Annotated in this window: 187 protein-coding genes and 23 pseudogenes (2 of these 210 running past the window's edge); 124 read left to right on the top strand and 86 right to left on the bottom strand. The window is 61.3% G+C overall.

Annotation, left to right across the window (positions count from 1 at the left end; all coding sequences use genetic code 11):
- A pseudogene (locus tag A4G99_RS19495) lies at positions 1-1,596 on the bottom strand (glycoside hydrolase family 3 N-terminal domain-containing protein); it reaches 665 nt to the left of the window's first position.
- 1,784 nt (positions 1,597-3,380) lie between these two features.
- Here A4G99_RS19495 and A4G99_RS19490 point away from each other — a divergent pair.
- On the top strand, positions 3,381-4,040 hold the full coding sequence (locus tag A4G99_RS19490) for a ThuA domain-containing protein (RefSeq protein ID WP_066147382.1): 660 nt from the start codon (positions 3,381-3,383) through the stop codon (positions 4,038-4,040).
- A 6-nt stretch (positions 4,041-4,046) separates the two neighbouring features.
- Here the strand turns inward: A4G99_RS19490 and A4G99_RS19485 are convergent, their stop codons facing one another.
- Positions 4,047-6,047, bottom strand: coding sequence for a beta-galactosidase (locus tag A4G99_RS19485; protein ID WP_066147380.1), 2,001 nt, complete (start codon positions 6,045-6,047; stop codon positions 4,047-4,049).
- 81 nt (positions 6,048-6,128) lie between these two features.
- Complete coding sequence (locus A4G99_RS19480; protein WP_066147273.1) at positions 6,129-6,824, bottom strand: hypothetical protein; 696 nt, start codon at positions 6,822-6,824, stop codon at positions 6,129-6,131.
- Between the two features lie 280 nt (positions 6,825-7,104).
- On the opposite strand from A4G99_RS19480, the gene A4G99_RS19475 reads away from it, so the two are divergent.
- The 5 genes from A4G99_RS19475 to A4G99_RS27695 all read left to right on the top strand — a co-directional run bounded on the left by A4G99_RS19475 (position 7,105) and on the right by A4G99_RS27695 (position 10,470).
- Entirely contained in the window at positions 7,105-7,872 is a 768-nt protein-coding gene (locus A4G99_RS19475) for a carbohydrate ABC transporter permease (RefSeq protein WP_223302016.1), read from the top strand.
- Between the two features lie 12 nt (positions 7,873-7,884).
- Positions 7,885-8,046 carry a hypothetical protein gene (locus tag A4G99_RS27705; RefSeq protein WP_223302015.1) on the top strand — a complete coding sequence of 54 codons (162 nt, stop codon included), beginning with the start codon at positions 7,885-7,887 and terminating at the stop codon, positions 8,044-8,046.
- A gap of 32 nt (positions 8,047-8,078) precedes the next feature.
- The gene (locus A4G99_RS19470) at positions 8,079-8,756 is read left to right on the top strand and encodes a carbohydrate ABC transporter permease (protein WP_223302014.1); all 678 of its coding nucleotides are present in this window, start codon (positions 8,079-8,081) and stop codon (positions 8,754-8,756) included.
- A gap of 68 nt (positions 8,757-8,824) precedes the next feature.
- On the top strand, positions 8,825-9,793 hold the full coding sequence (locus A4G99_RS27700) for a TCP-1/cpn60 chaperonin family protein (protein WP_223302013.1): 969 nt from the start codon (positions 8,825-8,827) through the stop codon (positions 9,791-9,793).
- Positions 9,694-10,470, top strand: a complete 777-nt coding sequence (locus tag A4G99_RS27695) for a TCP-1/cpn60 chaperonin family protein (protein WP_223302012.1) — start codon at positions 9,694-9,696, stop codon at positions 10,468-10,470. The genes A4G99_RS27700 and A4G99_RS27695 overlap by 100 nt, the downstream gene beginning before the upstream one ends.
- 116 nt (positions 10,471-10,586) lie before the next feature.
- Here the strand turns inward: A4G99_RS27695 and A4G99_RS19460 are convergent, their stop codons facing one another.
- The 4 genes from A4G99_RS19460 to A4G99_RS19445 form a co-directional block, all read right to left on the bottom strand.
- Positions 10,587-11,741 (bottom strand): ABC transporter ATP-binding protein, encoded by a 1,155-nt coding sequence (locus A4G99_RS19460; protein ID WP_066147270.1) that lies wholly within the window; start codon positions 11,739-11,741, stop codon positions 10,587-10,589.
- Between the two features lie 195 nt (positions 11,742-11,936).
- Entirely contained in the window at positions 11,937-13,499 is a 1,563-nt protein-coding gene (locus A4G99_RS19455; RefSeq protein WP_066147268.1) for an extracellular solute-binding protein, read from the bottom strand.
- A gap of 96 nt (positions 13,500-13,595) precedes the next feature.
- Positions 13,596-14,357: a hydroxypyruvate isomerase family protein gene (locus A4G99_RS19450; protein WP_223302011.1), complete on the bottom strand. Its 762-nt coding sequence runs from the start codon at positions 14,355-14,357 to the stop codon at positions 13,596-13,598.
- 3 nt (positions 14,358-14,360) lie between these two features.
- The gene (locus tag A4G99_RS19445) at positions 14,361-15,473 is read right to left on the bottom strand and encodes a Gfo/Idh/MocA family protein (protein WP_066147264.1); all 1,113 of its coding nucleotides are present in this window, start codon (positions 15,471-15,473) and stop codon (positions 14,361-14,363) included.
- Positions 15,474-15,605: 132 nt separating this feature from the next.
- Here A4G99_RS19445 and A4G99_RS19440 point away from each other — a divergent pair.
- Together A4G99_RS19440 and A4G99_RS19435 are read left to right on the top strand one after the other, a co-directional pair.
- Positions 15,606-16,567: pseudogene (locus A4G99_RS19440) on the top strand (sugar phosphate isomerase/epimerase family protein).
- A 3-nt stretch (positions 16,568-16,570) separates the two neighbouring features.
- Positions 16,571-17,706, top strand: a pseudogene (locus tag A4G99_RS19435) (Gfo/Idh/MocA family protein).
- Positions 17,707-17,763: 57 nt separating this feature from the next.
- Here the strand turns inward: A4G99_RS19435 and A4G99_RS19430 are convergent.
- Both A4G99_RS19430 and A4G99_RS19425 read right to left on the bottom strand, forming a co-directional pair.
- A complete protein-coding gene (locus tag A4G99_RS19430) occupies positions 17,764-18,519 on the bottom strand; it encodes an IclR family transcriptional regulator (protein WP_066147261.1) in 756 nt (251 codons plus the stop codon).
- A gap of 126 nt (positions 18,520-18,645) precedes the next feature.
- Positions 18,646-20,094: pseudogene (locus tag A4G99_RS19425) on the bottom strand (aldehyde dehydrogenase family protein).
- 113 nt (positions 20,095-20,207) lie between these two features.
- On the opposite strand from A4G99_RS19425, the pseudogene gfo6 reads away from it, so the two are divergent.
- The 3 genes and pseudogenes from gfo6 to A4G99_RS19410 all read left to right on the top strand — a co-directional run bounded on the left by gfo6 (position 20,208) and on the right by A4G99_RS19410 (position 23,705).
- Positions 20,208-21,298: pseudogene (gene gfo6, locus A4G99_RS19420) on the top strand (D-xylose 1-dehydrogenase Gfo6).
- Between the two features lie 106 nt (positions 21,299-21,404).
- Positions 21,405-22,644 (top strand): annotated as a pseudogene (locus A4G99_RS19415) (mandelate racemase/muconate lactonizing enzyme family protein).
- Positions 22,645-22,820: 176 nt separating this feature from the next.
- Positions 22,821-23,705 (top strand): fumarylacetoacetate hydrolase family protein, encoded by an 885-nt coding sequence (locus A4G99_RS19410; protein ID WP_190303817.1) that lies wholly within the window; start codon positions 22,821-22,823, stop codon positions 23,703-23,705.
- Positions 23,706-24,242: 537 nt separating this feature from the next.
- On the opposite strand, the gene A4G99_RS19405 is transcribed toward A4G99_RS19410, so the two are convergent.
- A complete protein-coding gene (locus A4G99_RS19405) occupies positions 24,243-25,007 on the bottom strand; it encodes an IclR family transcriptional regulator (RefSeq protein ID WP_066147257.1) in 765 nt (254 codons plus the stop codon).
- 281 nt (positions 25,008-25,288) lie between these two features.
- On the opposite strand from A4G99_RS19405, the pseudogene A4G99_RS29510 reads away from it, so the two are divergent.
- Both A4G99_RS29510 and A4G99_RS29505 read left to right on the top strand, forming a co-directional pair.
- Positions 25,289-26,281, top strand: a pseudogene (locus A4G99_RS29510) (rhamnulokinase family protein); the annotation flags it as partial.
- A gap of 109 nt (positions 26,282-26,390) precedes the next feature.
- Positions 26,391-26,738 (top strand): FGGY-family carbohydrate kinase, encoded by a 348-nt coding sequence (locus A4G99_RS29505; protein ID WP_223302036.1) that lies wholly within the window; start codon positions 26,391-26,393, stop codon positions 26,736-26,738.
- Between the two features lie 10 nt (positions 26,739-26,748).
- Here A4G99_RS29505 and A4G99_RS19395 read toward each other — a convergent pair whose 3' ends face one another.
- The gene (locus tag A4G99_RS19395) at positions 26,749-27,525 is read right to left on the bottom strand and encodes an SDR family NAD(P)-dependent oxidoreductase (RefSeq protein ID WP_066147255.1); all 777 of its coding nucleotides are present in this window, start codon (positions 27,523-27,525) and stop codon (positions 26,749-26,751) included.
- Positions 27,526-27,641: 116 nt separating this feature from the next.
- Between A4G99_RS19395 and A4G99_RS19390 the strand changes: the two genes are divergently transcribed.
- The gene (locus tag A4G99_RS19390) at positions 27,642-28,505 is read left to right on the top strand and encodes an alcohol dehydrogenase catalytic domain-containing protein (RefSeq protein ID WP_223302010.1); all 864 of its coding nucleotides are present in this window, start codon (positions 27,642-27,644) and stop codon (positions 28,503-28,505) included.
- 171 nt (positions 28,506-28,676) lie between these two features.
- Here A4G99_RS19390 and A4G99_RS19385 read toward each other — a convergent pair whose 3' ends face one another.
- The gene (locus A4G99_RS19385; RefSeq protein WP_066147378.1) at positions 28,677-29,453 is read right to left on the bottom strand and encodes an SDR family NAD(P)-dependent oxidoreductase; all 777 of its coding nucleotides are present in this window, start codon (positions 29,451-29,453) and stop codon (positions 28,677-28,679) included.
- A gap of 245 nt (positions 29,454-29,698) precedes the next feature.
- On the opposite strand from A4G99_RS19385, the gene A4G99_RS19380 reads away from it, so the two are divergent.
- The 9 genes and pseudogenes from A4G99_RS19380 to A4G99_RS19335 all read left to right on the top strand — a co-directional run bounded on the left by A4G99_RS19380 (position 29,699) and on the right by A4G99_RS19335 (position 40,497).
- Entirely contained in the window at positions 29,699-31,114 is a 1,416-nt protein-coding gene (locus A4G99_RS19380; protein ID WP_066147253.1) for a sugar ABC transporter substrate-binding protein, read from the top strand.
- A gap of 120 nt (positions 31,115-31,234) precedes the next feature.
- A complete protein-coding gene (locus A4G99_RS19375) occupies positions 31,235-32,173 on the top strand; it encodes a carbohydrate ABC transporter permease (RefSeq protein WP_066147250.1) in 939 nt (312 codons plus the stop codon).
- Positions 32,173-33,003 carry a carbohydrate ABC transporter permease gene (locus tag A4G99_RS19370; protein ID WP_066147248.1) on the top strand — a complete coding sequence of 277 codons (831 nt, stop codon included), beginning with the start codon at positions 32,173-32,175 and terminating at the stop codon, positions 33,001-33,003. The genes A4G99_RS19375 and A4G99_RS19370 overlap by 1 nt, the downstream gene beginning before the upstream one ends.
- A 68-nt stretch (positions 33,004-33,071) precedes the next feature.
- Positions 33,072-34,244 carry an ABC transporter ATP-binding protein gene (locus tag A4G99_RS19365; RefSeq protein WP_066147246.1) on the top strand — a complete coding sequence of 391 codons (1,173 nt, stop codon included), beginning with the start codon at positions 33,072-33,074 and terminating at the stop codon, positions 34,242-34,244.
- 29 nt (positions 34,245-34,273) lie between these two features.
- On the top strand, positions 34,274-34,933 hold the full coding sequence (locus tag A4G99_RS19360) for a class II aldolase/adducin family protein (protein ID WP_066147244.1): 660 nt from the start codon (positions 34,274-34,276) through the stop codon (positions 34,931-34,933).
- A gap of 84 nt (positions 34,934-35,017) precedes the next feature.
- Positions 35,018-36,169, top strand: a pseudogene (gene dgoD / locus A4G99_RS19355) (galactonate dehydratase).
- 88 nt (positions 36,170-36,257) lie between these two features.
- Positions 36,258-36,911: a DUF5828 family protein gene (locus A4G99_RS19350; protein WP_066147242.1), complete on the top strand. Its 654-nt coding sequence runs from the start codon at positions 36,258-36,260 to the stop codon at positions 36,909-36,911.
- A gap of 111 nt (positions 36,912-37,022) precedes the next feature.
- Positions 37,023-37,910 carry a bacterio-opsin activator domain-containing protein gene (locus A4G99_RS24550; RefSeq protein WP_342764516.1) on the top strand — a complete coding sequence of 296 codons (888 nt, stop codon included), beginning with the start codon at positions 37,023-37,025 and terminating at the stop codon, positions 37,908-37,910.
- Between the two features lie 1,180 nt (positions 37,911-39,090).
- Positions 39,091-40,497, top strand: a complete 1,407-nt coding sequence (locus tag A4G99_RS19335; protein ID WP_066147236.1) for an OFA family MFS transporter — start codon at positions 39,091-39,093, stop codon at positions 40,495-40,497.
- Here A4G99_RS19335 and A4G99_RS19330 read toward each other — a convergent pair.
- Both A4G99_RS19330 and A4G99_RS19325 read right to left on the bottom strand, forming a co-directional pair.
- Positions 40,494-40,901: a thioesterase family protein gene (locus A4G99_RS19330; protein WP_066147234.1), complete on the bottom strand. Its 408-nt coding sequence runs from the start codon at positions 40,899-40,901 to the stop codon at positions 40,494-40,496. The genes A4G99_RS19335 and A4G99_RS19330 overlap by 4 nt on opposite strands.
- A gap of 47 nt (positions 40,902-40,948) precedes the next feature.
- Complete coding sequence (locus tag A4G99_RS19325; protein WP_066147376.1) at positions 40,949-41,716, bottom strand: IclR family transcriptional regulator; 768 nt, start codon at positions 41,714-41,716, stop codon at positions 40,949-40,951.
- Positions 41,717-42,158: 442 nt separating this feature from the next.
- Here A4G99_RS19325 and A4G99_RS19320 point away from each other — a divergent pair, with 442 nt between their 5' ends.
- From A4G99_RS19320 to A4G99_RS19295, 7 genes are all read left to right on the top strand, one after another.
- Positions 42,159-43,469 carry a citrate transporter gene (locus A4G99_RS19320; RefSeq protein WP_066147232.1) on the top strand — a complete coding sequence of 437 codons (1,311 nt, stop codon included), beginning with the start codon at positions 42,159-42,161 and terminating at the stop codon, positions 43,467-43,469.
- A 1-nt stretch (position 43,470) separates the two neighbouring features.
- Positions 43,471-44,430, top strand: coding sequence for a hydantoinase/oxoprolinase family protein (locus tag A4G99_RS29500; RefSeq protein ID WP_342764515.1), 960 nt, complete (start codon positions 43,471-43,473; stop codon positions 44,428-44,430).
- Positions 44,346-45,614: a hydantoinase/oxoprolinase family protein gene (locus tag A4G99_RS29495; protein WP_342764514.1), complete on the top strand. Its 1,269-nt coding sequence runs from the start codon at positions 44,346-44,348 to the stop codon at positions 45,612-45,614. Before A4G99_RS29500 ends, A4G99_RS29495 begins: the two co-directional genes overlap by 85 nt.
- On the top strand, positions 45,611-46,138 hold the full coding sequence (locus A4G99_RS19310) for a hypothetical protein (protein WP_066147230.1): 528 nt from the start codon (positions 45,611-45,613) through the stop codon (positions 46,136-46,138). Before A4G99_RS29495 ends, A4G99_RS19310 begins: the two co-directional genes overlap by 4 nt.
- 77 nt (positions 46,139-46,215) lie before the next feature.
- Complete coding sequence (locus A4G99_RS19305; RefSeq protein WP_066147228.1) at positions 46,216-48,237, top strand: FAD-dependent oxidoreductase; 2,022 nt, start codon at positions 46,216-46,218, stop codon at positions 48,235-48,237.
- A 733-nt stretch (positions 48,238-48,970) separates the two neighbouring features.
- Entirely contained in the window at positions 48,971-49,354 is a 384-nt protein-coding gene (locus A4G99_RS27680; RefSeq protein ID WP_223302009.1) for a carbohydrate-binding protein, read from the top strand.
- On the top strand, positions 49,351-50,640 hold the full coding sequence (locus A4G99_RS19295) for a glycosyl hydrolase family 18 protein (RefSeq protein WP_223302008.1): 1,290 nt from the start codon (positions 49,351-49,353) through the stop codon (positions 50,638-50,640). The genes A4G99_RS27680 and A4G99_RS19295 overlap by 4 nt, the downstream gene beginning before the upstream one ends.
- Positions 50,641-50,939: 299 nt before the next feature.
- On the opposite strand, the gene A4G99_RS19290 is transcribed toward A4G99_RS19295, so the two are convergent.
- Positions 50,940-51,608, bottom strand: a complete 669-nt coding sequence (locus A4G99_RS19290; protein ID WP_223302007.1) for an IclR family transcriptional regulator — start codon at positions 51,606-51,608, stop codon at positions 50,940-50,942.
- A gap of 79 nt (positions 51,609-51,687) precedes the next feature.
- Positions 51,688-52,840: pseudogene (gene dgoD / locus A4G99_RS19285) on the bottom strand (galactonate dehydratase).
- Between the two features lie 328 nt (positions 52,841-53,168).
- On the opposite strand from dgoD (A4G99_RS19285), the gene A4G99_RS19280 reads away from it, so the two are divergent.
- The 4 genes and pseudogenes from A4G99_RS19280 to A4G99_RS29485 all read left to right on the top strand — a co-directional run.
- Positions 53,169-54,608 carry a PKD domain-containing protein gene (locus tag A4G99_RS19280; RefSeq protein ID WP_066147224.1) on the top strand — a complete coding sequence of 480 codons (1,440 nt, stop codon included), beginning with the start codon at positions 53,169-53,171 and terminating at the stop codon, positions 54,606-54,608.
- Between the two features lie 12 nt (positions 54,609-54,620).
- The gene (locus tag A4G99_RS19275; RefSeq protein WP_066147222.1) at positions 54,621-56,375 is read left to right on the top strand and encodes a glycosyl hydrolase family 18 protein; all 1,755 of its coding nucleotides are present in this window, start codon (positions 54,621-54,623) and stop codon (positions 56,373-56,375) included.
- A 47-nt stretch (positions 56,376-56,422) separates the two neighbouring features.
- On the top strand, positions 56,423-57,091 hold the full coding sequence (locus A4G99_RS29490) for a PKD domain-containing protein (protein ID WP_190303822.1): 669 nt from the start codon (positions 56,423-56,425) through the stop codon (positions 57,089-57,091).
- Positions 57,052-57,498: pseudogene (locus A4G99_RS29485) on the top strand (PKD domain-containing protein); the annotation flags it as partial. The gene A4G99_RS29490 and the pseudogene A4G99_RS29485, both read left to right, overlap by 40 nt.
- Before the next feature lie 98 nt (positions 57,499-57,596).
- On the opposite strand, the gene A4G99_RS24545 reads toward A4G99_RS29485, so the two are convergent.
- The 8 genes and pseudogenes from A4G99_RS24545 to A4G99_RS29960 all read right to left on the bottom strand — a co-directional run.
- The gene (locus A4G99_RS24545; protein ID WP_082837930.1) at positions 57,597-59,405 is read right to left on the bottom strand and encodes a M81 family metallopeptidase; all 1,809 of its coding nucleotides are present in this window, start codon (positions 59,403-59,405) and stop codon (positions 57,597-57,599) included.
- A gap of 58 nt (positions 59,406-59,463) precedes the next feature.
- Positions 59,464-59,703, bottom strand: a complete 240-nt coding sequence (locus A4G99_RS19265; RefSeq protein ID WP_066147220.1) for a hypothetical protein — start codon at positions 59,701-59,703, stop codon at positions 59,464-59,466.
- The gene (locus tag A4G99_RS19260) at positions 59,700-60,581 is read right to left on the bottom strand and encodes a carbohydrate ABC transporter permease (RefSeq protein WP_223302006.1); all 882 of its coding nucleotides are present in this window, start codon (positions 60,579-60,581) and stop codon (positions 59,700-59,702) included. Before A4G99_RS19260 ends, A4G99_RS19265 begins: the two co-directional genes overlap by 4 nt.
- Positions 60,571-61,509, bottom strand: coding sequence for a carbohydrate ABC transporter permease (locus tag A4G99_RS19255; RefSeq protein WP_066147216.1), 939 nt, complete (start codon positions 61,507-61,509; stop codon positions 60,571-60,573). The genes A4G99_RS19260 and A4G99_RS19255 overlap by 11 nt, the downstream gene beginning before the upstream one ends.
- A 2-nt stretch (positions 61,510-61,511) precedes the next feature.
- Entirely contained in the window at positions 61,512-62,783 is a 1,272-nt protein-coding gene (locus tag A4G99_RS19250) for an extracellular solute-binding protein (RefSeq protein WP_066147214.1), read from the bottom strand.
- Positions 62,784-62,924: 141 nt separating this feature from the next.
- A pseudogene (locus tag A4G99_RS19245) lies at positions 62,925-64,062 on the bottom strand (ABC transporter ATP-binding protein).
- Positions 64,063-64,105: 43 nt separating this feature from the next.
- Positions 64,106-64,549, bottom strand: coding sequence for a hypothetical protein (locus A4G99_RS27660; protein WP_223302043.1), 444 nt, complete (start codon positions 64,547-64,549; stop codon positions 64,106-64,108).
- A 299-nt stretch (positions 64,550-64,848) separates the two neighbouring features.
- A pseudogene (locus tag A4G99_RS29960) lies at positions 64,849-65,169 on the bottom strand (Gfo/Idh/MocA family oxidoreductase); the annotation flags it as partial.
- 103 nt (positions 65,170-65,272) lie between these two features.
- On the opposite strand from A4G99_RS29960, the gene A4G99_RS19235 reads away from it, so the two are divergent.
- From A4G99_RS19235 to A4G99_RS19215, 5 genes are all read left to right on the top strand, one after another.
- Positions 65,273-66,076, top strand: a complete 804-nt coding sequence (locus tag A4G99_RS19235; RefSeq protein ID WP_066147212.1) for a sugar phosphate isomerase/epimerase — start codon at positions 65,273-65,275, stop codon at positions 66,074-66,076.
- Positions 66,077-66,125: 49 nt separating this feature from the next.
- Positions 66,126-66,824: a PIG-L deacetylase family protein gene (locus A4G99_RS19230; RefSeq protein WP_066147210.1), complete on the top strand. Its 699-nt coding sequence runs from the start codon at positions 66,126-66,128 to the stop codon at positions 66,822-66,824.
- Between the two features lie 314 nt (positions 66,825-67,138).
- Complete coding sequence (locus tag A4G99_RS19225) at positions 67,139-68,419, top strand: Cdc6/Cdc18 family protein (protein WP_066147208.1); 1,281 nt, start codon at positions 67,139-67,141, stop codon at positions 68,417-68,419.
- A gap of 54 nt (positions 68,420-68,473) precedes the next feature.
- Positions 68,474-69,472, top strand: coding sequence for a Gfo/Idh/MocA family protein (locus tag A4G99_RS19220; protein ID WP_066147206.1), 999 nt, complete (start codon positions 68,474-68,476; stop codon positions 69,470-69,472).
- Entirely contained in the window at positions 69,469-70,479 is a 1,011-nt protein-coding gene (locus tag A4G99_RS19215; RefSeq protein WP_066147204.1) for a Gfo/Idh/MocA family protein, read from the top strand. Before A4G99_RS19220 ends, A4G99_RS19215 begins: the two co-directional genes overlap by 4 nt.
- A 23-nt stretch (positions 70,480-70,502) precedes the next feature.
- Here the strand turns inward: A4G99_RS19215 and A4G99_RS19210 are convergent, their stop codons facing one another.
- The 3 genes from A4G99_RS19210 to A4G99_RS19200 all read right to left on the bottom strand — a co-directional run bounded on the left by A4G99_RS19210 (position 70,503) and on the right by A4G99_RS19200 (position 73,324).
- Positions 70,503-71,489, bottom strand: a complete 987-nt coding sequence (locus tag A4G99_RS19210; RefSeq protein ID WP_066147202.1) for a Gfo/Idh/MocA family protein — start codon at positions 71,487-71,489, stop codon at positions 70,503-70,505.
- Positions 71,486-72,466, bottom strand: coding sequence for a Gfo/Idh/MocA family protein (locus A4G99_RS19205; protein ID WP_066147199.1), 981 nt, complete (start codon positions 72,464-72,466; stop codon positions 71,486-71,488). Before A4G99_RS19205 ends, A4G99_RS19210 begins: the two co-directional genes overlap by 4 nt.
- Positions 72,467-72,568: 102 nt before the next feature.
- Positions 72,569-73,324, bottom strand: a complete 756-nt coding sequence (locus A4G99_RS19200) for a sugar phosphate isomerase/epimerase (RefSeq protein WP_066147197.1) — start codon at positions 73,322-73,324, stop codon at positions 72,569-72,571.
- 612 nt (positions 73,325-73,936) lie between these two features.
- Here A4G99_RS19200 and A4G99_RS26140 point away from each other — a divergent pair.
- Positions 73,937-74,110: a hypothetical protein gene (locus tag A4G99_RS26140; RefSeq protein ID WP_190303816.1), complete on the top strand. Its 174-nt coding sequence runs from the start codon at positions 73,937-73,939 to the stop codon at positions 74,108-74,110.
- Positions 74,111-74,273: 163 nt separating this feature from the next.
- Here A4G99_RS26140 and A4G99_RS19195 read toward each other — a convergent pair whose 3' ends face one another.
- Both A4G99_RS19195 and A4G99_RS19185 read right to left on the bottom strand, forming a co-directional pair.
- The gene (locus tag A4G99_RS19195) at positions 74,274-74,927 is read right to left on the bottom strand and encodes an N-acetylmuramoyl-L-alanine amidase (protein ID WP_082837929.1); all 654 of its coding nucleotides are present in this window, start codon (positions 74,925-74,927) and stop codon (positions 74,274-74,276) included.
- A gap of 270 nt (positions 74,928-75,197) precedes the next feature.
- Positions 75,198-75,998, bottom strand: a complete 801-nt coding sequence (locus tag A4G99_RS19185) for a glucosaminidase domain-containing protein (RefSeq protein ID WP_066147193.1) — start codon at positions 75,996-75,998, stop codon at positions 75,198-75,200.
- Between the two features lie 228 nt (positions 75,999-76,226).
- On the opposite strand from A4G99_RS19185, the pseudogene A4G99_RS19180 reads away from it, so the two are divergent.
- Positions 76,227-77,386, top strand: a pseudogene (locus tag A4G99_RS19180) (mandelate racemase/muconate lactonizing enzyme family protein).
- A gap of 15 nt (positions 77,387-77,401) precedes the next feature.
- Here the strand turns inward: A4G99_RS19180 and A4G99_RS19175 are convergent.
- Entirely contained in the window at positions 77,402-78,025 is a 624-nt protein-coding gene (locus A4G99_RS19175) for a trimeric intracellular cation channel family protein (protein ID WP_223302035.1), read from the bottom strand.
- Between the two features lie 200 nt (positions 78,026-78,225).
- Here A4G99_RS19175 and A4G99_RS19170 point away from each other — a divergent pair, with 200 nt between their 5' ends.
- A complete protein-coding gene (locus A4G99_RS19170) occupies positions 78,226-78,654 on the top strand; it encodes a DoxX-like family protein (protein WP_066147190.1) in 429 nt (142 codons plus the stop codon).
- 149 nt (positions 78,655-78,803) lie between these two features.
- Here A4G99_RS19170 and A4G99_RS19165 read toward each other — a convergent pair whose 3' ends face one another.
- A complete protein-coding gene (locus A4G99_RS19165; protein WP_066147188.1) occupies positions 78,804-79,979 on the bottom strand; it encodes a cytochrome P450 in 1,176 nt (391 codons plus the stop codon).
- Between the two features lie 355 nt (positions 79,980-80,334).
- Here A4G99_RS19165 and A4G99_RS19160 point away from each other — a divergent pair, with 355 nt between their 5' ends.
- The 3 genes from A4G99_RS19160 to A4G99_RS19155 all read left to right on the top strand — a co-directional run bounded on the left by A4G99_RS19160 (position 80,335) and on the right by A4G99_RS19155 (position 82,207).
- Positions 80,335-80,937 carry a TetR/AcrR family transcriptional regulator gene (locus A4G99_RS19160; protein WP_066147372.1) on the top strand — a complete coding sequence of 201 codons (603 nt, stop codon included), beginning with the start codon at positions 80,335-80,337 and terminating at the stop codon, positions 80,935-80,937.
- 65 nt (positions 80,938-81,002) lie between these two features.
- Positions 81,003-81,275 carry a hypothetical protein gene (locus A4G99_RS27645; RefSeq protein WP_223302005.1) on the top strand — a complete coding sequence of 91 codons (273 nt, stop codon included), beginning with the start codon at positions 81,003-81,005 and terminating at the stop codon, positions 81,273-81,275.
- On the top strand, positions 81,272-82,207 hold the full coding sequence (locus tag A4G99_RS19155) for a cytochrome P450 (protein ID WP_223302004.1): 936 nt from the start codon (positions 81,272-81,274) through the stop codon (positions 82,205-82,207). The genes A4G99_RS27645 and A4G99_RS19155 overlap by 4 nt, the downstream gene beginning before the upstream one ends.
- A gap of 88 nt (positions 82,208-82,295) precedes the next feature.
- Here the strand turns inward: A4G99_RS19155 and A4G99_RS19150 are convergent, their stop codons facing one another.
- Positions 82,296-82,625 carry a thiamine-binding protein gene (locus tag A4G99_RS19150; RefSeq protein ID WP_066147186.1) on the bottom strand — a complete coding sequence of 110 codons (330 nt, stop codon included), beginning with the start codon at positions 82,623-82,625 and terminating at the stop codon, positions 82,296-82,298.
- A 239-nt stretch (positions 82,626-82,864) separates the two neighbouring features.
- Here A4G99_RS19150 and A4G99_RS29955 point away from each other — a divergent pair.
- Positions 82,865-84,468: pseudogene (locus tag A4G99_RS29955) on the top strand (Na+/H+ antiporter NhaC family protein).
- Between the two features lie 146 nt (positions 84,469-84,614).
- A pseudogene (locus A4G99_RS29480) lies at positions 84,615-85,473 on the top strand (NAD(P)-dependent oxidoreductase).
- 109 nt (positions 85,474-85,582) lie between these two features.
- Here A4G99_RS29480 and A4G99_RS19135 read toward each other — a convergent pair.
- Positions 85,583-86,410 (bottom strand): DUF6159 family protein, encoded by an 828-nt coding sequence (locus A4G99_RS19135; protein ID WP_066147184.1) that lies wholly within the window; start codon positions 86,408-86,410, stop codon positions 85,583-85,585.
- Positions 86,411-86,554: 144 nt separating this feature from the next.
- Here A4G99_RS19135 and A4G99_RS19130 point away from each other — a divergent pair, with 144 nt between their 5' ends.
- Complete coding sequence (locus A4G99_RS19130; protein ID WP_066147181.1) at positions 86,555-86,920, top strand: methylglyoxal synthase; 366 nt, start codon at positions 86,555-86,557, stop codon at positions 86,918-86,920.
- A 39-nt stretch (positions 86,921-86,959) separates the two neighbouring features.
- Here the strand turns inward: A4G99_RS19130 and A4G99_RS28945 are convergent, their stop codons facing one another.
- On the bottom strand, positions 86,960-87,508 hold the full coding sequence (locus A4G99_RS28945; RefSeq protein ID WP_255359146.1) for a glutamine synthetase: 549 nt from the start codon (positions 87,506-87,508) through the stop codon (positions 86,960-86,962).
- Positions 87,442-88,302: a hypothetical protein gene (locus A4G99_RS28940; RefSeq protein ID WP_082837927.1), complete on the bottom strand. Its 861-nt coding sequence runs from the start codon at positions 88,300-88,302 to the stop codon at positions 87,442-87,444. The genes A4G99_RS28945 and A4G99_RS28940 overlap by 67 nt, the downstream gene beginning before the upstream one ends.
- A gap of 173 nt (positions 88,303-88,475) precedes the next feature.
- On the opposite strand from A4G99_RS28940, the gene A4G99_RS19120 reads away from it, so the two are divergent.
- Positions 88,476-89,576: an amidohydrolase family protein gene (locus tag A4G99_RS19120; protein WP_066147179.1), complete on the top strand. Its 1,101-nt coding sequence runs from the start codon at positions 88,476-88,478 to the stop codon at positions 89,574-89,576.
- 350 nt (positions 89,577-89,926) lie between these two features.
- Positions 89,927-90,247, top strand: coding sequence for a cupin domain-containing protein (locus A4G99_RS19115; RefSeq protein WP_066147177.1), 321 nt, complete (start codon positions 89,927-89,929; stop codon positions 90,245-90,247).
- 180 nt (positions 90,248-90,427) lie between these two features.
- Here A4G99_RS19115 and A4G99_RS19110 read toward each other — a convergent pair whose 3' ends face one another.
- Positions 90,428-90,805, bottom strand: coding sequence for a hypothetical protein (locus tag A4G99_RS19110; RefSeq protein ID WP_066147176.1), 378 nt, complete (start codon positions 90,803-90,805; stop codon positions 90,428-90,430).
- Between the two features lie 105 nt (positions 90,806-90,910).
- The gene (locus A4G99_RS19105; RefSeq protein WP_082837926.1) at positions 90,911-92,407 is read right to left on the bottom strand and encodes a Cdc6/Cdc18 family protein; all 1,497 of its coding nucleotides are present in this window, start codon (positions 92,405-92,407) and stop codon (positions 90,911-90,913) included.
- A 656-nt stretch (positions 92,408-93,063) separates the two neighbouring features.
- Between A4G99_RS19105 and A4G99_RS19100 the strand changes: the two genes are divergently transcribed.
- On the top strand, positions 93,064-94,047 hold the full coding sequence (locus A4G99_RS19100) for an LLM class flavin-dependent oxidoreductase (protein ID WP_066147174.1): 984 nt from the start codon (positions 93,064-93,066) through the stop codon (positions 94,045-94,047).
- A gap of 508 nt (positions 94,048-94,555) precedes the next feature.
- Entirely contained in the window at positions 94,556-94,975 is a 420-nt protein-coding gene (locus tag A4G99_RS19095; RefSeq protein WP_066147172.1) for a helix-turn-helix domain-containing protein, read from the top strand.
- Between the two features lie 143 nt (positions 94,976-95,118).
- On the opposite strand, the gene A4G99_RS19090 is transcribed toward A4G99_RS19095, so the two are convergent.
- Positions 95,119-95,796 carry an MBL fold metallo-hydrolase gene (locus A4G99_RS19090; protein ID WP_066147170.1) on the bottom strand — a complete coding sequence of 226 codons (678 nt, stop codon included), beginning with the start codon at positions 95,794-95,796 and terminating at the stop codon, positions 95,119-95,121.
- Positions 95,797-95,871: 75 nt separating this feature from the next.
- Positions 95,872-96,534 (bottom strand): metal-dependent hydrolase, encoded by a 663-nt coding sequence (locus A4G99_RS19085; RefSeq protein WP_223302002.1) that lies wholly within the window; start codon positions 96,532-96,534, stop codon positions 95,872-95,874.
- A gap of 112 nt (positions 96,535-96,646) precedes the next feature.
- On the opposite strand from A4G99_RS19085, the gene A4G99_RS19080 reads away from it, so the two are divergent.
- From A4G99_RS19080 to A4G99_RS19055, 6 genes are all read left to right on the top strand, one after another.
- Complete coding sequence (locus A4G99_RS19080) at positions 96,647-96,922, top strand: hypothetical protein (RefSeq protein ID WP_066147168.1); 276 nt, start codon at positions 96,647-96,649, stop codon at positions 96,920-96,922.
- 24 nt (positions 96,923-96,946) lie between these two features.
- The gene (locus A4G99_RS19075; protein WP_223302001.1) at positions 96,947-98,026 is read left to right on the top strand and encodes a DUF4350 domain-containing protein; all 1,080 of its coding nucleotides are present in this window, start codon (positions 96,947-96,949) and stop codon (positions 98,024-98,026) included.
- A gap of 180 nt (positions 98,027-98,206) precedes the next feature.
- Positions 98,207-99,208: a Cdc6/Cdc18 family protein gene (locus tag A4G99_RS19070; protein ID WP_066147164.1), complete on the top strand. Its 1,002-nt coding sequence runs from the start codon at positions 98,207-98,209 to the stop codon at positions 99,206-99,208.
- 163 nt (positions 99,209-99,371) lie between these two features.
- Positions 99,372-99,638, top strand: coding sequence for a hypothetical protein (locus A4G99_RS19065; RefSeq protein WP_066147162.1), 267 nt, complete (start codon positions 99,372-99,374; stop codon positions 99,636-99,638).
- Between the two features lie 155 nt (positions 99,639-99,793).
- The gene (locus A4G99_RS19060; RefSeq protein WP_066147367.1) at positions 99,794-101,632 is read left to right on the top strand and encodes an MBL fold metallo-hydrolase; all 1,839 of its coding nucleotides are present in this window, start codon (positions 99,794-99,796) and stop codon (positions 101,630-101,632) included.
- A gap of 120 nt (positions 101,633-101,752) precedes the next feature.
- Positions 101,753-103,054, top strand: coding sequence for a glycoside hydrolase family 68 protein (locus tag A4G99_RS19055; RefSeq protein WP_066147160.1), 1,302 nt, complete (start codon positions 101,753-101,755; stop codon positions 103,052-103,054).
- Between the two features lies 1 nt (position 103,055).
- On the opposite strand, the gene A4G99_RS19050 is transcribed toward A4G99_RS19055, so the two are convergent.
- Positions 103,056-105,209, bottom strand: coding sequence for a GH32 C-terminal domain-containing protein (locus A4G99_RS19050; RefSeq protein ID WP_066147159.1), 2,154 nt, complete (start codon positions 105,207-105,209; stop codon positions 103,056-103,058).
- A 124-nt stretch (positions 105,210-105,333) separates the two neighbouring features.
- Here A4G99_RS19050 and A4G99_RS19045 point away from each other — a divergent pair.
- Positions 105,334-106,112 (top strand): annotated as a pseudogene (locus A4G99_RS19045) (SDR family oxidoreductase).
- 168 nt (positions 106,113-106,280) lie between these two features.
- On the opposite strand, the gene A4G99_RS19040 reads toward A4G99_RS19045, so the two are convergent.
- Together A4G99_RS19040 and A4G99_RS19035 are read right to left on the bottom strand one after the other, a co-directional pair.
- The gene (locus A4G99_RS19040) at positions 106,281-108,662 is read right to left on the bottom strand and encodes a xanthine dehydrogenase family protein molybdopterin-binding subunit (RefSeq protein ID WP_066147157.1); all 2,382 of its coding nucleotides are present in this window, start codon (positions 108,660-108,662) and stop codon (positions 106,281-106,283) included.
- 190 nt (positions 108,663-108,852) lie between these two features.
- Complete coding sequence (locus tag A4G99_RS19035) at positions 108,853-109,236, bottom strand: HalOD1 output domain-containing protein (RefSeq protein WP_066147155.1); 384 nt, start codon at positions 109,234-109,236, stop codon at positions 108,853-108,855.
- 363 nt (positions 109,237-109,599) lie between these two features.
- On the opposite strand from A4G99_RS19035, the gene A4G99_RS19030 reads away from it, so the two are divergent.
- The gene (locus A4G99_RS19030) at positions 109,600-110,025 is read left to right on the top strand and encodes a hypothetical protein (RefSeq protein WP_066147154.1); all 426 of its coding nucleotides are present in this window, start codon (positions 109,600-109,602) and stop codon (positions 110,023-110,025) included.
- Between the two features lie 50 nt (positions 110,026-110,075).
- On the opposite strand, the gene A4G99_RS19025 is transcribed toward A4G99_RS19030, so the two are convergent.
- Both A4G99_RS19025 and tbsP read right to left on the bottom strand, forming a co-directional pair.
- Positions 110,076-110,984, bottom strand: a complete 909-nt coding sequence (locus tag A4G99_RS19025) for a M48 family metallopeptidase (RefSeq protein ID WP_066147152.1) — start codon at positions 110,982-110,984, stop codon at positions 110,076-110,078.
- Between the two features lie 622 nt (positions 110,985-111,606).
- Positions 111,607-112,413 carry a transcriptional regulator TbsP gene (gene tbsP / locus A4G99_RS19020; protein ID WP_066147150.1) on the bottom strand — a complete coding sequence of 269 codons (807 nt, stop codon included), beginning with the start codon at positions 112,411-112,413 and terminating at the stop codon, positions 111,607-111,609.
- 144 nt (positions 112,414-112,557) lie between these two features.
- Here tbsP and A4G99_RS26135 point away from each other — a divergent pair, with 144 nt between their 5' ends.
- The gene (locus A4G99_RS26135; RefSeq protein ID WP_190303815.1) at positions 112,558-112,719 is read left to right on the top strand and encodes a hypothetical protein; all 162 of its coding nucleotides are present in this window, start codon (positions 112,558-112,560) and stop codon (positions 112,717-112,719) included.
- 65 nt (positions 112,720-112,784) lie between these two features.
- On the top strand, positions 112,785-113,798 hold the full coding sequence (locus A4G99_RS19015; RefSeq protein ID WP_066147148.1) for an alcohol dehydrogenase catalytic domain-containing protein: 1,014 nt from the start codon (positions 112,785-112,787) through the stop codon (positions 113,796-113,798).
- Positions 113,799-113,971: 173 nt separating this feature from the next.
- On the opposite strand, the gene A4G99_RS27615 is transcribed toward A4G99_RS19015, so the two are convergent.
- From A4G99_RS27615 to A4G99_RS19005, 3 genes and pseudogenes are all read right to left on the bottom strand, one after another.
- On the bottom strand, positions 113,972-114,373 hold the full coding sequence (locus tag A4G99_RS27615) for a hypothetical protein (RefSeq protein ID WP_223302000.1): 402 nt from the start codon (positions 114,371-114,373) through the stop codon (positions 113,972-113,974).
- Between the two features lie 334 nt (positions 114,374-114,707).
- A pseudogene (locus A4G99_RS29950) lies at positions 114,708-115,034 on the bottom strand (hypothetical protein); the annotation flags it as partial.
- A 4-nt stretch (positions 115,035-115,038) separates the two neighbouring features.
- A complete protein-coding gene (locus tag A4G99_RS19005) occupies positions 115,039-116,157 on the bottom strand; it encodes a site-2 protease family protein (RefSeq protein WP_066147146.1) in 1,119 nt (372 codons plus the stop codon).
- Positions 116,158-116,425: 268 nt separating this feature from the next.
- Between A4G99_RS19005 and ppsA the strand changes: the two genes are divergently transcribed.
- Positions 116,426-118,735: a pyruvate, water dikinase gene (gene ppsA, locus A4G99_RS19000; RefSeq protein WP_223301999.1), complete on the top strand. Its 2,310-nt coding sequence runs from the start codon at positions 116,426-116,428 to the stop codon at positions 118,733-118,735.
- 61 nt (positions 118,736-118,796) lie between these two features.
- Here ppsA and A4G99_RS27605 read toward each other — a convergent pair whose 3' ends face one another.
- The 3 genes and pseudogenes from A4G99_RS27605 to mgtA all read right to left on the bottom strand — a co-directional run bounded on the left by A4G99_RS27605 (position 118,797) and on the right by mgtA (position 122,463).
- The gene (locus A4G99_RS27605) at positions 118,797-119,081 is read right to left on the bottom strand and encodes a hypothetical protein (protein ID WP_223302042.1); all 285 of its coding nucleotides are present in this window, start codon (positions 119,079-119,081) and stop codon (positions 118,797-118,799) included.
- Positions 119,082-119,184: 103 nt separating this feature from the next.
- Positions 119,185-119,754, bottom strand: a pseudogene (locus A4G99_RS29945) (Gfo/Idh/MocA family protein); the annotation flags it as partial.
- A gap of 129 nt (positions 119,755-119,883) precedes the next feature.
- Positions 119,884-122,463 carry a magnesium-translocating P-type ATPase gene (mgtA, locus tag A4G99_RS18990; RefSeq protein WP_223301998.1) on the bottom strand — a complete coding sequence of 860 codons (2,580 nt, stop codon included), beginning with the start codon at positions 122,461-122,463 and terminating at the stop codon, positions 119,884-119,886.
- 213 nt (positions 122,464-122,676) lie between these two features.
- Between mgtA and A4G99_RS18985 the strand changes: the two genes are divergently transcribed.
- Complete coding sequence (locus tag A4G99_RS18985) at positions 122,677-123,702, top strand: aldo/keto reductase (protein WP_066147144.1); 1,026 nt, start codon at positions 122,677-122,679, stop codon at positions 123,700-123,702.
- 70 nt (positions 123,703-123,772) lie between these two features.
- Here the strand turns inward: A4G99_RS18985 and A4G99_RS18980 are convergent, their stop codons facing one another.
- From A4G99_RS18980 to A4G99_RS18970, 3 genes are read right to left on the bottom strand one after another with little or no spacing between them, the layout of a single operon-like run.
- On the bottom strand, positions 123,773-124,651 hold the full coding sequence (locus A4G99_RS18980; protein WP_066147142.1) for an SMP-30/gluconolactonase/LRE family protein: 879 nt from the start codon (positions 124,649-124,651) through the stop codon (positions 123,773-123,775).
- A 44-nt stretch (positions 124,652-124,695) separates the two neighbouring features.
- Entirely contained in the window at positions 124,696-124,956 is a 261-nt protein-coding gene (locus A4G99_RS18975; protein WP_066147140.1) for a hypothetical protein, read from the bottom strand.
- Positions 124,957-124,958: 2 nt separating this feature from the next.
- Positions 124,959-126,191: an ABC transporter substrate-binding protein gene (locus A4G99_RS18970; protein ID WP_066147138.1), complete on the bottom strand. Its 1,233-nt coding sequence runs from the start codon at positions 126,189-126,191 to the stop codon at positions 124,959-124,961.
- A gap of 211 nt (positions 126,192-126,402) precedes the next feature.
- Between A4G99_RS18970 and A4G99_RS18965 the strand changes: the two genes are divergently transcribed.
- The 9 genes and pseudogenes from A4G99_RS18965 (at position 126,403) to A4G99_RS18930 (ending at position 136,398) form a co-directional block, all read left to right on the top strand.
- Positions 126,403-127,539, top strand: a complete 1,137-nt coding sequence (locus tag A4G99_RS18965) for a sugar ABC transporter substrate-binding protein (protein WP_190303814.1) — start codon at positions 126,403-126,405, stop codon at positions 127,537-127,539.
- A gap of 9 nt (positions 127,540-127,548) precedes the next feature.
- The gene (locus A4G99_RS18960; RefSeq protein WP_066147136.1) at positions 127,549-128,559 is read left to right on the top strand and encodes an ABC transporter permease; all 1,011 of its coding nucleotides are present in this window, start codon (positions 127,549-127,551) and stop codon (positions 128,557-128,559) included.
- A gap of 2 nt (positions 128,560-128,561) precedes the next feature.
- A complete protein-coding gene (locus A4G99_RS18955; RefSeq protein WP_082837922.1) occupies positions 128,562-129,356 on the top strand; it encodes an ATP-binding cassette domain-containing protein in 795 nt (264 codons plus the stop codon).
- Between the two features lie 231 nt (positions 129,357-129,587).
- A pseudogene (locus A4G99_RS18950) lies at positions 129,588-130,251 on the top strand (helix-turn-helix domain-containing protein).
- Positions 130,252-130,363: 112 nt separating this feature from the next.
- The gene (locus tag A4G99_RS18945; RefSeq protein WP_190303813.1) at positions 130,364-132,301 is read left to right on the top strand and encodes an ABC transporter substrate-binding protein; all 1,938 of its coding nucleotides are present in this window, start codon (positions 130,364-130,366) and stop codon (positions 132,299-132,301) included.
- A gap of 6 nt (positions 132,302-132,307) precedes the next feature.
- Complete coding sequence (locus A4G99_RS26130; RefSeq protein WP_190303812.1) at positions 132,308-132,451, top strand: hypothetical protein; 144 nt, start codon at positions 132,308-132,310, stop codon at positions 132,449-132,451.
- Positions 132,444-133,436 (top strand): ABC transporter permease, encoded by a 993-nt coding sequence (locus A4G99_RS18940; protein ID WP_066147133.1) that lies wholly within the window; start codon positions 132,444-132,446, stop codon positions 133,434-133,436. The genes A4G99_RS26130 and A4G99_RS18940 overlap by 8 nt, the downstream gene beginning before the upstream one ends.
- Positions 133,436-134,347 carry an ABC transporter permease gene (locus A4G99_RS18935; protein WP_066147131.1) on the top strand — a complete coding sequence of 304 codons (912 nt, stop codon included), beginning with the start codon at positions 133,436-133,438 and terminating at the stop codon, positions 134,345-134,347. The genes A4G99_RS18940 and A4G99_RS18935 overlap by 1 nt, the downstream gene beginning before the upstream one ends.
- Positions 134,344-136,398 (top strand): ABC transporter ATP-binding protein, encoded by a 2,055-nt coding sequence (locus A4G99_RS18930; protein ID WP_066147130.1) that lies wholly within the window; start codon positions 134,344-134,346, stop codon positions 136,396-136,398. The genes A4G99_RS18935 and A4G99_RS18930 overlap by 4 nt, the downstream gene beginning before the upstream one ends.
- A gap of 90 nt (positions 136,399-136,488) precedes the next feature.
- Here A4G99_RS18930 and A4G99_RS24530 read toward each other — a convergent pair whose 3' ends face one another.
- On the bottom strand, positions 136,489-137,214 hold the full coding sequence (locus A4G99_RS24530; protein ID WP_082837920.1) for a lamin tail domain-containing protein: 726 nt from the start codon (positions 137,212-137,214) through the stop codon (positions 136,489-136,491).
- 630 nt (positions 137,215-137,844) lie between these two features.
- On the opposite strand from A4G99_RS24530, the gene A4G99_RS28915 reads away from it, so the two are divergent.
- The 4 genes from A4G99_RS28915 (at position 137,845) to A4G99_RS18910 (ending at position 140,096) form a co-directional block, all read left to right on the top strand.
- Entirely contained in the window at positions 137,845-138,465 is a 621-nt protein-coding gene (locus tag A4G99_RS28915; protein ID WP_255359131.1) for a hypothetical protein, read from the top strand.
- Entirely contained in the window at positions 138,462-139,271 is an 810-nt protein-coding gene (locus A4G99_RS28910; RefSeq protein WP_255359130.1) for a hypothetical protein, read from the top strand. Before A4G99_RS28915 ends, A4G99_RS28910 begins: the two co-directional genes overlap by 4 nt.
- Before the next feature lie 124 nt (positions 139,272-139,395).
- Entirely contained in the window at positions 139,396-139,671 is a 276-nt protein-coding gene (locus tag A4G99_RS18915; RefSeq protein WP_066147128.1) for a hypothetical protein, read from the top strand.
- A complete protein-coding gene (locus tag A4G99_RS18910) occupies positions 139,668-140,096 on the top strand; it encodes a type II toxin-antitoxin system VapC family toxin (protein ID WP_066147126.1) in 429 nt (142 codons plus the stop codon). Before A4G99_RS18915 ends, A4G99_RS18910 begins: the two co-directional genes overlap by 4 nt.
- A 217-nt stretch (positions 140,097-140,313) precedes the next feature.
- Here the strand turns inward: A4G99_RS18910 and A4G99_RS18905 are convergent, their stop codons facing one another.
- Positions 140,314-141,813, bottom strand: coding sequence for a Coenzyme F420 hydrogenase/dehydrogenase, beta subunit C-terminal domain (locus tag A4G99_RS18905; protein WP_066147124.1), 1,500 nt, complete (start codon positions 141,811-141,813; stop codon positions 140,314-140,316).
- Positions 141,806-143,509, bottom strand: a pseudogene (locus tag A4G99_RS29940) (nitrite/sulfite reductase). Before A4G99_RS29940 ends, A4G99_RS18905 begins: the two are co-directional and overlap by 8 nt.
- 322 nt (positions 143,510-143,831) lie before the next feature.
- Between A4G99_RS29940 and A4G99_RS27580 the strand changes: the two are divergent.
- Complete coding sequence (locus tag A4G99_RS27580) at positions 143,832-144,512, top strand: YjcZ family sporulation protein (protein ID WP_066147122.1); 681 nt, start codon at positions 143,832-143,834, stop codon at positions 144,510-144,512.
- A gap of 564 nt (positions 144,513-145,076) precedes the next feature.
- Here A4G99_RS27580 and A4G99_RS18885 read toward each other — a convergent pair.
- The gene (locus A4G99_RS18885; RefSeq protein WP_150123162.1) at positions 145,077-145,520 is read right to left on the bottom strand and encodes a hypothetical protein; all 444 of its coding nucleotides are present in this window, start codon (positions 145,518-145,520) and stop codon (positions 145,077-145,079) included.
- A gap of 460 nt (positions 145,521-145,980) precedes the next feature.
- Between A4G99_RS18885 and A4G99_RS18880 the strand changes: the two genes are divergently transcribed.
- The 6 genes from A4G99_RS18880 (at position 145,981) to A4G99_RS18855 (ending at position 151,918) form a co-directional block, all read left to right on the top strand.
- Positions 145,981-147,042: a Gfo/Idh/MocA family protein gene (locus tag A4G99_RS18880; protein WP_150123161.1), complete on the top strand. Its 1,062-nt coding sequence runs from the start codon at positions 145,981-145,983 to the stop codon at positions 147,040-147,042.
- Positions 147,039-147,821, top strand: a complete 783-nt coding sequence (locus tag A4G99_RS18875) for a sugar phosphate isomerase/epimerase (protein ID WP_066147118.1) — start codon at positions 147,039-147,041, stop codon at positions 147,819-147,821. The genes A4G99_RS18880 and A4G99_RS18875 overlap by 4 nt, the downstream gene beginning before the upstream one ends.
- 286 nt (positions 147,822-148,107) lie before the next feature.
- Entirely contained in the window at positions 148,108-149,400 is a 1,293-nt protein-coding gene (locus A4G99_RS18870) for an extracellular solute-binding protein (RefSeq protein ID WP_066147116.1), read from the top strand.
- Positions 149,401-149,412: 12 nt separating this feature from the next.
- A complete protein-coding gene (locus A4G99_RS18865) occupies positions 149,413-150,393 on the top strand; it encodes a carbohydrate ABC transporter permease (protein ID WP_082837916.1) in 981 nt (326 codons plus the stop codon).
- Complete coding sequence (locus A4G99_RS18860; RefSeq protein WP_082837915.1) at positions 150,393-151,268, top strand: carbohydrate ABC transporter permease; 876 nt, start codon at positions 150,393-150,395, stop codon at positions 151,266-151,268. Before A4G99_RS18865 ends, A4G99_RS18860 begins: the two co-directional genes overlap by 1 nt.
- Positions 151,269-151,294: 26 nt before the next feature.
- A complete protein-coding gene (locus A4G99_RS18855; RefSeq protein WP_066147114.1) occupies positions 151,295-151,918 on the top strand; it encodes a hypothetical protein in 624 nt (207 codons plus the stop codon).
- A gap of 153 nt (positions 151,919-152,071) precedes the next feature.
- On the opposite strand, the gene A4G99_RS18850 is transcribed toward A4G99_RS18855, so the two are convergent.
- Positions 152,072-152,413: a transcriptional regulator gene (locus A4G99_RS18850; protein WP_082837914.1), complete on the bottom strand. Its 342-nt coding sequence runs from the start codon at positions 152,411-152,413 to the stop codon at positions 152,072-152,074.
- A 171-nt stretch (positions 152,414-152,584) separates the two neighbouring features.
- Here A4G99_RS18850 and A4G99_RS18845 point away from each other — a divergent pair, with 171 nt between their 5' ends.
- Positions 152,585-153,679 (top strand): family 10 glycosylhydrolase, encoded by a 1,095-nt coding sequence (locus A4G99_RS18845; protein ID WP_082837913.1) that lies wholly within the window; start codon positions 152,585-152,587, stop codon positions 153,677-153,679.
- Positions 153,680-153,788: 109 nt separating this feature from the next.
- A complete protein-coding gene (locus tag A4G99_RS18840) occupies positions 153,789-155,000 on the top strand; it encodes an ABC transporter ATP-binding protein (protein WP_066147108.1) in 1,212 nt (403 codons plus the stop codon).
- A 1,595-nt stretch (positions 155,001-156,595) separates the two neighbouring features.
- On the opposite strand, the gene A4G99_RS18835 is transcribed toward A4G99_RS18840, so the two are convergent.
- Positions 156,596-157,759, bottom strand: coding sequence for an oxalate decarboxylase family bicupin (locus A4G99_RS18835; protein WP_066147106.1), 1,164 nt, complete (start codon positions 157,757-157,759; stop codon positions 156,596-156,598).
- 393 nt (positions 157,760-158,152) lie between these two features.
- Between A4G99_RS18835 and A4G99_RS18830 the strand changes: the two genes are divergently transcribed.
- The 8 genes from A4G99_RS18830 (at position 158,153) to A4G99_RS25305 (ending at position 166,307) form a co-directional block, all read left to right on the top strand.
- On the top strand, positions 158,153-159,568 hold the full coding sequence (locus A4G99_RS18830) for an APC family permease (protein ID WP_066147104.1): 1,416 nt from the start codon (positions 158,153-158,155) through the stop codon (positions 159,566-159,568).
- 82 nt (positions 159,569-159,650) lie between these two features.
- On the top strand, positions 159,651-160,619 hold the full coding sequence (locus A4G99_RS18825; protein WP_082837912.1) for a M48 family metallopeptidase: 969 nt from the start codon (positions 159,651-159,653) through the stop codon (positions 160,617-160,619).
- 970 nt (positions 160,620-161,589) lie between these two features.
- Positions 161,590-161,742, top strand: coding sequence for a hypothetical protein (locus A4G99_RS26125; RefSeq protein WP_190303811.1), 153 nt, complete (start codon positions 161,590-161,592; stop codon positions 161,740-161,742).
- A gap of 99 nt (positions 161,743-161,841) precedes the next feature.
- Positions 161,842-161,982 (top strand): hypothetical protein, encoded by a 141-nt coding sequence (locus A4G99_RS26120; protein WP_190303810.1) that lies wholly within the window; start codon positions 161,842-161,844, stop codon positions 161,980-161,982.
- A gap of 82 nt (positions 161,983-162,064) precedes the next feature.
- Entirely contained in the window at positions 162,065-163,117 is a 1,053-nt protein-coding gene (locus A4G99_RS27575) for a permease (protein ID WP_223301994.1), read from the top strand.
- Between the two features lie 756 nt (positions 163,118-163,873).
- Positions 163,874-165,046: a CapA family protein gene (locus A4G99_RS18810; RefSeq protein ID WP_066147100.1), complete on the top strand. Its 1,173-nt coding sequence runs from the start codon at positions 163,874-163,876 to the stop codon at positions 165,044-165,046.
- Positions 165,047-165,290: 244 nt separating this feature from the next.
- A complete protein-coding gene (locus A4G99_RS18805) occupies positions 165,291-166,019 on the top strand; it encodes a DUF4397 domain-containing protein (RefSeq protein WP_066147098.1) in 729 nt (242 codons plus the stop codon).
- A 78-nt stretch (positions 166,020-166,097) separates the two neighbouring features.
- Positions 166,098-166,307, top strand: a complete 210-nt coding sequence (locus A4G99_RS25305; protein ID WP_150123160.1) for a hypothetical protein — start codon at positions 166,098-166,100, stop codon at positions 166,305-166,307.
- Between the two features lie 7 nt (positions 166,308-166,314).
- Here the strand turns inward: A4G99_RS25305 and A4G99_RS18800 are convergent, their stop codons facing one another.
- Both A4G99_RS18800 and A4G99_RS28905 read right to left on the bottom strand, forming a co-directional pair.
- Positions 166,315-167,541 (bottom strand): CaiB/BaiF CoA-transferase family protein, encoded by a 1,227-nt coding sequence (locus A4G99_RS18800; RefSeq protein WP_066147096.1) that lies wholly within the window; start codon positions 167,539-167,541, stop codon positions 166,315-166,317.
- Positions 167,542-167,667, bottom strand: coding sequence for a hypothetical protein (locus A4G99_RS28905; RefSeq protein ID WP_255359128.1), 126 nt, complete (start codon positions 167,665-167,667; stop codon positions 167,542-167,544). It lies immediately after the preceding gene.
- 672 nt (positions 167,668-168,339) lie between these two features.
- Between A4G99_RS28905 and A4G99_RS18795 the strand changes: the two are divergent.
- Positions 168,340-169,343 (top strand): annotated as a pseudogene (locus tag A4G99_RS18795) (TatD family hydrolase).
- Positions 169,344-169,473: 130 nt separating this feature from the next.
- On the opposite strand, the gene A4G99_RS18790 reads toward A4G99_RS18795, so the two are convergent.
- Positions 169,474-170,361, bottom strand: coding sequence for a fumarylacetoacetate hydrolase family protein (locus A4G99_RS18790; RefSeq protein ID WP_066147094.1), 888 nt, complete (start codon positions 170,359-170,361; stop codon positions 169,474-169,476).
- Positions 170,362-170,407: 46 nt separating this feature from the next.
- A complete protein-coding gene (locus A4G99_RS18785; RefSeq protein WP_066147092.1) occupies positions 170,408-171,763 on the bottom strand; it encodes an amidohydrolase family protein in 1,356 nt (451 codons plus the stop codon).
- A gap of 106 nt (positions 171,764-171,869) precedes the next feature.
- Here A4G99_RS18785 and A4G99_RS18780 point away from each other — a divergent pair, with 106 nt between their 5' ends.
- Complete coding sequence (locus A4G99_RS18780) at positions 171,870-172,484, top strand: TetR/AcrR family transcriptional regulator (protein ID WP_066147346.1); 615 nt, start codon at positions 171,870-171,872, stop codon at positions 172,482-172,484.
- A gap of 44 nt (positions 172,485-172,528) precedes the next feature.
- Here A4G99_RS18780 and A4G99_RS18775 read toward each other — a convergent pair whose 3' ends face one another.
- From A4G99_RS18775 to A4G99_RS18750, 6 genes are all read right to left on the bottom strand, one after another.
- Positions 172,529-172,891 carry a hypothetical protein gene (locus A4G99_RS18775; RefSeq protein ID WP_066147090.1) on the bottom strand — a complete coding sequence of 121 codons (363 nt, stop codon included), beginning with the start codon at positions 172,889-172,891 and terminating at the stop codon, positions 172,529-172,531.
- Positions 172,888-174,027 carry an acetyl-CoA acyltransferase gene (locus tag A4G99_RS18770; RefSeq protein ID WP_066147088.1) on the bottom strand — a complete coding sequence of 380 codons (1,140 nt, stop codon included), beginning with the start codon at positions 174,025-174,027 and terminating at the stop codon, positions 172,888-172,890. The genes A4G99_RS18775 and A4G99_RS18770 overlap by 4 nt, the downstream gene beginning before the upstream one ends.
- Positions 174,024-175,268, bottom strand: coding sequence for a CaiB/BaiF CoA-transferase family protein (locus A4G99_RS18765; RefSeq protein WP_066147086.1), 1,245 nt, complete (start codon positions 175,266-175,268; stop codon positions 174,024-174,026). The genes A4G99_RS18770 and A4G99_RS18765 overlap by 4 nt, the downstream gene beginning before the upstream one ends.
- 138 nt (positions 175,269-175,406) lie before the next feature.
- Positions 175,407-175,796: a DoxX family protein gene (locus tag A4G99_RS18760; protein WP_066147344.1), complete on the bottom strand. Its 390-nt coding sequence runs from the start codon at positions 175,794-175,796 to the stop codon at positions 175,407-175,409.
- Positions 175,797-175,957: 161 nt separating this feature from the next.
- Positions 175,958-177,001, bottom strand: a complete 1,044-nt coding sequence (locus A4G99_RS18755) for a sialidase family protein (protein WP_066147084.1) — start codon at positions 176,999-177,001, stop codon at positions 175,958-175,960.
- 148 nt (positions 177,002-177,149) lie between these two features.
- Entirely contained in the window at positions 177,150-177,911 is a 762-nt protein-coding gene (locus A4G99_RS18750; protein ID WP_066147083.1) for an IclR family transcriptional regulator, read from the bottom strand.
- Between the two features lie 597 nt (positions 177,912-178,508).
- On the opposite strand from A4G99_RS18750, the gene A4G99_RS18745 reads away from it, so the two are divergent.
- The 4 genes from A4G99_RS18745 (at position 178,509) to A4G99_RS18725 (ending at position 183,687) form a co-directional block, all read left to right on the top strand.
- Positions 178,509-179,126: a class I SAM-dependent methyltransferase gene (locus A4G99_RS18745; protein ID WP_066147081.1), complete on the top strand. Its 618-nt coding sequence runs from the start codon at positions 178,509-178,511 to the stop codon at positions 179,124-179,126.
- Positions 179,127-179,770: 644 nt separating this feature from the next.
- Positions 179,771-181,087, top strand: a complete 1,317-nt coding sequence (locus tag A4G99_RS18735; protein WP_082837911.1) for a sugar ABC transporter substrate-binding protein — start codon at positions 179,771-179,773, stop codon at positions 181,085-181,087.
- A 15-nt stretch (positions 181,088-181,102) separates the two neighbouring features.
- Positions 181,103-182,698, top strand: a complete 1,596-nt coding sequence (locus A4G99_RS18730; RefSeq protein ID WP_082837910.1) for a sugar ABC transporter ATP-binding protein — start codon at positions 181,103-181,105, stop codon at positions 182,696-182,698.
- 89 nt (positions 182,699-182,787) lie between these two features.
- Positions 182,788-183,687, top strand: a complete 900-nt coding sequence (locus A4G99_RS18725; protein ID WP_066147339.1) for an ABC transporter permease — start codon at positions 182,788-182,790, stop codon at positions 183,685-183,687.
- A 1,197-nt stretch (positions 183,688-184,884) separates the two neighbouring features.
- Here the strand turns inward: A4G99_RS18725 and A4G99_RS18720 are convergent.
- Together A4G99_RS18720 and A4G99_RS18715 are read right to left on the bottom strand one after the other, a co-directional pair.
- Positions 184,885-189,102: a PKD domain-containing protein gene (locus A4G99_RS18720; RefSeq protein WP_066147077.1), complete on the bottom strand. Its 4,218-nt coding sequence runs from the start codon at positions 189,100-189,102 to the stop codon at positions 184,885-184,887.
- A gap of 126 nt (positions 189,103-189,228) precedes the next feature.
- Entirely contained in the window at positions 189,229-190,659 is a 1,431-nt protein-coding gene (locus A4G99_RS18715) for an arylsulfatase (RefSeq protein ID WP_066147075.1), read from the bottom strand.
- Between the two features lie 145 nt (positions 190,660-190,804).
- Between A4G99_RS18715 and A4G99_RS18710 the strand changes: the two genes are divergently transcribed.
- From A4G99_RS18710 to A4G99_RS27555, 8 genes are all read left to right on the top strand, one after another.
- Positions 190,805-192,199 (top strand): sulfatase, encoded by a 1,395-nt coding sequence (locus A4G99_RS18710; protein WP_066147073.1) that lies wholly within the window; start codon positions 190,805-190,807, stop codon positions 192,197-192,199.
- 365 nt (positions 192,200-192,564) lie between these two features.
- Positions 192,565-194,391, top strand: a complete 1,827-nt coding sequence (locus tag A4G99_RS18705; RefSeq protein WP_150123159.1) for a hypothetical protein — start codon at positions 192,565-192,567, stop codon at positions 194,389-194,391.
- 157 nt (positions 194,392-194,548) lie between these two features.
- Positions 194,549-194,899 (top strand): hypothetical protein, encoded by a 351-nt coding sequence (locus tag A4G99_RS18700; protein WP_066147069.1) that lies wholly within the window; start codon positions 194,549-194,551, stop codon positions 194,897-194,899.
- The gene (locus tag A4G99_RS18695; RefSeq protein WP_066147067.1) at positions 194,868-195,725 is read left to right on the top strand and encodes a HEAT repeat domain-containing protein; all 858 of its coding nucleotides are present in this window, start codon (positions 194,868-194,870) and stop codon (positions 195,723-195,725) included. The genes A4G99_RS18700 and A4G99_RS18695 overlap by 32 nt, the downstream gene beginning before the upstream one ends.
- A 5-nt stretch (positions 195,726-195,730) precedes the next feature.
- On the top strand, positions 195,731-196,726 hold the full coding sequence (locus tag A4G99_RS27565) for a BNR-4 repeat-containing protein (RefSeq protein WP_066147065.1): 996 nt from the start codon (positions 195,731-195,733) through the stop codon (positions 196,724-196,726).
- 85 nt (positions 196,727-196,811) lie between these two features.
- Positions 196,812-197,630, top strand: a complete 819-nt coding sequence (locus A4G99_RS29470) for a LamG-like jellyroll fold domain-containing protein (protein ID WP_394337470.1) — start codon at positions 196,812-196,814, stop codon at positions 197,628-197,630.
- A 45-nt stretch (positions 197,631-197,675) separates the two neighbouring features.
- Positions 197,676-199,298 (top strand): S9 family peptidase, encoded by a 1,623-nt coding sequence (locus A4G99_RS18680; protein ID WP_223301990.1) that lies wholly within the window; start codon positions 197,676-197,678, stop codon positions 199,296-199,298.
- Entirely contained in the window at positions 199,285-199,722 is a 438-nt protein-coding gene (locus A4G99_RS27555; protein WP_223301989.1) for a hypothetical protein, read from the top strand. Before A4G99_RS18680 ends, A4G99_RS27555 begins: the two co-directional genes overlap by 14 nt.
- A gap of 35 nt (positions 199,723-199,757) precedes the next feature.
- On the opposite strand, the gene A4G99_RS18675 is transcribed toward A4G99_RS27555, so the two are convergent.
- From A4G99_RS18675 to A4G99_RS18660, 4 genes are all read right to left on the bottom strand, one after another.
- Positions 199,758-200,846, bottom strand: a complete 1,089-nt coding sequence (locus A4G99_RS18675) for an ABC transporter permease (protein WP_066147060.1) — start codon at positions 200,844-200,846, stop codon at positions 199,758-199,760.
- The gene (locus A4G99_RS18670) at positions 200,833-201,855 is read right to left on the bottom strand and encodes an ABC transporter permease (protein WP_066147057.1); all 1,023 of its coding nucleotides are present in this window, start codon (positions 201,853-201,855) and stop codon (positions 200,833-200,835) included. The genes A4G99_RS18675 and A4G99_RS18670 overlap by 14 nt, the downstream gene beginning before the upstream one ends.
- Positions 201,856-201,995: 140 nt before the next feature.
- Entirely contained in the window at positions 201,996-202,217 is a 222-nt protein-coding gene (locus A4G99_RS18665) for a hypothetical protein (RefSeq protein ID WP_066147055.1), read from the bottom strand.
- 76 nt (positions 202,218-202,293) lie between these two features.
- Complete coding sequence (locus tag A4G99_RS18660; protein ID WP_066147053.1) at positions 202,294-204,483, bottom strand: dipeptide ABC transporter ATP-binding protein; 2,190 nt, start codon at positions 204,481-204,483, stop codon at positions 202,294-202,296.
- A 259-nt stretch (positions 204,484-204,742) separates the two neighbouring features.
- Between A4G99_RS18660 and A4G99_RS18655 the strand changes: the two genes are divergently transcribed.
- The gene (locus A4G99_RS18655) at positions 204,743-204,985 is read left to right on the top strand and encodes a hypothetical protein (RefSeq protein WP_066147052.1); all 243 of its coding nucleotides are present in this window, start codon (positions 204,743-204,745) and stop codon (positions 204,983-204,985) included.
- Here the strand turns inward: A4G99_RS18655 and A4G99_RS18650 are convergent.
- A complete protein-coding gene (locus A4G99_RS18650; protein ID WP_082837909.1) occupies positions 204,938-206,923 on the bottom strand; it encodes an ABC transporter substrate-binding protein in 1,986 nt (661 codons plus the stop codon). The genes A4G99_RS18655 and A4G99_RS18650 overlap by 48 nt on opposite strands.
- Before the next feature lie 475 nt (positions 206,924-207,398).
- Positions 207,399-208,544 (bottom strand): GNAT family N-acetyltransferase, encoded by a 1,146-nt coding sequence (locus A4G99_RS18645; protein WP_066147051.1) that lies wholly within the window; start codon positions 208,542-208,544, stop codon positions 207,399-207,401.
- A 159-nt stretch (positions 208,545-208,703) separates the two neighbouring features.
- Between A4G99_RS18645 and A4G99_RS18640 the strand changes: the two genes are divergently transcribed.
- Positions 208,704-209,666, top strand: coding sequence for a Gfo/Idh/MocA family protein (locus A4G99_RS18640; RefSeq protein ID WP_066147050.1), 963 nt, complete (start codon positions 208,704-208,706; stop codon positions 209,664-209,666).
- Between the two features lie 44 nt (positions 209,667-209,710).
- On the opposite strand, the gene A4G99_RS18635 is transcribed toward A4G99_RS18640, so the two are convergent.
- The gene (locus A4G99_RS18635) at positions 209,711-210,601 is read right to left on the bottom strand and encodes a Gfo/Idh/MocA family protein (RefSeq protein WP_066147047.1); all 891 of its coding nucleotides are present in this window, start codon (positions 210,599-210,601) and stop codon (positions 209,711-209,713) included.
- 114 nt (positions 210,602-210,715) lie between these two features.
- Between A4G99_RS18635 and A4G99_RS18630 the strand changes: the two genes are divergently transcribed.
- The 4 genes from A4G99_RS18630 (at position 210,716) to A4G99_RS18620 (ending at position 213,964) form a co-directional block, all read left to right on the top strand.
- The gene (locus A4G99_RS18630) at positions 210,716-211,783 is read left to right on the top strand and encodes a Gfo/Idh/MocA family protein (RefSeq protein ID WP_066147045.1); all 1,068 of its coding nucleotides are present in this window, start codon (positions 210,716-210,718) and stop codon (positions 211,781-211,783) included.
- A 5-nt stretch (positions 211,784-211,788) separates the two neighbouring features.
- Complete coding sequence (locus A4G99_RS18625; RefSeq protein WP_066147337.1) at positions 211,789-212,667, top strand: sugar phosphate isomerase/epimerase; 879 nt, start codon at positions 211,789-211,791, stop codon at positions 212,665-212,667.
- Positions 212,668-212,753: 86 nt separating this feature from the next.
- The gene (locus A4G99_RS28900) at positions 212,754-213,197 is read left to right on the top strand and encodes a divalent metal cation transporter (RefSeq protein ID WP_255359127.1); all 444 of its coding nucleotides are present in this window, start codon (positions 212,754-212,756) and stop codon (positions 213,195-213,197) included.
- A complete protein-coding gene (locus A4G99_RS18620) occupies positions 213,137-213,964 on the top strand; it encodes an NRAMP family divalent metal transporter (protein WP_255359145.1) in 828 nt (275 codons plus the stop codon). The genes A4G99_RS28900 and A4G99_RS18620 overlap by 61 nt, the downstream gene beginning before the upstream one ends.
- A gap of 84 nt (positions 213,965-214,048) precedes the next feature.
- On the opposite strand, the gene ilvA is transcribed toward A4G99_RS18620, so the two are convergent.
- Entirely contained in the window at positions 214,049-215,266 is a 1,218-nt protein-coding gene (gene ilvA, locus A4G99_RS18615) for a threonine ammonia-lyase (RefSeq protein ID WP_066147043.1), read from the bottom strand.
- 141 nt (positions 215,267-215,407) lie between these two features.
- Between ilvA and A4G99_RS18610 the strand changes: the two genes are divergently transcribed.
- Together A4G99_RS18610 and A4G99_RS18605 are read left to right on the top strand one after the other, a co-directional pair.
- Positions 215,408-216,172, top strand: coding sequence for an IclR family transcriptional regulator (locus tag A4G99_RS18610; protein WP_066147042.1), 765 nt, complete (start codon positions 215,408-215,410; stop codon positions 216,170-216,172).
- A 262-nt stretch (positions 216,173-216,434) separates the two neighbouring features.
- Positions 216,435-217,169, top strand: a complete 735-nt coding sequence (locus A4G99_RS18605) for a fumarylacetoacetate hydrolase family protein (RefSeq protein ID WP_066147040.1) — start codon at positions 216,435-216,437, stop codon at positions 217,167-217,169.
- A gap of 123 nt (positions 217,170-217,292) precedes the next feature.
- Here the strand turns inward: A4G99_RS18605 and A4G99_RS18600 are convergent, their stop codons facing one another.
- Positions 217,293-217,859, bottom strand: coding sequence for a sugar phosphate isomerase/epimerase (locus A4G99_RS18600; RefSeq protein ID WP_223302030.1), 567 nt, complete (start codon positions 217,857-217,859; stop codon positions 217,293-217,295).
- Between the two features lie 278 nt (positions 217,860-218,137).
- On the opposite strand from A4G99_RS18600, the gene A4G99_RS18595 reads away from it, so the two are divergent.
- Positions 218,138-219,586 carry an enolase C-terminal domain-like protein gene (locus tag A4G99_RS18595; protein WP_066147335.1) on the top strand — a complete coding sequence of 483 codons (1,449 nt, stop codon included), beginning with the start codon at positions 218,138-218,140 and terminating at the stop codon, positions 219,584-219,586.
- Positions 219,587-219,642: 56 nt separating this feature from the next.
- On the opposite strand, the gene A4G99_RS27550 is transcribed toward A4G99_RS18595, so the two are convergent.
- The 3 genes and pseudogenes from A4G99_RS27550 to A4G99_RS18585 all read right to left on the bottom strand — a co-directional run bounded on the left by A4G99_RS27550 (position 219,643) and on the right by A4G99_RS18585 (position 221,674).
- A complete protein-coding gene (locus A4G99_RS27550) occupies positions 219,643-220,167 on the bottom strand; it encodes a Gfo/Idh/MocA family oxidoreductase (RefSeq protein WP_223301988.1) in 525 nt (174 codons plus the stop codon).
- Positions 220,071-220,700: pseudogene (locus A4G99_RS29935) on the bottom strand (Gfo/Idh/MocA family protein); the annotation flags it as partial. The gene A4G99_RS27550 and the pseudogene A4G99_RS29935, both read right to left, overlap by 97 nt.
- Positions 220,697-221,674 carry an LLM class flavin-dependent oxidoreductase gene (locus tag A4G99_RS18585; RefSeq protein ID WP_066147039.1) on the bottom strand — a complete coding sequence of 326 codons (978 nt, stop codon included), beginning with the start codon at positions 221,672-221,674 and terminating at the stop codon, positions 220,697-220,699. The pseudogene A4G99_RS29935 and the gene A4G99_RS18585, both read right to left, overlap by 4 nt.
- Before the next feature lie 346 nt (positions 221,675-222,020).
- On the opposite strand from A4G99_RS18585, the gene A4G99_RS18580 reads away from it, so the two are divergent.
- From A4G99_RS18580 to A4G99_RS18570, 3 genes are all read left to right on the top strand, one after another.
- A complete protein-coding gene (locus A4G99_RS18580) occupies positions 222,021-222,779 on the top strand; it encodes an IclR family transcriptional regulator (RefSeq protein ID WP_066147038.1) in 759 nt (252 codons plus the stop codon).
- A 144-nt stretch (positions 222,780-222,923) separates the two neighbouring features.
- Entirely contained in the window at positions 222,924-223,418 is a 495-nt protein-coding gene (locus A4G99_RS18575; protein ID WP_066147036.1) for a hypothetical protein, read from the top strand.
- A gap of 336 nt (positions 223,419-223,754) precedes the next feature.
- Positions 223,755-225,065, top strand: coding sequence for an MFS transporter (locus tag A4G99_RS18570; RefSeq protein ID WP_066147034.1), 1,311 nt, complete (start codon positions 223,755-223,757; stop codon positions 225,063-225,065).
- Between the two features lie 57 nt (positions 225,066-225,122).
- Here A4G99_RS18570 and A4G99_RS29930 read toward each other — a convergent pair whose 3' ends face one another.
- Positions 225,123-225,245 carry a hypothetical protein gene (locus A4G99_RS29930; RefSeq protein ID WP_255359150.1) on the bottom strand — a complete coding sequence of 41 codons (123 nt, stop codon included), beginning with the start codon at positions 225,243-225,245 and terminating at the stop codon, positions 225,123-225,125.
- Between A4G99_RS29930 and A4G99_RS29465 the strand changes: the two are divergent.
- Positions 225,210-225,996, top strand: a pseudogene (locus tag A4G99_RS29465) (aldo/keto reductase). The gene A4G99_RS29930 and the pseudogene A4G99_RS29465 overlap by 36 nt on opposite strands.
- Before the next feature lie 18 nt (positions 225,997-226,014).
- On the top strand, positions 226,015-226,809 hold the full coding sequence (locus A4G99_RS18560) for a class I SAM-dependent methyltransferase (protein WP_066147032.1): 795 nt from the start codon (positions 226,015-226,017) through the stop codon (positions 226,807-226,809).
- Positions 226,810-226,882: 73 nt separating this feature from the next.
- On the opposite strand, the gene A4G99_RS18555 is transcribed toward A4G99_RS18560, so the two are convergent.
- Both A4G99_RS18555 and A4G99_RS18550 read right to left on the bottom strand, forming a co-directional pair.
- A complete protein-coding gene (locus A4G99_RS18555) occupies positions 226,883-228,367 on the bottom strand; it encodes a sugar porter family MFS transporter (protein WP_082837905.1) in 1,485 nt (494 codons plus the stop codon).
- A 227-nt stretch (positions 228,368-228,594) separates the two neighbouring features.
- On the bottom strand, positions 228,595-229,500 hold the full coding sequence (locus tag A4G99_RS18550; protein WP_082837904.1) for a DUF5602 domain-containing protein: 906 nt from the start codon (positions 229,498-229,500) through the stop codon (positions 228,595-228,597).
- Between the two features lie 131 nt (positions 229,501-229,631).
- Between A4G99_RS18550 and A4G99_RS29460 the strand changes: the two genes are divergently transcribed.
- Together A4G99_RS29460 and A4G99_RS18540 are read left to right on the top strand one after the other, a co-directional pair.
- A complete protein-coding gene (locus A4G99_RS29460) occupies positions 229,632-230,120 on the top strand; it encodes a hypothetical protein (protein WP_066147029.1) in 489 nt (162 codons plus the stop codon).
- A protein-coding gene (locus A4G99_RS18540) for a nucleotide disphospho-sugar-binding domain-containing protein (protein ID WP_342764520.1) crosses the window boundary here: on the top strand, positions 230,027-230,686 show its 5' portion. The gene runs 213 nt beyond the window's last position; 660 of the gene's 873 nt are visible here — the first part of the coding sequence; it begins with the start codon at positions 230,027-230,029; its stop codon lies off the right edge, out of view. Before A4G99_RS29460 ends, A4G99_RS18540 begins: the two co-directional genes overlap by 94 nt.

Below are 230,686 nucleotides of genomic sequence, written 5' to 3'. Positions count from 1 at the left end.
CGAGAGAGTGAGGTTTCCCGCTCACGACGACGACGGCCAGCGGCGTCCCAGTCTCGTGGACACGTTCGACGAGTTCCTGTTGCACGCCGGGGAGACCCAAATCGACCACATCGCAGCCTTCACCGCTGGTCGGGACGCTGGGGAGGTCGGCTTGCTTCTCGTTCAAGTCTGTGAAGTCGACGGCAGAGCGTGCGCCAACGAACGCGACGGCGACGTCGGCGGCTTCGGCCGCCTCGGCCGCCGAATCGAAGTTATCAGTCGAGGACCCGGTCGTTGTACACCCCTTCTCGTATCGAACATCGAATCCAGCTTGCTGGCCGCGTGCCTGGATGGCGTCGAGGGGAGTCGTAGCATCGAGGTTGACCTCCTCCGTGGGATAGTGGGCCGGATACGCGTAATCACCCATGAGTTCCTGTGCGTTGTCGGCTTTCGGCCCGACGATGGCCACGCTGTCCAGTCTCCCGCCGTCGAAGGGAAGGACATCACCCTCGTTCTTCAGGAGGGTCATCGATTCCCGAGCGGCACGAGTGGTGAGATTTTTCGCGTTCTCGGTGTTGAACGGGTCGGCGGCGGCGTCGACGTCAACGGTCGGATCGTCGAGGAGCCCCTTCTCGGCCTTCGCACGGAGCACTCGTCGAACCGCCGTGTCTACCGTCGCTTCGGCCACGTCCCCATCTTCGACAGCGTTCACGAGATGCTCGCCGTAGCAGTCCGTATAGGGGAGTTCGACATCGATACCGGCCTCAACCGCCATCACCCCCGCTGCTTGCTCAGACGCCGCGACGCCGTGCTCGCTTCGCAGGAATTCGACGCTGTAGTAGTCAGAGACGACTGTCCCGTCGAACCCCCAGTCGCCGCGGAGAACGTCCGTTAGCAACCACTCGTCGCTCGCGCATGGGATGCCGTCGATGTCGTGGTAGGCGTTCATCACGGATTCAGCGTCGGCCGTTTTGATGACAGCCTCGAACGGGAACAGATGGGTTTCCCAAAGTTCCCGGCGTCCGACGTTGACAGAACTGCGATTTTTTCCGCCTTCTCCGGCCCCGTGGCCGGCGAAGTGTTTGAGCGTCGCCGAGATTCCGTCACCGTCGCCTTGGAGGCCGTTCACGTATCCGCAGGCCATCGCCGCGACTAAGTACGGATCCTCGCCGAACGTTTCCTCAACGCGTCCCCACCGAGAATCTCGTGCGCGACGTCGAGGACCGGAGAGAGCGCGTGTTTCGTACCGATGGCCGACAATTGACGACGAATCGTGACCGTGATTTCCTCGACGAGCGATGGCGACCACGTACTCGCCATCCCGATCATCTGGGGGAACGTTGTCCCCCCCGGACCCATGTATCCGGACAGACACTCCTCGTGAGGAATCGCGGGGATGCCGAGTCGAGTCTCGTCTCTGAGAAACGCTTGAAGTTCGTTCGTCCGTTTCGCGGCCTTCCGTGGCAGAAGGCTTCCCTCTCCCCCGAGTCTCGTCAGGTGACCGATACCGTTTTCGAGGTGTTCCTCCATCGCCTCCCGATCGTGTGTCGCGTCGTCATTGAGCAGTTTGTTTGCGTTTACCGAGCCGAGCTGTGCGACTTTCTCCTCTACGGTCATTTCATCGAGGAGTTCCTCTATCCTCTGCTTGTCGGCGATACGACGCGATCCAGGATCCGGTCCAGTTTGCATCACATAGGCCTTGCAATCACATCTATTAATAGTTTGGACGGATGCATGAAGAACATTTCGTCTCACCGAAAAGTTTCGTGTAGCAATTTATTCTCCGTATCAGAACCCAACGAACGAACGGAACCCACCGAGTCGAAGACAGAAGAGTCGGAGAACGCCGAACTCGTCGTCACACCGTTGGCACTGTAACTCTGGTTCGAACCGCGATACGAGACCGCTATCCCATCGTATGGGGACTCTCACCAACGAAACCCAGATACGTTCCCTAATACGGAAACGTCTTTCCGAGACGTGACCGAAGAATGCGCACCTTCGGCGTCGGTACCCGTACCCCCGTTCCCCGCCGTAGATGGGCTAATATAGAATACTAACCTCCCAGACCAAAATCGAGATTGCGAACCCATTCGTGACGATATGAAGAACGTGACAGTCCGATTTGATACTATCGCCAGCACTCACGACGTCTTACGATCCGAGTGTATTCGTGATCACATGTCGAACTATATTTGATGGAGACATATTCGTTTGATACCTGACTTAAACCTACAGTGAGGTGACTCGTGAGGTAACTTACTAGCGTTTCTAGCGCCTTGAAGCATCCTTACTCTTGTTCAGCGAACGAAGTAGTATGTAGGGGAGGGTAACGTAACCCATAGCAGTTCGACTCAATGACTAGTAATAAATGCGCAAAATAGCGTTCCAAGTTCGTACCCCTTGATCCCATCTCCACAAATTGGATCAGCGTTCCACTCGATTATCCGATCTACTTCAGCAGATCCATTACATAGATATGTCTGTAATGGTTGCAGAGATTGCCGCACCTAGCGCTGTCGGAACCGGTCTCCGTTGCCAATCGAGTGATTTCGGTATTGGGGTCCATTTGCGACATCTGTGACTCCTGCTCCCGACCGCATCAAGTAATCGATGACCTCAAACGCTGACTGTAGCTATTTGAGTAGCTTTGTATTCACACCGGACATAACTTACCGTGTAAATTGTACCTACAAATACGTTCCACCTCGACGAGAGAGCTGGCGACCACCTGCAAGAGTTCGTCTCGTATCTTGGGCGACACAACCGTCTCTCCGAGACGCTGGGTCTGCTCATGAGAACCGCGCTCGTGCCGCTAGAGTCGTTCACCCACTCCTATGGCGCCCTCGTGCCATCGATATCGGCGCATCGCCGATTCGTGAACGATACCGTCTGAGCGACCATCGGATCGGTTCCGGAAGATGACTGGTGCCGAGTCCGGTGTAGTTTGTTCTGTATCAAAGACTAAAAGAAAAACGGTCGCCACCCGGAGTCTACTATCGTTTGCCGTCAAAGGTGCAGTTCGGAAACCAACATTTATCTGATAGAAGTCAGGAAAGAACGTCGCACCGTCACTCGATTCCCGTCCTCGGCTTAATTCGATGAAAGAAAGACAAACTATTCTCTATTACAAAACGAAAAGCAAATCAATGTAGCGAATCAATTTATATTGACTGTTCGGAGATTTTTAGAGGATAACGTCAAACACATAGGTAAAAGGAAAGAATGCGAAACAGGGAGCACGTCAACGAGTACCATTCGTCCCGTAACGTGAGGATGAACTGGCATCTCGATGTTTTCTCCTGTTCTACAATACAGAACGCCACAGTCAACGAATGACGGTTGAGTAGATTACCACAATCGACCGAAGCTTTATGCTCCCGTCTCCGTAGATGGAAGTCATGACCGATCAGACCAGCGTGCTCCTCATCGGGGAGAACACGTTTCCCTTCCACGAATTTGATGAGATGGCACCACGTATCGAGAATGCTCTCGGGGACAACGTTGCCGTGACTCGAACGACAGATCGAAATGCCCTGCGCAGCCTCGACGACTACGACGTCCTTGCCGACTACCTCACCGACAGTACCTTTACCAGCGCTCAGCGAGACGGTCTCACGTCTTTCGTCGCGGACGGTGGCGGTTATCTTGGGATACACTGTGCCGCGGACATCACCAGTACCCACGACGGGTCCGGTGGCATCGACCACCGGGACGAACCGTTCCCAGAACTCCGGGAGTTGCTTGGCGGGCACTTTATCGGACATCCGGAGCAATCGACGTTTCGCGTCGATATCGTCGACATCGATCACCCAGTCACTGAGGGGGTCGAGGATTTCGAAGTGTTCGATGAGCCGTACACAGTCGATTACGACGAGGACGCGATACGCGTGCTCGCCCGGATGGACCACCCCGACCTAGACGACTATCCGGTCGCGTGGGTACGGTCGGTCGGCAACGGAAATGTTTGCTACGTCTCACTCGGACACACTGCCGAGGCATTCGAAAACCCCCAGTACAGACGCCTCCTTCGAAACGCTGTCCGATGCGTGAGCGCCTGACCGCGTCTACTTTTCTACCGAGACATTGGCGGGAGTCCCCTCGACCACGAGCAGATCGTAGCCGGGAACGGTCTCCTCGCCTAACTGAATGACCGCATCGCCGACATCGACGTCTATCGGTTCGCTGCCGTAATTGAACACCCACGTCAGATCGCCACGATAGGCGACCCGGACGTGATCCGGGAGCGGGTTGGCTGCGTGTATGACGTTGGCCCGCGTGAGCACGTCGGAGACGAGGGCGTCCGCGAGGTTGTCGTCCGGCCAGATTCCAACGTAAGCGACCGACCCAGGTTCGACTTCACGCACAGTGATGGCCGTACGGCCTTCGCCAATCCCGGTCGCGTACTGCCCTACGATCTTCGCGTCGTTGGCGTCGATCCACTCCGCCCACGTTCGATATCCGTACCGTTCACCCCGATACGAGAGGCAGGCGTCGGACGAGTCCGCTGGGACGCTCTCGTGCTGATCGACGCGAACACCCGCGAGGTCGGCGAGTGGTCCCGGTGGTCGCGTGGCATGAAGCTTGTTATGCAGGTCCTTCTCTCCCGAACGAATCGTGAACAACAGGTGACCTCCACTCTCGACGTAGCGTCGGAAGGTCGATACGACCTCGTCTCCGACGAGGTGCAGCGATGGGGCGAGGACCGCATCGTAGTCTTCGAAATCGGCGCCAGTCGGGAGTACGTCGACTTGTACGCCGCGACCGCGAAGCGCGTGGTAGTACGTGTGGAGGTGGTTCCAATAGTCGAAATCGGGCGACATCGCCTGTTCGTCGAGCGCCCAGAGGCTTTCGTAGTCGAGGACGAGCGCGACGGGAGCGGTGACAGAACCCTGGTCGAGATCGGCGAGTTCTGCCGCCGCCGTCGTCGCGTCGTGATATCCGCGGTCGGCGGTCCCGTCCCGCTTTCGAAGCCCGGCGTGATACTGCTCCTGTCCCTCCAGACACCGTCGCCACCTGAAGTAGGAGACGACATCGGCACCGTGAGCGACCGCGTGGTGTGCCCAGAGACGCATCGCACCCTCTGCCGGCTGGGTGGTCTCGGGCGGCCAATTGATCGACCCCGGTTGCTGCTCCATCACCCAGAAGTTCCCAGGCGCGGCGCAGCGATAGCGGTCGTGATTGAATCCGATCTGGTCCGGGTTTCCGACCCGAAGTTCGTCCGCATCGGCCGGGTCGTCGCCGGCGATTTGGGGGAATCCAGTTGGATATGAATCCCATGCGGCGAAGTCGAGATCGTCGCCGACGTCGTAGGGGTCTAACTGGCCGAAGTCGAACATGAAGTTGTGGGTAACGAACCAGTCGTCGTTCGCCTCCCGAAGTCGATCCGCTTGCGATCGGTTGTAGGATACGACGCTCGCGCTCGCGAAGCGGTGGTAGTCGAGCACCCGTCCCGGATGGTGATCGGTGACCGTGTGGCGCGGCGGATCGATCTCTTCGAAATCAGTGTGATGCTGGCTCCAGAACGTCGTCCCCCACGACTCGTTCAGCGTGTCGATACCGCCGTACTTCTCACGCAGCCAAGTCCGAAAGGCCGTCGCACAGTCGTCGCAGTAACACCGGATGGTGTCGTGGCAGCCGTACTCGTTGTCAGTCTGCCAACCGACGACTGCTGGATGGTCGGCGAAGTGTTCGGCGAGGACGGTAACGATGCGGTCGGTCTGCTCTCGATAAGTCTCCGAGTTGAAGCAGTAGTGTCGCCGACTGCCGAAATGGCGAGCATCCCCGTCCGGTTCCTCCTGAAGGATGTCCGGGTGCTTGTCGACCAACCATTTGGGTGGCGTCGCCGTGGGGGTACATAGTACCGCTTTCATTCCATGCTCGTGCACGAGATCGACCGCGGTTTCGAGCCACTCGAAGTCAAGTTCGCCGGGTCGCGGTTCGAGTCTCGACCAGGAGAACTCGCCCATGCGGACGTATTCGATTCCCGCCTCGGCCATCTGCTCGACATCGGTGGCCCACCGTTCGCGGGGCCAGTGTTCCGGAAAATAACACACGCCTATCGACATACCTTCGTGTGTCGTGGAAACCATTATCAAGCTGCCGGTGGCATCGAACGGCGCTCGTTCTCGACTCCGGCTTCTCGCCGATCACGTCATCGAGGTAAATACGATGAAGGCGATGGTCGTCGGAAGCAACGCCAGCGTGCTTCGAATCCGACCGAGACTGTAGCGTCGTGCGAGCACTGGTCGAAGGAATAGCGCACAGAGAAGCCATCCGCTGATCCGGAGCAGTCGTACGATTTGCATCTGCTGTGTGCTCCGGATGTTCATCCGTACTTCCATGATCTTCGGTGCCATCTGTGAGACGTTACCGCCAGAAACAGCGGCAATGCCGACGTCCGAGCCGGAAATCGTGAGCGCGAGAACGGATGCGACCACGAAAATCGGGACGAACACCACGGAGAGGTACCCACCGACTTTGAACGTGGTAACGTCGAGACTTCGATTGGAGGCGATCAACCCGGCGATTGCACCGATCGTTCCGAAGAAGAAGAACAGCAACAACAGCGTCTGGAAACCCGTGTAGATAAAGTTGAGGACGAACGCCGACAGCAGCGACTGAAACGGCTCACCACCCTTCATCACTCCCGGTTCGATGAGGTACGTAAATCCGCTCCGAAAGAGGACGTGGGCGAACACACCGATCGCGGGCGCCGTCCAGCCGTAATATTCGATAGATTCGACCGCCTCGCCGAAGTCATCCGCGTCGAGGAAGGCCCGCCACGCGTCGGTGGTCGAATCAACCCTGGCGCGCCAGGCCCCGTATGCAGTTTCGAACGCCATGCAACGTTCAATTTCACCGAGCTGTCAAGAGTGTTTCGACGATACACCAAGACGTTCGGTACCAAAATATTATTACCATCCGGGGAATGTAGTGAGACGAAGTAGCATGGTGAAATACTATCAGTTACGGAATCAGTTTCTCAACCGAGTTTCGCTACCCCAAAAGTATCGTCACCTCCTGTCGAAGGAGAGCGTTTGGGGTTGGTTATTCCTCGTTCCGACCCTGGTCTCGCTCGGTCTGGTAAGCGTCTATCCAGTCATCCGTGCGGCGTACCTGAGCATGAACGAGTACAACGGAATCACCCCGCCGACGTGGGTCGGCCCGGCACACTACGTGAAGATACTGTCGGGGTGGCCGGAGTTTTGGCAGGTGTTGCTCAACACCGTTTCGTGGGCGTTCGGCTCAATCATCATCATGCTCATCGTCGGGATGGGATTCGCCGTCCTTCTCAACCGCGAATTTCGAGGGCGAAACGTCGTTCAGGGGTTACTTCTGCTACCGTGGGCGATGCCGTACATCGCCGTGGCGCTGAACTTCCAGTGGATGTACAACTACAATCTCGGGGTGTTCAACGGCCTCTTGCGGTTGGTCGGTCTCGGCGCGATTCCGTGGATCGGGAGTTCGAAGTTCGCGTTGTTTTCGGCCATGCTCGGCTGGGTGTGGCGAAACTTCCCGTTCTTTATGATTAGCTTCCTCGCCGCAATGAAGGCGATTCCCGATTCACTGTACGAGGCGGCGCTCGTCGACGGCTCCTCCCGATGGGAGCTGTTCCGTCACATTACGCTTCCATACCTACAGCCGGTTATCATCGTGACGACGCTGCTGATGAGTCTGTGGACGTTCAACAATTTCACCATGATATTCGTGTTGACGAGCGGCGGGCCGGGGATGTCGTCGATGGTGCTCCCGGTATACGTGTACAACAACGCGTTCCTGTCGAACTCCGTCGGATTGGCAAGCGCCATCGGAATGGTCATGATGTTCATCATGCTCGGGTACGGACTGGTATACCTCCAGCTCTACCGGCAGGACATCGGTCAGGTGTGAGGTGAACACGATATGGCAACTAAATCACCGCAATCGAACTCGTCGTTCCTGAACGACCCGAGGCTCAAAACGATCGGATTCCACGCGTTCGTGTGGAGTCTCACGCTCATCGTCCTGTTTCCCATCATCTGGATGGTCGTCACCTCGTTGAACGTGACGACGTCGAGGAGCTAACGCGAATCGGTATCACAGGGTGGCTAAGCGGGGTGAGCCTGAACAACTACATGACGATGCTGAATCAGACGACGTTTCTCACGTGGTTCATCAACAGCGCCATCGTCTCGCTGGCGTCCACGCTCATCAGCATCGTCGTCTGTATCTTCGGAGCATACAGCATTGGACGGTTGCGTTTCCGCGGTCGAAAGGTGGTCGCGACGTTCCTCCTCATCACGCAGATGTTCCCGTACGTAGTCATCGTCATCCCGCTGTTCCTCGTCTTCCGTGACCTCGGGCTGTTCAACACGCTCACAGGCCTCGTCATCGCGTACATCGCCTTCACGTTACCGTTTACTACGTGGATGTTGCGGGGATTCTACGAGAACCTCCCCGCCCAATTAGAAGAAGCGGCGATGGTTGACGGCAGTACCCGCATCGGGGCGGTCATCAGTGTCATTCTCCCGCTGTCCGCGCCCGCCATTGCGACAACGTTCATCTTCGGGTGGATTTTGGCGTGGAACGAGTTTCTCTTCGCGCTCGTGCTCATCAACGACCCGACCAAGAAGACGCTGCCGCCGGGAATCGGTTCATGGATCGGACAGAACACGGTCAACTGGGGGCTCATCATGGCCGGTTCGACGGCCGTCAGTTTGCCGCTCCTCCTGCTATTCGTCTTCCTGCAACGCTACCTCGTCGAGGGACTGGCAGAAGGTGCCGTCAAGTCGTAACGGACGACCGTGGGAAAACGACACGAATTTTCACAAAAGTAAAGGCCGGTGGATCTGTTCTATTTCCTATGGAGCAATCACCTACTTCCCCATCCGGTCAGATCTCCGGATACACTCATTTCGACCGGTCCGAAACGAGCGAAATCATCAGAACCGCGGCCGAGGAGATGGGGAGCCTCGTCCGAAGCACGCTCGGACCGTCTGGCCTCGACAAACTCGTCGTTCGCCGACAGCAAGACGACGAGATTCGCGGACTCGCGAGCAACGATGGGATTTCCATCATCGAGGAGTTCGAGGGGGAGACGAACCATCCGGTCGCACAACATTTCATCGAAACGGCGGAGGCACAGGAGGACAACTTCGGGGACGGGACGACGACCACGATACTGCTGACGAGCGAACTGATCACTGCCGGACTCGACCTCGTCGCCGAGGGTGTTTCCCCGACGACCGTCATCGAGGGGTTCTCCATCGCCGCCCAGCGGACGCTCGAAGTCTGGGATGACTCCAGCGTCTCATTAGCGTCGTCAAGCGGTGCATCGCTCGACCGCGATCTCCTTCGGAACGTGGCGATAACCGGGATGACGAACGGGAGTACGAAATCCTGGTCGCTGCACGGCCTCGCCGATCCCGTCGTGGAAGCTGTCCTCCGTGTGTCGAACCCGCAAACGGGTTCGGTGGACCTCTCGTTCGTCCGAACGGAGGCGATGCCGGGCGGGGGTGTTGCCGATTCGTCCCTCGTGCCCGGTGCATTCCTTCCCCAGGAACCGTACTGGGGAACCAGCGAACTGCCGGTCGAGGGATCGGCGCTGCTGGTCGGCGGTGACGTGGCACCCAGAGATCAGGCGTTTCAAGGCAACGTAACGGCGGACACGGATAGACTCGACGGTGTACGGACCGTAGACACACGTCGGTTCGACGACATCGTGGCCGCGATTTGCCGACGGGCGCGGTTGCCGTCTTCGCGAGCGGGGATATTCACCGCGATATCGCCCAAGAGCTGGGTAGCCGTGGCGTGCTCACGGTGCAGAACGTGAAGGATTCGCGCATCGAGTTCCTCGCCCGTGCGACTGGAGCACCGGTATCGACGCCGCTCGTTTCGGCCGACGTGGTGGAAGCCGAAGCGACGGCACCCGTGCACATCGACCAACGGTTCGACCAGCAGGACGAGAGCTGGTTGGCAGTGACGGCGACCGGCCGGAATGTCCCCGAAGCGGTGTCCTTCGTCGTCCGCGGCGGCAGCGACTCCGTCGCCCGCGAAGCCGAGCGGCGGGTCAAGGACGGACTGAACGCCGTTCGCGCGGCGGTGATGCGCCCGGAAGCGCTTCCCGGCGGGGGGGCGGCGGAAATCGCCGCGGCAGTGGCGCTCCGCGACTTCGCACCGAGCGTCACCGGACGGGCACAGCTTGCAGTCGAATCGTTCGCGGACGCGATAGAAACGATACCGCTCACGCTGGCTCGCAACGCCGGTCGCGATGCGCTCGGTACCGTGCTCGACCTCCGGAGCCGTCACGCCACTGAGAGTGGACGAGCAGGGATCACGTCGAACGGAGTCGTCGTCGACGACGTGATTGACCACGGCGCGTTCGACCCGCAACTCGTTCGGACCAGCGGATTCGTTCGTGCCGTCGAGTTCACGAACAGCTATCTCCGCATTGACGGCATCCTCTACAACGCGAACCCCGGCAGTCCGGTCGACGGGGCATCATCGTGACTCGGAAGAAGGGTCGATGGTTGCGAGACCGGAATTGCTTACGAATACCGGTGTAGCCGTCGAGTTGTAGGTCCCCGTCTGGTCGGCAGTGAGCGTCGTCCGTTTTCCATAAACAGCTATCGAACCGGTGGATCTTCCCGCTGCGTCCGCCCCTCGACAAGGAGGTTGTCGCCCGTCTCCTCGTCAAACAGGTGAATGTCGTCAACTTCGAAGGTGATGTGCACCTCATCGCCGACATCGGGATTCACGTCGGGCGGAACGAACATCACGTATTCCCGTTCTTCGTCCACGTCCGCCTCCATCGCCGACGGCTCAAAGTACAGAAGGTTGTCCCTGCCGAGCGGTTCGACCAGCTCGACGGTGACCGCACTCGCGTTCCGATGGGACGATTCGCACAGTTCGAGGTCTTCCGGTCGGATGCCGAGGACGAATCGGTTCGAGGCGGTGCGTTCGGCCTTCCCGGCGATATCGTCCGATAAGACGTGGTCGATCTGGCCCGTGAACCGGGAGACACCTTGTCGGTCCTCGACGATTCCGTTGAAGATGTTCATGCTCGGACTCCCGATGAACTGGGCCACAAACAGGTTCGTAGGGTCGTTGTATACCTCCCGTGGGCTGCCCACCTGTTGGAGCTCACCGTGGTTCAGGATGGCGATTCGGTCCGACATCGTCATCGCCTCCTCTTGGTCGTGCGTGACGTAGATGGTGGTCGTCCCGAGTTCCTGCTGGATGCGGTTGAGTTCTGTCCGCATATGTTTGCGGAGCTTGGCGTCGAGGTTCGACAGCGGTTCGTCGAAGAGAAACACCTCGGGTTCGCGGACGATAGCGCGTCCCGTCGCCACGCGTTGTTTCTGTCCGCCGGACAGCTGACGAGGTTTATTGTCGAGGAGTTCCGGGATGCCAAGCAGATCGGCCGTCTCCTCTACGCGTCGGTTAATTTCCCCTTTATCGAGCGTCGTCGAACGCTTGAGCCCGAACGCGAGGTTTTCACGCACGCTGAGGTGCGGATACAGTGCGTAGTTCTGGAACACCATCGCGATATCCCGGTCACGAGGCGGGAGAAAATTCACGACTTCGTCGTCGATGGATATCTCCCCAGCCGTTATCTCTTCAAGCCCGGCGAGCATCCGGAGTGTCGTCGATTTGCCCGAACCGCTCGGCCCGACTAACGTCAGGAATTCTCCGTCGGCGACCTCGAGTTCGAAATTATCGACGGCAACCGTTTTGCTGCCGTAGACCTTTTGAACGGAATCGAAAACTATTCGTCCCATATACCATGTTAATAGGGAACAGTTGTCTATAAAAATATTCCGTCGTTATCGACGGGAATTTCCCATCAGATACACCTCTCCGAACCGAGAAATCGTCGTTTCAGTGGATCGGATGGCGGAGGTTATCGATCCGGACCGAACCTGACGGGACTCATGGATATGGTGTCTGGAACGGCGAGTGTATCCACCTTGGCGTCATTCGTAGGGATTCCAGATCTTCGGCGTGTTGTTGGAACCGGTGATCCAATCCTGCACCTCCTTCGGGGCATCGTCGAGGCTCGGTTTCTCGGACTTGCTCTTGAGCGTGTAGTCTAGCTTCTTGTTCGCCTCGTTCCGAACGTTGTTGGCCATGCCGACCAACGCTTCCTTCGGATCCTTATTCGAGCCCAGGATGGCTGAAATCGCTTGGCTATATCCAGTCGTCGAACCTTCGACCGACCCGAGGAACGGCGTGTCCTGTCCGCCACCGTAGACGCCGTATCGCCGAGTCTCCTGTGCTTGTGTGACGAACGCGTCAAGCCAGTCGTCGGGAAGCTTCGTCGGATTCTTCGTGAATAGGTCCATCTGCTCCTGACTCTTCCGTACCGGCATGAAGACGGGTGCGGACGCCGCGAAGTAGTCGGACTGGTTGTCCGGTTGCATCATGTACTTCACGAACTCGTTCGAGAGGTCCCCGACATCGTGTTTGGAGACGTCATTGGTGAACGGGCTGAGACAGGAACCGCCGCGGAACGACCACTGTTTGCCCAACGGTCCCTCGGGCATCGGTTGGATACCCACGTTATCCCGAAGGCCGGCGTGTTCCTTCGTCCGGGCGAGACGCGCGTCCTCCGCGCCGAGGTGCGCCATCCCGGCGTCTCGCTCCCGGAAGAACTTGTCCGTCGCGCTCGAATCCTGGCTCGTCCAACCATCGGCCGTGAGATTCCACGCCTTCTTCAGGCTGGCGTAGAACAGGTGGCCGAACAGGGATCCGGCCGAATCGAGTTCCACCTGCCACTTCCCGTCCTTCTTGCTGTAGAACTTCCCGCCCGCGTTTGCGGTGTACGCGAACGTGTGTTGACCGGTCGTGAAGTCGCGAGCGCCGGGTTCGATGTACCCCGGATTTCCGGTTTCCTTGACCACGTCTTTCCCGATTTTAACGAGTTCCTTCCAGTCCTTCGGCGGTTTGCTGTGACCCGCCTTTTCGAGGAGGTCCTTCCGATAGTACATCGGTCGCGTCTCGACGAACCACGGGACGCCCCACTTCTTGTCGTCCCAACTGGCCCACGCTTCCATCGGCCCGTACCAGTCGTCGTACGAATCGTAAATGTCCGTGACGGGTGCCGTCGCACCGAGACTTCCGAAGTTCACGGCGTGTTCGTTGGCCATCTCCGAGACGTTCGGCGTCGTTCGTCCCTGAATGGACGCGTTCCACTTCGGGAACACCTGATTCCACACGATGACGTTCGTCGAGACGTTGACCGGCGAATCCGAGTATTTTTCGAAGCCCTTGGCGGCCTGCTTGATGTTCTTCGTCACTTCAGGGATGTATCCGCGCATCGTCCAGAAGATGAAGTCCTTTTCACCCTTCGTTTTGCTATTACCGCCGCTACCGCCGAACTGTTCAGTACATCCGGACAATCCGACTGCGGCACCGGCCGCACCCATGGATGCAGCAGTCTCCATGAAACCGCGCCGGGAGTAGCCATCCTCGTCGGGGGTACTGGTTACCGTCTCGTCAGTAGCGTCGCCGACCGATGAATCAGTTGCCTTCGGCATAGTGACACGGATTATCATTACTATAGAAGACAATAACCTTTTCGCTGAGAATGGTTCGCATTCATCAAACAACCCTTCGGAAGAAAGTAAAAGATGTTACCCGTTCAGGATAGCACGACAGTCGCTCACGGCCGCGGCATCGTCACCTTCGGGGGAGAATTCGCACCCGATGTACCCGTCGTACCCCGCAGCGGCGAGCGCGGGGAGGATGTTACCGTAGTCGAGTTCCCCCGTTCCGGGTTCGTGTCGACCGGGAACGTCCGCGATGTGGACGTAACCGATATGGTCGAGGTGACTCGTCATGTTGGCGATGACATTTCCTTCCGTGATCTGCTGATGGTACACGTCGAAGAGGAGTTTGACGTTCGAATCGCCGACCGTATCGACGATGTCGTATCCTTCCGCCGACGATTCGAGGAAGTAACCGGGGTGATCCACGGCCGTGTTCAACGGTTCGACGGCGAGCGTAACGCTCGCGTCGGCGGCGTCGGGGGCGACGCTCTCGAGAGAATCCACGATAGCATCTCGTTGAGTTGGGTAGTCGATATCCGCCTGTTCTTGTCCAACGGTGATAATGAGGGTCGAACAGCCGAGGTGTGCGGCCGTTTCGATGGAGTCGCGCATGGATCTGCGGGCCTCAGAGGTTCGGGTCGGGTCCGTCAACGGGACGTCGCTGCCGAGCATGGCTGCGACGTTCAGGTCGTGTTCGTCACACGCGTTGGCGACCGCATCGAGGTCCTTGTCGCGCCATCCCCAGAACTCCACCGCGTCCGCACCGGCCGCCGCGGCGAGACTGATTCGCTCCGTAAACGGTGCTCCTTTGAAGACCATCTCGACGCAAACCGATAGTTCTGGCATCGGTCAATCCTCGGCCGGTTCCGGAGTGAGCGTTCCTTCTTGGATCAGCGCATCGAGTGGGTTGTCCTCGATGTCGAGCGGCAACTCGACGCGGCCGTGTCGTCGTGACGATTCCCACGCGCCGAAGATGATTTCCGTCGCCTTGAGCGCGTTCTTCGCGTTCAGTTCGGAGGTGGTATCGTTCTCGACCGCTTCGACGACGTCGGCTATCGCACGGTCGATGAAGACTCGACCGAACTCCCGGGAATCGAGGCCGTGGAGACCCTCGTCGTCACAGTCGACGTGTTCCCACTCGTCGTCCCCGTCGCGCTTGATGCGGAGGATCTGGTCGTCGGTTTCGTTGTTCGGGAAGCCGTGTCCGATTTCGACGGTGCCCTCGCTGCCCACAAGGCGGTTATGACAGTTGACCAGATCCGCTCCGATTCCGGTCGTCGCGAGTCCGTAGACGCCGTTCTCGTATCTCCAAGAGGTGAGCGTCTGGTTCTCGTTGTGAGCACCGAACCACAGGTCTTCGTCTCGGTAGTCGAGTTGGGAGATGACCCACTCGGCCCTCCCCTCGTCGTTGAAGTAGTTACAGAGGTCCACCGAGTGGGACCCGTAGTCGTAGATGTTGGGAGCCGCGCACTCGACCCGTTGGAGATCTCCGATTTCGCCTGCATCGAGCAATTCCTTGGCCCTTCGATATCCTCGGCCAAAGCGGCGTTGGTGATTGAACGTCAATTTGACGTCCTCCTCGTCACACACCTCTACCATTCGCTCGACGTTCGACCACGTCCGATCCATGGGTTTCTCGCAGTGTATTGCCTGTACCGCATCGCTCCGTGCGATGTCGGTCACGATGTCGGCGTGCGTTGGTGGGGGCGTACAGACACTAACAATGTCGGGTTCGACCGCGGTGACCATGTCGAGATACTCTTCGAACACACCGTCCGCTTCGATATCCCAGTACTCGGCGAACGCTTTTGCGTTGGGTTCGACGATGTCGGCACAGGCGACCAGCTCCGCTCCCGCGTGGTCGTACGCCGCGGCGTGACGATACGCCATCGCAAATCCTTGGTTGTTCTGTGTCTCCGGGTCCGGTCCGGTTCCGACGAACGCGCTAGTAATTGCTTTCATTGCCTCTGAATCACGTAAGGAGGTTACTCGAATTCAACAATAAAGTTTGTGATTTGGTAACTTGTATCTCTCCGATGGCGTTCAGGAGCGTGACAGCACAACGTATATGAATCGACAGTGTGATTCTCGATTATGGATGTTGGTGTCCTAACGGTCGCATTAGCGGAAGAATCGATAGAAGACACGTTCTCGTATCTCTCCGAACTCGGCGTCGGCGCGGTCGAACTCGCCTGCGGCGGGTTCGTCGGCGACGCACACCTGCCGAAGGAGGAGTATCTGGACGACGAGGACGCACAGTCCGACCTGCAAGCGCTCCTCGACGAGAACGACCTGTACGTCTCGGCGTTGGCGACGCACAACAACCCGCTTCATCCGGTCAACGGCGACGAGGCGGACGCGGAACTCCGCAACGCGATTCGACTCGCGAGTCAACTCGGCGTGGACACCGTGACGACGTTTTCGGGGCTTCCGGCGGGCGGACCGGACGATTCGGTGCCGAACTGGATCACCGCGCCGTGGCCGGACGAGCACCACGAAGCACACGAGTACCAGTGGAACGAGGTGGCGATTCCGTACTGGCAGGAACTGGAATCGTTCGCGGACGACCACGGCGTGAACGTCGCCATCGAGATGCACCCGAACATGCTCGTCTACGAACCGCGCGGACTGCTCGAACTCCGCGAGGCGACGGGCGACCGCATCGGTGCGAACTTCGACCCGTCCCACCTGTTCTGGCAGGGCATCGACATCACCGACGCGATTCGACTGCTCGGCGAGCACGACGCCATCCACCACTTCCACGCCAAGGACACCGAGGTGTACGACGCGAACTCCCGCGAGAAAGGAGTGCTCGACACGACGCCGTACACGGACGAAATCGACCGTTCGTGGCTTTTCCGCTCCATCGGCTACGGCCACGGCGAGGGGTTCTGGAAGGACGTCGTCTCGACGCTGCGCATGGTCGAGTACGACGGCGCGCTCTCCATCGAACACGAGGACTCGCTCACGTCCGCGACGGAAGGGATGGAGAAAGCCGTGGACGTACTCGACGGGCGGTGTTCGAATCGAACCCCGGCGACGCCTACTGGGCCTGAACCATGAGCGAACCACTCTCCGTCGGCGTCCTCGGTTATCGATTCATGGGCAAAGCACACGCCAACGCCCTCGCCCGCTTGCCGATGTTCTTCCCGGACGCACCCGAAATCGAACGGCGCGTGCTCGTCGGACGGGACGAGGCGGCACTTTCGGACGCCGTGGACGAACTCGGGTTCGAGGGGTACGGCACCGACTGGCGGGACGTCGTGGACGACGTGGACGTCTTCTACAACCTCGGACCGAACTCGATTCACGCCGACCCAACCATCGCCGCGCTCGAAGCGGGAACGTCGGTACTCTGCGAGAAACCGCTCGCGCACACGCTGGATGACGCGGAGCGGATGCGGGACGCCGCCCGGGAGTCCGACGCGGTCGCGGGCATCGCGTTCAACTACCGGTTCGTCCCTGCCGTCCGCTACGCGAAACGACTCATCGAGGACGGCGAACTCGGCGAGATTCGTCACGTCAGGGGAAGCTATCTCCAGGATTTCCTCGCCGACCCGGACGCGCCGTGGGCGTGGCGACTGGACGAGGAGGTCGCCGGAAGCGGCGCGCTCGGCGACCTCGGCGCACACACCCTCGACCTCGCACGATTCTTGGTCGGGGACCGAACCGGCGACATCGAGGAAATCAGCGGTCGGCTCAGAACGTTCGTGGACGAGCGGCCGGTCGACGGGGCGGACGAAACACGCCCGGTGACGGTCGATGACGCCTACACGGCGCACGCGACGTTCGAGACGGCGCGGTCGGCGCGTTCGAGGCGTCGCGCTTCGCCACCGGGCACAAGAACGACCATTCCCTCGAAATCAACGGCTCGAAGGGGAGTCTCCGGTTTTCCATCGAACGACCGAACGAACTGGAGTACCTCGGGCCGGACGACGAGGGGTTCCAGACGGTCATGGTCACGGCGGACGAGGACCCGTATCTCGCACAGTGGTGGCCTGACGGGCACGTCCTCGGGTGGGAACACACGTTCGTCCACGAGAACTACGAGTTCCTCTCGACGGTCGCGAACGGTGGTGTGGACGGTGAAAAATCGAGCGACGTACCGACGTTCGAGGACGGCTACCGCGTTCAGCAGTTGCTCTCAGCGATAGTGGAATCGGACGAACGCGGAGAATCGATGTCGCTCGACTGAGTCGGGCGTGCGCTGAGACATGGTCTCCCATTTCGGTTCGACGACAATTTTTCGAACTCAGTAGTTGATGTTGAGTTCGATGACGTTCGCCGCGTTGAGCACGCGCTTGGACAGTTCACCGTGGAGGTCGTCGTCGCTGACCCGACTCGCGGGAGCGGACACGCTGATGGCACCCAACACCTCGTTCGAGGAGGCTTTCACCGGTGCCGCGATGCAGCGGAGGCCCTCCAACCGTTCGCCGTCATCGATGGCGTAGCCGCGGTTCCGGATGTTTTCGAGCGTCTCGTACAGTTCCTCCCGACTGCCGACACTCTGCGGCGTTACCCGCGGCAGTCCGTAGCGCTCGATGATTCCCTCGACACGCTCCTCGGGAAGATGGGCGAGAATTGCCTTCCCGAGACCCGTCGTGTGGAGGTACGTTCGAAGTCCCGCGTGGGTGTCCAGATCGACGGCCTTCGCACCCTTGGCCCGCATCAGGTACACACCCTTTCCCTGTTCTTCGACGAGGAGGTTGGCGAGTTCACTCGTCTCGTCGGCGAGCGATTTGATCTCCGGTTCTGCGACCTCGTAGAGTTCCATCGATTTCCGGATGTGACCACCGACTTCGAGGAACTTCAACCCGAGTCGGTATTCGTCGCCGGACTTGACGACGTAGCCGTGTTTTCGGAGCGTCGTCAGATGGTTGTGTACCATGCTCTTTCCCATTCCCGAACCCTCGGCGAGTTCCGTCACGCCACACGACCCCCGTTGCATCAACTCCTCGACCAACGTGAGGGTCTTTTCGGTGGTTTGTACCGGGTGTTTTGCGTCCATGTCAACAGAGGACACACAATCATCCGTGATAAACATTCTGGATATCAGAACGCGCGATGGACGAAACGTCTTCGATTCCAATAGAAAAGCGAGGTGAACGATGGAGAGCCGAAGGTGACGGACGGTTCAGTAGTTGTCGTAGACGGTTTTCTCGATGGTGTAGAAGTCCAGTCCCTCGTCACCCTGTTCTCGCCACGTCTCGCTGGACGAGCGCTTGAACCCGCCGAAGGGGACATGGAGTTCGAGGCCGGTCGTCTTGTCGTTGACCTTCACGACACCGGATTCCGCCTCGCGGACGAACCGGTTCGCTTCCGTGTGGTCGTCGGTGACGATGCTCGCCGCGAGTCCGTACTCGACGTCGTTCGCGACGGCCAACGCCTCGTCGAAATCGCTCACCGCGATGACGGCGACGAGCGGGCCGAACACCTCTTCCTGTGCGATGCGCATCTCGGAATCGACGTCGGTGAACACGGTCGGTTCGACGAAGTAGCCGGATTCGACGGCCGAACCCTCCGGAATTCCGCCACCCGAGACGAGCGTCGCCCCTTCCGCCTCGGCGACTTCGACGTAGTCGAGCGTCGATTCGAGTTCGCTCTCGCTCACCTGTGGACCCATCTCGTGCTCGTCGCCCGGGCCGATATCGATGGATTCCGCGCGGTCCACGAGTTCGGCGACGACTCGTCGAGGACGTCCTCGTGGACGATGGCACGGGAACACGCCGTACAGGCCTGCCCGGTGACGCCGAACGCGCCGCTCGCGACGAGGTCGGCCGCTTCGGCGGGGTCGGCCGAATCGGCGACGATGGTCGGGTTCTTCCCGCCGAGTTCCGTCTGAACGCGCTTGCCGGAGTCGGTCGCTTGGTCGTACACCATCTCGCCGACTTCGCTGCTGCCGGTGAACGAGACGGCGTCCCACCGCGTCGTGTTCGATGAACTCAGTGCCGACGACGCTGCCCGAGCCCGTGACGACGTTCAGGACGCCGTCTGGGAGACCGGCTTCGTCCAGCGCGCGTGCGATTTCCATGGCGACGCCGGGTGCGGCCGACGCCGGTTTGAGAACGACCGTGTTCCCCGCCGCGAGGGCCGGTGCGAGTTTCCACGCGGGGATGGCGATGGGGTAGTTCCACGGCGTGATGAGCGCGGCGACGCCGACCGGTTCCTCGATGGTGTAGAGGTTCTGGTTCGGAGAACTCGGGTTCTTGACCGTCCCGCCGCGTTCGGCCGCTTTCACCGCGAAGTGATAGAAGATGTCGATGGCGCGCTGTACCTCGCCACCGGCTTCGGCGTTCGCCTTGCCTTCCTCGGCGACGAGCAGGTCGGTGAGTTCGTCCTTCCGTTCCGCGAGCAGGGTCGCCGCTTCACGGAGGATTCGGCCTCGTTCCGGACCGGGCGTCGCCGCCCAGTCGTCGGCCGCGTCCGCGGCGGCCTCGACGCCCTCGGTGGCGTCTTCGGTACTGGAATCCTGGTATCGTGCGACGACTTCGCTCGGGCGTGCGGGGTTCTCGACTTCGATGGTTTCCCCCGTCGCCGATTCGATCCACTGTCCGCTGACGTAGTTCCGTGTCGTATCCGACATCACCCTACTGTTCTCACTTCCACCATACGACTGTTACGGTCCGAGTACGTTTGACAGAAATTTTTACTACCGTTATCATTATCTTTTTGCCGACTGGGTCGAACATCCCGGTTATGACCGCCATCGACGACCTGAACGGGATCGGGGAACGAGATTGGGAAGCACTGGAGTCGGGGACGCTCCGCATCGCCGTGATCGGCCTCGGTTGGTGGACGCGCGAGCAAGCCATCCCGGCGATCCGGGAGTCGAATTTCTGCGAGACGACCGTGGCCGTCAGCAGTTCCCACGAAAAAGCCGCGGACGCGCCGAGGAGGTTTCGACGGCCACCGCTGCCATCACGTACGAGGAGTTCGTGGACGGCGAGGCGACCGACGAGTACGACGCCGTGTACGTCTGTACGCCGAACGCGTATCACCTCCAGTACGTGCGCGCCGCGGCGAACCACGGCAAAGCAGTGCTCTGTGAAAAGCCGATGGAGGCGACGCTCGAACGCGCCGAGGAACTCGTCGCGGCCGCCGAGGACGTGCCGCTGATGGTCGCCTACCGGATGCAGACCGACCCGCAAGTGCGTCGGATGCGCGAACTCGTCCGCGAGGGAGCCATCGGCGACCCGGTCGCCGTCCACGGTCACATGGAACAGCAAATGCTCGACTTCGTCTCCGGCAATCCCGACCAGTGGCGGCTCGATCCCGACCTCGCTGGCTACGGCGCGACGGTGATGGACTTGGGAATCTACCCGCTGAACACGACCCGGTTCGTCCTCGACGCCGACCCGGTGAGCGTCACCGCACAGATGCACTCCGAACACGACGCCTTCGACGAGGTCCCGGACGAGCACGCCACGTTCACGGTGCAGTTCGACGACGGCACGTACGCCGCCTGCACGGCCAGTCAGAACGGCTACCTCTCGGGCGGTCTCCAGATCATCGGAACCGAGGGCGAGTTGCGACTCGACCCGGCGTTTTTGGGCATCACGCCGCAGACGCTGACGATTCGCCAACCCGACGGCCGCGAGATGGAAATCGACGACGGCCGCCGCGACCTGTTCGGCGACGAGATGACCGAGGAGTTCGACTACTTCGCCGACCGCGTCATGCGCGGCGTCGAACCGACGCCGAACGGTGAACACGCGCTCGTGGACATGCGAACGCTCGCGGCCATCTACGAGGCCGCCGAGACCGAAGCGCAAGTCGAGGTCGAATAAGGTCGCAGTCGAGTAGTTCGAACCGCCGCCTTCGTTCCTTCGCGACCCTCACGACTCACCCCATTCGCAACCTTTACAACGACCCTCTGGAAACCAGCCTCATGCAATGGTTGATCATGCGAAGCTCCGCGATCCGAACGCGGAGTATACGATGCGTGACCTCTCCGCCGATACGATGGGAATCACCAATCGGCGCGGCGGGGTCCGTGATGCGGAGATAACCGACGTCCAGACGACGATGGTCGACGGCAACTACCCGTGGATTCTCGTCCGCGTCTACACCGACGCCGGTGTCGTGGGGACCGGCGAGTCCTACTGGGGTGGCGGCGACACGGAAATCATCGAACGGATGAAACCGTTCCTCGTCGGCGAGAACCCGCTGGACATCGACCGACTGTACGAACACCTCGTCCAGAAGATGTCCGGGGAGGGTTCCGTCTCCGGAAAGGTGATTTCGGCCATCTCGGGCATCGAAATCGCGCTCCACGACCTCGTGGGCAAACTCGTCGAACTCCCCGCCTACCAACTCGTCGGCGGGAAGTACCGCGACGAGGTGCGGGTCTACTGTGACCTCCACACCGAGAACGAAGCCGACCCGCAAGCCTGCGCGGACGAAGGCGTCCGCGTCGTCGAGGAATTGGGCTACGACGCCATCAAGTTCGACCTCGACGTGCCCTCGGGTCCACGAGAAGGACCGCGCGAACCGTCACCTCCGCGGCCCGGAAATCGATCACAAGGTCGAAATCGTCGAAGCAGTCACCGAAGCCGTCGGCGACCGGGCCGACGTCGCCTTCGACTGCCACTGGTCGTTCACGAGCGGGAGCGCGAAACGCCTCGCGCGCGAACTGGAGGAGTACGACGTGTGGTGGCTCGAAGACCCGATTCCGCCGGAGAACCACGACGTGCAGGCGAAGGTCACGGATTCGACGACGACGCCCATCGCCGTGGGCGAGAACGTCTACCGGAAGTTCGGCCAGCGGACGCTGCTCGAACCGCAGGCCGTAGACATCATCGCACCCGACCTCCCCCGCGTCGGCGGCATGCGCGAGACGCGAAAAATCGCCGACCTCGCGGACATGTACTACATCCCGGTCGCCATGCACAACGTCTCCTCCCCCATCGGGACGATGGCGTCCGCACAGGTCGCGGCCGCGATTCCGAACAGCCTCGCCGTCGAATACCACTCCTATCAACTCGGTTGGTGGGAGGACCTCGTCGAGGAGGACGACCTCATTCAGAATGGCCGGATGGAAATCCCCGAAACGCCCGGTCTCGGCCTCACACTCGACCTCGACGCCGTCGAGGAACACATGGTCGAGGGTGAGACCCTCTTCGACGAGGCATGAGCCTCGTCGAGCCAGCGAAGCAGAGCTTCGCGCCGTTCGATGAATAACGGCCGTCGTCGGGTCGGCAGATAGGAGGTTCGAACGGCTTGCCCGAGGCGAGTAGTCTCGACGCCGTCTGCGACTCGCCCGGCCTCCCGCGGCGATACTCTTTTAACACTCTCCGAGCATCACTGTGTATGCGCTATTACCGACTCCCCGGTGGAGAGCCACGCTCATCCACAGACAGCTTGGTAGTGATGGACGACGACGGAGCCGCCTACGACCTCACCGCCGTCTCACCCGACCTCGGTTCGTTCCGGGCGCTGGCCCGCGCCGCGAACGCGAGCGGCGAATCCATCGACACCATCGCCCGCAGACGCATCGACGAGGCCGAGCGAATCGATTTCGACGCGTTCGACCGGAACACCCTCCAACCGGTCATCGCCGAAGAAGTGTGGGCGGCGGGCGTCACGTACCGAATCAGCGAGGAGGCGCGCAAAGCCGAGAGCGGCAAACCGGAAGTGTACATGGACGTCTACGACAGCGAGCGACCGGAACTGTTCCTCAAGGCGACGCCCTCGCGGACGGTCGGTCCGTGGGACGATATCGGGGTGCGCGGCGACTCGGGGTGGGACGTCCCGGAACCCGAACTCGGCGTCGTGCTCCACCGCGGGGAAATCGTCGGCTACACCATCGGAAACGACGTCTCCAGCCGCGACATCGAGGGGGAGAACCCACTGTATCTCCCGCAGGCGAAGGTGTACGACCGCTGTTGTTCACTCGGCCCGTGTATCGCCACGGGCGAGACGGTCGAGGACCCTCACGACCTCGAAATGTCGCTGACGATAGAGCGCGACGGCGAGATCATGTACGAGGACTCGACATCGACGAGTGAGATGGCGACCACCTGCGAGGAACTCGTCTCGTATCTCGAACGGCACAACACGCTCCCCGAAACGCTGGTTCTACTCACCGGAACTGCGCTCGTCCCCCCGGAGTCGTTCACCCTCACCGAAGGTGACGAGGTAACCATCGACATCGATCGTATCGGACGACTCGTCAACGGAACGGTGAGCGTCTAATCCGATAGCACGACACGCCCGAGCACCGGGACAGCGACGGCCATCTTCGACTGCCGACGACGCCCGGACGTTCGGGGCCACGTCCCGACGTTGGTCGGCGAGGGGATTCGGGGACGGCGTTCCGATCCATCTTCGTGGAGCTGTTTCTACGGAATCACGTTTCGTCGTGTTCTGGATATCAGAATTCAATTGGCCGCGGCCGTCACGCCCGTTCGTTCGACGTCCCCGCTAAAACAGGGACAGCACCGCATTCGAAGAGTGGTACGGGAAAATACGAGGTCGTAGATGATGGTCAAATGAAGACATTGTGTTCTGGTATCGAGAACGAACTCGTGGTCTGCGGGATTCTCGTCGTTCCGGTCTCCAGCCGAACCAACGATCCATTACAGGCATATTGGTGTAATGACCTTCGTGGAACGGACGTTCTACTGCTGACGGTCAGCCGCCCGGTTACACGTGTTTAGGAGAGTTGAACGAATTACGTCGAACGCATTACGTTGAACACGTTACGCCGAACGCGGTAGGAAGTCGAACGCGTCACGCCGAACGGAGGTCGAGTTCTATCTTCTTCGCGGTGCTGAACACCTGTCCCGTGACGTCCTCCTCGAAATGTCGTCCGTGGAGGACCTCGTCCGGACCGACGACGCAGATGGCCGCCCGTCCGTCGGTGTCGCCGCCACGGATCGGAGCGGCGACACCGTTCACGTCCTCGATTCGTTCCCCGCGGCTGTACGCGACGCGGTCGTCACGCACCTTTCGCAACTGTTCGAACAACCGTGACGAGTCGGTGATCGTCCCGTCGGTATAGCGATCCAATCCGTGGCGTCGGATACAATCCTCGACGCGGTCGTCGGACATGGAGGAGAGTATCGCTTTCCCGGCCGCGGTGGCGTGCAACGGCACTTGATCGCCGTTGACCGACGAGGGAGACCACGAATCGGAGCAGGTCGCGTGATACACGCGAGTCGCACAACTCGCTTCCCCGACGTAGAGACCGGCGTACTCGCCGGTCGTCTTCGTGAGATTGTCGAGATACGGCTTTGCGACCCGGAACAACTGCATCCGATCCCTCGTCCGCTCGCCCGTCGCGAGCGAGCGAAGCGTGAGGTCGTATCGGCCATCGACCTGTTTGACGTATCCCAGGCTACGCAACGTCGTCAGGTGGTTGTGAACGGTTCCCTTCGTCGTGTCGATTCGGGAGGCCAGTTCCGTCACCCCGAGCGGACCGTCGGCCGCGAGGGTTTCCAGTAGCGTAAACGACGTCTTCGTCGCGTTCACCGGGCAACGCCCATCTACGTTCATGGTACCTATCAATTGGTCACCCACTTATATCTGTTCACCACAGGTAAACAGAGATATATAGTATGTATTGAACGATCACGATGGATTTGCGGAGGTGTCGTCAGTACGGATGGATATTCCATCAAACCACCGATATAGGGGACTTTGAAGACCCTAAGTCGTGTTTTACTGTGGTGAACGGGGATGGAGAATTCAAAAGAAAGATCGGGAGAGCACACTGATGGAGGACTCGCGCGGGAAACACTCAAATCACTGGAATACACAGTGACGAAAAGAACGGCATGAATCACCTCGCAGTCGATATCGGCGCGAACGGTGGCACGGTGTTCACCGGCGAAATCGAGCCGAACCGGATGGACATCACCGAAGTGCATCGATTCGACAACCGCCCGGTCGAGCGGAACGGCCGGTACGTCTGGGACGTCACCGACCTCCTCACGGATATCGAGGAGGGACTCTCGGTGGCGGCCGCGTCGCTCGACGGGATCGACACGGTTGGCATCGATACGTGGGGGTTGGATTTCGGACTGCTCAAGGACGGCGAACTGTTGTGTGATCCGTACTCGTACCGTGACCCCGAAGTCAGCGCGACCCGCGACGACATCATCGACGCGGTCGGCAAGCGGGAACTGTTCGAGGCGACCGGCCTCAATCACTGGAACACGCCGAACACGCTGTGGCAGTACCACGCGCTGGCCCGGAACGAACCGGACCTCCTCGCGGACGCCGACCGCCTCCTGATGATGCCCCAGTTGCTGACGTATCTCCTCGGCGGAGAGGCGGTGACCGACGTTACGGTCGCATCGACGAGCCAGATGTTGGACCCCGGACGACGGTCGTGGAACACCGCGCTCCTCGACCGGTTGTCGCTGCCGACCGAACCGCTGCCGCCGTTGAGCGAACCCGGGAGCACCGTTGGAACGGTAGACGCGGAAATCCTTCCGTCGGAACCCACGCTCGTGCTCCCGGCGAGTCACGACACGGCGGCGGCGGTCGCCGGGATGCCGCTCTCGGAAAACGCCGCCTTTCTCAGCACCGGATCGTGGTTCATCCTGGGCGTCGTTTCGTCACAACCGGATCGTTCCGCGGCGGCCTACGAGGCGGGCGTCTCGAACGAACTCGGCGTCGACGACACCGTTCGACTACTCAAAAATATCAACGGGTTCTTCCTGCTCGAAGAGTGTCGGCTGGCGTGGAATCGGGATGGGGGCGTGACCTCGTACGAGGAACTGTTGAGGGCCGCCGAGGACGCACCCGCACACGCGTCGATAGTCGATCCCGACGCCGACGCGTTCAGCATCGACGGATCGATGCCGGAGCAGATAGCCGACTACTGTCGCGACACGACCAGCGGCTGCCGGAATCGGAGGGTGAAACCGTCCGCTGTCTCCTCGACAGCCTCGCCGCGACGGCGGCGCTCACCCTCGAAGGGATCGCGGCGGCGACCGGACGAACCCCCGAAACGCTCCACTCGGCGGTGGCGGGGTTCGAAACGAACTGTTCTGCCAACTGCTCGCCGACCGAGGCTTAGTCGTCCGCGCGGGGCCGACCGAAGCGACCGCGACCGGAAACCTGCTGACGCAGGCGGTCGCGGCCGGATCGCTTCCCGACCTCGAAACCGGCAGGCGACTCGTCGAATCGACGATGGAAATAGCCACGTACGAACCGGCGACCGCCGACGGCTGGGATGAAGCGATGAAAAAACTCCGCGCGCTTCGCTCGTCGTCGTGAATTCCCGGCCTCAGCGCGACGTGTAGCCGCCATCGACGCGGACGATTTCGCCCGTCATGTACGGGGACGCCTCGGACGCGAGAAACACGACGATTCCCTGCAAGTCCTCGGGACGACCGAGGCGTCCCATCGGCGTGTTGTCCAGCCACGTGCGTTCCATCTCGGGGTCGGCTTCGAGCACTCCCTCAACGAGTTCGGTCCGCATGTAGCCCGGCGCGATGGCGTTGACGCGGACGCCGCGGTCGGCCCACTCGACGGCCATCGACTTCGTCACCATCAGCACGCCCGCCTTCGACGCGTTGTAGCCGACCTGCGGTTGCGGGACGTTGACGTTGTAGGCCGACATGGAAGCGATGTTGATGATCCGCCCCTCGCCGCGGTCGAGCATCCGCCGTCCGACGTGTTTTGCACACAGGAACACGCCCGAGAGGTTCACGTCGAGCGTCCGCTGCCACGTCTCGTACTCCATCTCCTCGGCGGGTTCGTTCGCGGCGATGCCCGCGTTGTTCACGAGAATGTCGATGGGACCCAATTCGTCGGCCACCGCTTCGACCATCGCCTCGACCTCGGCTTCGTCGGTCACGTCCACCTCGACCGCGGCGGTATCGACGCCGAGTTCTTCGAGTTCGGCGGCCGCCTCCTCCGCCATCTCGATGTCGATGTCCACGATTGCAACGTCGGCACCGGCGTCGGCGAGCGCCGTCGCCATTTCCTTGCCGAGTCCACGGGCCGCACCCGTGACGATGGCTGTCTCTCCGTCGAGCGCAAATCGGTCTAGTACACCCATTTGTCGATATATCCCGCGCATCGGTAGTAAGTATTTCGCAGGAGAGTATCGATTGGAAGTGCGACACCGGAGGGGGAAGTTTTAACCGCTGGTCCACGGATTAGCAGGTGTCGATAATGAAAGCAGCCGTACTTACCGACGAGCGGACCGTCGCTATCGAGGAGCACGAAAGACCGAACCCGGACGATTGGGACGTGCTCGTCCGGGTGAACGCCTGTGGCGTCTGTATGACCGACTATCACATGTACCACGGGACGTTCCCCGTCGAGTTCCCGATGATACCGGGCCACGAGAGCGCCGGGGAAGTTGTCGCCGTCGGGGACGACGTGTCCAACGTCTCCGTCGGCGACCGAGTGGCGATCAACCCATCGATCCCCTGCAACGACTGTCGAGCGTGTCAGAGCGGGAAGGAGAACCTCTGTGAGAACTTCACCTCCATCGGCGGCGCGGCCGACACCATCATCGACGGCGCGTTCGCCGAGTACGTTCGCGCACCCGAAGGCTACGTCGAACCCGTGGGGGAGTTGGCGTACCGGAAAGCGGCGTTCGCCGAACCGCTCGCCTGCTGTATCCACGCCGTCGATCAAGTGGACCTCGAATCCGGGGACACCGTCGTCATCATCGGCGCCGGACCCATCGGCCTGCTCCTCTCCCAGACGTTCCGCGCGAGCGGCGCCGGAACGGTCATCGTCTCCGAACCCGTCGATCACCGACGCGAACTGGCGCTCGAAACCGGCGCGGACTACGGCATCGACCCCGTGGAGACCGACCTGAAATCGGAACTCGACGAACTCGTCGATGGCGTGGATATCGCCGTCGAGGCGGTCGGGTTGCCCGAAACCATCGAGATAGCGCTGTCGTTGCCGTCCGCCGGGGGAACCACGTTGATTTTCGGCGTCCCGCCGCAGGACGCGACGGTCGAAATCGATCCGTTCTCGGTGTACTACGACGAGACGGAACTCGTCGAACGTTCTCCCTGACGCCCAACGATTTCACGCGCGCCGTCACGTTCCTGAGAAACGGGCGAATCGACGTCGAGTCGCTCATCACCGACGAGTATGGTCTCGACGGACTGTCGAACGCGTTCGACGGCATGGAGGAAAAGGAGGGGCTGAAGAAGATGATCTATCCGAATCGGGACGAATAATCGTCTAACGATTATCCAATCGCCAGCTATCGATGGGGACCTGTCCGCCGTCGACGCGGAGTTCGTGGCCGTTGATGTAGTCGCTGGCGGGCGACGCGAGGAACGTCACGGCGTTCGCGATGTCTTCGGGTTCCGCGAGTCGGCCGACCGGGTTGTTGTCCAGAATCTGCTGGCGAACGTCGTCGCTGAATCCCTCGGTCATTCTGGTGTTCACCCATCCCGGTGCGACGGCGTTGACGCGGACCCCCTCGCGGCCGAGTTCCAGTGCGAGGCTCTTGGTTAGCCCGAGCAGGCTGTACTTACCCACGTCGTAGGCGGGCGACATCCCGACGCCGTTTTTCGTGTGAATCGACGTGATGTTGACGACCTTCCCGTAGCCGCGCTCGACCATCCCGTCGATGACCGCGCGAGTGCAGTTCAGCGACCCGTAGAGGTGCACGTCGAGGTTCAACTCGAAGGTGTCGTCGTAGGAGTCATCGACGAACGGCCCGGCGTCGCCGACGCCCGCGTTGTTCACGAGGACGTCGATGGGACCCAGTTCCTCCGTCGCCCGTTCGACCATCGCCTGGACTTCCGCGGCGTCGCTCACGTCGGCGGCGATGCCGACTGCTTCGACGCCGAGGTCCCGGACTTCCGCGGCGGTCTCCTCCGCCACGTCGGGGTCCACGTCGTTGATGACGACGTCGGCACCGTTTCGTGCGAACGTCTTCGCCGTTTTCTTTCCCATTCCGCGGCCAGCACCCGTGATGAGGGCGGTACGGTCTGTCAAGTCACAGTCCATGGCTACGGTGAGCGATTCGCTGAACATAGTCGTTGTGGTAGCATACGAGATATGAACTATCAACGTGATCATCGATAAGGACAATACTTAATTATCTGTAATCAAATTACTCGCGTGGATAGCTGAACCGCATCGAACCGGACGGTGTGACACGACGTCCCCTCACGGGACAGCGGTGTGGATGACAGGCGGACACAGAACCATGAACACCAGCAACCGAATCAGCGCAACGGATCGGGTGAACGATGACGACGAATAGAACGCGCCGCGACTTCCTCGCGTACGCGGGGACGGGTGTAGCGCTCACGTTGAGCGGCTGTACGCGCGGCGGCAGTGCGAGCTCGGGGGGCGACGGAACGAAGACCGTGGACCCGTCGAAGGGAGACGGGACCATCGACCTCTCGGCGTACACCGACGCGAACATTGAGTGGAAGAAACACTCCGGGAAGAAGGTCAACGTCGGTGCCGTCCAGCACGCGTGGATCGACAGTATTCGACCGCTCGTTCCCATGTTCGAGAAACTCACGGGGATCGACGTGGTGTGGAACATCCTCCCGGAACAGCAGTTCCGAACGAAGCGGCTGACCGACGTGAGCACCGGGGCCGGGAAGTTCGACGTGTTCTTCATGGACCAAGTCGTCAACCAGTTCCGGCAGGCCGGGTGGCTCCAGTACCTCGACCCGTACTTCCAGGACGACGACCTCTACGACCCGGACTGGTACAACCGGGATGACCTTCTCGGCGTGTGTCAGGAGGCGGTCCACGGGGCCGGGCGGACGAAAAAGTGGACGGGGATGCCGATAACCGTCGAGGTCCACACGATGTTCTACCGGAAGGACCTCTACGAGAAACACGACCTGTCGATTCCGAAGACGACGGACCAGTTCCTGCACAACGCGAAAGTCATTCAGGAGAACGAAGACGGCGTCTCGGGGCTCGTCAACCGCGGTCAAAAGGGGTACGGGATGAACGTCTACACGATGGACGCGTGGCTCCGCGAGTACGGCGGCAAGCTATGGAAATCGTATCCGGAAAAGTCCGGCCTCGACACGGACGTGGCGAAGAAGGCGGGCAAGTACTACGTGGAAGCGCTCCAGAACTACGGCCCGCCATCCATCGGCACCATGACGTGGTCCGAAGTCGTCGCGGCGATGCAACAGGGCACCGCCGCGCACGTGATGAACGACGCGAACCTGTTCTGGGGGACCCTGGCGGACGCCTCCCCGGACGGCGGCGACATCGGCGTCGCGAAGATGGTGACGCCGAAGACGAAGGAAAGCAAGTTCGCGCCGGGCGCGTTCACGTGGCAACTGTCCACGTCGAAGGCCGCGAAACACTCCGAGGCGGCGTTCCTGTTCATGCTCTGGGCCACGTCGAAGCCGACCCAGCGATGGATGGCGATTCAGCGGAGCGCCTCGTTCCCGACGCGAAAATCCATCTGGTCGGAGAAGGCGTACGAGAAGAAGTACGGCGAGGAGTTCAGCAAGGTGTCCCTCGAATCGCTGAAGAGCGCCGAGACGGAGCCGTACGACGCGATGTACCCCGTCTGGGCCCAGAAGTACTCCATCCAACTCCAGAAGGCCATAACCGGCGGGAAGTCCGTCGATTCAGCGATGAAGAAAGCGGCACAGCAGGCCGAGTTGACCGTCGGAGGGAACTGACATGAATCGAGAACCGAACCACCGACCGACGGCGGACCACCGAACAATCGACAACCGACAACCATCGACTAACCGTCGATCACCGAACCACCACAGAACGACGAATTCGACCGACAAACCATGAGTCTCGACACCCAATCAGGAACGAACCAAGGAACGCAGTCCGAGGGGCGATTCCGCAGCGCGTGGAACGAGTACCTCCCGGTGTGGCTCGCCACGCCGATGGTGCTCGTCGTCCTCCTCATCACGATCTTCCCCGGAATATACGACCTGTACCTCAGCCTCGTCAACTACAACTACGTCCACCCCGAGCAACTCGGGACGTTCACCGGACTCCACAACTTCCGGGTGATATTCACCGACCCCGTCGTCTGGAAGTCGATCACGGTGACGGCCATCTTCGTGACGTGTGCGTTGATCCTCGAACTCGTCATCGGGTTCTTCCTCGCCGCGTTGCTGACGAACGTGGAGAACAGGTGGGCCGAGACGTTCTACAGGATCGTCTTCATCCTGCCGATGGCCGTCGCGCCGGTCAGTTTGGCGATGATCGGACGGATCATGCTCGACCCGCAACTCGGTATCATCGCGTACGCCATCAACACGTACACGCCCTTCGTGGCACCGAACTTCCTCACGAACCTGCCGCTGCTGACGGTCATCCTCATGGACGCGTGGAACTGGACGCCGTTCATGTTCATCATCCTCTACGCGGGGATGTCGTCGGTTCCGGACGAACTGAAAGAGGCGGCGCGCATCGACGGCGCGCCGACGTGGCGGACGTACGTCCACGTCATCATCCCGTACATGAAACCGGTCATCTTCGTGGCGTTCCTCATCCGCCTCATCGACCTGTTCCGTACGTTCGGGACAGTGTACGGACTGACCCGCGGTGGCCCGGGCAACGCGACGAAGCTCATCAGCATCCAAATCTTCCAGACCGGGTTCACGTACATCGACATCGGCGCGGCGAGCGCGCTCGCCATCGTGTACCTCGTCGTCGTCCTCATCATCTGTAACGTGCTGATTCGCGTCGTCGGCTTCGAGGGGGTGTTGGAGTGATGGCGGTCTCGAATAGGGCGAAGAACGTGGGGCGACACGTCGTCCTGCTCGTGTGGGCGTTCGTCTGTCTCGCCCCACTCTGCTGGATCGGGTTCATGTCCCTCAAACCGCCGGGACACGCGCTGGACCTCCCGCCGAAGTGGGTGTTCCTGCCGACGGTGTACAACTACATGCAGTTGGCGAACGACCCGTCGTTCGTCCACGCGCTCACCAACAGCCTCATCAGCGTCACCGCCTCGGTGATCATCGTGCTGGTGATCGGCGTTCCGGGCGCGTACGTCCTCTCGCGCTACGACGTGCCGAAGAAGCCGGACGTGCTCATCTGGATACTGTCGTCCCGGATGTTGCCACCCATCGCCGTGGTGATCCCGTTCTTCGTCATCTTCCGGACGTTCCACCTCTACGACACGCTGGTCGGATTGGTGTTCATGTACGTGACCATCAACATCGCGCTGGTGGTCTGGGTGATGAAGGCCTTCTTCGACGGCATTCCGGAATCGCTCGAAGAGGCGGCGCTCGTGGACGGCGCGACGCGATCACAGGCGTTCCGGAAGGTCGTGTTGCCCTCGGCGCTCCCGGGCATCATCTCCGTCGCCATCATCAGCTTCATCTTCGCGTGGATCGAGCTACTGTTCTCGCTCATCCTCACGAACAACCACGCACAGACGCTTTCGCTGGCGGTGTACGGCTTCATCGGCTCCCGAAACATCGAGTGGTCGATGCTGGCGGCCGCGTCGATGACGATGATCATCCCGGTGTTGGTGCTTCTCGTCGCCGCGAATCGCTACCTCGCGTCGGGACTGAGCTTCGGAGCCGTGTTGAAGGAATAAATATATGGGATTTGAAATGAACCGAATAAAGTCAACATTTATTTGGGAAGAACGAGCATACTAGACCAATGGCAGGAATCAGTATCGACAGCGTCGTCAAACGGTTCGACAGTCGGCAGGGTGAGATCACTGCCGTCGATGATGTCGACATCGACATCGGGGATGGCGAGTTCGTCGTCCTCGTCGGACCGTCCGGGAGCGGGAAATCGACCCTGCTCCGGATGGTATCGGGACTCGAACAACAGACGGAAGGTGACATCTGGATTCAGGACGAACTCGTGAACGGGATGTCGCCACGCGATCGGGACATCGCGATGGTGTTCCAGAACTACGCGCTCTACCCGAACATGAGCGTCCGCGAGAACATGAGCTTCGGCCTCAAGATGTCCACCGACCTCTCGGACGAGGAAATCGAGGAGCGCGTCGAACGCGTTGCACGGACGATGGACATCGAGAACTTGCTGGACAACAACCCGTCCCAGATGTCCGGTGGGCAACGACAGCGCGTCGCGCTCGGCCGCGCCATCGTCCGCGACCCTAACGCGTTCCTGATGGACGAACCGCTGTCCAATTTGGACGCGAAACTCCGTACCGTCATGCGGACCGAAATCAACCGCCTCCAGTCCGAACTGGACGTGACGACGCTGTACGTCACCCACGACCAGACGGAAGCGATGACGATGGGCGACCGCCTCGTCGTCCTCAACGAAGGCGAGTTACAGCAGATCGGCACCCCACTCGAATGCTTCTACCGGCCGGAAAACCTCTTCGTCGCGAGTTTCATCGGGTCGCCGTCGATGAACTTCTTCGAAGCCGAACGCGAGGGGCGAACGCTCCTCGCGGACGGGTTCGACTACGAACTTTCCGAGGACATCGCGGCGTCCACCGAGGGACACGAGCGCGTGACCATCGGCGTCCGACCGGAAGACGTGGAGATCAGAACCGAGGAGGAGGGCGTGAACGGGTTCCGATGTACGGTCGACGTCGTGGAGCCGATGGGTAGTATCCGCTATCTGTACCTCAAACCGGTCGAACAGTCGCACGACGGCACGTTCGTCGTGGAGATCGACGGCCAGCGTCCGGTGGACGAAGGCGAGGAGTTGTACGCCGATATCCCCGCCGAGACGGTGTACCTCTTCGACACGGAAACCGGGAACGCGATTCATCACCGAACACTCACCGAGGAAGCGGAATCCGAACTCTCCGATCGGATGGCTGACGTCGGCGTCACATCGGAGTAATCACAACGGTGGAGCGAATAGGAGACAACATGGACGAAACGGAAGACCCATATCACGACGAACGGGACGCGATACGCGAGTACGGCATCGAACTCATCGAACGCGGACTGACCGAGGGAACCGGCGGAAACCTGAGCATGCGAATCGACGACGAACACATCGCCATTAGCCCGTCCGGCGTCCCCTACAGCGAAATCGACGTGTGGGACGTTCCGGTCGTGGACCTCGACGGCAACGTCCTCACGGGCGACCGGGAGCCATCGACGGAACTGCCGATGCACTTGGCGGTGTACGAGCGGCGCGACGACGTCGGCGGCGTCGTTCATACCCACTCGCCGTACGCGACGTCCTTCGCGGCGCTCGGCGAACCGATTCCGGCGTCGCACTACCTCGTGGCGTTCGCGGGAACGCATGTCCCGGTCGCGGAGTATCGGACCCACGCCACCCCCGAACTCGGTGAAGCGGCAACGGAATCACTCGGTGACGAGTTCAACGCGACGCTGTTGAAAAACCACGGCGTGTTGACGGCCGACGACTCGCTCGCCAGCGCGTTCGACGTGGCCGAGATGGTCGAGTACTGCGCCCGGATCCATCACCTCGCGTCCACCGTCGGGACGCCCGATATCCTCCCCGACGAGGAGATTCGGCGGATACAGGGCAAACTGGAGAGCTACGGCACGAGCGAATAACGACCGTCGCATCGAACGTTCATTTGATTCCCCCGTTCCGTTGATGCACGGAAGGATCAAGTGGTTCCACCGAGAGGGTCGCGTATGCGCATCGTCGACTACGAACTGTTCGAAGTGCCGCCCCGGTGGCTCCTCCTGCGGCTAGAAACCACCGACGGAACCGTCGGCTGGGGAGAGCCGATAGTGCAGGGACGGATCAAGGCGGTTCGCGGCGCGGTCGAGGAACTGCTGGAGACGTATCTCGTCGGCGAGGACCGCTCCCCATCGAGAAACACTGGGAGACGATGTATCGCGGCGGGTTCTTCCGCGGCGGCCCGATTCTGATGAGCGCCATCGCCGGTATCGACATGGCGCTGTGGGACATCAAGGGAAAACACTACGGCGCGCCCGTTCACGCGCTCCTCGGGGGACCGGTTCGGGACAGACTGCGGGTTCACCAGTGGATCGGCGGCGAATCACCCGAGGAAATCGCCGTCTCGGCCCGCGAGATGGTCTCCGCGGGTTACTCCGCGCTGAAGATGAACGGAACCATGGAGTTTCGACCCTTGGCGTCTCCGGCGGAAGTGGACGCCGTCGAATCCCGATTGCGGGCGGTTCGAACCGCCGTCGGCGACGACGTGGACATCGGCATCGATTTCCACGGCCGCGTTTCGTTTCCGATGGCGAAACGGATCGTGAGCGCGCTGGAGAAGTACAGCCCGATGTACTTCGAACAGCCGGTTCCGCCGGAGCAGAACGGACGGCTTCGGGAAGTCGCCACGCACACCACGGTGCCGGTTTCGACCGGCGAGCGACTGTACTCGCGGTGGGAGTTCGAGGAGGCGCTCATCGACGGCGTCGTCGGCGTCTTCAACCCCGACATCACGCACGTCGGGGGTATCTCGGAGATGCGAAAGGTAGCCACGATAGCCGAGACGCACGGTGTCGCGCTCGTTCCCCACTGTCCCCTCGGCCCCATCGCGCTCGCCGCCAGCCTCCAAGTGGGGTTCTGCTCGGGGAACATCGTGGTACAGGAACACAGTTTGAACCTTCACGACGTGGAACGGAGTACCGGCTTGGCCCTCCTCGAAGACCCATCGGTGTTCGGCTTCGCGGACGGGTACGTGACGGCACCGGACGCGCCGGGACTCGGCGTGTCCATCGACGAAGAGCGAGTTCGGGAGCGTGCCGAACACGAACGTGATGTGGCACAATCCAATCTGGCATCACGACGACGGGAGTTTCGCCGAGTGGTAACGCTTCGGGCGCGAGTTCCGGTTCGCGTATAAACTGCAGGGATATCCCGGGACGAAGGATAGCCACGCTGACCCCGTATCACCTATCCATGGAAGAGAGCGTTTCGGGGTTCAAGCAGGAAGGTGGATGGGTCGCCGTGGTCGAGCACGGCGAGCGCATCACTGCCGCGCTGGAAGCGGAAGGGATTTCCGGGGCAGAGTTCGAGGACTGGGACGAGTGGCGTCCAAAGGCGGAGGAACGATTCGGGGAAGAGGTCAACGAGAAGACCGCGGAACAGGCCAGCACGAGCGAGGGGGACGGTGAAAAAGCCGGGAAAACTCCGCTGGAAGATATCAGTACCGCGGGGGATAGTATTGGGGGGACGATTCAAGAGCTCGAAGACGGTGATTTAGAGGACGCGGCCGAAGAGGGGCAAGAAGCGGTGGAACACGCGACCCGTGCGGCCGACACGGCGGCGCGGAAAGGCCTCCGTGCGGTCGAGAACACGGTGTACAAACACGTGATGACGAAAGTATCGCCGTGTTACTTCGACAACGCGCTCGTCAGCGCGAACATCGACCGAATCGGGTCCGGACGGCCGCAGTATCGGTTCGAGGTAAACGTCAACGACGATTCGCTGAAACGGAGCGTCAGCGACCTGCTGGCGGAGTACGAGGACATCGAGCGATGGCGAATCGAGACGGAGAAGAACACACGGAGCGTGGCGATATCGGAAGGTATCGAATCGGTAACCGAAGAGTAGTGTACCGGTTTCGTATCCGCTGGTAAAATTGTGTACCGGTTTCGTATCCGCTCGTAAATATCTCCCCCGTGGGCGTGCCCGTTATTGCAGTAGCGAACGTTAGTATCGGTCATGGGTGTCGTCGTAGAGGCGGAAATTCCGGCGGACGAATTCGCGCTCTGGGAAACGGGGACGGCGGTAGAGGGGTTGGCGTTCGAAATCGAGCGAATCGTCGCTCACGACCCCGAGCGAGTCATGCCGTTCATCTGGGTGAGTGGAGAAGATGCCGACGGCGAGCGGGTACAGGGGGCGCTGGAGGGCGACCCGAGCACCGCGAACGTTCGGTTGGTCGCCGAACTCGACGGCGAATGGCTGTACCAGATGGACTGGATAGATTCCATCCAGACGCTCGTGCAAATTCTGGTCGAAGAGGAGGGAACCATTTTGGCGGCGTTCGGACGGGACGGAATGTGGCACGTCCGGGCGCTGTTTCCGGAGTACGGTTCGCTGTCGAGAACGTACGATTACTGTACGAACAACGACCTGACGTTCGACGTCAAGCGCATTTACCGGTTGGACGAGGGGAAAGGCGGCCGGTTCGGCCTCACGGAGCAACAACAGGAGACGCTCGAAGCCGCGTTCGAGCGCGGCTACTTCGAGATTCCACAGGAGGTCACGATGGACGATCTCGCGCGGGACCTCGACATCTCCCCAGCAGGCGCTCTCCGAGCGCCTGCATCGCGGTCACAAGAACCTGATCAAAAACACGGTCATGGTCGGTCGGGGTGCCGAAGGAGAGGGAAAATAGCCGACGGGTCGTTCAATCGTCGTGCCGGTGTTCGTCGAAGCCGTAGATGTCCGTGTCCATGGAATCGTGGCCATCCGTCGGCGATGAGCGACGTCGTGGCGCATGATGGCGTAGAAGAGGAGGCCAAGCCCGATCGACAGCAGCACGCCTTCGCTCGACTGGAGGAGCAGGCGTTCGGTGCCGTTCAGGAAGTATTCGCCACGGATTATTAGTCGATACACCGGGTCCACGAGACCGCCGAGGACGATGAATACGAACCCGATGGTGGAGAGCAGATACGATTTCATTTTCGGGTTCTGATAGTACGCGATGAAGCTCAGCGTCATCAGTAGACTGCTCATCACGAACAGCAGCGTGTTGGCGAAGATGAACGCCCACAGTTCCAGCGGTCTACCCATGATGCGGGTCTCTCCAGAAACTCGGCCAGTCGAGCGAGGTGCCCGCCCCCCACCCGCCTCCTGATAGGAGGTCAATAACCCGCCGAAGAATCCAACGAGCCTGCTCACCGAGCGGTTGTCCGGTTCGTTGAAGATCGTCACGACCCGTTCGAGCGCTGGATTTCCGGCGTACGCAACCCGACCGGATTCGGGGTTGTATCGGACGATATCGGCCGTCGCGAGCATCGGGAGATGGATGTGGGTCAGGGCCAGCAGGATTTCGTCGAGCGTCGACTGATCCGGTTCCTCCGTATCGGTTTCGTGTCGAGCGATTCGACGGGCGAGGACCGAGCGCGACACTGCGGTTCGGGTCTCCCAATTGTCACGGAGGACGGAGAGGAGATACCGGCGGCGTCGGTCCGACAAACCGAACAGGACGTCGTCGACCCCCGTTTCCTCGGTTTCGAGGAGTTGCCGGAATCGCGGGTCGGTAAGCGCGCGGTGGTCCGTCGTGGTCACGGTTCCGGTCCCCTCGTTCCAGTCAACGAGACCGCTGTTCCGTAACACCGGGAGTTGTTTGTGGTGGAGGTCGAGGCGGTTGGTCTGCACGTCTTCCTCCGAAACGTCCGCCACCGGTGTTCCCTCCTCGGTCGCCGCGAGGAGACGGGCGAGTTCCCGCTCGTCCGTTGCCGCCGTTCGGTCGAGCAGTATCGCGAGAGTCGCTCGCCGTCGGCTGGTTTCCACCGCAGCGAACATCGGATGTTGCACCTCGGGTTCCATCGGGCGGTTTTGTTTCTCCATCGTTCGTCCCTACTCGCTGGGGAGGGTATAGACAGAGCGGCTACTAGCAGAGCCTTCGAATACGGAAGGGAGACGCCCCATACCGGTTTCGAGGGACCGGTTAGAGTCGTCGAGGTACTGTCACCCCGTATTTCCGCCGTAACGCGTATCACGCTCGTCGTCGTCGTGACGGCGTACAGCCGTTTGAGTGCGTATCAGGATTCGACACCGAGCGATGATATCTGAAACGGAGGGAAGCGACGTTTCGACGCGAGCGCGGGACATACTGGGGTTTTCGCGGTGGTGGCAGATCGTAGCTGGCGTCGTCATGATGGGGTTGGTCAGCCCGTACCAGTACATGTGGTCGTCGGTGCAGGGACCGCTGGCGCGGGACCTCGGGGTTCCGCTGTCCGCGCTCGGAGCGGTGTTCAGCCTGTACGTGTTCTTTCAGGCAGGGTCACAGTTCCCCGCAGGGTGGTGGCGGGACAATCACGGACCACGACCGATGGCCGTTCTGGCGGGCGTGCTCGCCGGGAGCGGGTACGTCGGACTGACGTTCGCCACCGAACTGTGGCAGGTGTATCTGCTCTACTCGTTGGGGGCCATCGGAACCGGAATGGTGTACACGGTCGCCATCAACACCGCCCTCAAGTGGTTTCCGGACCGTCGCGGGATCACCACCGGTGCGGGTTCGATGGCGTTCACCGCGGGGAGCGCGCTGTTCGTCCCCTACATTCGGTTCCAATCGGCTTCCGGTGCGTTTCTGCCGGGGCTTCGAACCATCGGCCTGCTCGTCGGCATCGGCGTCATCGCGTGTGCGCTCGTCCTTCGTGATCCCCCGAAGGATTGGCTGGACGACGGCAGTAGAGATGATGACGAGGCGGGTGAGGTCGATATTGGGACTGGTGAGGCCAATGATGAGACTGGTGAAAACGAGGACGCTGACAACGACGGCGGTGAGGATGAAGCTCACAGGGATTTCGTCGATGACGCCCGCGACGAGGGATCGGAAACGGCGAGCGAGTGGACCGGAATCGGAACGGGTCGCCAGTACACGTGGCGCGAAGTCGTCCGGACGTGGCAGTTCTGGACGATGTATGCCCTATTCGTCGGGATTTCCGGGGCGGGGCTGATGCTCACGGCGAACCTCATTCCGTTCGCGGACCAGTTCGGGTTCGCCGCGCTGCTGGTGACGCTGACGGCGACCATCCTCCCCGTCGCGGACGCCATCGGCGAACTCGTCGTCGGCGGGATTTCGGACCGTGTCAGTCGTGAGCGATTGATGACGGTGACGTTCTCGCTCTGCGGAATCGGACTCCTGTCGCTCGTCGGCACGGGAGCGGTCGGGTCGTCGCTCGGATTCCTCCTCGCCCTCGTCGTGGCGGCCGGTTTGGAGGGATCACAGTACACGCTGTTTCCGAGCCTCGTCGCCGACTACTACGGGGAACGTCACTCCTCGGCGAACTACGCCGTCCTCTATTCGGCGAAGATACTGGGTGGCGTCTTCGGCGGGGTCGTCTCCGGATGGCTCGCCGGGGTCGCGGGGTGGACGCCGGTATTCCTCGTCGGCGGCGGTCTCGCCATCGCCGCCGGGGTCGGTGCGTTCGCGCTTCGCCCGCCGGACGACGAACGGCCTCGTTAATCCGCTTCGTCCGCGCAATACGGTGCGAGCGCGTCCCGCCAGGCGTCGGGAAGCGGGGTTGGCTGGCCGTCGTCGTCGAGGTAGACGGAGACCGTTCGGCCGGTGGCGACGGTGTCGTCCTCGGTCACGAGTTCGTATTCGATGGTGAGGCTGGTCTCGCCGGTTTCGACCGGACCGAGCGCCGCGGTGACGGTGGCGTCCGGTTCGATGGGGGCCACGTACTCGACGTCCAGCGACCGCACCACGGTCGGTGCGGACGAGAGCGAGGTATCGAGCACCTCCTCGAACAGCCGTTCTTTCCCGCGTTCGAAGTAGCTGGCGTAAACGACGTGATTGACGTGCGAGCGGGTATCGAGGTCACGAAACTGAACCTCGATGTCGTGGGTGTACGTCCGTGGTGTCATGTCGAAACCGAGTTCGGGCGGGAACTTGAGTTCACCTATCCCGCGCGCTATCGGTACGTGAGGTTGACTTCCACCATCTTCGTCGCGCGCTGGAGCAGTTCGGGGATGTCCTCCCGGAACCAATCGCCGTGGACTCGATGGGTCGGTCCTGCGACCGTGAGTGCGCCCAAGAGGTCGCCCGTTTCCTGGTTCAGTATCGGCGTTGCGACGCCGCGCATTCCGTCCAACCGTTCCTCGTCGTCGAACGCAACGCCCTCCCGACGCACCCGCTCCAGTTCCGCGTCCAGTTCGTCCCGGTCGGTGATGGTGTGTTCCGTCCGCCGTGGGAGTCCGTGCTGGTCGATGATTCGATCGATTTGTTCGTCCGACATATGTGCCAGTATCGCTTTCCCGGTACCGGTACAGTGGAGATACAGGCGAATTCCAAGCCGTGCGTCCGTTTTCACCGCGTGGTCCGTCCGGTTGTAGTAGAGGTACACCGCTTGCCCGGATTCCTCGACCGCGACGGCGGCCGATTCACCGGTCTCCTCGACGAGGCTGTTGACGACCGATTTCGTGACCGGATAGACGAGATGTCGATTGAGCGCGTTCGCGCCGAGGCGCAACGTCTTCAAGCCGACGTAGTACTCCGTGCCATCCTTGAGCACGTAACCTCTGTTTTCGAGCGTTTTGAGGTGGCGATGAACCGTGCTCTTCGGTCGCCCCACTTCGTCCGCGATGGCCGAAACGCCCGCGCCGTTCAGTTCGCCAAGCGTTTCGAGGAGTTCGATACCGGTATCGAGCGCCTGAATCGGGCTTTCCGTCGTGTCATTCATGTCGGAACGCACGTGTCGCACCAACATAAGTACTGTTCCGCTTAGTAGAACTGTTATTTCACTATGCGGAACGGGTTGCCGTTATTCCTCCACAGGACAACCATCACGAACAGTCATTTATAAAAGAGACAACAACACAGTCCACGCGTTCCGCACAGCGGAATACATCAAGTAATGACAATTTAAAATAGTAAGAAAACATATGTAGATTCGAGACGTTGGATCGTGTGAATCTGAGCGGTTGGTTCGAGAACCCAAGGGTCAGAAATCCGCATTTTGCGTGGTTGAGAAACCAAATTCTGATTGAATCCGAATCATCGTATTGGAACCCAGTTATTTCTTCCCCCCATAATTGGCCAGTATTCATAAGTATATAATGACATATTTCTTAGAAAATAATTATATACTGGCTTTGTGCACATCAAGTCGGTGTTTGAGACGTATGGAACTCATCGGGGCAATCGGAATTCTCGTCGTGTTCGCTGTGTTCGGAATTCTGATGATGACGGAACTCATGCCTACTTTCGTGGCACTGGCCGCAATGGCGCTCGGTATCGCGGCCGTCGGTGGGCTTGGACTGAATGGAATAACGAATACGGTCATCGTAAGCGGTTCGACGAGGCTGGCATCGGCGTTCGTCGCCGTGTTCTTCGGTGCCGCACTCGGGGCGATGATCGAGCAGACCGGTATCGCCGAGGAGATAGTGAAGTCGGCCGCGGAACTCGGCGGCGATAACGCGATCGTCGTCTCGATTCTGCTCTATCTGGCCGTCGCGGTCATCGCGACCAGCATTTCGGGACTGGGCGCGTTCATCATGATCGCGACCATCGTCTTCCCGATAATGGTCAGTATCGGCTTTCAACGGAAAATCGCGGCCGGAATCGTCCTCCTCGCGTACGGGAACGGCGTCATGTTCAATCCCGCCAACTGGGTGTTTTACGCCGACGTGACCGGAATCGAACTGCAACGGGTGTTGTCTTGGGCGATTCCGACCGGAATCGCGGCGCTGATCGCGGGACTGGCGTACATCGGATTTCAGACCCACCGGGGCAACATTCAGGCGACGTGGGCGACGAGCGCCGACGATGCGTCCGTCACGTCGGACGAAATCGAACAACAGTTCGAGTCCGTAGTGCCGACGTACGCACTGCTCGCGCCGATATTGCCGGTGCTGTTGGTAATCGTCGGCAGTCCAGTTCTCCCCGCCTTCGTCATCGGAATCCTGTACGCGGCGGTGGCGAGCAAACCCGGACTGGCCGGGTTCAAGAACCTGAAAGGGACCCTCAATCAGGTCACGTACGCGTTTCACGAGGGGATTTCGGACGCTGCACCCGCCATCGCGCTGATGGTGGCAATCGGGTGGCTTCTCCAAGCGGTCTTCGCGGAGCCGGTTGCGGCGACGATGAAACCGTTGTTGACCCTCATCATCCCACAGAACATGATACTCTACGCGGTGATGTTCATCGTTCTAGCCCCGCTGGCGCTGTATCGCGGACCGCTGAACTTGTGGGGGCTTGGAAGCGGAATTATCGGCGTGCTCGCCGCCATCGGAATCAACCCGGCGCTCATCACGACGACGGCCGTAAGCGCGCTCCGCGTGCAGGCACCGGCCGATCCGACGAACACGCACAACGCGTGGACGGCCGACGAGATGGATATCAACGTCAACGAGATAACGAAAAGCATCCTCCCGTTCGCGTGGGCGACGGCGGCAGTAGGAGTTATCGTCTCGGTCTACCTCTTTGGACTCTAAAATGACACGGATACGCATCGGGATCGACGTCGGCGGAACGTTCACGGACGCGGTGGCTATCGACACCGACACCTTGGAACTCATCGAACAGGTGAAGGTACCGACGACCCACGACGCGGACGCCGGGGTAGCGGCGGGCATCGTCGAAGCGGCTTCGACCGTCCTCGAATCGGTGAACGCGACCCCCGACGACGTTGTGTTTATCGCACACGGGACGACGCAGGCGACGAACGCGCTGTTGGAAGGCGACGTCGCGAAAGTCGGCGTCATCGGAATGGGTCGCGGCCTCAAAGGTCGCCGCGGCCGGTCCGAAACCGACGTCGGCAACATCTCGTTGAACGACACGCAGGTCATCGAATGCGACCACGGGTTCGTCATGCTGGACGACGGAATTCCGACGGACGAAATCCGGACGATTCTCGATGGGTTCGAGGCGAGCGGTGTCGAAGCCGTCGTCGTGAGCGAAGCGTTCGGCGTGGACGACCCGACTGCCGAGGATGCGGTGTGTGACATCGTGGTCGAGGACGGACTCGCCGCTATCGGGGCGAACGTCGTCTCGAAGCGATACGGACTGAAAGTCCGAACCAGAACCGCGGTCGTCAACGGCAGTATCCTCCCGCGGATGATAGAGACCTCGCGTTCGACGGTCGAGAGCATCGGCGGCATGGGTATCGATGCGCCGCTGATGATAATGCGGTCGGACGGTGGCGTCATGGAAATCGGGGAGATGGAGCGCCGTCCCATCCAGACCATCCTCTCCGGCCCGGCCGCAGGTGTCGCGGGCGCGCTGATGTACGAGAACATCACCGACGGCATCTTCATCGAGGTCGGCGGAACGAGTAGCGACATCAGCGTCATCGAACGGGGACAACCGAAGTGGAAGGCCGCCGAAATCGGGGGGCACACGACGTTCCTCGAACGCTCGACATCCGGACCGAGGGAATCGCCGGCGGGTCGATGATCCGTCTCGACGGCGACGAAATCGCCGAAGTCGGTCCTCGAAGCGCCCACATCGCGGACCTCCCGTACGCGGTGTACGCCGACCGCGAGGAAATCCGCTCACCGTCGCTCGTGAAGGTCCGCCCGAAACCGGAGGACCCCGAGTACGTCGCGGTCGAAACCGAGGACGGAAGCCGGTACGCGCTCACGCCGAGCGGCGCGGCGAACCTGCTGGGGTACGTGGGTGAGGACGCGTACGCGGCGGGGAACCCGGAGTCGGCGCGGCGCGCGTTCGAACCGCTCGCCGAGGAACTGGGCGTCGATGTCGAGACGGCCGCCGAAATGGTTCTCGATGCGAGCATCGGCAAGATACTCCCCGTCATCGAGGACATCGTGGAGGAGTACGACCTCGACACGAACCTCCTCGAATTGGTCGGCGGCGGTGGTGGCAGCGCGGCGCTGGTCCCGTACCTGTCCGGGACGACCGACTACGAGGCCCGACTCGCGCGCAATCACGAGACCATCAGCACCATCGGCGTCGGGCTGGCGATGGTCCGTGACGTCATCGAACGGAACGTCATGGACCCCGGCGAGGACGAAATCCAACAGCTCCGACGGGAGGCAATCGACTCCGTGGTCGGCATGGGCGCGAATCAGGAGACCGTCGAGGCGAAAGTGGAGTTCGATGGCTCGCGCAACCTGCTCCGCGCGGAAGCCGAAGGTTCGACCGAACTCCAAACCCGCGACCTCTCACAGGGCGCGGTCGACGAGAGCGAACTCAGGGAGACGGCCGCGTCGAGCCTCGACGCCGATGCGGTAACCATCGATCGAGTCGCTTCGACCGACGGACTGTCCGTCTTCCAGGCCGAGGAGACGAGTTCGAAGTTCTTCGGTCTCGTGACGAACAGCACGAATCGAACCGCCGTAGTCGACGAAAGCGGCGTCATCAAGCTCAAGTTGAACGACGCCAGCGTCTACAAAGCGACCGGGGAAATCCTCGACCGGGTCGTGGGCAAGGTGCTGGACGAAGAATCCGTGTTCAGCAACGCCTCGGCAAAACTCCCCAACCTCTACGTCTGTCACGGTCACCAACTACTGGACGTCAGCGGAGTGTCCTCGCGGGAACAGATACACTCGCTGGTCGATGTCGAGTTCGGCGAACTCCCCGACTCCGAGCAACTCGTCATCATCGCGGAGAAACCATGAGCGGAGGGGTTCAAAACTCGGCGGACGAGAGCCGAGACGCAGGGGGTGAACCGATTTCGTCACTCGATCGAGCGAAATCGACGGGAAGACGCCGTGCTCGTGCCATCCGGGCGAGACACGGAACCGCCGACCCGTACCGAATCGCCGAAGCGGAGGGTGTTCGAATCGCGGAGGACGCCTGGGACGGTCTCGACGCCGTACGACTGCTCGGCACCTACGCGAACGGCGTCATCACGCTGTACGACGCGCAAATAGGGCGCGTCGCGGCGGACGCGGATTTCGACCACACCGCCCTTCGGACGGCGGTCTGTGCCCACGAACTGGCCCACTACGAATTGGAGACGCGAGCGCCGGATTGGAAGGACCGGGACCGTCGTCGCCCGCTCGCCCGAATCACCGGGTGGCTCGGAATCGGGCGACCGTCACGGCCGTCTCATCGGCGTCTCGAAGAACACGCCGCACACGCGTTCACGGCGGCGTTGCTGCCGGACGCGACTGCATCGCTCATCGAACGACTCGAATAACGCGATAGCTCGAACAGCACAACGACTCGAATACGACTACAACAGCAATCGACAGCACATACACGACTTATTTGACAATGACAGCAGACCACTATCCAGTCGTCGTCGGCGGCGGAACAGCGGGCGGTATCGGAGCCGCGGTCCGTGCCGCACGGAACGGCGCAGAAACCCTCCTCGTCACCTACAACCAGCATCTCGGCGGAATGATGGCCGGTGGACTCAGCTACACCGACACGCTCATCAAGAAGCCACGAGCACCGCTGCTCGACGAGTTCTTCTCGACCGTTCGGGAACACTACCGAAGCGAATACGGTCCCGATTCGGAGCAGTACGAGTTCTGCGAGGACGGTTACATCTGCGAACCCCACATCGCCGAGAGCATCTTCGAGGAATTCGTTGCCGACGAACCGAATCTGACGGTTCGACGTGGCTACCGACCGACGGCCGTGACGCGAAACGGGTCGATGCTCGAATCGGTCACGTTCGAATCGTTCGACGACGATTCGACGTTCGAGGTGAGCGGTTCGACGTTCGTCGAAGCGACGTACGAGGGGGACCTCATGGCCGCCGCCGGGACGGCGTACCGCGTTGGGCGGGAATCGCGGGCCGAGTTCAACGAGCAGTTCGCGGGGCGACTGTTCACCGGGATTCGCGGGGACAGATTCTACCCGCGCGCCGCGGTTGGCGACGGAGACGATACGGCTTCGATGGACCGACGCGGGCCGCTCCACGTGCCGACCGACAAGCAGCAGGGACGCCTCGATATCGTTCCCCATCCCGCCGGGCTGACGGAGATATATCCGGGGAGCACCGGCGAGGGCGACGACGCCATTCAGGCCTACAACTACCGGCTCTGTTTGAGCCGGAATCCGGAGACGAGACGGCTCCCCGAGAAACCGGACGAGTACGACCGTGAGGAGTATCTCGAAGAACTGGACGAGATGGTCGAAGCAGGGGTTCGTCGGTATCTGTTGCTCCGGTACCTTCCGAACGACAAGGCCGACATGAACGCCGCCGATTTGCCCGGCGAGAACCACGACTACCCGGATTCGGACTGGGAGCGACGGAACGAAATCGCACGACGGCACAAAAACCACGCGTTGGGACTGCTGTACTTCCTCCAGAACGACGATGCCGTCCCGGAGGAATTGCGTTCTGACGCCCGCGAGTGGGGGCTCGCCACCGACGAGTTCACCGACACCGACAACTTCCCGTGGCAGTTGTACGTTCGGGAAGCACGGCGGTTGGAAGGCAGAGCCGTCTTCACCGAGAACGACGCGAGACACGCGCCGGGACTGGATCGAACGCCGATCAAATCCGATTCGATTGCGGTCGCCGAATATCCGCTGGACTCCCACGCTTGCCGAACGGAACAACAGGTGGGTAGCGAGCGCGAGGGATTCTTCTACGCCTCGCAGGTGACGCGGCCGTCCCAAGTTCCGTACCGGGCGCTGTTGCCCAAGGATATCGACAACCTGCTCGTTCCCGTTCCACTCTCCTCCACGCACGTGGCCTACGGGACGATTCGGCTCGAACCGACGTGGCTCCACATCGGCGAGTCGGCAGGGTTCGCGGCCGCAATCGCCCAACGACGGAGCGTACCGGTCGCCGATATCGACGTCGAAGAACTCCAATCCGCACTCGGCGAGGCGGGAGTCATGTACTCGTTTTTCAACGACGTCGACGTCGCCGAAACCGAGGACGAAGCGTGGATACCCGCAGTGCAGTATCTGGGGACGAAGGGATTCTTCGACTCCTACGATTCGGATCCGACGTCGGCGTTGTCGGTTTCGCGTGCACAACACTGGAGCCGAGCTACGGCCGCACTCCGGTCGGAAACGGAAACCGAAACGGACCCGTCCGATTGGGCACGGAGTTCGCCTGACGAAACGGCGGGGATGACACCGATCACGGCGGACGAATTCCGTCGGTTACTGGCTACCGAACTCCGCGAGGACGTCCCGACTTCCGTTCTCCCCGACGGAATAGAAGGGGGTGACCCCCTGTCGAATGGGGAGGCGAGTATCGTCTGTTATCGGCTCCTGCGCGGTAAGGACATGGCCAGCCGGTCGAAACTGAGTGCGAACACGACCGACTGAGACGGCACGGACGAAGACGGACAAAGACGGATGGGGCGGAGTGCGGAACGGGTGCGGACGACGAACCGTGCCACGAATCGGAACTCGGGTGGTTCGTGACCGGGGAATGCCGTCGCCTCCGAATCCATTACAGAGATATTGTTGTAATAGTTCCGAGTGGTTCAACGACGAACTATCGCGGCGAACGTCGGGAGAAATGCGACGGCGGGACGCTTCCGACGCGACTATCACTATGACGAAACACGTCCCCCGTCACGGATGCCGTATGCGTGACGGACGGCCTCGTTCGGCGAACGTACGACGAGCGCGAACGGTTGCTGCGCACGAAATCGGTGAAGCGACCGACAAGGGACGCACAGTGGAAGTGCCAGTCGAGGGGTGTTCAAACCGACTACGACGAGGATTTCGTTCTGAGAAATGGGATGGAGTCGGAACGGACCGAAGATTGGGGTAGGTTCACGGGACCTCGCGTTTCGAACGGATCCAGTCGACTGCGTTCCCACGGTCGTAAGTGTTCACTGCGGAAACGGGTGTCACTATGACGAAACACTCGCCCCGTCGTATGCGGACGCGAGAGGACAGCAAAATTTAATGTTCTGTACCAGATGTAAATATTATTTTATAGTAATAGATGAATTTAAATCGTTGTGCTCTCAAACCAACCATGAGGGTCGGTCACACAGTTTCGGCACACCGATGCCGGTCGTGAGTCACGACCCCATCAATCGAATCCATGAAACAAACGCGACGCAACGTATTACGCAAGGTATCGGCACTTTCAGCGCTGACGCTCGGCGCGAGCGGGCTGGCGACGGCGGCGGACTGCAGCGGTTACTCCGACTGGCAGTCGGACGTCGCCTACACGGACGGCGACCGCGTCGTCTACGACGGCGCGCTCTGGGAGGCCCAATGGTGGACGCAAGCCAACGAACCCGAGACGAGCGACTCCGTCTGGGTGAAGGTCGGCCCGTGCGACGGGAGCGGCGGTGACGGTGGCGACGGCGGGGACGGCAACACTGCGCCGACCGCCTCGTTTACCGCGAACCCGATTTCACCCGCGCCGGGTGAGACGGCCACGTTCGACGCCTCGGGGTCTCCGACTCGGACGGGTCCGTGACGTCCTACGACTGGACGTTCGGCGACGGCAGCAGCGCGACTGGCCAAAGCGTCACGCACAGCTACGGCAGCGCCGGTAACTACACCGTCACGCTGACCGTGACCGACGATTCGGGCGCGACCGGTTCCGCGACGAAGACCGTCACCGTCGCCGACGGCGGAACGTCGCTCGACCAACGCGTCACGGGCTACTACATGCAGTGGTCCCAATGGGACCGGGACTACTATCCGGGCGACATCCCGGTGGACAAGGTGTCGCACGTCAACTACGCGTTCCTGACGGTCGAACAGGACGGCACCGTGGACTACATTCAGGAGAGCGCGGCGATGAACGTTCTCCAACCGAAGTCGTGGCAGGACTGGACCGGCTTCGACAGCCTCGTGGACGACCCGAACACGAAGTTCCTGTTCTCCATCGGCGGATGGAGCGATTCGACGCATTTCTCCGATGCGGCCAACACGCAGGCGAACCGCGAGCGGTTCGCGAGTACGGCCATCGACATCATGCAGGAGAACGATTTCGACGGCATCGACATCGACTGGGAGTATCCGGGCGGCGGCGGCAAATCCGGAAACGTCGTCCGCGACGGTGACAAGGCGCGGTTCACGAAGCTCCTGCAGGAAGTCCGCTCGCAACTCGACGACGCCGAGGCGGCGGACGGTAAGGAGTACCTCCTGACCGCGGCGATGTCCGCCGACCCCGACAAGGCGGAGGGTCTGGACCACGCGGCGAACGCGGAGGCGCTCGATTACGCGAGCGTCATGGCCTACGACTACCACGGCGCGTTCGACGACTACACCAACCACGACGCGCCGCTGTACGCCAAGTCGAACGACCCGTCGCCGCGGGCGTCGGACTTCAACGTCAACGCTTCGATGAACTACTGGGCCAACACGGCGTTCGACGCGTCACAGCTCTCGATGGGGATGCCGTTCTACGGCCGGAGCTTCGCCAACGTCACGAGCAGCACGAACGACGGGCTGTACCAGTCGTTCGACGGCGCCGCCAGCGGAACGTGGGGGCAGGACAACGGCGTCAAGGAGTTCTGGGACATCAATCAGAACCTCGAACCGAGTTCGGCGTACGACTACTACTGGGACGACACGGCGAAGGTCCCGTGGCTCTACTCGCCGTCGAAGGACATCTTCATCACCTACGACAACGAGCAGTCCATCGGTGCCAAGACCGATTACGCCGTGGACAACGACTTCGGCGGGGTGATGTTCTGGGCGTTCGCCAACGACAAGAACGAGGTGCTGCTGGACGCGATGCTCGACCATCTCTAGCGACCGGGAACGGTCAGAGCGAAAAGTTCGAGTTTTTTCGAGGAGGCGATCAGAGTGGCAATCGTTGAGCGTGCGATGGGAGAGCGAACTCTACGAAGACGTGCGCAGATTCGGATGAGAGGGAGGCCTCGAACGTCCCATTTGTTTCGAGGAGAAGTGTTTGGTTGGCGTGTAGTTACAACTACTGAGAAGACGACGATTCTCGTAGAGACTCGGCGTTTCGTCTCAGAGTGCCGTTTTGAGCTGTCGGACCGTGCCGAGCACCAGCCCCGGAACGTTCTCTTCGAGTCGCTTGCTACTCAATCGATCAGCGTGCCCCGCCACGTACACAGCGGCGACGTCGCCGTCGTGTTCAGCGCGACGGCGATGCCGTTTCGCTCGGGGTGCTGTTCGCCCCGCTCGATGGCGATGCCGCGCTCGCGGATACCGTCCAGTTCGCGTTCGAGTCGGTCCCGGTCGGTGATGGTGTTGTCCGTCCGCTCGGGGAGTCCGACGTCGTCGAGTATCGCGTCGATTTCCGTCGGCGAGAGACGCGCGAGGATGGCCTTTCCCGCGGCGGTACAGTGGAGATAGCGGTCGGTGAGTTCGGATTTCGACGGGGTGTCCGTGGACTGGTAGAGGTCGATGGCCGACGATCCCTGTTTGACGACGAGGCTGACCGTCTCGTCGGTGGTCGTCGCCAGTCGGTCGATGGCGGGCCGTCCGGCGCGATAGAGGTCGGAATCGTACTGGATTCGGGAACCGATTTCGAGGAAGCGGTACGAAAGGGAGTATTCGACCCCGTCCTTCTCGACGTATCCCAACTCCCGCAGCGTCGCCAGGTGTTTGTACGTGGTGCTTCTGGTGAATCCCAACGCGTCGGCGAGTTCGGAAATCCCGACGGTTCCACCGCGGTTCGCCATCGTCGTAATCAGGGCGAACGTCTTCTTCGGCGCCGAAACCATCGATGTCTGGCCACCATCATCCATACCCACGTATGGAATTAAATGCTGATAAGTATTTCGTGATTCGAAATCGGTGCCGAGTAGTACTGGTCGATGACCGGGATTACCAGTCGGCGATGCTGCCGTCCTCGTTTCGCCACGTCGGGTTGTACCACTCGACGTGACCCTCCGACCGTTCCTCGACGGCGGCCTCGTCGATATCGATACCGAGACCGGGTCCGTCGAGAACGTCGAGGTAGCCGTCCTCGAACGAGAAAACGGAGGCGTCTTCGAGGTAGTCATACGCGGGGCCGCGGGCCGACGGGTGGACGTCGAACCCGTGGTCCTGCACGGCGAGGTTCGGAATCACGGTATCGACCTGCAACGACGCCGCGAGCGCGATGGGACCGAGCGGGCAGTTCGGGGCGACGGCCACGTCCGTGTGCTTCGGCCATCGCGTCGAGTTTCACCAGTTCCGAAATGCCCCCGGCGTGGGAGACGACGGGTTGGATGAGGTCCACCGCCCCGCCGCGGAAGACCGGCTTGTAATCCCATCGGGAGTACAGTCGTTCCCCGGTGGCGATGGGAACGTGTGACCCCTCGGCGATTCGGGGGAGGTGTTCGACGTTCTCCGGGAGGACGGGTTCCTCGACGAACATGAGGTTGCAGTCGGACAACCGGGCGGTGAGCGTCTTCGCCATCGACTTCGAGACGCGACCGCGGAAATCGACGCCGAGGTCCACCGTGTCGTCCACGGCGTCCCGCACCCCCCGGATACGGTCGACGACCCGGTCTATCGTGGCGGCCGTCTCGATGTGACGGGTCTGGTTCGTCGCGTCCATCTTCAGCGCGGTGTAACCGGTGTCGGCGAGTCGGTTGGCCTCCTCGATGACGTCCGACGAACGGTCGCCGCCGACCCACTGGTACACGCGAATCTTGTCCCGGCACTTCCCGCCGAGCAGTTCGTAGACGGGGAGGTCGTAGTACTTCCCCTTGATGTCCCACAGCGCCTGATCGATTCCGGCGATGGCGCTCATGAGAATGGGACCGCCGCGATAGAACCCACTCCGGTACAGCGCCTGCCAGTGGTCCTCGATTTGTCGAGGGTCACGCCCGACCAGATAGCCGTCGAGCATCTCCGACACCGCCGCCCGGACGGTCTTCGCACGTCCCTCGACGATGGGTTCACCCCACCCGACGACACCCTCGTCGGTTTCGATCTTCAGGAACAGCCATCGGGGCGGAAGTTCGTACAGGTCGTAGCCGGTAATTTCCATACTCGTCGATGCACGGAAGATTACAAAACCGTGACGAACGAATCGTGTCGAGGGGGCGAGGGGAGAACTTCGCCGAATGGCCAATTTCGCGCCAAATACATCCATCTTCCCACCATCCAGCATCTCACCACGTTATATCCAATAATTAGTGTATTTTAATTATAGAAAATTATTTACCTCTATATGTATATTTTACCATCGTAGTTCAGAAAACAAAGGAGTTAGAGCGTACTCGGGGGCGATAGCCAGCGGCTTTGGAGACGAACGGGCGGTCGCAGATGAGCGGGACCGCTGGTCGTCGCCTCCATCGCGGTTCAGTCGAGAAACCATGAAATACACTCGCAGACGACTACTGAGGGATGCATCGGCACTTTCGGCATTGGCGATAGGAGCAAGCGGGCTCGGGTCGGCGGCCGACTGTAGCAGCTATTCGGCGTGGCAATCGGATACGGCGTACACGGACGGCGACCGTGTCGTCTACAACGACGCGCTCTGGGAAGCCCAGTGGTGGACGCAAGCCAACGAACCCGAGATGAGCGACTCCGTCTGGGTGAAGGTTGGTCCGTGCGACGGGAGCGGCGGCGACGGTGGCGACGGTGGCGACGGCGGAACCAGCAATAGTGCGCCGACCGCCTCGTTCAGCGCGTCCTCGCTGTTCCCCGCTCCGGGCGAGTCGGTGAGCTTCGACGCGAGCGACTCCTCGGATTCGGACGGGTCGGTGGCGTCCTACGATTGGACGTTCGGCGACGGCGCGTCCGGGTCGGGTGGGTCGGTAAGCCACTCGTACGGATCGGACGGGGATTACACCGTGACGCTGACCGTCACCGACGACGACGGGGCGACGGGAACCGCCACCCGGACGATATCGGTCGGAACGACGAGTTCGAGCGGGAGTACGGCGTTCGCGCCGTACAACGACATGAGCGTCAAATCGGGCACCACGCTGACGGACATCTACGGGCAGGCGAGCAACGACACCGTCACGGCGGCGTTCGTCCTCTCGGACGGCAGCGGTAACGCCGCGTGGGGTGGTTCGGTCAACAAACTCGTCGGCGAAGCCGGATACGGGTCGGAAATCCAGTCGTATCAGGACGCGGGCGGCACGGTCATCGTCTCGTTCGGCGGCGCGATGGGGACGATGATAGCGCAGGACACCACCGACGTTTCGAAGATACGATCGGAGTACGAGAAGGTGATGGACACCTACGGCGTCACGCATCTCGATTTCGACATCGAGTCGGTGAACACGGACGCAGTGGACCGGCGCAATCAGGCGCTGAGTCAACTCCAGTCGGATCGACCGGATCTCAGCGTGTCCTACACGCTCCGCTGTAAAACGACCGGGCTGACCAGCCACGGGAAGGACATCCTGAACAACGCGGTGAGTCACGGCGTGGACGTCGACATCGTCAACATCATGACGATGGATTACGGCTGGGTCGAACCGAGCGCGAGCACCATCGAGGATTCGGCCAACGGCACGCACGACGACATCGTGGAGATATTCTCCGGGGTGTCGTCCAGCGAGGCGTGGGGAATGGTCGGCATCACGCCGATGATCGGAGCCAACGACGCCGGTGGCACCCATCACCTTGACGACGCACAACAGGTCGCCTCGTTCGTCGTGGAGAAGGGCATCGGGCGCGTGGCGTTCTGGTCCATCGACCGCGACAACGGCGGGTGTCCCGACGGGACGGTGTGGGCCACCTGTAGCGGAATCGCACAGGACCCGTACGAGTTCTCGAACATCTACAATCAGGTGCAGTGAGGAGGGAAAATCATGGATCACTCACGACGGGACCTCCTGCGGAAAGTGTTGGCCACCCCTGCCCTCGCGTACGGTATCAGCGGCGTCGCATCGGCCGCGGACTGTAGCGGCTATTCGGCGTGGCAGTCGGATACGGCGTACACGGACGGCGACCGCGTCGTCTACGACGATGCACTCTGGGAAGCCCAGTGGTGGACGCAAGCGAACGAACCCGAGGCGAGCGATTCGGTGTGGGTCAAAGTCGGCGACTGTGACGGCAGCGGCGGTGGCGATGGTGGCGACGGCGGTGACGGCGGCGACGGCGGAACCGGCAACGAATCACCGACCGCCTCGTTTACCGTGACTCCGTCGGTGCCCGCGCCGGGAGACGAAGTCACGTTCGACGCGTCTGGGTCGTCCGATTCCGACGGCACCGTCGCATCCTACAACTGGGACTTCACGAACGACGGCACCGACGATGCGTCGGGCGAAACCGTCACGCACACGTTCGACGCGGCGGGGACCTACGCGGTCGCGCTGACGGTCACCGACGACGGCGGCGCGAGCGCATCGGCGACGACGAACGTTTCCGTCGGCGCCGAACCGACGGACGAGTTCAAGATCATCGGCTACTATCCCGGGTGGAAGGCCACGCCGGAGTACGACTACTACCCCGAGGACGTGCCGTGGGACAAGGTGACCGACGTGCAGTACGCGTTCCTCGGCGTGGACGCCGAGAACGCGGTGCCGACCATCATGAAGGATCGAGACGAGCAGAACCTGGAGAAATTCAAGGAACTCAAGTCGGGAGCGGCGGCCGACACCCGCGTGAAGATATCCGTCGGCGGGTGGGCCAACTCCGAAGGGTTCAGCCAGATAGCGGCGAGTGCGAACAAGCGAGCGACGTTCGCCGACCGCTGTGTGGAGATCATCCAACAGTACAATCTGGACGGCGTGGACATCGACTGGGAACACCCCGGTAGCCAACAGGGCAAGTGCCAGTGCGGCAGCAACGAGGACTACGTCAATCAGATCGACTTCCTACAGGCGCTCCGGGACGCGCTGGACGCGGCCGGAAGCGAGGACGGGAAGCGGTACTGGCTCTCGGTCGCGAACGGCGGTTCGGACTGGAACGCCGGTGGCCTCCGGCACGATCAGATCGGCGACGTCTGTGATTACACGTGCATCATGGCCTACGACTTCACGGGGTCGTGGATGGACTCCGTGGGGCAGAACGCGCCGCTGTACGGTGACGGCCACCCGACCGACAACACCCAGTACGGCGAGACGTACGACACGCAATACTACGTCGAGTACGCCGCGGACACGCTCTGGGGCGGGGACCTCGACGAGACGGGCTACTGGCCCGGTCAGTGGAAGTATCCGCCGTCGCCACCGGCCGACCACGGAGAACTGGTGCTCGGACTACCGTTCTACGGCCGCGGGTTCAACGGTACGGAACTGTACGGCAGTTATCAGGGCCTCCCGGCGGGAACGTGGGACGACTCGGAAAGCGGCGGTGCCGACATGACCGGCGCGTTCGACTTCGGTGATTTGGAGGAGAACTACGAGGGCGAGTCGGGTTGGACGAAGCAGTACCACGACCCCGGCGCGGTCCCGTACATCGTCAACGAAGAGGAGGAGACGATCATCAGCTACGACGACGAGCAGTCCATCGCCGAAAAAGTCCAGTTCGCCAAGGACCGCGGCATGGGGGGCGTGATGTTCTGGGAACTCGCACAGGACTGGAACGAGACGCTCCTCGACACCATCGTGGCGAACGTATAGCGCGAAGAGAAAACGAAGAACGAACACGACAACACGAGAACACGATCATGAAATACACACGACGCAACGTACTACGCGACGTATCGGCACTGACAGCACTGGGAATCGGCGCGAGCGGTCTCGCGGCGGCGGCGGACTGCAGCGGTTATCCGGACTGGCGCTCGGACACCTCGTACACGGACGGCGACCGCGTCGTCTACGACGGGGCGCTCTGGGAAGCCCAGTGGTGGACGCAAGCCAACGAACCGGAACCGAGCGATTCGGTCTGGGTGAAGGTCGGACCCTGCGACGGGAGCGGCGGCGGCAATGCGGCCCCGACCGCCTCGTTCAGCACCTCGTCATCGTCCGTCTCGCCGGGCGAGTCGGTGAGCTTCGACGCCAACGGCTCCTCGGATTCCGACGGCAGCATCGCGTCCTACGATTGGACGTTCGGCGACGGCACCACCGCGAGCGGACAGACCACCACACACAGCTACGGCAGCGCCGGTAAGCTACACCGTCACGCTGACCGTGACCGACGACGCCGGGGCGACCGGGTCGGCCAGCAGTACCGTCTCGGTTGGCGATTCGGGCGGCGGCGGCACCACAAAGGACGACGACGCGTTCGACCCCGTACGAGGGGACGTGGGGCGACGTCGTCGGGGATACGACCGGCGCGAACACCGACCGCATCGTCGTGTCGTTCCTCGGCGACGGGACGTCCGGCGACGGCGTGAACCCCGGATGGCTCACGTCGAGCGGACAACGGCCGGTGTCGGACTTCTCGGACGAGATATCGACGCTTCAGAGCCAGGGCATCGACGTGTGGGTCTCCATCGGCGGCTGGGACGGCCGCGTGGTCGCCCGCGACGCGACGGACGCCACCGAATTGAAGGAGGCCTACGCGGGTATCCTCGATACGTTGGGCGTCACCCACCTCGACATCGACGACGAGAACGCGGACGAATCCGGACGCGACGGGAGTGTCTACCGACTCCGCAACGAGGCGCTGGCGATGCTCCAGTCCGAACGACCCGAGGTGACGGTCAGCTACACCGTTCCGGCGGGACAGAACGGCATCGAGAACCGGAACTACGCCCCCGCGCGGGACATGGTCTCGGACGCGGTCCAGCAGGGCGTCGAACTGGAGTACGTGAACATCATGACGATGGACTTCAACCCGACGACGGCGGACATCGTGGCGTCGGCGGGACAGGGAACCGTCGATTGGCTCGCGGGAATCTACCCGAACAAGTCCGAAGCCGAACGCTGGGAGATGCTCGGCGTGACGCCGAACGTGGCCGAGTCTGGGTTCACGACCGACACCGCCCAGCAGGTGCTCGATTGGGCCGAGAGCAAGGACATCGGCCTGCTGAGCTTCTGGGCGCTGCACAAATCGAACGCGGCGGCGTACGCCGACGTGTTCCACCAGTTCGAGGACGACGAGGACTGAGCGGGAAAGAGAGAAAGAGCGGACAAGGAGAGCGAAAACGCACAAGGAGGGAGAAAACGAACAGGGAGGGAGAGAACGGATAGGCGAGCGAAAACGAACAGGGAGTGAAAAAGCGGACGACAGGGGCGAGAACGGCCCGCAAAGCGGGTCAGTTCTCGCCGTTTTTCGGTTCCCATCTCCGCGTCCTCGTCCAGCGGGAACGTCGGACGCGGGATTTCTTCGTACGGCAGATCGGCGAGCAACTGGTTCGTGTCGCCGGGCGTGAGCGCGAACAGTTCCCGCGCCGCGACGGCTTTCCACGCGGGACTCAAGTAACCGCTTTTCAGGACGACGCAGTCGTAGTCGTCCGGGGCGGCGTCGAACCGGTGGAGGAACGTGGGGTCGCGGTGCAGGTTCGTCCGCGTGTCGGCCACGACCACGTCCACGCCGCCGTCCAGCGAAACGAGGGCGGTTCCGCCCCCGTCGAATTCGACCAATTTCGACACGGTTCCGTCCGCCGTGAGCGGCATGTTTTCGGGAACGTTCCGGCCGAGGTCGAGTCGGACTGATCGGCCTTCACCAGCGGTGTAGCATTGCTCGTAGCTCGCATCGTCCGCGACGACGGCGAACAGCGACGGCCCGAGGTCCGAGCGCTCGCGCATCTTCGATAGGAGGTTCGTCGTGTCCTCGGACGCGCCCGCGCCGGGGATGTCGCCCGTGTCGGAGATAACGACCGGTCGGCGTCGGTCGTGCGTTGCCGATTCGAGGGCGACGGCCGGGTCGTAGGCGTCGGTCGAGAAGTCGAACTCGCGGCGTTTCCGCCAGAACGCCCGCGCGAGTTCGGTCGTCGCTTCGGTGAGGGATTCGGGCGCGGCGGCGTCGCCGGTCACGAGCGCGTGGCAGCCAGCGTTCGGGGAGTCGGCCCACGGAAATCCGAGAAAGAAGTTCGCGTCGTGGATGCCGTCCCGCTCGTCAGCGTCGCGGAGCGCCGCGACGAGCGAGCGCATCGGTTCGAATTCCGATTCGGACTGCTCCCCGGCGAGGAGCATCGGCAGTCGTTCCCAGCCGAGCGTGAGCGAGGCGTCCCCGCGCAGGTCGGCGAGCAGGAGCTTCGCGGCCCGCGTTCCCGTCTCCGTGACGTCGGTGTGCGGCGCGGTGCGATACCCCGCGACGCCGTCGAGGGTGGCGACCATTCGCTCGGTGATGGTGGCGTGCATGTCGAGCGCCGCCGTGATCGGAACGTCCTCGCCGACCACCGCGCGGACCGCTTCGAGCAGCGCGCCTTCGGGGTCGGGTTCCCCCTCGACGTACATCGAGCCGTGCAGGTCGAGACAGACGCCGTCCACGGGTTCGCCGTCGAGTCTAGAGACGAGTTCGTACCGCATCCACTCGAACGCGCTCGCCTCGACGGTCGGGGCCGGAAGCGCGCTCGCGCCCACCGTCGGGAGGATATCGACGCCCGCGCGTTCGAGTTCATCCACGATGCCACGGATCGAGCGGCCGACGTGCTCCGTCGTCAGGAGGTCGGCACCCGTCGTGGTCGAGAACGTTTCGAGTCCGGTCCGCCCGTCCGCGAACGTGTTCGTTTCGTGGCTGATGGCACCGACGGCAACTTGCATGTTCCCACTCTCTCGGGAAGCCTCTTGAGTGATACCCCTAGAATAAAAAGCTGTCAGGTCAGTGCGGCCACGGCCTCCACGGCCAGAAGAACGCGAGGAACGCCATCCCGAGCAGGAGGAACCCGCCCACCTTCATCAGCGGCCCCGCGTCCATCTCGTCGCGGACGAACGAGAGGTACAGCAGTCCCGCCGCGGCGACGAAGAAGACGAGCGCGCCGCCGACAACCGGTTCGTTGCGCCCGGAGTAGCCGAGACGCAACAGGACGGTGAACAGGGGAGCGGCGGACAGGGTGATCATCCCTTCCCTCCAGTCAGCGCGATACCCTCCATGAAGGTCCGCTGTGCGAGCAGGTAAGCCGCGATGACGGGCAGCGCGGCGAGCACGACCCCCGCGAGGAGTTGTCCCCACTGCGAGCTGTACTTCCCTGTGAGCAGGCCGATGCCGACCTGGAGCGGGTACATCGCCGAATCGTTGAGGATGACCAGCGGCCACAGGAACGCGCCCCAGACGAAGATGAACGTGAACACGCCCAGCGACGACAGGGCGGGTTTCGCCAGCGGCAACATGACCCGCGTGTAGATCTGAATCGTGCTACAACCGTCCATTCTGGCCGCCTCGATGAGCGAGTCGGGGACGCCGAGGAAGAACTGTCGCATCATGAACGTCCCGAACGGGTTGGCGACGTACAGCACGATGATAGCCCAGTAGGTGTTCGACCAGTTGAGCGCGTTCATCTCCAGATACAGCGGGACGAGCACGACCTGCGGCGGGATGACGAGCGTCCCGATGACCAGCGTGTAGACGAACGATTTCCCCTTGAAATCACCCTTCGCCAGCGCGTAGCCCGCGAGCGTGTCGAGCAGCAGGGTGAAAAACACCACGCCGACCGTCAGGACGAGGCTGTTGAGCACCCAGCGGTCGAGCGGGTTCTGCATCCAGACGTTCACGTAGTTGGCGAACGTCGGATGCGCCGGGATGATTTGGTGAATCGTCGTGAATATCTTGTTCTCGGGTTTCAACGACGTGAGAAACGCCCAGAGGAACGGAATCGTCATGATGGCGCTCATGACGATGAGGATGCCGTGGGCGACCCATTTTGCGACCGTGTCGTACCGCGAACCCTCGTATTCGACGCTCGGTTGGTCGTCCTCGAAGTCGAGGTCCTCAGTAGCCAACGTCGTCACCCCACGTGCGCTGTTGGAGGACGCTCAGTCCGAACACCAGCAGGAACAACACGACCGCGATGGCGCTCGCGTAGCCCATCTCGAACTGCTGGAAGCCGGTCTGCCAGAAGTAGTAGACGATGGTGTAGGTGGAGTGAACGGGACCGCCGTTGGTCATCACGTACACCTGCGTGTAGACGCGGAACGAGAAGACGAGCGTCACGATGAACACGAAGAACGTCGTCGGCTTCAGCAGCGGCAGTGTGACGTAGCGGAACCGCTCCCAGCGGTTCGCGCCGTCGATGATGGCCGCCTCGTACAGGTCGTCCGGGATTCCCTTCAACCCGGCGAGGAAGATGACCATGTTGAACCCGATGTGCTTCCAGATGCTCATGAGGGCGATGGACGCCAGCGCCGTCTTGGAACTCTGGAGCCACGAGAGTTGCGGGAGACCGATGGTCCCCAACATCGTGTTCAACAACCCGTACTGCGGGTTGTAGATCCACGACCAGATGAGCGAGACGACGACCCACGAGGTCACGACGGGGAGGAAGATGGCCGCGGAGTAGAACTTCGTCCCGCGCAGGTTCATGTTCAACAGCAGTGCCAACCCGAGCGCGATGGGAACGTCGAAGACGAGGAGGGCCAGACTGTAGCCAGCGGTGTTTATCAGCGCGTCCCAGAATATCGGGTCTTGCACCAGCCGAACGTAGTTGTCGATACCGACGAACGGATGGGATTGAGCCAACGGCTCCCACTGATGAAGGCTCACGTAAAACGCGCCGAGGAACGGGATCAGCAGGACGGCGGCGAAGATGAACACCTTCGGGAGAACGATAGCGTACCACGACAGGTCCGTATCGGCGTTGCCGACGGTGAGGCCGGAAACGAATCCGTCGAGACGGTCCCGAACGCCCGTGGTTCCCTGAGATTGTGACATGGTTAGAGGAGTTTGTTGATGTCGCTAGCGGCCTTGTCGAGTGCCTTTTTCGGGTCCGTTCCCTGCCACATCGCCTGTGCCTGCTTGTGGACCGAATCCCACATCTTCGACACGTCGGGGTGGCTGGGGAAGGGGACGGTGTTGTCCATCTCCTGTGCGACGGGTTTCAACTTCGGATTGTTGTCGATGAAGTTCTTGAACTCGTCCGAATCGTAGGCCTCCTTCCGTCCCGGGAACCCGCCCATCGATTTGGTGACATTCTTCTGAACGTCCATGGAGTTCACGTAGTTCAGCCATTCGAGGCCGACCTCCTTGTCCGCGCCACCGCGGTTCGGAACGGTGTAGAACACGCCCGCGCTCCACGTGTGGCTCTTGTCGATCTTCGGGCCGCTGGGGTACGGAACGTACTGATAATCGATACCGCTGTCGCGCAGGCGCGGATAGTTCCACGATCCCGCGAAACACATCGCGGCTTCCCCGGCGAGGAAGTCCTCGATGGCGAGGCTGCCGCCGGAGTTCCGCGTGATGATGGACTTGTCCTCGACGACCCTCGGCTGGAGGAATTTCGCCGCTTGAACCGCCGCGTCGTCGTTGATTATCGCCTTCGTCCCGTCGTCGTTGAGGTAGCCGCTCCCATTGGAGAGCGCGAAGCAGTCGAAGCCCTCACCGGCGGACATGGAGAACGCCGCCTTGTTCTTCTTGCCCAACTCGTCGATCCACGAACCGAACTCGTCCCAGCTCGGACGGTGGGTCGGTTCGGGAATCTCCAAGCCCGCTTCCTTGAACTTCTTCTTGTTTATCGCCACCAGACGACAGTCGGCGTACCACGGGACCGCCCACAGGTTGCCGTCGTAGCTTGCGTTGCGTCGTGCGGCCGAGACGTAGTCGTCCGGGTTGAAACCGTTCTTTTCGAGGTTGAGTGCGACGCCCTTGTCGGCGAACCGCGGCACCCACAGAACGGACAACGCGAGGCTGTCCGGCGCGTTACCTGCGGGGATCGCGGTCGTCGCCTTGGCGAGATAGTTCTCGAAGGGGTAGTACTCCCAACTGAGGTCGGATATTTTGTCGCTCTGTTTTGCGAGGGCCTTCGCCTGCTTTTTGCGAATCGGCGAAAGACCGGGGTCGTTCCACGCCCAAAGCGTTCCGGACTTTGCGCCGCCGTCGCCGTCGCCGGAGCTACCGGGCATCATGCCCGAACAACCGGCGAGGCTTCCTGCGCCGATGGTGCCAGCCGTTGTGAGAACGTTACGTCGAGTGAGGTTTCTGTTGCTCATACCGCTCTGACCGAAGAACGATGCTACTCCGTAATAAATATTTGCCACAGGGTACCAAATACCATTCCAATCTGGCCAGTAATCGGAGGGAAGTCGGGACGATCCGAGTTTTTTACCCGGAACCGAGTTGTTTTTCGGAAATTATGCGCGAGCGTCGACGTTGGTGTCGGTCGCGGTCGAGACGCTCCTCGTCTTGACGGTTTCGCCGGTGTCGGGGTCGAAGAGGTGTATCTTGTCCTCGGGGAAATCGATGGTGAGCGTCGTTCCGGATTCCACCATCCGCTCCCCGGAAAGCGTCACCGTACACGTCTGGCCGCCGATATCGACGTAGGCGTACGTGAGTTCTCCCATCGGTTCGGTCACCGAGACGGTCGTCGAAATCGCTCCCGGTTCGTCGGCCGGGACGGTTTCGATGCTCTCCGGGCGGATGCCGAGCGTCATCCGCCCCTCGTAGCCGACGAGTTGCTCGCGCGCCTTCGGCGAGAGGTCGTACCGGAACGAGTCGTGGACGAGTTCCGCCGTCGACGTAGTCGACCTCGAAGAAGTTCATCGAGGGGGAGCCGATGAACCCGGCGACGAACCGATTCGCGGGTTCGTAGTAACATTCGAGCGGCGTCCCGAGTTGCTGGAGTTTCCCGTCGTTCAGGATGGCGATCCGGTCGCCCATCGTCATCGCTTCCGTCTGGTCGTGGGTCACGTAGATGGTCGTAATGTTCAGGTCCTGCTGGAGGTTCTGTAGCTCCGTCCGCATCGTCGTCCGGAGCTTCGCGTCCAAGTTCGAGAGCGGTTCGTCCATCAGGAACACCTCCGGTTCGCGGACGATGGCGCGGCCGAGCGCGACGCGCTGTTGTTGCCCGCCGGAGAGTTCGCCCGGTTTCTTTTCGAGTATCTCCTCGATGCCCATCATCTCGGCGACGTCATCGACCCGACGCTCGATTTCGTCGGCCCCCATGTCGGTGGACATCTTGAGACCGAATCCGATATTCTTGCGCGCGTTGAGGTGCGGGTACAGCGCGTAGTTCTGGAACACCATCGCGATGTCGCGCTCGGTGGGGGGTTTGTTCGTGATGTCGGTTTCGTTCAACAGGATGTTGCCGTCGGTCGGCGATTCGAGTCCGGCGATACAGCGAAGCGTCGTCGATTTGCCGCACCCCGACGGACCGACGAAGATGAGGAACTCCCCGTCGTCGATGTCGATATTCAGATCCTCGACCGCGACGATCGACCGGTCCCCGTCGAGAAACTCCTTCCGGAGGTTGCGTATGTCTAACTTACCCATACTGAGGCACTACTGATGGCCTTTGTAACCAGCCGTAATAAATTCATAGGGTGGTACCGGCGTTCGAAACGTCGACCGCCGTCTCGACCGTCGTACGCACCTTCTCACCCGTTTCCGCCGCCTCGCGGGCGGCGAGCGTCGCGTCGAGCGTCGCGGCGGCGTCGTCGAAGTCCGAACGAATATCGACCGATTCCGCGTCGTTCGTCCGTCGTTCGCCGTGATCGGTCGCCGACGCACGAAGGAACGCCTCGAACTCCCGTCGGTACCACTCGCCGTCGCCATCGTACTCCACGGGTTCGCCATCGACGGTTCCCGCGAGCGAGTGATCCATGTAATCCAGTTCGAGGACGGCGTCTTCGGCCGCGATACGCACCTCGAACCGTGGCGTCGGCGACGCACAGGTCGACGAGACGTGCGAGACGGCACCGGAACCGTGGTCGAGCGTGACCGAAGTCGCGTCCTGAAAGTCGACGGTCCCGACGAGCAAGCCGTCGGTTCCGCTGCGTCGCCGCCACGACGTCGCCCGCCAGATACCGGTGGAGGTCGTAGACGTGGGTGGACTGCTCGACGATTTGTCCGCCGGAGTAGCGCCGCTCTCGCCACCAGTCGGACTCGGGGACCGGGACCCAGTAGGTGCTGTCGATGTGGCCGATTCGTCGGCGTCGAGGAGTTCCCGTGCGTGCTCCGTGATCCGTGCGTATCGACAGACGTATCGACGTGCGAGAGTCCCTCGCTGTCGGCTAGACGTCGGGCCGTCTCGCGTGCGTCCCCCATCGTGAGGGCCACGGGTTTCTCGATGAATAGGTCGAGGTCCCGGTCGGCGGCGGCCAGCTCGTACTCGCCGTGGGCGAACGGCGGAACGGCGATAACGAGCGCGTCGAGCGATTCCGACTCGATCAGTTCGACGCCGTCGGTGTACGCCGTCGCTCCGCGCGGACGGGCGGCGGCGCGCGCCGTTTCCCCGTCGATGTCCGCTATCGCCGCCAGTTCGATATCGCACGGCGCTCGGTCTTCCCCGACCGTCCCCGACTCGACCACCGCGTCGAGCGTTTCCAGGTGGATCGACGCGATGCCACCGGCACCGATGAATCCGACACTGTGTGTCATGTGTCACCGTGTCTGGTGCGGCGTGTGTTAAAGTTAACTTCGATAAAACAACACCAAGACCGGCACAAACGTATAAATCACCGCAAACGAGAGGCTAGGAGTGATGCGGTTTGCACTCAATCAGATGGGGTTCCCCGAGGAGGGACTGCTGGAAAACGCACGACTCCTCGCGGACGCCGGATACGACGGTATCGAACCGAACCTCACGGCCGACGGTCCGCTGTGGGACGACGAGTTCGTTGAGGAACTGGCCGACGAACTGGAGCGACTCGGACTCGACGTTCCGGCGATTTCGACCACGCTTCACTGGGAGCGCCGGTTGTCCGCCGCGGACGACGAAACGCGCGCCGCGGGCATCGACGCGGGCGAGCGAATGCTCGAAGTCGCCGAGGAACTCGGTTCCGGTGCGGTGCTCATCGTCCCGGCAGTCGTTGACGAGCGAACGCCCTACGACGAGGCGTACGACCGCGCGCTCGACTCGGTTCGGGCGTTGGCGGCGAGCGGTGCCGACCGCGGCGTGACGGTCTGTGTCGAAAACGTGTGGAACGACTTCCTGTTGTCCCCGCTGGAGTTCGCTCGGTTCGTCGAGGCGGCGTCCGACGCCGGACCGGTGGGCGCGTACTTCGACGTCGGGAACGTCAAGCGGTTCGGCTATCCGGCCCAGTGGATTCGGATCCTCGGGGAGCACGTCGAGCGGGTTCACGTCAAGGACTATCGGACGGATATCGACACGATGGGAGGGTTCACCTATCCGCTTGAGGGTGATATCGACTGGACCGCGGTCGACGAGGCGTTGGCGGAAATCGGCTACGACGGGTGGATAACGGCGGAGGTGTCCCCGTATCGGACGGCACCCGAGCGACTGCCGCCCCGGTTGCGAGCGGACCTCGAACACCTCTTTTCGTAGCACACCGGCGACACAATATTTATTACCCGCTTGGAGTAGGTTCGTGTGTATGCATCTCGTAGCAGTAGTTGCACATCCGGACGATGCCGACATCTTCTGTGGCGGTACCCTCGCAAAGCACGCCGAACGCGGCGACGACGTGACCGTCGTCTACATGACGCGCGGCGAGTACGGCGGGTTCGACACCACCGAGTCGGCCGTCGCCGCGACGCGTGAGAAGGAAGCCGAGGCGGCGGCGGAGACGCTCGGCGCGGAAACGGCGTTCCTCGGCTTCGAAGACGGACGGATCACGTACTCGATGGAAAACAGGCTCCGGCTCGTCGAAGCGCTCCGCGAGCACCGGCCCGACGTCGTTCTCACGCATTTCAGCGACGACATGCATCCGGACCATCGAGCCACGTCGCGGTTGGTGACGGACGCGTACTACATGGCCGCACTGCCGCTGTTGGAAACGGACGACGAACCGTGGGAACCCGACAACGTCTACTACTTCGGCAAGGCGACGTCGTCGTTCGAACCGGAGGTGTACATCGATATCAGCGAACAGCAATCGACCAAGGAGGAGGCCATCCTCGAACACGAATCGCAGGTCGAGTGGTTGAACGAACACGGCGGCGTCGATTCCGAGTTCGAGGACATACTGGCGGACGTGAGGGCGCAAGCGCGCGTTCTCGGACGGACGCGCGGCGCAGGGTTCGCCGAGGGATTCGTCCCGCTACACGAGCGGGCCTCCGAGTTCCTCGACTGATACCGACCGCATCTTTTCGTCCCGAAGGAAAAACGAGGCGGCGGTGAGTCTCGCCGCCGACGAACCCCGAGTACGAATCCAAACTGATAGGTCGTGAGTGTGAGAGACAGTCATGGCTTTACAGAAATATGGTCGTAATGGAATACAGGTGAAACGAGGGGGGAGGGGGCTGTGGATACGGGCAAAATACGCACGGAAGTCCGCCCCGTCCCACGAATCGAGTCCGACGGTCGAGACGACATCCACCGAAATTCCAAAATTCAACGGTCGATTTCCCCGACGAATTTATGAGGAAGTAGCCGCAGTACTGTGTCATGACACGGCGTGACAGCCCACCGGAGAACGCGGACGCCCTCGACGGAGTGTTTCGGTTACAGGAGGACGTTTTCGCCAGAAAGGGCCTTCTCGAAATCGGATACGCGCCGGAGTCGAGGCACATCGTGGCCCGCAACGAGGAGATCAGACGCCTCGCGACCGCGTTGAATCCCGCCATCGGCGGGGGCGCGCCGAACAACACGTTCCTGTACGGAAAGACGGGGACCGGAAAGTCCCTCTGTGCCCGATACGCGACGGGTCGTATCGTGGATGCCGCGAGGGAGAACGGGGTTTCCATCGCCCGTGCAACCATCGACTGTTCGCAGGAGGACACCGAGACGCGCGCGGTCAGGGCGCTCGCCCGGGAGATGAACGACCCGGACGAAACGGGCATCGACGTGCCCGAGACAGGCTTCGGACGGTCGCGGTATTATCGTCTGCTCTGGGACGTTCTCGATTCACGATACGACGTCGCGCTCGTGGTGCTGGACGAGATAGACCGACTCGAAAACGACGAACTGCTCCTGCAGTTGTCGCGCGCCGAGGAAACCGGGAAGCTCTCCCGTTGCTCGGTGGGTATCGTCGGAATCAGCAACAAGGTGAGATACCGCGAACGGTTGCAGGAACGCGTGAAGAGTAGCCTGCAGGAACGCGAGATCATATTCGCCCCGTACAGCCGGGACGAACTCGGTGAAATCATTCGGAGCCGCTCCGAGGCGTTCCGTCGCGGGGTGCTTTCGGACGAGGTGCTTTCGACCTGTGCGTCGCTGGCATCGGAGGAACACGGCGACGCACGGAAGGCCATCAACCTGATCCGTCACGCCGGGGAACTCGCCGTCGGTGAGGAGTCCGAAACCATCACCGTCGACCACGTCCAAAGCGCCGACACGCTCGCCGAGCGCGACCGGTTCCAAACGCTGTTCGAGGGGGCGACGGCCCAACAGAAGGCGACGCTCCTCGCCATCGTCTCGCTGGCTCTCGTCGAGCGGTCGCGGACGTTCAAGACGACGGACGTGTACGCGGCCTACGAGGACGTCTGTGCCGACGCCGGTCTCACGGTCCTCTCGAAGCGGCGCGTCCACGACCTGCTTCGGGAGTGGGAGTTCCTCGAAGTGCTCGATATCACGCGAACCGGCGACGGACGCGCTCGGGGCAGTTACCTGCGTCTGCACCTCATCGAAGACCCGTCCGTCATCCGACCGGTGTTCGACGAGAGCAGTCGGTTCGCCGGGGTCGGGCCGACCTCGGGGGCGACCGCGACGACGTGGTCGAACATCTGAAATTTATCGGCGGCGACAGAAGGTTTAAGAGCACTACTTCCACAGTATAGGGTGATGGAACGAATCGGATTAGTGGGAACTGGATTCATGGGCACGACACATGCTAACAGTTATCAGGAGATAGACGGGGCCGAAATCGCGGCCGTCGCGTCGCTCGACGACGAGCGTTACACGTTCGCCGAGGAGCAGACGGCGAACGCCGACGTGTACGAGGACGCGGCGGAGATGATGAACGACGCCGACGTCACGGCCGTCGATATCTGCACGCCGACGCCGACACACCGGCCACTCGTCGAGGCGGCCACCGAACGTGGTCTCGACGTGTTCTGCGAGAAACCGCTCGCCAGAACGACGACGGATGCGGACGCCATCGTCGAGGCGGTGACCGACGCGGATGTCACCTTCATGACGGGGCACGTACTCCGGTACTTCCCCGAATATGTCGAAGCCAAGCGCCGTATCGACGCCGGGGAGGTCGGGTCGCTGGGAACGCTTCACACCGAGCGGCTCTCCTCGCCGCCGCGATACGGCACCAACTCGTGGTTCGGCGATACCGAACAAAGCGGGGGCGTCCTCCTCGACATGGCGATTCACGACTTCGATTACCTTCGTTGGATTGCCGGTGACGTGGACCGGGTCTTCGCCCGAACGGCGTCGTGGGACGACGGCCACCTGAACCAACACTCGTCGGTGACGTTGCGGTTCGAGAACGGCGTCGTCGGACACGTCGAAGCGTCGTGGGGGTATCCCGAGGGGACGCCGTTCACCACGAGCTACGAGTTCGCGGGCGACGAGGGATTGTTGGAGTTCGATTCACGCGACGAGAACTCCGTCCGCGTCTCCGGCGGCGCCGAGGGAACCAACGCGCCGTCCAGCCCGCTGGCGACGAGTCCGTACACGCTGGAACTCGAACACTTCGTCGATTGTGTGAGCAACGGCACCGAACCGGACATCTCGCCCGACGACGCCCGTCAAGCCGTTAGAATCGCCCTGGCCGCCATCGAATCGAGCGAGCGCGGTGAAGCCGTCTCCCCCGCGGAGGTGCACACATGACCGTCCGCATCGGCATCTGTTCGACGGCCCACCTCCACGCCGACTCGTACGCCGCCTGTCTGAACGACCTCCCGGACGTCGAACTGGTCGGCGTCACGGAGACCGGCGACGGGGTCACCGCGACCCGCGCGAAAGCCGACGAGTACGGCGTCGAGTTCATGCAACCGACCGAACTGCTGGCCGCGGTGGACGGCGTCGTCGTCTGTTCGACGAACAGGGACCACGCGATGTGGGTGCAGGACGCCGCCGCGGCGGGCGTCGATATCCTCTGTGAGAAGCCGCTCGCGCCGACCGTCTCCGAGGCGCGCGAAATCGTAAGCGTGTGCGAGACCGCCGGTGTGAACCTCGGCGTCGCCATGCCGCTCCGGTTCAACCAGCCGGTGCGCAACGCGAAGACGGCGCTCGAAAACGGCGTCCTCGGCACCCTCAAGTTCCTGAGCGGGACGAACCGCGGCCAGATGCCCGGCGGTTGGTTCGTCGATCCGGAGGCTTCCGGCGGCGGGGCGACGACCGACCACTCGGTTCACATCGTGGACATCGTTCGGTGGCTCACCGGTGAGGAGGTGAGCGAAGTGTACGCCGAAATCGGAACGCGATTCCACGATATCCCTGTGGAGGACGTGAACCTGCTGTCGATGAAGCTCACCGACGGGACGGAGTTCGTCCTCGACGGCTCGTGGAGCAAACCCGACGAGTGGGATTTCTGGGGCGACGCGACGCTCAGACTCGTCGGAACGGAAGGAGTCGTCTCCATCGATTGCTTCGACCAGAAGATAAAACAGACGCGCGATACCGACGATGCCGGAATTCGGTCGCTGTACTGGGGGTCGAACCCGGACGAAGGACTCGTGGCCGATTTCGTCGAGAGCGTCGCGGAGAACCGACCGCCGCTCAAAACCGGTGCGGACGCCGTACGCGACGTCGCCGTCGTGGAAGCCGCGTACGAATCCGCGAAACGGGGCGAGTCCGTGGCGGTCGAGACGACCGAGACGGCCGCGTTGGACTGACGCGACTCGCTTTCGCTTCGTCGTCAGTACGCGACTTCGACCGGTTCGTCCCGCTCGATGGATTCGTAGGCCGCTTCCATGACGGCGGTCGTCTTGACGGCTTCGTCTATCGGCGTCACGGGCTCCCGACCGGTACGAATCGCCTCGACGAAGTCGTTCAGAAGTTCGTTGTTCGGGTCGGCACCCCAGTACAGCGTTTCGTTGTGGTTGCCGTGATTTGTATCGCAGATACTGGTATATCGCTGGCCGAAACAGTCGGCCGAAAGGGTTCCGTTCGACCCGACGAGTTCGACTTCGGCATCCCCCCAAAACGAACTTTCCTGTGGAGTGCTCCAGGACCCGTCGAGGACGAACGGCGCGCCGTTCGTCAGTTCCATCGACAGCAGGTTCACGTCCTCGACGGGGATGTCGTAGAACCGGGTGTCCATCTCGGCGTACACCTCGGTGACTTCCTCGCCGGTGAGCCACCGAACGATATCCACGATGTGATCGGTGTGGTCGGCGGCCGCGCCACCGCCCGCGAGGTCCGGGTTGACGAACCAGCCCCCGGGCATTCGGCCGCGATTGATCCCCGAGACGGCGACGAGATCGCCGAGTTCTCCCGCCTCGTACCGTTCCTTCAGCCGTCGCATCGGGCGGCTACATCGGATCGGCATGGCCATTCCGGCGACCACGTCGCTTTCCGCACACCGGTCCCGAATCGCAGCGGCGCCTGAGACCGACGTGGCGAGGGGTTTCTCACAGAGGATCGCCACGTCGTACTGGAGCGCGAGGTCGATGAGTTCGCCGTGGCGGGAAGTCGGCGAACAGAGGACGATTCCGTCGGTTTCCACCATCAATTCGTGCTGTGACAGCACGGACGTTCCGACCGCGTTGGCCTGTCGGCGCGCACGTTCGCGATTTTCGTCCGAGATGCCGACGAGTTCGACCCCATGAAGCTGTGAGATGAGGGACGCGTACACTCCGGAGTTGACGTGAGCCGTCGAACAGATACCGAGTCGAATCGTCACGCGTCTCCCCCCGTGAGCGTGACCGGTTTTCCGCGGTCCGCCGACCGGCGGGCGGCGACCGCAATCCGTGTTGCAACGCGGTCGGAGACGGTTTCGGGGTGCCGTTTCTCGCCGCGAACCGAATCCACGAACGTTCGGAGCGAGCGACCGCGGCAATCGTCTTCGATGGGATCGACGGTGAGACACCGCCTTCCGTCCGAGAGAGCGGTAGATGCATCGCGCTCGTGGAAGTCGAGCCGACCGTGATTGCCGCTGTACTCGACGTGGAGTCGTGGGGCGGGAGCGTCGTCCCGTCCCCACGTCGTTTCGACGGTCGCTCGGCCGCCGCCCCGAAAGGTCAGGAGCGCGTGTCCGTGGGCGTATCCCTCCCGGGACCGAGTGCGGACGAAGACCCGCTCGACGGCGTCGAACGTCCAGTCCAAGACGTCGAAGTCGTGAGCGAGAACCTCACAGAGCACGTCTTCGACGGGATTTTCGCGTTGCACACCGGCATACGAGACGTTCCAACCGGGGCCGTCGAACGGTGCGGTTCGCTTGATTCGAGCGACGCCGATCGTTCCGATGCTCCCCGTTTCGACGCCCGCTCGGAGTCGGTCGTACAGCCGGGAGAAGCGGTGTGGGGAACGAACGAGTACCCATCCGTTTCCGGTCGATGCCCGCGAAACGAGCCGTTCGGTCGCCGCGTCGTCGAGCGAGAGCGGCGGATCACACCGAACCGGGACGTCGGCGGAGAGCGCGGTATCTATCGCGTCGGCGCGGCCGACGCCCGACCCGCAGATATCGACCCCGTGAGCGACGGTCGTATCGAGGGCGGTCGCCAGCGAGTCGTATCGTGGCGCGTCGATTCCGTCGAGGGGGTCGGTGCCGGAGTCGGCGTCGGGAACGACCCCGGCGACGGTCGCATCCTCGAAGCGAGCGTATCGCTCGGCGTGTGCTCGTATCGAGCCGTTCCTTCCGACGAGGACGATGCGTCGCATATGGCTACGTACTGCCGCGTTGTGATAAGGATTTGGACGCGGGAAAGTCGGAGCGGACGAACGACGAAATGTACGTTTACGGTATCGAATCGCGCCGGACGATTACGCGCTATCGAGCAGTTCACCGACGCGAATCGCACTCGATTCCAACGTCGCTGCGGGATTCTCCGTCAACCCGTTTTCGTGGATGAGCCACTCGGCACCGGTATCGTCGGCCGCCCGAACACACGCATCGAGGTCGAGGACGCCCTCCCCGAGATCGACGTGCAGCGTGGCATCGTCGCCGGGAACCGTGTCGGTCAGGTGGACGAGCGAGATGTCGTCGGCGTATCGGTCGAGATACGAAAGCGGGTCGACGCCGCCGAACCGAGCGAGTCCGACGTCGAACTCCAGTTCGAGGCTGTCGCTTTTCCGCGCGACGAACTCGTCGTACGCGGTGGCGGAGTCGCCCTCGATCGTCTCGAACTCGTACGCGTGGTTGTGGTAGGACAGTCGAAAGCCGTCGTCCGCGAGTCGATCGGCGAGTTCCGAGAGGTGGCTCGCGGTCTCGGCGATGGCCGAGGTGGACTCGAAACCGTCCGTACCGTACGACGGGACGACGATTCGGTCACAGCCGACCGTCCCGTACTCCGAGACGACGGCGTCGTACTCGGACTCCAACGCGTCCAGGCCGACGTGCGCACCGACCGGTTCGAGGTCGGAGTCGTCGAGTGCCGTGGCGATGGTTTCCGGTGACTGGTCGTGGAACCCGGCGAATTCGACACCGTCGTACGTCGTCTCGGAGACGCGGGAGATGGTTTTCGTGAGCGGTTCGTCGAGATCACGGAGCGTGTAGAGTTGAATCGCTGGACGGATCATTCAGCGTGCCATCCGTGGGCACGCCTCATAATCGTATCGACAACACGTGGACGAAATAACGGTCGAACCATCGGGAACCGAACAACCGCGAATAATCGGACGAGAGGCAAAGCAGGTGAGAAAGGTAGAATAGGTAGAATAGGTAGAAAAGATAGAATAGGTGGAGTAGGTAGAATAGGTGAACGAGAAAGGATAGGAACAATATCTGGAATGGGTGAGATAGAACAGATGAAATGTGGAGGGTAGATGAAATAGATAGAGGCGTTGGGATAGCTAGAATCGATAAAATAGGTCGGATAGGTTGGATAGATGGAATAGGTAGCACAGATAGAGTAGGCCGCGTGGGATAGATGGGAAACTGAAGATAGGAACGAGAGTCGAAATAGACAGGGTAGTGGGAATAGGTAGTTAATCCAAAATAGTAGCAATAGGTGGGACAGAAAAAGGAGACACGGGGGGATGAATAACACGCGGGGAGGATCGGTAACATCACGGGTTGGGGGGAATGCGAGGGGTAGACGGACTAAAACATAGGAATAGGTGAAATAGATAGAATAGGTGAGATGGGTAATCAGGCGAGACGGTGAGGGTACCGCAGCGGAATGGCAAGGGATGGAACAAGTGGGGATAGGTGAACAATTTGCGATAGGTATCTTAGGTAGCATAGATTCAATAAGTAGTTCAGGTAGTGGTGTAAGAGGGAGGAAAGCACAGGGATGGGGAAAAGGACAGATGGGAAGCGTAGGTGAAGTAGCTAAGGTAGGTGAAATAGGAAAGATAGAATAGATACGTTAAATCGGTGGGAATTGAATCTGAGGTACCTATTGTGAGAGATTGTAGAAAGGCGTGTCACGGAGTGGCGTTCCTGATGAACGAGTGATGTCGATCAGTGTGATCCCCGACGACGGTCAAAAATCAGCGAACTCCGTGCGTTTTGCGCGGGACGATTTTACAGGAGGCTCATGAAGTAGTCCCACTCCCACCCGCTGCCCGGGTCGGTGTGATGGCTCGCGCCACCGCCGACGCTGGGGTTGTCGGGGTCGGGAACCTGTTCGTGACCGATGATACCCGATCCGTCGGCCGGGTCCGCCGGAGCGACGCCGGTCGGGTGGGATTTCGGAATGCCGTACTCCTCGCACGCCCAACTCACGATGGAGGCGAGGTTCTGATACAGTTGGTCGGGATGGCTTTCGGACGCGTAGCCCTCGTTCTCGAAGTTGAGGCCCGCGCTGTTGTAGTCGTAGTTCCCGGCCGCGTAGGAGATGTCGTCGTCGTACACCATCTGGGTGATCTGTCCCGAACTGTTGCCGACGACGTAGTGGGCACTCACGCCGGAATCCGGATCGTTGAACACGCTGATGCCACCCTCGTACGAGCCTTGGATGGTGTGTATGATGATCCAGTTGATGTCGCTCGCCGTTCGGTTTGCCGCCGCGTAGTTGCCCGACGCGGCTTGGTCGAACGTCACCGAGGGCTTGGAACCGCCGCTACCGCCGCCACTGGTGGACGTGAGGTAACGTTCGACCGACCAGCCCCACACGCCGCGGTCGAGCCAATGGACGCCCCACCAGGTGTACCCGTCTTTGTCGATGGGACCGTTCATGATCTCGCCGACTTCGCCGTCCGTTCACCGTAGCGACGACCGTCTGGTCCGTGCCTGGCTGTTCTCGGGTGTTCAGTGCAGTCGTCGCTTCGACCTCTTCGCCGTCGCTGAATGCGGCCGCCGAACCGCTCAGTGCGATCGGGATGCCGATGCCTGCCGCGCCGGTTCCGATGGTCTTGATCGCGGATCGTCGATCGAGTTTTCGTGTCGTTGTTGCGTTGTTGCCGTTGTTGCCGTTGTTGCTGGATGAGAATCGGTGAGTTGTGAGTACTATGCGTCGGTGAGGTAGCGTTCGACCGACCAGCCCCACACGCCGCGGTCGAGCCAGTGGACGCCCCACCAGGTGTACCCGTCCTTGTCGATGGGACCGTTCATGATCTCGCCGACCTCGCCAGCCGAGATCGTTGCGACGACCGTCTGGTCCGTACCGGGCTGTTTCCGGGTGTGCAACGCCGTCGTCGGTGCCACTTGGTCGCCGTCGGCGAAGCCGCCGCTTCCGCCGTCGCCGCCACCGCCCGAGGGAAGCTCTGCGGCGATGTCGTTCATGATGTCTGCGATCTTCTCCGCCCACTGGTCGTCCGACGCGTAGTGGACGTTCATGCCGCGCAGCGTCGAACCTTCGTAGTACGTCCCGTCCGTGGAGAGGTACTCCTCGTCAACGTACGCCATCACTTGGCGGACACACTGTTCGAACGACGCGTATCCGTCGGCACACTCCGCCGGGCAGATGTCCCGTGCGTTGAAGCCGTAGATGTTGTTCTTCTCCTGTGCGATGTTGCTCCGTCCCCACGCCGATTCGAGCGCGGCGTGGGCCGCCATGTACACCGCGTTGATGTTTCGATTGTTCTGGACGTCGACCCACGTGTCGCCGAGCCCGACGAGCGGACTCCCCGGCGACACCGAATCGACCGCCGAGTCGAGCTGGCTACCGGAGATTCCGACGGTCTGCCGAAGGTCGCTGTCTATCGTGTAGGACGCGGCAGTCGTCGTGCCGCTGAACGCCAAACCACTCATCGTGGTGAGTCCGGCGACACTCGCACCTTTCAGGAACCGCCGTCGATTGGGTTTCATGATCCAGTTGAGATTCGAAGGTCGTAATTAATTAAATTAACGGCTGTTGGCTATATATTAATATGTTTGCCATATTTACCGACGCGTAGTCCGATGATACGGATTTATCATCACCGGCTATGAGAGATATTCTATGGCATACCAGTATCCGAATACGGAACGCGTCGGTTGGGCCGACGCGTCCGGGAACGAACCCTCACAGACTCACGCGGTGATGATTTCCTCTCCATGAAGATCACGGATATCGAAGCGGTCGTCGTCAACGTCCCGCTCGTCCCGTTCGAAGACGGTGGCATCGGACCCTACGTCACGAATCACAACTCGTTGACGGACATGGACCGCGTCCTCGTTCGGGTGGACACCGACGAGGGAATTTCCGGATGGGGGGAGGTTCGCGTGTTCCTGACGCCGGAAGCGACCGTCGCCATCATCGAGGAGGGGATTCGCCCCCTCGTCGTCGGTCAATCGCCGTTCGAACTGGAAAAACTCCGGCGGCAGGTGTTCATCGAGTACGCCAACGCGACCCGTTCTTCGCACCCGTCGAAGTCGCCTGCTGGGACATCGTCGGCAAGTCGCTCGAAAAACCGATATACGAACTGCTCGGCGGATGGACAACACCGAACCAGACGGAGACGAGACACCGGGAGCACCAGGGGGAATACGGGGAGGGCCACGAGGTCGAAATCGCGTACTGCCTCGGAATCCTGTCGCCCGAGCAGTCCCGTGAACGCGCCGTCGCCGTGCGCGACGCGGGATACTCCGTGCTGAAGACGAAAGCCGGGCGGGACTGGAAGGAGGACGTCGCCCGTATCGAGGCGATGCACGACGCGGTCGATGGCGAACTTGAGTTCCGTCTCGATCCCAATCAGGGGTGGACCACAGACCAAGCGATCCGCGTCGGTTCGATGCTCGCCGACGCCGGGATCTATCTCCAGTACATGGAACAACCGATCCGAGTCGATGCACACGAGTCCTTGGCCGGACTGAAGCGCACCGGACAACCGGTCGGGCCGAACGAGGACACCTACATTCCGCACAACCTGCGGCGACTCATCGACGCAGGGGCAATCGACGTCGCCGTGTTGGATTTGACCCCCGCTGGTGGTATAGCGGGATTGCGGCAGCAGGCGGCCATCGCGGAGGACGCCGGACTCCCGATGGCACATCACTGCGCGTTCGACCTCGGAATCAGAACGGCGGCGATTCTGCACGCGGTCCACGGAATACCGGGTTTTTCGCTCCCGCCCGATTCGGTCTACTACGGTTGGGAGGACGACGTTATCGAGGACCCGTTCGACTGCACCGGTGGCACGCTCGACGTGCCACGGGGTTCGGGCCTCGGGATCGAAATCGATCACGACAAGATCGAACGGTACCGTATCGGCTGAGGATCGCGATCGTAATTACTGGCCTTCCTTCCTCTCCACGCCGAGTATCTGCACCGTCGGAAGCGACCATCCGTACGTGACCGCCGCCACCCGCGTCCCGACGGTCACCGCGGCGCACATCGCGGCGGCGGTATTTCCGACGCCGACACCGCCGAGGGCGGTGACGAGCCAATACGTGCCGCCGCCCAACACCGCGCAACTCGCGTAGAAATCTTCGAGCAGGATGAACGGCGACCGGTTCAACAGCACGTCCGCGAGCGCGCCGCCACCGACCGCGTTGATGGTCGCGATGGCGACGACGCCGAAGCCCGAGACGCCGGTTTGGGTCGCCACGATGGCCCCGGTGGTGGCGAACGCGGCGAGGCCGACGGCGTCGGAGAGGAGCGTCACGGGGTGATCGTCGGGGGAATCGAGCACGAGGGTCAGCCCGACCGCCAGACAGACGCCGAACACACCCAAACCGATCTCTATCGGGGACGTGAGCGCGAGCGGCACCCGATTCACGAGCACGTCGCGTGTCATCCCGCCTGCAAACGCGGTGGCGAGGCCGACGACGGTGATGCCGAACAGATCGAACTCCTCGCGTATCGCCTTGGTCGCGCCGACCAATGCGAAGGCGACGAGTCCGATGGTGTTCATCACCGCAAACGGGCCGCCGAACAGCGTTCCGAGGATGTCCTGAACCACTGGTTTCCCGTAGCGGACTGTCCGTATTGAGCGCTCCGAATCGGTCGTTCACCTTGGGGGACTGATCGACGGGCGACTGTCGGAACCGCGACGAAATTCGTCGTGGGTCGAAGACGGAACACCGTTTTTGTCCGTCGGTCCGTACCCCCAGTATGAACGACGATGGCGATGGCGTCCTGTCTCGACTCGAACGACCGCTGCTCTACGTGATGGGGCTGTTCTACACCATCGCGGGGGTGATGCATTTCGTCGTCCCGAAGGTGTACGCTCGAATCGTGCCGCCACAGTTCCCGAAACCCGTCGTGCTGGTGTATCTCTCCGGAATCGCGGAGATAGTCCTCGGAATCGGCGTGATGATTCGACGAACGCGTCGCCTCTCCGCGTGGGGAATCATCGCACTGCTGGTCGCCGTCTTCCCGGCGAACGTCCACATGGCGATGAGCGGCGAACTCCCCGATGCGGTTCCGGACTGGGCCGAAGATATCACTCGGATCGGGGTGTGGGTCCGTCTCCCGCTTCAAGGCGCTCTCGTCCTCTGGGCGTGGTGGTACACGCGTGAGACACCCGAGACGGCCGAATGACGCACGAAGGAGACAACCGAACGACGAACGAGGTATGACCAACGGGAATGACAACGGGATAGAGCCGTTCGAACCGCATAGTCGGTTTCGTCCGTTCGGGTGGCGGTTATCGACGGTTCGACGGAACGAACCGATGGCGCAAGTGTGGCTCAAGTGTAGAACTTCATCGGGAGGCGGTCGAATCCGTAACTGACCGGTGAGGTCACCGGTTCGACCGACTCCGAGAGGACTTCGATATCCTCGACGTGGTCGGTGACGGCATCGAGAATGATATCCCCCTCCAGTTTCGCGAGCGGAGCGCCCAGACAGTGGTGCGGTCCGAACCCGAACGCGATATGGCGGTTCGCCCGCCGCTCGGGGCGGAACTCCTCGGGGTCGTCGAACACCGCCGGGTCGCGGTTGGCGGATCCGATCCACGAGGTTATCTGCTCTCCAGCGGGAATGACCGTCCCGCTCAACTCCACCTCCTCCGTCGTCACCCGTCCGGAGAGCGATTGCACGGGGCCGCGATACCGGAGGACCTCCTCGAATGTCATCTTCGGATCGATCGTCCCGTCACGCAGGTCCGCGTAGTACCCTTCCTCGTCGAGCGTCCACAGCGCGTTGCCGACGGCGTGTGTCGTCGTCGAGTGACCGGCAAGGAAGAGGAAGATACAGAACGAGACCTGTTCCTCCTTGGAAAGGGGAACGTCGTGTGAGTCGGTATCAATGATAACCGAGATGAGGTCGTCCCCGCCCGTCACTCGACGCTCCTCGATGAGTTCCCCGAAGTACTCGCGCACTTCCGCGAACAGCTTTTGCGGGTCCTCCTTCGACCCCTCCATCGCACCGGTCCACCGTTTGATGATGTCCCACTGGTCGGCGGGGATTCCGAGCAGACGGGAGATGGTACGCGCCGTGACGGGCGCGGTGAGTTCCGAGATTACGTCGATGTCGGGACCGCTGGCGAGCGCCTCGTCGAGTTGGTCGTCGGCGATGGCTCGAATAGATGGGCGGAGGGATTCGAGGTTCCCCGGACGAAAATACTCGTCGACGATGCCACGGATGCGGCTGTGTTCGGGTGGATTCTCGTCCACCAGAACCGTACCGAGGGAGCCGAACGGGTCGAAATCCGACAGTTCCGCGGAGGAGAAGGTTTCGTAGTCCGAGAGCACGCGTTTGACGTCGTCGTAGCCGAATATGTCCCACCGCTCGCGCGCTTCGTCGTACCGAACGGGTTCGGTGCGACGCATCGTCTCGTACCACGGGAACGGGTCCATCCGTCGCTCGGACGGTTCGAGCCCTTTCGGAAGTCGCCTGTCGAGTTCGGGGTTCTGATTCGCCATAAGTTGCTTAACGACCGTTCAGTAAAAGTCCTTTTGGTGGCCGATGGTCCTTCCAGCAGCCTCGAAATCAGGGAAGACCCCCGTATCAGTATCAGTTCAGCGAAACGTTTTTGCTACCAACTACCCATTCGGCGGATAGGGAAACAGTGAACTCCGGCAGCCCACCGTTCCGCGAGACGTGGGCTGTTCGGAGTGTATCGTGGCAGTTTATCCGACGACGACATCGATATGCATCCATACGGGAGAGACGGTGCGGGGACGTCCGTACGAGACCCGGCCGGTGGCCAACCGTCGCTTTCCGCGTGAAAATCCCGGTTCCGAATCACCCCGCACCGACAGCAACGTGAACACGACAATGTCCGAAGATACGATCGGAAACAGATGGAGCGAGTCCGAAGAACAGATCATGGAGGCGACACGGAGGGCGTTACTCCAGCACGGGTATGCACAGCTCTCGATTTCCCGAATCGCCGATGAACTGAACCAATCGAAGGCCTCGTTGTACTACCACTACGACTCCAAGGAGGACCTGTTGCAGTCCTTTCTCGAATTCACGATCGATCGACTCGAAGCCAATATCGATACCGACGACGAAGCCCCCAATCGAGAGCTCGAACAACTCGTAGAAGCGCTTCTCCCCCTCCAACTGAGTGACGAAGAGAGTCAACATCGGGCCGTGATGGTGGAGCTTCGCTCACAGGCGGTCATGAACGACAAATTCCGCGAGCAGTTCACGGAGATAGACGGCCTGATCGTGAAACGGATGGAGCGGATAATCGATAGGGGAATCGACGAAGGCGTGTTTCGAAACGTCGATTCCAGACGCGTTGCGGAGCACATCTTCGCCACGACGAGCGGAGCGACGTACAACCGGGCGACGACCGACCGGAGCGCCGCGGTCGCGGCAGTTCGCGTCTCGTTGTTGTCGTACATCAACAACGAACTGATACAGGGGTGAAAAGCGAAGCCCTCGGTGGAGGAGTCACCAAAAGGTCTATAATTTACCGAACGTTCAGTAAATTTGTGTCGTCATCAGATTCGCCCGTAGGAAAGGGAACGCTTCCGAAAGCGATTCGCGGTCGAGAGGGACAGCTGGAACCGTTCGAATGGTACGCCGAAATGCGACGCGACTCCCCCGTTCACTTCAACGAAGAGCGACGGCGGTGGGACCTCTTCCGATACGAAGAGATCGACCGCATACTCGGCGACCACGAGACGTTTACCTCGGATCGAGGTGTGCTCGCGGACGACCCCGCGCGCGCCTCGACGAGGGCTGGTCGATACTACAGACGATGATCAGCGTGGACCCGCCCGAACACGAGCGACTGCGAGGGTTCGTCAGCGAACGATTTCAGCCGGGAACGTTGCGGGAGTATCGACCGCGAATAGAGGAACTGACCGAGGAGTTGCTGGACGACATCGAGGGCGACGACCGATTCGATTTCGTCGATAGCTTCGCCGTCCCCCTGCCCGTCATCGTCATCGCCGAACTGCTCGGCATCCCGTCCGACCGACGCGACCAGTTCAAGGAGTGGTCGGATGCGCTCGTCGCACGTTCCACGGACGGCACCGACATCGACCGAATCAGACGGGAGCGTCGGCAGGCACAGGAAGAGATGGGTCGGTATTTCGCGGAGTTGCTGGAGGAGCGCCGAGGGGGCGACGGTGACGACCTCATCACCCTCGCAGCGACGACAGAGGAACTGACCCAGAAAGAACGGGTCGGGTTCTGCATGTTGTTGCTTCTCGCGGGCAACATCACGACGACGAACCTCCTCACGAACGCCATCTGGTGTTTGGAAGAGGAAGGGATGATGGATGCGGTCCGAACGGGGGAGATAGACTGCAAGAAGGTGATAGAGGAAGTACTCCGCTATCGGTCGCCGATCCAATCGCTGGACCGAATCGCCCTGAAGGACGTGGAACTGAACGGACAACAGATTCAGGCCGGAGACGTCGTCACGGGATGGTTAGGTGCCGCGAACCGCGACCCGGAACTGTTCGATGACCCCGAGGAGTTCCGCCCGGAGCGACGGCCGAATCGGCACATCGCGTTCGGAAAAGGGGTTCACTACTGTCTGGGCGCGCCGCTCGCTCGACTGGAGGCGGACATCGCGCTCGAAGCGCTTCTCGACCGATTCGAAACGGTCGAAGCCGATTTGACGGACTTGCAACCGTTGAGCGGCCTGTACGGTCTCGAATCGCTCCCGTGCTACTGCGAGAAATAGTCGTAGGGGGGCTACCGGCAGGGAATACGGCACCTGCCTCGAACACGGTGTACCGATTCCACCGATCGTTCACGTTTTATCCGCGGTACTATTCCGCATCGTCGTCCGAATTTCGTGCCGAGCGTCCGAGGTGGCGTTCGACGCGCTCGACTTTCTCGCTCACGTCGAGCGTCTCCTCGCGGAAGTGGTCGATTTTGAGCGTCGTCAGTGTCCGTGACGCATCGACCGCCTCGGTGGCCGCCTGTGCGGCGGCGAACACTTCCGAGAGTTCGTCGGCTTGAATCGTCGTCTCCATCGGATGTGTCTCGTACTGAACGTCGAACTCCTCCAGTGCGTCTATCGCGTTCGCGATTTCCGCGTCGAAATCGGCGTTCAAATCGTCGAGCGGTGCGACAACGAGCATGGCCGTGACGGTCATGCCTCGACGTTCGTATTCCCGGACGATATAACCGGGTGGTCGGAGGATAGTCGGTGGATGGATGATGGATGGTGGAAGGTGAATAGTCGGTGGATAATCGATGATATTGATGGATGGATAATGAAAGGTATCCCGTCGTTACCACTGCGAGTTCCCGCTCGACATAAAATTCAGAGAACCGGCCGGTTTATCAACATCGGCAAAAACCACTATTAACCCGTGGTGTGAAGGAGCATAGCATGCCATCGGATTTCGGAGCGTTATCACTGGTACCACCCGTTTTGGCCATCGTGCTCGCCGTTATCACGCGCCGGGCGATGCTGTCGCTCTTCATCGGCGTCTGGACGGGCGGCATCATCTACAGCGGAAACGTCGGCATCGCGAAGACGTTCGATTGGATAATCAACTCCATCGGGAACAGCACGTTCAACGCGAAGATTCTCGTCTTTACTATGCTTTTAGGGGCCGGAATCGCGCTCATCTGGCGGTTAGGTGGCGCGATGGCGATAACGCGGTTCGCCACGAGGCGGATCGACTCCCATCGAAAGGTCGGGGTCGTGGGGTGGCTGCTCGGCCTCATCTGGAACTTCGACGACTACGCCAACAACGCCATCGTCGGCAGTTCGCTGAAGAGCATCGCCGACGAGAAGCGAATGTCGCGCGAGAAGTTAGCCTACATCCTCGATTCGACGGCCGCGCCGATGGCGACCATCGGCATCTCCAGTTGGGTCGCGTTCGAAATAGGATTGATAGCGGATCAGTACAAAAAGCTCGGAATCGCCGAACAGACCCCCACCGCGACCGCGACGTTTCTCCACAGCGTTCCGTACAACATGTACTCCATACTGGCGCTGGCGATGGTCGGCATCATCGTCATCAGCGGCCGGGATTTCGGCGAGATGCTGGACGCCGAAAACCGCGCACAGCGGACCGGCAACGTCATCCGCGACGACGCGAACCCGCTTCAGAACATCAAGGATGATCTGGGCAAACCGCTGGACGACGATGCTCCCCTTCGGACGTTCGTCCTTCCCGTCTTCGCGCTCGTCGCCGTCTCGTCGGTGGCGCGGTGATGATGGGATACAGTCCCGGTCGGTCGACGATAGAGATGGTCAACAACACGAACATCGCCACCGCACTCGTCTGGGGGTCGTTCGCCATGGTCGCCACGGCCATCGCGCTGGCGCTCGGGGAGGGAATCATGACGCTCGACCAGACGATGGACACCATCCTCGACGGGTTCGGAACGATGCTTCCGGCGGTCAGTATCCTCGTGTTGGCGTGGTCCATCGGATCGGTGGCGTCGGCGCTCGGGACCGGCCAGTACGTCACGCAGTACGCATCGGGAACGGTTTCGCCGACGGTGCTCCCCGTCGTCATCTTCCTCATCTCCGCCGTCATCTCCCTCGCCATCGGCACCTCGTGGGGGACGATGTCCATCATGACTCCCATCGTGATTCCGCTGGCGTGGAATATCGGTGGCCATTCCCCCGGATTCATCGCCGTCTCGGTCGGCGCGATGTTTAGCGGAGCCATCTTCGGGGACAACTGCTCGCCCATCTCGGACACGACCGTCCTCGCATCGACGTTCGCCGGATCGGATCACATCGATCACGTTCGAACGCAGATGTACTACGCGTTCACCGTCCTCACGGCGACGGCGTTCCTATACCTGCTGTACGGACTCACGAACGTCGGCCCGCTCGTTCTGCTCCCCATCGGCCTCGTGACGCTGATCGCACTGGTGTACGCGTTCTCCGGTTTGGACGCTCGGCGCAAGGACATCTCCCCGAAACCGGCATCGAGTCAGTCGCCGAATCGGTCCGTTACCAGCGACGACTGACCCGACGACTGGACGCAGTACCGGAAATCACCACGGGTTCGAAACCCGAACCCATCCGCCTCGCCGTTACCCCCATAATTTTGCTGTCGCACACGAACCAACAAACGATGACAGGGAAGAATATCGGCTTCATCGGACTCGGAATCATGGGGAAACCAATGGCGAAGAACCTCATCGACGCGGGATACGACGTCGTCGGGTACAATCGCTCACAGGAACCGGTTGACGAACTCGTCGAGTACGGCGGTGCGGCGGGCGATTCCCCGCGCGATGTCGCGGAGCGGGTCGACGTCGTCATCACGTGTCTGCCGGATTCGGCGGTCGTCGAGAAAATCGTCCGGAGCGACGACGGAATCCTCGCGGGTGTGAGCGAGGGCATGACGGTCATCGACATGTCCACGATTTCGCCGACGACGACCGAAGAACTCGCCGCGGACATCGCCGAGAAGGGCGCGAGCATGCTCGACGCGCCGATCAGCGGCGGCGAAATCGGCGCGTAGAGGAACGCTCTCCATCATGGCGGGCGGCGACGAGGCGGTGTTCGACGAGCAGATGGACCTCTTCGAAGTCATGGGCGAGACGGTTACCCACTGCGGGCCGAACGGCGCGGGTCAGACGACGAAGGCGTGCAATCAGATCGTCGTCTCGGCACAGATGGTCGGCGTCAGCGAAGCCCTCGTCTTCGCGGAAAAAGCGGGTGCGGATCTCGAAGCCGTGATCGACGCGATCAGCGGCGGTGCCGCGGGGTGTTGGACGCTCGACAACCGCGCGCCACAAATGATCGAGGGGGACTTCGATCCCGGCTTTTTCGCCTCGTATCAGTACAAAGACCTCCGAATCGCAACCGACGCCGGTGAGGAGTTCGGCGTCCCGCTCCCACAGACGTCGGTCGCACACGAACTGTACAAATCGATGGAGACCACGGGACGCGGCCGTGACGACAACTCCGGCGTGATGCAGGTCATCGAGGACCTCGCGGGAACGGAAGCGCGCATCGACGACTAACTGTCTCATCGAAAAACAGCCTCATCGAAAAACAGCGAACCGTATCGACGATTTTTCCCTCGATTAGCCGGTTATAATCGCGTTAGCGATGTCGATGGGAGTTGGGTGGTTACTTCGAGGGGAAGACGCTATCCGGTTTTCGACCGTCGAACGGCCCGACCTCCTCTCCGTCCGTGGCGTACTGATAGAGGGCGGTTCGTGCGATCATGCCGACGACCTGTGAGATGACCATCGAAGCGACGAGCAACACGAAGCCGACGGTTCCGAGGGCGTACGCCACGAGTCCGGCGGCGACGAAATACGCCCAGCCGAGACAGACGAGTCCGACCAGTGCGACCGGAAGGAACACGAGCGAAACGCCCAGCGACGCGCTGACGCTCTCGCCCCACGTGTCGCGGAACGCGGCCCCACTTTGGCGTAACATCGGACGAAGGGCGTCCGTGTCTTCGAGCACGATGACGGGGACGACGAAGAACGTCAGCAACGACCACGCGAGGTCGAAGAGCAATCGTGCGAGGCTCCCGAGGGGGCCGAGCTTGTCGTCGATGATGTACAGCACGGTCCCGAGCGTCGCCGCGGCCACCGACCACAGGGCGATCCGCCGTCGAACTCGCCACGCGGCGGCGAGCCCTTCGCGGGCGGACGTTTCCTCGCCGTCGAAGTATTTCGCCGCACAGTGGACGACGGCGGCGTTGAAGAACACGCCGACGCTCGACGAGACGGCCAACCCGACGAACACGCCCACGTACTGAAGGAAGTCGCTTCCGAGCACGTCGCCGAGGACGCCGTAGTAGAGCAACACCCCGGCCACGGCGGCGAACGCGCTCCCGACCGAAAGAAGGCTCAGGAGCGGAAGGATCGCGAGGGAGGGATTGTCCCGGAAGACGTCGACACTGTCGTCAACGATGGAAAGTCCGCGTCGAAATCGTCCAGCCATACGATAACTATTGTGTCGAGAGAATATAAGCTTTGTAGACACGATGGAGACACGTCTCGGCGACGTGTTCGTTTTCATCTTCGTCGTCGCTTTCCGGTCGGGTGACGACGTAGCTTGAAGATGCTCCCGGTTGTACCGGCTCACATGCAGATTGCGCTCATCGCACACGACGAGAAGAAACCGGAGATGGTGGAGTTCGTCCGGCGGAACATCGACCAGCTTTCGACCGCCGACTGCATCTCGACCGGGACGACCGGCCAACGAATCAACGAGGAAACCGACCTCGTCGTCGAACCGAAGGAGTCCGGACCGCTCGGCGGGGACATGATGATCGGAGCCGCGGTCGCCGCCGGAAACTGTCACGCCGTGATATTCCTCCGGGATCCGTTGACCGCACAGCCGCACGAGCCGGACATCAACGCACTCCTGCGAGTGTGCGACGTTCATGACGTTCCCCTCGCGACCAATCTCGCGAGCGCGAACGCCATCATCGACGAACTGGTCGCATGAGGCCGGTCGTTCCTGGCGGGAAACGATAGGGATTGACGTTCAGTAGAGCCGCGTGTAGGTTTCCACGTCCCAATCGGTGACCGCGGTCGCCGCATCGGTCCACGTCGCGCGCTTCACCGCGACGTACGTCCGATGGAGGTCGTCGCCCATCGCGTCCGAAAGGACTGTGTCGGCTTCGAGTTCGTCGATGGCCTCGCCGAGCGACTGCGGGAGCCGTTCGATACCGCGACGTTCCCGCTCCGATTCGGAGAGGCTCCCCGGATCGACGTCGAGCGGTTCTCCCGGGTCGAGGCCGCGCTCGATGCCGTCCCGCCCCGCGGCCAGGACGCCGAGGAGCGCGAGGTACGGGTTCGCGGTGTTGTCGGCGGCTTTCAGTTCCAGACGAGTCGTGGCCGCGGCGTTCTCCCACTGTGCGGACGGAATGCGCACCATCGCTTCCCGATTGTCGAGCCCCCACGCCGTGTACGCCGACGCCCACGAACCCGGTTGCAGTCGTTTGTACGAGACGACCGAGGGTGCCGTCAGCGCGACGAGCGCCCTCGCGTGGGCGAGCACGCCACCGACGAACCGCTTACACGTCTCCGAAATCCCGTACGGCGACTCGTCGTCCGGGTCGTGAACGTTTTTTCCTCCCCGTTCCAGAGGGAGAGGTGGAGATGGCACCCGCTACCCGCGTGGTCGGGAAACGGTTTCGGGGAGAACGTGGCTCTGGTATCGTGGTTTTCCGCCACCGCTTTCACCGTCTGTTTGTAGAACGCGTGGTCGTCCGCCGGGGTGAGGCCGTCGCCGGGTTCGATAGCGATCTCCTGCTGACCGGGGCTGTACTCGGGGTAGTACGTCGCCATCTCGATCCCCTGGGCCGCGAGATCGTCGACGATTTCGAGGACGACGTCGTGGGCGCTCTGAATCCCGTCCGCCGTGTAACAGCCGCTTCGGTCGAACGGTTCGATTCCCGCCGCCGTTTCCCGGACGAGATACCACTCGGGTTCGAACGCGGCGCGCGACCGATATTCGAATTCGTCGAGAAAGCTGCGAAGCCGTGACCGGGGATCGATCTCCCACGGCGTCCGGTCGAGTCGATGGATGTCACACATCATCGCCGCGGCGCGTTCGGCGTACGGGAGGGTTCGAAAGGTGTCGGGATCCGGGACGAGTCTGACCTCCCCGACGCGTCCCAGCGGCGCATCCTCGGTGGGGTAATCGAGGTCGGTGAACGCCTGTTGGGCCTGCGCGATGTTCGCGCCGGAGACGAAAACGTCCTCGACGTTCGCCGCGTTGACGACCCGCCCCCGTTCGACGCCCGCGTTGTCGACCCAAAGCAGTCGGACGAGTTCCACGTCATCACCCGCACAGATGTCGATGACCGCCGATTCGGTGGGCATGATCCATACACTCTACCACGGCAACACACGTCATGGTTTCTACCAGTCGTGAGGGCAGTCGGTCGAGCGTGGAAGCACCGATGCCGTCAGCGACGGTGGCGTTTACCGATGCCGTCAACGACAGTGGCGTTTCCGGAGGCAACGGCCTTGTATCGCGGGGTGGATGAGTTCCCATGGACCTCCGGGAGCAAATCGAGGGCATCGCGCTCGTCGACAACCACGCCCACCCCGTCGAACCGCTGTCCGCGGAGACAGTTCGGGAATCGTTCGCGGGGTACTTCACCGAGGGCGACCTCTCGCCGAGACACGCCCGACAGACGCTCAACTATCGGGCCGCTCTCGACCTTTTGGATGAACGGTTCGAGGGTAAGACCGAAGACGAACTGCTCTCCCGACGTGCCGCCGTCGACCTCGAATCGTACAGCCGCGACCTCATCGACGGAACGAACACCGAGAAAATCCTCGTCGATGACGGGTTTCCCGACACGTCGCCGGACGACTTCCGCACGTACACGACCGCGGCGGTCCACCCGCTCCTGCGAATCGAACCCGTATTGGAGGAGCTACTGGATCGACACGACTCGTTCGCGGGCGTCGAGCGTGCGTTCGAGGACGCGATAGACGACGCGCTCGCCGACGATTACGTCGGATTGAAGACCATCGTCGCGTACCGAAGCGGCTTGGCGGTCGGGAATCCGGACCGTAGCGAAGCCAGCACGGCGTTTTCGGCGGTCAAAAACGGCTGGTCGGGACGGATTTCGGATCCGACGGTGCTCGACTATTTCGTCCACCGGGCGAGTGCGCTTGCGGCGGAGCGGGCGGTTCCGATACAGTTCCACACCGGATTCGGCGATTCGGATGCGCATCCGCGACGGGTCGATCCGACGCACCTCTCCGATTTCATCGTCCAGCATCCGTCGACGAAAGTCGTCCTTCTGCACGCGGGCTACCCCTACGTCCGCGAATCCGGATACGTCGCATCGACGTTCGACAACGTTTATCTCGACCTCTCGCTCGCCATCCCGTTCGTGCAGCACGGCTGTGAGCGGGTCATCGAATCGGCGTTCGAACTGGTGCCGACGACGAAGGTGCTGTACGGTAGCGACGCCTGCTCGGTACCCGAACGATACGTCCTCGCCGAACGACGAACGCGGGATGCGCTCGCGACGGTTCTCGAAAATCTAGTCGCCGACGGGTTCGTGAACGAAGCGTACGCCGCGACGGTCGCTCGGAACGTTCTTCGGGGGAACGCGGAACGGTTGTACGACCTCTGATTCGGCCTCATCACCACTCATCACTACCCATCATCACGTGCTAATCGCCGACGGGACGCTGAATAGGTCGAAAGTAGACGCGGATGTGGATTACTACAATGAGATTTTTAGCTTCCGGAACGCGTTTTACTGTTCCGGTCTTTGGTAAAGATACGCTCTCACAAACCCGGCACGGACCGCCTGTCCGGCGCCATCACCGGCATTGCACCCGTGCCGATTGTGAGGGCACCCCGCTTTCCTTACCACTTCCACCGTACCCAGTGGCTACGGTACTGATAACGGTTCGTCAACGATTGGTAGCTCTTCGTCGGGCGGGAGAGCTTTGCTGGAGGAAGGAGTAGTGGTTTGGGATGGCACACACGAAAGTCAACTATCGAGACGTGGAATCGGTGGGCGACGGAATGCACTTCCTCCGGGACCCGCTCGGCTGCGAGAAGTTCGGCATGACTGTCCTCGAATGTGAGCCGGGGTGGACCGGAAAGGAGCACGCTCACGTCGACCGCGAGCACGAGGAAGTGTACCTCCTGTTGGACGGGAAAGCGACCGTGACCATCGATGGCGAGGACGTGACGATGGAAAGCGGCGACGCGCTACGGGTACCACCGGAGGCGACCCGCCAGATACACAACGGCGACACCGAGTCCAAGTTCGTCCTCGCCGGAGCACCGTAAAAAACACGTAACCAAATCCGTCTTCGGCTCGTTTTTGGGACGGATGCAGATCAGAGCTATATTAGATAGCCACCTATTGCACCTCTTGTTGAAATTGTACCTATTGTGAGTATCACACCTATTTTATCAACCCCACCTATTCTTTCTATTGTGGGTTTTGAAGGCCTGTTCCGTCGAATTTCAAAGGTCGTCGCGGTCAAGCGCGAACCGAACCCGCGCGTTCGTCGGCTTTCCGAGCGTCAGTTCGACGCAGTTTTCGGTGAGGATTCGACCGCCTTCGACGGGAACCCCCCACGTGCCGAATCGGAGGTACCCACGAATCGCGTCGGCGTGCGTGTAGAGGTCCAGATATCGTATCTCGTGTTCCGGAAATTCTCTGGCCGAGTGTGCCTGTTCCATGTCGGAGTAAATCGTATCGACGCCGTCGAAGAACGCTTCCAGACGGTCGGCGTCCTCTCGGGTCGTCTCGACGATAGTGTCGGCGACGGCCGCGATTTCGGAAGTCGATAGTCCACCGGTTTCACGGAGGGCGTCTTGGGTTCGCTGATCGAAGTGCATACGTCTCCCGTAGGAAGTCACGGCTGAAAAATCCGGTCTCTCGTCCCCCGTCCCCGCGGGCGGAAACGTTCGTACGTCGGTCGCACGGGCTACGCGTCCGACGCTTTAGATCGGGTCCGTGCCGGAGTTCAGCGCCTTCAGCACGATTGCGGGGTCGCGGTTCAGCGAGTGCACCCGATAGCTCCCTTTTTCGTAGCCGCCGCCGGTGTGACGGCTTTCCGTGATGCCGAGGAACGACTGCTCTTTCAGCAGTCGGGAGACCCGATCCCACGAAATCGGGGCGGAACCCTCGTTCTTACAGACGGTCTTGTACGCGGAGTAGATGTCCTGTTTGGCGAACTCCTCTTCCTCGCGGTTCATCGTCAGCGATGCGAGCGCGACGAGGATGTGTTTCACGTGCGGGGTGCTTCCGGACACCAGTTCGGCGAACCGGTCCGCCTCGGCGCGCTCCATCGCGCTGTCGATATGCTCGCCCAGCACTTCCGACGTGCCCGACTCCTCGGCGATCGCGCCAGCATAGCGGAGGATGTCGATCGCTTTCCGAGCGTCGCCGTGTTCCCGCGCAGCGAGGGCGGCAACCTTCGGGATCACGTCCTCGGACAGCACGTCTTCGTAGAACGCGTCGCGGCGATTTTCGAGGATGTGGCGGAGTTGGTTCGCATCGTACGGATGAAAGACGAATTCGCGGTCCTGCAGCGACGAATCGACGCGTTCGCCGATGGTCTCACGGTACTGAATCTTGTTGCTGATGGCGATGATGCCGACGTAGGAGTTCGTCTTCCCCGTCTCTTCCGCTCGGGAGAGCGTCATGAGGATGTCGTCGTCGCCACCGAGTTTGTCCACCTCGTCGAGGATGACGATGAGCGAGCGAACCTCGTGTTCGTCGAGCATATCCCACAGGTGACGGAAGTACTCGGCGGCGCCGATCCCTTTGCGAGGGATATCGAAGTCGGGCGCGAGCGTATCACGGACCCCGAGTGCGAGTTCCCGTGCGGCACGGGTTTCCGTATCGTCGTTCGAGCAATCGATGTACTGATAGATGAGATTGACGTCGTTGCGGTGTGCCCTGTCCCGAGCCTCGCGAGCCATGTGTTTCGAGACGAGCGACTTCCCAGTTCCAGTTTTTCCGTACAACAACAGATTCCGTGGGGGTCCGCCACGGACGGCGGGGCCGAGTGCTTTCCCGACCGCTCGAATCTCGTCGTCACGCCCGATGATTCGGTCCCGGTCCGGAACGTAGCCGACTCGTAATAGCTCCTCGCGTGCGAAGATATCACCGACAGCGAAGGGGTCGCCAAAGTCGTCTTCGTTGGTGGAATTGGGACGGCTGGATTCGTCGAATCCGTTATCGGCGTCGTCGTTCTCGTTGTGAGCGTCGTTCTCGTCGTGAGCGTCGAGAACGTTGTTATTGTCGAACCCGTAGTCGTCCTCATCGTGACTGTCGTCGTTGCCGTTGTCGTCGTTGCTGTTGTCGCCGTTGTCGTGGTCGTACCGCTTCGATGACGCCGATTCGCCGCCGAAATCCCGTAGGTCACCCTCCCTATCGGCGTCGGGAGAGTCCGATTCGCCGTCCAAGCCCTCGTCCTTCTCCGCGTCGGTCATTACGTTATGTGACCGAGTGGCATAAAGATAAAACTACCGACCTCGAACCGAGTGAATTGTGTGAAATCCTCGTTTATCCGGAACGAGAACGTGTTTTCAGGGATCGTAATCGTATAGCCCCCCACCCCTCATACCGAGTGAAATGGGGTTCGGAGGGGTGGAGGGGAATGACGGTTGCACGGGGAGAAGTATATAAAAGACAGACGGTGATGACATCGTCTCATTGTAAATCGTTATTAGAACACTTCTTCTAGTTGTTTAGGGAGTAAGCTAGTTGTGTTGTTTACCTATATAGTAAAATATATAATATACGCGAAAGAGGAGCGGGAAAGACGCCGCTAGAGAACCGTTCTCGCTCTCCGTTTTCACATTGTCTCCGTGCCGTTCACCGTCGTTTTTCACTCGGTTCGAGGGGTGTCCGCCGCTTGTCAGCCAAACGTCTGACGTCATTCGAGGGGGGTACCCCTTCGAACCATTTCACTCGGTTTGAGGGGTGGGGGTGCTCGTTCTTCCCATTCGTTCATGTATTTCCGAATTCACTCGGTGTCCGGTGTCCCCCCGTTGTCTGCCATTCACTCGGTTTGAGGGGTGGGGGCTGACCGATTTGGCCGAGTCTACCCTGCCGATTTTTCATCCGCCACGACGTGCTATAGACCATGCCAACCGATCTACTGTTGCCCCAGGTGACTACCCTCGATCACACCGAATTGAGCGTCCGTGCCGAGACGCTCGGCTACGACGGCCTCTGGCTCGGCGAACTCTGGGGAACGAGTTCGGTCGTCCAACTCACCGACATCGCAGCCCACACCGACACCGTCGTGCTTGGAACGGCGATCGTCAACGTCTTCTCGCGGACGCCCGCCGTACTGGCGATGACCGCGGCGACGCTCGACGAAGTCTCCGACGGTCGATTCCGACTCGGCGTCGGGACGTCGACGAAGAAAGCCATCGAGGACCTTCACGGGATGAAATGGGACGATCCCAATCCGGTTCGGCGGGCGCACGAAACCATCGAACTGACCTCGAAATTCCTCGGGGAGGACGGCCGTGTCGAATACGACGGGGAAATATTCACCGTTCGGGATTTCCCATCACTGGACGCCGACGTCCCCATCTACCACGCCGCGCTCGGGCGGGCGAACCGTCGGGTCGTCGCACGGCTCTGTGACGGCTGGATTCCACACAACATCCCGTTTCCGGATCTCGATGAGGCGTTCTCGTACATCGCCGATCAAGCCGAGGCGGCCGGTCGTGACGACGCCATCGACGTTGCACCGTACGTCCCCGCCGCCGTCAGCGACGACGTTGCTGCCGCCAAGGACGCCATTCGGGGTCACGTCGCCTACTACGTCGGCAACGGTCGCGGCTACGAGCAGGCGGTCGCCCAGCGGTTCCCGACGGACGCTACGGCGGTCGCCGAGGCGTGGCGGAACGGTGACCGCGAGGCCGCCGCCGCGAACGTCACCGACGAAATGGTCAAGGCGCTCGGCGTCGCGGGAACGCCGGAACGGGCCCGGGAGCAGTTCCGAGCGGTCAGCGAAATCGACTGCATCACGCGACCGATAGTGACGATTCCGAGCAACGCCGACGAAGGAATGGTCGAACGGACCATCGACGCCTTGGCACCGTCGAGCTACTGACGTTCCGTACCGCGGAGACGTTCGGTTGTCCGAGGTACGAACCGGGTTGCTATTTCGCCGATCTGGATTTTCGGCACGGAGATGGAAATCGGGTTGCTACCGGGACAAATGGTACCGAGTCCGCCGATTGAAATCGGACAACTGCGGCTGTTGGTAGTATATAAATCATATGTTGCGATACAAAGACCACCCTTCGGGGGAAAAGATACGAATATAAGGGATATCGCAGCCGCCCTCGAATCGTTTCGGGCGAGTCACTAAGGAGTGGTGTTCTTCAGAGCGGAAACGAACAGGGCCAACTAACCGATGCAGACAGTACCGAATCTCCCCGCCTCGTTTCTACGACGGTCATCGCCGGCAATTACACGATTATCGTTCTATTACACAGCTACTCTTGTAATAGATATCGCGGTAGCCGATGTGTGCAAGGTCGAGATGGTACAGTGATCCCTCGACTTTACAGCATATTGCCAAAATTATTTACCCACTCTTTCTGTCGTACGGGACGATGGCACAACTGGAGGACGTCTCGACGGCTGCGCTTCGGGAGGCGCTGCAGGACGCGGACGACGCCACCACCACGAAACGCATCATGGTCGCAATCGCGTACAAACAGGGCGTCTCACAGACGGAGTTGGCCGACTGGTACGGCCTCTCCCGCAAGACGGTTTATAACTGGCTGCAACGATTCGAGGAGGAACCCATTCGGAGCGCGGCCAGCGACAAGCCTCGTTCCGGTCGGCCGCCGAAGCTCGGGGGGGAAGACCGGGACGAACTCCTTCGGCTGCTACGGGACTCCCCCAAAGCAGCCGGTTACGACGCAGAGGAGTGGAACATCCCGCTCGTCCAGCGTCTCGTAGCGGAACAGTTCGACGTCGCGTATTCGCGCACCAGTGCGTATCGTATCCTGTCCTCTGTGTGTAATTAATTCTTGAACTCACATCGTAGTGAACTCTTCACCGGTGTCGGGAAGGTATTCCAGAACGCTTCGGTGAGCACCGACCTCACCCATCGCGTCGAGCACGGGGGTTCGATCACGGCCGGACCGGAAGAGAACCCTCGTCGAAGCGGTTATCGATCCGCTAGCAGCGCCTCGATTCGCTCCGTTCCGTCCTCGACGTAGCCGCCGTGGAAGCAGACCGCGTGGTCGATGTCGTGGGTCGCGATCGTTTCGACGCTCTCCCACGCCGTTTCCATCTCGGGGGTTGCGCCTTCGCGTGGGCCGACGAGTTCGCCCTCGGGCGCGTTGAGCGCGTCTGCCGTGATCAACAACTCCTCTTCGGGGAAGTAACAGGAGACGTGCCCCGGCGTGTGTCCGGGCGTGTGGATGATTTCCATCGGCCCGGCGTCGGTCGCGAACGCCTCGCCACCAGTAAGACGCACATCGATCGACGTCGGATCGATCGCCATCGGGCGTTCCTCGCTCGATTTCAGCAGTTCTTTTTCGCCCTCGATGTACGGCGCGTCCGCTTCGTGTGCGAACACGACGGCGTCGGTTCGTTCGACGACCGCCGCGAGGCAGCCAGCGTGGTCGATATCCTGATGCGTGAGGACGACCGCCCACGTGTCGTCGAGGTCCAGTCCTTCGCCATCGAGCACACCTGCGAGGTCGTCGATACCGTCGGGCATCCCGACGTCGAGGAGGAGGAGACCGCGCGGCGTCTCGACGGCCGTCGGGGTGAGCGTCATCTCTCGGTCGCCGAGCGAGACATCTATCGGAAGATCGTACACTCCGTTTGGAAGCGCCATACCCGTGATTGTCCAACAATCTGCTTGAATCCCATTGATTCCGGTCAGCGCTTCCCCTTTCCCGGTTCACGTTCGTCACCGCTCTCCGACATGGTCCTGCGTCACTCCGGACCACAGGTCGTGCAGTTCGGCAATTCCCGGAGAGCCGTCGGCGATCCAGACGCCGAGAGCGATTCCGGCGAGCGCGAACTGAAGGAGGACGAACGGGGTCAGGCCGAAGTTCGCGAAGTGAGCGGAGAAGCTCTTTGACGTCTCGTACGACGGGGGAGAAAGGACGGGCCACAGCAGGAAGCTCACGTCCGCGAGCCTCCCTTGCAGAAACGGATGCACGGAATCCATCGCGAGGTGACTCAAGTAGCCGATGGCGAACGCACCCAGCGGAATCCGCCTTTCGGATCGACGAACGCCGATCCACAGCAGTCCGAGGAGCAGTGTGGCTGTCAACAGGGAATGCGTTAACGTCCGTCCGGTTGGGAGTACGGAAAACGTCCACGCGAGCGGTTTGTCGACCAAATCCGGAAACTGCGTGCCGAACGCGACCGCGACCGTCCCGACTGCGGACGGTGAACGGTTCTCGGTTCGGCACCAGAACGAATACAGGAGATAGCCGACGGCGAGGTGTCCCCATGGCCACATGCTTTCCCCTTTCACGACGACCGTGTTAGGAACTTCGGCTTCCAACCGAACGTTCGGTGCGGTGCGACCGAGGGAGCGATATCGCCGACCATCGATAACCATCGGTGGCGTTGACTGGCGACGTCCACGACGATCGTATAAATTACACTATCTATCGAAGATGAACTATGTTCGACCGATACTTTGGTAAGCCAGCTTCCTGTGTTATTAGTAGATGTCAACTCGACGCCGCCAACGGTTCGTTCACGGGCAAATCGCGTGGATGCTCGTCTCCCTCCTCGGGTTGGCGGTGCTGCACGCCCTCTCGTTGGAGTTGTTTTTCGTCCTCTCGCTCATCGGATTGCTCGTCATCATCGAATTTACAGCACCGTTCAACGTAACGCCGACGTGGCGACGACGGCTGAAGTGGTTCATCCTCGTCGGACTCGCCATCTTCGTCGTCATCCTCGCCCGTCATGTCTTGGCGGTCCTTCCGTCGGGGGTATTCTAAGTGAAACGACCGTCCGATTACCCGATGCCGACGCGCGTCCTCGGTGCGTTCGCCCTCGTTGTCGTCGTCGGTCTGTTCGTCACGGCTTCCACGTCGACCGCCTCGTTCGGCGCGTACAATCACGCGTGGGACGGCACGAGCGACCTCCGCGGCGTCGCATCGGAGACGAGTGCGACCTCGCAAATTGCCCACGATACCGCCGCCTATTCGCGTGTGACTCCCAACGGCACCGTCGGAATCATCCTCTCGCCGGACGAGAACTACTCGGCTACCGACCGCGCTCGCCTTCGACGATTCGTGCGACAGGGCGGAACGCTGCTCGTCGCGGGTGATTACGGGGGACAGACGAACCGACTGCTCTCGGCGCTGGGAACCGACGCCCGCCTCGACGGCCGCCCGGTCCGCGACGACCAGCGACAGTACCGTTCCCCGGCGTTACCGGTTGCGAACAACGTGTCGAACCGCTCGCCCGTGGCGAACATCTCGGCGCTCTCGCTCAATCACGGTACCGTCGTTACCCCAGGAAACGCGACGGTGCTCGTCAGCACGTCCGAGTACGCCTATCTCGACGCGAACGGCAACCGGAAACTGGACGACGACGAGACGATTTCCTCGATGCTCGTCGCAACCGTCGAACGGGTCGGCGAGGGACGCGTGTTCGTCGTCAGCGACTCCAGCATCATGATCAACACGATGCTCGACCGGTCGGACAACCGGGCGTTCGTCCGTGCTATCCTCGACGGGAATCGGACTGTCCTGCTCGATTACTCACACACGGCCCGGCTCCCGCCGCTCGCGCTCGCCGTCTTGACGCTTCGGGAATCCGCGCTGTGGCAACTGTTCGTCGGGTGCGGGTGTCTCTCCTTCGTTCTCCTCTGGGCGCAGCGACCGGAGAGTGCGACTCGCCGATGGAACTCGCTCGTCGCTCGAATTTCCCCGTCCGACGCCCGAACGACGACGATGTCGCCGAACCGGTCGATCGATGCGAATCCATCGTTGTCCGAATCGGCGATGGTCGACTACCTACGGGAGCAACACCCGGACTGGGATACCGAACGTATCGAGCGTATCGTCGCGGCGTATCGTGAGGAACGGTCCGATTGATAGTCGATACTGCCGACGCGGACGATGTTCCGGACATCGCTGATACGAACGATGTGCCGGACACCGCTGATACGAACGATGTGCCGGACACCGCTGATACGAACGATGTTCCGATGCTTTCGGAAGAATCGGAAACCGCCCACTTCCGTTTATTATGACGGGCGGAATACACAGTTTCATATGATTCACGATGCTCGCGTCCTGCAACCACAGTTCGTTCCCGAAGAGGTCGAGCATCGAAACGAGGAAATCAACACGTTATCCAACACGCTCAAACCCATCATGGACGGGCAGAACGGCGAAACCTCGCTCCTGTTGGGTCCGTCGGGTGCGGGAAAGACCTGTATCGCCAAGTTCACCACCGACCGGTTGCGCGAGAACGTCCTCGACATCAACCGACAGTATGTCAACTGCTGGCAGGACTACACGCGGTTTCAGGTGCTCTATCGCATCCTCGAAGGCATCGGTCGTACCGTCAACATCCACCGTCGCTCGACGCCGAAGGACGAACTCCTCGACCGCCTCCAGCGGTACGACGGGCCGCAGTTCGTCGTCATCCTGGACGAAGTCGACCAACTCGAAGACAAGAGCGTTCTCTACGACCTGTATCGAATGCCGACGATTTCGATGGTACTCATCACGAATCACGAGGACGAACTGTTTTCGCACCTCGACGGTCGCTTGGCGAGTCGGCTTCGGACGTGCGTTCGCGTTCCGTTCGAGAAGTACCACCTCGACGAACTCGTCTCTATCCTCCGTGCCCGCGTCCAGTGGGGACTTTCGGAAGACGCAATCGGAAACCGCCAACTCGAACTGATCGCGGACGCGGCAGCGGGCGACGCACGGATCGCGATCGGGATCCTCAGGAATGCGGCACGTCGCGCCGAGCAGGGCGACGCCGACCACATCACTGGCGATATCGTCCGGGAAGCGATACCGGACGGACGCCACGAAGTCCGGCAGAAAACCATCGACCAACTCAACTCCCATCAGCGCGCCCTCTACGACATTTTGGACGAAACCGGCGAACTCGCGCCGGGCGACCTGTACGATGCGTACCGGGAGCGCGTCGAGAACCCGAAGACGAACCGAACGGTTCGAAACCACCTCTCGAAGATGGAACATTATCGGCTCGTCGTCGCCGAGGGGAAGAACCGAGCGCGGACCTATCGACTGCGCTGATATCGAGTTTCGGAAGCGTCGGAAACGACCCGGTCTTGCCTATGGTTCCGGCGGGTGATCGAGTAATTGTGATGACAGCACAGCACGCATCGACGGCTTCGCCCCTCGAAAATGGAATCGACGCCACGCGCTACGAGGTGGCTCACGGAATCGAGGTGAATCCATGAGTCGAACGACTACGACGTACCGGGACCTGCTCCGCGCGATGGAAAGTCGCTGGACGCCGTATCGGCGCGGTCTCCGGCGCGACGACCAGTTGGTGTTCGACCGACTTTTCGAGTTCGCACGCGCACACGTCGACGCGAGCGGGCGCCAACACTCCCACCAACATCCCCAACCCGTGGAGACTCCCGCACTGTTCTCCATGCTCCTCGAACAGCAACGACAGATCGAGACCTCGAAGACCGACTCGACACCACCTGGAGCGTGATCTGAACGACGTGGAATACCTGGAACGCGATCTGAATGACGTGGATTGACCGCGCATCCCATGAACGGGTTTATGATCGCGGCATCCCGTTTTTTTACTGCTTGGTGCCGAGCGTCGATTACTTCGAACGACGCTCGGCGTACGAGCGCGAAACAATGACCGAATTTGACACTGACACGCCGTGGCTCCCGGCCGACGCGGGACCGGAGTTCGACCCGCTCGAACACTTCGACGCGCTTCCAGACGGGAACACCCCGCTGGTCGTCACGCCGCGCGGCGGCGCACGCGAAGTCGGACGGAGTTGCTACCAAGTCGATACGGAACACGCGACGTACCTCGTCGATTGTGGTCTGCGTCAAGGGTCCGGCGAGACGTTCCCCGACTTTCGAGGACTGTCTATCGAAGGAGTGGATGCCGTGTTCCTCACGCACGCGCACATCGACCACTGCGGAGGGCTCCCCGTCCTCGAAGCGAACGGGCTGTTGGACGACGACGCGCCGATTCTGGCCACGCCGCCGACCATCGCCCTCGCAAAGCTCCTCCTCGAAGATTCGCTCCACATCCACAGACGCGAGACACAGCGCCCCGGCACCGAACAGCGGTTCGACCGGCAACACGTCGATGCGGTCTTCGAACGCTTCGAACCGGTGGACTACGGCGGCGGTCGCGTCGAGCCGTTCGCCCCGACGCCCGACGAGGAACCGCTGGTCTTCCAGTACGGGAACGCGGGCCACCTCCTCGGTTCGGCGTGGCTCATGCTCCAGACGGGCGGCTACCGAGTCGTCTTCTCGGGGGATATCGGCGGGCGTGCGACCCATCTGCCGGACGTCCAGTCGCCGCCGGGCGCTGACGTTCTCCTGACGGAGTCCACGTACGGAGGCCAGCACAGTCACACGTCGATGCACGACGCGCGGTCGGGGCTGTTCGCCGCCGTCGCGCAGGCCGTCGAAAACCGCCAACCCGTTCTCATCCCGACGTTCGCGGTCGGCCGGGCACAACTCCTCCAACTGCTGTTCAAGGAGCGGTTCACGTCGCATCCGGGCGACATCGGCTCACGGGTACAACTCGTCGTGGACGGGATGGCCCAGGACGCGACCGAAATCTACCACGAGTACGTGCTGGACGACACCTACATGGACGAATCCATCGTCAACCGCGCGAAAAACAGCGGGCAGGACCGCCCCTTCCTCCCGGACGGTGCCGGGTTTCCGCGGAACGACGAGGAGCGACGGGAGCTGCTCACCGATACGGACCCGCTGTCGGGAGGGACCGTCCCGGTCGTCATCGCGCCCTCCGGGATGCTGACCGGCGGACATTCCCCCCGGTATCTCGTCGAGTTCGCGGCCCGGTTCGAGGACGCGAAGGTGTTCCTCACCGGCTATCAGTCGAAGGGAACGACCGGGCGGACGCTCCAGAACTACCTCGACGCAGGCGAGGAGGAAGTAACGATCACGACGGACGCGACGCCGTTCGGGACGGACTGGCCGAGTTCCGATTCCGTGACGTGGACGCGCGTCGAGACCGACGACGGGTTCGAGCGGACCACCCGAGCGACCGTTCCGACGGAATGGATCGAAACGGTGGACGGCCTCAGCGCCCATGCCGCACAATCCGGCTTGTTGAAGTTCGCCAGGGCCGTCGAACCGTCGACGGTGGCGATGGTTCACGGTCCCGACTACGCACAGGACCACCTCGCCCGTCACTTCGGAAAGAACCTCGATAGCGCGGAGCAGGTGACCAGATCACGGCTCCTCACTCCGATTCCGGTCTCCCGCGATATCGAACTCGACACGCCGACGTTGACGCCCAAACAGTTCGAACGCGGTCCCGACCGCCTCCGAAATCAAGTGAAGACGCTTCACACGGAGGTCGCGTCGCTGAACGAGGAACTCGCCGCGCTCCGACACGACGAAGGGACGTGGAGCGAGTCGGACCTTCGTCGTCTCGTTCGGGAGGAGATACGGGAGGCCATCGATACGGACGGGGACACGTAACCTCCGACGGGGACACGTAACTTCCCTCCCACGTCTGCGGTAAACGACCCTACCGAGCGGACTTCCGACCCGAAAGAGGAGGGAAGCTTTAGTCGGTGAAGTAAGAAGGGGAGGATATTCATGTCCCGTCCGGACGAGTACAGGCGGTCAAAGTGGACGCGTGATCACGCGTCCCGACTTCGTCGTACGCCCGACACCGTGGCACCGATCATCTACCCGCCCGAACGGGCGGTCTCCGAGGAGTTCCACCTCTGGGATACGTGGTTTCTCCGCTCGCGCGACGGCTCGCTCGCCGAGGTGGACGGCTATCGAGTCGCGTTCTCGCTCTCCGCTTCGTCGTCGCTCCTCCCCGGAAAACGGCACGACGAAGCGCGCATCCGGTACTTCTACTCGACGGACGGGCGCGAGTGGACTTACGGCGGACCGATTTTCCCCGAGGGGGAGGCGTTCGGCTCCCGACAGTGGGCGGGGTCGGCCCTGCTGGACGATGACGGCACCGTGTACGCCTACTACACCGCCGCTGGTCACCGTGACGAACCGGAACTCACGTACGAACAACGGATCTGCGTCGGAGCGGGCGGCACCGTTTCGACGGACGAACGCGGACTGTCCATCGACGGCCCGTGGGAACAGTCGGTTCTCTTCGAACCGGACGGGGTACGGTACCAGACACAGGAACAGTCGAACCGCCAGAACGGTCCCATCTACACGTTTCGCGACCCGTGGTTCTTCGAGGACCCCGCGACGGGCGAGTCGTATCTCCTATTCGAGGCCAACACCCCGATAGACGACCCCGACCCGGAACGGACGTACAACGGCTGTATCGGCATCGCACGCTCGGAGACGGGCGACCCGACCGACTGGCAACCGCTCGATCCGATCCTCGACGCCGAACGCGTGAATCAGGAACTCGAACGGCCACACATCGTCGTCCGGAACGGGCGCTACTACCTCTTCACCCCGAGTCATCTCCACACGTTCGCGCCCGGGCTGAGCGGCTTCGACGCGCTCTACGGCTTCGTCGCCGACTCCGTCTTCGGGCCGTACGAACCCCTCAACGAGACCGGTCTCGTCGTGGCGAATCCCGAAAACGCCCCGTTTCAGGCGTACTCGTGGTTGGCCTTCCCCCACGGCGACGAAATCCTCGTCACGTCCTTTTTCAACTACTTCGACCTCAACGGCCTCTCGCTCGACGACGTGGCGCTCCTCCCCGAGGCCGAGCAGTTCCGCCGCTTCGGCGGGACGTACGCGCCGACGCTCCGATTACAGGTCGGGGGCGACCGAACCCGAATCTGGGGCGAACTCGACTACGGACAAATCCCGCTCGAAGAAGAGTCGCCGACCCCTCCCGACCACATTCGCTATCGCGGGTCTGGAGGCGACGGTGAGGACGAGGACGGCAACCATAACGGCAGCTACTGATTCAATCGTCGCCCACCTCGGCGGTCGACCCGACATCCACCGACGAGGCGGCGGCAACGTCGAGTTCCCACGCGTCGAGGGTCACGATACGGGCATCCCCGCCCGCGGCGTAGAGCGAAACGCCGTCGGCGTCCGCGCGAGTCGGATAGATTCGCCCGGTGAGACAGCGCCGTTCGTTCGCGAACACTTCGATGACCGATCCATCGATGAACACCCTGAGGTCGACCCTCCCCTCCCCGTCGAGCGGCATCCGTATCGGGTCGTCGGCCGTCTCCGGGTGGAGGCTCGACGTGGAGCGTTCGAGGGTGAGTTCGTCCCGGCGGACGTGCAACGGCGTCCGTTCCTCGCCGTCTACGGTTTCCCGGAGAACGATACCCACCTCGTCGGCGGTGCCGAGATCCAGTGAGACAGCGAGTTCGAGCGCCCTGCCGCGTGTTTGGAGCACTTCACGGTGGCCGTCGGAGAGCCCCCGGGATTCGAATCCGTGATGGCCGCCGCGAAGCGATTCGACCTCGGCGGCGGGTCGTTGGCGCAGTTCGCCGTCCTCGACGCTGAGGACTCGCGGGAGCGAAAGCGCTCCGGACCACCCCGCGTCCCACTGTGCGCGCTCGCTTCGGGCTTCCTTCAGCCAACCGAACGTGAGCAGTCGACCCGACCCGTCCCGCAGCGTTTGTGGGGCATAGAAGTCGCCGTAATCGAGTATTCCGGACGCTTCGCGCTCGAAGCGCGCATCACGCATGGTCCCGAGGAAGTAGCGCACGTGCTCGTAGTTCGAGACGTGGAGCAGGCGTTCCTCGCCGAAGTCGAGGAGTTCGGGGCACTCCCACATGTGGCCTTCCGCCTCCGACTCGGCCGTGTACAGTGGCCCGAGATACGTCCAGTCGAGGAGGTCGTCCGAGCGGTAGAGGAGTGCCGTCCCGCCCACGCCCTCGATACCCGAGCCGATGAGCTGATACCACGAGCCGTTTTCGCGCCAAACGGAGTGGTCGCGGAACTCGGCGTCCCAGTGGTCGGTCGAGAGGATATCGAGTTCGACCGGTGGCTCGGCCACGACCGGGTTCTCGGGGTCTTTCTTCCACACGTCGAGCGTTTCGTCGACCGCCGTCGCGAGGCACGGGAGTTGGCATCCGTCGCGGCCGCCCGTGTAGAGCATGTGAACCGTTTCGTCGTCGTCGATTGCGCATCCCGACCAACAACCATCGCGGTCGGGACCGTCGGGGTCGGGCGTGAGCGCAACCGGACGGTCCTCCCAGTGGACGAGGTCATCGCTCGTCGCGTGCCCCCAGTGAATCGTGTCGTGGTAGGGTCCGCCCGGATTGTACTGATAGAACGCGTGATACGTGCCGTTCCACTCGATGAGGCCGTTCGGGTCGTTCAACCAATTCGCGGGCGGTGTGAGGTGGTAGCTCGGACGGTCGTAGTCGTCACGAAAGTCGGTCCGCATCGCGGCGAGGTCCGCGGCGGCCTTCGGCCGCCCGACGAGACCGTCGTCGGCATTTTCCCCGAGAAAACGAAGACACCCCGCGAGGAAGGTTTCGCGGCCGCCGTCCGCGCCGTGAGCGTCGAATTCGACGTTCGCACCGACGCCGAGAACCGTCCCCGTTCCGGGTTTCCATTCGACGACGGACACCTCGTTCGGGCGGTCGATGTCCCCTCGGACGGTCCCCGCGAGGACGTCCGCGCGTTCCGGGAGGACCTTGTCGTATCGCGCAAACGACTGCATGTCGCCACCGCCACGGGTGTGGAACCGAACGTCATCGAAGGCGGCGACCGCCGGATGGTCGGCGTACTGGGTCTTCCACAGCGGACCGACGGGCGTCTCGACCGGTTCCGTTCCCACGGCGTCCGGTGCGACCGGGTCGACCCCGAGCGCTTCGACCGCGGTCAACGCCTGGCCGGTCAACAGCAGGGTTCCACCGCGCTCGAAATAGGCGGCAAACACGTCTTCCGCCTCGGGGGTGGTTTGCGGGTCCACCGGTGTATCACGGTGCCACCAGAGGACGTCGTATTCCTCGAAACCGCCGTCGCCGCGTTCCGTAATCGGGACGCGGTCGACGGTACCCAGTTCGGTCGTCGCCCAATCGAGCGCCGACTGTTGCTCGAAAGAGAGGTCGTCACAGTGCAGGAACCCGATGGTCGGAGACGACGGTACCATTGACAGTACATATCGGCGCACGTCATATAATGGACACGGCTCGTTCGATGATACGAAATGACGGTTCGCCGCCGCCAAGCAGGCCGCAGCAACATTGACAACGAATGACATCCTCTATTATCGTATGGATGGGATGCTTGGGGGACGGTCAGCGGTCGTAACGGGCGCTGCAAGCGGAATCGGTCGAGCTATCGCACGAACGTTCGCCGAACAGGGGGCCGACGTCGTCGTCGCGGACGCGCGGGACGACCCCCGTGAGGACGGGGCGAAGACCCACGAACGGATCGAGGAGGAGACCGACGCGCACGCCGTCTTCGTTCCGTGTGACGTCAGCGACCCCGCGGCCGTGACGGCGGCCGTCGACACGGCCGTGGACGAGTTCGGCGGTATCGACGTGATGGTGAACAACGCGGGTATCGTCGGCCCGACCGCTCCGGTGACCGACATCGAACCGGACGCGTACCAGCGACTGCTGGATATCAACCTGAACGGCGTGTTTTTCGGCTCACAGGCGGCGGCACGGCGGATGCGCGAGGACGACGGCGGCAGCATCGTGAACGTCTCCAGCATCGCGGGGATTCAGGGCTACAGCGACCTCTCGCCCTACTGTGCGTCGAAAGGCGGTATCAGACTGCTCACGTACTCGCTCGCCGCGGAACTCGGAGGGGACGGGATTCGGGTGAACGCCATCCACCCGGGCGTCATCGAGACAGCGATGACGACGAGGACGTCCCGACCATCGGCACGGAATCCGGCGAGCAGATGCGCAAGTCGATTCCACTGGGGCGATTTGGAACTCCCGACGACATCGCCGACACGGCGCTGTACTTGGCGAGCGACCTCGCAAGTTACGTGACGGGCGAATCGATCATCGTCGATGGCGGGATGGTGAACACGGCGTGAGGCGTTGTTTCGACTGATTCGTGACGCGATAGGTGGAAATTGTCCGAATTGTGACTATCTGCCCAAATTGTGACTAACAGCCCGAATTCAGTAGCCGTCACCGGATTAGCAAAACCTCCGTTAGTAAAATCGTGAGTAGTACAATCTATATTTAGATAATCGGTAGCACTATCCGCCGTTCGCCGTTTCTATCGCCGACCACACCGTCTCGTTGGTCAACGGCATGTCGAGCGTCTCGACCCCGAACGGTTCCAGCGCGTCGAGTACCGCGTTGACGACTGCGGGCATCGAGCCGATGGTACCCGCCTCGCCCACGCCCTTCACGCCGAGGGCGTTGTTCGGCGACGGTGTCACGGTGCTGTCCCACTCGATGTCGGGGACGCTGATCGTCTTCGGGATCGCGTAGTCCTGCAAGGAAGACGTCGCGAGGTTCCCGTTCGAGTCGTAGTGACCGTCCTCGTACAACGCCTGACCGATTCCCTGAACGATCCCGCCGACGACCTGCCCCTCGACCAGTTTCGGATTGACCTGCGGGCCGACGTCGTCGACGGCGAGGTACCGCTGGAACGAGATTTCGCCGGTCTCCGGATCGATTTCCACGATCGCGACGTGGGTTCCGAACGGTGCCGTCGATCCCTCCGGTTCGAAGTACACCGACGTCTCTAAGCCGGGATCGACGTCGTCCGGGAGTTTTCGCGGATTATACGCGGCGTTAGCGACGTCTTGGAACGTAACGCCGTACTCCGGTGCGCCGCGGACGTGGAACTCGCCGTCCGAGAATTCGATATCCGCCTCGGACGCTTCGAGCTGATGGGCGGCGATCGTACGGGCCTTCTCCTCTATCCCTCGGGACGCCTTCCGAATGGCGTTCCCCGCCATCGGCAAACTGCGGCTACCGGCGGTTCCTCCCCCTTCGGTGACCTTGTCGGTGTCCCCCTCGACGATTTCGATGGTGTCGTAATCGACGCCCAGTTCGTCGCTCACGATCTGTGCGTAGCTCGTCGCGTGACCCTGCCCCGTGTCTTGGGTGCCAGTGTGAACGACGACTTGCCCGTCGGCGTTGACCCTCACTTGGCCGCTCTCGATGCTTCCCGCGGACCCGCCACAGATCTCAACGTACGACGAAATCCCGATGCCCAGATACCGTCCGTCGTCCCGGGCACGTTCCTGCCGTTCGAGGAACGCGTCGTACTCGACGTGTTCGAGGGCTCGGTCGAGGGTCTTCTCGTACTCGCCGCTATCGTAGTTCATCCCGAGGCCGGTCTCGACCGGGAACGACTCCGGCGGAATGAAGTTTCGGCGACGGAATTCGACCGGGTCCATGTCGAGTTCGCGGGCGCAGGCACTCGCCAGTCGTTCGATGATGTACGCCGCCTCCGGTCGACCGGCACCGCGGTAGGCCGATATCGGGGCCGTGTTGGTCATCACCCCGCGAACGGCGACGTGTCCGACGTCGATGTCGTAGGCCCCACAGAGCATCCCGGCGGTTCCCTTCGGAATGCCGACGCCACCGACCGTGGGATAGCCGCCGAGGTCCGCGTCGATATCCCCGCGAAGTGCCACTATGTGTCCCGATTCGTCCAGCGCGGCTTCGATGCTGGTCCGCTGTCGGCGAGCGTGAACCATCGATTGGAAGTCGTCGGTCCGGCGGGCTTGCCACTTGATCGGCCGTTCGAGTTGCATCGAACACCACGCCGTCAAGAGATGACCGGCGTACGGTTGGAGTTTCGCGCCGAAGCCGCCGCCGACGTCCGGCACGCGGACGGTGATGCGGTGACGAGGTAATCCGAGAACGTCGCCGAGTCGGCTCTGTACTGCATGCGGGTTCTGACTCGATAGTTCGACGGTCAGTTTGTCGTCCGATGGTTGGTACTGGGCGACCGCCGCTCGGGGTTCGATCGCCGTCGGAATCACGCGGTTGTTCGACGGATCGAGCGAGACCGTGTGTGCGGCCCCTGAAAACGCCTCCTCGGTCCCCTCGCGGTCGCCGGTCTCCCACTCGAAAGCGACGTTGTTCGGTGCGAGGTCGTGAATCGTCGGCGCGTCCGACGATACCGCGTCGTCGAGTTCCGGGGCCGAATCGAGTCGTTCGTACTCCACGTCGATCGCATCGAGCGCGTCGAAGGCGGCGTAGCGCTCTTCGGCGACGACCGCCGCGACGGGTTGGCCCTGATATCGAACCCGGTCGTCGGCGAGGAGCGGTCGTTTGACGGACGTGTCCTCCTCGTTGGAGCCGTCCTCCTGAAGGTCCTCGGCGTCGAGTTCGGCGGTCGGCATCGCGCCATCGAGGCCGGATTCGAGCAGGTCGTGGTACGTATAGACGGCGATCACGTCGCTGCGGGCTTCGGCGTCGCTCACGTCGATCGACTCGATTCGGGCGTGAGCGTACTGGCTGCCGAGCAGCGCGAGATAGCCCATCCCCGGATATTGAATGTCGTCGGTGTACCGAGCATCCCCCGTCAGAAGATGTCGGTCTTCTCGACGCTGAACCGCGGTTCCCGTCATCTCGCCGGGTCTGACCTCGTCGTACTCGACCGTGTCTATCTTCATAGCGTCCTCCCCGTACGCTGGCCGAACGGTCGATATCGTCGATGATTAACCGTGGCTTTCGTTTGCATGGTGAAGTACTGATTCGTCCAGGCCCATTAACCGACTGATTCCGGTGATCCAAGTGAGACGATTCGTCGCTCGACATTCTCGATGACACGACATCCTCGAACGGCATTCGCCCGTGATGGCCTTAGTTGAGTATGGGATTTCTGTCGCTGTCGCGCCGTGCGCCGAGCGGTTCGTAGATGAGGACGGTGTTGTTACTCCGAACGGTGACGAGATGGTTCTCGATCACGAATCGAACTTCGACGCCGCTCTTTTTCGTTCCGCCCGTCTCGACGAGGTCTTCGAGCGCGTCCGGGTTCACGTACTGGTACAAACTGAGCGAGGTCTGACCGTTCGGCGGTTCCAAAACATCGACGATCGTTTCGATCAGACTTACGGTCAGCGACTGGCACGGATCGATCGAACGAACGGCGACCAACGCGTACTGCGGTGGATCCGTCGGGTCCGTGGGCGCGTGCCCGTTTTCGAACCAGTTCGTCGTCTCGGTGATTCTCGTGCCATTAGACATAGTTTCTATTCGTACTCTATCTATTTGAGTAACACGTGCTTACCTCCAAAATTAGTATCGTTCGACTAACAGTAATATGGCGTCAGTCGAAACCCCTCCTCGCGTTAACCTATCTTCGCGTCGACCTACGTGCTTCGAGGCCCGTTTATTGAACGTTCAATCAAAGCGCTTTTGACCGATCGGTTGGTACGTTCAAGGGAGGATGAAGACGAAGACGTCCATGGGGATACTGCGGGCGAGAGGACGTGTCGTCGAAACGTCCCCTGAACTGTGGCTCGGATGGACGTCGGGGATGGTGTAGTGAATCCCCTACGGGGATCGAATCTCGGCGAGTGTCTTCCAACGGCGTGGTGATACCTAGTCATGTTAGAAAATCACAGTGGATCGGATGCGGTTTCTCGGTCAGTCGATCTTCCTGACGGATGGGACGAAACAACCGGTAGCGTCACCGATCCACGGGCGACCTACGCGTACGACGTAACCGATTCCGCACGAGTCGTCGTCGGTCTCGTGTTTCGTTCCTCGGACGCGTCCGGCGACATCCAACTCCGCGTTTCGGTCGTCGATAGTACGGCGTTGATCCACCGGCACGACTACGTCGTCGCCGAATACGACGACACGACGACGGCAATCGAAAAGATGGAAACGTTCGTGGAACTGGTCTCATCGACGTTCCGCGACGAATCGCACGCGAACGAACGGGTATTCGTGACCGTTGAGGGGATCATTTCGGAGTTTCAATCCGATACGAGTCTCTGGCACTCGCTTTTTTCCGGCGGACGGAAATAACCCGAAAACGCGGTCACACCGTCCGTAGTGGCTGAAGACTCCGCGCGGTGTCACGCGACTTGCCGCGGTCGATATGGACTCGCCCACGTGGGGATTTCACAGTCGAGTCGAGCGACGCGGTTTTCCATGGACGGATGGGTGGCGAACACCGCAAAGCGGAACGAACGATCCGCGTTCCACGGTATCGGTCCGGCGATGTCCTCCGTGTTGTCGCCGGTTGCGATTGCGGCGACCCGATAGAGCGCGGCGGCGAGCGTTTCGGGATCGACGACGTGGGCGGCGTACGCATCCGCGCGGTACTCCTCCAGTCGATTCGCGTATCGACTCAGCGCGAGCGCGAGCGGTTCGATACCGAGACTGCAAACGTAGCGGATACGGCGGATACGTCGATCATCGATGAACGTCACCGCGCTGAACAGCAGCGAGCCGACGGCGGCTACGAACGGACCCCGTCCCGCGAGAAAGACGAGCCAGAACGTACAGAACCCGAGTATCTGCGGGATGTACGCACGGACCGCGTCCGTGTGAATATCGTTCCCGAGGTGGCCGAGTTCGTGTGCGAACAGCGCCTCGATTCCCGCCCGCCCGACGATTTGCGGGAGCAGCGGATCGAGAGCGACGACTGGTTCGCCATCGTCGTAACCGACGACGGCACCTGGTGCGTCCATCTCCATGACGACGATCCGAGGGAGGGGACGACCGGCACGCTCGCAGACGTCGAGGATCGCTCGTTGGACGTCCGGAAACTCGTTGGGGTCGAACGGTTCGGCGTGTTCGTGTTCGAACTCGTAGCGCCCGCCGGAGCGATAGGACAGATACGCGATGACGACGAACACGAGAAATCCGAAGCCGACGATCGGAAGCGGCGCCCCCGTCCGAACGACGGCCGCAACCGCGAGGAGCGTGGCGGTTAGTAGTCCGAGCGTGATTCCCCACGCTCGAACGACTACTGAACTCATTATATAAACAGACACTCTCGGGGAGAATAATAACCGAATCGGTCAGCGACCAATCGAGCGGCGAACGCTCGCCGTATGGCGAAGACAGTGCGGAGAGTTATCAACCTCAGCACACACCGTCTTCAGACGTATCATAGCGATCGACGGACATCTGTGTCTCTTTCGAGACAAATTACGGTACTACCGATTTCGATCTAAACCTACCGATCTGACAGTCGCTGCTGTCTGTTCTCCGGGACGAGTGCGAACACCGCCGCGAGGTGGTGTCTGTAACACGTCTTGATTCATCGGCCATTGTTAGACGAGCGTCAGACATACATCGAGAAAATTCGAAAACACATATATTAATTCTCCAATATATGGATATTATGTTCCGTACTAACCCTCCAATAAATTCTCTGGGTCAGCCGATTTGTGGTCGCACTGATCCCGTCGTCGACGAGCCATGTCAATGCGTCGTCCCGTTTCCCGGGCGAGCGTGTCCACAACATAGAACGTGAACCGGACACCGAACACACGAACGCACTCGTAACTGGATCTCGAACGGTCGGTCGATCTATCATCTATTCTCGACAGTGACGCCCGTTCTCGAACCCCTCGACGGGGTCGCGTTTACACGAATCTAGCCGCTCACTTGGCTAGCGAGACCCTCGACGTCACCCAAATCGTCCGGTACCAAGATCAACCGAAGTCGTGGGCGACCGACGTCGATCGGGACCTTCTCCGTATCGATGAGGCCACGGTCTTCGAGTCGTGTCTTCGTCCGCGAGAAGGTCGCTTTGCTCGCGACACCGGTGTCCTCACCCCACTTGCTGATGTCGTAGAGGAGAACCTCGTTGTTCGCCGCCACCAACAAGGCGATGGCCACTTCATCCAACTCGTCGTCTTCGCCGGGAATCGTATCGACCGACTCGACGACCATCATGAAGTCCTCTTCGACGTCGTCGCCGAAATCCTCACTGAGCGTTTCCTGGATGCGCGACAGCGGTGGCGTACGCAGGGAATACACATCGCCGTCCTCCCAGTCGTCCGAAAACGTCGATTGGACGTTTTCGACCAGATCGCCATCCGCCGAGCGAAGTCCCGTCAACTCCCCATCCAACGTGATGACGGTTACGACCTCGTCATCGCTGACGAGCAACGAACTACGTGCGATATCGCCCGTCGTCCGGAGTTCGAGGGAGTCCTGGTCGATCAAATCCGAAACCTGGCTCGCGAGGATGAAATCGTCCAGCGACGCTTTCAGCACGTCCGGGTCGGCAAGTACCTGCATGTGCGGCAGATCACCGTCGAACGAGGCTGCCGTCAACATCACCGTTTGGAAGACGTTCGGCGCTGGATTGACGATGAGCACCGTGTCTGCGTCTTCGAAGAACGAATCGATCATATCGGCGAATTCCTGGTCCATGACTGTTGCATCTGCGGACATACTTTTTCACACGAGTAGTGCTTCCATTGTTCTACGCACATTACTACTCGAAGGTCGTTCCTAAAAATAGGAGATGGAACGGAGTAACTCCATGAATTTCGAGCCGAAAAGCCGTTTTGCCACGGGTTTGTACGAAGTCGAATCGTGTCCGATTCGGAGGGAATCTCGGAGATGCTGGGACGAACGATACTGCCCGTCCTACCGTCAAACCTCTCGAAATCCGACGGTAAGAGCGTTCTCTCCCTCCCGACGACGGATCGTTCACGTCCGACGTTGTCGATCATTGAATGTCTCGATGACCTCTAGTTATGTGCTTCTACCCTGTTATCCTCCCCTTATCACTAACTACGAGGGGAGCGAACCCCCATTCGATGCGTGTCGCAGCTTTCAGTGATCTTTCCGGACCGGATGGCGTCTCGATACTCAACCGACCGATTCCCGAACCGGGACGTCGAGAGGCGGTGGTATCGGTCGAGGCGTGTTCGATAAACCGTCACGACCTCTGGATCCTCGAAGGCGACTCCGCGATGGTCGATACGGACGATTTGCCGTTCGTCAGCGGCCTCGATGTCGCCGGAACCGTCCGGGACGTCGGCGAGGACGTCACCGATATCGAACCCGGTGACCGCGTGGTACTATGCCCGAACGAGACGTGCGGGACGTGTCGCTACTGTCGGGAGGGTCCGGAGAACCTCTGTGAGAACTTCTCCCTCTACCACGGCGGCCTCGCCGAGGCCGCTCGCGTCCAAGCCGACCGCCTCGTTCCGCTCCCGGATTCCGTGGGTATGGTCGAAGCGGCCGCGCTCCCAACGGCCTACATGACCGCGTATCACATGCTCCGCCGGGTCGAAACCGGTCCGACCGACGTGGTGTTCATCCCCGGCGTGACCGGCGGCGTCGGCGTCGCTGGCGTGCAACTCGCGGCCGTCCTCGATGCACGGAGCGTCGGGACGTCCTCCTCGCGGGCGAAACTAGACCGCCTCGAATCGCTCGGACTCGATCACCCGGTCGAGGGTACCGACCCGAGCGACATCCGGGATGCGGTCGCCGACGTCGGGCCCGTCGATGGCGTCCTCAACCACCTCGGCGGCGCGTACACCCAACTCGGCTTGGACGTTCTGCGACGCGGTGGCCGAATGGCAGTCTGCGGGCGGACGGCCGGTGGAACGTCCGAAATCGACGTTCCCGACCTCTTCCTCGGTCACAAACACGTCATCGGCAGCACGATGGGGACACAAGGCGATTTGGAGACGCTCGTCGAACTCGTCGTCGACGGCGCGTTCACACCGGAGATCGACGAAACCTACTCGCTCGAACGAACCGACGCGGCGTTCGCGGCGATGCAGGACCGTGAGAGCGTCGGTAAGCTCGTCGTAACGCCGTAGTCGCGGGTCCGATCTCTCCCCCGTGATGAGAACCGCACGACGCGGATAATCGATGCCTACCCCTCACAGCCCGTGCCTACCGGGAGGGTTCGTTTTCGTAGCCTTCCCGAAACGTGCAGTAGACTCGATCCGTCGTTCGACAGGTGGTCCTCCTCGGTCGTCTATCCGACTAGCTACATCGTGGCGAGACCCAAAACGCCCAGACAGTAGAGGGAGAGTACCAGCAGTGAGTCGATTCCCATCCGGAACCGTTGCCGACGCGGTCGGACGATGAAGCCGATGCTGTAGATGCTCGTGAGGAGAATGCCGAGGGCGGTGAGATACAGCGTGCTCGGCGGCATCGTGGCGAGTACGGCCCGACCGGAGAGGAGCGAGGCCACGAGGAACAGCGTCGGCAGAAACCCGTTGCCGCCGAAGATGTCGCTGATGGCGAGTTCGCAGTCGCCGAGCCTGATCGCCGCCATCCCCGTCGCGACCTCCGGCAGCGAGGTGACCGCCGCCAACGCTGTCGCTCCGAAGATTGCGCCACTGACCCCCGTCTTGCGTGCGATCAGGTCGCTGGTGCGTTCGAGCACCACGCCACCGACGAGCGATCGCAAGCGCGGCGAGCAGGAAGACGCCCACGACGTACCGCGTCGAATTACCGGCGGCCTTCATTCGGCGATGTTTCTTCCGTTTGGCGGTTCCCCGCGGCGCTTGCTGCCCGCCGGGGGCCGCACCCTCCCGTTCCCACGGCAACCCTGTGCGGGCCTTCGCGATGATCCACACGCCGCCGAGCCAGAGGCACACGATCAGTATCTCCGGCGGTGTCACGCGAAACACGAGAAACGCCGACGACAGTTGGCTCCCCATCACCGTCACGGAGAGGACCGCGACCACGACGCTCGCCTCGATGACCAACTGCAGCGACGATGCCCAGTGCGTGAGTCCCTCCGACCGTCCGGTACCGAAGACGTCGAACACGACCAGAACGACCGTTTGGATCGCGATTCCGCCGAGAACGTTTCCCACCGCCAAGTCCACGTTGTCGGTGAGCGCGGCACTCACCGTGATGACGAGTTCCGGGAGGTTCGTGACGATTGCGAGCAGGACGAGCCCGCTCAGCGCCTGTCCCAGTTTCCACCGTACCGAGAGGACGTCGGTCGTATCCGAGACGTAGATGCTGGCGACGTACACGACCGCGGCCGCGCCGAGGAACACCACCGAGAGAAGGGGAAGCGAGGCACCTTGCAGCATCCGCTCACTGCCTCGTGATTTCGAGAACCGTCATCAGGTCGGTCCGTGTGACCAAGCCGATGATCTCCCCGTAAGGATCGACCACGAACATGCGGCCGACGTTACTGCGTTGGAACTCCGTCATGAACTCCTCGACGCTCTCGTCGGCGGACACGGTTTCGAGGTCACTGCTCATCACGGATCGGATCGTGTTCTCGTCGCGCTTTTCGACCGGAACGCGAGCGGCGTCGTCCAGAGTGACGATGCCGACCACCTGACCGTCCTCGATCACGGGATAGCCGACGTGTCGCTGGTCCAACATCCGTTCGAACAGCTCCGAGACGGTCGCCTCGGGTTCGACGGTATCCCAGTCGGCGACCGGAGTCATGATGTCGCTCACTGGGATGTCCTCGACCCCGGATAGCGTCTCTTGGATGACTTCGCCGCTGGCACTGAGATAGACGAAGAAGGCGACACCGATGAGGAAGATGTTGAGCGACAGGAGTCCGAGGATGCCGAAGACGACCGCAACGCCCTTCCCGACGGTCGCGGCGATTTGTGTTGCACGGGCGTGAGAGCGGGTCCGGGAGAGGAGCGCACGGAGGATGCGCCCGCCGTCCATCGGAAACCCGGGTAACAGGTTGAACAGCGCGAGAACGAAGTTGAGCAGACCGAGATAGGCGACGATGAACCGAACCGCATCGAGACCGGTCGGGACGACCACGAGAGCCCCGTAACAGATCACGCCGAGAACGATACTCACGAACGGACCGGCGATGGCGACCAGAAACTCCTGACGCCAATCTTCGGGAATCTCTTCGAGGGCGGAAACACCACCCAAAAACCAGAGCGTGATCGAGTCGGTGCCGAACCCGAACCGTCGTGCGACGAGCGAATGACCCAGTTCGTGAAGGATCACGCAGACGAACAACCCGACCGCCGACAGCACTCCGAGTATCCACGGCATCCACCCGCGGACGAGCGTGCCCGTCTCGATCCGAGCGTTCCACAACTGATTGAGGACGTCGGCGAGCGGGGCGATTTGAATGCCGATCAGATACGCGACTAACGGGAGGACGATGAGAAAGCTCAGGTTCAGTTGGATGGGTATCCCGAACAACGACCCGAGACGGATGTTCCTCATCGTTCGATCGGACCGGTGGTGAACGACGGTTTCTCACCGCTTCGGCTGCTCGACACCCGCCGTGCTCGTTTTACAGGGCCGTCACGACGCTCGCGGGCGCTCGTAACGGATAGACGACAGCTCCTCATGTACGTGTTCCAAACACCGAACGGCTCAATAAGAAACGGTGATCGTTTCCCCCGACGGGTGACCCCGAAAGGCCAGCCTACGGCGTGGTAGGGGGAGTCGGAGAGACGCAGTCAAACTCGACGGAGGTAGTTTCACTGTGGTGCGCGACGAGTGTGGTGACGGGGGAATCATCGTGGGGAACGATCAGTTCGTACGACAACTTGCGGACGTAGGGAGTGCCAACGTCGATATAGTTGGGGGAAAAAGCGCGAACCTCGGCGAGCTTACCACGCTCAACGTACCCGTACTTCCGGGATTCACGACCACCGCGGCGGGGTACGACCACTACTTGTCGGAAACGGGCCTCGAAGAATCGATCGCCGCTCGGCTCGACGGCCTCGATCCGGACGATATCGATACGTTGCAGCGGCGAGGATCGGAGATCCGAGACGACATCGAATCGGCGACGATACCCGCCGACCTCGAACGGGCAATCGTCGAGGAGTATCGTCTGCTTGGCGAACGACTGGACGTCGAGAACCCCACCGTCGCCGTTCGGAGTTCCGCGACGGCGGAGGATTTACCGACCGCGTCGTTCGCGGGCCAACAGGAGACGTTTCTCAACGTCTCCGGGGAGACGGAACTGATCGAGGCGATCGAAGGCTGTTATGCGTCGTTGTTCACCGACCGCGCCATCACCTACCGCTTCGACCACGGGTTCGACCACCTCGCGGTCAAACTCGCCTGTACCGTTCAGGCGATGGGCCGGGCGGACATCGGCTGTTCCGGAGTTGCGTTCACCCTCGACCCCGACACGGGGTTCGAGAACGCCGTCGTCATCGAGGCGACCTACGGGTTGGGGGAGCTACTCGTCCAAGGGCAGGTCGATCCGGACCGATACGTCGCCTTCAAACCGACGAACGGCATCATCGAGCGGGAACTCGGGACGAAAGAACGACGGATGGTCCGGCGGGGAAGCGACACCGCCATTGAAGCGGTGCCTGACAACGAACGGGGTCGTTTGACGCTCACTGACGACCAAGTCACGTCGCTCACGACGTACGCGAAACGGATTGAGGACCACTTCGACCGACCGATGGATATCGAGTGGTTGCTCGACGGCGAGCGGGACGAACTGTTCATCGTCCAAGCGCGGCCGGAAACGGTGCACGCGGCGGCGACGGAACGAACCGTCCGAACCTACCACCGAACCGAGGAAGGCGACGTTCTACTGGAAGGCGTCTCGATCGGGACCGCCATCGGTACCGGACCGGTTCGAATCCTCTCCGATATCCGCGAGATGGACCGCTTCGAAGCGGAGGACGTTCTCGTCACCGAGACGACCGACCCCGACTGGGAACCGGTGATGCGGAAGGCGGCGGGAATCATCACGGAGCACGGCGGGAAAACGTCGCACGCGGCCATCGTCTCGCGGGAACTCGGCCTTCCCGCCATCGTCGCCGCCGACGACGCGACGAAAACGCTCCGCGACGGCGACGAAGTGACGGTCGATTGTACCGAAACGACGGGCCGCGTGTACGCCGGAACGCTCGTCTACGACGTTCACGAGGAGCGGATCGACGAGATCCCCGAGACGGAAACGGACGTAATGCTCATCCTCGGGGACCCGTCCCGTGCGTTCTCGTTTTCCGACCTCCCAGTCGATGGGGTCGGACTCGCCCGCGAGGAGTTCATCATCACGTCCGCCATCGGCGACCACCCGCTATACGCCATCGAACACGACGCGTCGGAGCGATTCATCGAACAGCTACGAACCGGCATCGCGACGATCGCCGCCGCGTTCCACCCTCGGGACGTGATCGTCCGTCTCAGCGATTTCAAGACTGACGAGTATCGAAACCTCCGCGGCGGCCGTCGGTACGAACCCACGGAGGCGAACCCGATGCTCGGTTGGCGCGGTGCCTCCCGATACTACGACTCGCGGTTTCGGGAGGCGTTTCGCCTCGAATGTGAAGCGCTTCGTCGCGTTCGGGAGGACGTCGGTCTCGACAACGTGATCGTGATGGTACCGTTCTGTCGAACGCCGGACGAGGGTCGGAGGGTGAAGCGACTCATGGCAGAATTCGGGTTGGCGATGGACGACCTCGACGTGTACGTGATGGCCGAACTCCCATCGAACGTCGTTTCGGCGGATCGGTTCAGCAACGTCTTCGACGGCTTTTCCATCGGCTCGAACGACCTCACGCAACTCACGCTCGGCATCGACCGGAACTCCGCACGACTCGCACCACTGTTCCACGAGGACGACGAAGCCGTCGAACGCTCCATCCGTTCGCTGATCGAAACGGCACATCGCCACGAGCGTCGCGTCGGTATCTGTGGCGATGCCCCATCGACCGTCCCCGGATTCGTCGAGTTCCTCCTCGACGCGGATATCGACTCGATCTCAGTCACCCCCGACGTCGCGCTCGAAACGATGCTTCGGGTCGCAGAACTGGAGGACGACTGAAGGGGAACGGCGATTCCTGTCGGCTCTCCGGAACCGCTTTTCCCCCTTCGAACCCACCGGTTCACGCTTGTTTCGCCTCGGAAACCAGACGCTGAACGTCGACGGTTCGCTCTTCGGCGGCGGCCATGTATGCCGCCTCCGTCAGCGCAGTGACGTGGACGGCCTCGTCCGGGACGACCGGTCGTTCGCCGTCGCCGATGGCGGTGACGAAGTCCGCCACCTTCCGTCTCGTCGCGATATCGAAGTTCGACTTCGTCCCCGTCGGTACCGTGTATCTGGTCGCCCCCTTGTGTTCGATGTACAGGTAGTCTCCGGTGTACACCACACCGCCGCGAGTCCCCCACACCGACGTACCCCTCGCGCGGGTCCATCTCGACGCCATCCCCCGTCACGGTGATACTCGCTATCGCCGTCCTCCCGTCCAGTCGCAGTCGTGTCGTGAGCGCCGCATTCACGTCGATGTCCGGCTTGGCGAACTCGATGGACGCGGTTGCTGTCTCCGGAATCCCGTTCGTCACCCACAGGAGCGCGTCGAGGAGGTGTGAACCGGTGTCGTATAGCTGTCCACCACCCGATAGCGACGGATCGACCCGCCACGACCCTCGATGTGAGGAGAACCAGTTTTGCCCGATGTAACACGCGACGGTGTGGACATTCCCGATACGGTCGCTGGCGATGAGGTGGCGAATCATCTGAAAGACGGGATGAAAGTGGCGCTGGTACCCGACTTTGAGGACACGGTCGTGTCGTCGTGCCGTTTCCACCAGATCGACGGCATCCCGTACGTCGGTCGTCATCGGTTTTTCCAGTAAAACGTCGATTCCCGCCTCCAAGCAAGCGGTCGCTTGCTCGTAGTGATAGGCGTGCGGCGTCGCGATCACCATCCCGTCCAACTCCCCGCCATGCTCGTCGAGAAGCGTTCGGTAGTCCTCGTACCCGGGCGCATCGAACTCGGATTCGAACACGGCACGCGCCCCCGTCGCTGTATCCGCGCCAGCAACGATGGTGACGTCGTCCATCCCCGCTGCCAAATTCAACTCCAGTTGGCCGATTCCCCCGATTCCTATCCCTCCCATCCGTACGACCATGACTCTCACACACCGCGGTCGTGTAAAAACGTGTGGCGGGATTCCGAGCGATGAGAAATCTCAGAGCGAGATATGTCGATAGAAAACCCGCTTCACGACTTCGATCGTGAGCAGATAGCCGACCAAGAGGCCGAGCAACGCCACGAAGAGGGGTATCGTCAGCGGCGTGAAGTCGAACACCCGACCGATGAATAGCATCGGAAAGAGCGGGGTCAGGAGCGCGATTGCGAGCGAGGCGACGACGAGCGGTCCGCTCGGGCGACTCTCGAAAATCGGTTTTCGGGTTCGGATCAGGAGGACCATCAGCACCTCCGTGAGGACGGAGAACACGAACCATCCGGTCCGAAACTCCGTGACGGTCGCTCGAAGACCGATCAGTAGCACGCCGAACGTGAAGAAATCGAAGACGGAACTGACGGTTCCGAACGTGACCATGAAATCCCGGATAAACGAGATGTTCCATCGACGGGGAGTATCGACCCATTCGCTATCGACCGTGTCCGTCGAAATCGTGATCGCTGGCAGGTCCGAAAGGAGGTTGATGAGCAGTATCTGAACCGGCAGGAGGGGAAGGAACGGCAAGAAGAGCGACGCACCCGCCATGCTGAACATGTTGCCGAAGTTCGCGCTCGTGGTGAGAAAGATGTACTTCAGGGTGTTCATGAACGTCCGTCGTCCCGATCGAATACCGTCGACGAGGACGGACAGATTCCGTTCGAGAAGCACGATGTTCGCCGCCTCCTTTGCCACGTCGACGGCGCTATCGACCGAAATCCCGGCATCGGCCGCGCGAAGCGACGGCGCGTCGTTGATACCGTCACCCAGATAGCCGACCACGTGACCCTGATCCTGCAACGCGACGATGATCCGTTCTTTCTGGCTCGGTTCGACTTCCGCGAAGAGGTTGACCCGGTCGATCCGTGCACGGAGCGCGTCGTCGCTCATCCCGGCGATATCCGTTCCAGTCAGGACCTGCCGTTCGTCCGCCAACCCGACGAGTTCACCGACGTGGTGGACCACGTATCTGTTGTCCCCGGAAATGATCTTGAGTCCGACACCGAGCGATTCGAGATCGCGCACCGTCTCCGCGATGCCGTCTTTCGGTGGGTCCTCCAGTAGGAGCAGTCCGAGAAAGGTCACCCCCGCCTCGTCCGCCCGGGTGACCTGCCGTTTTTCCTCCCATGTTCGCGTTGCGACGCCGAGCACTCGAAACCCGTCCTCGCTCGCCGCTTCGAACTCGTCCCGAATCGACGGTTCGGCTTCTGAAATGGGAACGGCGTCCCCGGATGCCGTTTCCGCCGTCGTACAGACGTCGAGGACGTTTTCGACCGCCCCTTTCGTTATCAACCGCGATTCGTCCCGATCCGCGAGCAGGACGCTGAGGCGTTTGCGCGTGAAATCGTACGGCACCTCGCCGAGCTTTCGATACGGCGTCGTGTCGATGTCGTCGGCTTCCCGGACCGCTTCGTCGATCGGATTCTCGAAGCCGCTTTCGTACGACGAGTTCAGATACGCGTGGAGAAAGGTGCGCTCACTCTCGTTTCCGTCGATATCGATCGCGGAGTGCACCCGAATCGTCCCCTCGGTGAGCGTGCCCGTCTTGTCCGCACAGAACACGTCCATACTGCCGAAGTTCTCGATGGCGGATGGTTGCTTGACGATGACGTTCTCCGTCGCCATGTCTCTCGCCCCGCTGGCGAGGTTGATGGTGATGATCGCTGGCAACAGTTGTGGGGTCAACCCGACTGCGAGCGCGAGGGCGAAGAGAAACGAATCGAAAATCGGCCGTTGGAAGTAGACGTTGATGGCGAAGATGGCGAGCACCAGCAGCAACGTCACCTCCAACAGCAGGTGGCCGAAGTGCCTGATACCGCGTTCGAAATCCGTTTCCGGCGGTCGATACTGTAGCCGCTCCGAGATTTGGCCCAACTCCGTCCTCTCGCCGGTTCGAACGACGACGGCCGTCGCTTCACCGCTCACGACGTGCGTCCCCATGAACAACGAGTTCGTCCGGTCGGCGATCGGTGCCGTCGGGGAAACGGTCCCGGGCGTTTTCTCGACGGGGAACGTCTCCCCCGTTAACACGGCTTCGTTGACGTGCAGGCTTTCCGCTTCGAGGAGCCTGCAGTCCCCCGGAATCGTATCGCCAGCGTTGAGACGGGTGATGTCGCCCGGAACGACGTCGTCGATCTTGACCGCGCTCGGTTCCCCGTCCCGAACGACCTCCGCTTCGACTTCGACGAGCGAGAGCAACTCCTCGACCGCGTTCGTCGCGTTGTACTCCTGCCAGAACCCCAGTAGTCCGCTCAGAAGGACGATCGCGAAGATGATCCACGTCTCCGTTCTCTCGCCGAGCAGAAACGAGAGGACGGCCGCAAACAGGAGCAAGAGGACGATCGCACTCTTGAACTGGCGAGCGAACAATCGAACTACCGAGAGCCGTTCTTTTCGTTGGAACCGATTGTATCCGTACGCTTCCAACCGCTGGCGTGCGGTTTCCGTCGAGAGACCGGCCCGCGTCGTATCCAGCTCGGCAAACAAGTCGTCGACCGATTCGCTCCAGAATGATAGTTCGCGTTGCATGTAGTGTTCGACGAACGCCGTTCGAAATTCCGAATCGGCGTACGATGTCCGTTTCAATAAATGTCCGCCCGACGATTCAACGCCATCGATTTTGCGTACCCGACACCACCGATTTCGCGTACGGACGGTTCGATGCGAACGTCTCGATGTGAACGTCTCGATGTGAACGCCTTCGTCGTCGTATTCGACGGGTCGTGTTGACCCTTCTCTTCGAACGTGGTCCTCGTGGCCGGTAAGTTATTTTCCGTCGCTATCCGTACCGACAGGTAGATGAACTATCGAACGCTCGGTTCGACGGGTACGAAAGTCTCCGAACTCTGTTTCGGCACGTGGCGGTTCGGGAAACGCACCGGCGACGTCCTCGAAACGGACCGTGAGGAAGCACACGAACTGCTCGACGCCGCGTGGGAGAACGGTATCAACTTCATCGATACCGCAAACGTGTACGGCACCCCGAACGGCAGGAGCGAGGAGTACATCGGGGAATGGCTCGCCGACCACGACCGGGAGGACTTCGTCATCGCCTCGAAGGTGTACTTCCCGTTCGACGGTTGGGGCGAACCGGGACCGAACGACTCGGGACTCTCGCGCAAACACATCCGCGCCCAGATAGAGGGCACGCTCGACCGCCTCGGCACGGACTACCTCGACCTGTACTACATCCACCGCTGGGACGACGAGACCCCCATCGAGGAGACGCTCGCGACGCTGACGGAACTCGTCGAGGACGGGAAAGTGAACTACCTCGGTGCGTCCACGATGGCGGCGTGGCAACTCACGAAGTCGCTCTGGAAATCCGACGTGAACGGTTTCGAGCGCTTCGACGTGACCCAACCCCTCCACCACGCGGGCTACTACACGGACGTCGCCGATTTCCTCGACGTCTGTGCGGACCAAGACATCGCCGTCTGTCCGTACTCCCCGCTCGCGGGTGGGTTCCTGACCGGAAAATACGAACGCGCGGACCCGGACGACCCGAAGGCGGTGAAAGGCCCCGACGATGCCCGCGGGGATTTCGACGACCTGTTCGGCGACTATTACGTCTCCGAGCGCGGGTGGAAAGTGCTCGACGAGATTCGATCGGTCGCGGACGAGGTGGATGCGACGCCTGCACAGGTGTCGCTTCGGTGGTTGATGGACCACGACGACTTCACCTGTGTTCCGATCATCGGCGCACGCACGCCCGAGCAGTTGGACGAGAACGTCGCGGCATGTGACATCGACCTTTCCGGGGAACTGTGGGACCGTATCATGGACGCCCGATACAAGGACGACGACACGCTCTGGGGGCACTGACCGTACTTACGGTATCTGCTTACGGTGGCTGCCTACAGTGACTGCCCACGTGACTTCCTACAGTGATTTCTCACGGGGAGACGTCCGAGCGGAATTCCGGACGACCGGCGACGCCGGGCGAGAACCGAAACAGAGCACCCGCTCCGTCGCCTTCTTCCTCCCGCAATCCCGCTTCGCCCTCACCCGGACCGAGAGCGGTCGTGACGTACGCGTCCTCGTATCCCTCGCCGCCGAACGTCACGCAGGAGACCTTCCGCGCGGGAAAGTCGATACGTCGATCTTCTTCGCCGTCCGGCGTGTAGCGGACGAGACACCCTCCGTTCCAGTAGGCGGTCCAAACGTACCCGTCCGCATCGACGGTCATCCCGTCGGGGCTTCCTTCTTCGTCTTCCGTATCGACGAACACGTCCCGGTTCGAAATCTCCCCCGTCTCCGCGTCGTACTCGAACCGATACACCGACTCCGCCTCGGTCTCGTTGAAATACAATCTTGAGCGGTCCGGGGTGAATCCCATCCCGTTCGGAATCTGCAACCCGTCGAGCACCTTCGTAATCGTCCCGTCGGGGTCGAGTCGATACAGGCTACCGAGTCGGTCGTCGGTCGGCATCGTGCCGCAGAACACCCGTCCTTCCGGGTCGGCGATCACGTCGTTGAAGCGCGTGTCGCGTTCTTCCGGTATCTCCTCGATGACGGTCTCCGTCGTACCGTCGCGCCAGATTTCGACCTTCCCGGCGTCCTCGAACAGCAGCAACGACCCGTCCTTTTGGATGGTGAACCCGCCGATGGCGTCCGCCTCGTAGCACCGTTCGTGCTCGTCCGTCGCCGGGTCGTATCGAAGCAACTCGCCGTTCGGGATATCGAGCCAGTAGAGGCGGTTTTCGTCCGGGTGCCAGAGCGGTCCTTCGCCGGTGTGATTGTGCGTATCCGCGACGCGCGTCGGTTCGGGCATGCGTTCCGTTTCGTCGGTGTGCCAGATAAAATTTGATGCGGGCGTTACCGTCGGTTATCCAATCCTTCGACGATTCGGTCCGGGTCGATGTCGCGAGCGCGAAGGCGTTCCTCGATGGCACAAAGGGCCCGTATCGTCCGGTCGTCGACACCGTACTCCCGGAGGAGGAGGCTATTGCGTCGGTACCCATCGACCAATCGCTCGTCGGACCACTCGTCGTACGGTGACGCCGGGGACGTCCCGAGGTCACTCCGACGACGGTTTCGATTCTCCTTCCCGGCGACTCGGGCGGTTTCGTCGACCATCGTTAGAAGTTCCCCTTGATGATATCCGCGACTTCTTGACGGTCGAACAGTTGTTCGTCCTCCGGGAATTCGGGATACGGTCCGCCGTCGGAGGTGGACCATTCGCCGAACTGGTCGGGGTAGAACTGCTTGGCGCTCATCTCCAACTGGAAGAGGTTCAGGATCGGCCCCTGATAACGCGCCCCTTGCGGGTAGACGTGGCCGTTCTCGACCGCGGAAATCTTCGCGGCGACGGGATCGGATTCGAGCGTCGAGCGGAGGTCGTTCATGCTCACGTCCGGCTGCATCCCGCCGAGGAACAGTATCACGTCCGGATTCGCCTCCAACATCGCTTCCAAGTCGACCGTCGCCCCGGAATCGACCGATCCACCGAACGCGTCCTTGGGCCGTAGCGGTCGCGTGTGCGCCGTCAGGAATCCCTGACTGACGACCGGATACGCCCAGATCTGCTTCGTCACGTCTCCGGCGGTGATCATCGCCACGCTCGGACGGTCGTCCTTCGGCGGGAGACCGTCTCGTATCGTTGCGAGGAGGTCGTCGTGAACGCTGGCGAGCGCCTCGTAGCGCTTCTCCTCGCGGAACACCTTTGCGACCTTCTCGAACTGCTCCCACAGGGTGTAGTACTGATAATCGCCGGTCCACTCGGAAGTCACCTTCTGCTCGCGCGCGCTTAACGAATTGCCGAACCACGGCGCGATGTTGTCGGCGATTTCGTCGATGTCCTTCATGTTCCAATTGTCGAGTTGAATCACCGACGCGGGGTCGGCCAAGTGAACGTCGCTGTCGAGTGCGTAGAGTTTCTCCTTGCTCACTTCCCACGACGGGTACAAATCCGACCAGTCCACCGAAACGCCCGGGAGACGAGGTGTGAACTGGTTCCACGTCGTGTCGTAGTACTCCGGTCCGTTGACGGCGTTGACGTCGTCGCCGCGGCCGAGCGCGAACGCCATGCCGGTGTGGTGTGACAACCGGGTGAATATCTTCTTCGGGACGGCGTCGAACTCGACGGTCCCTACGGGGGACATCGTCACAGAGTACGATCCGTTCTCGGACGTCTTCGTCTCCGATTCCGTTTCGGTTGTCGTCGTGGAGTCGGTACCGGTCTTCTGCGTCGTGGTCGTTTCGGATTTACTGCCGGAACACCCGGCGAGCAGGCCGCCCCCGATGACTGCGCCGCCGCCTTTGAGGTAGTCCCGTCGTGTCGGTGTATCGCGTGTGTCGCCGCCTTGTGGCATGTTTTTTAGGCTCGCCTAAAACACTAAAGCAGTTTCGATTTTTTGGTCAGCCTAAAACGAACGTTTGGTGAGGCTCTCCGTCGCGTGGATAGAACGGCGACTGTGAAACCCTCCGTTTAAATCACACTTTACTTCTAGATATTATATTGTATATTATACTATTCATATATTTATAATTAAGGTTATAACCATCCCTCCCACATCGTTAATGATGCCATCCGTAACCAGAAGACGATACATCGCCGGCACCGGTGTGGCCACCCTCTCGGGCCTCGCCGGTTGTTCGGGATTTTTCAGCACGAGTAGCGGTCCCCGGAGCGGCGAACTGAACAAACTCGGTATCTCGATGTACGTTCGCGGCGGTTCCTGGATTACCGCGTTCAAGCAAGCCGCGGAGTTCTACTGCAAGGATCAGGGGATCGAAGTCGATATCGTCCCGAACCAACAGAGTGCCAACAAGCAGGCATCGGACATCCGCCAGTTCGCGAATCAGGGATACGACGGCATCCTCGCGAGCATCTGGTCGACCGGTACCATCAAATCCGCCATCGACTTCGCGGAGAAACAGGGCGTTCCGGTGTTCACCGCCAACGCGGACACGGCGAGTTCGAAGGCCAAACTGTACGTCGGGTTCAGCAACACCGCAGGCGGGCAGAAATCCGGCGAACAGATGATCAAGGCGCTGCAAAAACAGAAAGGCGACAAGGACAAATGGCGCGTGCTGAACGTTCGCGGCGTACAGGGGAACCAATCCGCGGACCAGCGCAGTCAAGGGTTCCTCGACGCCGTGAAGAAAAACGACAAGATCGAAGTCGCTGACACCATCAACGCGGAGTTCGCACAGGACATCGCGAAGAACAAGGTAAGTCAGTGGCTCAACTCGAACGGGAGCGTCGACGGTATCTACTCCGGTAACCTCTCGATGGGACTCGGCGTGAAGACGGCCGTCGAACAGGTCGGAAAGCTGAAAAAGAAGGGGGAGAAGGGCCACATCGTCCTCACGCAGATGGACGGAAGCCCGCAGGTCAACCCCCTCGTCAAGAAGGGATACATCGACGCCGCCGTCGACCAACCCAACTACTTCTACATGCCCATCGCCATCGAGTACATGCGTCAGTACATCGAAAACGGCGATGACGCGCTGCCGAGCGTCGGAAAGAAGGTCTCCAAGAGCGACGTTCAGATCAAACCGCACAAGCACAAGGGCGTGGACCTGTGGAAGAAGCCGATCTGGAGTCCTGCGTCAATCAAAAAGCAGAACGGTCATCCGTGGTTCCAGACGAACAGCATCGTCATCACGCAGGAAAACGCCGACAAACCCTACCTCTGGGGAAATATTTGGGGTTGATCGAGATCCATGAGCACATCAACCAGCGGGTTCCTCGGGCGGTTCGCCGACGATTCCGAGGACCTCGTCCTCACGTTGCTGGAGTACATGATCTGGCCGATCCTGCTCCTCGTCGTCGTCTGCGTGGCAGTGCTCGTTCCGAACACGTTTCGGAACATCATCTCGGTCCAGTTGATCCTGTGGCAGGCGGTTCCCATCGGACTGCTCGTCCTCGGGGAGAGCATCTGTCTCCTCTCGGGTCACTTCGACCTCTCGGTCGGGGCGATAATGGGCTTCTCGGCCATGTTCACCGGGATGTTGCTCGGAAACTGCCCGAGTTGTTGGGGCGTCGTCGGTAGTCCGGCGCTCGGCTTCGTCATCATCCTCGTCGTCGGGGGACTGATCGGCGTGTTCAACGGCGCGATGATCAGTAAACTCGGTATCAACCCCTTCCTGCAGACCCTCTCGACGCTCATCATCCTTGAGGGCGCGAAAACCGCGCTCAACACACAGCCGGTCCCCGTTCCCAAGGGGTACCTCGTTCCCGGTTCGATCCCCAACCTCGCCATCCTGCTCACCCTCGTCGCCTTCGTCATCGTCGGCTACGCGATGAAGTACACCGAGTTCGGACAGGAGGTGTACGCACTGGGGAGCGACAAGGATTCGGCGCGCGCCGTCGGCGTCAACACCGACCACATCACCATCGCCGTTTACGCGATTAGCGGGGTTCTCGCCGGACTCGCCGGACTGATGAGCACCGGCTACACCGGCGTCGTTCCGCCGCTCATCGGGGAAGGGCAGGTGTTCCCGGCGTTCGCCGCGGCGGTGATCGGCGGCATCAGCCTGTTCGGTGGCCGAGGAAAGATTTCGGGCGCGCTCGGCGGCGTCCTCCTGCTCGGCGTGATTCAGGCGGCCCTGAACATCAGCGGCGTTCCGGCGACGCAAGTGCAGGTCGTCAACGGATTCGTCCTGCTCGTCGCCATCCTCCTGTACAACACGCAAGAAAGCATTCGAAACCGCATCCTCGCGGCAAGCGCCTGACCATGAACGCGAACCCCAACGAAACGACCCGAACGACGGCGGAACCGGACGTGAAAATGCGGTTGGAAGGCGTGGAGAAGCGCTTCGGCCGCATCGTCGCGCTCGAAGACATCGACCTCGACGTGTACGAGGACCAAATCTTCGCGCTCGTCGGCGACAACGGTGCCGGAAAGTCGACCATGATGAACGTGCTGTGCGGCGTGCACGAACCGACGGCCGGTCAGTTGTACTTCGACGGCGAACCGGTGTCGTTCTCCAACCCCAACGACGCTCGGGAAACCGGGATCGAAACCGTGTATCAGGATCTGGCCCTGATGAACGACCTCGACGTCGCCACGAACATCTTCATGGGGCAGTTCCCGAAGCGTGGCGTCGGACCGCTCAGCGTCATCGATTGGGAGGAGACGTACGAACGCGCCGACCACATCATGTCGGACCTGCTCGGCCGCAACATCGACGCGGAAACCGAGGTGGAGTTCCTCTCCGGCGGCCAGCGGCAACTCGTCGCGGTGGGACGCGCGCTCGCGTTCGACCCCGACGTCATCATCCTCGACGAACCGACCAGCGCACTCTCGGTCGATGCGACCGAACTCGTCTACGAAACGATTCGGCGGTTGCAACAGGACGGCCACACCATCATCATCGTCAGCCATAGCTTGGAGACGGTCATGGAGTACGCCGACCGTATCGCGGTTCTCTATCAGGGAGAACTGGTCGAAGTCGAATCCACGACCGATACCGACGTCGAGACGCTTACCGAACTGATGATCGCCGGAACGGCGTCGTCGGGTGACTGAGAAATAAATCCGTTTTCGATGGACATCGTTCCCGTCGTGTGCCACCCGGTCTGCCGACCACACCCGCCGTCCGATATCGGTTTTTCCTCGGTCGTACCGGTCAGGAACCGGCAATAGTTCGACGGTGTCGAGGAGAAGACAAATCCGCGAATGATAGTAACTTATATCCTCGCGCACTGGATGCCGGATACGATGCTGCGAGTGGAATTCCGAACACGACCGACCGGTGTCATAGAACACCTCGGAGATCTGATCGACGGTGTTCGGAGCGTCGAACTCGACAACGCATTTTACATCGAGGACGGAACGTGGATCGAGTCGCTCACCGTCTCGGCGACCGATTCGTTCGATTTTTCGAGTATCTGTGAAGCCATCTCCGGCGTCAGTATCTTCAACCGCTCCCCGCTTCCGACCGGGCCGATGGGGATTCAGTCCGAGCGGCGATCATCACCGCGAGGAACCGTATCCATCGATACTCGGACTCGTCCTCAGGAACGAAGCGATTCCGAACCGAATCGTCCTCGCCAACGATCAAATCACGGTCGTCGCGACCGTCCGCGACTGGGAGCAGTTCAGGGCGTTGGGCGACGATATCGAACACAAACTCGGAACGTTCGGGTTGGAGAGCGTCACGCAGGTCGATACCATCGGCGAACCGCTCGATAGCGGCCGATTGACGGCCACCGTCCTCTCGAAACTCTCCGACGAACAGCTCCAGACGCTCGAAACCGCGTACGAGATGGGATATTTCGACGTCCCGCGACGGACCTCCGCGACGGACGTCGCGGACCGCATCGGCGTCAGCCAATCGAGTTTCAGCGAACGGCTCCGACGAGCCGAACGGAATCTCGTCTCACTACTCTTCGGTCCGACCTCGTCGGATGCCGACGGCTGAATATCGTGATCGAACTTTCGCCATAACTTCATACCCCATATAAAGAAAAATCCATATCGGACCCCTTCGGACATAGGACCATGAATCAAGAGTATATAGAGCACCAATGTCCATGGAAGAACATGGGAGATCAACAGAGGCAAACGGTCAGGAGGGGACGCTCTCACGCAGGAGATATCTCTCTTCCGCTCTCGCTACGACGGCCGCAGTCGGGTCGTTAGCTGGGTGTAACGGCAACGCCGGGGAATCCATCGCGGCGAACGTCCCTTCGGGCGTCCCGCGCTCGGTCGAAACACGGTACTGGCACGATTGGCCGACCATCGACGCCGACGCACCTGGAATGGAGTACACGGCATCGGCAGGTGCACGGCTCGATCCGATCACGGTCGAATATTCGAGCGAGGACGACCCCTGGATGCGCGAACACGCGCTGATGTTTCGGCGCGCGCTCGGCGATTTGGGAGCCCCGATGACGCTCATCGACCGGCCGCTCAACCAACTGTACGCACAGAGTTGGGAGACCGGCGGGCTCGAAAACATGATTTCGATGAGTTCGCAGGGTCCGGACCCGCAGCGCGGACTCGACCCGAACCCGTTCCTGATGCGGTTGTACGAGGAGAACTCCTCGAACTACACGAACTATTGGGACGACCGGATCAATCGGCTCCTCGAAAAACAGCGCCAGATGACCGGCGAAGAGGAAAAGCGCAAGAAGCTGGTTTCGAAGGTTCAGCGGCTGTTCGGCGAGGACGTCGGCGACATAATCACGCTGTTTCCGAACGTGATCACGGCGGTCAACACCGACAAGTGGAAGGGATACGTTCCGACGCCCGGAAACGGGCCGACGGGCGATTCGTTCCAGTGGACGGAGGTGAACCTCCAACCGAAAACGAACGAGCGGACGTACGTGAAGGGGGTTTCGACCTCGATGAACTCGCTCAACCTCCCCTGGTCCGCCGGTGGGGCCGAGGAGGCGCGTCTCAAGTTCATCTACGACGGACTGTTCGACGCGTCCCCGTCGCTCGAAGTGATCCCCGGATTGGCGACGAGCGCCGAGTTCACCGGCGACACCACCGTCGAAGTCTCGCTTCGAGACGGCGTCGAGTGGCACGACGGGAAACCGTTCAGCGCCGACGACGTCGTCTTCCTCGACGAACCTCTACATCGAGAAGACGTCGACGAGTCAGGGGACGTTTTACGAGCCAATCGAGTCGGTGGAGAAACTCTCGAACTCGCGGGTCCGGTTCGAACTGAAACGCCCCGACGCTTCGTTCACGACCAGCGCATGGTCCGGAGCATCATCGTTCCGAAACACCGCTGGAAGGACATCGAAACGCCGTCGCAGCACAATCCGGGCTCCCCCGTCGGAACCGGCCCGTTCGAATTCGAGGATTGGGATCAAGGAACCCGATTCGCCGTCTCGCGCAACGACGGCCACTGGATGTTCGACGACGAGTGGCGGCGGAACCACCTCGGTGACGTTGCCGTGAGCGGTCCGGGAATCGAGCGCGTGGTCTGGATCAACGTCGGGAACATCGACGCGATGATCGGCGCGCTGAAAAACGAGGAACTCGACGCCATCGGGACGACGCTCTCGAACACCCAAGCCGACCGGGCCGCGAACTCGGCCCACATCGAACGGATGTCGACGAAGAACTTCGCCCCTGTCGCCGTGAAACTCATGCACTCGAACCCGCTGATTCGGGACAAGGAGTTCCGCGTCGCCCTCGCAAAATCACTCCCCAAAAAACAGTTTGTCGACGACGTGCTGCTCGGCGAGGCGACGGTTCCGGACGGCGAGAACTACATTTCGGAACTGACGAAGTGGCACGCAACGGGCGTCAAACACTACGAGTACGATCCGAAGCGCGCGCGGAGAATCCTGGAACGAGCGGGTTACATCTGGGATGACGACGGCGTGATGCACTTTCCGAACGGGAAGGCTTGGGAAGCGTTCGTCGAACGAACCAAACCCGGAAAGACGCACGAACGCCGGACGGAACTCGGCCAACCCGACTTCTCGGACGAAACGAACACGACCACAGCATAAAAACACATGACACGAACCCTTTCGACCACGACGACGGTGAAAACCGACCGTTCCCACCCCGTCTCGACTCGGGTTTCGATGCCCGAGGACGACGTGAATCGACCGCACGACCGGCGGACCGCTTCCCACCGGAGGCAGCGCGATGAGTGACTTCCGACGGGTGTTCCTGAAGCGAATCGGCATCGCGGCGGTGCTCACGCTCGTCGCCGTCACGGTGATTTTCGTCGTCCTGCGAATGCTCCCGGGCAGTCCGTTCGAGTCGCTGATCACCACCGGCAATCTGAACGAGGCACAGGCTCACCGGATCATGGCGTTGTACGGCCTCGACAAGCCGCTCTGGCAGCAGTATCTGCTCTACCTTCGGAACCTGCTCACGTTCCAGTTCGGCTACTCCATCCTGCAGAGTCGGCCGGTGTGGGATATCCTCGCTCCGAAACTGGCGAACACGCTCGTCCTGCTCGTTCCGGCGCTGATAACGACGGCCGTCTTGAGTTCCCTCTTGGGAATGGTCGCCGGGTGGAACCGCGGTTCGGCGCTCGAAACGGGGAGTATCCTCACGACGACGGCGCTCCGCTCGACCCCGGTGTTCATCACCGCCATCCTCTTCATCATCCTCTTTTCCTACACGTTGGACCTCACCCCCGCGTTCGGCATGCGCGACATCACGGCGACGCCCGACGGGTTAGGCGCGACCTATCTCTCCGTCGATTTCCTTCACCACTACGTCCTCCCGTTCACCGTCGCCGTCCTCTACTACAGCGGCGATTTTCTTCTCCTGGCGCGAAACGGCGTCGTCGAGAAACAGGGGTCCGAGTTCCTCAAACTGCACCGGGCGAAGGGGTTGTCCGAGTTCGAACAACTCCTCCGCGCTGGTCGGAACTCGATGCTTCCGATACTGACCTACTTCGCGCTTCGACTCGGGATGATCTTTCAGGGACTCATCCTCCTCGAAGTCGTCTTCGGGTGGCCGGGTATCGGACGGGAACTCGTGCTCGCCATCCAGCAACAGGACTATCCGTTGGTCCAGGCGGCCGTGTTCATCATGGCGCTCGCGGTCATCGTCATGAACCTCGTCGCTGACCTCCTCTACGCCTACTTCGACCCGACTGTTTCGGCCACCGGAGGTGCCGCCTGATGAGCACCGAATCCGTCTCGTATCGCACCCGCCTCTCGAACAGAGCCAGCCAAATCCAGTCCCAACTCCTGTTCCTCGCCCGGGACCGCCTCGCGCTCGCGGGGATGATAATCCTCGGCGCGTTCGTCTTCCTGGGTCTGTTCGGACCGTATCTCGCGCCGCACGACCCGATCATCTCGGACGTGCACACGAAGAACGGCGAGATAATGCGGTTGGCGTCGCCGAACGCGGCGGCCCCGTTCGGAACCACCGAGTTCGGCAAGGACGTGCTCAGCCAGTTCCTGGCGGGCGCACGACCGACGCTCATCGTGGGTCTGATCGGCGGCGTCGGCACCGGCGCGCTCGGGTTTCTGATCGGCCTCGTCAGCGGCTACTTCGGCGGGTGGGTCGACGAACTCCTGATGCGGTTGACCGACCTCACGTTCTCGCTCCCGTTCATGCCGATGGCGTTGTTGCTGTTGACGTTCGTGACGCCCTCTATCTGGCTCATCACGGCGATCATCGTCCTCTTTCTCTGGAAGATGCCCGCCCGCGTCGTTCGGGCGGAAGTCCTCTCGGTCCGCGAGCAGACGTTCGTCCGCTCGGCGCGGGCGAGCGGTGCCGGTCACCTGCGGACGATGTTCGTCCACGTCGCGCCGAACGTCCTCCCCATCGGGTTCCTCTACGTGGCCTACGGCGTCGCGTGGGCAATCGCCTCGCAGGCGAGTCTGGCGTTCCTGGGCTTCGGCGACCCGACCTCGACGAGTTGGGGGCGGATGCTCAGGATGGTGTTCGAATCCGGCGCGATCCGAGTCGCCTGGTGGTGGGTCGTCCCACCGGCCGTCGGCATCGCCGCCGTCACGACCGCAGTGTTCCTCATCGGCCGCGCGTACGAGGAAGTCATCAACCCCGAAATTCAATCAGACAAATGACGCTCTTGGAGATAACCGACCTCGAAGTCGAGTACCGAACGCAGAAGGGATCGATCCACGCCGTCAACGGCGTCTCGTTCACCGTTGACGAAGGTGTGAACTACGGCCTCGCGGGCGAGAGCGGGTCCGGCAAGTCGACGGCGGCGGAAGCCGTCCTCGGCTTGCTTCCCGACAACGGCTCCGTCACCGGTGGCGAAGTCCTGTACAAAGGCCGGGACTTGCTTTCGCTCTCCGAACAGGAACGGCGGGACGTCCTCTGGGAGGAGATAGCCTACATCCCACAGAGCGCGATGGACGCCCTCGACCCCGTTATGACGACCGGTGCACAGATCCGGCAGGCGATTCAGAAACACCGGAACGTCTCGAAGCCGAACGCCCGCGAGAGGGTGCGAGAACTGTTCGATCTGGTCGGTCTCGACCCGAACCGAATCGACGATTACCCCCACGAGTTCAGCGGCGGGATGCGACAGCGGGTGACCATCGCCATGGCGCTTGCGCTCGAACCGGACCTCATCATCGCCGACGAGCCAACGACCGGGTTGGACGTCATCGTCCAAGACAAGATCATCGAGACGATTCTCGACATTCAAGAGCGCGTCGATAGCTCGCTGTTGCTCATCACGCACGAAATCGGCGTCATCGCCGAGACCTGCGACGAACTCTCGATACTCTACGGGGGGAAGGTGATGGAACAGGGGAGCACGGGCAACGTGCTCATCAATCCGACGAACCCGTACACGATGGGGCTGAAGAACTCCTTCCCGGAGATAGAATCCGGGACGGAGGACGCGGTGTCCATCCCTGGCTCACCGCCCGACTTGGCCACGCCGCAGACCGGATGTGCGTTCGTCGAGCGGTGCCCGTTCGCCGACGAGACCTGCGAAGCGTCCCACCCGGAGTTCGTGTACCTGCCGAATCGAAACCAACGCTCGGCCTGTCACCACGTCGAGCGCGCCGCACAGATTCGACGTGAAGCCCGCCGTCCCGAGACGTGGGGCGTCGAAACGGCCGAGGACGAGACACGGACGGAGCGGGACGTCATCCTCTCGGTTTCCGACCTGGAGAAACACTACGCACAGAGCCAACCGCTGATGGATAAATTCCGGGGGAACGAACCGCCCAAAGTCCGGGCCGTGGACGGCGTTTCGTTCTCGGTCTCACGGTCGGAGATTCTCGGCATTGCCGGTGAGAGCGGCTGCGGGAAATCGACGCTCGGCGAGACGGTCGCGCTCCTCGAAGAGCCGACCGGCGGCGAGATACTGTTCGACGGCAAGTCGGCGTCGGAGTACCAGAGCGGCGAAATGAAGCGGTTTCGCGAAAAGGCACAGATCGTCTTTCAGGACCCCTTCGACTCGCTCAATCCGCGGATGACCGTCTGGAAGCTCGTGAGCGAACCGCTCACGATCCACGACCGAAACCCGGGCGACCGCGAATCCGTGGTCCGCGAGACGCTGGAACGGGTCGGACTGACGCCCCCCTCGAAGTTCCTCGACCAGTATCCGCACGAACTCTCGGGGGGACAGCGCCAACGCGTCGCCATCGCTCGGGCGCTGGTGCTCGACCCCGACTTCCTGGTCTGTGACGAACCGGCGTCGATGCTCGACGTCTCGCTGAAAGTCAACCTGCTCAACCTCCTCCGCTCGCTCGCGGACGAGGAGGACATCGGGATCATCTACATCTCACACGACTTGGCGAGTCTCGCGCAGGTCTCGGACCAACTGGCGATCATGTATCTGGGCCGAATCGTCGAAATCGGCGACACCGAACGCGTCGTCGATGAACCGCTGCACCCCTACACGGAACGGTTGCTCTCGGCGACGCCGGAGAAGGACCCGTCCACCGACCGCGACCGGGTCACGCTCGACGGGGAACCGCCGAACCCCATCGACCTCCCGTCGGGTTGCGTCTTCGCACCACGGTGTCCGAAAGCCCGCGAGGAGTGCCGATCCACGGACCCCGACGTCGATACGACGGGAGACGACGACCACTCCGCGGCGTGTCTCTTCCCGGTCGAAGGAGAACTGATCGACCAACCCTCCTCGTCCGACTGACGTCCGGCTATCCGCTTTCCTCCTTCATCGGGATTCGATACGCACACCTGCTCGGTTACGAGCGAAACAAAAAGTCGTCTGTCGGTCGCCTTAGCAGCCGTCTTCGGAATCTTCGCCCGAGGACGAGTCCTTCGAGTCCGAGCCGTCGGAGTCGTCGGATTTTCCGGATTCGTTATCTTCGGTGTCTTCGCTTCCATCGGATCCACCGTCGTTACCCGACTGCTCGTCGTCATCCGATTGCGTGTCGTCTCCCGCCTGATTCTCGTCACCGGATTGCGTGTCGTCGGACGAATCGTCACTCGACCCATCTTCGGAATTCGATCCTATCGGGGCGGCGTCGTAGTCCGACGACGCCACCACGGTACCATCCGCATCGAGTAACGCGATGACGTCCGAACCGTCGTCGGCGATCACGTCGTGATCGTAATCGAACTCCACGAAGTTGTTATCTCCGGGATTGATCTTCTCGTCATCGACGGCACCGGTCGCCACGTAGAGGTACATACCGGGATCGATGGTGCTCCCTTCCGGGAGTTGCCGACGCTGATCGACGTCGTCGTTCCCGTATTCGAAGTCGACCCAGTACCCGGACGCGTCGTAGGTCTCGCTGCCGTCGTTGCCGAAGACGACGAACTCGTACTCGGGGTCCGAATGTTTGAAACTCACCGCCGGACCGAGCGCATCGTCGTGGCCGTCGCCCTCGTTTTGATCCTCCGATGTTCCGGCTCCCGATTGGCCCAACACCTGCGTCGTGCCGAGACCGAGCGCCGTCAGCGTTCCCACTCCTGCCAGTACCTTTCGACGATTGCTATCCATAATCCAGTCAATCGATTGCAGTATCCCGGCAAATACTTTGTGCCTGATTGGGATTTCGATAGATTATCGAAAACTAGCATCACGAATAACAACGATTTGATTCTAAAACGGTACTGAATCTGTCGTTTAATTACCTCCGGAAGCCGCTGTCCGAAGCTAAAACTCGTTTGACGCCCCGAGTGGGACGATGTGATCCGAGATCAGGATTCAGATATGATTCTTTTCTGCCAAAATTGTTCTCAATAACGCTAGTTGATTCCGATAACCGTCGTGGCCACCGGCTATGGATCATCGTGAGGAGAGCGGTTCCCACGCTCAGCGTGACTGCCCAGTGGAGACTTCACGATCAAATCCATACTCAAACGACTTTATTTTTAATTGGCCAACATTCATAAGTATCTCTGGGATACTCGCTAACGAGTAGCACTCCTTGACGACAATTCGGCGGAAAAACCGCAAGGAGACGTGAAAACTGGACGAAATCATGACTGTAATCGGCCTTCCAACCACGACGTTTGTAATGATAATCGCAACGCTCCTCGCGGGTAGTTTGGGAGCGATCCATTACGTTGTCGTCCACAAAGTGATGGGGAAACCGTTCTCGGACACCATTCGCGGGGGGACCGACTGATGGTGAATCGAACGTATCTCGCCGCGTTCGTTCTCTACCTCCTCATCGTCCTCGCTATCGGCGCGTGGGGATACCTGAAAACGAACACGAAGGACGATTTCTGGGTGTACGGCCGAAACCTCGGGAAGTGGCTCGCGACGTGGTCGCTCGTCGCGAACTTCTTCAGCGCCGTCGCCGCTATCGGCGTCATCGGCGAGTTTTCGAAGACGGGCTACGCCATCATGGTCGGCGTGAACTTCGGACTCGCACTCGGCATGAGCGGCCTCTATTTCGTCTCGCACAAGATACGGGAGTTGAACAAGGTGACCCTCTCGGACATCGTCGCGAACGTCACCGGACGACAGTACGCCCGTCCCGTCACCGGTTTTCTCCTGTTGAGTAACGCGTGGGTGTATCTCGTCATTCAACTCGTCGGCGCGAGCGTGTTGGTGACCGAAATCACCGGCGTTCCGTACGAGTACATGGTGTGGGTGATCGGTCTCGTCTTCATCGTCTACACGGTGCTCGGCGGGTTGGTGAGCGTCGCGTGGACCGACCTCCTTCAGGGAACCGTCATGGTCGCGCTGATGACGGCCGCGGTGGTGTACCTCGTCACGGATCTGGGCGTCTCACGGCGATGAACCAACAGTTCGCCGCCATCGACCCCTCCAACGTTACACCGCTCGGCGGTGGATCGTACACCCTGATCACCATCGTGAGTTCAATCGTCGCCTTCTTCGGGACCATCTTCACGGGCCAGAACGTCATCATCCGCATCAACGCGACGAAGGACATCGAAACGACGAAGTTCCACATCGCCGCCGGTGGCGTCATCATCGCGATGTTCCTCGTCGTCACGTCGCTCCTCGGTGCCGCAACCGGCGTCGCGCTCCACAACGCCGGGATAACCGTCTCGAATACGGACCGGGCGTTTCCCGTTCTCATCATGCGGGTTCTCCCCACCACGTTGGGAACCATCGTCATCCTCGGAATCATGAGCGCCATCCTCTCGACGACCGACACCCGGTTACACTCCATCGGTGTGACGCTCACGCGGGACATCTACGACTACTTCAACCCGGACACGTCCGACGCCCATCAACTGAAAATTTCGAGGGCCGCCACCATCGGATTCGGACTTCTCGCGACGGCTATCAGCGCGTCCCCGCCCGGATCGATCTTCGACCTGTACGATTTCAGGGCGGTACTGCTGACCACCGGACTCCTGGTTCCAGTGTACGTCGCGCTGTACTGGCGGGGAATCGACGGCCGAGTCATCCTCTCCTCGATGGTTCTCGGGGCGATATTCGGCATCGGCACGAAGCTAACGGGAGGCACACTACTGGGCGTGCCAGCGACCATCCTCGGCGTCGGTATCGCGGTGCTGGTACTGGTCGCCGGACAGGTCGTCATCGGTCAATCCTCCCGGACGACGCCGGTCAACTGATCTCCTCGGAACGCTCCCGGGGAGGACCTACCAACCGGTGCGGAGAGTCTCCCAATCGACGCGGTTAGCACCGGGCGCAATTCCGGTAGTAATCTTTACCCAGTAGAAGATACTACCAGCGTGTATGACGACTTCGGTGAAGATGGACGACGACACTAAATCCCGTCTCGAACGGTTACAGGCCGAAATCCGACTGAAAACCGGGCGGAAAGTGACACAGCAGACGATTTTGGCCCGGCTCGTCGAGAACGCGATCGAATCGAAAGCGGATCTCGTGGATTCGTTCCGCGAAGAACGAGTCCCTCTTTCCAGAACCGAGCGAGAGACGTTCCACGAGGGAATGGTTTCGTCCGGCACCACGACGACCGAAGAAGATATCGACGACGTACTGTACGGATGAGTGTCTTCGTCGATACCGGCGTCCTCTTTGCACATCATGATACGGACGCAGAGCGCCACGAGCAAGCAGTTGCTGCGTTCGACGAACTGCTGGATGGAACGTACGGTCAGCCGTACACGAGCGACTACGTACTGGACGAGGTGGTAACGCTAACCCGCGTTCGAACTGGGTCGTTCGAGGCCGCAAACACGGTGGCACGTCGTATCCTCGGTGAAGACTCGTTTCCGAACGTCTTGGAACTACTCCACGTCGAACCGGACGAGGTTACAGCCGCGCTGGAGACGTTTCGCCGATATGAGGATCAGAACCTCAGTTTCACGGACGCGAGCATCATTCATCTGTGCGAGTCCCGCGGTATCGATGCGGTGTTGAGCTTCGACGACGACTTCGACGGACTCATCGAGCGCGTCGTATCGAGCCGCTGAGCGGAGTTCCTTTTACCCGCCGTTGGCTGTGTTTTCATCCTTCCCTGTGCCTTCGTCCCCCCATTGTACTTCGTCTTCCCCTGTACCTTCGTCTACTCTTTCACCCATCCCCGTGGCATCGTTTCTGACCGTGTGGAATCATCCGTCGCTCTACTTTTCCTATCTGCTGCTCGAATCTCGATACTGCAAAAAAGACGACGAACGGGACGACACCGAGTTAGTGGTCCGCCTCGTGCGGATTGGGTTCGGTGCCGTACTGCTCGGCGTGATCCGTGTACTCGATGAACCGCGGCGCGTCCGGATCGAACTGCCGTTCCAACGACGAGAACGCGTTTTTCTTGTCCCAGCTCTGTAGTTTACCGATCGCTTTCCGACTGTAGAGGTCCTCGTATTCGAGGTCGGGTTCGGCCAACTCCCACGCTTTCAGTCCGGTTTCGGTCCGGACGATGACGCTCGAATATTCGTTCGGGCTGCCGACCGAACCGACGGTGAGGTCGGCACAGTAGCCGGTGAAGTCCGCACATTCGTCACAACCCTTGAGTGTGGCACCGTGGAAGTTCTTGATGGATTCCTCGACGATGAGTTCCTCGTCGTGGTCGTACACTCGAAACTCACCGTCGAGAACGTCGAGTTTGCCGATCTCCTCGGGCTGAATGTCCCGCTTTTCCTGCAGTTGGTCCCCGATGAGCCGCTCGTAGTTGAAGTTCTTCGTGCACATCAGCGCGATGGTATACTCGATCGCGCGAACGCCATCCTCGTGGGACTGGTGGTCCCACGCGAAATCCTGGAGTGCACGAATCCCTTCGATCTCACACGGCGTCCCGACGAGGGCGAGCGAGAGGTCCTCCGGGTCCTTGTCCGGAAGCTGTTCTTCCCACTGTTCCAAGTCGAGATTGCCGAGCGCCATCGTCTGGTTGTAGAAACTCCCGGCGTTCTCGATCAACTCCTCGCGGCTCGTCGCGAGGAAACTCTCGGCCTTCCACGGTTCCTCATCGGATTCCGTGGCGACGAGCGCCCCGTCGATTTCACCCGCTTCGAGGAGGTGGACGAGGACGGACGTCACGATCCCGCCGTCCTGTGCGTTCGTCCGCCAGCTATCGGAGACTTTTGCCGAGAACTCGGTGATCGGATCACCCGCACCCGACACGTTGTCGTCGCCGCCGGTGATCTTCCACTGTCGTTCGTACCGGAGGCCACCCCGAGGACAGAAGTCCCAACAGAGCGAACAGCCCGTGCACATCTTCACCAGTTCCGGCAGGCCGTCGTCGCCGATGCCGATGGAATCGGACGGACACGCCGCGACACACGTACCACACTGGATACACCGCTCCTCCTCGATGACCGCCTCGTCCAACTCCATGAACCACGTCTTCTCGTCGGGCGTGTCGATGTCGTTCATCTCGCTCCGGATGGAGTATCCCGGCGTGTCCAGTTCGACGCCCTCCGGGACGCCGGGTCTGGCCGTCGGATTCGCGTCGGAGCCCTCGACGTTCTGACTCTTGCCCACCGTGGGTTCGGTGAACTGAACCTCGCCGAGGCTCCCGTCGGAATCGACGTTACTGGGGGTGCTCCCGCCGTCCGAGCGGAGCCGTGGCGGAGACGAACCCGCTCCGTCCTCATTCACGGCACACGTACATTGGCCGTCTTCACAGCAATCGTCCGACGAACCGGCCGAACTGGACTCGCCCGGAACGCCCGGGAACCGCCGCTCAGTCATCCTGCGCCACCCCTTTCGCCACGGGCGCGTCGGCACGGCGCATGATGTCGCGGAGGCGGTCGTTGCCGACCCGGCGGTGCCACTCGTAGAAGCGTTCGCCCTCGACTCGGTCCTCGACGTACACCTCGAAGAGCCGTTCGAGCGCGGGGATGACCGCATTCGCGGGAACCGCGGTTTCGACCCAGTCGATGAACTCGTTGTCAGCACCCAACGAGCCGCCGAGGCCGACGTCCATCCCTTCGACCACCGCGTCGCCCTCCTCGTTCGTGGTCTCCTCGGAGCCTTCGACCTTCACCGTCTCGCCGCGGAAACCGATGTCCGCAATCTGCGGTTGGGCGCACGACGCCGAACAACCGCTCATGTGCATCCGAACGACGTCCAAGCCGTCCGGCGTCTGGACCCGCTCATCCAGTTCCTTGGCCCACCGTCGGACGCGCTTTTTCGTCTCGATGATGCCGTAGTTGCAGAACTCCGACCCGGTACAGCCGACTGCACCGCGCGAGAACGGGCCGGGGTCGGGTTGATAGTCGCGTGCGAACGGTTCGTCGATCAGTTCGTCGGTGCGGTCGCGGGTACGTGGGAAATCAGGAAGTTCTGATCAGTGGCGAGACGAATCGTCGCCTCGTCCGTTCCGTACTCCCGTGCGGCCCGGCGCTTCGGCGAACTCGTCCCCGCCCATGCGTCCCGCGATGACGTTGAACCCGACGTACTGCAGTCCGTCCTGTTTCTGATCGTGGACGCCGACGTGGTCGCCCGTGTAGCTCTCGCTGAGGTCGGTACCACGGGATTCGAGGGGAACGTCACACCGCTCGCGAACCGCCGCTTCGAAGTTTTCCGGTCCGAGTTGTTCGACGAGATAGCGCATCCGGCAGACGCCGCGGTTGTTCCGGTCGCCGAGTTCCTTGAACACCTGCGCGACGGCGCGGCAGAACTCCACTGCGTCCTCCGGTTGGATGAAGACGTCGAGCGGGGACCCCATTCGTGGCCCGTCGGAGAGGCCGCCGCCGACCTTCACGTGGAAGCCGTAGTACTCCTCGCCGTCGATCCGCTTCCGGGCGGGCGTCAGTCCGACGTCGTTGATCTGTGACTGGGCACAGTCCTCCTGACAGCCGGTGATGGTCATCTTGAACTTCCGCGGCAGATTCGAGTACTCCCGGTTGCCCGTAAAGAAGCCCGAAACCGCGTCGATGACGGGTTGTGCGTCGAAACACTCGTGTTCCGACAGCCCGGCGGCCGGACATCCAAGCACGTTCCGAGCACCGTCACCGCAGCCCTGGACGGTGGTGAGACCGACCTCGTCGTAGCGCCGCCAAATCTCCGGCAGGTCCTCGATCTCGATCCAGTGCATCTGAATGTCCTGCCGTGTCGTGATATCCAGATAGGCGTCTCCCCACACGGGATTCTGTTCGTCGCCTCCGTGTTCCTCGGGTGCGGTGGCGAACTCCTCGGCGACTTCGCCGATGACTTCGGCTTGCTCCGTGGTGAGGCGACCACCCGGGGCCTTCGTGCGAAGCATGAAGTAATCCTCGTGTTGTCCGTGCGCGTATAGCCCGGCCCATTTCAATCGTTCCCACTCGCCGTCTCCGGCGCGCGCTTCTATTTCGTCGAAGGACAGTCCTTCTTCGGCATACGCGTACACGTCGTCGATGACGTCGAGCGGGTGTTTCTCCTGTTTCCAGCGTTCGACTGTATTCATGTTGTGTGTTCTCCTCGGCATCCGTCCGCGTCGGATACCCAACGAGTGTGCCGCTAACTCCTAGCGCACTATGTGAACACCTCGATTGGCTTTGACCTCGGCATCGAGGCAGTATCTGTTGTGGCTCCTCGAAACCAGCTATTCTTGCATCTATCTCTCACAAAATGTGTCGGATGGGGATGGGAACGATGCGTCTCGTCGCTGTCGAATGGATTCGGCTTCGTAGGCGGCCCTTGTAAACGGGGCGCACGAATCGGGGTCTTTGTTACCGGAGTCAGGGAGTGAACAACTAAACCGCTGTCCGTCGCTAGTTCAGCGACGAATGACCGACGAAACTTCTCCGAAAACGGACGCGGACGGTTCGCCACCCAAACGAACGCGACGCACGCTCGTTCAACTCCTCGGCACGGCGGTCGCCATGGGGGCCTTTTCCGGGTCCGTTACCGGTAGTGGCACCCACGACACCGACTGCACGGACACCGGTCACGAGGAGAAACGCAGTGATCGCTTCGAGGTGACCGGTCTCTCCCTCTCCGATGACGAATTCCGCCTCGATAGGTTGCGGTTCGCACCGGTTCTCGATGGTGAGATGGAGGAGCTATTCGCCATCGACGGGTTCGTGGCGACAGTCACGAACGGGACGGTGGCCCGGACGGACGTCGATTCCATCGAAATACACCAGGACTTCCTCGACGCAATCGTGGAGATACTCGACTCCTTCGCGGAGGGAGACGTTCCCGACGGCTTCGATACTGCTCCGGCGGCGGTTCACTATTTCGATCGGATCGATACCCGGGAGTTCGAGCGTCTCCGAGCGATCTTGGAGAACGAAGGCGGTGCGGATGCGCTCGAACGCCGCCTTCGGAACGGTGTTCAAACCGATATGGACGCCGAGGGGTACGCTGGAGGATACGTACTGATTTTGGTCCTCTTCATTCTACTCGTCATCATCGGTGCAGGCTTCGGTAGTGGGACCGGCCGCGCTGCCGAAATGGATCGCTGACGGTGACTGGTAGTCGAACGTCGGTGCCGATGTGGACGCGAAATACGGACGTCTCGAACGGTACGAATCGTTCTCGCAGGAACCCCGTCTCCGTTCGCGGGAATCACTCGCGTTTCGGTTTTCGAATCTCCTTCAATCGGCGGAGTTCGGGTCGGTCCAAACCTCAACAACTGCCGTGATTCCGGAACTCGTCGTTGTCACACTTCGAACACTGGGTCGGATTCGAAATAAACGTCGTACCGCACTCCCGGCATTCGAAGACATCCCCAAATTTTGATGAATTCTCCTCCACTTGTTGGGAGGGTTCTTTCGAGCTGAATGCGTCTCGTAACTGGTGAAGGATTTCCATGGGTTGGTAGGGGATACAGGTGACTCGTATATAGTTCTTCATTCTTGAAAAGTTATAAAATAATTATCCACGCTCTCGGGAATAAATATCGATATATTGCTGTATGGATGCAGTATGTCCAACAGTTGTGCCGGGGGTTCGTCGTGGGTCGAACGACGAGGGCACCCGGAAAATGGGCCCGTGGCTTGTGGCCCGCCGGGTGCACTGAAACGGCGTCAGTGAGCGACGGTAACCCCACCGACGTGCACTCCGAGTTCCGTGAGATCACCGTTCGTCGGGAGGATTATCGTCGTCGGTTCGACGATAATCGTAATATCGCCCATCGGTGTCGGTACCGTCGCCGCACCGGTCCCGGCGACAGTTACCGTCGTATCGCCCTCGACGATCGTCACGTCACCGTCCGCACCCGCATGGGCGGGGACGACTGGCGTCACTGGCGCGTCGGTGGGACTGTCGGTAACGAGTGAACCGAGCCAGATTCCGTCGAGGAACACCGCGAAGAGGAGACTGACCACCACGGCCAGGGTGACGACGACCCCGAGAACGGTGCCGACGATTCCCCGACGGTTCGCCCGGCGAGTACGACGCCGGGCGTCCTCGTATCCTTCGTCGTAGCCACGGTCGTATTCGGTTCCTCTCCCCTGTTGTTTATCCGTCATTATTGGCTCCCCTGTGGAGACTGTCCGGTACGAACTTCGTACTCCAGTGCCGAACGGAGCACGAACGTCGGTGCGATGTTTCACGTCATCGGCGCAAGGACCTGTTCCTCCGATTCGGAGTCTCACCCCTCCACTCGGCCACCGACCGCATCGCGTCCGACGCGACGTCCCCCACTCCGTGGTTCGTCGGTATCGATCCGCGACGGACGCGTTCCCCACTCGACCGTTTCTATCGCCCGCGTGAACGAGGAGATTCGACTCCTCCTTCCTCCACTATTACATATACGCTCACAATCATAATAAAGATTTGTAGACGACGGTGGACGTTTCCGTTTTCGAAGTTCGACCCCGGCGACGTTCCCCTGTGTCCATAGATATTCGACGAGTATCGAATATCGATTGATTCGATCAAATTTGAGGAAGACATTAATTGGGGGTGTCGAACGAGAGTCGCGTGAATATGGGACAAGAGATAATGATCTCCTCCGAGACGGAAGGTCTCGACACCGAGAACCTACGAGCAGCAGTTATCGGGACCGGAGCGATCGCGCAGCGACTCCACCTCCCGGCCTATCGAAAGAGCGAACAGGTCGACTTGGTCGCCGTCTGCGACGTCGAGGAGAAGAAAGCCGCGACCGTCGCGGCGGAGTTCGGGATCGGATCGTACTACACGGACTACGTCGAAATGCTCGAATCCGGTGCCGTCGATGCCGTGAGCGTCTGTCTTCCGAACCATCTGCACAAGGAAGTCGTCTGCACCGCGCTCGAACACGACGTCCACGTTCTCTGTGAGAAACCGATCAGCACCTCCTTGACGGAAGCGGACGCGATGATCGACGCGGCGGACGCCAGCGACGCGTTCCTGATGATCGACCAAACCGAACGGTTCAATCCGGTGTACGAGAAGACCAAGGAGCTACTCGAAAAGGGCGTTATCGGCGACGTACTGTCGGTGCGAAGTCGGTTTAGCCACCCCGGGCCGGAGGGTTGGTCACCCCGTTCGACGTGGTTCACCGACGCGGCGACGTCCGGTGGCGGCGCGCTCATCGACATCGGCGTCCACAACGCCGACCTCGTCAACTATCTGTTCGGCTCGGTTTCCTCCCTCTCCGGGTACAGCGACACGCTGTCGATGGATGCGGACGTCGAGGATACGGCCGTCGCCGCGCTCCGCTTCGAAAGCGGTGCCCTGGGCACTTTCGAGACGGCGTGGCGAACGGACCCCGAATCCATCGAGATGCAAATCGTCGGCGAAGAGGGCGTCATCTACGTCGATAAAGTCGCACCATCGCTCAGGCTCGAATTGGGCAACGACTGTGGGACCGTCGACGTTCCGATTCCGGACCGATCCAAGTACGACGGTCCGGTGGAACACTTCATTCAGTCGGCGAAGGCCAACAGCGAGCCAACCGTGACGGGACGGGACGGCAAGCGTGCACTCGAAGTGGTCATGGCCATCTATCGGTCGTCGGAGTCCGAGAACCGGGTTCACTTCCCGCTCGAAACGGAGGTGGAGGAATGAAACTCGCCTGCAGTTCGTACTCCTACCACGACGAACTCGAAGACGGGATGTCCCTGGAGGAGTTCCTCGAAATCTGTAGCACGGAACTCGAAATCTCGGGGGTCGAACTGCTCGACGGTCACCTTCCGGGCGACGACGAGGAGACCATCGCGGAGGTCGGCGACCTCCTCTCCGAGTACGATCTGGAACTCGCGTGCCTGTCGGTCTTCTACAACGACTTCGCCAAGGGGACGCCAGAAGAGCGACGTGAAGACGTCGAGGTGGTCAAGACGTGGCTGGATCACGGCGACCGTCTCGGCGCGCCGGTACTCCGAGCGTTCACCGGATTTCCGGGGCTCCACGACCGCGAACACGACGACCCGCAGGTGTGGACGGACGTCTCGACGTGCCTGCAGGAGTGTATCGACTACGGTGAAACCGTGGAGACGACGCTCGCGGTCGAAAACCACAACCACGACGGTCTCATTCGAACCGCTGACGACATCTTCCGGATTCGAAGCCTCGTGAACGGCGACCTCGGTCTCGTTCTGGATTTGGCGAACTACGTCGACGGGAAACCGTCTATCGACCGGACGCTGCACTTGGCGGACCACGTCCACGCCGCCTACGACGACCTCGCGGCGGACGGCTCCGAACCCAACTACCCCTACTACGACGAATCGCTGACGGCGCTGTCCGAGCGCGGCTACGACGACTTCGTGACGCTCGAATACGAAGGCGAAGCGGACAACTTCGAGGCCGTACCGCAGGCCGTTGACTATCTTCGTAGCTGTCTGTAGCGCACGACGTCCAAATCGACGATTTTTCCCCGATCGATGTGGGTCGGTACGTCGCCGTTCGTCCCTCGGTTGGGAATGTTAGTAATCGACAATCTACTGCTCTTTTCGTTCAGTTATCACTCTCTTCTTCGGCGAACACATTACTTGCTGGCGGTATAGTATCGGTCTCTCTCAAATCCGTTTGACGCAAATCAAATCCGAGAGCGAGGTTTATACATCACAATTGATTGCACAGTTGTGGAGCAGTCCTATGACGAGGCAAAACACACTACGGCGTCGACGATTCATGAGAGCCACGGCCGGGACGGGTACGGCAGCCATGCTATCCCTCGCCGGTTGTACGGGTGGATTGGGTGGGTCGGACGGATCGAAAAGCGGCAAGACCGAGTTTTGGTCGTCGCCGAACAAAGAGGAACTGGCGTTTCACAAGAACGCAAAGAAAGCGTTCCTCGAAGCCCACGACTCGAAACTGAAAGTGAAGCCGGTCCCCGAGGGAGATAGCTCCGAACAAGTCGTCCTCTCGGCGCTCGCCTCCGGTACCGAACCGGACGTGTTCGCGAACGTGTTTCCCGGCTTCGCCGCCCAACTGCAGGAGAACAGTGCCGCGAAGAACCTGTACGACATCGATGGCGCGAAGAAGTTCGTAACCGAGCGGTGCGGCGAGACCATTTTGAAACGCTACGAGGCGCCCGACGGGGGCCTGTATCAGACGCCGTGGAAGGCGAACCCGGTGTTGTTCCAATACAACGATACCGTTCTCAAGAAAGCCGGATTCAAAAGCCGGGACGACTATCCGACGACGCTGTCCGGGTTGATCGAGGCCGGGAAAAAGATCGTTGGCGACGGCAATGCGAAGGTCCTGTGGGATCGAGCGCCCAAACCGACGTGGTACGAGCGGTGGTTCGACTTCATCCCGCTGTACCTCGCCGCGTCGGAGGGGAAGGAGTCGATGTTTACCCAAAAGGGTGACGGCGTCGAACCCGCGTTCAACAACGAAACCGCGAAGACGGTTCTCCAGTTCTTCGCCGACCTCTACGGTGCCGATCTCGCCCCGACACAGGGAAGCGAGAAGCCGAAATTCCCGCACGACGAGGCGGTCATCAACTCCGGTGGACCGTGGGTCATCCCGTACTTCGAAGGCGTCAACAAGGACGTCTCGATGTCACACTTGACTCCGCCTGTCCCGGAGGGAACGACGCCGAACGGCCACACGTACGCCGATCCGAAGAACACCTCGATCTTCGCGTCGGCGAAACAACCGAAGCAGGCGTGGGAGTTCGTGAGTTTCGAACAGGGCTCGAAGTGGGATACGAAACTCCTAAAAAAGACGCTCCAACTGCCGCTCAGAAAGGATCTCGTCGATTCTGCGAGCGGCTTCTTCGAGAAGAACCCCGATGTCAAACCGTACGCACAGGCCCTCGAAACGTCACATCCGCCGGCGTACACGCCGGAGTATTCGAAGGTCATGAACATCTTCGGCGAACAGTGTTTCGTGCCCGTCGCGCTGGGGAAGAAACCACCGCAAAAAGGGCTCGACGACGCCGAGAGCGACATCAACCAAGCACTCAACGGACAGTAACGGACACAATCTATGCCAGACGCGACAACCGAACCAGGAACGAGGAAGACGGACACGGCGACCACGAAGGGTGGATTTCGGCGGCGGTTAGCATCCCTGCCCCTTCTCGGCACCGCAACGGAACGCCTCGGCGACCACGACGACAACCTGATGGGATGGGCGCTCCTCATCCCGTGGTTCCTCTGGGCGTCGGTGTTCCTCATCGTCCCGTTCCTCTTCGCACTCTACCTGAGCTTCCACAAGTGGTCCATCATCAGCCCCGAAACGCCGTTCGTCGGTCTCGACCATTACGTCCAGTTACTGACGAGCGACCTCTTCTGGAAACTGCTCGAAAACACGCTGTACTTCTTCGTCGTGAACGTGCCGACGCAGATAGCGCTCGCTCTCGGCGTCGCGGTGTTGCTGGACCGAATCGTTCGCGGCCGGGCGTTGTACATGGCGGGATACTTCGTCCCGTACGTCACGAGCGGCGTCGTCGTCGCCGTCGTCTTCAAGTGGATTTACGCGCCCGACGGGTACATCAATCAGTTGTTGGCCGTCGCCGGTACGAAGATCGATTTCCTCGGCAGCACCTCGTGGGCGATGCCCGCCATCGCGCTGATGGTGTCTTGGAAGTTCGTGGGTTACTACGCGATCATCTTCCTCGCCAACCTCCAGTCGCTTCCGGAAACGATCTACGAATCCGCCTCGCTCGACGGTGCCAGCGAGTGGCAACAGTTCCGGTACATCACCCTGCCGTTGTTGAACCCGAGCATCCTGGTCGTCGTGATCCTCTCGACGATCACGGCGTTCCAAATCTTCACCGAACCGTTCATCATGACGAGCGGCGGGCCGAACGGTGCGACCAAAACGTTCGTCCTCGTCATCTATCGTAACGCCTTCTCGTATCTGGACATGGGCTATGCGAGCACCATCGGCGTCATCCTCGCGGCGATGATCTTCGTCATCAGCTACGTCGAGCGGAACTACGTCGATCAGGAGGTGTCGATGTAATGAGCATCGAAACCGACGACTCCGGCGTTTTCGCGGACGGCCACGAACGGTTATCCGAACTCTCGGGCAGGAAAATACTGGTGTATATCGTCCTGACGCTCGGCGTCATCCTCCCGGTGTTTCCGTTCGCGCTGATGGTCTCGATGTCGTTCAAACCGGCGAGCGACATCTACTCGTTGCACGTGATTCCGTCGTCGTTCACGCTGGAGAACTATCGGTTCCTCCTGCACAACGTTCCGATCGTTCGGCAGTTCATCAACAGCGTCATCGTCACGGGGGCCGTGGTCGTCTCGGTGGTCATCACGTCGTGTATCGTCGCCTACTCCCTCGCGAAACTGGACTGGTACGGGCGGGGCATCACGTACAACTTCATCCTCGCGACCATGATGATTCCCGGCATACTGTTGTTGATCCCGCAGTTCGTCATCATCGTCAAACTCGGCTGGGTCAACACGTATCAGGCGATGATCGCCCCCTTCGCTATCAGTTCGTTCGGAATCTTCCTCCTGACTCAGTTCTTCAAGCAGTTCCCGGACAGCCTCATCGATGCCGCACGAATGGACGGCTGTAACGAACTCGACATCGTCTTCCGTATCGTGCTCCCCAACTCGATGCCAGCCATCGCGACGGTCGCTATCTTCACCTTCATGAACCGCTGGAACCAGATGCTCTGGGACCTCATCGTCATCAAGAACGAGAACATGTACACGCTCCCGGTGAGCATCACCCTGTTCGCCAAAACCGGCCTCTACGGCAACAGTTTGGGGCCGTTGATGGCCGGTGCGACGCTCCTTTCGGTGCCGACGATACTGCTGTTCCTCCTGTTACGGCGGTATTTCATCAGGGGCGTCACGATGTCCGGGCTCAAAGTATAGCCGTTCGAAAAAGGAGAATACCATCAATGGTTTACGACACTCACCGAAATCGAGTCAATTTCATCGGACTCTCGAAGGAGGCCGTCGCAGCAGCGTATCGGTCACTCCCCGTTATCGTCGCCGTGAGCGTCTGTTGGTGTCTTTTGGCACCGACTATCGTTCTCCTCGGTCCGGCGACTGCCACCGCCGTCGCCGCCGCCGGTGCCGTGCTCCGCGGCGACCGGTTCCGACTCGGTACCGCGACAACCGCGGTCAGACGGTATTTCTGGCGGAGTCAGTTCCCGCTCGTACCGACGTTCGTTCTCATCGACGTCGTGGGACTCTCGTGGTTGCAGTTCCACCGAACCGGCGAACTTGCGTACGGAATTCTCGCGTTTTTCGCGGTCGATACGCTGGTCGTGCTCCTCGTGTTGTTGCTGTACTACTACCCCCTCCTGGTCGATGCCGACCGCTCTGCTCGGGAGACGGCACGACGCTCCGCGGAACTCGCGTTCGAGCGGTTCGTTCCGACCGTCGGCCTGATCGCGTTCTGTCTCTCTCTCGGTCTCCTCTTTGGGTTTACTGTCGCGGGGTTCCTCCTCCTCGGCCCCGGCGTGGTCGCGACGGTCCTGACGCTCGCAACGCGATACCTCTCGACGGGAGCATCGTAGCGGTGTGATACCTCTCGACGGAAACATCGTCGCGGTGTGATACCTCTCGACGGAAACATCGTCGCGGTGTGGGCCGACGGACGCTCGTTCGCGTCCTCCGTCGGACCGATGGGTTATCGCCCACGCGTAAAAGAACGTCAGGTGTTGCTCAGATCAGATGTCGCTCAGATCGACCGTAATCTCGTCGACCGCGAGCGATATCTCCTTCTCGACGCCGCCGTTGTCACTCACGTTGAACCGCGAGGCGGCGAGTCCGGCCTCTTCGAGTTGTTTCACGTGTACGGAAACCGTCCCCTTCGAAAGACCGACCAGTTCGGTCAGTTCGTGAATCGTTCGCGTTTCGGTCGATAACGCCTTGATTATCTCCCACCTGGTGTCGGACCCCATCGCCGTCGCAACGGACAGGATTTCGGACCCGTCGGGTTCGAGCGTCCGTCGGGGACGCGGGTGGGACCGTGCGTTGGGGACTTGCCGAGTAAAGCGTGAATTGTTCATGGTGAGTGGTGGCTGGTTCGCCTCGTGAGAGACTCTCTATCGGGGTGTATTGAAATTAGGGGTGATATTCGATAATGACCGACGATGTTTGATAGAGTCCAAAGATAGAAGAATTCGGTCGATAGGAGCCATAGAGTTAAACTTCCGCATCTATTCGAATAGAACATTGCGATGTCCGGAGGGAACACAGACGAGCCATGGTGGAACACGCAGTTACTACGGGCAGTAACCCTCTACCCATGGGCGACGATGCGACCCGACGCGGAATTGAAACGACTCGCCAACAACGGCGTAAACACGGTCTTCGTCGTGACCAAGGAGAGCGACGGGCGGGTGTTCTACGATTCCGACGTCGCGCCGAACGAGGTTCCCGGCCGCGATCTGCTCGGCGAACTCACCGACGCCGCGGCGGTACACGACATCAACATCGTTCCGACGATCTTCGTCCTCTGTGACAAATACCTCCTCGAACAGTACCCCGAAACGGTCCAGATAGCGAAGGAGGGGACGGAAATCCGGTATCCGAACGTCTCGGCCGAGCACATGCACTGGGCGTGCCCGAGTCACGACGTCGTCTCGGAGCATCTCCACGCGATCACCCGCGAGATAGCCGAGTACGACGTCGATGGGATTCAGTTCACCCACTTCGAATTTCAGCCGATAGTCAACGGCGAATCCAGCTACCTCTCCTGTTACTGTGATAACTGCCGGGAGCAGTACGAACTCGGTGACGTCCCGGACCGATCGACGGAATGGATCGACCGACGGTGTAAGCAGACCGCCTCGCTCCTCCGGAAACTGAGCGATCCGTTCCGCGACCGATCCGATTTCCTCGTCAACATCGAACTGGAAGCGTTCTCGGACCTCGAAACGGCCATCGACGACAGTCGAAGGATTCTCGGCGTCGATCAACGCGACGTCGCGCGGTATGCCGACATGCTCACTCCACGGACGGCACACATCGACCTCGACATGCATCCGGTGTGGATCCGTGAAGTCGTCCGCTCGTTTCGGGAGGAGACGAACTGCCCGATCACACCCTCCATTCGAACCGGACGGGGGGAACGACCGTTCAATCGGTTGGAGGAGGACGAACTGGTCAGCGCGATTCAACTCGCGCTCCACGGCGGCGCACACGGCGTTTCGCTCTTCTCGGACGGGGCGAACATCGGCCGGTTAACCGCCGATCAGTGGGACACCGCGACCGAGATGTTCGACGAACTCGATTACTTCGACCGGGAATACGGTCCGGCGAGCAGGCGCTAGGCGGAATCGACCGTTCCCGGTCGTCGTTTGAATATTTTCGAAAATGTTCGTCTCCGGGCCACTTCGAGGCCAATCGTTTTGGTATCCCTTCACAGACTACAGAATTAGTATGGGTACGCTTCGGATCGATCGATTGGTCAAGTCGTTCACTACGGCGGACAGTACAGGCGAAGTCGTCGCGGTCGATACGTTGGATATCACCGTCGAAGAGGGGGAGTTCCTCGTCCTTCTCGGACCGAGCGGGTGCGGGAAATCGACGACGCTCCGCTGCATCGCGGGTCTCGAAACACCGACGACCGGTGCGATACGTCTCGACGAAACGGATATCACGGACGACTCGCCACAGCAACGGGATATGGCGATGGTGTTCCAGGACTTCGCGCTCTATCCGCACATGACCGCCGCTGAAAACATGAGTTTCGGGTTGAAGATGACGACCGACCTGTCGGACGACGAACGGTCGAAACGCGTCGACGATGCGGCATCCATCATGGACATCGAGGACATCCTCGACAAAAAACCGGCACAGGTCTCGGGAGGGCAGAAACAACGGATCGCACTCGGTCGCGCCATCGTCCGCGATCCGGAGGTGTTCCTGATGGACGAACCGTTGTCGAACCTCGACGCGAAGCTTCGGGCACAGATGCGGACCGAGATCCAGCGGCTTCACCGGAAACTCGGTGTGACGACGATCTACGTCACCCACGACCAGACGGAAGCGATGACGATGTCCGACCGTATCGCCGTGTTGAACAACGGAGAGCTTCAACAGATCGGCACGCCGGAGTACGTCTATCACCATCCCGTGAACCGGTTCGTCGCAGGCTTCCTCGGCGAACCGTCGATGAACTTCCTCGAAGTCGAACTGGACGAGACGGACGGCCGGTACGTTTTGACGGCCGACGACGCCGACGCTCCGTTCGCCTATCCGATCGACGAGACGACGGTCCGGCAATGTGAGTTGACGGTGGGCCAGCGACTGACGATGGGCGTCCGACCGGAGGACATCTCGGTGACGGACGACGGGACGGCGAACGACTGTCGTCAGACCGCGATGCTCGACGTCGTCGAACCGATGGGGAGCGACGATTTCCTCCACCTCCTCGTCGCCTCCGACTCGTGGACCGCCCGCGTCGATGACGACGTGGAAGCCACGGAGGGTGAGTCCATCTCCTACGTCTTCGAGGAAACCGACCTCCACCTCTTCGCGGACGACGGAACCACGCTCAAGTCCGCAGGACTCGGCGAGGAAGCCTTCCACATCGATTCCGAGCCAGAACCCATCTCGGAAACGACGCGGTCGGTGGATTCGGAGGCGTGAAAACGAGCGCCGCTTCTACGGCGTCGTCGGCGAGCGGTCGTCAGTTCGATCCATTCCGTCCCGTTCGAGACGACGAGTTCCGGTTGTCCATCGGAATCGGGGTCCCACGAGCGGCCGTCGGCGAGCGCGACGCGGCCGAGTCGGTGTTCGGGGGCGGCGGAGCGTGGTTCGAATTCGAAGTACGACGCGTCGCGGTAACTCCCCCTGTATCGCTCCCCTTCGAAGGTCTGCTGTGTGGCGGCGGGCCACTTCCTCGTCGATCCGTCCACGTACAGGGTTCCGCCGCCGTGTTCGACGATGTTCTCGACGGCTCCCGCGATGAACGGGTTGTGGAAGTACGTCCCCTGTTCGGCCGAGGCGGGAAATCGGGGGCCGTCCTCGTCGATGTCCTGAATCACCGCCGTCCCGCGAACGTTGGCGAAGTAGGCGTTCTGGAAGACGTTGTATATCGCCCGCGAGTCCGCGATGTGGATCCCGTCGTACGTCGCTTCGACGTCCAAGTAGCGGAAGTGATTCGCGAACGAGTACTCCCGAATCCGCAACGCGGTGTCACCGGCGTTCTCGCCGGAACTGACGCTTCCTTCGATGCCGGAGAATTGGACGCGGCGTAGTTCAACTCCGACGCCCCCTGCCGCGTTGTGGACGCCGTAATGGTAGGTGTTCAGGACGAAGTTCAACTGACACGCCCCCGTCCCGTCCGGGTTGCTGTTGGACGTCGAGAACCGCGACCAGCAACTGTTGTACGCGTCACCCAAATCGTCGGACCCCCAGACGAAGGAAAATCCGGCACAATCCCCCTCGAATCGGACGCCGACGATTTCGACGTAGAACATGGCCGTTCCTGTCGAATCGTGGATTCGGATTCCGTTTCCGTCGTCGGAACCGCACCTGATCCGCGAGGATTCCAAGCCGTCGCCGTGGATCGCCCAGTTGTTCCGTAGATCGTCGTATTGGGCGAGGTCGATCTCCCACGCGGTCGTTCCCGTCCCGTAATACCCGCTCGGGTAGTAGATGACGCCGCCCTCGATTTCGTTCAAGCGTTCGAAGGCTTCCCGCATTCCACCGGTCCCCGAGGGGGAAACGTACGGGTCGTCGGGGGTACCGCTCCCGGAGACGGAGGGAAGCGCCGACACGACCACGGTGTTCGAACGTTGTGTTGCGGTGAGTTCGTCCACCGTGATCGATCCCACTGGCGACGCCCGTCCGAGATGGCTCGTCGATCCGTTTTGCCCGCTGTGATCGTGGTCGCGCGGTGCCCACGGTTTTTTGCCCCCGTGGTTGGGATCCCAACCACGTCCCTCACGGCGTGATGTGGGACGGAGTGCGGCGCTTCCGAGTCCCACTGCTCCCAAGAACCCGCGTCGTGTACTCCGGGTCGCCGACCGGTCTTCCGTGTCGTCGTGTCGTGTGCTCCTCCCGTGTCGTGTGTCATCGTTCATCGCGATTCGTCCATGGTCGAAACGTGGTATACACTTATCCTTCGGATTGGAGCGGAGTAAAATATGTTCGAGAACCGTTCTCCGGGGGTCCCCATACGAGAGAGGACCCAGTGCGGTCTGACGATTCCCGGTGCGGTCGGACGATGCCCAGTCCGGTCAGACGATGACGGGTTTGTCCTTCCGCAGCGCGGCTATCGTCTCCTCGTCGATGTTCAAGTGCGCCTGCACCAACTCGGGAGGCGTCAGGGCCATCCACTGATTGAGCGACACGTCGGCGAAGTGGTCGCTGCGGAACATTTCGAGGAACCGCAACGTTTCGTCTCCGGTGTTCTCGACGTAGTGGCCCATCGCGAAGGGGACGTAGCCGACGTCCCCTGCTTGGTAATCGAAGGTCCGTGCCATCCCGCTCGACGCGAAGACGGTCATCCGCCCCTTCCCACCGATGTAGTACTGCCACTCGTCGGCGTTGGGGTGCCAGTGCAGTTCACGCATCGCTCCCGGTTCGATTTCGACGAGCGCCGCCGCGATGGTGGTCGCTGCGGGGAAATCGGACGAGTCCACGATGCGAACCTGCCCCCCTTCCACCTCCTTCGGTTCTTGGTCTAGCAAGCGGTACGTGTAGCTCTCCGGAACCGTCCCCTCCGGTGAATCGACCGCGTCCTCGTCCAACGGCGGGGGGACTTCCCCGTCGAAGACGTACCGCGTGTGGTCGATGTCGTGCGGCAAGTCGTCGAAGGCTTCCTCGGGGACGCCGAAGTTCTTGGCGAGCACGTCACGCGGCGTGTGTTCGAACCAATCCGTGATGAGGAACGTCTCGTTCTCCGAGAAATCCCCGTCGTCGAACACTAACAGGAACTCACAGCCCTCCTCCAATCCCTGAATCGAGTGCGGGATGCCCGCCGGAAAGTTCCACAGGTCACCTTCGCCGACGTCGTCGATGAAGTTGTGGCCGTCCGCATCGACGGCAGTGACCCGCGCACGACCGGCGAGCATGTACGCCCACTCGGCCTCCGTGTGCCAGTGGAGTTCGCGAATCCCGCCCGGTTTGAGACGCATATTTACCCCGGCGAGGTCGGTCGCGACCGGCAGTTCGCGCTTGGTCACTTCGCGCGCCCAGCCACCCGTCGTCAGTCGGTTTCGCGCCTCCGCGAACGGGAACTTGAGGTTGGGAATCGTCCCGGCATCGGTGTCGGGCGAGGCCAACAGGTCCGGATTTTCCCGCTCAAGCGGGACGTTCCGTGGACCGAGGATGGAGGCACCTCGGTCGGCTTGAATCGGTTGCGGTTCTCCGTCGGTGGCTCTCTTGGTCTCGTCTGGCATGTTTCGGTCTCCGTTGTATCGGGCGTCTCGACGTACGTACGCGGGAGACCGGCCGAAGACGTGCGACCAAGAAAACGGTGCCCACGACGAAATCGACCGATGTCCGATTCGATCGTATCTCCCCCACCTGACCGACTATCACGCCCATCCACTATACGCCGGATAGCGACTTGAACGTGCCGCTGTACCGTTCTTGCCGGGTAGCCGATGTCCCCACGTCCCCCCATCCGAGTTGCGGGGAACCCTCTCGAAACCACGTTCGGACGTCGTCGTTTGGCGACCGAATCGCACGATTTGTGCCGACGTCGTTCGTGCGATTCGAAAATAGCACGTCCGTAATGTGTATTCGATGCTGGATAAATTATTTACCTACGCGGTGGAACCAAAGCTACCATGGGAGCAGATCACACTGGTGATGAGTTAACACGTGTCCTGTCGAAAGTCGATATCTTCGTCCTCGCGTTCGGTGCGATGATCGGTTGGGGGTGGATCATTCAGACGGGATACTGGATCGACGAGGGGGGAACGACCGGGGCGATTCTCGCGTTCGCCATCGGGAGCGTAATGGTGACGACCGTCGGCCTGATCTACGGCGAATTGGCGTCGGCGATGCCCTTCGTCGGTGGCGAACACGTCTACAGTTTACGAGCGCTCGGGCCTGCCGGGTCGTTCGTCTGTACGTGGGCGATCATCCTCGGGTACGTCAGCGTCGTCATCTTCGAAGCGGTCGCGCTGCCGTCCGCGCTCGCCTATCTCGTCCCGGGCTTCAACGTTCTCCACCTGTGGACGATCGCCGGGGAACCCGTCTACGCGACGTGGGTTCTGACGGGCGGAATCGGCGCTGTCGTGATGACGATGCTCAACTACCGTGGCGTCCGTCCCGCGGCGCAGTTCCAAACCATCCTCACGCTCATCATCGGCCTCGCAGGGGTCACCCTCGTTATCGGTGCGATTTTCAACGGACACTCGACTGCGACGCCGTCGTTCACCGATGCGGGATGGTCGGGGCTGTTCACGGTCGTCGTCATGACGCCGTTCATGTTCGTTGGATTCGACGTGATTCCGCAAGCCGCCGGTGAAGCCGACGTTTCATATCGGTCCCTCGGCCGTCTGATCGTCCTCTCGGTCGTGATGGCCGCGGTGTTTTACATCGCGGTCATCTGGGCCTCCGGGCAATCGCTTTCCGGTTCCACGCTCGTGGACAGTTCGTTGCCCGCGGCCGCCGCGCTGACCTCGCTGTTCAACAGTACGGTTATCGGTCGAATAATGGCGCTCGCGGGGATTGCCGGGATACTCACGAGTTGGAACTCGTTCATCATCGGCGGCAGTCGCGCCATGTACGCGCTCGCCGAAGCCGACATGTTACCGAGTCGGCTTGCGACCCTTCACCCACAGCACGGCACGCCATCGGCCGCCATCGCTCTCATCGGAGGTATCTCGGTGCTCGCACCGCTGTTCGGTGAGCAGATGCTCGTCTGGATCGTCGATGCGGGCAGTTTCGGCATCGTTCTTGCGTGGTTCTTCGTCGTTATCTCGTTCCTCGTGCTGCGATACCGCGAACCGAAATTGGAGCGTCCGTTCAAACTTCCCGGCGGGTACGCTATCGGCGTTCTCGGCCTCGTGCTAACCGCGTTCTTCGTCGGCCTGTATCTGCCCGGTGCCCCGTCCGCTCTCGCCTGGCCGTTCGAGTGGCTGATCGTCTTCGCGTGGTGTGTACTTGGAGTGCTTTTCTACCACTTTTCGAGTGGCTCTTCGGAGGACGTCACGATGGAAGACGCGAAAGACGCGTTCGAGTCGTTCGAGAACTGAAACGCTCCGCCTCGAAGACGGGTTTCGACGACCGTCTTCGATCTTCGGTAACCGTTTTCTGTATACGATCCCTATGAAAGTTATGTCAGCAACATTCCGTCGGCCGCGCGGGCTTGCGATTCTGGTTGGAGCGTGGCTGCTCGCTCTCGCTGGCGTCGGCCTCCTCTTCGGGACCCGACTCGTCGGTGCCCTCCTCACCAGTACCGATCTCCCGTTCCTGCTTCTCGCTACGGGCGTGGGAGTGCTCGTTTTCAGCTACGTGAACTATCGAACGAGCGCCAAGCGTCTCCTTCCGCGTCTCGACGCGGTTCCGCTCGCCGCGGCCCGCCCTCCGGGAATCGACGCGAGCATCGACAGATTGGTTCGGCGGATGCGTATCGACCGACCGGACGTCTACATTGCCCGACTCGGCCACCCGAACGCGTTCGCCCTCGGACGGCGGACGCTCGTGATCGACCACTCGCTCGTCCGGTTACTGACGCCCGCGGAACTCGAAGGCGTCCTCGCTCACGAACTCGCCCATCTAGAGGGTCACGATAGCCTCCTCCAAACGCTGGCCATGAGTCTCCTACGGACGATGGCGAGCCTCGCTCTCGTTGTAGTCCTCCCGTTCGTGGTGCTCGTCTCCGTGAGTTGCTGGGGGCTGTCGCTGATCATGGGTCGGCCGGTGCGAGGTCCATCCAGCGTCGGTAGCAGCCTACGACGTGGACTGGCTGGAATCGTGATGGGGCTGTTCGCCGCTCCGACGCTGACGCTCCAAGCGTACTCCCGACGGCGGGAGTACGCCGCCGACCGGCGGGCCGTGGCGGTACTCGACGACCCGCTGGCGTTTGCCCGTGCACTCGAAAAGCTCCAACGTGCGAGCGAGCCCGGTTGGGGGTTGTTTTCGTGGGTGTTCCCGGACCGCAACAGGCGGACGGAGCAGACGCCACTCGAACGAGCGTTCGCGAGCCACCCGCCGACGGACGAACGCGTGAGTCGCGTCCGCGAGGCCGCAACTACCGTCGGACGCCACGAAACGGGCCGATGGCACAACGTCGAAATCCGCTGATTCCAGCAGAACCAGCGTGTTCGACTTCCTTTTTCGAACGCTCTAATTCCACGGCGACAGCCCTCCTCGGAACTGTTCGGTACGAACAGAGAACCCTGTTTTCCGATGAATTGACTGTAAAACGGTCGCGGGAACACCGCGGTTCACGTCCGAACTGACCTCGGCACACCTCGTTTGTCCTTCTTTCGTTCGTGGGGAAACAGATCCGTCTGGTCTTCGTCCGTTCCTGTTACTCATGTGACTTCGCGATTTCGGGGAGGTACCAACCATTGGAAATTCATATAGAATACAATATTATTTGACCGATACGGATTCCCATCCATTGTTATACATGGGCAGAACCGATTCAAACATCTCGTTGCAGAACCGTTTCCCCATCTCCTCGGCGTTCTCGGGTTATCAGTCTATATTCGATAGACGCTCTACTATACGGATATCTATCGGACCGAGGGGAACTAGATTCGTGAAACACATCTATATTATACCAATTGACATTAGTAGGGTGTCGGAATTCTGTTTTATAGAGTGACAATTTCAACGCTGATGACCTCTCTCCCCACGTAATATTGCATAGAATACACAATATAAATGGGTGTTACCTTCGATAACGGATGGTGTTTACCGGCAATTGGTGTTACAGCGATAACCCTGTAATTGTTGTCTCTTCCTTATTGGCCGTAGTCAATGGGTTGCCATCTCCATCGTTTGGAGTTCCACCCGCCGATTTTCGGACCACGCTCGATTCAGTCATCCCCGTACGCGACCGTTTTCTATCTCGGTCGGATTTTCGCCTGACAAACGTCCCATCGATGGCAAATTCGACGGAAGCAGCGATGAACCGGACGAATGTACTCACGGACGTCGAGAGGGAATCGCGTACCAGCGGCGGGGTCGATGACCGCTGTGGAACCCACGATTTCACTCGGTAGGAAGGGGGTGGTGCATCGTTCTTCTGGCTGTGACGGTACTTATGGCGCAACTCATCACGGCGAGTGGTATCGCTACGTTGACCGGGGTATCGGGTGTGACCGGCCGCCTCGGCGACTTCGGTACCGACAGTGGTGATTTCAACACGTACACCATTGCAGTGATAGGGACCGTCACCACGACCGATACGCATTGAGTATAGCGATATATCATTTATCTTTCTGGCGTCGAACTCTCCAACTCGTTGGATCCGGAAGTCGAGGTTTCTCACCCGTCTCACATCGAGTCGATACGAATGATCGGGTTCGACGCGAGGTCGTCCACTGACGACCGTGCTTGCCATCTAATCGAACGCTTCGTCCGCCGCCGCGAACTCGTCCCAGTCCGTGACGTTCGGTGCGGCGTCAGCATCGTCGACCGCCGCGGCGGCCGATGATTCGCACTCGATCTCGGACCTCGTTTTGGCGCGCGGTACGCTAGATGGACAGGTATAATGTATACACTGACTTGGTTTTCACATGTCGATCGTCGATATCCTGATCGGTTCCGGCCCCGGACAGCGAATCGTCATCCTGGGCACGATCGTCCTCTACGTGTATCTCTCGGTTCGCCGTCCCGACGCCGCCCGCGAGAGTTTCGAGAGCGGCGCTCGGATGCTAGTCGGACTGGCAACCCTCGTCCTCGCGGCGCTGTTGCTCGCCAGTGCGATCGAGACGCTCGTCCCCGCGAGCGCCATCAGCGGACTCGTCGGTGGGTCGGCGGGGACGACCGGCGTGTTGCTCGCCGGTGTGCTCGGTGGGGTTCTTCCCGGTGGCCCGTACGCGGTCTATCCCATCATCAGCAGCGTCGTCCGACAACGGTGCACGAACCGCGTCGGTGCTGGCGATGCTCGTCGGCTACGGTGCGATCGGGTTGGGTCGGGTGTCGTACGGCCTCGTCTTCTTCGAAACGAGAATCGTCGCCGCCCGGGTCGCCGTGGGCGTCGTGGTGACGGTACTCTTCGGACTCGTCGCCGCGGGGGTGCTTGGTATATGAGCCGTCTCGACCTCCTGATCGGCGAATCGTGGGGACAGCGCGTCGTCATCCTCGGGACGCTCGCCGTCTACGCGTACCTCGTGGTTCGACGCCCGGCGGATGCGTGGACGGGTGTTCAACACGGTGCGACGACCGTCGTCCACCTCGCGACGCTCATCGTCGCTGCCCTCTTCCTTTCGAGTGCCATCGGGACGTTGCTGCCCGAGGATCGACTGAGCGAATTGCTCGGAGAATCGGCGGGCTTCGGCGAGGTCGCCGCCGCCGGACTCATCGCCGGTCTCATTCCCGGCGGTCCGTACGCGACGTACCCGGTCATCAAGCGCATCCAGGAGAGCGGCGCGGAGACCCCGGCAGTGTTGACGATGCTCCTCGGGTACGGCCTCATCAGCGTTGGGCGGGTTCCCTACGGTCTCGTGTTCTTCACGCCGACCATCGTCGGTCTTCGACTTCTGACCGCCGGAACCGCCACTATCATCGTCGGCATGGTGCTCTTCGCGGTTGGCGGCGTGATTCGAAACGGAGCAGTTGGGAGCTAAGTGGTCGCAGTCGCTCGTGTTCGGACCTCGTCCTTCGCGCCTGCCCCGCAACGTCACGTGTCTGGGTCGTAGCTAGTACCGTCGTCGATAGCTCGTGACAGTCGCCATCAGTCGTCCGCAATTCGAGCCTTCGCGTCCGTCGCTGCGACAGTTACCGGTGAATCGCCATAGCCGACACAGGCATACGAGCCTTCGACAGTTTCGACGACGGGTGCGTTACACGAAATACATTTGATCGCTGCTGCACGAACGGATTTTGGATATCTTGCCATAGTTGGTCGTTTACTGCGTTCTATCTCTCTTTGAACCGACAATCGGCTGTACATTCACCGCAAACTTCATCTATATTATATATCTACACGCTCTAAACGTCATATCATCTTAATTTTGTTCAGTTATGAACATACGACGATAAGACATACGTTTTTCGGTGGCGGATACAAGGATGAAACGTCTATCACGAAATGAAATTCCGAATCCCTGACCGATGGTTCCTCGGTCAGGAATGAGGGGTGACGAGGTCCGTTCGTAACCACGAACTGGCCGAGGGAGGAGGTACCAGGGATTGACTCCGTGGGACATTCGTACATCTTTCTTCGCTTTCACGTTATAATGCGTAGAAATATCTGTTGAAAAATTTGAAGTTAATCATCGGTCGGTCGTCCCGCCCGACCCGTTCGTGTCGTCGGTGACCGTGGGAACGGCGGTCCGCTCCCACGAAGTTTATCACTGTCCTGCTGATACGATCCACTATCGATGACTGATACTAGGCGGGCATACCTCTCGACCATCGGAACCGTGGTCGTTGGAGGGTGTCTCGGGAACCGTGCCGGTTCGACCACTGGTGGTGGGAGCAGTCCGTCTAGTGACACCCGGGCCACCGGCCAGGAGACGACCGACGCTACCGATTCGTCCCGGGCCCGTCCGACCGACGGTCGCGGAACGCACGAAACGACCATCGGATTCGCCGGGGACGCGATGGTCGGACGCAGTCTCAACCGTATCTACGGCGATGCGGGTGTCGATCCCGCGACGATCTGGGGGGACTTTCAGCCACGACTCGACGCCCTCGACGGCGTCTTCTGTAACCTCGAATGCTCTCTCTCGAAGCGCGGTGAACGGTTTCCCGACCGTGTGTACTACTTCCGGGGAAATCCCGACTGGGCAGTCCCTGCGCTCGACGCAGGAAACGTTCGGTTCACGAACCTGGCGAACAATCACGCGATGGATTTCGGCGCAGTGGCCCTGACCGACACGATAGACGCGCTCGACGACGGCGGTATCGAGAACGCGGGCACCGGCGCAACCCCGTCGGCCGCGTGGGAACCGGCCACGTTTTCCGTGGGGGACATCGACGTCGCCGTCGTTTCGTTCTCGGACGAGTACGAGGTGTACGCCGCCGCCAGCGACCGACCGGGAATCGCGTGGGCCGAGACCGACCCCCGGAACCGGCGGACCAGACGACTCGTCGGGGACGCCATCGAACGCGCCAAATCCGGGAATCCGGACCTCCTCGTCGTCTCGCTCCATTGGGGGGAGAACTGGATCGAGAGACCCAGCGACCGACTCGTCGCGTTCGGCCACTGGCTCGTCGATCAGGGTGCGGACCTCGTTCACGGCCACAGCGCGCACGTCGTCCAAGCCGTCGAGCGGTACGGCGACGGCGTTATCCTCCACGATACCGGCGACCTCGTCGATGACTTCGGCATCAAGGACGACCTGGGAAATCACGACAGCTATCTGTTCGAACTCACGCTCGACGGCGGGAGTTTCGAGAAAATCCGGCTCGTTCCGTTCCATATCGACGACGGCGTCTCCCCCCCGACCGAGAACCAGGCGGCTTGGCTCCGGAAGACGATGCGTGACCGCTCGGATCAGTTCGACACGACGTACGAACGGGATGGCAACGGTCTCGTGGTAAGACTGTAAACCGTCCTCGACCGGCGTTCTACGGCGTAGGGACTCCAAAAGGGACGACGATGGATCGACTTCGCAGTAAATTGCTTTCATCGATAAATTTGATGAAATCTCCCGGAGTGATATGTTTAAATGTAACCACTTGGACGATCCCGTCCGAGTGCCGGATAGATGTTCGTACGACGATGCCCCGACCAAACTGGTCCGGGAATATCATTTTTAGATAACAAGTCGAGTATCGGTTGGGGGAACCAAAATGAAGCAAACCAGACGTCAGGTACTCAAAATCATCGGCGTGAGCAGCATCCCCATTCTCGGGGGGATTTCGAGCGCCCAGGAGATGACTAGCAGTCAAAGCGGGAACACGAGTCGCGTTCGGGTCATCCACGCGATTCCGGACGCCCCGGAAGTGGACGTTTACGTCGACGGAAATCGAGTCCTTGAGAACGTCGCGTTCAAAGACGTGAGCGACTATCTCGAACTCGACGCGGGGAAACACACCGTACAGGTCGCGCCAGCGGGGCAAGGGCGGGGGAGTGCGGTCATCGACGAGCAGGTCGCCCTCGATGCGAACACCGATTACACGATCGCTGCCGGGGGAACACTCGACAGTCCGCAGGCGTTCGTGTTCGTCGACGAGAACCAAGTGCCGTCCGGAGACCAGGCGCGCTTGCGGGCGGTTCACCTCTCGCCCGACGCACCGGCGGTCGATATCGCAGCGGACGGCGACGTCCTCGTCAAAGGATTGGAGTTCGGCAACGCCAGCGATTACGTCGAGGTACCCGCGGGGTCGTACACCATCGAGATCCGACCCGCAGGTACGAACGAGGCCGCCGCCACGTTCGACGTGACCCTCGAAAGCGGTACGGTGGTTTCGGCGTTCGCCGTCGGGCTCCTGCAGACGAGCGACAAGGCACAGGCCTTCGATCTTCTGCCGACGGTTGACGCTCCAAGCGAGATGACGGCGACCACGACGACGATGTAGCGACGATGTCGTGCGAAACGACGCCGCATTTGTTTTGATGGTCTTCGGTGAGAGTAACCGCCTTCGACTCGATGTCGAGTGGCCCGTTGGTCCCGTCTCGGTGGGACGGTAACGGTACAGCGCCCGGCCATGTCGATGGGAGGAGTCGGCGTCCAGGGACCGCAAAACGTGTTGAAGGAGTCGATGCCCAAGGACCGCGAACGCGACCTCGGTCTGGTATCGACGACAGCTACCGGCATCGGTGCGATGGTCGGGAGCGGTATCTTCATCTTACCCGACGAAATGTGACGGCCGGTCAGAGAACACCCTCATCGGACAGTCGCTCGATATCCGCTTCCGTATATCCGTACTCGGAGAGGATTTCTTCCGTGTGTTCGCCGAGGAGCGGTGGGTGCGTACGGACCCCCGCCGGTGTCTTCGAGAGGTGCATCGGGCTTCCCGCCATCTCGACCTCGCCTGCGGTCGGGTGGGAGACCGACCACTGCATGTCCCGTGCGGCGACCTGCGGGTTCTCGAAGACGTCCTCCATGTCCTTGACGTCGCTCGCCGGAACGCCGTACTCGTCCATCAGGGAGAGAATCTCTTCGGTCGTGGCAGCCTCGAAGGCCGGTTCGAGCGCCGTATCGAGCGCATCGCGGTTCTCGACGCGGTCCGCGTTCGTCGCGAACCGGTCGTCATCGACGAGTTCCTCGCGGTCGATGGCGGCGCAGAACTTCGGCCAGAGGTTCGGCGAGGGAACCGCGACGATGACGTATCCGTCCATCGTCGGAAACGCTTGATACGGCGCGAGGGTCGGATGTTTGCTGCCCATCCGACCCGGTGGTGTCCCCGTCGCGAAGTAGTTGGAGGCCATGTAACTCATCCACGCGACCTGCCCGTCGAGCAGCGAAACGTCGATCTTTTGGCCGGTCCCGTCGCCGAGTTCGCGTTCGAGGAGCGCGGCGAGGATGGCCTGTGTGGCGTACATCCCCGCGCCGATGTCGGCGATGGCGACACCCACCCGAACGGGGGCACCGTCGGCTTCGCCGGTGATGCTCATCAGTCCCCCTTCCGCCTGCATGATGAGGTCGTAGGCGGGACGGTCCTTGTCCGGTCCCCATTCACCGTATCCCGAGAGGGCACAGTAGACGAGGCCGGGATTGTCCTCCCGGAGCGTCGCGTAATCGAGTTCCCACTCCTCCATCGTGCCGACACGGAAGTTCGAGACGACGACGTCGGCTTCGCTCGCGAGGTCGCGGAAGAGCGCGCGGCCGTCGTCGCTCGCGAGGTCGAGCGTCATCGAACGCTTGTTACGGTTCACGCTGAGGTAGTACGCGCTCTCGTCCGATTCGCCGTACGTCGGTGGATGCCACCCGCGCGTCTGATCACCGACGCCCGGTTGTTCTATCTTGATGACGTCCGCGCCGAGGTCCCCCAACTGCATGGTGCAGAACGGACCGACGAGGACGCGAGACGCATCGAGAACCGTGACACCGTCGAGGGGACCGGTATCGGTATCCGGATGGCGGGCTTCACCGACCATCTACCGGTCACCCACGGGACGTTCGGTCGTCCTGTGTCCGACCATCTCGTGATCGTCGCCCGTCCGGCCGCGACGGGGTCGGTCCTCGATCATCGACTCCTCGGCAAGCGAAGTGGTCTGTCCCATCGTCTACGACGTGTTTCGAACAATCCGGGTTAAACTGTTTCGGCGAACCGGGATCGAAGGCGACCCACGAACGCTCGCGACCAAGGGTCATAACGTGTCCACGATCCAGCTAATGTCGGTTCCCGTTTCCTTTGATCTTCCCCTAACGGGAGGTCAAGATTTTGCTACAGTATCGCAATCATCACACAATACAACGTCCACTCTCCATCGATTTCGACCCGAATGAAGACAGCACGTTCTCCTTCCGCTTCCGATCTTCGGGTGGGTCTTTACACAACTCCATATCTGTCGAAAATCAAAAATTTGGGTTCACAACATACGAAATGGCCGATTATCCTATGTATAGATGGACGAATATCACTATATCATCTCACTCACATCGTGGTCATCGAAGCCGACCCGCGACCCGAACACACGTGTTTGACGTCCGGTCGATAGCCGAATCTACCCGATCAATATTGTAGTAATCAAACAACACTAATGGCGATGAATCGAACGACAATTTGGTACTCACGGCCCGGTGGACAATAAGTGACCGACCGTTCGTCGGAACTCCTCGTCACGGGGTTCGTTTTACCGTACCGTCAAACGCTAAGTGGGTACCGGACGAACGGCGTACTAGGTGAAATCTGGGCGTCGCAGCGCGGCCAGTTGACGCTTCCGAGCCTACACATGAATTCGACGAATCCAACGAAGAGACCGACTGACGCGGAGTATCTGGACGAAGACGACCGCTCGTACCCACGGGAACTCCTCAATTTACCCTGGTTCGACGGGCACAATCACGCACACACCCTCTCCTGGGACGACCGGGAACGCTACGCGCTCTCGGGATGCGAGGGGATGGTCATGGTCGCGTCCGGCTATCACTGGACTCCCTACAAACCGGTTCGTGCCGAGGACGTACGGTTTCTCTGGGACGACGCTATCAACCGTCGGGCGGCGATAGAGCGCAACCACTTCTTCGAGGCGCGACTCGGACTGGGTATCCACACCGGGGTCCGGATAGAGAACCCGGACGAACTCGTCGAGGCCATGGACCGGTACTGCGAGTTGGACGAAGTCGTCGCCGTCGGGGAGACGGGAGTCACGCCCGCCCAACACGTCGAAGCCTGGGACGTGGACGAACAGCGCGCCATCGTTCGCGCCCAGATGGAACTCGCCGACCGTCACGGCCTGCCGATCATCCTTCACACGCCGAACCAGTCCGGTTCGTCCGGGCGGTCCTATCGCCCGGAATTCGGTATCCCGGGGTACGAGAAGAACACCTCGTTGGGACAGGACCCCGTCATCACGGGAGAGAACCCGGCGTTACGGGCCGTCGAGATGGACGTCGAGGAGCGCGCGCCGTCGGACTGCCCGAGGAGCGAGTCGTCGCGTCTCACGCCGACCGGAACAACGTCGATTACCTCATGCGCGAGACCGACTGCTACCTCAGTTTCACCATCGGTCACTCGTGGCTCGTCGGCGTCGGACCGGCGGACGTCGCGAACGCCATCGACGAGTACGGACCGGAGCGGATCATGATCGACACCGACTGCGCCAACGTCCTTCGCACTGACCCGGACGCGATAAAACGAGCGATGTTCGAACTGTACCGGTACGGCATCGACACGGAGTCGATTCGAAAAGTGGTGTTCGAGAACCCCCGCGACGTGTTCGGCTTCTCCGACTGACGGTTCCGATTCGATATTCTTTGCCGCGTTCGATGACAGGGGAGCGCCGAACGTCTTGAACAATGACGAGGGAGCGCACGAAAGTCCCCCACAATGACGAGGGAGCGCACGAACGTCCCGCACAAACGCGTCAGTCGAACGCGCAGGTGTTCGTGAGTTCGCCGAGTTCTTCCACGCCGACGGTGACCTCGTCGCCGTCCGACAACAACACCGGTGGCTCCCGATACACGCCGACACCGGGCGGCGTTCCGGTGAAGAGCAGGTCGCCCGGTTCGAGCGTGAACGCTTGACTACAGAAGGAGACGAGTTCGTCGATGCCGAAGATGAGGTTCGACGTCGAGGAATCCTGGAGTCGCTCGCCGTTGACTTCCGCCCAGATGTCCAAATCGTGCGGGTCGGATACTTCGTCTGTCGTCACGAGTTCCGGCCCGATGGGTGCAAAGGAGTCGAGACTCTTTCCGCGCACCCACTGTCCGTCCCCGTGCTGTAAGTCCCGAGCGGAGACGTCGTTGCCGACGAGGAATCCCGCGACGTGGTCGAGCGCGTCCGCTCGACTCACACGCCGTGCCTCGCGCCCGATGACGACGACGAACTCTGCCTCGTAGTCGACCTTCTCGGTGAGGTCGGGGTCCCAGCGAATCTCGTCGTCCGGGCCGGTAACCGCGGTCGGAAACTTCGAGAACAGGACGGGGGTCTCTGGGATCGGATTGTCCCCCTCCTCCGCGTGATCGCGGTAGTTCAGACCCACGCAGACGACCTTCTCCGGGTTCGTGACCGGGGCGTATCTGGTCAGGTCGTCGAAGTCGTACGTCCCCTCCCCGGACGCGGCGGCACGTTCCAGAGCGAGGTCGACTTTCGCTTCCCACTCCCAGGTGGCGAGGAGGTCGGTGCTCGTTTCGGGAAGGTCGACTCCCGCCGCTGCTCCGGCTTCCGCGAGGTTTACGACCGTCCGCTCGTCGAGTCGCGCTCCCGTCCACGGTGCTTCGTCGTTGGTGGCAGTGTATTGTCCTAGTCGCATCGTTCGGTATCGCGTGTAGTCGGCCGGGGCGGTATTGAATCTGTCCTCATAGGTCGATACCGGCCTCCTCGACGAGGCGGTATCCCGAGTCGACGAATCGGTCGAACTCCTCGTCCACCGCGGGGTTCAGGAGCGCTCCATCGCGTTTGACGGGTTCCCCGTCGACGAGCACCGTGTCGATGTGCGACGGGTCGGACTGGAAGACGACGGTCTGGACCGGCGAATGAGCCGGGGCCGTCGCGAAGTCGTCGGTGTCGATCATGATCCATATCGCCCGTTTACCGGGGGTGAGTGTCCCGATTTCGTCCTCCATGCCGAGCGCTCTCGCCCCCTCGATGGTCGCCATTTCGAGCGTGTCGCGGGCCGTCAGTCCCACTTCCAAAACCTCCTCGCCGTTTTCGAGGAGGGTTTGATTTTCGAGCATCCGCTGGACTTGGAGTCCGATGCGCATCTGAGTTCCCATGTCCCCGCTGATGTTCGAACAGACGTCGACGCCCCAGGCCGGGCGGCCACCCGCTTCGAGCACTTTCCCGGTGACGGGGATGCCGTGGCCCATCTGCATCTCGACTTCCGGCGTCGCGGAGAAGGAGACCCCCGCGTCGACCGCGTGCTGGATGTCCTCCTGCGTGAAGTGGTTACCGTGGGCGATGTTGACGTCAGGTCCGAGCATGTCGTGGATGGCGCCGAAGCCCTGGTAGTCGTCGTTGTACATCGAGGAGGTCCACTGTGCCGCACCCATGTGGATCGTCGCGAGAGCCCCCAACTCTCGCGCCAGTTCCATGTCGCTGCGGGAGACCTCATCGGTACAGAAGTCGGGTCCCCGGAGCCCGAGCGCCAGACTGAGCAAGTTGTCGTCGCGGATCTTCTCGTCGTAGAGCTCGCGGATGTTCTGCTCGGGGAGGCCGACGTCGCTCTCGTACCACCACTTCGGCGCGTCGTCACCCGGTGGGCCGTAGGTGTACACCGCACGCAGTCCAGCATCCTTGAGCGCGTCGACGGCCCGTTCGCCGTGTTCAAGCGTGTTGGGGTAAGACCAGTCCAGGGCCGTGGTCGTTCCCGTATGGAGCTTTTCCAGCGCGCCGAAGAGGCCGCCGAGGTACATGTCTTCGGGCCGGTAGAGCCCGGTGATATTGCCGAGCATGTGCTCGAAGTATTCACCCATGAGCGACCAGTCCCCGGCGATACCCCTGACTTGGGTCTGTGCGATGTGAATGTGTGAGTCGACGAATCCGGGCAGTACGATGTGGTCGCTCGCGTCGATGACCTCGGCGTTCTCCGTCGAGAGTCCGTGCCCGATTTCGACTATTTCGCCATCCTCGATGAGGATGTCGGCGTCTTCTACATCTCCGATGTCTGTGTCGAGTGAGACCACTGTCCCACTCCGAATGACTATTCGTGACATAGTCACTCGAACTGATGAACCATGACACTAAATAATTTACCGTGCGGTAAACCACCTTCCGGGGTGCGCGGAAAACCCCTATATGTACCCGGGAAAAATACGCCGTATGAGCACCCCCGGAAACGAACGCGTCCCCTCCGACACGCGGGAGGCCATCATGGAAGCCACGTTCCGCGCGCTCAGCAAGCACGGGTACACGAATCTCCGGATGCGCGACATCGGCGAGGAGATGGAGATGACCCGGCAGGTCATCCACTACCACTTCGACGGGAAGTACGACCTCATGTCCCACTTTCTGGAGTACATCATCGACCAGTACGAGGGAAGCGTCGAAGTCGAGGCGGACGCGTCCCCGCGTGAGGAACTCGACGCCAGAATCGACCAATGTCTGTTCGGCCCGGCGTTCGACGACTTCGGCCACTGGGACCGGATGAAGGTCTACCACGAACTGTTCACGTACGCGGGGAACGACGAACGCCACCGCGAAATATTCAACCAGCACTACGTCCGCATTCGGTCGAGCATCACCACCGTTATCGAAGCGGGAATCGATCAGGGCGTCTTCTGCGACGTCGATACCGAACGGATGGGCCAACTCATCACGGACGTCATCCACGCCGCCCGGGGCCGCAAACTCTCGCTCGGCCACGACGACGCTCCCGAGGAGGCCCGCGCCGCCATCGACGAGTTCATCCTCGACTCCCTCCGCGTCGAGGAGTGAGCGACTCCTTTTTCTCGCGCGCTTTCCGCTGATCAGCGGTCGAATCAGTCCGTAACGACGGTCAGGCGAGGGTTCGTCTCCTCGTCTCCGTCCCGGAGACGGTACGCACCGGCGAACGCCACGCGGTTACCCACGGCGGCCTCCTGTGCCAACTGACCGACGACCTGCACCTCGCCGAATCGGGCGAAGCCGAGCGGATTCGGGCTTCGAACGTCGGGCGGCGTCGTCGCGACGCTCGTCACCGCGATTAGCGTCCCCTCGCCGAGCGTGTACGTCGCAATCCGGTCTCGACGACAGTTCGGGCAGTTGCTCCGCGTGTAGTACCAACGGTGTCCGCAGTGTTCGCAAACGAAGGCTTCGTCCACCGCTATCCGATCCGTTCGTGTCGTTGACTGTCGGTCCCTCATGTTTCCAGTACCGTGCAGACGCTGTTGTTGCCGAACCCCGCGACGTTGACCGCGAAGCCCGTTGTAGCCGGTGAAACCTGCCGTTCGGCGGGGAGGTCACCCCGAAGTTGCCAGACCAACTCGATGAGTTGCGAGAGTCCGGTCGCGCCGAGCGGATGTCCCCGCGCTTTCAACCCGCCGCCGGGATTGACCGGAAGTCGCCCGTCGAGTCGCGTCTCTCCGTCCAGAGTCGCTTTCCAGGCAGTGCCCGACTCGTAGAACCCCAACTCCTCCAGTTCGAGGAGTTCCAGAATCGTGAACGCGTCGTGGATACACGCGAGGTCGATGTCGTCAGGCGTCACCCCACCTCGCTCGAAGGTCCGTTCCCCCGCGACACGGACGCTCTCGAGTTCCAGCGGGTCCCGGCGGTCGGCGACGGCGTGGGTTCCGGTTGCGCTTCCGATACTCGTCACGCACACGTCCTCGGGTGTCTCCCGGGCAAGGACGACGGCGGCCGCACCGTCCATCATCGGACAGCAATCGTAGAGGCGGAGCGGGTCGGCGACGACGGGCGAGTCGAGGGCGTCCGCGACGGTGATTTCCGTTTGGAACTGCGCGACCGGATTCGCCGCCGCGTTCCGGTGGTTCTTCGCCGCGACTTCGGCGAGCGCCTCGCGGGGGACGTCGTGCCGGGCGAGGTAGGTACTCGCCGCGAGGCCACCGAACGAGGGGAGCGTGAGGCCCTGCGCGTACTCGCGCTCGTGGGTGAGACGGCTGATGGCTTCCGTCACCCCGCTCGTGTCGCCGACGGACATCTTCTCGGCACCCACGACCAGCGCGACTTCGGCGTGACCACTCTTGAGCGCCTCGACTCCCCGGTGAAACGCGCTCGCACCCGTCGCACTGGTGTTCTCCACCCTGTCGGCGATGACGCCCTCAAGCCCGAGCGACGACGTGAGCGCGTTTCCGAGACCGGCCTGTAACCCGAGGGCATCTCCGAGGGCGTTCCCGACGTGGAGCGAGGAGATGTCGTCTGGACCGTAACCGGCGTCATCGAGGGCCCGGTTCGCCGCCGTCGCCGCCAATTCCACGAGTGAGCGGTCCGATGCCCCCGTGAATCTGGTCATCCCGACGCCGGGAATCGTCACGCCGGTCATTCGTCGGTACCACCGTCTTGCGCTCCGAACACGCCCATGTTTTCGAACTCGTCGATTTCGTCCTCCGTGTATCCCAGGTCGGAGAACACCTCGCGGTTGTGCTCTCCGAGGAGCGGCGGCGGCATCTCGAATCCGCTTTCGGTGTGTTCGAACGTGAGCGGGTGTTCGATGACCGGAATCGTCCCGAGTTCCGGATGCTCGATCTCGGTGATCGCTCCGCGCGCTTCCACCTGCGGATTGGTCAGCGCTTCGTCCACGTCGTAAACGGGCCCGGCGGGTACGCCCCCCTCGTCGGCGATTATCTCGATCCATTCGTCCGTCGTCTTCTCGCCCAGCGTCGCCTCGATTTCGGCTTCCAGTTCGTCCTGATGGGCGACCCGGTCCGCGTTCGTCTCGAACCGGTCGTCGGCGGGCAGGTCGGGCCGGTCGATGACCGCACACAACTCGTGCCAGAGCTTCTCGTTCAGGATGCAGACGTTGAGGTAGCTGTCGGCCGTTTCGAACGTCTGATACGGCGCCAACACCGGGTCTTTCGTCCCCATCCGCGTCGGCGTCTCGTCGGCGAACACCTGTCCGGCCTGCTTCGTGAGCCACGGCAGCGTCGCTTCGAGCATGCCGAGGTCGATGTACTCCCCTTCGCCGGTCAGTTCGCGTCGATAGAGGGCCGATGTCGCGCCGAACGCCGCCCACATGGCCGTAATCAGGTCCGTTATCGGGAGACCGACCTTGACCGGTTGCCGACCCTCCTCTCCCGTCACGCTCATGATTCCGCTCATCCCCTGAATCAACAGGTCGTATCCCGACCGCTTCGCCCACGGTCCGGTCTGTCCGAACGCCGAGATGGCGAGGTAAATGATCTCCTCGTTGTGTTCCTTGATCGTCGCGTAGTCGACGCCGAGGCGCTCCGCCGTCCCGGGTCGATAGTTCTGAACGAAGACGTCGGCGTGCTCGGCCAACTCGTACAGGGCCTCCTTCGCCTGCTCGTTTTTCAGGTCGAGTTCGACGCTTCGTTTCCCGTAGTTGACGGTCCAGTAGTAGGGCGACTCACCGCGGATGAACGGTGGACCCGAGTGGCGAATCGCGTCCCCGTAGCCGGGTTGCTCGATTTTGACTACCTCTGCGCCCAGGTTCGCCAACATCGCCGAACTGAACCCGCCCGTGACGAACGTCGAGAGGTCGAGGACGGTAATGCCGTCCAGGATTTTCCCCTGCTGTGCCGATGACGTAGTGGTTTCTGACATGCTTATTGCCTCGTTGCGGAGTGGCGAGCGCTCACACCACATCGCTATCGCCGTACCTGTACTATCGATTACCAGATGGTAAAAGTATCGGGCGGGGCTTCGGAAGGACGAGGCTTCGGAAAGTAGTGTGCTCGTCGGTCAGTCGTCGTTCGCGGCGTTGTCGAGGAGGACGAGCGCACCGCCCATGAGGGCGAGATTCTTGCAGAAATCGATCTTGTTACCGTGCCGTTCCTCGCCTTCGAGTTCCCAGAAGTTGTGAATCATCGGCGTGGTGCCGACGAAGAAGAGGATCACGGCACCAGCCGCCGCCCTCGGAAACCGCCAGGCGAGGAGGCAGAGGTTCCCCACCAGTAGCATACCGGTCGTCATCGGAACGAGCGTTTCGGGGACCGGGACGCCTTTCGACCGGGCGAGATCGACCCGCGCTTCGTTGTGTTGGAATCCATCGACGGCCATGTACAGCAACACACCGCTGTACAGCAGTCGAGCGGACCGCGGCGGCGCGTTCGAGGACGAGGTGTCGCTCATGGATTCGGGACGGTTCTGCCGCGTTTGGTTCGGAGCGTCGTACACACTGTTACCATCGTTCGTGTTCAGAACTACCTCGAAACCATATATCTCTATCGGGGGTTCTGGATCGATCCGGCCTACGAATCGTCTCGCTTGGACCCCCGCGTCGATGGTTCGGGTCAGACCGTCGCGATGGTCCCGATATTGGCCGGGACGCGTCCCACGTCGTGGTACGTCCCGTCGTCGTCACGCCGCATGACGCAGCCCTCGATGTCTTCTCGCGGGTCGGGGACGTCGAACAGACCGGAACCGCAGATGACGTCGCCATCGTACACGTCCCACGTATCGATGACTTGCGTCTCCTCCGTCGGGTACGACACCCGGTCGAGCGTCCGGCCGAAGTTCGTCGACTCGAAGAGTGCAGCACCGTGATCGTCGTGGACCCACTCCGGCGGCGCTTCCTCGCCGCCGCCGAAGAAGAGGGTCCCGTCGTGGACGAACACGTTCCGGATGTACGAAAACGGGTTTCCGACGTCGATTCGCGTCCAGGAGTCCCCGCCGTCGACGGTTCGATGGAGTCCGCCCGTTCCGACGGCGTGGCCGAGGCCGATTTTCTCGATGGTGTGGTCGAGATAACCGGTCGCCGCCATCCAGACGTCTTCCGTGATCGGAACGACTTCGTGGACGTCGTCGACGATGGTGTCCCGTCGGTCGTGCCACGTTTGGCCGCCGTCGCGGCTGAGGTGGATGCCACCGGCCTCGACGCCCGCGATGAGTTGTTCGGGCCGTCCGGGGACGGATTCCAGGCACCTGAGTCGTGCGTAGTGGGGATCGATCGGAGACTCCCAGTGGCCGCGCGAAGGAAGGTCGCGAAATCCCTTCATCTCCATCCACGTCTCCCCGTCGTCGACGGAGCGGTACACGTAGGGGTCGTTCGTCCCGGCGTACAGCGCGTCGGGCGTCGAGAGGACGGACCACACTTCGCTCTCCCCCGCATGCCAGTACCGACTGCCGACCGGGACGCCGAGGTCCATCCACGTCTCACCGCCGTCCGACGACCGGTACGCCCCACTCGACGACGAGAGGAAGACGTCGTCCGTGTGTTCGTACGTTTCGATGCCCGTGACCATTCCGCAGTCGAGGACGAGTTCCGCATCGTCCCGTTCGAACGGAAGCGCTCGAACGAGGTACAGTCCCTCGTCGGTGCCAATTAACAGCGACATACGACCGAATAATTCTCCGTTCTTACTAATAAATCGCTAGGGAGGGGTACCCGGAGCGGCGAAACGACGAGGCCACCCGCATCGTCCCCGTTCGGTATCCCCGTCGATCCCGAAATACGGGAACGAAAAATCGGGGCCGAGGACCGCATCACGTGTGTGCGATGTGCAGTTCGAGTTCGTTGGTCGCGGCGAGGACGGCGTCGGGAAGTTCCCGTTCCAACCGTTCGTCCTTCAGCCTCGTCGCCGGGCCCGAAACGCTCAGCGCCCCGACGATGCCGTCGTCCTTCCCTCTGACGGCGGCACCGACGGCGTGCACCCCGCTCGTCGATTCTTCGAGGTTGAGCGAGTATCCCCGTTCCCGAATCGTCCGGAGGTCTTCACGGAGGGCGTCGCGGTCGGTGATGGTGTTCGGTCCGGTCCGCCGCAGGTCGAGGGAGTCGATAAGTCGCTCGCGCTCAGGTTTCGGAAGGTTGGCGATGATCGCTTTCCCGGCGGCGCTCGAATAGATCGGACCGCGGCGACCCGTGTACGCCCCGGTCTGTATCAGGCTATCGCCGGTCTGCGTGTACAGGTAGATCCGTTCGTCCTGTTCCCGGACGATGAACTGGACGCGTTCGTTCGTCTCCGCTGCGAGGTCGTCCACTTTCGTCTTGATGACCGGATACGCCGTCACGTCCCGCCGGAGGCGTCCACCCATCGTGAGCAACTTGAAACCCAGACGGTAGGACCCCTCGTCCCTGACCACGTACCCCCTCTCTTGGAGCGTCGAAAGGTGTCTGTGAACCGTACTATTCGTCAGGTCGAGTTCCGCTTCGAGTTCCTCGACGGTTACTGCTTCCCGTTCGAAGAGGACGTCCAGGACGTCGAGGGACGTTTCGGTCGTCCGGACCCGCGATGTGTATCTTCCCATCGTACCTCCTTATTGTCGCCATTCGGCATAAAATTCCCGAATATTCGGATCTCTCGATTTCCACCCCGTCGAGAAAACCTTCCCCGCGGAAAACGAACCCATCACACCTCTCTCGTTGCCCCTATTTCGGACGAAAATCTCCGGTAGCGAGCGCGGCGCGTCCGACGATGGCTTTTCTCCCGAGACTCGAACGTGTCCGAGTCTAAATCCCGAATAATGGGACCTCCGTCGGGAAAAGAATCGCCCGCGGAGGAACGGATTACGAATCGGGGTTTGACACCCCGACAAGACGATTTCACGGTGTTCACAGTCCCGCGGGTTTGACCGTCTTCCCGCGCTGTGAGAAATTTTCCCGTATTTCGGGATCACTTTACCGGAGGGCCGACGATGGACGTCGTCGCCCCCGTTACAGTGCTATGCTCGTAACGGAACGGGGAATACGAACCCAGTCCGAGTCTCGACGGAGTCGACGTGCATCGTGCCCGTCTGTTTCGTCCGCGCCGGTGTCCAGTTCGACACGGGAGGTGGTGTGAGGAGCGCCGACCGCTGGCGAACTCGTTGAGGGAAGTTTAACTTCCCGGCCTCGAAATAAAGCGTATGGAACCGGACGACAATCGCCGCGGTTGGGCCGAACGGTCGGGTGACTACTCGCCCGAATACTACGCGAAGATCGGGCCGAACGAGGTGAGCGAGACGATCGCCACCGTGCTCGATTACTACGCACACGAGGACGCCGCCATCCTCGAAGTCGGCTGTGGCTCCGGCCGTCACCTCGCCCATCTCCGCGACAACGGATTCAAAAACCTGTCCGGCATCGACATCAACGAAGACTCGTTCGACGTGATGGCAGAACGACATCCACGCCTCGCCGCGACGGGGACGTTCCACGCGGGTGCGATCGAGGACGTGATTCCCGAATTCCCCGACGACGAGTTCGACGTCGTCTACTCCGTCGAGACCTTACAGCACATCCACCCCGAGAATACGTGGGTGTTCGAGGAGCTGATCCGCGTCACGAGTGATCTGTTGATAACCGCCGAAAACGAGGGGAACAGTCCGCAGCGCGGTCGCGGCGACGAGAAAGTGAGTTACGTCAACGACGACTTCCCCCTCTACTTCCGGGACTGGAAACGGGTGTTCTCGGAGTTGGGTCTCGCCCAACTCGTCCGTGAGCCGACCAACCGCGATACCGTCCGAGTGTTTCGGATCCTGTGACGGGGCCCGCTCGGAGCGTCCTTTTCGCGCGGAAACTCCGAATTCCGATTGTCACCGAAGGGGCGAGCGTGCCAGGGGACGTGAGCATTTCGCGGCCTCGAATCCGTTTTCTCGGAAAGCGATTCCGTGACGTGATTCCTTCACAGCTACTCTGGACGCCGAACACGGTCAACGTCGACGTTCGATAGCTGACCTCCGACAGTATCGGACGAACTGGTTTGGGAGGATTTTTGCAATACGGCATCGGTTTTCGAGCGTCGATTACACGGCTCGTTGGGTAACGATACGGGATACGTCCCGGTCAACGGTATGGTATTATCGGACTACTCGCGACCATCTTCCGATTCGTTCTCGAACCGACAGTAACCCTACTGAAAGGCCGTGCGGAAAATCGTCGTTATCGGACACCGTGAAAGAATGCGGCGACGTGAAAACGCCTATCGCGGCCGAAGTCCCGACATCGAAGGACGGACTGACGCGATTTTCCGATGGACACACCCGTTCCCCCGCCGGTAATACCCCGTTCGGAACCGGAGGACCATCCGTGTACGACGTCTTTCTAAAGTGTCTCGTTATCACGAGATTTCATTCACCGCACCGATAGAAATAAGAAGGGTAGAAAACACGGTTAATTGTGTTAAACTATGTCCAACCATAGCAGGCGACAGTTCGTCAAAACCTCCGGCGCTCTCGGCAGTGCAGCGTTGGTCGGTCTTTCGGGTTGTAGCAGCAATTCGAGCGGAAGCGGGTCGAAAAACGGTACCGGCGGGAAGAAAACGCTCAAACCGTTCGGGATGGTGACGAACCTCCAAAACGATCAGTGGAAGGCCTTCGCCTCGGGTGTACAGGAGGCGGCAAAAGCCCTCGGTGCGCCGACGTCCGACTACAAGCAGAATCAGGGTCAACAACAGCAGATGCTCACCCAACTTTCGACCGCGTTCACCAAGGAGTACAACGTCATCGGTGGAACGCCGTATCAGGCCTCCGGTGTTCCCACCGTCGTGCGCAAGTGCAAACAGAATGACGCCGGATTCGTCGACTACTGGAACATCGCGAAGTGGTACACGCCGCTCGACGCCGGTGACAACTTCATCCAGTATCAGATTCCGGCCGTTGTGAAGACGGGTCAACTCACCGCCGAAATCCTCTTCGAGGCGATGGAAACGAAGGGTAACTTCGTTCACATCACCGGTCCGCACGGTGCGACCGGGCGCAACCGAAACATCGGGGTCGAGCGGGCGATGAAGAAGTATCCAAACGTCAACCGACTCGGTATGCTCCCCGGAAAATGGGACCGGCCATCGGGACGGAAGGTCATGTCGTCGTTCGTCTCCAAGTTCGGTGACAAGATCGACGGGGTCTACTGTCAGAACGACGCGATGGGACTCGGCGCGTTCACCGTCCTCAAAAACAACGACTTGAGCGTCCCGCTGGTCGGCTACGACGGTCCGTCGGACGCCATCAGGAACATCAAACAAACCAGCCCGGACGGAGACGGTCCGAATTGGGTGGCGTCGTTTTCCGCCAAAACGTTCTGGCAGGGCGGCTACGCGGTCGTCGAAGGATTCGACTGGCTCAACGGCTGGAGGCCAAAACCACCCGAGCGGATGATGTGGGGCGGCGGCGTCCTCGTCACGAAGAAGCCGAGTCGGTACGAGGGGAAGACGAAGACGAAGTTCGACGTCTCGTGGTCGAAACCCGATCCCTATCTCGATGTCGCGTACTCGGACGAGAAATCGCCGTACGATTGGAAGAAGATGTCTCGACACCACAATCCGGATAGCTGGGATCCACAGAACAGGCTCGTTCCCATCCGAAAGGACGAACTCGATCAGCTCAACTGGACCGAATCCAACAAACCGAACGGCTATTCGCTCCCCGACGTTTACGACGACGGGGGCAAGTTCGACGAGGTCGAAAAGACGTACCGGAAACACCACGAGACGGACCCATACCAGTAGTCCAATACCTGATCAATGAGCAAAACAGAAATCAGTGGGACTCCAGTTCCACAGGACACCGATACACCACTCCTGCACGTCGACGACCTCACGAAACGGTTCAAGAACACGACGGCACTGGACCACGTCACGTTCGAGATTCGAAAGAACGAGGTCGTCGGACTCGTCGGCGAGAACGGGGCCGGGAAGAGCACGCTGCTGAACGTCCTTTCCGGGATCTACTCGGCCGACGAGGGTCGTATCGTCCTCGACGGCGAGACGGTGGCGTTCGGGAGTCCGACCGAGGCGGCCAGACACGGCATCTCCATCGTCCAGCAGGAACAGAGCATCGTCCCGAACCTCACCGGCTACGAGAACCTGTTTCTCGGACGCCTCGGTCGCTACACGACCGGTCCGAAACTGAACCGGAATGCGCTCCGCGAGCGCGCGAACGCGGTCGTCGACGACCTCGGTATCGACCTCGACCTCGGGTCGCCAGTTCGGACGTACCGGTTCAACGAACGGCAGATGTTGGAAATCGCTCGGGCGTTCAACAGTGCCCGGGACGCCGACCACCCCATCCTGTTCCTCGATGAACCGACGGCCGCCCTCGAACAGTCCGGTCGTGACGTCCTCTTCGACCGTATCGACGACTTGCGCGACCGCGCTTCCTTCGTCTTCGTCTCCCACGAACTCGACGAAGTACTGGAGGTCAGCGACCGAATCTACGTGCTGAAGGACGGTGCCGTCGTCGACGAAATGTCGGCCGACGACGCGACAGAGTCGCTCCTTCAACAGACGATGGTCGGCCGAAGTACGTCGGACGAGTACTACCGAACCCACGAACAGGAGTCGATCGACGCCGACGCGCCGACCGTTCTCTCCGTGGAGGGTCTCACCGTCGAGGACCGTATTTACGACGTTTCGATGGACCTCAGAGAAGGGGAGATATTCGGTATCGTCGGCGTCGAGGGCAGCGGAAAACAGGCTCTCGGGCGGGCACTTACGGGTGCCACGGACGTCGATTCGGGGACGATTCTGTTCGATGGCGACCCCGTTCGGTCGGGGTCGGTTCCCGCGTTCGTGGACGCGGGGATCGGATACATCCCGAAGGAACGGAAGAGCGATGGCGTCCTCCTCTATCAGAGTCTCCGTGAGAACGTTTCTCTCCCCTCCATCGACACGGGGAAGCTTCGACGCGACCTCCCCGTCATCGGGCGGTTCCTCCCGATAATCGACTTCGAGGCGGAGCGATCCATCGCCGAGGATGCCGTCGAGAATTTGGCCATCAAGACGCCGGGAATCGAGGCGCTCGCTCACACGCTCAGCGGTGGAAACCAGCAGAAGGTCGTCATCGCGAAATGGCTCCAGCGTAACGTCGACGTGCTGGTCGTGGACAACGTGACGCGCGGTATCGACGTCGGAGCGAAAGAGGAAGTGTATCGCGTCATTCGTCAGCTAGCCGCGAACGGTGTTTCTATCGTCCTAATCGGCGACGAACTACCGGAAGTGATCGGCATGTCGAATCGTATCGGAGTCATGAGACACGGTAACCTGGAGACCGTCGTCTCCGCACCAGTAGCAGAGAAACCCGAGGAAGAAGACCTCATCCAGGAGATGTTACAACTATGAGTAGCGAACAATCCGAACGAACGATCATCGGTGAACTGTACGAGAAGCGCTCGATCCAGGACTGGATTCGAGACGCCGGTCCGGTGGCGATGCTCGTCATCCTGCTGGCCCTGTTCACCGCGCTCTCGCCGGTGTTCCTGACGTTCAACAACCTCGTGAACAGCATTCTGATGAACTCCACCATCCTGTTGTTGGTGGCACTCGCCGGGACGTTTCCCATTCTCCAGCAGAGCATCGACCTCTCCGTCGCCGCAAACCTCGGCCTCTCCGGCGTCCTGACCGCCATGGCGATCAATCAATTCGGTTTCGTCGGCATCTTCGTCGGCCCGTTCGTGGGGCTAGCCGCCGGATTGGTGAACGGTGTCGTCTTCGCCAAAGGGAAGATTCCCTCGTTCCTGGTGACGCTCGGGACGCAGTCCGTTCTCATGGGCGGGGCGCTGTTGCTCACGAACGGGAGTTCCCAACCGTATCGGAATCTGGCGGTTCAACAACTGGCCATCGGAAACGTCGTCCCTCGGATACCCAACCTCGTGGTGTTGGGACTGGTGTTCTACGTCATCACCGTGTTCGTCGCCTTCTTCACGCCGTTCGGGCGCTACTGCTACGCCCTCGGTGAAAGCGAGAAAGTGACCGAACTCTCCGGCGTCCCGGTCGACCGGTACAAGATAGGCGTCTTCGTCGTCTCCGGCCTCCTCTGTGGTATCGCCGGTGCGCTCCTCACCGCACGCATCTCGTCGGCCGCCGCCGGTATGGGTCAGGGACTCCTGCTGCAGAGCATCGCTGGCGTCGTCATGGGCGGTACTGCTCTGACGGGTGGCGTCGGCGGTCCGCATCGAACGCTCATCGGCGTGCTCGTCATCGGAGTTTTGGCAAACGGTATGAACCTCATCGGTATCGGGTCGTTCGTCCAGCAGATTATCCTCGGCATCGTCGTGGTCCTGGCCGTCGCCATGTCCATGGACCGCGAGAAGATCGACATCGTCAAGTGACGACTGGTCCCGTTTCACCGTTTGCGCTCGACGAACGGATCAGCAACGACAGGTTGGTACGGGCCAGCAACGACGGGTCGGTACGGCTACGCACACGGCGTCCACCGCGTCGTCGTGGGTGTCTGTTCTCCCGCCGGTGACTAACGACTCACTCCGTGCCTCCACTGCTATCCGTTCCCTCGACGAGCGCTGCATCGATTGTTCCGTCCGCTCGGATACGTACGGACGTGATCGGCGATGTCCTGCGTTCTGACTGTGATACACGATCACATACCGTCTCCCGTTCATCGATGGCGAAAAGCGTAACGAGGGATGACCACTCGTTCGAAGATGTCGTCCGCCATTGCCGGAAACGTGACATATATCTCGTTTGGGAATCATGTGGCTCACGGAATCGTCTCCATGGAACCTGATCTCCACGATTTATTTGTTCTTTTCGTTTGCACTGCTGAATCCGGTACGTCTGTCGCGCACGATACATTCACCGACCGTTTTTCGTGACCGGTGAGCACTTCAGGATGTTCGGCCATCCTACAGTATCACGGGGAGAATTTTGAATTCAGGCCGGGGAGTACTCTCCGACGATATCGGAGCCGACCCATCAGTACGAATATCCCAGCGCGTCGTACGACCGTAATTCCCGTTACGCAGAGCCGTCTCTCTCCCGCTCACGATGCGGATGAAAACATGTATCCTCAGTTGAACACCATTCCCGACCTACGGGACTACCGAGTCAAAGGACGTGCTTCGATAAATCGCTCCCCGTTCGCTAAGTGTATCCTTGCTCTCCGTCGCGTTTGTCGGCCTCCGTTCCGTATTACCAAACGTTACCGCTCCGACTCCGAGGTAAACGACCGGCGATTCTACCGACGATAGCTCGGTATCCCTCCGAAGCGGCTTACGGCGGGTGAATCTCTTCGTGGAGAGTTCGATTCCGCCACATCGGATTCGCGGCGTTCGATACGGTTTCGTACTACCAAACACTGCCCGCACGTCCCTGTGGAAGATGAATCCGTGCGTCATGCGCGGTTCCGTTCGGTGATCCGGACCGTCATTCGGGACTCGAAGACGACCGTCTCCGACTTCGGTATCCGCACCGTCGCTCCGTTTACTAGGACCGAACGGTATTCACAGCGCTTGCTCGGTGGGAGTCGTCTCCGAAAGACTGGAAAGCCGTCCGAATCCGGATCACATCGCTCAGCCGACTGTGATAGTCACCTCGTCGGTCGTCGAGTGGCCGGTGTTGTCGGTGGCGGTCAGCACCACGGTGTGTTCGCCCGTCCCGCCGTACTGATGTTCCGTCCACCATCCCGTCGCCGACGTCCCGTCGCCGAAGTCCCACTCCAGCGACTCGATCCAACGGTCGTTACTCGTCGTGTCCTTGGCGAAGAACTCGACGTCTTCACCGGTCGACGGTTCGGTCGTACTCGGCCGAATCCGTGCGATCGGTTCGCCGAGGTCCGAGACGGAAATCGTGACCTCGTCGGTCGTCGTCCGCCCGTCGTTGGCCGTCGCGGTCAGTTCGACGGTGTATTCGCCGCGGTCGTCGTACCGATGGTCGTTCCACCACCCCGTCGCCGACGTCCCGTCGCCGAAGTCCCACTCCAGTGACTCGACCCAGCGGTCGTTGCCCGTCGTATCGTCGGCGCTGAATTCGAGGCGCTCGCCGACCGTTGCAGTCGTGGAACTGGGGTCGATGCTGGCGAACAGCAGTTTCCACGTGTTACCGAGCGGGATGTAGAACTCGTCGCCCTCGGAGAGATAGTAGTCGTACCCTCCGTCGTCGAGTTGGTCGGGATTCGTGAACGACTCTATCGTCGTTCGCTCGCCGACGTCGACGGTCGTGCGGTCTCCTGACTTCGAGGTCCCGTGAACAGGGTAAACGCCGTTGACCAGCCCGTCCGTTTGGACGTATATCTGACCGCCTTGCGCCCGGTCGATGTCGCTGACGTGTTCGTCGACGGTGACGTCGAGTTCGTTCTGGATCGTCATCTCGCGGGTGAAGTCCTCGACGGTCCCGGTGAACTGGCCGTGGGACGCGTCGATGAGCGGTGAGTCCGTTTCCATCGGGGTGAGCGACCGTCCGTCGTTGAGGTACGCGTGGACGGGTTCCCCGTCCCGCTCGCTATAGACGGCGAAGAATCCCTCGAACGAGAACACGTCTCCGACGTCGTACGTTCTGTCGGAGTCGCCTCCGTAGGCGACGTAGTCCGTTCGCCCGTTCGTCAGTTCGACCTTGACCGCGCGGGCGGCGGCACCGTCGCCATCCGTGGTTATCGGAACCGCTTCCGTCGACTCGATGAATCGATCGCTCATATACGGTTCGACCACCGACGTGAACGTGCTCTCGATGTCGGTTCCGGTCCGTCGCGCGATGACGTACTTGATGGTGTCCGGTTGGTTGTCCGTATCCGGCGGGTGGCCGTCCATGACGGCGATTTCGTCGTGGTCACCGAGCATCGTCAACCGGAGGTGGATGTCGGCGTCGTCGTCGTCCCGAGTTCCCCAGTAGTCCTCGATATCCCAGTCGATGCTGGCGTGAGTCGACGGGTCGTCGTCGCGAGCGACGTTGTCGAGGTAGTTGAACCCGTTGCCAACCTCCTCGTTGTACTGGGAGTTGGGATTCGCCACGTTCTCGGGTTTCGGAACGTCGGGACCGGCGTACGTGCCGCCGTCCTGTTCCACGAGGTCCAACCCGCCCGTGGCCACGTCACCGACCCAGCCGTGGAAACTGAAGCGGTGGTCGTCGCCGCCGTCGACGTGGAAGAAGTCGACGCCGTAGGAGTTCACGTCGTCGACGTGGATCATCGCGGTGGTGCGGCGATAGTCGTCCGTTTGGGGATACACCTGCGGCGCGGCCACCTCCGACAACTGAACCGTGTCGGTGTCGTCGAAGTGCTTCGGGACGGCGACGCGCTGTCCCTCCTGCCGACGCTCGTCCACCATGACCGTATTGTGGGCGATGGTGTTCTTGTGCCAGTAGCGCCGCCGCGGCCAGCTTCCCGTGAGGGTCGGGTAGCCGTTGTCGGGTGCGAGGTCGAGTTCGTACGCCATCACGCCGAGGTTCAGCGTGTCGCGGTGGGTGTGATTGCCGTAATCCCCCGTTCGGCCGTAGTACGTCCAGATACCGCGTTTGGCGTTGCCCTTCTCGACCGCGTTCTCTCGCCGGTACCAGTCGTCGCGGTCGTAGGTTTCGAACTGGATGATACCCATCTTGTAGTTCGACGCGTCGTCGTTCTTGCCGACGTTCCGGAAGGTGATTTCGTGCGTTCCCTCGGAGAGTTCGGCGGTACCGTCCAGCGCGATGAAGTCACTCTTCGGACCGGTCGTCTCGTCGTAGAAGTCGTAGGTATCGACCACCGTGCCGTCGATTTCGATGTCGTAGATACCGTAGACGGACGATTCGAACGGGCGAAGGGTGAAGTGATACGTGCCCGCGTCGGTTATCTCGAACGCGAACGTGATGTGCTGACCGGGCTCGTTCGCTTCCAGTTGGAGGGTGTTTTCCCCGAACGCGTCCTTGGATTCGAGTGCGAGCGCATCGACCTCGGACGGCCGCCAGACGCCGGTCGAACGCTCGACGACCTCCAGCGAGAGGAAGCGATACTTCGTCCCGCCGTCGTTCAGGGCCTTGTAGTTCTTCCCGTCGCGCAGCGCCGTAAACCCGTAGGACGGTTGAATGGTGCTTCCCAGGTCCAGTGGCCCGTCCGCCGCGATGATCGCTTCGACGTCCTCGCGAAGTTGCGTGGGGTCCTCGGAGAAGATGTCGCCGCGTAGCCCCTCCGTCGAGAAGCCGTTGATGAAGTGAAGCGTCTGGCCGAAGATGTCCTCGCCGTACGCCTCGAAGGCGTTTCGTTTCGAGTTCTCGTCCAGGTACAACCGGTTCGGATGCGCGTCCCCGATCAGCGGCGTGTGTTTATCCAGCATGATGAGCGGGATGTGCGTGTGCATGATGCGGTGGAATTTGACGTGGTCGTAGAGGTCCGCCCCGTCGAACCCGTCGTAGCCACGCAGGAGGTCGCCGATGTCGAGCACCGCCGCTTGCGCGATGGGATTGTACAGCGGGGACGATTCGTCGAAGTAGCCGTCGCGTCCCTCCGTATCGACGAGTTTCGCCATGACGTTCCCGCCCGTCGTCGCCCACTTCTCCGGCTCTTTGTACCAGACGTCGCCCGTGAATATCTCTCGACCGGGTTGGAACACCCAGTGGAGCGCGTCCCGCGTGTAGCCGTTCGGTTCGTCGAGTATCCGCGCCGAGATGGTGACCGCGGGCAACTGTCCACGGGCGGGGGCGAGTTGGGATTGCTTCGCGGCGGGAAGAATCTCCCTGAGCAGGCCGTCCTCGATGTTCTTCCGGATTTTCCCGACGCTGTCCTTCGCCTCCAGTCCCGGATACTCCTCGACCTTCCCCTTGAGGAAGTCCACCAACTGTTGGTCCCCCTCCATGCCCGGGAAGATGGCGTCGTACGCCCGCATCACGGGGCGGATGAGATTGGGTTCCCAGTGGGAACCGATTATCTTCCCGGTCTGGCGGCCGCCGGTGTTGTTGTGGTAGTGACCGCCCGCTCGCGGGTCGCAGTACGCCGAGACGTCCATGTCCGGGTACACGTCCGCGATGCGGTCGAGTAGGATCGCACAGGGACGCGAGTACTTCTGGTCCCCCGTGAGGAGGAACGCGTCGGTGAACGCTCGCATCATGCGGACGACGCCGCCGGGTCGCCAGACCCCCCAGTGGTTGTAGTACGCGACGAAGTCCCACCACGCGCCCTCTCCCTCGCCGAGGTCGTCGTTCGTGTCCTGCCACCCGTATCCGTCGTCGACGCCCCAGCCCTCACCCATCTCGGGGTGTTCCTCGTTGACGAGGTACTGATCGTCGGCCAGTTCCGGATCGAACATCCCCTCGTCGTCCAGGCCGCTCCGGCGGTACGACGCGAAGTCGTTCGTCGGGAACACGTACTCGCCGTCGGTTATCTTCCACGGGTCGTCGTACTGGTCCCAGCTATCGTAGAACGGGTTGTCCCAGTGATAGTCCGGACTGAGGAACGAGGACCGCGGCACCGTCTGTGCCGGGACGAAGTGCCACAAATCGTCGAGCGTATCGAACCTGTCGAGAAACTCGTCGGCGGTCGCAACGGCATCGTCACGCTGGGACTTCGCCCAATCGTACTGCTGAATGTTCTCCCTCGCGTTCCGCCGGTCTTCGGTCGTCCAGATGGTCGGGCGCGTCTTCGCGTTGGACGCGTCGGTGCTCGACGCGGCGACCCCCGTCCCGAGCGCGGAGAGCACGGCACTCGCACTCGCGGCCTTGAGGAAGTCCCGTCGTTCCAGTTCGAGGGATGTCGATACGCTGTCAGCTATACTCTCGGCCGACCAGTCGCGCCGCTGGCCGTCCGAGAGATCGTGTTCTCTCTCCATTGCGTGTTATTATCTAACGTAATAGATGATAAATATTTCGACGATATTGATTGTGAATAGTTGTGAGCGAGGATTACAGCACCGAAATCCACGAATTCAGTCAACAGCTACACCGTTCGTCGATAATTACACGGGCGGCCGGTCGATCACCCGTGGGGTCAACCGCTCGCCGTTGGTGTAGTCTAACGGATGATCCTCCAGATGGCCGATGAGACGGTCACGAAGCGACGAGAGCGTTCCTTCGTACGCCGGGTTGGTCGATTCGTCCGAGAGTTCGTCGGGGTCCTCCGCCAGGTCGAACAGCAACTCCTCCCCCGTCACGGAGTTCCAGATATATTTGTGCTCGTCGGTGACCACGTACTGCATCGCGTTCTCGTCGTGGTATATGGGGCCGTGCTCGCCGTGATAGCACTCGCGCCACTCCGAACGCCCCTCGATGAGCGGGAGGAGACTCCGCCCCTCGACCGTCTCCGGAATCGGTGCGCCCGCGAGGTCGAGAACGGTCGGCATGACGTCTTCGAGGCCGACGGGGTCATCGATTCGCTCGTCCGTCGGCGGTTCCATCCCATCCGGAAACCGAACGAGTAGCGGCACCCGAGCGGACCCCTCGTAGGCGTACGTCTTCCGCCAGAGCAGGTGGTCGCCCAGCATCTCCCCGTGGTCGGCGGTGAAGATGACGACGGTGTTCTCCAACTCCCCGGTCGTCCGTAGTTTTCCGAGTAGTCGGTTAATCTGGTGGTCGATGTGGGTGACGGAAGCGTAGTATCCGGCGCGCGCCCGGTGAACCGTGGTCGGTGACAGATCGGCACACCACGCGTCGGTCGCCGGAACGTCGGGGACGTGTTGGCGGTACGTTTCCTCCGCCCAGTCGCCCACGGCGGGTGCGGGAATCTCCCGGTCGATGTACTGGTCCCAGTACGTCTGTGGAGGGTCGAACGGTTGGTGCGGTCGGACGTACGAGACGGCGTGGAAGAACGGCCGCGTCGGGTCGCGTTTCTCGAAGAATTCGAGCGCGCGGTTCGTCGTCCAGTTCGTCGGGTGGAGGTGTTCCGGAAGGTGGGACGGGCGGGGATCCCACGAATTCCGCCCGCACCCGTGGGAAATCTCGTCGAAGTCGCCGTCGCTCCGCTCGGCGAGCCATTCCGAGTAGTCGTCGTCCAACCCGTTGAGACCCGCGTGGAGGACGATGTGGTCGAACCCGAAGTGATTGCGAGGGGGGAGCGAATGGGTCTTTCCCGTCAATCGAGTCTGGTATCCTGCTTTCGAGAGTTCCCCGGGAAGCGTGTGCGGGAACGACCACTCGGCGGTCGTCCAGTTCGTACACCCGTTCGTTGCCGGTGTTTGTCCGGTCCAGAGACACCGACGAGCGGGTATCGAGGAAGGGGCAGGCGTGTATGCGCGGGAGAAATGCGCCCCGCGTTCGACGAACCGGTTCAGATTTGGCGTGTGTACGAGCGGAAAACCGTCCTCGTCGCGCGGACAGTTCGGATCGATTCCGAGCGCATCGCCTCGGTGTTGGTCCGTCATGATGAACAGAACGTTCGGCCGGTCGGGCATGCCGGTGGTTTCACACGGAGCGGGGATATAATTTTCTCCCGTCTCTCCCCCTATTTGTGTTCGGATGTGCGTGCAACGGGCCGACGCGGACCGCCGTTGAATCGGGGAAAAGTATAGTTGCACGACCTGCGAACGGTCGAACGAAATGGTACGAATCCTGTATCTGGACGTCGATTCGCTCCGCGCCGACCACGTCGGTGCCTACGGCCAGTCCGCGCCGACGACGCCGAACATCGACGCGCTCGCCGCGGATTCGGTTCGCTTCGATGCCGCCTACGTCGCGAACTCGCCCTGTATGCCGTCCCGTGCCGCGCTGATGACCGGCCGATACGGTATCCACAACGGCGTGGAGACGCACGGGAGACACTCCCAGCAGGTGCACAATCCGCGGCACTGGACCGACTGGGCGGGGAGTTGGGCCGAGAGCACCGAAAACGAACACGACTGGTGGCACCTGCCGGAACTGTTCTTTCAAAATCGGATCACCACGGGAGGGATATCGTCGTTCCCGAGACACCCCGCGCCGTGGTTTTACCACGTGTGGCACGAGTTTCGACAGCCACAGGAACCGGACGCGGAGGGTGAGTATTTCCAGACGCCGCGTGCGGAGACGGTTGCGGACGAGGCCATCGACTTCATCGTCAACCTCGACGCGGAGGAGTTCTTCCTCTACGCGCAGTTCTGGGACCCGCACGGCCCGTACAACCGTTCGGAATCGGAGATAGAGGAGTTCCGTGGGTGTCCGCTGCCGCCGCATCCGACCGCTGAGCAGATAGCCGAGCACCGAACGTGGGACGCGTGGCGCTCGGCGTCACACATGGAGGTCGAGAGCAGGGACGACCTCGCCGAAGAACTCGCTCAGTACCGCGCCGAAATCCGCTACGCGGACCGACACATCGGTCGCATCATCGAACATCTCGAAACGGAAGGGTTGTACGACGAGACGCTCATCGTGCTGACGGCCGATCACGGCGAGGAGTTCGGGGAACACGGGTTGTACCGCGAACACTGGAGTACCCACGACGGGACCCAACGCGTTCCGCTCCTCGTCAAACCGCCCGCCTCGTTCACCGCGGAACTCGGCGCGAGGGAGCAGTTGGTGACCAACGTCGATATGGCACCGACGCTCGCGGCGTTCGCGGGTATCGAACCGCCGTCCCGGTGGCAGGGGCAGTCGCTCGTTCCGCTCCTTCGGGACCCGGACGCTGATTGGCGGTCGCACGTCGTCTTCGACCACGGACTGTACACCGCACAGCGGACGATTCGAACCGAACGGTGGAAGCTCATCAGAACGTATCATCCGGGGATGTGGGGCGACACCGTTCCCGACTACCAACTGTACGACATGGTCGCGGACCCGTGGGAGCAGGACGACCGGGCGGCGGACCGTCCGGAACTCGTCTCGGACCTCGACCGACAGCGGTTGTCGTGGGCGGACCGACACCTCGGTTCGAGGGAGGACCCACTCCACGTCATCGCCCGCGACGGTCCCGCCGGTTTCAACGCCTACCGAGGCTCCTTTTCCGGGAAAACCACGTGACAACGTAACTTCCGTTTGGCCTTTCCAAACGCACGGACGGACGAACTCCTTCGAACGGTCGTTTCATCCCTGTTGGCTCAATCACGATTACAGTCATAGTGATGTAATTGATTTCGCAGTACTCGCGGACGGTTTACCCAAATTTCCGACGCCCGTTTGGGAGGAGGAAACGGCTTCAACACGGCTCGAACCGCTCGAACCACTCGATGTACCGATGCTTCGGATCGACGGACACCGCGAGTCGCCCGATATCGACGAATCTCTCCGTTTGGTATTACTAAACGATTCGGACATCGCTCGCGCGGTTGTTTCAACAGCTAACGGACACCGAGATTTATTAGCGGTAACCGACAACGATGGAACGAATGGTCGTCAGCAAACGGGAGTACCAAGCTACCATCGAGTCGGGACTGGCCACGCTCCGTCGGCCGGAACTGTCCGAGTACTGGGACGGCGAGTACCGGGACGACGAATGGGGCGGTCGTCACCGAATCGTTCAGGACTTCGCGCTCATCTACGCCGTCCTCTACGAACTGACCGGGACGGAGGAGTACCGCGACAGAGCGGCGGAGCACCTGCTCGATTTCGGACAGGGGGACCACTTCGCGTCCATCCTCTGCGGGACGGCGTACGAACTGCTCGCCGACGAACTGTCGCCGGAGGAACGCGCGGTATTCGGTGCCGAATGGGTCGCGGAAGCCGAGGATTCGCTGGACCGATACGTCGGCGACCGCGAGGAAGTCGAGTCGTGGGACCAAGTGAGCAACCACGCCATCGGTGCCTGTTTCTACGCGGATTACGCGTGCCATCTCTTTCCGGAGGAGGGCGCGAAACACGACTACGGGGAACGGACGGACGCCGTGTGGGACGCGTGGTGGGACCGTCGGGAGTTCCACGAACAGGCGTCGAACTACGAGGGGTTCGCCGAGACCTTCCTCTCGGCGTGGGCGGACATCAGGGGACGGACGGACGCGTTCTACGGAACCCCCAGCGTGGTCAACATGCTGGAACGAAACCTGAAGGTGATCACGCCCGGCGGCATCGTGACCCCGTACGGCGACACGGGCTATCACCAACATCAGTGCAAGTGGATCGCCCTCTTCGAGCGGGTCGCGCGCGACCGTTCCGACGGTCACTTTCAGGACGCCGCGGCGGACGTCTTCTCGTACTTCCGAACCCACGTCTTCGAGCGATTCCTCGACACGGTCGAGGACCTACCGGCGGAGGAGTCGGTTTACAACGGCCGACTCATCTTCAAGAATCACCTGCACGAACTGGCGTGGCTGAGTCTCGCGGCGCTGTGGCACGATTCGACCGTCGATTCGTGGAGCCGCCCCGAACCGGCGGGTCGCATTCGACGGCTTCCCTACGGCTACGTCCTGAACGACGCGGACACGCGGTTGCTCCCAGACCGTCGAATGGTGGACGGACAGGTCGCGCTCACCGGGGGCGAACCGGGTTCGGACGAACATACCTACCTCCTGCTTTCGGTCGGCCCGGAACTCGTCCACGATCACGCGGACGCGAGCGCCATCCAGATGCTCAGCTGTGATTCCTCCGTCCACCTCGGCACGAACGGCTACCTCCAACGCGAACTGTTGTACCACAACGCGTTCTACGTTCAACCGAGCGACTGGAGCCGGTATCCGGAGGACGACCCGGAGCGAATACTCCCCGGCGACGGGAACTGTCGTGGCTCCATCGAGGAACTCCGGACGGGCGGGGAGACGGCCCACTGTCGGGTGACGTTCGAGCGATTCCACGGGATGCCCGTCCGGGTGACCCGCGAAGTGCTGCTCGACGACGCCGGGGAGGTGACGCTCATCGACAGGGTCCGAGCGCGCGAGGACGGCTACTGCGGCGGACCGCTGTTCCACGCCGAGACCATCGACGAACTGTCGGACGGCACCTACCGCCTCCGAACGGACCAACTCCGCTCGCTCGGCAACGTCGTGAGTCGAAACCCGCCGGGAGAGCTAGCGGTCGACGTTTCGGCCCCGAACTGCTCGACGACGGTCGTCCAACCGTCGTACCCGCCGGTCTACGAGGAGAGCTACGTCGACTTCCCGACGACCGAATACAAACGCGTCTGGAAACGGAGTTACGCCGCCCGCAACTGTCTCGCTCCGCGATGCGAGTTCGAAGCGGGCGAGGAAACCGTCTTCGTGACACGCCTCCGTCCGACCTCGTGACCGACACCGTCGTGAAATCGGTGGAGCCACGAAACCGACGCGGTCGTTACGACCAACCGAACGTTCGGTGCTGGACATCGCGAAGTTGGACACTCCGTACGACCGTCGGCGGGCGGGATACAGTTAAGTGGAGACGATGTTTGAGTTAGATTATCGAATGACATCTTCGAAACGACCCGGTCGAAATAGCGCGAATTCGCTCCTCGAAACCGCGAGGGACGACCCTCACGCGGTTTCGGCGGCGGAGTTAGTCGAAGTCATGGTTCGTGGCACTCCGGAGGCACGGACGGTCGCCGCCGAAGCGTACGCTGTCGTGGTCGCGGCCCGTCGACCGTCGCCGCGTCGGTCGCCTCGGAACTTCGTGACTCCATCGCCGACGGGGATGAGGACGTCCGCGCGGGAGCGGCACGAACGTCGCTCACCTCGCCGACGACGACCCGGAACCGTTCCGGGAGACGGCCGAACCGTTGTTCCCGATGCTCGAATCGCCGGTGGAGTTGGGGCGTGATGGGGCGATGTTCGCCGTTCTCGCGCTCTCACGGCGATTTCCGACCGATGTCGAACCCGGATTTTCGTCGTTGCTTCGCCTGCTCGAAGCGGAAACTGAAACGGAACCCGTCGAACGGGAACCGCACATCCCCGGACGGGAACCGAACCCCTCCGGACGGGAGTTCGGCCACGCGAGGGCGGAGAACGACATTGTCAGGTTCGCCGCCGCACGGACGCTGCGCAACGTGGCGACGGAGCGACCGGAAACGGCGCTGGAGGCGGTCGACCGCTTCGGGCCGTTGCTGGACGACCGAAACGCCGACGTACGGGCGACGGCGTGCGAGGTGTTCGCCGTCATCGCCGAGGAGCGGACTCCCGCCGTTCGTCCGCAGTTGGGAAAACTGGTCGAACTGCTCGTCAGCGACCCGGAACACCCGGTTCCGTGGAAGGCCGCGTCGGCGCTCGCCGAACTCACCGACGAGTATCCGGAGGCGTTCGCGGACGCCGTCGTCGGCGACGCGGACGAACTCGCGCTCTTCCTCCGCGACCCCGACCCGGACGTTCGCGGACTGGGCGTCGCGTTCCTCTCGTATCTCGCGGAGTATCACCCCGAGGCGGTGGAACGAGCGAGCGAACCCCTCCGGACGCTCCTCACCGACGAGAACCCGCTCATCCGCGCGAACGCGGTTCGGACGCTTCGAACCGCGAACGCGGTTTCCCCCGCCGACCTTCGCGAAGTGGCGAAGAACGATCCCGATCCGGACGTGCGGGACGTCGCTGCGACGGCAGTCAGGCGACTTCGTCGCCAAGGGGAGCAAGGTTCAAAGGGTTCGGCGCTGGAATAACGCGTATGACGCCCCCAGCAGGGGATACGCTCCGAATCGGATTGCTCGGCTACTGGCCCGGAACGCGGTCCCCAGACGGCTTCCTTCGGGATTACTCGCCCGAATCGAACCACGGTCTCGTCGGCTTCGTCGCCCGCTGGATCTGGTTTACGAACCCGCGAGCGGTGCGCTACGTCGGTGACGAGGATCGAACGTACGTCGGTTATCTCGGCGGGCCGACCGGGACGGACATCCGGGTCGGCGCGTACGACCACCGGGCGAACGGGTGGGCAGGGACGACGCTCCACGCGTCGTTCTCGGCGGACGACCACACCAACCCGTCGCTCGTCGTTCGAGAGGACGGCCATCTGATCGTGTTCTGGACCGGTCACAACGGGGAGAAGATATTCTACGCGATATCCGAGGAACCGGAGTCGGTGTCCGGATTCGGTCGGCGTCGAACCATCTCACAGCACGTCGTCACGTACCCGAACCCGGTGCTGGTACCGGAGAACGGCCGATCAACGCTGTACCTCTTCTATCGGGATCGGGAGGTAACCGCGGACGCCACCGACGACGAGTACGGTTACATCGGCGACGGCAACGTCTACTATCGGCGGTCGCTCGACGGCGGTTCGACGTGGACGGACCAGCACGAGATGGTCGCCGCGCCGGACGGCCACTATTCGATGTACTTCGTCCACGCGCAGGGCGACGACGGGACGGTTCACTTCTTCCTCACGGACGCCGAGCGTGGCGGCGACGCCCCGAAGTGGCACGTGCTGCACTGTGCTTACCGCGACGCGCGTTCTACCGCGCCGACGCAGTCGGATAGCGTGCGAGGCGGAACTGCCGTTGACGCGTTCCGATTTGGAGGTCGTGTACGACTCCGCGAACGAGGACAACGAGTACGCCTGGGTGTGGGATTGCGGGGTCGATGCCGACGGAAATCCGGCCGTCGTCTACGCCACGTTCCCCTCGACGCTCGATCACGAGTATCGCTACGCGCGATGGGACGGTGACGGTTGGCTCGACCATCACATCACCACTGCGGGGCGGTACATCGAGGAGGACGGCGTCGAACTGCACTACTCGGCCGGTATCGCGATGGACCCGTCGGACCCGGACGTCGTCTACGCCTGTTTCCACCGGGACGGCTACCGCGGACTGAAACGGTTGGAGACGGACACCGGCGGGCGAACGTGGGCGGCGCGGGACGTCGCCACTCGATCCGCCGGAACCGTCCTCCGTCCCGTCGTTCCGTCGAACGCGGCGGCCGAGGTCCCCGTCCTCTGGCTCGCCGGAACGTACCGGAACATGCGCTCCTCGGGGACGGTCCTTCGCGGCCTTCCGGGCGACGGGATCGACGAGACGTTCGATGAGAACGGTGGAATCGTAGGGATCGAAGGGAAGGTCCTCGTCGGCGACGGAACGCGAGGCGTTTCGCTCGGCCCGCATCAGTTCCGAAATCGCGTCTTTCAGGATGGGGTGTCCGTCTCGGCGTTGGTGTCCCCGTCCGACCCGGCGACCGAAGGGGTCGTCGCAAATCTTGGCGGCGCGATTCGGCTCGGGTTTTCGCGGGAAACGGAGGGCGGTATCGAGTTTGCGCTGTCGGACGGCGGAGACGAGCGGACCGCGCGCTGGGAGTGGGACGGCGGGGGTGTCCGGCACTTCGTCGAAGGGAAGTGGGACGGGGCGGAGATGCGGTTGCTCATCGACGGCGAGACGGTCGATACGCGACCGTTCGAGGGTCCGATCGAATTCGGAACCGAACCGGCGGACTGGACGCTCCTGCGGGACGCGTACCTCATGGGGAGCGGATTCCGGGGACGTGTCGAGGAGGTTCGACTGTACGACCGGTGTCCGTCCGTAGCGGAGAGCAGGCGACTCGCGGAACTGGCACAGGAGACGGGATCGGGGCGGTAGCTCCGCTAGAATTATGCCGAGCCGCATCATCCGTTGTGACAATCGATGAAGCGCTTTCAACGAAACATAGACGGGTTCTACGACGTCGAGAATCAGCTTCCTCGGTACCTCCGGGCCGTCGCCGAAGAAGGGTTCGAACGGGCGCGAACCGAGCGGCGGGAAATCGACGGTCGGCAGGCGGCGATGGCGGACGCCGACCGGAAACGCGCGTACTTCCTCGACGCCATCGGCGGACTCCCCGACGAACGGTGTGAGTTGCGGGCCGAACGGACGGGGAGACTGAGACGGGACGGCTACGACGTGGAGAACGTCGTCTTCGAGAGCCTCCCGGATTTCCACGTGACCGCGAACGTCTACGTCCCGCGCGAAGCCAGAGACGAAAGAACGGACGAGAGTAGCGGCGAGAGGGAAGACGGGAATCGAGCGTTCCCCGGTGTCCTCTTTTTCTGTGGCCACTCCGACCTCGGAAAGGGAGCGGCCGTCTATCAGCAGGTCTGCATCGATCTCGTTCGCAACGGGTTCGTCGTGCTCGCCATCGACCCCCTCGGACAGGGGGAACGCCACCAGTTCTACGACCCGGAGACCGGGGAACTCCCGCGACGGAACACCACTGAACACACGTTTCTCAACCAGCAGTGTACGTTCGCCGGGGCGAACGTCGCCCGATACATGGTCTGGGACGGAATTCGCGCGCTCGACTACCTCGAACGCAGACCCGACGTGGATTCGGATCGGATCGGCGTGACGGGGAACTCGGGCGGGGGGCTACAGACGGCCTACCTCGCGTTGGTCGAGGACCGCATCGATGCGGCGGTCCCGTGCTGTTTCATCACCTCGAAGCGAGCGTACATGGACACGGGACAGGGACAGGACGGTGAGCAGATCATTCACCGAGCCATCGACCGCGGACCGCGCTACGACGACTTCCTCTCGGCGTTCGCACCCAAGCCGGTACTCGTGGGGGCCGCACGGTCGGACTTCCTTCCTATCGAAGGCGCGCGGCGGTCCTACGAACGCGCCCGGTCCGTGTACGAGCAGTACGACCGCGAGGATGCCATCGACATCGCGGTCGCGGACGATACGCACGGTTTCGGTCCGACGCTGCGCGAGGCGACGGTCAACTGGTTCAGGGAGCATCTCCGAAACGAGACGCCCGACTTCCGAACCGACTCCCCCGAACCGAACGACTCGGAAGAACTCCACTGTACGGCGGCGGGAGAGGTCAAGGCTGAATTCCCGGACGAGACGACGGTTACGGCGTTGAATCGCGCGTACATCGCCGCGAACGCGCCCGACGCGGCGACTCGTCCCGAGGTTTCGGACGCCGACCGATACGCGAGGGAGATGCGCGAGCGAGTCCGACAGCGGTTCGACCTCGACTGCCGGAGACCGGCCCTCCACCCTCGCCGTTACGAGACGGAACGGGCGGACGGCATCACGTGGGAGAAGGTGTTCTTCCCGACCGAACGCGACCCGACGGTGGTCGTGACGGGAATCGTCGCTCGGGCGGACGACGGCCTCGAAGCGAGCGGCGATCCACTGCTCCTCCTGTACGAACGCGGCACCGACGACGTCGAGACCGTCAGTCGGAGATCCGCGACCTCGTCGCCGAACACGGCCTCGTGCTCGCGTCGACCCGCGAGGCGTCGGCGCGGTGCGCGCACGTGACGTGAACACGCCGCTGATGAACGGCGGGGACTACGACGACTACCACGGGACGAAGAACAAGTTGGCCGCCGACGCGACGATGCTGGGAACCTCGCTCCTGGCGATGCAGGTGTTCGACGTCACGCGGGGATGTGAGTACCTCCGCGACCGCCTCGGTGACGGGGTCGATGTCGCCGTCGAAGGGCACGGTTCGATGGCGCTTCACGCGTTGCTGACCGCCGTCGCTATCCCCTCTCTCCGGACAATTTCGCTCGTGAATCCCGCGCCGTCGTTCTACGAGATGGCAACCTCCCCCGACACGACCATCGACCACGGGTTGACCGCCCACGGCGTCGTCGGGACAGTCGATATCCCCCAACTCCTCCCGGCGTTGCACGACCGGGAGATTCGCTGGACGGGCGCGGAGCCGTCACGGTATCGCTGATTCGGAACTTCCAAAAATCCGTGTCGGATTCCCGCTCAGTCGAGTTGCGAGTCGTCCGAGTCGCCGCCGACGGTTTTGGCGTGTCGGGCGCGGATGCGGGGGTTGAACACGCGGTCCATCCCCTGCGTGAACATGATGAGCCCGAACGACAGGATGATGATGACGAGCATGGGCCAGAAGAGCCAGTAGAAGTGATTCAGGTTCACCAGCGCGTGTCCCTCCTTGTACGCGAGGTTCATCACGACGCCCCAGTTGAACGTGGTGAACGGGAGGATGCCGAGGAAGTAGAGCGCGACGGACTCGAAGACGACGCGTCGTGCCGCCGACGCCGAGTTGATCATGACGTACGGCATGAGTTGTGGAACGATGTCCTTCCCGAGGATGGTACCGGAGGAGAGACCCATCGTTCGGGACGCCTCGACGTAGGACTCCTCGCGGATGGTGAGCACCTGCGAGCGGAGCGCCCGCGCGAGTCCGGGCCAGTTGTCGATAGCGAGGAGTATCCCCACGAGATACGGATTCTTCGGCGGATAGACGGCCGCGATGACGATGATGAGCGGCAAGCCCGGGATGGTCAACACGATGTCCGTGACGAACATCAGGACCGCGTCGACCTTCCCGCCCTTGTACCCCGCCGTGACGCCGATGATCGTCGCGAGGGCGATGGAGACGATGGCCCCGGCGAAGATCATCTTGATCATCGCCGGTGTCGCGTGAACGAGTTGTTTGCCGATGGGTTCGCCGAACTTACCGGTTCCCAATGGATCGGCGAAATCCGCGGCGCTCACGTGGAGACCGGGAATGACGGTCGGCCCCTCGTCGGGGTTGAAGTGGGACATGGGAGGCAGATAGTTCGGCGCGTCGTTCGCCATCGGCTTGTCGACGAGTTTGACGCCGACCGTGCCGACGAACAGGAAGACGAGGATTATCGTCGTCCCGATACGCGCCCGCCAATCGTGCCACGCGACGCGACCCGGCGCGAAGATGTACGCGTCGAGAACTCGACGGATGCGGTCGTTTCGGGAAATCGGTTGGGACCCGATGTCGCCGTCCATCATACCGAACAGTTCCTCGTCGCCCGGGTGGCCGCCGTCGGTTGCCGTCTCTTCGTTAGAACGCTTCATTTTTGTCTCCTGTACTGGCGCGTGGGTCGACGATTCCGTACGTGACGTCCGCGACGAGGATACCGATGATGGTGACGGTCGTGAAGAAGATGAACGATCCCATCAGCAATGGGTAGTCCCGCGCTTTCAGCGCACCGTACGTGTACCACCCGACCCCTGGATACGTGAAGATGTACTCCAAAATGACGCTGCTGCTGAACACCGCCGAGATGCCGATCATGAGTTGCGTGTACATCGGGAGAATCGCGTTCCGCGCGACGTATCGCGTCGCGATGCGCGTCGAACTGATCCCCCGAAGTCGGGCGACCCGAAGGTAATCCTCGCCGAGAATGCGGATGCTGTTGCCGCGCATCGCGAGCGCCCGACCGCCGAACCCGATGATGAAGCTCGAAAGGATCGGTAACGCCGCGTGCCGAAGGATGCTCACCATGAACGCGACGTTGAACCCCGCGATGAGGTCGGTGTTGTACCGCCCACCCGTCGGAAACCATTCGAGGTTGTAGGCGAAGATAGCCAGCAGCACGATGGCACCGACGTAGTACGGAATCGAATTGAGGAGGATGGCCCCGACCGTCGACGATTGGTCGAAGCGCGTTCCCTCCTTGTACGCCATCACGGCACCGAGCAGGATGTTCGCCGTGTATCCCAGCGCGAGGCCGTAGACGCTGATGAACACCGACCACGGCATCGCCTCGAAGAGGATGTTGAACACAGGACGACTGTATCGGATGGATTCGCCGAAGTCCTGATACAGGATGATGTCGCGGAGATAGTTTACGTACTGGATGTATATCGGCTGATTCGGTTCGATACCGGTGTACAACTGGACCATGTCGTCGATACGTTCGGTGTTGATACCGGCCCCGCTCGCTGCTGCCTGCTGTATCATCCGATTCCGCATGGCCTCTATCGGCCCTCCCGGCATGAGCCTGAAGAGAACGAACGCGAGCGTTACCGCGACGACTAAAGTCAGAACTGCCTGTGCTGTCCGTCTCAAATAGTATCCCATTTCGGTGCGTGTTAGTATGACTCAAGATCTATTATAACTTATGCTGAACGTGACCGTGAGTCGAACGGCGAATCCCGGTCCGGAACGGATTTCGAACCGCGATTCGAGACGGTCGAACGACCATAACGTGGCGTTCGTCATCAGCCACACTTGACGACGAAAAACCCGGTGACGAGCGTCAGCGTGGAGAGACCGACGATATTGAGGACCGTCACGACGTACGTGGCCGTTCCCGGTTCGAGTCCGAAGAGCGAAAGGACCGAAAGGACCAACACGGCGGCGCTGAGGTAGAAAATCGTCTTCAGTTGGTCCTCGTAATCGCAGATGTGGTCGAGCAGACTCTTCGAAAATCGTTCGCTCATTCACCGATAATACAACAACACACACTATAAGTGTTGGTCAGGGACGACGGGAAATCAGTGCGGTCGACGAGGACGACTACTCCGCTTCCTCGACCCCTTCGAGCGGTTCGCTGTTCCAGTACTCGTGCGTTTTATCCTCCCTGAAACAGGCCGTACGGGAGTTGTGATCCGACTGCCGGAGTTCCGGCGAGGCGCGTTTACACGCCTCCCGCGCCTTCGGACAGCGGGTGTGAAACCGGCACCCGCTCGGCGGATTCAACGGGTCGGGAACGTCGATCTTTCGAATCGGCGGTTCCTCCTGGCTCTCCGCCGCAGCGACGTCGGGGTCCATCGCGGGGGTCGCCCATTTGAGCACCTTGGTGTACGGGTGTGACGGATTTCGGAGCACCTCCTCGGCGGGTCCGATTTCCACGAGTTCACCGAGATACATGATGCCGATGCGTCCGCCCGATTTCTCCGCGAGGTATCGCGCGTTGGAGAAGTCGTGGGAGATGAACAGGAACGACGTGTCGAAGAGGTCCTGCAGTTCGAGCATGAGGTCCATCATCTCGACGCGCAGCGACACGTCGAGGGCGCTCACCGCCTCGTCGGCCAGAATGAGGTCCGGACTCATCAACAGCGCACGCAACAGGGCGACGCGTTGCTTTTCGCCGCCGCTGAGTTGGTGGGGGAATCGCATCGCGTAGTCCGACGCCGGTTTCATCCCGACCCGTTCGAGCAGGTTGTAGACGTACGCCTCGCGCTCGTTGGCGTTCATCTCCGGCTTCCACTTCTTCAGCGGCGCTGCGAGACTCGTCAGAACCGTTCTCGTCGGGTTCAACGAACTACCGGGGTCCTGATGGATGATCTGCAGCGAGCGCCGTATCTCGTCGTGGGGAACGTCGATGTCCCCGCGCCCTTCCTTCGCGTCCCAGATGTCCTGTCCGCGGTAGGTGACGCTTCCCTCGGTCGGCCGCTGGAGACCGATGCTCGTCTTGCCGAGCGTCGTCTTCCCGCAACCGCTCTCGCCGACGAGGGCGACCACCTCGTTTTCCTCGATGTCGAGCGACACGTCGTTGACGGCTTGGACGACCGGCGCTTCGTCCGAAAACAGGCGGTCCAACAGTCCCGACTCGTCGAACGTGACGCTGACGTCCTCCAGCGAGATGATCGTCTCGGACGTCGTTCCGCCGAACCGAGTCGTCCCTCGTTGGGGCTGAGTTTCCACCTCCTGTTGTAACGAGTAGGACACGGCATCCTCGGCCTCCTTCCAGTGGAAACACGCCGCTCGATGCCCGTCTTCCGGATCATCGACGGTGTGGTATCCCGGTTCCGCCGTCGTACACTGATCGTCGGCGAGCGGACAGCGGGGGGCGTACGAGCACCCCTCCGGAACGTTGACCGGGTCCGGGCTTTCGCCCTCGATTGCGTGTAGTTCCTCCAAGGGTGCATCGACGCTCGGGACGGATTTCAGCAGTGCTCGCGTGTACGGATGGCTCGCGTGTCGAAGGAGTTCCTCGCTCGGGGCGTACTCGACGAATTCGAAGGCGTACATCACCGCCAATCGGTCCGAGAGTCCGGCGACGAGCGGCAGGTCGTGCGTGATGAAGACGATGGTCAGATCGTACCGCTCCTGTAGTTTCGCGAGGAGTCGAATGATGGAGCGTTGCATCAACAGGTCCAGCGCCGCCGTGGGTTCGTCCATGACGAGCACCTCCGGTTCGAGCACGAGCGACAGCGCGATGAGCACCCGCTGTTGCATCCCGCCGCTCAATTCGTGTGGGTACGAATCGAGCACCCGATCGGAGTCGAGATAGAGGTCGTCGAGGATGCGTCTGGCGTGCGCCATCCGCTCGTCGTGATCCGCGTTGTGTGCTTTGATGGTCTCCTCGAAGTGCTCGCCGATCTTCATCGTCGGATTGAACGAACTCATCGCGCCCTGGAACACCATCGAGATTTCCTCCCAGCGGAACGATTCCAGTTCGCTTTCGGTCAACGAGAGAACGTCGACGGGGTCCCCGTCCTCCGGGTGATAGATGATTTCTCCGCTCGTCCGCCCCGGTTCGACGACTGCGTGGAGGAGCGCCGAGGCGAACATCGATTTCCCGCTCCCGCTCTCCCCAATGACGCCGAGGATCTCGTCGCGGTAAATCTCCATATCGACCCCGTCGAGCACCCGCGACGTCCCGCGGTCCATATCGAACGTGACCTCGACGTTACGAAGCTCCAGGATCACGTCGTTATCCGTCGATCGTTTCCGGCTGATTTCGGATTCACTTACTGTCATCGTTTCACTTGTGTTCGTTGCCGTGTCGTTTCGTCCGCACACGCCGCTTCGGGTTCCGGCACGACCCCGTCCGACTTCACGAGTAACTAATCCGAACAAACGCTAATAATCTTTGTCCCTATCGGACCGTATCGACCGCCGCTCCGGACGGAAGACGGTTCTCGTCGGGAGCGGGCTATCGCTCCACCGGACGGAGACGCCTTCTGCGGGAGCGCGGTCAATATTTATATAGATGGATAGTGAACCGTTCGCATACTCTATGGCGTCGTCCACGCAACCAGTTACTCGGCACGTCCCGCCGTCGGTCGTAACGCTGCTCAAAACGCTTCGAGGGTCGTTCCTGTTCTTCGTGATGGCGGTCGGTGTCGCCTGTATCTTCACGGGTCTCGTACTCCAATACGTCCTCGGTAAGGGCATTCTCGCGGGAATGTTCGGCGTCTGGGGCTTCTCGGCGCTACTGGCTGGCGGGGTCGCGTATCTCGTTCTCTCGTACGTTCAGTGACGACCCACCGACCACCTCGGTAGCTAGTTCTTTCTGGTAAAACCCGCGTCGTGATCGGACGAGCATCGTCCGATCAGTTCTTCTTCGCTTTGATGTTGCCACGCTTGAGATTGGTGTAGCAGGCCCGATAGGACTTCCAATCATTCGAATCGGTGTTCTGGAACGTGAAGTTCTCCGTATCTCCCCAACTGCCGCTGGCGCTCTGGTAGAGGTCGATTTGCGGCAGGTGGAAGTTCCAGTACCACGAATACTTCCGAGCGAGCGGCGGTTTTCCTGTTTCGTCTGTGCGCTCTTCCACTTCTGGGTCAGTTCGAACAGGTTGACCCTCTCGGTAGCGCCGGAGAGGTCCTCCGCGCCCACTTTCTTCGGAATCTCCGGCTTCAGTTCCCGTCCGTCGAACTGGGACCGGCCCTTCCCCTGTTGGAGCCAGCGTTTGACCGCGCCGGGTTCGCCGAGTTCGTTGCCGAACTGATGGTCGCTGCGGAAGTAGTAGTAGGGATGGGCCGTCAGCGCGCCGTGTTCGTCGATAGTCATGTCGAACGTCGGGGTGTCCGAATACTTCGAGGAGAAGTTGTTCGCCGAGAGGGTCATGAAGTTGACGTTGAATCCGGACTGCTTCAGTTGGTCCTTCAACGTCTTTCCGTGGGGTGCGAACCGCGTCTCGACGGCCAGTTCGAACGTGACCTTCTTTCCGCTCGAATCCGTCCACGTGCCGCCCTTCTTCTCGTATCCGGCGTCGCGCATCAGTTTCGCCACGCGGTCGGTGTCGCTTTTCGTCGGATAGTCGATGTACTCGTTCAGTTGGTCCTCGCCGACCCACTTCTTCCCGACGGCGGGCGGCAGTCCGCTCTGGGTGGGTAGCGTGTAGTTCTTCCCGCCGATGTTCGACATGAGTTTGTTCGTATCGATGGCACACGCGACGGCCTGACGAACCTGCCGCTTTCGTAGGTGTTTCGCCGCCTTGCCGATCAACCCGAAGTTGATCTTCGTCATGTACGTGTCCCGGTACGTGTTGACGTTCTTGATGTACTCCGGTCCGACCCCTTCGTCGATCCATTCCGAACGCAGGCCGAACCCGAGGTCGAGCTTGTCGTTTTTGATCTGATTGGCGAGCGTCTCCTCCTTGGCGACGTTGAGTTGCAGTTTCGGGATGTCGATTTCGTCGGCGAACGGGTGTTTGTCGAACTTCTCGAACACCATCTTCTGGTTGTCCGCTTTCGTGAGCTTGAACGCCCCGGTCCCGAGTCCCTTGTCGATGAGGTCCTTCGTCGGTATTTTGACTTCCTTCCCGAGTTTCTCCTTGAGACTCTCGCGTTCGGACTGCTTCGAGACGTCCTGGAACTTCTCGACCCACGGTTTGTACGTTTCGCGGTATCCACGGACGTTCGCACCGAGGTAGCCGCCGAGGCTGTATTTCAGGAGTTGCGGGTTCTGGGGTTCCTTGTGGTATCGCTTGAGGGTGAAGTCGTCGGGCATCTCCAACTTCTTCAGGTCGCTCCCTTCCGGGTCCATGAGGCGAGCCAACTCCTCGAAGTAGTATTTGTCGGCCGCCTTCACTTTCTTCCCGTTCCACCAGTACCAGTCCTTCTGGAACTTGATGGTGGTCACCTGTTTGTCGGCGTCGTACGACCAATCGTCGAGCATCGTCGTCTTCACGCTTCCGTCGGCGAAGAACCGAACGACCCTCGCACAGACGAGCCAACTCGTCGTCCACGGGTAGTTCGTCGCCCACGGGTTCCACGTCATCCGGGTCGGCAACCGTTCGATCCACGTGTTGATCGTGTCCTCCTTGAGCGAACCCTGCTTCTTCTTTTTCTTTCCTCCCATACAGCCGGCCAGTCCGGTGGCGACGGCCGCCGAACTGGCGGTCAACAGCCGTCGCCGCGAGAGGCTTTCGGCGACGCTCGGGGAGCTGTCTCGCTTGCTAGTCTTTGCCATTACAATAAATCGTTACACACAATGTCTTATATAATTTGCTACGCGGGGACATTTTGATATATAATTAAATATATAAAATAACGTCTGTTCATCGAGAATTTTCAATACTATCGGAACGTAACCTGCGGAGACGGTGTCGGTTGACGGCCGACGAGGACGCGAACGCCTCGGTAATTCGACGACGAAGCGACGAGTGACCGTCGATTCGTTCGAATCGAATCCGGTACCGGTCGAATCGCGTGCGTCCCGGATTAGTATCCATAGTTTTAAGATGACCTTCGGTAAATGCCGGAATACAGGATACATCGTTCACGTCGTTCACCCTAGTTGCCACCTCCCACCGACGTCGTGATCTCCTGTGCCCCTGCTGACGCTATTCGCGCCCATCGAAAATCGAACGGTCCCTCGGCGGTTCGTTCGGGTGCGTCTGATCCCGCGCGTTCGAGGCGGGTCTGCACCCCCGAACGCGTCTCCGTCAGACGTGTTCCGTCTTCCAGACGAAGAAATCGAGGGGCAACACCGCCGCCAGAATCGGATGGCGTTCCTTGAGTTCTCGCTTTCGGTCGTGAAATCCGAAGAGGAGCGCGACCAAATCGTTCTCGTCCAGTTCCAGTTCCGGTTCGTCGTCGGTCGAAGCCACATCGACGGTTTCCGGGGTGTACGATATTCGGACCGCGTCGTCCGCTCCCCGGACCCCAAGCGTGAGCGACCCGTCCCCGGTTTCCGCGGCGGACCGCCAACGACGCCGTATCTGATCGCTGAAGCGGTCGAGCATCGTCGCCGGATCGAGAATCTTGAGGTTTCGGTGGTTCCGTAAACTCCACGTCCTGCTGTGACGGCGAAACGTCGTATTGAGCGGATGTCGCGGGGGAACGACCGCGGTGAGGGTGTCGATATCGTACGATTCGAAGAGGTGTGTCAACACGACTTCTATCCCGCGCGCCGAACCGCCGAACTCGGCGATGGTTCGGGCGCGACTCTCGCGGGAGAGACTCACGTACGCGGACTCGTCGCCGCGTTCGTACAGCAACGTTTCGAGTCCCCGTTGACCGAATACGGTGCGACTCCGTTCCTCGTCCCGTTTCACTCGATACGGCTCTTCCCCGTGGAGCGTCCGAAGCAGGTCGAGTCGTTCGTCGCCTCCGTCGTAGGGGACGACCCGTTCGTGGTCGGAATCGGTCCCGGAGAACGAGCGACCGTGAATCTCGTACCGGAACTCCCGCCCCGCCGCCTCCCACCCGAAGTGGTTGTACCGCTGTCTGTTCCCGCTCAACTCGGCCAGCGGTACGTTTCGGGCTTCCATCCGGTCGAACCAGAAGTCGATCAGTTCGCTCATGTAGCCGTTACCGCGGTACCGCTTGTGGGTCGCAACACCGCCGAATCCCCAGCATTCGACTTCCTCGCCGCCGATGACGAACGTTTGCGGGAACGCACCCACGTGACTGACGATCCGTCCGTCCTTCCGGATGATCGCGTGATTTTCCATTCGGGAGGGGTCGTAGCAGTATGGTAATCGCGCGGCCATCCCGTCGCGTTCGTAACTGAAGTAGCGATCCAGCAGTTCCATCATCTCGGGAAACTCGTCCGCCGTGGCGAGTCGAGGGCCGTCACTGTCACTCATGGATTTCACGCCGATAAAGGCGGTTTCAGTACAAAAGTGTTGGTAACAATCCTCAGGAGGCCCCCGAACGGTCCGGGTCGCGTCCTCCCGTATCGCCCGTCGAACATCGACGATGTACGGCGATAATTTTAATTGACGCCGCTGCGAGAACTGATACCAATGGAAATCGCTTGTACCGGTGCCGGAGTGATGGCATCGCGCCTCCTCGACGCCGTGGACGGTATCGACGACTGCACGCTCGTCGCGGTCTGTGACGTCGACGAAGGGAACGCTCGGAAAGCGGCGGACCCCCGAAACGCGGCGGTTTACACGGATCACGAAACGATGCTCGCGGAGCACGAACTCGACGCGTTGGTGTTGGCGATTCCGTCATTCGCCCACACGAATCAGGCCACCCTCGCCGCGCGGCAGGGCATCGACCTGTTCGTGGAAAAGCCCGTGGCACGGACTGCGGAGAAAGCCCACGAGATACGGTCCGTCATCGAGGAGAACGACGTCATCTCCCAGACGGGATATCTCTTCAGATACGCCGACATCACGGAACGCGCACGCGAACTCGTCGGTGACCGGACGATAGGGCTGATGGACGGTCGGTATTGGGGTGGCATTCCGGGCCGCCCGTGGGGGCGGAAAAAGGAAAAGTCCGGCGGCGGAAACGTCCAGCTCGCGACGCACGTCTTCGACGTGCTCCGCCACTTCGGCGGGGAAGTGAGCACGATAACGACGTACGGTAACCGGCGCGTTCGGGACGAAATCGATTTCGAGGACGTGAACACGTCGAGTATGGAGCACGCGAACGGTATCGTCAGCCACGTTTCGACGAACTGCATCACGCCCGTCGGCACGCAGGTAACGCTGGTCGGCGACGGCTTCGAGTTGACCCTCGATTACACCGCGGATACGCTGACGGGGAGCGTGGACGGTGAGGAAGTCCGATTCGAAGGGTGCGGTCGCGCCGTCAAAACGGAAGTCGAGTCGTTCGTAAACGCGGTCGAACGGCGGGATGCGAGCGGCGTTCGAACCGATTACGCGGACGGGGTAAAAACGCTCGAATTGACGCTCGCGGCGAACGAATCGCTCGAAACGGGCGCCCCCGTCGTTCTCGACGGGCCGGATTCGTAGCCGGAAATGACGGGTATCCTCGACCGTATCCGTGAAACCCGCAATCAGTAGTAGGGTTCGTATTCTGCGAGGAACGAATCACCGTCCCGATACACCTCCCGAAGGAGGTCGCTGTCGGGGGTGACCGTTCGACCGCTCTCGATAGCCGCCTCGATGCCCAACAGCAACGTGGCAGAATCGAGAAGTCGGCGGGTGTCGTCCCGCTCGCCACGGGCGACCGATTCGAACGCGTCGAGGAACGGCGCGTACATCTCGGCGAAGGACGTTTCGTTCCCCTCGATCCGCACGGCCCGCGTTTCGGTGCCGACGTCCAACAACCCGAAACTCGCGTTCGTCGGCGTGCCGTCGAACCGAATCGTCCCGTGAGTTCCGTTCGAAAACCGGATTTCCGTCCTCGTCCCCGGCGAATCGACCACCCGAACCTCGGTCCAGTCCGCGTCGGCGAGCATCCGGACCGCATCCACCATGTGAACCCGATAGTAGAAGTAGTCGTTGTAGCCCGCACCGAAGAGGGAACGCCCCGTCTCTTCCCGCATGAGCGACGTGATTTCGGGATGAAACGGGACGGCGGAACCGCCGAACAGGGGTGCGTGCTCGGTTGCCGCCGCTATCGCCTCGATGTCTTCGTACCGCCCGGCGAGCGGTTTGTCGATCAAGGTCGGAACGCCCGCTTCGAGGAACGGCGTCGCGAGCGGGCGGTGCGTTCCCCAATCGACCGTGAGAACCATCGCCGCGTCGACGTATGATACCATCTCTCCCGGTTCGTGGACGTATCGCGCGTCGTATTTCGAGGCGAACGATTCCGTGTACGACGGTTCCCGGACCGAATTGTCGTCCCACACGGCGCTGACGGTCATATCCTCTGTTTCGTCGATAAGCGGCGCAAACGCCTCTGCGTGGCTCGTATCGAGCCCGATAATACCGATGTCTAGCATGTCCGTATTCTTATCTCACGTGAAAACAACATAAATCTCACCGTCGATAAAGTAAACTATCGTAAATTTTATACGAAGGTTGAAATACGACTGCGAAGAACAAACCCGATACTAATGGCTCAGCAGAAGGTGGCGTTCATCGGTACCGGGCCGGACCCGGATACCCCGGATTGGGGAACGAGTGCGGCGATGTCGTACCATCACGCGGATGCGTACGCGGCGCTCGAAAACTGTTCGCTCGTGGCGTGTGCGGACCTCGTCAGGGATCACGCGGAGGCGTTCGCCGACCGGTTCGACATCGACCATCACGACGTTTACGAGGACTACATGGAGATGCTCCGTGCGGTCGAACCGGACGTCGTGAGCGTTTGCACGCCGGTACCGACGCACGCGGACATCGTCGTCGACTGTACCGAGAGCGACGCGCTCCGCGCCATCCACTGCGAAAAACCGATGGCGGACACGTTCGGCGATTGTCGTCGCATGGTGTCGGCGTGTGCCGACAACGACATCCAACTGACGTTCAACCATCAGCGACGGTTCAGCGAAACGTATCTCGAAGCCCGACGCCGTCTCACGGAGGGAGAAATCGGGACCATCGAGCGGGTCGAAATCGGCGGGAAGAACCTCTTCGACTTCGGAAGCCACCTGATCGACGTCTGTAACGGTCTGAACGACGGGCGAAGGCCGGAGTGGGCGCTCTGTCAGGTCGACTACAGCGTCGAGAACGTCCGGTACGGGTCGCACAACGAAAACCAAGCGCTGGCGATGTGGGAGTACGAGAACGGGGTCCACGCGCTGCTTTCGACAGGCGACGGGACCGCCGCTTTCGACAGTCTCGTCCGCGTTCGCGGGACGGAAGGCGTCCTCGATCTGTGGCCGTCCGGCGAGCACGACCTGCGCGTACACCGCGACGGGGAGACGACGCCGGAGGCGGTTGACTGCGAGAACGACGTTCGTCCCATCTTCGGTGCGATAGCGGACGTCGTTTCGAGCCTCGACGAGGGAACGACGCCCGTCCTCGACGCCGAAGACGTGCTGACGGCGAACGAGATCATCTTCGGTTGCTGGGAGTCCGCTCGGCGGCGCGGGCGCGTCGAATTCCCGCTGGAGATAGAGGACAACCCGCTCCAATCGATGGTCGAATCCGGCGACCTCACCCCGCGTCCCGCGGAGGAGTGACAGACATGAAAACAGCCGTATTCACGAAGATGTTCGGCGACCGGCGACTGGACGACGTCATCGACGTCGTCTCGGACCTCGACTACGACGCCGTCGAGTTGATGGGTAGAGAGCCACACTTCGGTGTCGAAACGAGCGACGAGCGCGCCCGCGAAATCGCGGACCGCCTCGACGCCAACGACCTCGAAGTGGCGTGTCTGGCGACCTACACCGGAAAGTACGTCGGGAAGAGCGAAGCGGAGTGCGAGGCGGCACTCGACCGATTGACTCGATTTCTGGAACTGGGGGAAATCCTGGACTGTCCCCGAGTACGGCACGGTCCCGGCGGTCCCCCGTCCCGAGACGCGGACGACGATGCGTATCGAACCGGCGCGAAGTGGATGCGACGCGCGGCGGACGTGGCCGCCGACTACGACGTGACGCTCCTCATGGAAATCCACTCGAACACGATCATCGAATCGGCGGCGGACGCGGAGCGACTGCTCGACGCCATCGACCGCGAGAACGTCGGGGTCATCCACGACGCCGGGAACATGTACATCTCCGACGTCGGGTACGGGCGCGAGTCCGTCGAGCGCCTCGGCGACGACCTGCGACACGTCCACGTCAAGGACGAGCGTCGGTGCACAGGATCGGAGTCGGAGCGACCCGGTCGATTCGAGTTGGAGACCTGCCACGGCGTGGAAGCGTTCGAACCGCGACTGCTCGGGACGGGCGACGTCAACCACGCCCCCCTGTTCGGGGCGCTCGACGAGCGAGAGTACGACGGATACGTCACGGCGGAGTGCCACCGCCCGTCGAACGACGAAATGAGTCCGACGGACATCGCGCGGCACGAACGGGTCGAAATCGAGCGGTTGTGGGCGGACGCTCGTTCCGAATAGTCGGGATATCGACGGGGGACGACAGGGAGAGATTCGACGTTTTTCTTCGTGCAAAAATATTAGTTGGATGGGTGTGATGAGGGACCATGACAGGAACCGCGTCCCTCTCTCGGCGATTGAAGGCCCTCGGACCGGCGCTCGTTCTGGCGGCGGTCGTCGTCGGTCCCGGCAGCATCGCGCTGAGTACGATTGCTGGCGGAACGTACGGCTATCGACTGTTGTGGATTCCCGTCGCCGCCACCGTCTTCATGATCACGTATACGTGGATGGCCGCCCGCATCGGCGTCGTCACCGGGGATACCCTGTTTCAGGTGGCTCGAACGAAGTACGGAAAACGAACCTCTCAACTCGCTGGTGTGCTCGGATTCTGTACGATTGTGGCGTTTCAGGCGGGTAACAACGCCGGAATCGGCTTCGCGTCGCCGCGCTCTTCGGCGGTGAACCTCGCCTCTGGGCGGCCGTCTTTACGATCGCTGCGGCGGGATTCCTTTGGCTCCCCGACCTGTACGAAAAGGTCGAGACGCTCGTGACGGTCGTCGTCGGCATCATGTTGGTCGCGTTCGTCGGGTCGCTCGCGCTCGTCGGCGTCGATTTCGGACGGACGGTGGGCGGACTGGTTCCGACCTTTCCGGACCGGTCGAGCGTCTTTCTCGGACTCGGTCTCGCCGCGACGAACTTCTCCATCGCGGCGGCGGCCTACCAGACCCATCTGATGGCGGAAAAGGACTGGGAGGTGGACGAATTGAGCGAGAAGGGGTTCGACAGCATCGTCGGTATCGCGATACTCGGCCTCATCGTGATGGTCATCCTCCTCACGAGCGCCGCCGTCATCTACGGAACGCCGAACTCCGCCGTCTCGGCGCAGGGGATGGCGACGCAACTCCGACCGGTCGCGGGGGACGGGGCGTTTTATCTCTTCCTCATCGGGTTCTTCTTCGCCGCCCTCTCGTCGCTGGTGGTCAACGCACTCATCGGCGCGACGCTGTTGGTGGACGGGTTCGGGTACGACGCCTCGATGGAAAACCGGTCGGTCAAGCTCTGGACGATGGCCGCGATGGGAATCGGTTTGGCCGTCGTCGCCGTCGCCGGAGAGTCGCCCGTCGAACTGCTCCGAACCGCTCAAGCGCTCGCAATCGCCGCGTTCCCCCTGCTCGGCTACCTTCTCCTCTCCATCGCCCGCGACGAGACCGTGATGGGAGAACACGTGAACGGGCGTACGGTCGACGTGCTCGGCATCCTCGGCTATCTCGTGATCGTCGGTATCGTTCTCAACTACCTCCGCGAAATCGTTTCGTAGCGGTTCTCGTGCGAACTCACCGAGTGAAGCCTGAAACTTCTCGAATCGTAGTTCACGAGGAGGTGACGACTCGGTCGGCCGGTGTCAGTTGACCTGCGACACCTCGTAGCCCACGGCTTCGATGGCGTCCTTGATGTTGTCGGCGTGCTCGACGCCGCTCGTTTCGATTTGGTAGGTGACGAACGCCTCGCCGACGGCGAGTTCGCTGTGTGCGCGGTGGTGGTTGACGGTTCGGATGTTCGCGTTGTGGTCCGAGACGACGCCCGAAATCTCCTCCAGCACGCCCGGCCGGTCGTCGATACGGATGCGGAGTTCGATCAGTCGGTCTCGCTGGGTGAGTTCGTGGCTCAACACCGTTTGGAGCATGGACGCGTCGAGGTTCCCCCCGCTCAACACCGGCACGACGACTTCGTCACGGACGTCGACCGCGTCGGTGAGGAGGGGTGCGACGGCGGCCGCACCCGCACCCTCGACGAACTGCTTCGCGCGTTCGAGGAGTACCATGATGGCACGTGCGATGGCCGAGTCGGGAACGGTGACGACGTCGTCCACGTACGCGTCGATGTACTCCAGGGTCAACTCGGAGATGCCGCCGGTGGCGATACCGTCGGCGATGGTATCAACGTCGTCGTTCGTCTGGGGGCGGCCCTTCTGCAAACTCGTTGGGACCGTCGCGGCGGATGCGGCCTGAACTCCGACGAGACGGACGTCGGGGGCTAGTTCCGCGAGGGCACAACCGACTCCGGCGATCAACCCGCCGCCGCCGATGGGGACGAGGACGGTGTCCACGTCGGGCACGTCCTCGACGATTTCGAGGCCGATGGTCCCCTGTCCCGCGACGATGGCCGGGTCGTCGTAGGCGTGGATGAACCCCGTCCGGGGGGAGTCGGCCAACTCGTGGGCGTGAGTCATGGCGGCCTGAAAGTCGTTCCCGTGCAAAATCACCTCGGCGCCGTACCCTCTGGTCGCGTCTATCTTCGCCTGTGGTGCGTCCGTCGGCATGACGATGGTCGCGTCGAACCCGGCGTTCGTCGCCGTCAGCGCGACGCCCTGTGCGTGATTTCCGGCGCTCGCGGCGACGACGCGCTCGACGTCCGTGTCCGCCTGGAGCGTCCGCATCTTGTTGAACGCCCCGCGCGTCTTGAACGATCCCGTACGCTGGAGGTGCTCCATCTTGAGATGCACGTCCGCGCCGACCGTTCGCCCTATCGAACGGCTCAGGTCCGTCGGCGTGTGCTGGACGATGTCGTCGTCGAAGTGCTCCGCCGCATCCGCGATTCGATCGTACGTGATTGCTTGCATGGGGTCTCTATCGCTGCCCACTCACGCTCGTTATTAGTTTGTTCCGGGAAGGGAAACGGGCGTTTCGGTCGTTGAACTATCATTTCGGTCGAGAAAACATTGATATCGATCGTCCCACAACCTAATTCCGAACCAGTTAGTATGAACGAAGCAAGGAATCCGGTCAAAGCGGTACAGACCGCCCTCGATATCGTCGATTCGCTTCAGGAACATCGGCGGATGGGCGTGACGGAACTGGCCACCGACTTGGACGTCTCGAAGGGGACGATTCATAGCCACCTCTCGACGCTGCGCCAGAACGGCTACGTGGTGCGGGAGGACGGGGCGTATCGACTCGGTCCACAGTTCCTCGACATGTCCCACCACGTCCGAAATCGGTTCGAAATCTACGACCTCGTCACCGACGAGGTCGATACACTGGCCGAGCGAAGCGGCGAGTTGGCCCTGTTCACCGTCGAAGAACAGGGAAAAGGGGTGTGCCTCTACAAAGCGAGTGGCGACATGGCCGTCCAGACCGAACTGTACGTCGGCTATCGAAACGACCTCCATCACACCGCCGTCGGGAAGGCGATACTCGCGTACATGCCGCGGGAACGGCGGGACGAACTGATACGGGATTTGGAGTTCACGAAACACACCGAACACACGATTTCGACCCGCGAGCAGTTGCGCGCGGAACTCGAAGACGTTCGGGACGACGGCATCGCGTTCAATCGGGAGGAAACCATCGCCGGTCTCGTCGGTGCCGGTGCACCCGTTCGGGCGCGAGACGGCGGCGTGTACGGCGCAGTCAGCGTCATCGGACCGACGAGTCGGATGACCGGTGATCGACTGGACGATATCTCGGAAATGATCCACCACGCCGTGAACGTCATCGAGATCAATTCGACGTCGATAGCTCGATAACTGTTTCGTAATACCAAACACCGGATCACCGGAGGGACGTCGAACCGATCGAAATCGTCGCCGAGACCCCGCGCGTTACAGTGATATCTTTGTAATGGATGGATTTGCTGGAAACGGGAGCGTTTCGTAATTCCAAACGACTCGTGCTCACCGGTATCATCACGATAGCCACCGGGTCGCCCCGGCGGCGTTACAAATTTCACGCCGTCCGGTGGTCGAACCCAAACATTCGTTACCTCCCCCTCCCAACCCTCTCTCGTCTATGCGAACGATACGTTTTCGTGACGAGACGGGTATCGCCCGAAACGGTGAACTGGTCGAGGGCACCATCGAAGCGGGCAATCGAACCTACGACGTGGAATCCGTGGAGACGCTCCCGCCGTGCGAACCGACGAAAGTCGTCTGTCAGGCGGGTGGTTACATGGACCACAGGGAGGAGTCCGGGTTCGAGGACCTACCCGAGCGACCCGAACTCTTCCTCAAGGGACCGAACTGCGTGAGCGGGCACGACGACGCCATCGAACTGCCACCCGGCAAGGACCTCGTGGAGTTCGAAGCCGAGTTCGGCATCGTCATCGGAACGCAGTGCCGGGACGTCGATGCGGACGACGCGATGGCCTACGTCGAGGGGTTCACCTGCGTGAACGACATCTCGAACCGGGACGACCAGGCCGAAGAGCGAAACTGGGTTCGCGGCAAGGCGTTCGACGGTTCGCTCCCGATTGGTCCGGTCATCGCGACGCCGGACGAAGTCCCGGACGATGCGACGCTGCAACTCCGACACAACGGCGAGGTGAAACAGGAGACTACGCGGGAGATGATGATATTCTCAGTTCCCGAGTTGGTCGCCGACGTCTCTCGACTCATCACCCTCGAACCGGGCGACGTCATCGCGACGGGAACGCCGTACGGCCCGGACGCGCTCTCGGACGGTGACGTGGTCGAAGTCGAGTTCGAAGGGGTCGGTACGCTCCGGAATCACGTGACGTCACGATGATGAACGGTTCCCGTGAAATGTGCTCCGTGACACGTGGTCCGTGAAATGTGCATCGTGGTACGTGGTCCGAAATAGGTGCACCGTGGTACGTGGTCCGTGACGATGTCGTAGGCAACGTTGACGTCACCGGGCAAGCGACCGAAGGTAGTCGAGGTCGGCGTCGATGGCACGCGTGAAGTCGATATCGTCTCGGACGAACTCGACGTTCACGTAGCCGTCGAAATCGGCGTCCTGAAACGTTCGAACGATGTGTTCGACGTCGAAGAAAGCGTCCGCCAACGCACAGCGCGTCGTCGCGCCCGATTCGGGAACGGTCTGAATGTGGACGTTGTTGCTCAGCGGTGCGAGTTCCTCGACTTCCGCCCGAATCGCATCCGACGTCATGCCGAACAGCGGTTGCCAGTTGAGACCGCAGTTCGGTTCGTCCACCTTTTCGATCAACCGCCGCGCTCCCTCTCCGTCGTCGGTGAGCGTCCCCTCGTGTTTCTCGACGGTGACGCCGATACCCCGTTCCGACGCCGCGGTCGCCAACTCGCGGAGGTCCGAGACCGTCCGCCTCCAATGGCCGCGGTCGTGGACGCCGTACTCCTGATTTCCCGCCCAGACGCGAACGAGGTCCGCGTCGAGAGCGTCGCGATTTCGAGTTCCCCCTCGTAGGACTCGGCGAACTTGGGCGTTCCGGCCGGAGATAGGAACCGTAGGTCGGGATATCGAGATTGAGGTCCGTCGCAGTTCGGCGCGCTTCGTCCGGCGTGCCGTTGGTGCCGTCGACGTGTCCTCGGCCCCATATTTCGACGCCGTCGTACCCGGCGGCCGCTGCTTCCCGCACCACCTCCTCGACGGAGGAATTCCCGTCGGCTAGCGTACAAAGTCCGATGTGCATGTCGAATACTTTCGAGTCGATGGTAAAAACGTTTGGTCGGTGCGAGCGGGAGATGATTTATTGTTTCACGGTCCGAGGTCCCGATATGGCAATCACCATCTTCGAGACGGAGTTGTCCACTATCAACCTCCGCCGACGGATGTCGTTTCACTTCGGCAACGTGCACGTCACTGAAGGCCCGCAAATCCTCGTCTCCCTCACCGCCGACATCGACGGGCGAACGGCACGGGGATTGAGCATGGGCGCGCTCGCGCCGATGTGGTTCCACAAGGACCCGGAGATGACGCTCGAAGACGGAATCGAGGGAATGTTGGAGGTGTTCGAGGCGACGTGTGAGCACGCGACTGCCATGGATTCCCACCCGACAGTTTTCTCCTATTGGCAGTCGCTGTTCGAGCAGGTCGGCGACTGGGCCGAACCGACCGACCATCCGGCGCTCCTGTGGAGCTACGGCGTCAGTTTGATCGAACAGGCGTTGATAGACGCCTTCTGCCGGGCGACGGACACGACGTTCCCTACCGCCGTCCACGAGAACACCCTCGGCATCGAGATGGGGGAACTCTACGACGAACTCGACGGTCGGGAGCCGACGGAACTCCTCCCCGAAACGCCACGGCGTGAGATGCGAATCCGGCACACGGTCGGGTTGAGCGATCCGTTGACCGACGAGGACGTCGCTGTCGCGGACAGACTCGACGACGGCCTCCCGCAGTCGCTGACGGAGTACATCGAGGAGCAGGGCGTGAACCACTTCAAAATCAAGCTCGCGGCCACGCCGAGCGACGCCGACCGGCTTCGTCGGATTCACGCCCTCCTCGAACGGAGTTCGCTCGACGACTACGCCTTCTCGCTGGACGCGAACGAACAGTACGGGAGCGTCGCTGAGTTTCGACGCCAGTGGGAGACGATGCAAGCCGATTCGACCCTCGAACCGTTCTTCGATCATCTCCTGTACGTCGAACAACCCCTCCCGCGCGACGAGGCGTTCAGCGAGGGTACACGCGCGACGTTCGACGCGTGGACCGACCGGCCGCCCGTCATCATCGACGAGTCGGACGACCACCCCACCAGCCTTCGAACGGCCCTCGACTGCGGCTACGCCGGGACGAGTCACAAGAACTGCAAGGGGGTCATGAAGGGAATCGTGAATCGCTGTCTGATCGAACACCGACGGCGGACCACGGACGGGACGTACCTGATGAGCGGCGAGGACCTCACGACGCTCGGTCCCGTCGAGTTGGGGGAGGACCTCGCCACGATGGCGACCATCGGGATGGACCACGTCGAGCGAAACGGACACCACTACTACTTGGGCCTCGACATGTTTCCGGACGACGTTCAGGACCAACTCCTCGAAAACCACGGCGACCTCTATCGTCGCCACCCGAACGGGTTCGCCACGCTCGATATCCACGACGGGAAAATTTCCTTGGGGTCCGTTCTCGAAGCGCCGTTCGGGTACGATATCGACCTCGACGCGTCGGAGTTCACCCCGGTAGCGGAGTGGAAAATCGACTCCATCTACGAGGACTGATCGGAAATGCGGACGCGAACACGAAGACGAGAACGCGAACGCGAAGGGTCCGATTCCTACGCGCCGTCGACGGATTCCCACGTCCCCGTTCGCGCGGACTCGTACACCGCGTCGAGAACCCGCAGGACTTCGAGCGCGTCGTCCAAATCAGCAGGCATCGTGGCAGCGCCGTTCCTGGCGCGTAACATCCGCTCGAAGAACTCGATTCCCCAGCGGCCGCCGTAGCCCGGTGCGGCCTGATACTCGTGTGTGACCCGCCGGTGTGGCGTACTTACCCAGTCGCCACCCGAGGAACCGAGTTCGAGCGTCGTCTCCCCCTCGAAGCCGAACGTCTCGCCCATCGGGTCCCAACTGCTCCGTCCCTTCTCGCCGTACACCTGAATCCGGGTATCGTACCGTCCCTCGCGGAGGTAGTAGCCGCAGGTGTGCGTGCCGATGGCACCGGATTCCGTTTCCAACTGGAGCGTCGCTCGTCCTCGATATCGACCTCCGGGGTTCCGGCCGAGAGGTTCGCGTTCACACGAACGATCGGGTCGTCGAGTATCCACGGCACCAGATCGAGCCAGTGGACGCCGAGCCATTGGACGATACCGCCGCGACTGGCGTCGTTCTCGAAGAGGTAGTGGTCCGTGTCCCGCGTCCGTAGCGACGAGGCGACGAACCGGAGGTCGAAGCTCCGAACGTCCCCGAAAAACCCGGACCGACGTAGCTCGTGGAGTTGTTTCGAAATCGGGTGGCCGCGCCAAGTGTAGGAGACCCCGACTGTGGCCTCCGACTCGCGAGCAGCGGCCGCGACCGGTTCGAGGTCGGTGGCCGTCCGGGCGGCGGGTTTCTCGGTGAACACGTCGATACCTCGCTCGACGGCCGCTTCGATGACCTCGGGCGTGTCCCGATTCGAGAGCGTTATCCAGACGAGGTCGACGTCAGAATCGTCCAGCAACCGTTCGACGGAACCGTAGTGGGGAGCGTCGCTCGCCGTCTCGATGTCCAACGCTTCCGGGGTGAACCGCTCGTCGGCGGTCGCCGTCAGTTCGACGTCGAGCTGGTCGATGCTGTCGAGATACGGTTGACAGTGGTGATGGTCCAACCCGACGTAGCCGATTTTCGTCGTCATTTGAACGCGGGGATGACTTCCTCGCCGAATCGTTCGAGACACGTCATCGCCGACTCCTGCGGTTGTCCCGGGAACTGACACCGAATGAGGACGTGATCCACGCCGAGGTCCTCGTAGGTTCGGAGCTGTTCGATACAGTTCTCCGGCGTTCCGATGACGAACTTCTCGTCGAGTTCGTCGTAGTCCACCTCGACTTCGTTCTCGTCCATGTACGTCTGCCCCCAGCGAGCGTACAGTCGATAGAGGTTCAGGAGATACGGCTCGATAGCTTCGCGTGCGGCATCGACGGAGTCGGCGACGTAACAGTCGCGCATGAGGATGACGTCGTTCTCCTCGCGGCTCATGCCGAACTCGTCGAGCGCGTCCTCGTACACGCCGATCTGTTCTTCGAGGTCCGATGTCGTGGACGACGCGCTGGCGATCCAGGCGTCGCCGCGATACGCCGCCCGCTTGATGGCGATGTCGGCGTGGCCGCCGATCCAAACCGGGACCTCGTCCGGTCGCGGACTCAGGAAGACGTCGTCGAACGACCAGTAGTCGCCGTCGTGCGTGACGCTCGACTCGGTCCAAAGCCGCTTGAGGAGCGTAATCGATTCGAGGAACTTGCCGACCCGTTCGTCCATCTCCACGTCGAACGGCGCGAGTTCGCGCTCCCGATAGCCGAGCGCCGCGCCGAACGCGGCGCGACCGCCGGAAATCTCGTCTATCATCGCCACCTGCTCGGCGAGGTGGAGCGGGTTGTACAGCGCGGGAAGCATCGCCGCGGTGCCGAGTTCGAGCCGTTCGGTTCGCGCGGCGATGGCCGCGAGCGCGGTAATCGGTTCCACGAACCCCTCCTCGTGGATGTGTCGCTCGCCGAGCGTCGCGGAGTCGAACCCGACGTCCTCCATCAACTCCACCTGTTCGTAGAGGTCCCCGACGCCGAACTCGCTGCCCTCCGTGTAATACTGGTTGAGGAACACCCCGAACTTCATATCGGTATCCTCGCGTGAGACGGATTTCGTTCTACACGACTTGCAAACGCTACTCTGCGCATATTACAGGTATACGCAACTGCTTTAATATAGTTTCCGTCTAGCATGGAATTGATTGACATGGTTGGACGGGCAAGTGATACTCCCGTTCCGGAATATCAACGAGAGATGATGATTGGAATATTGATAAATTGACGGAAGATAGTGACGTCTATAGAATGACGGACGAAAAACATCTTTACGAACTATATTGTAATCGGTCATTTTCGTGGCGGAAAATGGACGACAGCGAGCGTTTGGTTATTCCAAACGCTTATGCCAACAGCTGACAACAGTACTGAGAAAGATGAACGAGGCTAAAAATCCCGTAAAATCAACCCAAACCTCCCTCGACATCATAAGCGCACTCCAAAAACACGAACGGCTCGGAGTGACGGAACTCGCCGACCACCTCGACATCTCGAAAAGCGCGGCGCACTGTTACTTGGCGACGCTCCGTGAGTACGGGTACGTCGTGAAGGATGGCGAGAAATACTGCCTCGGACTCCGGTTTATCGACATCGCTCACCACGTGCGTAATCGCTTCGATATCTACGACCTCGTCAGCGACGAGGTGGACACCCTGGCGGAGGAAAGCGGGGAACGTGCGCTCTTCACCGTCGAGGAGCAACACCAAGGTATCTGCCTCTACACGACCAACGGCGAGAACGCCGTTCAGACGGAACTGTACATCGGCTACCGGAACAACCTCTACCACACGGCGGTCGGCAAGGCCATACTCGCGTACAAGACGGACGAGGAACTCGAACGCTTCCTCGACGACGTCGAACTCGAAGCGCGAACGGAGAACACCATCACCGACGAAACGCAACTCCGCGAAGAACTGGCGGAGATTCGGGAGAAGGGATTCGCCTACAACCGGGAGGAGTCGATTCCGGGACTGGTCGGTGTCGGGGTGCCGATCAAAAAGCAGGACGGTGGTGTCTACGGAGCGATCAGTGTCATCGGACCGACGAGTCGGATGGACGACGACCGCCTCGAACAACTGTCACAAATAGTATATAGGGCGGCAAATGTCATCGAAATCAACGCGACGTCGCTGTAGTTCTTCTCGCTCGTCTCCCCACCGCCGATTTTCTTTGCGGTGTTCCGGCGGGTCTCGGGTCGTGCTGTCACCATCCCGCTGACTGCGTACGCTTCGACCATCGGAGTAGCAATCCTTTTCGCCGTTGCGTCCTCATTTTCACCAATGAGCCGCAACTCTAGCGACACGGCGGTTCGGTCGGGGGGCAGACGGGACTGGTGGGGATACTACCGTGCCGCGGTGCTGGTACTCGTCGGACTCATCCCGTGGGAGATCGTGACGTGGCCGAAGGGATACTACGTCATCTTCATGTTCGGTTCGACCAAGGTCGGCCTCTCCGGTTTCAACTTCTTTTCGATTCCCCCGCTCACGCCGTATACCCCCGATTTCATGGTCATGCGGTTGGTCGCCGTCGTCTGCTATCTACTGGCGTTGCTCACCGCCGCGCTCGGCTATCTCGGGTATGGCGACCGGCGGATTACCGCCGGGTTGCTGTTCATCTCCGGACTGGAGATGTTGCGGTTCACCCTCGCGTTGAACGACCAGAACCAAATCACCGTCTACCCCATCGGCGTCGTCACGCTTTGGATAGCCGTCCTCTTCGCGTACAGCGGGCGGCGGTTCCGGAGCGCGGTCACGCGGACGTTTTCGGGGACGTAATCTCCGACGTTCGGGGACGTAATTTCCGGCGTGTGATGTACGTTTTCGATGCGATTCGCTCCTGATGAAACGATCGACTAGTTATTGCTTTCGATCCGTCAAGTACGCTCACGATACCACAATGGACTTACTGACGAATCAGTCAGCTAGGTGTGTGAAGACGTCCCGTGTGTTCGGTTATCACCGACGTTTCAACGCTCCAAACGGTCGTCGGTGTTATTTGGGGTACATCGGTTGTCGCGAACCGAACGTTTAAGCGGATGGCTGACTGATTGGTTAGTAAGATATGATTCAGAGCCACAGCACACACAGTACGATCGACAGGGGGCCCCGATAGTGGGTATCCTCGACACCGACAGACGCGTCCTCGCGCTCGCGTTCGCGCGGATGGCCGATTCCATCGGAAACTCGTTCCTCATCATCGTCCTCCCGCTCTACATCGGGAGCGGTATGGTGAGCGGCGGGACGTTCGGCCTCAGCACTGCCCTCGTCACGGGCCTCATCCTCTCTGCGTTCGGCTTCTTCATGAGCGGCGTCCAGCCAATCGCGGGGAACCTCTCGGACAAGAGCGGGAAACGGAAGGTCTTCGTCGTCGTCGGCCTTCTCATCCTCGCCGTCTCGAACTTCGCGTACTCCCTCGCCGGGAACTACAGCGCGATGCTCCTCATCCGCATCGGGCAGGGTATCGGCGTCGCCGTCACCGTTCCGGCGACCGTCGCGCTCGTGAACGACCTCTCCACGGACGACAACCGTGGCGGGTCGATGGGCGTGTTCAACACGTTCCGCATGCTCGGGTTCGGTATCGGTCCCGTCGCGGCGGGCACCGTCATCTACGGCGGCCCGTACACGCTCCTCGGCTACGGCATCACGGGCTTCGAGGCGGCGTTCTACATCGCGACGCTCGGTGCACTCGTCGGCGCACTCCTCGTCTTCGTGCTGGTGAGCGACCCCGACGTCGATTTCGATGCGGAGCACACGGCGGACGCGGGCGGCGACCACAGTATCGCCGTCTTCGAGCAACACGACGGTCACGGTACCCTCGACTCCGTGTTCACGCTCGGTCTCGCGTCGCTGTTCATGGCTATCGGAATCGCCATCCTCTCGCCCCTCGAAAGCATCATCAACAACCATCTCGGCCAGAGTGCGACGTTGTTCGGGATCGAGTTCGCGGCGTTCACGCTCGGACAGGTCGTCATGCAGACGCCCGTCGGCACCGCGAGCGACAAGTACGGCCGGAAGCCGTTCATCCTCATCGGTCTCGTCTTCCTCATCCCCGCGACGGTCGCACAGGGCCTCGTCGCGACGCCACTCGGAATGATCGGCGCTCGGTTCGTGCAAGGAATCGCGGGCGCGATGGTGTTCGCGCCCGCCTTCGCGCTCGCCGGGGACATCGCGCGGAACTCGAACGCCGGAACGACGCTCTCGGTGCTGACGATGGCGTTCGGTCTCGGAACCGCAATCGGCCCGCTTGCGGGCGGATGGCTCGTCAGCTTCGGCTACGTCGTCCCGTTCGTGTTCGCCGCCGCACTGGCGACGCTCGGCCTCGTGCTCGTGTACACGCAGGTCGAGGAGACGCACTCCGGCGAGGACCTCGGCGCGGAACTCACGAGGCTCTTCCTGAACCGCGACTCCCAGCCCGCCGACTGATTCCCCGAGACATACGCTTTTGTTGACCGGCAGTAATTAGCTACCATGCAGACGCGCTCATTGGGTTCCACCGGTCACGACAGTTCCATCATGACGTTCGGTGCCATCGCGCTCAACTGGCTCGAACAGGAGGGTGCGAACCAGATGGTCGAACTCGTGCTCGATCACGGCATCAACCATTTCGACGTCGCCCCGACCTACGGCGATGCGGAACTGAAACTTGGACCGAAACTCCGCCAACATCGCGATGAAATTTTCCTCGGCTGTAAGACACAGGAACGGGGATACGAGGGGGCGAAACGGAAACTCGACGCGTCACTCAACCGCCTCGGCGTCGATCACATCGACCTGTATCAGGTACACGGTCTCGAATACGAGGAGGAATTGGACACCATCACGGGCGACGACGGCGCGCTCGAAGCGTTTCGGGAGGCCAAAGCCGACGGACGAATCGGTCACATCGGGTTGACGAGTCACGGGAACCCACAGCTCATCCTCGACGCCATCGACCGAATCGACGACCTCGAAACGGTGATGTTCCCGATGAACCCGGTCGTCGTGGGCAAGGACGACGACGAGTACGACTACGAAGCGGTGCTTGAGCGCGCGACCGAACGCGGGCATTGGGACGCTCGGCATCAAGGCCTTCGCGAAGGGACCGTGGCCGTCGACCGACGAACTTCCGGAGGAGAACCGTCCGTATTCGAACTGGTATCAGCCGGTCGATACGCCCGCCGAAATCGAGGAGCGATTCGATTTCGCGGCCGCACAGGGACTGACGAGCGTCATCAACCCGGGCGACCCGAAGTTGGTCGGCGTGGTGCTCGACGCTGCCGAGCGCTACGACGGAATGGAGGAGGCCGCCCAGCGGTCGCTCATCGAGAAGCTCCGCCACGAGCGGAGCCCCGTTCCGGAGCAACTCCATCACTAGAACTCGCTCGATACAGCCATGGATATCCCGCGAACCGTTAGGACAGCTCTCGCCGACCGCCCGGTTTCGGGCGCGACTTGTCTCGAAGCGGGGGCGGGAATGGGCAACACGACGGCCGGTTTGCTCGCCGACGGTGCCAGCCGCGTCTACGCCGTCACGAACGACCCCGAGCACGCGACTGCCGTTCGCGAGCGGTTCGATGACGGCGAAGGAGGTTGGATTGACGGCGAGGGGGAAGGAGAATGGACTGACGGCGAGGGGGAAGGAGAACGGTTCGATAGCGAAAGTGGACGGACCGCCGTTTTGGAAGCGGACCTTCGTTCCCTCCCGCTCGAAACCGACTCGGTCGAAATCATCACCGCGCACGCCCTGTTCAATCTCGTTGGGCCACCGTCACTCGAAGCGGTGGCGGCGGAACTGACGCGGGTCGCGGACCTCGGCTGTCACCTCGTGATCGACGACTACCGCCCACCCCCGGACGACGCCGCCGTGCGCGAACTCTTCGCGCTGGAAAACGCCGCGGCCGAGTTGGCGACGGGGAAATCGGCACTGACGTTCTATCCGGAGGCGGTCCTCGAACGACTGTTCGCGGGATACGGCTGGGAGTTCGACCGGAAGCGGATCCTACTGGATCCGGTGCCGTGGACCGCGAGCCATATCGAGGCACACGCCACCGCTGCGCTCTCGATGTGTTCTCGGCTTCGACCCGAACTCCGCGAGCCTTTGGCCGCGGAAGTAAAACGGGTCGCGACGTCCATCGGCGAGGAATCGACCGGCACGATGTACAGCGTCGCACTTCGTTTGCCCGCTTGAATCGTCGCGCATCGAAGTTTCTTTCCAACTCGGCTCAAGAATTGCGAGGCGTCTTTTCGCCCCGAATCCCGACTTACTCCCGTACGTCCGGTTCGTATTCTGTCGTTCCGGAATCACCGTCCGAACCGACGAACGTGCTTTCGCGGAGCGTCGACTCGATCTCTTCGAGCGACCGGCCTTTCGTCTCCGGAACCCGGAAGTAGATGAACACGAACGCGGCGAGACAACAGACGCCGAGGATCCAGAACGACAACGCCTCGCCGATTCGCTGGATGAGCGAGAGGAACGTCAACGCGACGAGGAGGTTCGCTCCCCAGTTGAAGACGCTGGCGACACCCTCCGCGGTCCCCCGAATTCGGAGCGGATATATCTCCGAAATCATCAGCCAGAACACGGGTCCGAGGCTGACCGCGTAGAACGCGACGTAGAGGATCATGCTGCCGAGCGTGACGTACCCGACGATGCCCGACAGGCTCGGGAGATAAAATCCCAATCCCAGAATCCCGAGCATGACTGTCATCCCGCCGACGCCGACGAGCAGCAGCGGTCGGCGGCCGATCCGATCGACCAGCAGGATTGCGACCACCGTCAATAGGACGTTGACGATACCGACGCCGACCGTCCCGACGATCGAGGCGACGTTACCGAAGCCGATGTTCTTCAGGATCGTCGGTGCGTAGTAGATGATGGTATTGATGCCGCTTATCTGTTGGAAGACGGCGAGACCGATACCGACCAGTAGGGCCGGACGCAACCACGGTTCGAGCAGGTCGGCGAGGTTCCCCTCGCTCTCGATTTCACTCACTTCGTTGATCTCGTCCATTTCCTCTTCGATGTCGGCGTCGGCACGGATACGCGAGAGCACGTCCCGTGCCTCGTCGTCACGGCCTTTTTCGACGAGCCACCGAGGACTCTCCGGGAGAAAGTACATCCCGATTCCGAGTACGGCGGCGGGCACCGCGCCGAAGGCGAGCATCCAACGCCAGCCTGGAATCCCGGCGAACGTCGGCGCGAATGCGTAACTGACGAGATATGCCAACAGGATTCCGAGCGTGATCGCCAACTGCTGTAGAAACCCAAGCGATCCGCGAATACTGGGCGGTGCCGTCTCCGAGATGTGGAGGGGACCGACGATGGAGGCGACCCCGACGGCGATGCCGACGACGAACCGGAACCCGACGAGCCAAGTCACGTTCGGCGAAAGCCCCATTCCGATGGAACCGGCGAAAAACACCGCTGCACCGGCGATGGTAAGTCGACGGCGACCGAACCGGTCGGCCAATCCCCCGCCGACCGCCGCGCCGAGCATCGCTCCCACGAGGACTCCGCTGACGACGACCTCTTGCAGAAACGTCGAGAGCGCGAACGACTGTTTGATGTAGAGCAGTGCACCGGAGATGATACCGATATCGAACCCGAACAGGAGGCCGTTGAGTGCGGCGATGGCCGCTACGACGTAAACGAAGTTGCTGTATTCCTCTTCCGGACTTCCCAGGATGTCTGTTACGTTCATTTCGTTGGTTAATCTCTCTCCCGAGTCCGCAGACTCGGACCTCATCGGCCGGTCGCACTTCGGGTCCTACCCGATGATCCGGCCGACAGCGCGGCGGAAATATCGATTTGCGTCCGAACCGCTTCCGAGGTTGCTACATTATCGCGGATATACGGCCCTCAAGGTGATGGTTGCCTGAGAAAGCGTTTGTTGTTTCAAAGAGAACTCCGGCGAATCGGGACTTGTACGTGTCCCTTCGACGCCGCTTCGGGGACGCTCGACGAGTTAGTCGGTCACGTTTCGAACCATCGAAACGACTCCAAACTCACCGAATACGTATCCCATTCGTCGAAATATCGGAGCGCGTACTCGGTCGGATACCACCCCGGTTCGGGAAACGCGGACGGCATCTCGACTGGGACACGAGTTTCGGTACAGAGATCACGGAGAAACGACCGCGTTACCATCGGTTCGAAGAAGATCAGCTCTCCGTCGAACGTCCCCCAGAGGAACGTATGGGTGAACGGTTCGCCGTTGAACTCCGGCGCGGTCCGGTCCATCAGGTGGTTCCCCATCCCTGGCTCGACGGCACCGAGGGACTCGTACTCCGGCGGCCGCTGGTGCGGTGGCAACGGTTCCATCCCCCGCTCCAACGTTCCACAGGTGACCGCAGTGGTTGCCTCCGGACAGTATCCGTTCTCGATCGCGTCACGTTTCGCCCGCGGCATCAGATAGAAGTGGAAATCGAAGTGAGGAACGGAATAGACGTCCGGCGGCGGATGACCGTCCGGATTCCAGTTCAGCATGAACCACCGGAACGGTATCGTTTTCCCCCCTTCCGGGAACGCGAGGACGGTTTCGTGCCCGCAGCACGGCGTCTTCCCGTCCGGAATCTCCCACGTACCGTCGGTCGTCGTCGTCGGCAATCCGCTCAACATATCGGCGGTGAACCGGACGCCGACGGACAAGGGCTTCCCTGACTGCGCGCTCGTGACGAACGTTCGAATCACTCCGTCACCCACGTCGGCGGGCGGTCCAAACGTCGTTCTACTCGGCGAGGTGTTTCCTTTCTTCGCCCCTTCGTTGAGTATCGACGTTGCGAGGAGCGGCAGTTCGGCCGGTCGATTCGTATCGAATCCGAACCGAGAGCCGAACGCACCGAATCCGAGTGCCTTCAGGAGCGTGCGACGATTTACCATCCGTGGAGAGCACAACGCGTACCCATATCGTTCTTCGTCCGATTCGACGGACTCCGTGACGTTCAGGAACTATAATTTTGTTACTTAGTTTATCGAAAGAAAGAACCGGGTGGGAGCCAAACCCCGACCAAATGCATCGAATCGAAACGTCCGAGTCCGAACGTCGAACCGTCGAACCCACGCTTCACGTCGGCATCTTCCCGCTTCCCGCGTATGGTCACGTCAACCCGACGCTGCGGACGGCACGCGAACTCGTCGGTCGCGGTCACGAAGTCACGTATTACCTGCCCGAGCGGTTCGCGGACGTGGTCGAACCGACCGGCGCGACGTTCGAGCGTCTCGGCGAGGAGTTCGACTTGATGAGTCGGATGAACGACGACGGGAAACCAGGCGTGAACCCGTCCGACGACGATCAGGGTTCGCGCGCGAACGCCTCGTCCGTTTCATGTCCGCGACGCTCGATTACGCCCCGCCGCTCGTCTCCCGCGTCGCCGATGACGACGTCGACCGCGTGGTTACCGACCCGATGTGCCTGTGGGGTCGCGTCGTGGCGAACGAACTCGACGTTTCGACGGTTTCGTTCAACACGAGTTTCGCCATGCGAGAGGGGTCGCCGCTGATCGAGAACGTCAGTTCGTTCGACGACGAGGAACCCGGATTCTCCGGCGAGATTCTGGAGCTACTGACCGACGTCGGCATCGAAGACCCCGACCGGAGCGATTTCTTCGTCGCGGATACCGACCGTGCGCTGGTTCCGCTGACCCGCGACTTTCAGCCCGATTCGGCGTCGTTTGGCGACGATCACGTCTTCGTCGGTCCAATGGTGCGCGCCGGTGGCGAACAGCGCGACGCCGACCTTCCGCTCGACCGCCTCGCCGAGCGCCGGTCGGCGTACGTTTCCCTCGGAACCGTCGTCCGTGGGGACGACGACTTCTTCCGCGCCTGCTTCGATGCCTTCGACGACGGCGAGTGGGAGGTCGTCCTCAAGGCGAAGACCGATGCCGACCGCCTCGATGCCGAGAGTCCGGAGAACGTCCACGTCCGCTCACGCGTCCCGCAACTCGACGTGCTCGACCGCGTCGACGCGTTCGTCACCCACGGCGGGATGAACTCGACGATGGAGTCGCTCTCGTTCGGCACGCCGACGGTCGTCGTCCCGCACATGGCCGATCAGCATCTCGTCGCC

Origin of the sequence: Haladaptatus sp. R4, from assembly GCF_001625445.1 — an archaeon.
Lineage (GTDB): Archaea > Halobacteriota > Halobacteria > Halobacteriales > Haladaptataceae > Haladaptatus.
The sequence above is the reverse complement of the archived record's forward strand: the minus strand, read 5'-3'. Positions and strand labels throughout refer to the sequence as shown.

Bases quoted from the DNA above. Each gene is read 5' to 3' on its own strand.
- A4G99_RS19490 (WP_066147382.1), top strand. From the start codon at position 3,381: ATGACCGATCAGACCAGCGTGCTCCTCATCGGGGAGAACACGTTTCCC.
- A4G99_RS19485 (WP_066147380.1), bottom strand. From the start codon at position 6,047: ATGTCGATAGGCGTGTGTTATTTTCCGGAACACTGGCCCCGCGAACGG.
- A4G99_RS19480 (WP_066147273.1), bottom strand. From the start codon at position 6,824: ATGGCGTTCGAAACTGCATACGGGGCCTGGCGCGCCAGGGTTGATTCG.
- A4G99_RS19475 (WP_223302016.1), top strand. From the start codon at position 7,105: ATGAACGAGTACAACGGAATCACCCCGCCGACGTGGGTCGGCCCGGCA.
- A4G99_RS27705 (WP_223302015.1), top strand. From the start codon at position 7,885: ATGGCAACTAAATCACCGCAATCGAACTCGTCGTTCCTGAACGACCCG.
- A4G99_RS27700 (WP_223302013.1), top strand. From the start codon at position 8,825: ATGGAGCAATCACCTACTTCCCCATCCGGTCAGATCTCCGGATACACT.
- A4G99_RS19460 (WP_066147270.1), bottom strand. From the start codon at position 11,741: ATGGGACGAATAGTTTTCGATTCCGTTCAAAAGGTCTACGGCAGCAAA.
- A4G99_RS19455 (WP_066147268.1), bottom strand. From the start codon at position 13,499: ATGCCGAAGGCAACTGATTCATCGGTCGGCGACGCTACTGACGAGACG.
- A4G99_RS19450 (WP_223302011.1), bottom strand. From the start codon at position 14,357: ATGCCAGAACTATCGGTTTGCGTCGAGATGGTCTTCAAAGGAGCACCG.
- A4G99_RS19445 (WP_066147264.1), bottom strand. From the start codon at position 15,473: ATGAAAGCAATTACTAGCGCGTTCGTCGGAACCGGACCGGACCCGGAG.
- A4G99_RS19430 (WP_066147261.1), bottom strand. From the start codon at position 18,519: ATGGACGCAAAACACCCGGTACAAACCACCGAAAAGACCCTCACGTTG.
- A4G99_RS19410 (WP_190303817.1), top strand. From the start codon at position 22,821: ATGCGCTATTACCGACTCCCCGGTGGAGAGCCACGCTCATCCACAGAC.
- A4G99_RS19405 (WP_066147257.1), bottom strand. From the start codon at position 25,007: ATGAACGTAGATGGGCGTTGCCCGGTGAACGCGACGAAGACGTCGTTT.
- A4G99_RS19395 (WP_066147255.1), bottom strand. From the start codon at position 27,525: ATGGGTGTACTAGACCGATTTGCGCTCGACGGAGAGACAGCCATCGTC.
- A4G99_RS19390 (WP_223302010.1), top strand. From the start codon at position 27,642: ATGAAAGCAGCCGTACTTACCGACGAGCGGACCGTCGCTATCGAGGAG.
- A4G99_RS19385 (WP_066147378.1), bottom strand. From the start codon at position 29,453: ATGGACTGTGACTTGACAGACCGTACCGCCCTCATCACGGGTGCTGGC.
- A4G99_RS19380 (WP_066147253.1), top strand. From the start codon at position 29,699: ATGACGACGAATAGAACGCGCCGCGACTTCCTCGCGTACGCGGGGACG.
- A4G99_RS19375 (WP_066147250.1), top strand. From the start codon at position 31,235: ATGAGTCTCGACACCCAATCAGGAACGAACCAAGGAACGCAGTCCGAG.
- A4G99_RS19370 (WP_066147248.1), top strand. From the start codon at position 32,173: ATGGCGGTCTCGAATAGGGCGAAGAACGTGGGGCGACACGTCGTCCTG.
- A4G99_RS19365 (WP_066147246.1), top strand. From the start codon at position 33,072: ATGGCAGGAATCAGTATCGACAGCGTCGTCAAACGGTTCGACAGTCGG.
- A4G99_RS19360 (WP_066147244.1), top strand. From the start codon at position 34,274: ATGGACGAAACGGAAGACCCATATCACGACGAACGGGACGCGATACGC.
- A4G99_RS19350 (WP_066147242.1), top strand. From the start codon at position 36,258: ATGGAAGAGAGCGTTTCGGGGTTCAAGCAGGAAGGTGGATGGGTCGCC.
- A4G99_RS24550 (WP_342764516.1), top strand. From the start codon at position 37,023: ATGGGTGTCGTCGTAGAGGCGGAAATTCCGGCGGACGAATTCGCGCTC.
- A4G99_RS19335 (WP_066147236.1), top strand. From the start codon at position 39,091: ATGATATCTGAAACGGAGGGAAGCGACGTTTCGACGCGAGCGCGGGAC.
- A4G99_RS19330 (WP_066147234.1), bottom strand. From the start codon at position 40,901: ATGACACCACGGACGTACACCCACGACATCGAGGTTCAGTTTCGTGAC.
- A4G99_RS19325 (WP_066147376.1), bottom strand. From the start codon at position 41,716: ATGAATGACACGACGGAAAGCCCGATTCAGGCGCTCGATACCGGTATC.
- A4G99_RS19320 (WP_066147232.1), top strand. From the start codon at position 42,159: ATGGAACTCATCGGGGCAATCGGAATTCTCGTCGTGTTCGCTGTGTTC.
- A4G99_RS29500 (WP_342764515.1), top strand. From the start codon at position 43,471: ATGACACGGATACGCATCGGGATCGACGTCGGCGGAACGTTCACGGAC.
- A4G99_RS19310 (WP_066147230.1), top strand. From the start codon at position 45,611: ATGAGCGGAGGGGTTCAAAACTCGGCGGACGAGAGCCGAGACGCAGGG.
- A4G99_RS19305 (WP_066147228.1), top strand. From the start codon at position 46,216: ATGACAGCAGACCACTATCCAGTCGTCGTCGGCGGCGGAACAGCGGGC.
- A4G99_RS27680 (WP_223302009.1), top strand. From the start codon at position 48,971: ATGAAACAAACGCGACGCAACGTATTACGCAAGGTATCGGCACTTTCA.
- A4G99_RS19290 (WP_223302007.1), bottom strand. From the start codon at position 51,608: ATGGATGATGGTGGCCAGACATCGATGGTTTCGGCGCCGAAGAAGACG.
- A4G99_RS19280 (WP_066147224.1), top strand. From the start codon at position 53,169: ATGAAATACACTCGCAGACGACTACTGAGGGATGCATCGGCACTTTCG.
- A4G99_RS19275 (WP_066147222.1), top strand. From the start codon at position 54,621: ATGGATCACTCACGACGGGACCTCCTGCGGAAAGTGTTGGCCACCCCT.
- A4G99_RS29490 (WP_190303822.1), top strand. From the start codon at position 56,423: ATGAAATACACACGACGCAACGTACTACGCGACGTATCGGCACTGACA.
- A4G99_RS24545 (WP_082837930.1), bottom strand. From the start codon at position 59,405: ATGCAAGTTGCCGTCGGTGCCATCAGCCACGAAACGAACACGTTCGCG.
- A4G99_RS19265 (WP_066147220.1), bottom strand. From the start codon at position 59,703: ATGATCACCCTGTCCGCCGCTCCCCTGTTCACCGTCCTGTTGCGTCTC.
- A4G99_RS19255 (WP_066147216.1), bottom strand. From the start codon at position 61,509: ATGTCACAATCTCAGGGAACCACGGGCGTTCGGGACCGTCTCGACGGA.
- A4G99_RS19250 (WP_066147214.1), bottom strand. From the start codon at position 62,783: ATGAGCAACAGAAACCTCACTCGACGTAACGTTCTCACAACGGCTGGC.
- A4G99_RS19235 (WP_066147212.1), top strand. From the start codon at position 65,273: ATGCGGTTTGCACTCAATCAGATGGGGTTCCCCGAGGAGGGACTGCTG.
- A4G99_RS19230 (WP_066147210.1), top strand. From the start codon at position 66,126: ATGCATCTCGTAGCAGTAGTTGCACATCCGGACGATGCCGACATCTTC.
- A4G99_RS19225 (WP_066147208.1), top strand. From the start codon at position 67,139: ATGACACGGCGTGACAGCCCACCGGAGAACGCGGACGCCCTCGACGGA.
- A4G99_RS19220 (WP_066147206.1), top strand. From the start codon at position 68,474: ATGGAACGAATCGGATTAGTGGGAACTGGATTCATGGGCACGACACAT.
- A4G99_RS19215 (WP_066147204.1), top strand. From the start codon at position 69,469: ATGACCGTCCGCATCGGCATCTGTTCGACGGCCCACCTCCACGCCGAC.
- A4G99_RS19205 (WP_066147199.1), bottom strand. From the start codon at position 72,466: ATGCGACGCATCGTCCTCGTCGGAAGGAACGGCTCGATACGAGCACAC.
- A4G99_RS19200 (WP_066147197.1), bottom strand. From the start codon at position 73,324: ATGATCCGTCCAGCGATTCAACTCTACACGCTCCGTGATCTCGACGAA.
- A4G99_RS26140 (WP_190303816.1), top strand. From the start codon at position 73,937: ATGGAACAAGTGGGGATAGGTGAACAATTTGCGATAGGTATCTTAGGT.
- A4G99_RS19195 (WP_082837929.1), bottom strand. From the start codon at position 74,927: ATGAACGGTCCCATCGACAAAGACGGGTACACCTGGTGGGGCGTCCAT.
- A4G99_RS19185 (WP_066147193.1), bottom strand. From the start codon at position 75,998: ATGAAACCCAATCGACGGCGGTTCCTGAAAGGTGCGAGTGTCGCCGGA.
- A4G99_RS19175 (WP_223302035.1), bottom strand. From the start codon at position 78,025: ATGAACACCATCGGACTCGTCGCCTTCGCATTGGTCGGCGCGACCAAG.
- A4G99_RS19170 (WP_066147190.1), top strand. From the start codon at position 78,226: ATGAACGACGATGGCGATGGCGTCCTGTCTCGACTCGAACGACCGCTG.
- A4G99_RS19165 (WP_066147188.1), bottom strand. From the start codon at position 79,979: ATGGCGAATCAGAACCCCGAACTCGACAGGCGACTTCCGAAAGGGCTC.
- A4G99_RS19160 (WP_066147372.1), top strand. From the start codon at position 80,335: ATGTCCGAAGATACGATCGGAAACAGATGGAGCGAGTCCGAAGAACAG.
- A4G99_RS19155 (WP_223302004.1), top strand. From the start codon at position 81,272: ATGATCAGCGTGGACCCGCCCGAACACGAGCGACTGCGAGGGTTCGTC.
- A4G99_RS19150 (WP_066147186.1), bottom strand. From the start codon at position 82,625: ATGACCGTCACGGCCATGCTCGTTGTCGCACCGCTCGACGATTTGAAC.
- A4G99_RS19135 (WP_066147184.1), bottom strand. From the start codon at position 86,410: ATGGCTGGACGATTTCGACGCGGACTTTCCATCGTTGACGACAGTGTC.
- A4G99_RS19130 (WP_066147181.1), top strand. From the start codon at position 86,555: ATGCAGATTGCGCTCATCGCACACGACGAGAAGAAACCGGAGATGGTG.
- A4G99_RS28940 (WP_082837927.1), bottom strand. From the start codon at position 88,302: ATGCCCACCGAATCGGCGGTCATCGACATCTGTGCGGGTGATGACGTG.
- A4G99_RS19120 (WP_066147179.1), top strand. From the start codon at position 88,476: ATGGACCTCCGGGAGCAAATCGAGGGCATCGCGCTCGTCGACAACCAC.
- A4G99_RS19115 (WP_066147177.1), top strand. From the start codon at position 89,927: ATGGCACACACGAAAGTCAACTATCGAGACGTGGAATCGGTGGGCGAC.
- A4G99_RS19110 (WP_066147176.1), bottom strand. From the start codon at position 90,805: ATGCACTTCGATCAGCGAACCCAAGACGCCCTCCGTGAAACCGGTGGA.
- A4G99_RS19105 (WP_082837926.1), bottom strand. From the start codon at position 92,407: ATGACCGACGCGGAGAAGGACGAGGGCTTGGACGGCGAATCGGACTCT.
- A4G99_RS19100 (WP_066147174.1), top strand. From the start codon at position 93,064: ATGCCAACCGATCTACTGTTGCCCCAGGTGACTACCCTCGATCACACC.
- A4G99_RS19095 (WP_066147172.1), top strand. From the start codon at position 94,556: ATGGCACAACTGGAGGACGTCTCGACGGCTGCGCTTCGGGAGGCGCTG.
- A4G99_RS19090 (WP_066147170.1), bottom strand. From the start codon at position 95,796: ATGGCGCTTCCAAACGGAGTGTACGATCTTCCGATAGATGTCTCGCTC.
- A4G99_RS19085 (WP_223302002.1), bottom strand. From the start codon at position 96,534: ATGGTTATCGATGGTCGGCGATATCGCTCCCTCGGTCGCACCGCACCG.
- A4G99_RS19080 (WP_066147168.1), top strand. From the start codon at position 96,647: ATGTCAACTCGACGCCGCCAACGGTTCGTTCACGGGCAAATCGCGTGG.
- A4G99_RS19075 (WP_223302001.1), top strand. From the start codon at position 96,947: ATGCCGACGCGCGTCCTCGGTGCGTTCGCCCTCGTTGTCGTCGTCGGT.
- A4G99_RS19070 (WP_066147164.1), top strand. From the start codon at position 98,207: ATGATTCACGATGCTCGCGTCCTGCAACCACAGTTCGTTCCCGAAGAG.
- A4G99_RS19065 (WP_066147162.1), top strand. From the start codon at position 99,372: ATGAGTCGAACGACTACGACGTACCGGGACCTGCTCCGCGCGATGGAA.
- A4G99_RS19060 (WP_066147367.1), top strand. From the start codon at position 99,794: ATGACCGAATTTGACACTGACACGCCGTGGCTCCCGGCCGACGCGGGA.
- A4G99_RS19055 (WP_066147160.1), top strand. From the start codon at position 101,753: ATGTCCCGTCCGGACGAGTACAGGCGGTCAAAGTGGACGCGTGATCAC.
- A4G99_RS19050 (WP_066147159.1), bottom strand. From the start codon at position 105,209: ATGGTACCGTCGTCTCCGACCATCGGGTTCCTGCACTGTGACGACCTC.
- A4G99_RS19040 (WP_066147157.1), bottom strand. From the start codon at position 108,662: ATGAAGATAGACACGGTCGAGTACGACGAGGTCAGACCCGGCGAGATG.
- A4G99_RS19035 (WP_066147155.1), bottom strand. From the start codon at position 109,236: ATGTCTAATGGCACGAGAATCACCGAGACGACGAACTGGTTCGAAAAC.
- A4G99_RS19030 (WP_066147154.1), top strand. From the start codon at position 109,600: ATGTTAGAAAATCACAGTGGATCGGATGCGGTTTCTCGGTCAGTCGAT.
- A4G99_RS19025 (WP_066147152.1), bottom strand. From the start codon at position 110,984: ATGAGTTCAGTAGTCGTTCGAGCGTGGGGAATCACGCTCGGACTACTA.
- tbsP (WP_066147150.1), bottom strand. From the start codon at position 112,413: ATGTCCGCAGATGCAACAGTCATGGACCAGGAATTCGCCGATATGATC.
- A4G99_RS19015 (WP_066147148.1), top strand. From the start codon at position 112,785: ATGCGTGTCGCAGCTTTCAGTGATCTTTCCGGACCGGATGGCGTCTCG.
- A4G99_RS19005 (WP_066147146.1), bottom strand. From the start codon at position 116,157: ATGAGGAACATCCGTCTCGGGTCGTTGTTCGGGATACCCATCCAACTG.
- A4G99_RS18985 (WP_066147144.1), top strand. From the start codon at position 122,677: ATGAACTATCGAACGCTCGGTTCGACGGGTACGAAAGTCTCCGAACTC.
- A4G99_RS18980 (WP_066147142.1), bottom strand. From the start codon at position 124,651: ATGCCCGAACCGACGCGCGTCGCGGATACGCACAATCACACCGGCGAA.
- A4G99_RS18975 (WP_066147140.1), bottom strand. From the start codon at position 124,956: ATGGTCGACGAAACCGCCCGAGTCGCCGGGAAGGAGAATCGAAACCGT.
- A4G99_RS18970 (WP_066147138.1), bottom strand. From the start codon at position 126,191: ATGCCACAAGGCGGCGACACACGCGATACACCGACACGACGGGACTAC.
- A4G99_RS18965 (WP_190303814.1), top strand. From the start codon at position 126,403: ATGCCATCCGTAACCAGAAGACGATACATCGCCGGCACCGGTGTGGCC.
- A4G99_RS18960 (WP_066147136.1), top strand. From the start codon at position 127,549: ATGAGCACATCAACCAGCGGGTTCCTCGGGCGGTTCGCCGACGATTCC.
- A4G99_RS18955 (WP_082837922.1), top strand. From the start codon at position 128,562: ATGAACGCGAACCCCAACGAAACGACCCGAACGACGGCGGAACCGGAC.
- A4G99_RS18945 (WP_190303813.1), top strand. From the start codon at position 130,364: ATGGAAGAACATGGGAGATCAACAGAGGCAAACGGTCAGGAGGGGACG.
- A4G99_RS26130 (WP_190303812.1), top strand. From the start codon at position 132,308: ATGACACGAACCCTTTCGACCACGACGACGGTGAAAACCGACCGTTCC.
- A4G99_RS18940 (WP_066147133.1), top strand. From the start codon at position 132,444: ATGAGTGACTTCCGACGGGTGTTCCTGAAGCGAATCGGCATCGCGGCG.
- A4G99_RS18935 (WP_066147131.1), top strand. From the start codon at position 133,436: ATGAGCACCGAATCCGTCTCGTATCGCACCCGCCTCTCGAACAGAGCC.
- A4G99_RS18930 (WP_066147130.1), top strand. From the start codon at position 134,344: ATGACGCTCTTGGAGATAACCGACCTCGAAGTCGAGTACCGAACGCAG.
- A4G99_RS24530 (WP_082837920.1), bottom strand. From the start codon at position 137,214: ATGGATAGCAATCGTCGAAAGGTACTGGCAGGAGTGGGAACGCTGACG.
- A4G99_RS28915 (WP_255359131.1), top strand. From the start codon at position 137,845: ATGGTGAATCGAACGTATCTCGCCGCGTTCGTTCTCTACCTCCTCATC.
- A4G99_RS28910 (WP_255359130.1), top strand. From the start codon at position 138,462: ATGAACCAACAGTTCGCCGCCATCGACCCCTCCAACGTTACACCGCTC.
- A4G99_RS18915 (WP_066147128.1), top strand. From the start codon at position 139,396: ATGACGACTTCGGTGAAGATGGACGACGACACTAAATCCCGTCTCGAA.
- A4G99_RS18910 (WP_066147126.1), top strand. From the start codon at position 139,668: ATGAGTGTCTTCGTCGATACCGGCGTCCTCTTTGCACATCATGATACG.
- A4G99_RS18905 (WP_066147124.1), bottom strand. From the start codon at position 141,813: ATGACTGAGCGGCGGTTCCCGGGCGTTCCGGGCGAGTCCAGTTCGGCC.
- A4G99_RS27580 (WP_066147122.1), top strand. From the start codon at position 143,832: ATGACCGACGAAACTTCTCCGAAAACGGACGCGGACGGTTCGCCACCC.
- A4G99_RS18885 (WP_150123162.1), bottom strand. From the start codon at position 145,520: ATGACGGATAAACAACAGGGGAGAGGAACCGAATACGACCGTGGCTAC.
- A4G99_RS18880 (WP_150123161.1), top strand. From the start codon at position 145,981: ATGGGACAAGAGATAATGATCTCCTCCGAGACGGAAGGTCTCGACACC.
- A4G99_RS18875 (WP_066147118.1), top strand. From the start codon at position 147,039: ATGAAACTCGCCTGCAGTTCGTACTCCTACCACGACGAACTCGAAGAC.
- A4G99_RS18870 (WP_066147116.1), top strand. From the start codon at position 148,108: ATGAGAGCCACGGCCGGGACGGGTACGGCAGCCATGCTATCCCTCGCC.
- A4G99_RS18865 (WP_082837916.1), top strand. From the start codon at position 149,413: ATGCCAGACGCGACAACCGAACCAGGAACGAGGAAGACGGACACGGCG.
- A4G99_RS18860 (WP_082837915.1), top strand. From the start codon at position 150,393: ATGAGCATCGAAACCGACGACTCCGGCGTTTTCGCGGACGGCCACGAA.
- A4G99_RS18855 (WP_066147114.1), top strand. From the start codon at position 151,295: ATGGTTTACGACACTCACCGAAATCGAGTCAATTTCATCGGACTCTCG.
- A4G99_RS18850 (WP_082837914.1), bottom strand. From the start codon at position 152,413: ATGAACAATTCACGCTTTACTCGGCAAGTCCCCAACGCACGGTCCCAC.
- A4G99_RS18845 (WP_082837913.1), top strand. From the start codon at position 152,585: ATGTCCGGAGGGAACACAGACGAGCCATGGTGGAACACGCAGTTACTA.
- A4G99_RS18840 (WP_066147108.1), top strand. From the start codon at position 153,789: ATGGGTACGCTTCGGATCGATCGATTGGTCAAGTCGTTCACTACGGCG.
- A4G99_RS18835 (WP_066147106.1), bottom strand. From the start codon at position 157,759: ATGCCAGACGAGACCAAGAGAGCCACCGACGGAGAACCGCAACCGATT.
- A4G99_RS18830 (WP_066147104.1), top strand. From the start codon at position 158,153: ATGGGAGCAGATCACACTGGTGATGAGTTAACACGTGTCCTGTCGAAA.
- A4G99_RS18825 (WP_082837912.1), top strand. From the start codon at position 159,651: ATGTCAGCAACATTCCGTCGGCCGCGCGGGCTTGCGATTCTGGTTGGA.
- A4G99_RS26125 (WP_190303811.1), top strand. From the start codon at position 161,590: ATGGCGCAACTCATCACGGCGAGTGGTATCGCTACGTTGACCGGGGTA.
- A4G99_RS26120 (WP_190303810.1), top strand. From the start codon at position 161,842: ATGATCGGGTTCGACGCGAGGTCGTCCACTGACGACCGTGCTTGCCAT.
- A4G99_RS27575 (WP_223301994.1), top strand. From the start codon at position 162,065: ATGTCGATCGTCGATATCCTGATCGGTTCCGGCCCCGGACAGCGAATC.
- A4G99_RS18810 (WP_066147100.1), top strand. From the start codon at position 163,874: ATGACTGATACTAGGCGGGCATACCTCTCGACCATCGGAACCGTGGTC.
- A4G99_RS18805 (WP_066147098.1), top strand. From the start codon at position 165,291: ATGAAGCAAACCAGACGTCAGGTACTCAAAATCATCGGCGTGAGCAGC.
- A4G99_RS18800 (WP_066147096.1), bottom strand. From the start codon at position 167,541: ATGGTCGGTGAAGCCCGCCATCCGGATACCGATACCGGTCCCCTCGAC.
- A4G99_RS28905 (WP_255359128.1), bottom strand. From the start codon at position 167,667: ATGGGACAGACCACTTCGCTTGCCGAGGAGTCGATGATCGAGGACCGA.
- A4G99_RS18790 (WP_066147094.1), bottom strand. From the start codon at position 170,361: ATGCGACTAGGACAATACACTGCCACCAACGACGAAGCACCGTGGACG.
- A4G99_RS18785 (WP_066147092.1), bottom strand. From the start codon at position 171,763: ATGTCACGAATAGTCATTCGGAGTGGGACAGTGGTCTCACTCGACACA.
- A4G99_RS18780 (WP_066147346.1), top strand. From the start codon at position 171,870: ATGAGCACCCCCGGAAACGAACGCGTCCCCTCCGACACGCGGGAGGCC.
- A4G99_RS18775 (WP_066147090.1), bottom strand. From the start codon at position 172,891: ATGAGGGACCGACAGTCAACGACACGAACGGATCGGATAGCGGTGGAC.
- A4G99_RS18770 (WP_066147088.1), bottom strand. From the start codon at position 174,027: ATGACCGGCGTGACGATTCCCGGCGTCGGGATGACCAGATTCACGGGG.
- A4G99_RS18765 (WP_066147086.1), bottom strand. From the start codon at position 175,268: ATGTCAGAAACCACTACGTCATCGGCACAGCAGGGGAAAATCCTGGAC.
- A4G99_RS18760 (WP_066147344.1), bottom strand. From the start codon at position 175,796: ATGAGCGACACCTCGTCCTCGAACGCGCCGCCGCGGTCCGCTCGACTG.
- A4G99_RS18755 (WP_066147084.1), bottom strand. From the start codon at position 177,001: ATGTCGCTGTTAATTGGCACCGACGAGGGACTGTACCTCGTTCGAGCG.
- A4G99_RS18750 (WP_066147083.1), bottom strand. From the start codon at position 177,911: ATGGGAAGATACACATCGCGGGTCCGGACGACCGAAACGTCCCTCGAC.
- A4G99_RS18745 (WP_066147081.1), top strand. From the start codon at position 178,509: ATGGAACCGGACGACAATCGCCGCGGTTGGGCCGAACGGTCGGGTGAC.
- A4G99_RS18735 (WP_082837911.1), top strand. From the start codon at position 179,771: ATGTCCAACCATAGCAGGCGACAGTTCGTCAAAACCTCCGGCGCTCTC.
- A4G99_RS18730 (WP_082837910.1), top strand. From the start codon at position 181,103: ATGAGCAAAACAGAAATCAGTGGGACTCCAGTTCCACAGGACACCGAT.
- A4G99_RS18725 (WP_066147339.1), top strand. From the start codon at position 182,788: ATGCTCGTCATCCTGCTGGCCCTGTTCACCGCGCTCTCGCCGGTGTTC.
- A4G99_RS18720 (WP_066147077.1), bottom strand. From the start codon at position 189,102: ATGGAGAGAGAACACGATCTCTCGGACGGCCAGCGGCGCGACTGGTCG.
- A4G99_RS18715 (WP_066147075.1), bottom strand. From the start codon at position 190,659: ATGCCCGACCGGCCGAACGTTCTGTTCATCATGACGGACCAACACCGA.
- A4G99_RS18710 (WP_066147073.1), top strand. From the start codon at position 190,805: ATGGTACGAATCCTGTATCTGGACGTCGATTCGCTCCGCGCCGACCAC.
- A4G99_RS18705 (WP_150123159.1), top strand. From the start codon at position 192,565: ATGGTCGTCAGCAAACGGGAGTACCAAGCTACCATCGAGTCGGGACTG.
- A4G99_RS18700 (WP_066147069.1), top strand. From the start codon at position 194,549: ATGACATCTTCGAAACGACCCGGTCGAAATAGCGCGAATTCGCTCCTC.
- A4G99_RS18695 (WP_066147067.1), top strand. From the start codon at position 194,868: ATGCTCGAATCGCCGGTGGAGTTGGGGCGTGATGGGGCGATGTTCGCC.
- A4G99_RS27565 (WP_066147065.1), top strand. From the start codon at position 195,731: ATGACGCCCCCAGCAGGGGATACGCTCCGAATCGGATTGCTCGGCTAC.
- A4G99_RS29470 (WP_394337470.1), top strand. From the start codon at position 196,812: ATGGACCCGTCGGACCCGGACGTCGTCTACGCCTGTTTCCACCGGGAC.
- A4G99_RS18680 (WP_223301990.1), top strand. From the start codon at position 197,676: ATGAAGCGCTTTCAACGAAACATAGACGGGTTCTACGACGTCGAGAAT.
- A4G99_RS18675 (WP_066147060.1), bottom strand. From the start codon at position 200,846: ATGAAGCGTTCTAACGAAGAGACGGCAACCGACGGCGGCCACCCGGGC.
- A4G99_RS18670 (WP_066147057.1), bottom strand. From the start codon at position 201,855: ATGGGATACTATTTGAGACGGACAGCACAGGCAGTTCTGACTTTAGTC.
- A4G99_RS18665 (WP_066147055.1), bottom strand. From the start codon at position 202,217: ATGAGCGAACGATTTTCGAAGAGTCTGCTCGACCACATCTGCGATTAC.
- A4G99_RS18660 (WP_066147053.1), bottom strand. From the start codon at position 204,483: ATGACAGTAAGTGAATCCGAAATCAGCCGGAAACGATCGACGGATAAC.
- A4G99_RS18655 (WP_066147052.1), top strand. From the start codon at position 204,743: ATGGCGTCGTCCACGCAACCAGTTACTCGGCACGTCCCGCCGTCGGTC.
- A4G99_RS18650 (WP_082837909.1), bottom strand. From the start codon at position 206,923: ATGGCAAAGACTAGCAAGCGAGACAGCTCCCCGAGCGTCGCCGAAAGC.
- A4G99_RS18645 (WP_066147051.1), bottom strand. From the start codon at position 208,544: ATGAGTGACAGTGACGGCCCTCGACTCGCCACGGCGGACGAGTTTCCC.
- A4G99_RS18640 (WP_066147050.1), top strand. From the start codon at position 208,704: ATGGAAATCGCTTGTACCGGTGCCGGAGTGATGGCATCGCGCCTCCTC.
- A4G99_RS18635 (WP_066147047.1), bottom strand. From the start codon at position 210,601: ATGCTAGACATCGGTATTATCGGGCTCGATACGAGCCACGCAGAGGCG.
- A4G99_RS18630 (WP_066147045.1), top strand. From the start codon at position 210,716: ATGGCTCAGCAGAAGGTGGCGTTCATCGGTACCGGGCCGGACCCGGAT.
- A4G99_RS18625 (WP_066147337.1), top strand. From the start codon at position 211,789: ATGAAAACAGCCGTATTCACGAAGATGTTCGGCGACCGGCGACTGGAC.
- A4G99_RS28900 (WP_255359127.1), top strand. From the start codon at position 212,754: ATGACAGGAACCGCGTCCCTCTCTCGGCGATTGAAGGCCCTCGGACCG.
- ilvA (WP_066147043.1), bottom strand. From the start codon at position 215,266: ATGCAAGCAATCACGTACGATCGAATCGCGGATGCGGCGGAGCACTTC.
- A4G99_RS18610 (WP_066147042.1), top strand. From the start codon at position 215,408: ATGAACGAAGCAAGGAATCCGGTCAAAGCGGTACAGACCGCCCTCGAT.
- A4G99_RS18605 (WP_066147040.1), top strand. From the start codon at position 216,435: ATGCGAACGATACGTTTTCGTGACGAGACGGGTATCGCCCGAAACGGT.
- A4G99_RS18595 (WP_066147335.1), top strand. From the start codon at position 218,138: ATGGCAATCACCATCTTCGAGACGGAGTTGTCCACTATCAACCTCCGC.
- A4G99_RS27550 (WP_223301988.1), bottom strand. From the start codon at position 220,167: ATGGCTCGGCGTCCACTGGCTCGATCTGGTGCCGTGGATACTCGACGA.
- A4G99_RS18585 (WP_066147039.1), bottom strand. From the start codon at position 221,674: ATGAAGTTCGGGGTGTTCCTCAACCAGTATTACACGGAGGGCAGCGAG.
- A4G99_RS18580 (WP_066147038.1), top strand. From the start codon at position 222,021: ATGAACGAGGCTAAAAATCCCGTAAAATCAACCCAAACCTCCCTCGAC.
- A4G99_RS18575 (WP_066147036.1), top strand. From the start codon at position 222,924: ATGAGCCGCAACTCTAGCGACACGGCGGTTCGGTCGGGGGGCAGACGG.
- A4G99_RS29930 (WP_255359150.1), bottom strand. From the start codon at position 225,245: ATGGTTGATGCCGTGATCGAGCACGAGTTCGACCATCTGGTTCGCACC.
- A4G99_RS18560 (WP_066147032.1), top strand. From the start codon at position 226,015: ATGGATATCCCGCGAACCGTTAGGACAGCTCTCGCCGACCGCCCGGTT.
- A4G99_RS18555 (WP_082837905.1), bottom strand. From the start codon at position 228,367: ATGAGGTCCGAGTCTGCGGACTCGGGAGAGAGATTAACCAACGAAATG.
- A4G99_RS18550 (WP_082837904.1), bottom strand. From the start codon at position 229,500: ATGGTAAATCGTCGCACGCTCCTGAAGGCACTCGGATTCGGTGCGTTC.
- A4G99_RS29460 (WP_066147029.1), top strand. From the start codon at position 229,632: ATGCATCGAATCGAAACGTCCGAGTCCGAACGTCGAACCGTCGAACCC.